This is a genomic window from Pseudomonas panipatensis, assembly GCF_900099785.1.
Lineage (GTDB): Bacteria > Pseudomonadota > Gammaproteobacteria > Pseudomonadales > Pseudomonadaceae > Pseudomonas > Pseudomonas panipatensis.
In genome coordinates, this window is the sequence record NZ_FNDS01000002.1 from 1 (window position 1) to 226,593 (window position 226,593).

At 65.1% G+C, this 226,593-nt stretch carries 209 protein-coding genes, 1 tRNA gene and 2 pseudogenes (1 of these 212 only partly in view); 88 read left to right on the forward strand and 124 right to left on the reverse strand.

Annotated features, from left to right (window positions below):
* The 6 genes from BLQ74_RS04150 to rpsB all read right to left on the reverse strand — a co-directional run.
* Nucleotides 1-654 (reverse strand): phosphatidate cytidylyltransferase (locus tag BLQ74_RS04150; RefSeq protein ID WP_090261206.1); only part of this gene is annotated, 654 nt, incomplete at its 3' end.
* A complete protein-coding gene (gene uppS, locus BLQ74_RS04155) occupies nt 648-1,403 on the reverse strand; it encodes a polyprenyl diphosphate synthase (RefSeq protein WP_090261209.1) in 756 nt (251 codons plus the stop codon). The genes BLQ74_RS04150 and uppS, both read right to left, overlap by 7 nt.
* Nucleotides 1,404-1,419: 16 nt before the next feature.
* Complete coding sequence (gene frr, locus BLQ74_RS04160) at nt 1,420-1,977, reverse strand: ribosome recycling factor (RefSeq protein ID WP_090261211.1); 558 nt, start codon at nt 1,975-1,977, stop codon at nt 1,420-1,422.
* A 1-nt stretch (nt 1,978) separates the two neighbouring features.
* Nucleotides 1,979-2,716, reverse strand: coding sequence for a UMP kinase (pyrH, locus tag BLQ74_RS04165; protein ID WP_017521181.1), 738 nt, complete (start codon nt 2,714-2,716; stop codon nt 1,979-1,981).
* A 207-nt stretch (nt 2,717-2,923) separates the two neighbouring features.
* Nucleotides 2,924-3,793 carry a translation elongation factor Ts gene (gene tsf / locus BLQ74_RS04170; protein ID WP_090261213.1) on the reverse strand — a complete coding sequence of 290 codons (870 nt, stop codon included), beginning with the start codon at nt 3,791-3,793 and terminating at the stop codon, nt 2,924-2,926.
* 124 nt (nt 3,794-3,917) lie between these two features.
* Complete coding sequence (gene rpsB, locus BLQ74_RS04175) at nt 3,918-4,658, reverse strand: 30S ribosomal protein S2 (protein WP_090261216.1); 741 nt, start codon at nt 4,656-4,658, stop codon at nt 3,918-3,920.
* 241 nt (nt 4,659-4,899) lie between these two features.
* Between rpsB and map the strand changes: the two genes are divergently transcribed.
* The 3 genes from map to dapC all read left to right on the forward strand — a co-directional run bounded on the left by map (nt 4,900) and on the right by dapC (nt 9,734).
* Nucleotides 4,900-5,682, forward strand: coding sequence for a type I methionyl aminopeptidase (map, locus tag BLQ74_RS04180; RefSeq protein ID WP_090261218.1), 783 nt, complete (start codon nt 4,900-4,902; stop codon nt 5,680-5,682).
* A gap of 140 nt (nt 5,683-5,822) precedes the next feature.
* A complete protein-coding gene (locus tag BLQ74_RS04185) occupies nt 5,823-8,525 on the forward strand; it encodes a [protein-PII] uridylyltransferase (protein ID WP_090261220.1) in 2,703 nt (900 codons plus the stop codon).
* A gap of 12 nt (nt 8,526-8,537) precedes the next feature.
* Complete coding sequence (dapC, locus tag BLQ74_RS04190) at nt 8,538-9,734, forward strand: succinyldiaminopimelate transaminase (protein ID WP_090261221.1); 1,197 nt, start codon at nt 8,538-8,540, stop codon at nt 9,732-9,734.
* A 38-nt stretch (nt 9,735-9,772) separates the two neighbouring features.
* Here dapC and BLQ74_RS04195 read toward each other — a convergent pair whose 3' ends face one another.
* Nucleotides 9,773-11,434 (reverse strand): Na+/H+ antiporter, encoded by a 1,662-nt coding sequence (locus BLQ74_RS04195; RefSeq protein WP_090261223.1) that lies wholly within the window; start codon nt 11,432-11,434, stop codon nt 9,773-9,775.
* A gap of 186 nt (nt 11,435-11,620) precedes the next feature.
* Here BLQ74_RS04195 and BLQ74_RS04200 point away from each other — a divergent pair, with 186 nt between their 5' ends.
* The 5 genes from BLQ74_RS04200 to BLQ74_RS04220 all read left to right on the forward strand — a co-directional run bounded on the left by BLQ74_RS04200 (nt 11,621) and on the right by BLQ74_RS04220 (nt 15,384).
* A complete protein-coding gene (locus BLQ74_RS04200) occupies nt 11,621-11,971 on the forward strand; it encodes an ArsC family reductase (protein WP_090261225.1) in 351 nt (116 codons plus the stop codon).
* 7 nt (nt 11,972-11,978) lie between these two features.
* Nucleotides 11,979-12,605 (forward strand): LysE family translocator, encoded by a 627-nt coding sequence (locus BLQ74_RS04205; RefSeq protein ID WP_090261226.1) that lies wholly within the window; start codon nt 11,979-11,981, stop codon nt 12,603-12,605.
* Nucleotides 12,606-12,632: 27 nt separating this feature from the next.
* Nucleotides 12,633-13,667: a 2,3,4,5-tetrahydropyridine-2,6-dicarboxylate N-succinyltransferase gene (gene dapD, locus BLQ74_RS04210; protein ID WP_090261228.1), complete on the forward strand. Its 1,035-nt coding sequence runs from the start codon at nt 12,633-12,635 to the stop codon at nt 13,665-13,667.
* A 101-nt stretch (nt 13,668-13,768) separates the two neighbouring features.
* Nucleotides 13,769-14,971, forward strand: coding sequence for an aminotransferase class V-fold PLP-dependent enzyme (locus tag BLQ74_RS04215; RefSeq protein ID WP_090261230.1), 1,203 nt, complete (start codon nt 13,769-13,771; stop codon nt 14,969-14,971).
* Nucleotides 14,968-15,384 (forward strand): SufE family protein, encoded by a 417-nt coding sequence (locus tag BLQ74_RS04220; RefSeq protein ID WP_090261231.1) that lies wholly within the window; start codon nt 14,968-14,970, stop codon nt 15,382-15,384. The genes BLQ74_RS04215 and BLQ74_RS04220 overlap by 4 nt, the downstream gene beginning before the upstream one ends.
* Nucleotides 15,385-15,407: 23 nt before the next feature.
* Here BLQ74_RS04220 and BLQ74_RS04225 read toward each other — a convergent pair whose 3' ends face one another.
* On the reverse strand, nt 15,408-16,139 hold the full coding sequence (locus tag BLQ74_RS04225; RefSeq protein ID WP_090261233.1) for a helix-turn-helix domain-containing protein: 732 nt from the start codon (nt 16,137-16,139) through the stop codon (nt 15,408-15,410).
* Between the two features lie 122 nt (nt 16,140-16,261).
* Here BLQ74_RS04225 and BLQ74_RS04230 point away from each other — a divergent pair, with 122 nt between their 5' ends.
* A complete protein-coding gene (locus BLQ74_RS04230; RefSeq protein ID WP_139199033.1) occupies nt 16,262-17,050 on the forward strand; it encodes a hypothetical protein in 789 nt (262 codons plus the stop codon).
* A 28-nt stretch (nt 17,051-17,078) separates the two neighbouring features.
* Here the strand turns inward: BLQ74_RS04230 and tcdA are convergent, their stop codons facing one another.
* Nucleotides 17,079-17,891 carry a tRNA cyclic N6-threonylcarbamoyladenosine(37) synthase TcdA gene (gene tcdA / locus BLQ74_RS04235; protein ID WP_090261237.1) on the reverse strand — a complete coding sequence of 271 codons (813 nt, stop codon included), beginning with the start codon at nt 17,889-17,891 and terminating at the stop codon, nt 17,079-17,081.
* Between the two features lie 239 nt (nt 17,892-18,130).
* On the opposite strand from tcdA, the gene BLQ74_RS04240 reads away from it, so the two are divergent.
* The 5 genes from BLQ74_RS04240 to BLQ74_RS04255 all read left to right on the forward strand — a co-directional run bounded on the left by BLQ74_RS04240 (nt 18,131) and on the right by BLQ74_RS04255 (nt 23,352).
* A complete protein-coding gene (locus BLQ74_RS04240) occupies nt 18,131-20,740 on the forward strand; it encodes a glycosyltransferase (protein WP_090261239.1) in 2,610 nt (869 codons plus the stop codon).
* A 94-nt stretch (nt 20,741-20,834) separates the two neighbouring features.
* Nucleotides 20,835-21,983 (forward strand): succinyl-diaminopimelate desuccinylase, encoded by a 1,149-nt coding sequence (dapE, locus tag BLQ74_RS04245; protein ID WP_090261241.1) that lies wholly within the window; start codon nt 20,835-20,837, stop codon nt 21,981-21,983.
* Nucleotides 21,980-22,147 (forward strand): hypothetical protein, encoded by a 168-nt coding sequence (locus BLQ74_RS27395; protein ID WP_170842766.1) that lies wholly within the window; start codon nt 21,980-21,982, stop codon nt 22,145-22,147. Before dapE ends, BLQ74_RS27395 begins: the two co-directional genes overlap by 4 nt.
* 1 nt (nt 22,148) lies before the next feature.
* Nucleotides 22,149-22,958, forward strand: a complete 810-nt coding sequence (locus BLQ74_RS04250; RefSeq protein ID WP_090261243.1) for a putative RNA methyltransferase — start codon at nt 22,149-22,151, stop codon at nt 22,956-22,958.
* 10 nt (nt 22,959-22,968) lie between these two features.
* Complete coding sequence (locus tag BLQ74_RS04255) at nt 22,969-23,352, forward strand: hypothetical protein (RefSeq protein WP_090261245.1); 384 nt, start codon at nt 22,969-22,971, stop codon at nt 23,350-23,352.
* 120 nt (nt 23,353-23,472) lie between these two features.
* Here the strand turns inward: BLQ74_RS04255 and BLQ74_RS04260 are convergent, their stop codons facing one another.
* The 5 genes from BLQ74_RS04260 to BLQ74_RS04280 all read right to left on the reverse strand — a co-directional run bounded on the left by BLQ74_RS04260 (nt 23,473) and on the right by BLQ74_RS04280 (nt 28,567).
* Nucleotides 23,473-23,682 carry a cold-shock protein gene (locus tag BLQ74_RS04260; protein WP_015476243.1) on the reverse strand — a complete coding sequence of 70 codons (210 nt, stop codon included), beginning with the start codon at nt 23,680-23,682 and terminating at the stop codon, nt 23,473-23,475.
* A gap of 402 nt (nt 23,683-24,084) precedes the next feature.
* On the reverse strand, nt 24,085-25,056 hold the full coding sequence (locus tag BLQ74_RS04265; protein WP_090261248.1) for a DUF4340 domain-containing protein: 972 nt from the start codon (nt 25,054-25,056) through the stop codon (nt 24,085-24,087).
* A 10-nt stretch (nt 25,057-25,066) separates the two neighbouring features.
* Nucleotides 25,067-26,902, reverse strand: a complete 1,836-nt coding sequence (locus tag BLQ74_RS04270; RefSeq protein ID WP_090261250.1) for a GldG family protein — start codon at nt 26,900-26,902, stop codon at nt 25,067-25,069.
* Between the two features lie 10 nt (nt 26,903-26,912).
* A complete protein-coding gene (locus BLQ74_RS04275) occupies nt 26,913-27,647 on the reverse strand; it encodes an ABC transporter permease subunit (RefSeq protein ID WP_090261252.1) in 735 nt (244 codons plus the stop codon).
* Entirely contained in the window at nt 27,644-28,567 is a 924-nt protein-coding gene (locus tag BLQ74_RS04280; RefSeq protein ID WP_090261254.1) for an ABC transporter ATP-binding protein, read from the reverse strand. Before BLQ74_RS04280 ends, BLQ74_RS04275 begins: the two co-directional genes overlap by 4 nt.
* Before the next feature lie 317 nt (nt 28,568-28,884).
* On the opposite strand from BLQ74_RS04280, the gene BLQ74_RS04285 reads away from it, so the two are divergent.
* The 25 genes from BLQ74_RS04285 to BLQ74_RS04410 all read left to right on the forward strand — a co-directional run bounded on the left by BLQ74_RS04285 (nt 28,885) and on the right by BLQ74_RS04410 (nt 56,934).
* Nucleotides 28,885-29,151, forward strand: coding sequence for a hypothetical protein (locus BLQ74_RS04285; RefSeq protein WP_139199034.1), 267 nt, complete (start codon nt 28,885-28,887; stop codon nt 29,149-29,151).
* Complete coding sequence (locus tag BLQ74_RS04290) at nt 29,148-30,422, forward strand: hypothetical protein (RefSeq protein ID WP_090261258.1); 1,275 nt, start codon at nt 29,148-29,150, stop codon at nt 30,420-30,422. The genes BLQ74_RS04285 and BLQ74_RS04290 overlap by 4 nt, the downstream gene beginning before the upstream one ends.
* Nucleotides 30,423-30,573: 151 nt before the next feature.
* Complete coding sequence (plsB, locus tag BLQ74_RS04295) at nt 30,574-33,060, forward strand: glycerol-3-phosphate 1-O-acyltransferase PlsB (RefSeq protein WP_090261260.1); 2,487 nt, start codon at nt 30,574-30,576, stop codon at nt 33,058-33,060.
* 190 nt (nt 33,061-33,250) lie between these two features.
* Nucleotides 33,251-33,709, forward strand: a complete 459-nt coding sequence (locus BLQ74_RS04300; RefSeq protein ID WP_090261262.1) for a low molecular weight protein-tyrosine-phosphatase — start codon at nt 33,251-33,253, stop codon at nt 33,707-33,709.
* A 12-nt stretch (nt 33,710-33,721) separates the two neighbouring features.
* Complete coding sequence (locus tag BLQ74_RS04305) at nt 33,722-35,950, forward strand: polysaccharide biosynthesis tyrosine autokinase (RefSeq protein ID WP_090261264.1); 2,229 nt, start codon at nt 33,722-33,724, stop codon at nt 35,948-35,950.
* A gap of 92 nt (nt 35,951-36,042) precedes the next feature.
* Nucleotides 36,043-36,546 (forward strand): transcription/translation regulatory transformer protein RfaH, encoded by a 504-nt coding sequence (rfaH, locus tag BLQ74_RS04310; protein WP_090261266.1) that lies wholly within the window; start codon nt 36,043-36,045, stop codon nt 36,544-36,546.
* Nucleotides 36,547-36,988: 442 nt separating this feature from the next.
* A complete protein-coding gene (locus BLQ74_RS04315) occupies nt 36,989-38,206 on the forward strand; it encodes a lipopolysaccharide biosynthesis protein (protein WP_244507147.1) in 1,218 nt (405 codons plus the stop codon).
* A gap of 16 nt (nt 38,207-38,222) precedes the next feature.
* On the forward strand, nt 38,223-39,221 hold the full coding sequence (gene pseB / locus BLQ74_RS04320) for a UDP-N-acetylglucosamine 4,6-dehydratase (inverting) (RefSeq protein ID WP_090261270.1): 999 nt from the start codon (nt 38,223-38,225) through the stop codon (nt 39,219-39,221).
* On the forward strand, nt 39,221-40,381 hold the full coding sequence (pseC, locus tag BLQ74_RS04325) for a UDP-4-amino-4,6-dideoxy-N-acetyl-beta-L-altrosamine transaminase (RefSeq protein ID WP_090261271.1): 1,161 nt from the start codon (nt 39,221-39,223) through the stop codon (nt 40,379-40,381). The genes pseB and pseC overlap by 1 nt, the downstream gene beginning before the upstream one ends.
* Before the next feature lie 5 nt (nt 40,382-40,386).
* Nucleotides 40,387-42,006, forward strand: a complete 1,620-nt coding sequence (locus BLQ74_RS04330; RefSeq protein ID WP_244507154.1) for an aldo/keto reductase — start codon at nt 40,387-40,389, stop codon at nt 42,004-42,006.
* Entirely contained in the window at nt 42,003-42,803 is an 801-nt protein-coding gene (locus BLQ74_RS04335) for an SDR family NAD(P)-dependent oxidoreductase (protein ID WP_090261276.1), read from the forward strand. The genes BLQ74_RS04330 and BLQ74_RS04335 overlap by 4 nt, the downstream gene beginning before the upstream one ends.
* Nucleotides 42,804-42,808: 5 nt before the next feature.
* Nucleotides 42,809-43,933 (forward strand): UDP-2,4-diacetamido-2,4,6-trideoxy-beta-L-altropyranose hydrolase, encoded by a 1,125-nt coding sequence (gene pseG / locus BLQ74_RS04340; RefSeq protein WP_090261279.1) that lies wholly within the window; start codon nt 42,809-42,811, stop codon nt 43,931-43,933.
* The gene (pseH, locus tag BLQ74_RS04345) at nt 43,911-44,423 is read left to right on the forward strand and encodes a UDP-4-amino-4,6-dideoxy-N-acetyl-beta-L-altrosamine N-acetyltransferase (protein ID WP_090261970.1); all 513 of its coding nucleotides are present in this window, start codon (nt 43,911-43,913) and stop codon (nt 44,421-44,423) included. The genes pseG and pseH overlap by 23 nt, the downstream gene beginning before the upstream one ends.
* Nucleotides 44,420-45,475: a pseudaminic acid synthase gene (gene pseI / locus BLQ74_RS04350; RefSeq protein ID WP_090261281.1), complete on the forward strand. Its 1,056-nt coding sequence runs from the start codon at nt 44,420-44,422 to the stop codon at nt 45,473-45,475. The genes pseH and pseI overlap by 4 nt, the downstream gene beginning before the upstream one ends.
* Nucleotides 45,476-45,477: 2 nt before the next feature.
* Nucleotides 45,478-46,428 carry a polysialyltransferase family glycosyltransferase gene (locus BLQ74_RS26935; RefSeq protein ID WP_139199035.1) on the forward strand — a complete coding sequence of 317 codons (951 nt, stop codon included), beginning with the start codon at nt 45,478-45,480 and terminating at the stop codon, nt 46,426-46,428.
* Between the two features lie 17 nt (nt 46,429-46,445).
* Nucleotides 46,446-47,741, forward strand: a complete 1,296-nt coding sequence (locus tag BLQ74_RS04365) for an O-antigen ligase family protein (protein ID WP_139199036.1) — start codon at nt 46,446-46,448, stop codon at nt 47,739-47,741.
* Nucleotides 47,677-48,822, forward strand: coding sequence for a DUF1972 domain-containing protein (locus tag BLQ74_RS04370; protein ID WP_090261290.1), 1,146 nt, complete (start codon nt 47,677-47,679; stop codon nt 48,820-48,822). Before BLQ74_RS04365 ends, BLQ74_RS04370 begins: the two co-directional genes overlap by 65 nt.
* A gap of 188 nt (nt 48,823-49,010) precedes the next feature.
* The gene (locus BLQ74_RS04375) at nt 49,011-50,426 is read left to right on the forward strand and encodes an undecaprenyl-phosphate glucose phosphotransferase (protein ID WP_090261292.1); all 1,416 of its coding nucleotides are present in this window, start codon (nt 49,011-49,013) and stop codon (nt 50,424-50,426) included.
* Nucleotides 50,427-50,596: 170 nt separating this feature from the next.
* Nucleotides 50,597-50,881: a hypothetical protein gene (locus BLQ74_RS04380; protein ID WP_090261294.1), complete on the forward strand. Its 285-nt coding sequence runs from the start codon at nt 50,597-50,599 to the stop codon at nt 50,879-50,881.
* Between the two features lie 125 nt (nt 50,882-51,006).
* Entirely contained in the window at nt 51,007-52,107 is a 1,101-nt protein-coding gene (locus tag BLQ74_RS04385; RefSeq protein WP_090261296.1) for a polysaccharide biosynthesis/export family protein, read from the forward strand.
* 15 nt (nt 52,108-52,122) lie between these two features.
* The gene (locus BLQ74_RS04390; protein ID WP_090261298.1) at nt 52,123-52,782 is read left to right on the forward strand and encodes a YjbF family lipoprotein; all 660 of its coding nucleotides are present in this window, start codon (nt 52,123-52,125) and stop codon (nt 52,780-52,782) included.
* Nucleotides 52,779-53,567, forward strand: a complete 789-nt coding sequence (locus BLQ74_RS04395) for a capsule biosynthesis GfcC family protein (RefSeq protein WP_090261300.1) — start codon at nt 52,779-52,781, stop codon at nt 53,565-53,567. Before BLQ74_RS04390 ends, BLQ74_RS04395 begins: the two co-directional genes overlap by 4 nt.
* Nucleotides 53,564-55,660, forward strand: coding sequence for a YjbH domain-containing protein (locus BLQ74_RS04400; protein ID WP_090261301.1), 2,097 nt, complete (start codon nt 53,564-53,566; stop codon nt 55,658-55,660). The genes BLQ74_RS04395 and BLQ74_RS04400 overlap by 4 nt, the downstream gene beginning before the upstream one ends.
* A 93-nt stretch (nt 55,661-55,753) precedes the next feature.
* A complete protein-coding gene (locus tag BLQ74_RS04405) occupies nt 55,754-56,158 on the forward strand; it encodes a YbaY family lipoprotein (RefSeq protein WP_090261303.1) in 405 nt (134 codons plus the stop codon).
* Nucleotides 56,159-56,256: 98 nt separating this feature from the next.
* Complete coding sequence (locus tag BLQ74_RS04410; RefSeq protein ID WP_090261305.1) at nt 56,257-56,934, forward strand: DUF4197 domain-containing protein; 678 nt, start codon at nt 56,257-56,259, stop codon at nt 56,932-56,934.
* A gap of 65 nt (nt 56,935-56,999) precedes the next feature.
* Here BLQ74_RS04410 and BLQ74_RS04415 read toward each other — a convergent pair whose 3' ends face one another.
* Together BLQ74_RS04415 and BLQ74_RS04420 are read right to left on the reverse strand one after the other, a co-directional pair.
* Nucleotides 57,000-60,071, reverse strand: coding sequence for an efflux RND transporter permease subunit (locus tag BLQ74_RS04415; protein ID WP_090261307.1), 3,072 nt, complete (start codon nt 60,069-60,071; stop codon nt 57,000-57,002).
* A gap of 6 nt (nt 60,072-60,077) precedes the next feature.
* Entirely contained in the window at nt 60,078-61,181 is a 1,104-nt protein-coding gene (locus BLQ74_RS04420; protein ID WP_090261971.1) for an efflux RND transporter periplasmic adaptor subunit, read from the reverse strand.
* 93 nt (nt 61,182-61,274) lie between these two features.
* Here BLQ74_RS04420 and BLQ74_RS04425 point away from each other — a divergent pair, with 93 nt between their 5' ends.
* Nucleotides 61,275-61,907: a TetR/AcrR family transcriptional regulator gene (locus BLQ74_RS04425; RefSeq protein ID WP_090261309.1), complete on the forward strand. Its 633-nt coding sequence runs from the start codon at nt 61,275-61,277 to the stop codon at nt 61,905-61,907.
* A gap of 104 nt (nt 61,908-62,011) precedes the next feature.
* Here BLQ74_RS04425 and BLQ74_RS04430 read toward each other — a convergent pair whose 3' ends face one another.
* The 7 genes from BLQ74_RS04430 to ppc all read right to left on the reverse strand — a co-directional run bounded on the left by BLQ74_RS04430 (nt 62,012) and on the right by ppc (nt 69,248).
* The gene (locus tag BLQ74_RS04430; protein ID WP_090261311.1) at nt 62,012-62,797 is read right to left on the reverse strand and encodes a class I SAM-dependent methyltransferase; all 786 of its coding nucleotides are present in this window, start codon (nt 62,795-62,797) and stop codon (nt 62,012-62,014) included.
* Between the two features lie 46 nt (nt 62,798-62,843).
* Nucleotides 62,844-63,671: an isocitrate lyase/PEP mutase family protein gene (locus tag BLQ74_RS04435; RefSeq protein WP_090261313.1), complete on the reverse strand. Its 828-nt coding sequence runs from the start codon at nt 63,669-63,671 to the stop codon at nt 62,844-62,846.
* Nucleotides 63,672-63,736: 65 nt separating this feature from the next.
* Complete coding sequence (locus tag BLQ74_RS04440) at nt 63,737-64,597, reverse strand: DUF72 domain-containing protein (RefSeq protein ID WP_090261315.1); 861 nt, start codon at nt 64,595-64,597, stop codon at nt 63,737-63,739.
* Nucleotides 64,598-64,601: 4 nt separating this feature from the next.
* Nucleotides 64,602-64,955 (reverse strand): hypothetical protein, encoded by a 354-nt coding sequence (locus BLQ74_RS04445; protein ID WP_090261317.1) that lies wholly within the window; start codon nt 64,953-64,955, stop codon nt 64,602-64,604.
* An 87-nt stretch (nt 64,956-65,042) separates the two neighbouring features.
* The gene (gene tsaB, locus BLQ74_RS04450; protein WP_090261319.1) at nt 65,043-65,717 is read right to left on the reverse strand and encodes a tRNA (adenosine(37)-N6)-threonylcarbamoyltransferase complex dimerization subunit type 1 TsaB; all 675 of its coding nucleotides are present in this window, start codon (nt 65,715-65,717) and stop codon (nt 65,043-65,045) included.
* Between the two features lie 86 nt (nt 65,718-65,803).
* Nucleotides 65,804-66,451 (reverse strand): adenylate kinase, encoded by a 648-nt coding sequence (gene adk, locus BLQ74_RS04455; protein WP_090261321.1) that lies wholly within the window; start codon nt 66,449-66,451, stop codon nt 65,804-65,806.
* A gap of 160 nt (nt 66,452-66,611) precedes the next feature.
* Nucleotides 66,612-69,248 (reverse strand): phosphoenolpyruvate carboxylase, encoded by a 2,637-nt coding sequence (gene ppc / locus BLQ74_RS04460; protein WP_090261323.1) that lies wholly within the window; start codon nt 69,246-69,248, stop codon nt 66,612-66,614.
* A gap of 242 nt (nt 69,249-69,490) precedes the next feature.
* Between ppc and BLQ74_RS04465 the strand changes: the two genes are divergently transcribed.
* Complete coding sequence (locus BLQ74_RS04465) at nt 69,491-69,838, forward strand: pilin assembly protein (RefSeq protein ID WP_090261325.1); 348 nt, start codon at nt 69,491-69,493, stop codon at nt 69,836-69,838.
* A gap of 479 nt (nt 69,839-70,317) precedes the next feature.
* Complete coding sequence (locus BLQ74_RS04470) at nt 70,318-70,533, forward strand: cold-shock protein (RefSeq protein WP_090261327.1); 216 nt, start codon at nt 70,318-70,320, stop codon at nt 70,531-70,533.
* A gap of 199 nt (nt 70,534-70,732) precedes the next feature.
* On the opposite strand, the gene cadR is transcribed toward BLQ74_RS04470, so the two are convergent.
* Nucleotides 70,733-71,200, reverse strand: a complete 468-nt coding sequence (gene cadR, locus BLQ74_RS04475; RefSeq protein ID WP_090261329.1) for a Cd(II)/Pb(II)-responsive transcriptional regulator — start codon at nt 71,198-71,200, stop codon at nt 70,733-70,735.
* Between the two features lie 135 nt (nt 71,201-71,335).
* On the opposite strand from cadR, the gene BLQ74_RS04485 reads away from it, so the two are divergent.
* Nucleotides 71,336-73,627: a heavy metal translocating P-type ATPase gene (locus tag BLQ74_RS04485; protein WP_244507148.1), complete on the forward strand. Its 2,292-nt coding sequence runs from the start codon at nt 71,336-71,338 to the stop codon at nt 73,625-73,627.
* A gap of 67 nt (nt 73,628-73,694) precedes the next feature.
* Here BLQ74_RS04485 and BLQ74_RS04490 read toward each other — a convergent pair whose 3' ends face one another.
* From BLQ74_RS04490 to BLQ74_RS04570, 17 genes are all read right to left on the reverse strand, one after another.
* Nucleotides 73,695-74,204, reverse strand: a complete 510-nt coding sequence (locus BLQ74_RS04490) for an O-acetyl-ADP-ribose deacetylase (protein WP_090261333.1) — start codon at nt 74,202-74,204, stop codon at nt 73,695-73,697.
* Between the two features lie 11 nt (nt 74,205-74,215).
* The gene (locus BLQ74_RS04495) at nt 74,216-74,548 is read right to left on the reverse strand and encodes a PA3694 family proteiin (RefSeq protein ID WP_090261335.1); all 333 of its coding nucleotides are present in this window, start codon (nt 74,546-74,548) and stop codon (nt 74,216-74,218) included.
* A complete protein-coding gene (locus BLQ74_RS04500; protein ID WP_090261337.1) occupies nt 74,545-75,465 on the reverse strand; it encodes an alpha/beta hydrolase in 921 nt (306 codons plus the stop codon). The genes BLQ74_RS04495 and BLQ74_RS04500 overlap by 4 nt, the downstream gene beginning before the upstream one ends.
* 137 nt (nt 75,466-75,602) lie before the next feature.
* Entirely contained in the window at nt 75,603-76,907 is a 1,305-nt protein-coding gene (locus BLQ74_RS04505; RefSeq protein WP_090261339.1) for a flavohemoglobin expression-modulating QEGLA motif protein, read from the reverse strand.
* On the reverse strand, nt 76,904-77,467 hold the full coding sequence (locus BLQ74_RS04510; RefSeq protein WP_090261341.1) for a hypothetical protein: 564 nt from the start codon (nt 77,465-77,467) through the stop codon (nt 76,904-76,906). Before BLQ74_RS04510 ends, BLQ74_RS04505 begins: the two co-directional genes overlap by 4 nt.
* 66 nt (nt 77,468-77,533) lie before the next feature.
* Complete coding sequence (locus tag BLQ74_RS04515) at nt 77,534-78,247, reverse strand: TetR/AcrR family transcriptional regulator (RefSeq protein WP_090261343.1); 714 nt, start codon at nt 78,245-78,247, stop codon at nt 77,534-77,536.
* Nucleotides 78,248-78,549: 302 nt separating this feature from the next.
* The gene (gene lysS / locus BLQ74_RS04520; RefSeq protein ID WP_090261346.1) at nt 78,550-80,055 is read right to left on the reverse strand and encodes a lysine--tRNA ligase; all 1,506 of its coding nucleotides are present in this window, start codon (nt 80,053-80,055) and stop codon (nt 78,550-78,552) included.
* Between the two features lie 87 nt (nt 80,056-80,142).
* Nucleotides 80,143-81,238, reverse strand: a protein-coding gene (gene prfB / locus BLQ74_RS04525; RefSeq protein WP_139199037.1) for a peptide chain release factor 2 whose coding sequence is annotated in 2 segments (ribosomal slippage) — nt 80,143-81,165 and nt 81,167-81,238 — 1,095 coding nt in all. Because the reading frame shifts where the segments join, the coding sequence is not laid out codon by codon here.
* 146 nt (nt 81,239-81,384) lie between these two features.
* Nucleotides 81,385-82,407: a diguanylate cyclase gene (locus BLQ74_RS04530; RefSeq protein WP_090261348.1), complete on the reverse strand. Its 1,023-nt coding sequence runs from the start codon at nt 82,405-82,407 to the stop codon at nt 81,385-81,387.
* Nucleotides 82,408-82,443: 36 nt separating this feature from the next.
* Entirely contained in the window at nt 82,444-83,451 is a 1,008-nt protein-coding gene (cheB, locus tag BLQ74_RS04535; RefSeq protein WP_090261350.1) for a chemotaxis response regulator protein-glutamate methylesterase, read from the reverse strand.
* Entirely contained in the window at nt 83,448-85,748 is a 2,301-nt protein-coding gene (locus tag BLQ74_RS04540) for a hybrid sensor histidine kinase/response regulator (RefSeq protein WP_090261352.1), read from the reverse strand. The genes cheB and BLQ74_RS04540 overlap by 4 nt, the downstream gene beginning before the upstream one ends.
* The gene (locus BLQ74_RS04545) at nt 85,745-86,422 is read right to left on the reverse strand and encodes a chemotaxis protein CheW (protein ID WP_090261353.1); all 678 of its coding nucleotides are present in this window, start codon (nt 86,420-86,422) and stop codon (nt 85,745-85,747) included. Before BLQ74_RS04545 ends, BLQ74_RS04540 begins: the two co-directional genes overlap by 4 nt.
* A complete protein-coding gene (locus BLQ74_RS04550) occupies nt 86,415-87,662 on the reverse strand; it encodes a CheR family methyltransferase (protein ID WP_090261355.1) in 1,248 nt (415 codons plus the stop codon). Before BLQ74_RS04550 ends, BLQ74_RS04545 begins: the two co-directional genes overlap by 8 nt.
* Entirely contained in the window at nt 87,659-88,171 is a 513-nt protein-coding gene (locus BLQ74_RS04555; RefSeq protein WP_090261356.1) for a chemotaxis protein CheW, read from the reverse strand. The genes BLQ74_RS04550 and BLQ74_RS04555 overlap by 4 nt, the downstream gene beginning before the upstream one ends.
* Nucleotides 88,146-89,765, reverse strand: a complete 1,620-nt coding sequence (locus BLQ74_RS04560; protein WP_090261359.1) for a methyl-accepting chemotaxis protein — start codon at nt 89,763-89,765, stop codon at nt 88,146-88,148. The genes BLQ74_RS04555 and BLQ74_RS04560 overlap by 26 nt, the downstream gene beginning before the upstream one ends.
* Nucleotides 89,766-90,009: 244 nt before the next feature.
* Nucleotides 90,010-90,759 (reverse strand): YkgJ family cysteine cluster protein, encoded by a 750-nt coding sequence (locus BLQ74_RS04565; RefSeq protein WP_090261360.1) that lies wholly within the window; start codon nt 90,757-90,759, stop codon nt 90,010-90,012.
* A gap of 95 nt (nt 90,760-90,854) precedes the next feature.
* Nucleotides 90,855-91,799, reverse strand: coding sequence for a class I SAM-dependent methyltransferase (locus BLQ74_RS04570; RefSeq protein ID WP_090261361.1), 945 nt, complete (start codon nt 91,797-91,799; stop codon nt 90,855-90,857).
* Between the two features lie 170 nt (nt 91,800-91,969).
* Between BLQ74_RS04570 and BLQ74_RS04575 the strand changes: the two genes are divergently transcribed.
* Nucleotides 91,970-94,333 carry a DNA polymerase II gene (locus tag BLQ74_RS04575; RefSeq protein ID WP_090261362.1) on the forward strand — a complete coding sequence of 788 codons (2,364 nt, stop codon included), beginning with the start codon at nt 91,970-91,972 and terminating at the stop codon, nt 94,331-94,333.
* Nucleotides 94,334-94,425: 92 nt separating this feature from the next.
* A complete protein-coding gene (locus tag BLQ74_RS04580; protein WP_090261363.1) occupies nt 94,426-96,429 on the forward strand; it encodes a peptidase U32 family protein in 2,004 nt (667 codons plus the stop codon).
* A gap of 84 nt (nt 96,430-96,513) precedes the next feature.
* On the opposite strand, the gene BLQ74_RS04585 is transcribed toward BLQ74_RS04580, so the two are convergent.
* The 3 genes from BLQ74_RS04585 to pobA all read right to left on the reverse strand — a co-directional run bounded on the left by BLQ74_RS04585 (nt 96,514) and on the right by pobA (nt 99,176).
* Nucleotides 96,514-97,374: a CAP domain-containing protein gene (locus BLQ74_RS04585; RefSeq protein WP_090261364.1), complete on the reverse strand. Its 861-nt coding sequence runs from the start codon at nt 97,372-97,374 to the stop codon at nt 96,514-96,516.
* A gap of 336 nt (nt 97,375-97,710) precedes the next feature.
* Nucleotides 97,711-97,929, reverse strand: coding sequence for a twin-arginine translocase TatA/TatE family subunit (gene tatA / locus BLQ74_RS04590; RefSeq protein ID WP_090261365.1), 219 nt, complete (start codon nt 97,927-97,929; stop codon nt 97,711-97,713).
* Nucleotides 97,930-97,988: 59 nt separating this feature from the next.
* Nucleotides 97,989-99,176 (reverse strand): 4-hydroxybenzoate 3-monooxygenase, encoded by a 1,188-nt coding sequence (gene pobA, locus BLQ74_RS04595; protein ID WP_090261366.1) that lies wholly within the window; start codon nt 99,174-99,176, stop codon nt 97,989-97,991.
* A 201-nt stretch (nt 99,177-99,377) separates the two neighbouring features.
* Here pobA and BLQ74_RS04600 point away from each other — a divergent pair, with 201 nt between their 5' ends.
* The gene (locus BLQ74_RS04600) at nt 99,378-100,265 is read left to right on the forward strand and encodes a helix-turn-helix domain-containing protein (RefSeq protein WP_090261367.1); all 888 of its coding nucleotides are present in this window, start codon (nt 99,378-99,380) and stop codon (nt 100,263-100,265) included.
* 205 nt (nt 100,266-100,470) lie between these two features.
* Nucleotides 100,471-101,403 (forward strand): SphA family protein, encoded by a 933-nt coding sequence (locus BLQ74_RS04605; RefSeq protein WP_090261368.1) that lies wholly within the window; start codon nt 100,471-100,473, stop codon nt 101,401-101,403.
* A 78-nt stretch (nt 101,404-101,481) separates the two neighbouring features.
* On the opposite strand, the gene BLQ74_RS04610 is transcribed toward BLQ74_RS04605, so the two are convergent.
* Nucleotides 101,482-103,341, reverse strand: a complete 1,860-nt coding sequence (locus tag BLQ74_RS04610; RefSeq protein WP_090261369.1) for a sigma-54-dependent Fis family transcriptional regulator — start codon at nt 103,339-103,341, stop codon at nt 101,482-101,484.
* Nucleotides 103,342-103,873: 532 nt separating this feature from the next.
* Here BLQ74_RS04610 and pchA point away from each other — a divergent pair.
* From pchA to BLQ74_RS28060, 7 genes and pseudogenes are all read left to right on the forward strand, one after another.
* Entirely contained in the window at nt 103,874-105,349 is a 1,476-nt protein-coding gene (gene pchA, locus BLQ74_RS04615; RefSeq protein ID WP_090261370.1) for a 4-hydroxybenzaldehyde dehydrogenase, read from the forward strand.
* Between the two features lie 52 nt (nt 105,350-105,401).
* On the forward strand, nt 105,402-105,737 hold the full coding sequence (locus BLQ74_RS04620) for a c-type cytochrome (protein WP_090261371.1): 336 nt from the start codon (nt 105,402-105,404) through the stop codon (nt 105,735-105,737).
* 10 nt (nt 105,738-105,747) lie between these two features.
* The gene (locus BLQ74_RS04625; protein ID WP_090261372.1) at nt 105,748-106,443 is read left to right on the forward strand and encodes a hypothetical protein; all 696 of its coding nucleotides are present in this window, start codon (nt 105,748-105,750) and stop codon (nt 106,441-106,443) included.
* A gap of 13 nt (nt 106,444-106,456) precedes the next feature.
* Complete coding sequence (locus BLQ74_RS04630) at nt 106,457-108,025, forward strand: FAD-binding oxidoreductase (RefSeq protein WP_090261373.1); 1,569 nt, start codon at nt 106,457-106,459, stop codon at nt 108,023-108,025.
* Nucleotides 108,026-108,085: 60 nt separating this feature from the next.
* A complete protein-coding gene (locus BLQ74_RS04635; protein ID WP_090261374.1) occupies nt 108,086-108,454 on the forward strand; it encodes a c-type cytochrome in 369 nt (122 codons plus the stop codon).
* A 630-nt stretch (nt 108,455-109,084) separates the two neighbouring features.
* Nucleotides 109,085-109,342: pseudogene (locus BLQ74_RS28055) on the forward strand (hypothetical protein); the annotation flags it as partial.
* 117 nt (nt 109,343-109,459) lie between these two features.
* The gene (locus tag BLQ74_RS28060) at nt 109,460-110,227 is read left to right on the forward strand and encodes a methyl-accepting chemotaxis protein (protein WP_374443267.1); all 768 of its coding nucleotides are present in this window, start codon (nt 109,460-109,462) and stop codon (nt 110,225-110,227) included.
* Between the two features lie 282 nt (nt 110,228-110,509).
* Here BLQ74_RS28060 and BLQ74_RS04645 read toward each other — a convergent pair whose 3' ends face one another.
* From BLQ74_RS04645 to BLQ74_RS04670, 6 genes are all read right to left on the reverse strand, one after another.
* Nucleotides 110,510-110,950, reverse strand: a complete 441-nt coding sequence (locus tag BLQ74_RS04645) for a GNAT family N-acetyltransferase (RefSeq protein WP_090261375.1) — start codon at nt 110,948-110,950, stop codon at nt 110,510-110,512.
* A gap of 110 nt (nt 110,951-111,060) precedes the next feature.
* Nucleotides 111,061-111,675, reverse strand: a complete 615-nt coding sequence (locus BLQ74_RS04650) for a helix-turn-helix transcriptional regulator (protein ID WP_090261376.1) — start codon at nt 111,673-111,675, stop codon at nt 111,061-111,063.
* A gap of 20 nt (nt 111,676-111,695) precedes the next feature.
* Nucleotides 111,696-112,334 carry a hypothetical protein gene (locus tag BLQ74_RS04655; protein ID WP_090261377.1) on the reverse strand — a complete coding sequence of 213 codons (639 nt, stop codon included), beginning with the start codon at nt 112,332-112,334 and terminating at the stop codon, nt 111,696-111,698.
* Nucleotides 112,335-112,471: 137 nt separating this feature from the next.
* Nucleotides 112,472-113,206 carry a substrate-binding periplasmic protein gene (locus tag BLQ74_RS04660; RefSeq protein ID WP_090261378.1) on the reverse strand — a complete coding sequence of 245 codons (735 nt, stop codon included), beginning with the start codon at nt 113,204-113,206 and terminating at the stop codon, nt 112,472-112,474.
* 199 nt (nt 113,207-113,405) lie between these two features.
* Nucleotides 113,406-115,028: an MFS transporter gene (locus BLQ74_RS04665; RefSeq protein WP_090261379.1), complete on the reverse strand. Its 1,623-nt coding sequence runs from the start codon at nt 115,026-115,028 to the stop codon at nt 113,406-113,408.
* A gap of 109 nt (nt 115,029-115,137) precedes the next feature.
* Nucleotides 115,138-116,796: a GMC family oxidoreductase gene (locus BLQ74_RS04670; protein WP_090261380.1), complete on the reverse strand. Its 1,659-nt coding sequence runs from the start codon at nt 116,794-116,796 to the stop codon at nt 115,138-115,140.
* 180 nt (nt 116,797-116,976) lie between these two features.
* Here BLQ74_RS04670 and BLQ74_RS04675 point away from each other — a divergent pair, with 180 nt between their 5' ends.
* Nucleotides 116,977-117,900: a LysR family transcriptional regulator gene (locus tag BLQ74_RS04675; RefSeq protein WP_090261381.1), complete on the forward strand. Its 924-nt coding sequence runs from the start codon at nt 116,977-116,979 to the stop codon at nt 117,898-117,900.
* 208 nt (nt 117,901-118,108) lie between these two features.
* Here BLQ74_RS04675 and BLQ74_RS04680 read toward each other — a convergent pair whose 3' ends face one another.
* From BLQ74_RS04680 to BLQ74_RS04695, 4 genes are all read right to left on the reverse strand, one after another.
* Complete coding sequence (locus BLQ74_RS04680) at nt 118,109-118,810, reverse strand: SDR family NAD(P)-dependent oxidoreductase (RefSeq protein WP_090261382.1); 702 nt, start codon at nt 118,808-118,810, stop codon at nt 118,109-118,111.
* 5 nt (nt 118,811-118,815) lie between these two features.
* On the reverse strand, nt 118,816-119,397 hold the full coding sequence (locus BLQ74_RS04685) for a 2-hydroxychromene-2-carboxylate isomerase (protein ID WP_090261383.1): 582 nt from the start codon (nt 119,395-119,397) through the stop codon (nt 118,816-118,818).
* 119 nt (nt 119,398-119,516) lie between these two features.
* Nucleotides 119,517-120,332, reverse strand: coding sequence for an oxidoreductase (locus BLQ74_RS04690; protein ID WP_090261384.1), 816 nt, complete (start codon nt 120,330-120,332; stop codon nt 119,517-119,519).
* Between the two features lie 78 nt (nt 120,333-120,410).
* Nucleotides 120,411-121,679 carry an NADH:flavin oxidoreductase/NADH oxidase family protein gene (locus BLQ74_RS04695; protein WP_090261385.1) on the reverse strand — a complete coding sequence of 423 codons (1,269 nt, stop codon included), beginning with the start codon at nt 121,677-121,679 and terminating at the stop codon, nt 120,411-120,413.
* 226 nt (nt 121,680-121,905) lie between these two features.
* Here BLQ74_RS04695 and BLQ74_RS04700 point away from each other — a divergent pair, with 226 nt between their 5' ends.
* Both BLQ74_RS04700 and BLQ74_RS04705 read left to right on the forward strand, forming a co-directional pair.
* Entirely contained in the window at nt 121,906-122,490 is a 585-nt protein-coding gene (locus BLQ74_RS04700) for a TetR/AcrR family transcriptional regulator (RefSeq protein ID WP_212633126.1), read from the forward strand.
* Nucleotides 122,491-122,741: 251 nt separating this feature from the next.
* Nucleotides 122,742-123,224: a BRO-N domain-containing protein gene (locus tag BLQ74_RS04705; protein ID WP_090261387.1), complete on the forward strand. Its 483-nt coding sequence runs from the start codon at nt 122,742-122,744 to the stop codon at nt 123,222-123,224.
* A 190-nt stretch (nt 123,225-123,414) separates the two neighbouring features.
* On the opposite strand, the gene BLQ74_RS04710 is transcribed toward BLQ74_RS04705, so the two are convergent.
* Nucleotides 123,415-124,119: a DUF533 domain-containing protein gene (locus BLQ74_RS04710; protein ID WP_090261388.1), complete on the reverse strand. Its 705-nt coding sequence runs from the start codon at nt 124,117-124,119 to the stop codon at nt 123,415-123,417.
* A gap of 386 nt (nt 124,120-124,505) precedes the next feature.
* On the opposite strand from BLQ74_RS04710, the gene BLQ74_RS04715 reads away from it, so the two are divergent.
* From BLQ74_RS04715 to BLQ74_RS27900, 11 genes and pseudogenes are all read left to right on the forward strand, one after another.
* Nucleotides 124,506-125,417: a LysR family transcriptional regulator gene (locus BLQ74_RS04715; protein WP_090261389.1), complete on the forward strand. Its 912-nt coding sequence runs from the start codon at nt 124,506-124,508 to the stop codon at nt 125,415-125,417.
* Between the two features lie 109 nt (nt 125,418-125,526).
* Entirely contained in the window at nt 125,527-127,035 is a 1,509-nt protein-coding gene (locus BLQ74_RS04720; RefSeq protein ID WP_090261390.1) for a gamma-aminobutyraldehyde dehydrogenase, read from the forward strand.
* A gap of 119 nt (nt 127,036-127,154) precedes the next feature.
* Nucleotides 127,155-128,300: a putative ABC transporter substrate-binding protein YdcS gene (gene ydcS, locus BLQ74_RS04725; RefSeq protein ID WP_090261391.1), complete on the forward strand. Its 1,146-nt coding sequence runs from the start codon at nt 127,155-127,157 to the stop codon at nt 128,298-128,300.
* Nucleotides 128,301-128,560: 260 nt separating this feature from the next.
* Nucleotides 128,561-129,589 carry an ABC transporter ATP-binding protein gene (locus tag BLQ74_RS04730; protein ID WP_090261392.1) on the forward strand — a complete coding sequence of 343 codons (1,029 nt, stop codon included), beginning with the start codon at nt 128,561-128,563 and terminating at the stop codon, nt 129,587-129,589.
* Nucleotide 129,590: 1 nt separating this feature from the next.
* On the forward strand, nt 129,591-130,541 hold the full coding sequence (locus BLQ74_RS04735; RefSeq protein ID WP_090261393.1) for an ABC transporter permease: 951 nt from the start codon (nt 129,591-129,593) through the stop codon (nt 130,539-130,541).
* Nucleotides 130,531-131,337 carry an ABC transporter permease gene (locus BLQ74_RS04740; protein WP_090261394.1) on the forward strand — a complete coding sequence of 269 codons (807 nt, stop codon included), beginning with the start codon at nt 130,531-130,533 and terminating at the stop codon, nt 131,335-131,337. Before BLQ74_RS04735 ends, BLQ74_RS04740 begins: the two co-directional genes overlap by 11 nt.
* A 99-nt stretch (nt 131,338-131,436) precedes the next feature.
* Complete coding sequence (locus BLQ74_RS04745) at nt 131,437-132,861, forward strand: gamma-aminobutyraldehyde dehydrogenase (RefSeq protein ID WP_090261395.1); 1,425 nt, start codon at nt 131,437-131,439, stop codon at nt 132,859-132,861.
* 277 nt (nt 132,862-133,138) lie between these two features.
* Nucleotides 133,139-134,653 (forward strand): APC family permease, encoded by a 1,515-nt coding sequence (locus BLQ74_RS04750; RefSeq protein WP_090261396.1) that lies wholly within the window; start codon nt 133,139-133,141, stop codon nt 134,651-134,653.
* 134 nt (nt 134,654-134,787) lie between these two features.
* On the forward strand, nt 134,788-135,279 hold the full coding sequence (locus BLQ74_RS04755) for an ester cyclase (RefSeq protein WP_090261397.1): 492 nt from the start codon (nt 134,788-134,790) through the stop codon (nt 135,277-135,279).
* Nucleotides 135,280-135,392: 113 nt separating this feature from the next.
* A pseudogene (locus BLQ74_RS28065) lies at nt 135,393-135,689 on the forward strand (methyl-accepting chemotaxis protein); the annotation flags it as partial.
* The gene (locus tag BLQ74_RS27900; protein WP_425287481.1) at nt 135,687-136,553 is read left to right on the forward strand and encodes a cache domain-containing protein; all 867 of its coding nucleotides are present in this window, start codon (nt 135,687-135,689) and stop codon (nt 136,551-136,553) included. The pseudogene BLQ74_RS28065 and the gene BLQ74_RS27900, both read left to right, overlap by 3 nt.
* A gap of 107 nt (nt 136,554-136,660) precedes the next feature.
* Here BLQ74_RS27900 and BLQ74_RS04765 read toward each other — a convergent pair whose 3' ends face one another.
* The 6 genes from BLQ74_RS04765 to BLQ74_RS04790 form a co-directional block, all read right to left on the reverse strand.
* The gene (locus BLQ74_RS04765; RefSeq protein ID WP_090261399.1) at nt 136,661-137,698 is read right to left on the reverse strand and encodes a zinc-dependent alcohol dehydrogenase family protein; all 1,038 of its coding nucleotides are present in this window, start codon (nt 137,696-137,698) and stop codon (nt 136,661-136,663) included.
* Between the two features lie 83 nt (nt 137,699-137,781).
* Complete coding sequence (locus BLQ74_RS04770) at nt 137,782-138,111, reverse strand: hypothetical protein (RefSeq protein WP_090261400.1); 330 nt, start codon at nt 138,109-138,111, stop codon at nt 137,782-137,784.
* 137 nt (nt 138,112-138,248) lie between these two features.
* Nucleotides 138,249-139,355 carry an NADH:flavin oxidoreductase/NADH oxidase gene (locus tag BLQ74_RS04775; RefSeq protein WP_090261401.1) on the reverse strand — a complete coding sequence of 369 codons (1,107 nt, stop codon included), beginning with the start codon at nt 139,353-139,355 and terminating at the stop codon, nt 138,249-138,251.
* A 114-nt stretch (nt 139,356-139,469) separates the two neighbouring features.
* The gene (gene recJ, locus BLQ74_RS04780; protein WP_090261402.1) at nt 139,470-141,185 is read right to left on the reverse strand and encodes a single-stranded-DNA-specific exonuclease RecJ; all 1,716 of its coding nucleotides are present in this window, start codon (nt 141,183-141,185) and stop codon (nt 139,470-139,472) included.
* A gap of 126 nt (nt 141,186-141,311) precedes the next feature.
* Nucleotides 141,312-141,851 (reverse strand): YaeQ family protein, encoded by a 540-nt coding sequence (locus BLQ74_RS04785; protein ID WP_090261403.1) that lies wholly within the window; start codon nt 141,849-141,851, stop codon nt 141,312-141,314.
* Between the two features lie 68 nt (nt 141,852-141,919).
* Entirely contained in the window at nt 141,920-143,092 is a 1,173-nt protein-coding gene (locus BLQ74_RS04790; protein ID WP_090261404.1) for a GGDEF domain-containing protein, read from the reverse strand.
* A gap of 252 nt (nt 143,093-143,344) precedes the next feature.
* On the opposite strand from BLQ74_RS04790, the gene BLQ74_RS04795 reads away from it, so the two are divergent.
* Nucleotides 143,345-144,544 (forward strand): CaiB/BaiF CoA transferase family protein, encoded by a 1,200-nt coding sequence (locus BLQ74_RS04795; protein WP_090261405.1) that lies wholly within the window; start codon nt 143,345-143,347, stop codon nt 144,542-144,544.
* A gap of 135 nt (nt 144,545-144,679) precedes the next feature.
* Here the strand turns inward: BLQ74_RS04795 and BLQ74_RS04800 are convergent, their stop codons facing one another.
* From BLQ74_RS04800 to xerD, 5 genes are all read right to left on the reverse strand, one after another.
* Complete coding sequence (locus tag BLQ74_RS04800) at nt 144,680-144,964, reverse strand: DUF3509 domain-containing protein (RefSeq protein ID WP_090261406.1); 285 nt, start codon at nt 144,962-144,964, stop codon at nt 144,680-144,682.
* A gap of 143 nt (nt 144,965-145,107) precedes the next feature.
* Nucleotides 145,108-146,517 (reverse strand): threonine synthase, encoded by a 1,410-nt coding sequence (gene thrC / locus BLQ74_RS04805; RefSeq protein WP_090261407.1) that lies wholly within the window; start codon nt 146,515-146,517, stop codon nt 145,108-145,110.
* Between the two features lie 55 nt (nt 146,518-146,572).
* Complete coding sequence (locus tag BLQ74_RS04810; protein ID WP_090261974.1) at nt 146,573-147,877, reverse strand: homoserine dehydrogenase; 1,305 nt, start codon at nt 147,875-147,877, stop codon at nt 146,573-146,575.
* A gap of 183 nt (nt 147,878-148,060) precedes the next feature.
* The gene (locus tag BLQ74_RS04815) at nt 148,061-148,789 is read right to left on the reverse strand and encodes a thioredoxin fold domain-containing protein (protein WP_090261408.1); all 729 of its coding nucleotides are present in this window, start codon (nt 148,787-148,789) and stop codon (nt 148,061-148,063) included.
* Nucleotides 148,790-148,922: 133 nt separating this feature from the next.
* A complete protein-coding gene (gene xerD, locus BLQ74_RS04820; RefSeq protein WP_090261409.1) occupies nt 148,923-149,819 on the reverse strand; it encodes a site-specific tyrosine recombinase XerD in 897 nt (298 codons plus the stop codon).
* A 240-nt stretch (nt 149,820-150,059) separates the two neighbouring features.
* Between xerD and BLQ74_RS04825 the strand changes: the two genes are divergently transcribed.
* Nucleotides 150,060-150,740 carry a cyclic di-GMP-binding domain-containing protein, MshE-related gene (locus BLQ74_RS04825; RefSeq protein WP_090261410.1) on the forward strand — a complete coding sequence of 227 codons (681 nt, stop codon included), beginning with the start codon at nt 150,060-150,062 and terminating at the stop codon, nt 150,738-150,740.
* On the opposite strand, the gene BLQ74_RS04830 is transcribed toward BLQ74_RS04825, so the two are convergent.
* From BLQ74_RS04830 to ffh, 6 genes are all read right to left on the reverse strand, one after another.
* Nucleotides 150,737-151,168 carry an acyl-CoA thioesterase gene (locus tag BLQ74_RS04830; protein ID WP_090261411.1) on the reverse strand — a complete coding sequence of 144 codons (432 nt, stop codon included), beginning with the start codon at nt 151,166-151,168 and terminating at the stop codon, nt 150,737-150,739. The two genes, BLQ74_RS04825 and BLQ74_RS04830, sit on opposite strands and share 4 nt — an antisense overlap.
* Nucleotides 151,169-151,321: 153 nt before the next feature.
* Entirely contained in the window at nt 151,322-151,672 is a 351-nt protein-coding gene (rplS, locus tag BLQ74_RS04835; RefSeq protein WP_090261412.1) for a 50S ribosomal protein L19, read from the reverse strand.
* A 41-nt stretch (nt 151,673-151,713) separates the two neighbouring features.
* Nucleotides 151,714-152,457 (reverse strand): tRNA (guanosine(37)-N1)-methyltransferase TrmD, encoded by a 744-nt coding sequence (gene trmD, locus BLQ74_RS04840; RefSeq protein WP_090261413.1) that lies wholly within the window; start codon nt 152,455-152,457, stop codon nt 151,714-151,716.
* A 24-nt stretch (nt 152,458-152,481) separates the two neighbouring features.
* On the reverse strand, nt 152,482-153,009 hold the full coding sequence (rimM, locus tag BLQ74_RS04845; RefSeq protein ID WP_170842767.1) for a ribosome maturation factor RimM: 528 nt from the start codon (nt 153,007-153,009) through the stop codon (nt 152,482-152,484).
* A 14-nt stretch (nt 153,010-153,023) separates the two neighbouring features.
* Nucleotides 153,024-153,275: a 30S ribosomal protein S16 gene (gene rpsP, locus BLQ74_RS04850; protein WP_090261415.1), complete on the reverse strand. Its 252-nt coding sequence runs from the start codon at nt 153,273-153,275 to the stop codon at nt 153,024-153,026.
* A 147-nt stretch (nt 153,276-153,422) separates the two neighbouring features.
* Nucleotides 153,423-154,796 carry a signal recognition particle protein gene (gene ffh / locus BLQ74_RS04855; protein WP_090261416.1) on the reverse strand — a complete coding sequence of 458 codons (1,374 nt, stop codon included), beginning with the start codon at nt 154,794-154,796 and terminating at the stop codon, nt 153,423-153,425.
* 229 nt (nt 154,797-155,025) lie between these two features.
* Here ffh and BLQ74_RS04860 point away from each other — a divergent pair, with 229 nt between their 5' ends.
* The 3 genes from BLQ74_RS04860 (at nt 155,026) to BLQ74_RS04870 (ending at nt 158,738) form a co-directional block, all read left to right on the forward strand.
* Complete coding sequence (locus BLQ74_RS04860; protein WP_090261417.1) at nt 155,026-155,826, forward strand: cytochrome C assembly family protein; 801 nt, start codon at nt 155,026-155,028, stop codon at nt 155,824-155,826.
* A 16-nt stretch (nt 155,827-155,842) separates the two neighbouring features.
* Nucleotides 155,843-157,141 (forward strand): HlyC/CorC family transporter, encoded by a 1,299-nt coding sequence (locus BLQ74_RS04865; RefSeq protein WP_090261418.1) that lies wholly within the window; start codon nt 155,843-155,845, stop codon nt 157,139-157,141.
* Nucleotides 157,142-157,424: 283 nt separating this feature from the next.
* Complete coding sequence (locus BLQ74_RS04870) at nt 157,425-158,738, forward strand: MFS transporter (RefSeq protein WP_090261419.1); 1,314 nt, start codon at nt 157,425-157,427, stop codon at nt 158,736-158,738.
* A 36-nt stretch (nt 158,739-158,774) separates the two neighbouring features.
* Here BLQ74_RS04870 and BLQ74_RS04875 read toward each other — a convergent pair whose 3' ends face one another.
* From BLQ74_RS04875 to BLQ74_RS04895, 5 genes are read right to left on the reverse strand one after another with little or no spacing between them, the layout of a single operon-like run.
* The gene (locus tag BLQ74_RS04875; RefSeq protein ID WP_090261420.1) at nt 158,775-159,518 is read right to left on the reverse strand and encodes an SGNH/GDSL hydrolase family protein; all 744 of its coding nucleotides are present in this window, start codon (nt 159,516-159,518) and stop codon (nt 158,775-158,777) included.
* On the reverse strand, nt 159,515-160,696 hold the full coding sequence (purT, locus tag BLQ74_RS04880) for a formate-dependent phosphoribosylglycinamide formyltransferase (RefSeq protein WP_090261421.1): 1,182 nt from the start codon (nt 160,694-160,696) through the stop codon (nt 159,515-159,517). The genes BLQ74_RS04875 and purT overlap by 4 nt, the downstream gene beginning before the upstream one ends.
* 47 nt (nt 160,697-160,743) lie before the next feature.
* Nucleotides 160,744-160,932, reverse strand: a complete 189-nt coding sequence (locus BLQ74_RS04885; protein ID WP_090261422.1) for a DUF1289 domain-containing protein — start codon at nt 160,930-160,932, stop codon at nt 160,744-160,746.
* Nucleotides 160,929-161,453, reverse strand: coding sequence for a gamma carbonic anhydrase family protein (locus BLQ74_RS04890; protein WP_090261423.1), 525 nt, complete (start codon nt 161,451-161,453; stop codon nt 160,929-160,931). Before BLQ74_RS04890 ends, BLQ74_RS04885 begins: the two co-directional genes overlap by 4 nt.
* Before the next feature lie 42 nt (nt 161,454-161,495).
* A complete protein-coding gene (locus tag BLQ74_RS04895; RefSeq protein WP_090261424.1) occupies nt 161,496-162,092 on the reverse strand; it encodes a CoA pyrophosphatase in 597 nt (198 codons plus the stop codon).
* A 135-nt stretch (nt 162,093-162,227) separates the two neighbouring features.
* Between BLQ74_RS04895 and BLQ74_RS04900 the strand changes: the two genes are divergently transcribed.
* Nucleotides 162,228-162,782: an NUDIX hydrolase gene (locus BLQ74_RS04900; RefSeq protein ID WP_090261425.1), complete on the forward strand. Its 555-nt coding sequence runs from the start codon at nt 162,228-162,230 to the stop codon at nt 162,780-162,782.
* 57 nt (nt 162,783-162,839) lie between these two features.
* Complete coding sequence (locus BLQ74_RS04905) at nt 162,840-163,340, forward strand: L,D-transpeptidase family protein (protein WP_090261426.1); 501 nt, start codon at nt 162,840-162,842, stop codon at nt 163,338-163,340.
* 69 nt (nt 163,341-163,409) lie between these two features.
* Here the strand turns inward: BLQ74_RS04905 and BLQ74_RS04910 are convergent, their stop codons facing one another.
* Nucleotides 163,410-163,727, reverse strand: a complete 318-nt coding sequence (locus BLQ74_RS04910) for a YqfO family protein (RefSeq protein ID WP_090261427.1) — start codon at nt 163,725-163,727, stop codon at nt 163,410-163,412.
* A gap of 382 nt (nt 163,728-164,109) precedes the next feature.
* Entirely contained in the window at nt 164,110-168,006 is a 3,897-nt protein-coding gene (purL, locus tag BLQ74_RS04915; RefSeq protein WP_090261428.1) for a phosphoribosylformylglycinamidine synthase, read from the reverse strand.
* Nucleotides 168,007-168,297: 291 nt separating this feature from the next.
* Here purL and mltF point away from each other — a divergent pair, with 291 nt between their 5' ends.
* Nucleotides 168,298-169,767, forward strand: coding sequence for a membrane-bound lytic murein transglycosylase MltF (gene mltF / locus BLQ74_RS04920; RefSeq protein ID WP_090261429.1), 1,470 nt, complete (start codon nt 168,298-168,300; stop codon nt 169,765-169,767).
* Nucleotides 169,768-169,871: 104 nt separating this feature from the next.
* Here the strand turns inward: mltF and tadA are convergent, their stop codons facing one another.
* From tadA to guaB, 4 genes are all read right to left on the reverse strand, one after another.
* Nucleotides 169,872-170,390 (reverse strand): tRNA adenosine(34) deaminase TadA, encoded by a 519-nt coding sequence (gene tadA / locus BLQ74_RS04925; protein WP_374441154.1) that lies wholly within the window; start codon nt 170,388-170,390, stop codon nt 169,872-169,874.
* Nucleotides 170,378-171,769, reverse strand: coding sequence for a multicopper oxidase family protein (locus BLQ74_RS04930; RefSeq protein ID WP_090261430.1), 1,392 nt, complete (start codon nt 171,767-171,769; stop codon nt 170,378-170,380). Before BLQ74_RS04930 ends, tadA begins: the two co-directional genes overlap by 13 nt.
* A gap of 152 nt (nt 171,770-171,921) precedes the next feature.
* On the reverse strand, nt 171,922-173,499 hold the full coding sequence (guaA, locus tag BLQ74_RS04935; RefSeq protein ID WP_090261431.1) for a glutamine-hydrolyzing GMP synthase: 1,578 nt from the start codon (nt 173,497-173,499) through the stop codon (nt 171,922-171,924).
* Between the two features lie 82 nt (nt 173,500-173,581).
* Nucleotides 173,582-175,051 carry an IMP dehydrogenase gene (guaB, locus tag BLQ74_RS04940; protein ID WP_090261432.1) on the reverse strand — a complete coding sequence of 490 codons (1,470 nt, stop codon included), beginning with the start codon at nt 175,049-175,051 and terminating at the stop codon, nt 173,582-173,584.
* 124 nt (nt 175,052-175,175) lie between these two features.
* Here guaB and xseA point away from each other — a divergent pair, with 124 nt between their 5' ends.
* Genes xseA through BLQ74_RS04955 form a run of 3 tightly spaced genes read left to right on the forward strand, consistent with a single transcriptional unit; the run spans nt 175,176 to nt 178,166 of the window.
* Nucleotides 175,176-176,555: an exodeoxyribonuclease VII large subunit gene (gene xseA, locus BLQ74_RS04945; protein ID WP_090261433.1), complete on the forward strand. Its 1,380-nt coding sequence runs from the start codon at nt 175,176-175,178 to the stop codon at nt 176,553-176,555.
* 6 nt (nt 176,556-176,561) lie between these two features.
* Nucleotides 176,562-177,317: a M15 family metallopeptidase gene (locus BLQ74_RS04950; RefSeq protein WP_090261434.1), complete on the forward strand. Its 756-nt coding sequence runs from the start codon at nt 176,562-176,564 to the stop codon at nt 177,315-177,317.
* 12 nt (nt 177,318-177,329) lie between these two features.
* A complete protein-coding gene (locus BLQ74_RS04955) occupies nt 177,330-178,166 on the forward strand; it encodes a M23 family metallopeptidase (RefSeq protein WP_090261435.1) in 837 nt (278 codons plus the stop codon).
* Between the two features lie 67 nt (nt 178,167-178,233).
* Here BLQ74_RS04955 and BLQ74_RS04960 read toward each other — a convergent pair whose 3' ends face one another.
* Entirely contained in the window at nt 178,234-178,728 is a 495-nt protein-coding gene (locus BLQ74_RS04960; RefSeq protein ID WP_090261976.1) for a copper chaperone PCu(A)C, read from the reverse strand.
* A 107-nt stretch (nt 178,729-178,835) separates the two neighbouring features.
* Nucleotides 178,836-179,252 (reverse strand): DUF2946 domain-containing protein, encoded by a 417-nt coding sequence (locus BLQ74_RS04965; protein ID WP_244507149.1) that lies wholly within the window; start codon nt 179,250-179,252, stop codon nt 178,836-178,838.
* Between the two features lie 407 nt (nt 179,253-179,659).
* Here BLQ74_RS04965 and leuA point away from each other — a divergent pair, with 407 nt between their 5' ends.
* Nucleotides 179,660-181,330, forward strand: coding sequence for a 2-isopropylmalate synthase (gene leuA, locus BLQ74_RS04975; protein WP_090261437.1), 1,671 nt, complete (start codon nt 179,660-179,662; stop codon nt 181,328-181,330).
* An 85-nt stretch (nt 181,331-181,415) separates the two neighbouring features.
* Here leuA and BLQ74_RS04980 read toward each other — a convergent pair whose 3' ends face one another.
* A complete protein-coding gene (locus tag BLQ74_RS04980) occupies nt 181,416-181,751 on the reverse strand; it encodes a DUF5629 family protein (RefSeq protein WP_090261438.1) in 336 nt (111 codons plus the stop codon).
* Nucleotides 181,752-181,812: 61 nt separating this feature from the next.
* The gene (gene dapA / locus BLQ74_RS04985) at nt 181,813-182,691 is read right to left on the reverse strand and encodes a 4-hydroxy-tetrahydrodipicolinate synthase (RefSeq protein WP_090261439.1); all 879 of its coding nucleotides are present in this window, start codon (nt 182,689-182,691) and stop codon (nt 181,813-181,815) included.
* A gap of 344 nt (nt 182,692-183,035) precedes the next feature.
* On the opposite strand from dapA, the gene BLQ74_RS04990 reads away from it, so the two are divergent.
* The gene (locus BLQ74_RS04990) at nt 183,036-183,989 is read left to right on the forward strand and encodes an aldo/keto reductase (protein ID WP_090261440.1); all 954 of its coding nucleotides are present in this window, start codon (nt 183,036-183,038) and stop codon (nt 183,987-183,989) included.
* 20 nt (nt 183,990-184,009) lie between these two features.
* On the opposite strand, the gene BLQ74_RS04995 is transcribed toward BLQ74_RS04990, so the two are convergent.
* From BLQ74_RS04995 to trmJ, 21 genes are all read right to left on the reverse strand, one after another.
* A complete protein-coding gene (locus BLQ74_RS04995) occupies nt 184,010-184,804 on the reverse strand; it encodes an amidohydrolase (protein ID WP_170842768.1) in 795 nt (264 codons plus the stop codon).
* Nucleotides 184,792-185,940: a pyridoxal phosphate-dependent aminotransferase gene (locus BLQ74_RS05000; protein ID WP_090261441.1), complete on the reverse strand. Its 1,149-nt coding sequence runs from the start codon at nt 185,938-185,940 to the stop codon at nt 184,792-184,794. The genes BLQ74_RS04995 and BLQ74_RS05000 overlap by 13 nt, the downstream gene beginning before the upstream one ends.
* 83 nt (nt 185,941-186,023) lie before the next feature.
* Nucleotides 186,024-187,511: a ribosome biogenesis GTPase Der gene (gene der / locus BLQ74_RS05005; RefSeq protein ID WP_090261442.1), complete on the reverse strand. Its 1,488-nt coding sequence runs from the start codon at nt 187,509-187,511 to the stop codon at nt 186,024-186,026.
* Between the two features lie 141 nt (nt 187,512-187,652).
* Nucleotides 187,653-188,795: an outer membrane protein assembly factor BamB gene (bamB, locus tag BLQ74_RS05010; RefSeq protein ID WP_090261443.1), complete on the reverse strand. Its 1,143-nt coding sequence runs from the start codon at nt 188,793-188,795 to the stop codon at nt 187,653-187,655.
* 1 nt (nt 188,796) lies between these two features.
* A complete protein-coding gene (locus tag BLQ74_RS05015; protein WP_090261444.1) occupies nt 188,797-189,441 on the reverse strand; it encodes a YfgM family protein in 645 nt (214 codons plus the stop codon).
* A 25-nt stretch (nt 189,442-189,466) separates the two neighbouring features.
* Nucleotides 189,467-190,756 carry a histidine--tRNA ligase gene (hisS, locus tag BLQ74_RS05020; RefSeq protein ID WP_090261445.1) on the reverse strand — a complete coding sequence of 430 codons (1,290 nt, stop codon included), beginning with the start codon at nt 190,754-190,756 and terminating at the stop codon, nt 189,467-189,469.
* Nucleotides 190,757-190,774: 18 nt separating this feature from the next.
* A complete protein-coding gene (ispG, locus tag BLQ74_RS05025; RefSeq protein ID WP_090261446.1) occupies nt 190,775-191,887 on the reverse strand; it encodes a flavodoxin-dependent (E)-4-hydroxy-3-methylbut-2-enyl-diphosphate synthase in 1,113 nt (370 codons plus the stop codon).
* A gap of 1 nt (nt 191,888) precedes the next feature.
* Nucleotides 191,889-192,950, reverse strand: coding sequence for a RodZ domain-containing protein (locus BLQ74_RS05030; protein ID WP_090261447.1), 1,062 nt, complete (start codon nt 192,948-192,950; stop codon nt 191,889-191,891).
* Complete coding sequence (gene pilW / locus BLQ74_RS05035; RefSeq protein WP_090261448.1) at nt 192,947-193,705, reverse strand: type IV pilus biogenesis/stability protein PilW; 759 nt, start codon at nt 193,703-193,705, stop codon at nt 192,947-192,949. Before pilW ends, BLQ74_RS05030 begins: the two co-directional genes overlap by 4 nt.
* 16 nt (nt 193,706-193,721) lie before the next feature.
* Complete coding sequence (gene rlmN / locus BLQ74_RS05040) at nt 193,722-194,870, reverse strand: dual-specificity RNA methyltransferase RlmN (protein ID WP_090261979.1); 1,149 nt, start codon at nt 194,868-194,870, stop codon at nt 193,722-193,724.
* Nucleotides 194,871-194,897: 27 nt separating this feature from the next.
* Nucleotides 194,898-195,329: a nucleoside-diphosphate kinase gene (gene ndk / locus BLQ74_RS05045; RefSeq protein WP_090261449.1), complete on the reverse strand. Its 432-nt coding sequence runs from the start codon at nt 195,327-195,329 to the stop codon at nt 194,898-194,900.
* A gap of 275 nt (nt 195,330-195,604) precedes the next feature.
* Nucleotides 195,605-195,805, reverse strand: a complete 201-nt coding sequence (gene iscX / locus BLQ74_RS05050; protein WP_090261450.1) for a Fe-S cluster assembly protein IscX — start codon at nt 195,803-195,805, stop codon at nt 195,605-195,607.
* Nucleotides 195,806-195,819: 14 nt separating this feature from the next.
* Nucleotides 195,820-196,158, reverse strand: a complete 339-nt coding sequence (gene fdx / locus BLQ74_RS05055; protein ID WP_090261451.1) for an ISC system 2Fe-2S type ferredoxin — start codon at nt 196,156-196,158, stop codon at nt 195,820-195,822.
* A 6-nt stretch (nt 196,159-196,164) separates the two neighbouring features.
* Nucleotides 196,165-198,024 (reverse strand): Fe-S protein assembly chaperone HscA, encoded by a 1,860-nt coding sequence (gene hscA, locus BLQ74_RS05060; protein WP_090261452.1) that lies wholly within the window; start codon nt 198,022-198,024, stop codon nt 196,165-196,167.
* A gap of 38 nt (nt 198,025-198,062) precedes the next feature.
* Nucleotides 198,063-198,584, reverse strand: a complete 522-nt coding sequence (gene hscB, locus BLQ74_RS05065; RefSeq protein WP_090261453.1) for a co-chaperone HscB — start codon at nt 198,582-198,584, stop codon at nt 198,063-198,065.
* 8 nt (nt 198,585-198,592) lie between these two features.
* A complete protein-coding gene (gene iscA, locus BLQ74_RS05070; RefSeq protein ID WP_090261454.1) occupies nt 198,593-198,916 on the reverse strand; it encodes an iron-sulfur cluster assembly protein IscA in 324 nt (107 codons plus the stop codon).
* A gap of 26 nt (nt 198,917-198,942) precedes the next feature.
* Nucleotides 198,943-199,329 (reverse strand): Fe-S cluster assembly scaffold IscU, encoded by a 387-nt coding sequence (iscU, locus tag BLQ74_RS05075; protein WP_009616164.1) that lies wholly within the window; start codon nt 199,327-199,329, stop codon nt 198,943-198,945.
* A gap of 28 nt (nt 199,330-199,357) precedes the next feature.
* Nucleotides 199,358-200,572: an IscS subfamily cysteine desulfurase gene (locus tag BLQ74_RS05080; RefSeq protein WP_090261455.1), complete on the reverse strand. Its 1,215-nt coding sequence runs from the start codon at nt 200,570-200,572 to the stop codon at nt 199,358-199,360.
* Nucleotides 200,573-200,600: 28 nt separating this feature from the next.
* Nucleotides 200,601-201,098 (reverse strand): Fe-S cluster assembly transcriptional regulator IscR, encoded by a 498-nt coding sequence (iscR, locus tag BLQ74_RS05085; protein ID WP_090261456.1) that lies wholly within the window; start codon nt 201,096-201,098, stop codon nt 200,601-200,603.
* Nucleotides 201,099-201,237: 139 nt separating this feature from the next.
* The gene (gene cysE / locus BLQ74_RS05090) at nt 201,238-202,014 is read right to left on the reverse strand and encodes a serine O-acetyltransferase (RefSeq protein WP_090261457.1); all 777 of its coding nucleotides are present in this window, start codon (nt 202,012-202,014) and stop codon (nt 201,238-201,240) included.
* Nucleotides 202,007-202,786 (reverse strand): tRNA (cytosine(32)/uridine(32)-2'-O)-methyltransferase TrmJ, encoded by a 780-nt coding sequence (trmJ, locus tag BLQ74_RS05095; RefSeq protein ID WP_090261980.1) that lies wholly within the window; start codon nt 202,784-202,786, stop codon nt 202,007-202,009. The genes cysE and trmJ overlap by 8 nt, the downstream gene beginning before the upstream one ends.
* Nucleotides 202,787-202,936: 150 nt before the next feature.
* On the opposite strand from trmJ, the gene suhB reads away from it, so the two are divergent.
* Complete coding sequence (gene suhB, locus BLQ74_RS05100) at nt 202,937-203,752, forward strand: type III secretion system regulator SuhB (protein WP_090261458.1); 816 nt, start codon at nt 202,937-202,939, stop codon at nt 203,750-203,752.
* 107 nt (nt 203,753-203,859) lie between these two features.
* On the opposite strand, the gene BLQ74_RS05105 is transcribed toward suhB, so the two are convergent.
* The 6 genes from BLQ74_RS05105 to queA all read right to left on the reverse strand — a co-directional run bounded on the left by BLQ74_RS05105 (nt 203,860) and on the right by queA (nt 210,006).
* Nucleotides 203,860-204,411 (reverse strand): glycine zipper 2TM domain-containing protein, encoded by a 552-nt coding sequence (locus tag BLQ74_RS05105; protein ID WP_090261459.1) that lies wholly within the window; start codon nt 204,409-204,411, stop codon nt 203,860-203,862.
* A 180-nt stretch (nt 204,412-204,591) separates the two neighbouring features.
* Nucleotides 204,592-205,509: a protein translocase subunit SecF gene (gene secF / locus BLQ74_RS05110; protein ID WP_090261460.1), complete on the reverse strand. Its 918-nt coding sequence runs from the start codon at nt 205,507-205,509 to the stop codon at nt 204,592-204,594.
* Nucleotides 205,510-205,520: 11 nt separating this feature from the next.
* Nucleotides 205,521-207,383: a protein translocase subunit SecD gene (secD, locus tag BLQ74_RS05115; RefSeq protein WP_090261461.1), complete on the reverse strand. Its 1,863-nt coding sequence runs from the start codon at nt 207,381-207,383 to the stop codon at nt 205,521-205,523.
* Between the two features lie 68 nt (nt 207,384-207,451).
* Entirely contained in the window at nt 207,452-207,793 is a 342-nt protein-coding gene (gene yajC, locus BLQ74_RS05120; protein ID WP_090261462.1) for a preprotein translocase subunit YajC, read from the reverse strand.
* A gap of 38 nt (nt 207,794-207,831) precedes the next feature.
* Nucleotides 207,832-208,950, reverse strand: a complete 1,119-nt coding sequence (gene tgt / locus BLQ74_RS05125; protein WP_090261981.1) for a tRNA guanosine(34) transglycosylase Tgt — start codon at nt 208,948-208,950, stop codon at nt 207,832-207,834.
* A 12-nt stretch (nt 208,951-208,962) separates the two neighbouring features.
* Entirely contained in the window at nt 208,963-210,006 is a 1,044-nt protein-coding gene (queA, locus tag BLQ74_RS05130) for a tRNA preQ1(34) S-adenosylmethionine ribosyltransferase-isomerase QueA (protein WP_090261463.1), read from the reverse strand.
* 104 nt (nt 210,007-210,110) lie between these two features.
* Between queA and BLQ74_RS05135 the strand changes: the two genes are divergently transcribed.
* Nucleotides 210,111-210,196: transfer RNA gene (locus BLQ74_RS05135), tRNA-Leu, on the forward strand.
* A gap of 242 nt (nt 210,197-210,438) precedes the next feature.
* Here BLQ74_RS05135 and BLQ74_RS05140 read toward each other — a convergent pair.
* The 7 genes from BLQ74_RS05140 to BLQ74_RS05170 all read right to left on the reverse strand — a co-directional run bounded on the left by BLQ74_RS05140 (nt 210,439) and on the right by BLQ74_RS05170 (nt 217,771).
* A complete protein-coding gene (locus tag BLQ74_RS05140; RefSeq protein ID WP_090261464.1) occupies nt 210,439-211,062 on the reverse strand; it encodes a trimeric intracellular cation channel family protein in 624 nt (207 codons plus the stop codon).
* Between the two features lie 11 nt (nt 211,063-211,073).
* Complete coding sequence (locus tag BLQ74_RS05145; protein ID WP_090261465.1) at nt 211,074-212,327, reverse strand: amidohydrolase; 1,254 nt, start codon at nt 212,325-212,327, stop codon at nt 211,074-211,076.
* Nucleotides 212,328-212,556: 229 nt separating this feature from the next.
* The gene (locus tag BLQ74_RS05150) at nt 212,557-213,264 is read right to left on the reverse strand and encodes a succinate dehydrogenase iron-sulfur subunit (protein ID WP_090261466.1); all 708 of its coding nucleotides are present in this window, start codon (nt 213,262-213,264) and stop codon (nt 212,557-212,559) included.
* Nucleotides 213,265-213,506: 242 nt separating this feature from the next.
* Complete coding sequence (locus BLQ74_RS05155; RefSeq protein WP_090261467.1) at nt 213,507-214,067, reverse strand: nitroreductase family protein; 561 nt, start codon at nt 214,065-214,067, stop codon at nt 213,507-213,509.
* Between the two features lie 198 nt (nt 214,068-214,265).
* On the reverse strand, nt 214,266-214,757 hold the full coding sequence (locus tag BLQ74_RS05160) for a BCAM0308 family protein (protein WP_090261468.1): 492 nt from the start codon (nt 214,755-214,757) through the stop codon (nt 214,266-214,268).
* 308 nt (nt 214,758-215,065) lie between these two features.
* Nucleotides 215,066-216,583, reverse strand: coding sequence for a sensor domain-containing diguanylate cyclase (locus BLQ74_RS05165; RefSeq protein WP_090261469.1), 1,518 nt, complete (start codon nt 216,581-216,583; stop codon nt 215,066-215,068).
* A gap of 387 nt (nt 216,584-216,970) precedes the next feature.
* Complete coding sequence (locus BLQ74_RS05170) at nt 216,971-217,771, reverse strand: substrate-binding periplasmic protein (RefSeq protein ID WP_090261470.1); 801 nt, start codon at nt 217,769-217,771, stop codon at nt 216,971-216,973.
* 569 nt (nt 217,772-218,340) lie between these two features.
* Between BLQ74_RS05170 and BLQ74_RS05175 the strand changes: the two genes are divergently transcribed.
* The 5 genes from BLQ74_RS05175 (at nt 218,341) to BLQ74_RS05195 (ending at nt 225,909) form a co-directional block, all read left to right on the forward strand.
* The gene (locus BLQ74_RS05175) at nt 218,341-219,555 is read left to right on the forward strand and encodes a purine-cytosine permease family protein (protein WP_244507150.1); all 1,215 of its coding nucleotides are present in this window, start codon (nt 218,341-218,343) and stop codon (nt 219,553-219,555) included.
* Between the two features lie 66 nt (nt 219,556-219,621).
* Nucleotides 219,622-220,797: a hypothetical protein gene (locus tag BLQ74_RS05180; protein WP_090261472.1), complete on the forward strand. Its 1,176-nt coding sequence runs from the start codon at nt 219,622-219,624 to the stop codon at nt 220,795-220,797.
* Nucleotides 220,798-220,961: 164 nt separating this feature from the next.
* On the forward strand, nt 220,962-222,707 hold the full coding sequence (gene capB, locus BLQ74_RS05185) for a caprolactamase subunit beta (protein ID WP_090261473.1): 1,746 nt from the start codon (nt 220,962-220,964) through the stop codon (nt 222,705-222,707).
* Nucleotides 222,708-222,720: 13 nt separating this feature from the next.
* The gene (capA, locus tag BLQ74_RS05190) at nt 222,721-224,805 is read left to right on the forward strand and encodes a caprolactamase subunit alpha (RefSeq protein ID WP_090261474.1); all 2,085 of its coding nucleotides are present in this window, start codon (nt 222,721-222,723) and stop codon (nt 224,803-224,805) included.
* 147 nt (nt 224,806-224,952) lie between these two features.
* Nucleotides 224,953-225,909 (forward strand): AraC-like ligand-binding domain-containing protein, encoded by a 957-nt coding sequence (locus BLQ74_RS05195; RefSeq protein WP_090261982.1) that lies wholly within the window; start codon nt 224,953-224,955, stop codon nt 225,907-225,909.
* 99 nt (nt 225,910-226,008) lie between these two features.
* On the opposite strand, the gene BLQ74_RS05200 is transcribed toward BLQ74_RS05195, so the two are convergent.
* On the reverse strand, nt 226,009-226,488 hold the full coding sequence (locus BLQ74_RS05200; RefSeq protein WP_090261475.1) for a c-type cytochrome: 480 nt from the start codon (nt 226,486-226,488) through the stop codon (nt 226,009-226,011).
* Nucleotides 226,489-226,498: 10 nt separating this feature from the next.
* Nucleotides 226,499-226,593 carry the final stretch of a TetR/AcrR family transcriptional regulator gene (locus BLQ74_RS05205; RefSeq protein WP_090261476.1) on the reverse strand. Its footprint extends 514 nt past the window's final position, so 95 of the gene's 609 nt are visible here — the last part of the coding sequence; its start codon lies off the right edge, out of view; it ends in the stop codon at nt 226,499-226,501.

Sequence of the window (226,593 nt, forward strand, 5' to 3'; positions counted from 1 at the left end):
GACCACCGAAAGCGCGACCACGACGGCGGCGCCGGGCAACGCCAGGAGCAGCTCGCGCACGGTCCAGTCGCGGTAGATGGCCACGGCGAAGGTGATCGCCAGGCTGAATGCCAGGCCACCGTAGAAGCCTTCCCAGCTCTTGCCCGGACTGACCCTGGGCGCCAGCTTGCGCTTACCGAAGGTCTTCCCGGAGAAATAGGCGCCAATGTCGGCGGCCCAGACCAGCACCATGACAGCGACGATCAGCCAGTTGGCCAACGGCCAGTGCTTGAGCACGACCAGGCCCTGCCAGGCCGGCAACAGGATCAGCAGGCCGATCAGCAGCCGGCGCCAGCGCCCGCCCCAACTGGAAACACTGTCCGGGTAGGTAAGCACCATGACCGTCGCCAGCAACCACCAGAGCACCGCCAGCAGCAATACCGCCCCGGCCAGCTGCGGCAACCAGGACAGCAGCACCATCGCCGCGGCGACCGCCGCGGCGTAGCAGACGCGCGCCGGTTGTTCGTTGTAGCCGGCCAGACGCGCCCATTCCCACGCCCCGACAGCGACCACCAGGCCGATGAACAGCGCGAAAGCCGCGCCGTCGAGGAAGAAAAAACCACCCAGCGCAATGGGCAGTAGCACCAGCGCCGTGATGATTCGTTGTTTCAACATGACGGAGGCGCCTCGGCCTGAACCTGCTCGCTGGTCTTGCCGAAGCGACGCTGGCGGGTGGCATAGTCGGCCAAGGCTTCGCGCATCGCCGCGCTCTTGAAGTCCGGCCAGTAGAGATCGGAGAAGTACAGCTCGGCGTAAGCCAACTGCCAGAGCAGGAAGTTGCTGATGCGATGTTCGCCGCCGGTGCGGATGCACAGGTCGGGCATGGGCTGGTCGCCGGTGCTCAGGCAACCCTGAATCAACCCGGGACTGATGTCCTCGGGTGCCAGATGACCAGCCTGCACCTCACGAGCGAGACGCTGCGCCGCCTGCGTGATATCCCACTGGCCGCCATAGTTGGCCGCCACCTGAAGCAGCAGGCCCTTGTGCCCGGCGGTGAGATTTTCCGCCTCGCGCATGGCGGCCTGCAGCTCGGGATGGAAGCGGCTGCGATCACCGATGATGCGCAGACGGATGCCGTTCGCATCGAGCTTGCGCACCTCACGGCGCAGCGCCATGAGGAACAGTTCCATCAACGCCCCGACCTCTTCGACCGGGCGCTGCCAGTTCTCGCTGGAGAAGGCGAACAGCGTCAGCACTTCGACGCCGGCCTCGGCGCAGGTCTTGACCACCGCACGAACCGCATGGACACCGGCCTTGTGCCCGGCAACACCGGGCAGCAGGCGCTTCTTCGCCCAACGGTTGTTGCCGTCCATGATGATGGCCACGTGACGTGGCACCGCGGCCACCTGCTTGGTCTTGTCCATGACTGTCATCCGGCCGTCAGACAGCCATCAGGTCTGCTTCCTTGGCCTCCAGGGCCTTTTCGATCTCGGCGACGAACTTGTCGGTGAGCTTCTGGATTTCCTCACCGGCGCGACGCTCGTCGTCCTCGCTGATTTCCTTCTCTTTCTGCAGGTCTTTCAGCTGAGCCAGGGCATCACGACGGATGTTGCGCACGGAAACGCGAGCCTGCTCGGCCTCGGCACGGGCTTGCTTGGTAAAGCCCTTGCGGGTTTCCTCGGTCAGCGCCGGCATCGGAACACGGATGGTGGTGCCGGCGGTAGCCGGATTCAGGCCCAGATCGGAGGTCATGATGGCCTTCTCGACGGCCTGGATCATGCTCTTGTCGAACACGCTCAGCGCGAGGGTACGGGAGTCCTCGACGGTGATGTTGGCCACCTGGCGCAGCGGCGTATCGCTACCGTAGTAGGAAACCATCACGCTATCCAGGATGCTCGGGTGAGCACGGCCGGTACGAATCTTGGCGAAGGCGTGGCCCAGCGCTTCCAGGGTCTTGCCCATGCGCTCCTGCGCTTCTTTCTTGATCTCGTTGATCATTTCAATCCTCCTCGATCAGGGTGCCTTCGGCACCACCAACAACAATATTCAGCAGCGCGCCCGGCTTGTTCATGTTGAACACCCGCAGCGGCATTTTCTGGTCGCGGCACAGGCAGATGGCCGTCAGGTCCATCACGCCCAGCTTGCGGTCAAGCACTTCGTCGTAGGTCAGGCGCTCGAACTTCTCGGCATTCGGGTCCTTGAACGGGTCGGCAGTGTACACACCATCGACCTTGGTCGCCTTCAACACGACGTCAGCATCTATTTCAATGGCGCGCAGGCAGGCGGCGGAGTCAGTGGTGAAGAACGGATTGCCGGTACCGGCGGAGAAGATCACCACCTCGCCACTCTTCAGGTGGCGCATGGCTTTACGACGGTCGTAATGGTCGGTGACGCCGACCATGCTGATCGCCGACATGACGATCGCGGTGATGTTCGAGCGCTCCAGGGCATCACGCATGGCCAGGCCGTTCATCACGGTGGCGAGCATGCCCATGTGGTCGCCGGTCACGCGATCCATACCGGCGGCGGACAGCGCGGCGCCGCGGAACAGGTTGCCACCGCCGATCACCAGACCGACCTGCACACCGATCCCGACCAGCTGGCCGATTTCCAGGGCCATCCGATCCAGCACCTTGGGGTCGATACCGAACTCTTCGCTCCCCATCAGGGCTTCGCCGCTCAATTTAAGAAGAATGCGTTTATAGCGAGGTTGACGAGCGCTCAGCTGCTGAGCCATGACCTTTTTCTCCTGCGGCGATGATGAATGCTTGGCGCCTCGCGCGGCGCCGATCGTGGAAGCATGGACCAGCCACGCTTACGGCACCCTTACCCCGCCTGGCGGGCCCGTGCCGTGGAAACCACCCCCGAATGGCTTCCCCAGTTTGACGAAGAGGCCGCGCGCGTGAGCGGGCAGCCTCTTGCGGGGCGACAGTCGAAGACTGTCTTACTGCTTGGAAGCGGCTACTTGAGCAGCAACCTCGGCAGCGAAGTCGGCCTCGACCTTCTCGATGCCCTCACCCACTTCGTAGCGGATGAAGGAAACGATTTCGGCGCCGGCTTTCTTGGCCAGATCACCGACCTTGACTTCCGGATCCTTGACGAACGGCTGCTCGACCAGGCTGGCTTCGGCGAGGAACTTGGCGATACGGCCCTTGACCATGTTCTCGACGATGTTTTCCGGCTTGCCGGCGATCTTCTCGGCGTTCAGCGCCAGGAAGATTTCCTTTTCCTTGGCAACCGCTTCCTCGGAAACCTGCGACGGGTCCAGGAACTGCGGGTTGCTGGCAGCAACGTGCATGGCGATGTCACGAGCCAGGTCGGCGTTGCCGCCTTTCAGGGTGACCAGAACACCGATGCGGTGGCCGTGCAGGTAGGCGCCAACCACGTCACCTTCGGCACGAGCCAGACGGCGGATGTTGACGTTCTCGCCGCACTTGGCGACCAGCGCTTCACGGGCGGATTCCTGCTCGGCGATCAGCGGAGCGGCGTCGGTCAGTTTCTGAGCGACTGCTTTGTCCAGGCTGGCAGCGACGAACGCCTTGAAGTCGTCCTGCAGCGCCAGGAAGTCGGTCTGCGAGTTGACTTCGATGATGGTGGCAGCCTTGCCGTCGTCGGCCACTTTGACCGCGATGGAGCCTTCAGCGGCGATGTTGCCGGCTTTCTTGGCGGCCTTGATGGCGCCGGAAGCGCGCATGTCGTCGATGGCCTTCTCGATGTCGCCTTCGGCGGCAACCAGCGCCTTCTTGCATTCCATCATGCCCTGGCCGGTGCGCTCGCGCAGTTCTTTAACCAGTGCTGCAGTAATCTCTGCCATTTGGAAACCCTCTTGAGTAGCTCTCAAAACCAGATCGCCCGGCTGGCCGGGCGGAATTCAGGGGTGGCAAAAAGGGGGCCAGGCCCCCTTTTTGCGCACCGTTGGACGTCTGGACGTCCTGGAATCAGCCTTCGGCGGATTCAGCCGGCGCTTCTTCGACGAACTCGTCAGCGCCGCCTACAGCGTTCTGCTTGCCGCTCAGCACGGCATCAGCCATGGCGCTGAGGTACAGCTGTACGGCGCGGATGGCGTCGTCGTTACCCGGGATGACGTAATCGACGCCTTCCGGGCTGCTGTTGGTATCGACAACGCCGATGACCGGGATGCCCAGCTTGTTGGCTTCGGTGATAGCGATGCGCTCGTGGTCGACGTCGATCACGAACAGAGCGTCCGGCAGGCCGCCCATGTCCTTGATACCACCCAGGCTGCGATCCAGTTTTTCCAGATCACGGGTGCGCATCAGGGCTTCTTTCTTGGTCAGCTTGGCGAAGGTGCCGTCCTGGGACTGGGTCTCCAGGTCGCGCAGGCGCTTGATCGACTGACGGATGGTCTTGTAGTTGGTGAGCATGCCGCCCAGCCAACGGTGGTCGACGTAGGGCATGCCGCAACGGGCAGCTTCTTCGCGAACGATCTTGCCGGCGGAACGCTTGGTGCCGACGAACAGGATCTTGTTCTTGCCCTGGGCCAGGCGCTCAACGAAGGTCAGGGCCTCGTTGAACATCGGCAGAGTCTTTTCCAGGTTGATGATGTGGATCTTGTTGCGCGCGCCGAAAATGAACTTGCCCATTTTCGGGTTCCAGTAACGGGTCTGGTGGCCGAAGTGCACACCGGCCTTCAGCATATCGCGCATGTTGACTTGGGACATGATTGTTCCTCGATAAGTCGGGTTGGGCCTCCATGCATCCCAATGACCAACCCTTGCGGGCACCCAGGCCATCGTGTCGATGCATGTGTGGGTTTAAGGCTCTCGCCAGGCCATAGCCGGCAAAAGCGGGGCGCTTTATATCACAGAAAGGCAGGCGAGGCTACTGGCGGAGCCTGTGGCTTATGGCTTGCAGCCCGAAGCTGTTACCATAGCGACTTTTCCGCCTGCGTCCGAGAACTCTATGACCGTCACCATCAAGACGCCCGAAGATATCGAAAAAATGCGCATCGCCGGCCGCCTGGCCGCCGAAGTGCTGGAAATGATCGGCGAGCACGTCAAGCCCGGGGTCACGACCGACGAACTGGACCGCATCTGCCACGACTATATCGTCAACGTGCAGCAGGCCATTCCCGCGCCGCTGAATTACAAGGGCTTCCCCAAGTCCATCTGCACCTCGATCAACCATGTCGTCTGCCACGGCATCCCCAATGACAAGCCGCTCAAGGAAGGCGACATCGTCAATATCGACATCACCGTCATCAAGGACGGCTACCACGGCGACACCAGCAAGATGTTCCTGGTCGGCAAGACGCCGGAGTGGGCCGAGCGCCTCTGCCAGATCACCCAGGAATGCATGTACAAGGGCATCGCCGTGGTCAAGCCGGGCGCGCACCTGGGCGACATCGGCGAGGTGATCCAGAAGTACGCCGAGAAGAATGGCTTCTCGGTGGTCCGCGAGTACTGCGGCCACGGCATCGGCAAGGTGTTCCACGAGGAGCCGCAGGTTCTGCACTACGGCCGCGCCGGCACCGGCCTGGAACTGAAGGAAGGGATGATCTTCACCATCGAGCCGATGATCAACCAGGGCCGCGCGGAAACCCGCCTGCTGGGCGACGGCTGGACCGCCATCACCAAGGACCGCAAGCTCTCCGCGCAGTGGGAGCACACCGTGCTGGTCACCGCCGACGGCTACGAAATCCTCACCCTGCGCAACGACGAAAGCGTCGCCCGCGTCGGGCCGTAACGCCGTTTGCAATCTCGCCGACGGCTGGGTAGAACATAGAAATCCCAGCCCGGCACAGCCCCGGGCCTGGCGCTGAGCGAACAGGCCCGATCGGCGCCTTGTCCCTGCCCTCCCCCAGGACCTGAATTAGGAAGGCCGCCATGCCACAGGTGGATCCCGAGTTGTTCGACCGTGGGCAGTTCCAGGCGGAACTGGCCCTGAAATCCAGCCCCATCGCGGCGTTCAAGAAAGCCATTCGCCAGGCCAATGAAGTGCTCGACGCGCGCTTCAACGGGGGGCGCGATATCCGCCGACTGATCGAAGACCGCGCCTGGTTCGTCGACCAGATCCTGCAACAGGCCTGGCAGCGCTTCTCCTGGAGCGAGGACGCCGACATCGCCCTGGTCGCCGTCGGCGGCTACGGCCGCGGCGAACTGCACCCGCATTCGGACATCGACATCCTCATCCTCCTCGAAAGCGAGGACCAGGAAGTCTTCCGCGAGCCCATCGAAGGCTTCCTCACCCTGCTCTGGGACATCGGCCTGGAAGTCGGCCAGAGCGTGCGCTCGGTGGCGCAATGCGCCGAGGAAGCGCGCGCCGACCTGACGGTGGTCACCAACCTGATGGAATGCCGCACCATTTCCGGCCCGGACCTGCTGCGCCAGCGCATGCTGGAAGCCACCGGAGCCCGGCAGATGTGGCCGAGCGGGCAGTTCTTCATGGCCAAGCGCAAGGAACAGATCCACCGCCACACCAAGTACAACGACACCGAGTACAACCTCGAACCCAACGTCAAGGGTTCGCCCGGCGGCCTGCGCGACATCCAGACCATCCTCTGGGTCGCCCGGCGCCATTTCGGCAGCCTCAACCTGCATGCGCTGGTGAAGGAAGGCTTCCTGGTGGAGAGCGAGTCCAGCGTGCTGGCGTCCTGCCAGGAGTTTCTCTGGAAGGTCCGCTACGCCCTGCACATGCTCGCCGGCCGCGCCGAAGACCGCCTGCTGTTCGATCACCAGCGGCGCATCGCCGGGCTGCTCGGCTACCAGGACAACGACGCCAAGCTGGCGGTCGAACGCTTCATGCAGAAGTACTACCGGGTGGTGATGGCGGTTTCCGAACTCAGCGACCTGATCATGCAGCACTTCGAAGAGGTCATCCTGCGCGCCGGCGACAACGGCCAGGTGCAAGCGCTGAACAGCCGCTTCCAGGTCCGCGATGGCTACCTCGAAGTCACGCACCCCAACGTCTTCAAGCGCACCCCCTTCGCCCTCCTGGAAATCTTCGTGCTGATGGCCCAGCACCCGGAGATCAAGGGCGCGCGCGCCGACACCATCCGCCTGCTGCGCGACAGCCGGCACCTGATCGACGACGACTTCCGCCACGACATTCGCAATACCAGCCTGTTCATCGAGCTGTTCAAGTGCAAGGAAGGCATCCACCGCAACCTGCGGCGGATGAACCGCTACGGCATCCTCGGCCGCTACCTGCCGGAATTCGGCCTGATCATCGGGCAGATGCAGCACGACCTCTTCCACATCTATACGGTGGACGCGCACACCCTCAACCTGATCAAGCACCTGCGCAAGCTGCAGCGCCCGGACATGGCCGAGAAGTACCCGCTGGCCAGCAAGATCATGGAGCGCCTGCCCAAGCCCGAGCTGATCTACCTCGCCGGCCTCTACCACGACATCGCCAAGGGCCGCGGCGGCGATCACTCGGAACTGGGCGCGGTGGACGCCGAGCAGTTCTGCCAGCGCCATCAGCTACCGCAGTGGGATACCGCGCTGGTCGGCTGGCTGGTGCAGCACCACCTGGTGATGTCGACCACCGCGCAGCGCAAGGACCTCTCCGACCCGCAGGTGATCTTCGACTTCGCCCAACTGGTCGGCGACCAGACCCGCCTGGACTACCTCTACGTGCTCACCGTGGCCGACATCAACGCCACCAACCCGAGCCTGTGGAACTCCTGGCGCGCCAGCCTGCTGCGCCAGCTCTATACCGAGACCAAGCGCGCCCTGCGCCGTGGCCTGGAGAACCCGCTGGACCGCGAGGAGCAGATTCGCCAGACCCAGGTGTCGGCCATCGACATCCTAGTGCGCGACGGCATCGACCAGGACGACGCCGAGCAACTCTGGAGCCAACTGGGCGACGACTATTTCCTCCGCCACAGCGCCGCGGACGTTGCCTGGCACACCGAGGCCATCCTCCAGCACCCGGACGACGGCACGCCGCTGGTGCTGATCAAGGAAACCACCCAGCGCGAATTCGAAGGCGGCACGCAGATTTTCATCTACGCCGCCGACCAGCACGACCTGTTCGCCGTGACCGTGGCGGCCATGGACCAGCTCAACCTGAACATTCAGGATGCGCGGATCATCACCTCCACCAGCCAGTTCACCCTCGACACCTACATCGTCCTCGACGCCGACGGCGGCTCGATCGGCGACAACCCGCAGCGGATCGCCGAAATCCGCCAGGGCCTGGTGGACGCGCTGAAGAACCCGGCCGACTACCCGACCATCATCCAGCGCCGCGTACCGCGCCAGCTCAAGCACTTCGCCTTCGCGCCGGTGGTGACCATCTCCACCGACGCGGCGCGCCAGGTCAGCGTGCTCGAAGTCACCGCGCCGGATCGCCCCGGCCTGCTGGCGCGCATCGGCGGGCTGTTCCTCGATTTCGACCTGTCGGTGCAGAACGCCAAGATCGCCACCCTCGGCGAGCGCGTGGAAGACGTGTTCTTCGTCACCGACGCCAAGCACCAACCGCTTTCCGACCCGGAGCTGTGCAAGCGACTGCAGACCGCCCTGGTCGAACAACTGTCACAGGCCAACGGTCAGGAAACCGTGCCGGTGCGCATCAGCATCTAACGAGCGACAACCATGAACCCAGCCCTCGACCTGCTCCAGCCCTATCCCTTCGAGAAGCTCCGCGCCCTGCTCGCCGGTGCCCAGCCGCCGGCCGGGCTGGCGCCCATCGCGCTGTCCATCGGCGAACCCAAGCACCGCTCGCCGAGCTTCGTCGCCGAAGCCCTGGCGGCCAGCCTCGACCAGCTCGCGGTGTACCCGACCACCCTGGGCATCCCGGCGCTGCGCGAAGCCATCGCCGCCTGGTGCGAGCGCCGCTTCAAGGTGCCGGCCGGCTGGCTCGACCCGGCCCGCCACGTCTTGCCGGTGAACGGCACGCGCGAGGCGTTGTTCGCCTTCACCCAGACCGTGGTCGATCGCAGCAGCGCTGGCCTGGTGGTCAGCCCCAACCCCTTCTACCAGATCTACGAAGGCGCGGCCCTGCTCGCCGGCGCCCAGCCGCACTACCTGGCGTGCCGCGAGGAGAACGGCTTCAACCCGGACTTCGACGCCGTGCCGGCGGACGTCTGGGCACGCTGCCAGATCCTCTTCCTCTGCTCGCCGGGCAACCCCACCGGCGCGCTGGTGCCGCTGGAAACCCTGAAAAAGCTGATCGCCCTGGCCGACGAGCATGATTTCGTCATCGCCGCCGACGAGTGCTACAGCGAACTCTACTTCGACGAACAGAGCCCGCCGCCCGGCCTGCTCAGCGCCTGCGCCGAACTCGGCCGCGCCGACTTCAAGCGCTGCGTGGTGTTCCACAGCCTGTCCAAGCGCTCCAACCTGCCGGGCCTGCGCTCCGGCTTCGTCGCCGGCGACGCCGAGGTGCTGAAGAAATTCCTCCTCTACCGCACCTACCACGGCTGCGCCATGCCGGTTCAGACGCAACTGGCCAGCGTCGCCGCCTGGAACGACGAAGCCCATGTGCGCGCCAACCGCGACCTGTACCGCGAGAAGTTCGATGCCGTGCTGGAGATTCTCGCTGGCGTGCTCGACGTGCGGCGCCCGGACGGCAGCTTCTACCTGTGGCCGAAGACGCCGATCGCCGACACCAGCTTCTGCCGCGAACTCTTCGCCCAACAGCACGTCACCGTGGTGCCCGGCTCCTACCTGTCGCGCGAAGTGGCTGGCGAGAATCCCGGCGCCAACCGCGTGCGCATGGCCCTGGTCGCCCCGCTCGCCGAATGCGTCGAAGCGGCAGAGCGGATCAAACGCTTCACCCAGGGGCTCTGAGGCCAGCCAGGACGGATAGCCGCGAACGCCTATCCGTCCTATACCCAGCGCCCGGCCTTGCTGGTCAGCCAGGCCTCCTGCACATCCAGTTCGCCCAGCACCTTGCGCATGGTTTCGTCGTCGATGAGGTTTTCCCGACGCAGGCGATACAGCTCCAGGCGCTGGGCGCGCAGGGCCTTGATGCGCAGCGCCTGGTCGGCCAAATCGAGGCTGCGCGCACGTTCGCGCGCTTCGCCGCTGTCCGGCGCCGGATCGAGCTGGTGGCGGTACTCGGCCATCAGACGCGCCTTGACCTCCGCCAAGCCCGCCGCCTCTTCGGCATCCACCTGCTCGCCGCTGGGCAACTCCTCGGCTTCGAGCATGTGAATGGCCGCCACCGCGGTGCGACGCCAGATCGAACGCAGTTCCAGCTCGTGCTGATCGTTGCTCGCCACCGGCAGGCCACGCAGCAGGACCGGCAGCCCGACCGTCGCCAGCAGCAGGGAGGCCAGGATCACCCCGGCGGCGATGAAGATGATCAGGTCACGCTGCGGGAACGGCGAGCCATCGCCCAGCAGCATCGGTACCGAGAGCACGCCGGCCAGGGTCACCGCCCCGCGCACCCCGCCCAGTGCGGAAATCGCCGACAGGCGCAGGATCGGCTCGCCCGGCTTGCCGCCCAGCTCGATGCCCCACCAGCGCTCGACGCGCACCGACAGCTTCCAGTAGCACCAGACCCAGCAGAAGCGCAGCAACAGCAGCACCGCATACACCGCCAGCACATAGAACAGCAGCAGCGAAGAGCGCCACAGGCCATCGCCGGCGTGCTGCGACACCGACTTGAGAATGTCCGGCAGTTGCAGCCCCAGGAGCAGGAAGACCACGCCATTGAAGGCGAATTCGAGCATCGACCAGACACTCCGGTTGAGCAGCCGCGTATGGGTCTGCCGCGGCAGCAGATCGACCCAGCTCTGCATCATCCCCGCCGCCACCGCGGAAAGGATACCGGACACGCCGACGGCTTCGGCGAGCATGTAGGCGGCGAAGGGCAGCAGCAGCATCAGCACCACATGGGTGGCCGGGTCATCCCAGCCGCGCTGGATCATCCAGGCGCGGATACGCCCGAGCAGCCAGCTCAGAAAGATGCCGCAGGCGAGCCCGCCGAGGGCGACGGTGACGAACAGCAGGCCGGCATCCATCCAGGAGAAACTGCCGGTCAGGGCCGCGGCGATGGCGAACTTGAACGCCACCAGGCCGGACGCATCGTTCATCAGTGCCTCGCCCTGCAGCACCGACATCAGGCGCTTGGGCAGGCGGCCCTGGGCGATGGCCGATACCGCCAGGGCATCGGTCGGCGACAGCACCGCGGCCAGGGCGAAGGCGGCGGCCCAGGTGACCTCGGGAATCAACAGGTGAATGAAGGCGCCACCGCCGACCACGGTGATCAGCACCAAGGCGAAGGCCAGGGTGATGATCGGCCAGCGCATCTGCCAGAACTGACCCTTGGGCATGCGCCAGCCATCGGCGAACAGCAGCGGCGGAATGAACAGCAACATGAACAGCTCGGGATCGAGCGCCACGTGCAGTCCCAGGCTGGGCCAGGCCAGCAGCGCGCCGGTGGCGATCTGGATCAGCGGCAACGGCAGCGGCAGCAACTGCGCGAGCAAGCGGGTGCCGCCGACGACCAGGAGCAGGATGAGCACGGTGTAGACAGTTTGCATTGACGATCTCCCAGGCCGTCAGCCCGTGGCGCCTCATTTAAACACCGCGGCGGACAGGCTTCAGCCTCGATTGCTGCAATAGTCTGTTGCCGTTCGCCGCAGGACGCCGGACACCCCCGCAACGCCACGGGAAATGGCATAATCGCGCGCTTGAACGCATGAGCTGATGAAAAGGAGAGCTGCCCCGTGAGCCAGCGGACGATCTACGGCATCAAAGCCTGCGACACCATGAAAAAAGCCCGCGGCTGGCTGGACGAACATGGCGTCGATTACATCTTCCATGACTACAAAAGCAGCGGCATCGACCGTGAGCACCTGCAGCAATGGTGCCGCGAGCATGGCTGGCAGACGATCCTGAATCGCGCCGGCACCACCTTCCGCAAACTGGACGAGGCGCACAAGGCCGACCTCGACGAGGCCCGCGCCATCGAACTGATGCTGGCCCAGCCGTCGATGATCAAACGCCCGGTGCTGGACCTCGGCGAACGCACCCTGGTGGGGTTCAAGCCCGACCAGTACGCCCAGGCCCTGGGTTGAAGCCAGCATGGACATCGCCTGGGCCCTGTTCCTTCCCGCCTGTTTCGCCCTGAACCTGGCGCCGGGACCGAACAATCTGCTGTCGCTGAACAATGCCGCGCGCTTCGGCCTGCTGCGCGCCAGCCTGGCCGGCCTCGGCCGCCTGCTGGCCTTCAGCGGCATGCTGGCACTGGCCGCTTCCGGCCTGGCGCTGGTCCTGCAGGCCTCGGCCTGGCTGTTCCTGGCGATCAAGCTGGTCGGTGCGGCCTATCTGTTGTGGCTGGCCGTGCAACTCTGGCGTGCGCCTGCCGGCGATCTCCAGCAGAATGCCGCGACATCGGCCAAGGGCAGCCTCTGGCGCCTGGCCCGCCAGGAGTTCTGGGTGGCCGCCGGCAACCCCAAGGCCATTCTCATATTCACCGCTTTCCTGCCGCAGTTCGTCGATCCGCGGCAACCCGTGGGCGCCCAGTTCGCCCAACTCGGCTGCGCCTTCCTGATCCTGGAATGGCTGGCCATCGCCCTTTATGGGCTCGCCGGGGTCCACCTCGGCAAGCTACTCGCCGGAGCCCGCGCCCGGCGCCTGTTCAACCGTGGTTGCGCCGCGCTGCTGGGCAGCGCCGGCCTGGGCCTGCTGCTCAGCCGCCGACCGGCCTGACCGTCTTATCCATTCGAGGAACCGCTCATGTCCCACTCCCTGTTCAGCCTGGCCTTCGGCGTCGGCACCCAGAACCGCCAGGGCACCTGGCTGGAAGTCTTCTACGCGCACCCGCTGCTCAACCCGGATGCCAGCCTGGTCGGTGCCATCGCTCCGATCCTCGGCTTCAGCGGCGGCAACCAGGCCATCACCTTCAGCAACCAGCAGGCCTACCAGTTGGCCGACGCGCTGAAGGCCGTGGCGCCGGCCCAGTCCGCCCTGCTCAACCGCCTGGCGGAAAGCCAGAAGCCGCTGGTCGCCACCCTGCTCAGCGAAGACGCCGCACCGACCTCCACCCCCGAGGCCTACCTCAAGCTGCACCTGCTCTCGCACCGCCTGGTCAAGCCGCACGGCGTCAACCTCTCGGGCATCTTCCCGCTGCTGCCGAACGTGGCCTGGACCAACATCGGCGCCGTCGACCTCGGCGAACTGGGCGAGCTGCAACTGGAAGCGCGCCTGAAGGGCAAGCTGCTGGAAGTCTTCTCGGTGGACAAGTTCCCGAAAATGACCGACTACGTGGTTCCGGCCGGCGTGCGCATCGCCGACACCGCCCGCGTGCGCCTGGGTGCCTACATCGGTGAAGGCACCACCGTGATGCACGAAGGCTTCGTCAACTTCAACGCCGGCACCCAGGGCCCGGGCATGATCGAAGGCCGCGTGTCCGCTGGCGTGTTCGTCGGCAAGGGCTCGGACCTGGGCGGCGGCTGCTCGACCATGGGCACCCTGTCCGGCGGCGGCAACATCGTCATCAGCGTCGGCGAAGGCTGCCTGATCGGCGCCAACGCCGGCATCGGCATCCCGCTGGGCGACCGCAACATCGTCGAAGCCGGCCTGTACGTCACCGCCGGCACCAAGATCGCCCTGCTGGATGACCAGAACAACCTGGTCAAGGTGGTCAAGGGCCGCGACCTGGCGGGCCAGCCGGACCTGCTGTTCCGCCGCAATTCGCAGAGCGGCGCGGTGGAGTGCAAGACCAACAAGACCGCGATCGAGCTGAACGAAGCGCTGCACGCGCACAACTGATCGCCTGCGCCGGGCGCGGCATGCCGCTCCGGCGCCAGGGTTCTAAGCTGTAAAGCGGGGGCTGCGGCCCCCGTTTTCCATTCCCGCAAGCGAACAGGCCCATGTCCATTTCGTCGCCCTGGCGTTCCGCCTTCCCCGCCCTGGCCGCCCTGGCAGCCGAAGGCCAGACCTACCTCGACAGCGCCGCCACCGCGCAGAAGCCGCAGGCGCTGATCGACGCCCTGGCCGGCTACTACGCCAGCGGCGCGGCCAATGTGCACCGCGCCCAGCACCTGCCCGGCGAGCGTGCCACCCGCGCCTTCGAGGCAACCCGCCAGCAACTCGCCGGCTGGCTCGGTGGCGTGCCCGAGCAAGTGATCTTCAGCCATGGCGCCACCGAAGCGCTGAACCTGCTGGCCTATGGCCTGGAGCACCTGATCGGCGCCGGCGACGAGATCGTCGTCAGCGCCCTGGAGCACCACGCCAACCTGCTGCCCTGGCAGCAACTGGCGCTGCGCCGCCAGGCGAAGCTGCTGGTGCTGCCGCTGGACGATCGCGGGGTCATCGACCTCGACGCGGCCGCGCCGCTCATCGGCCCGCGCACCCGCGTACTGGCGGTGAGCCAGTTGTCCAACGTCCTCGGCACCTGGCAGCCGCTGCCGGAGCTGCTGGCCATGGCCCGCGCCCAGGGCGCGCTAAGCGTGGTCGACGGCGCCCAGGGCGTGGTCCACGGGCGCCACGATCTGTCCGCGCTGGGCTGCGACTTCTACGTGTTCTCCAGCCACAAGCTCTACGGCCCGGACGGCCTCGGCGTGCTCTGGGGCCGCCAGGAAGCCCTGCGCCAGCTGCACCATTGGCAGTTCGGCGGCGAGATGGTGCAGGTCGCCGACTACCAGCAGGCGCAGTTCCGTCCCGCGCCACTGGGTTTCGAGGCCGGCACCCCGCCGATCGCCGCCGTGCTCGGCCTCGGCGCCAGCCTCGCCTGGCTGCTGGCCCAGGACAGCACTGCGCTGGCCGCCCACGAGGGCGTGCTGCATGAGCGCCTGGTCGCCGGCCTGCGCGCCCGCGACGGCGTGCGCCTGCTCGGCGAACCACAGGTCGCCCTGGCCAGCTTCACGGTGCGCGACGTGCACAGCGCCGATCTCGCCCACCTGCTCAGCGAGCAAGGCGTGGCGGTTCGCGCCGGGCACCACTGTGCCATGCCGCTGCTCAAGCGCCTGGGCCTGCCCGGCGCGATTCGCGTGTCCCTCGGACTGTACAACGACGACAGCGATCTGCAGCGCTTCTTCAGCGCCCTGGACAACGCCCTGGAGCTGCTGCGATGAGCCTGCCCGCCGCCGCCGAACAGGCCCTGGCCGCCTTCGCCAGCCAATCCGGCTGGGAGCAGCGCGCGCGCCTGCTGATGCAATGGGGCGACCGGCTGGAGCCGCTGAGCGCCGCCGAGCGCTCAGACGAGCACCGCGTGCACGGCTGCGAAAGCCTGGTCTGGTTGCTGGCCGAACAGCGCGACGGCCATTGGCATTTCCGCGCCAGCAGCGATGCGCGCCTGCTGCGCGGCCTGCTGGCACTGCTGCTGGTGCGGGTCGAAGGCCTGAGCACCGCCGAACTGGCGACGCTCGACCTCGGCGCCTGGTTCACCCGCCTCGGCCTCGGCCGCCAGCTCTCGCCATCGCGCAGCAACGGGCTCAACGCCGTGCTGCAACGCATGCGCGAACTGTCCAGCGCCGGCGCCCGCTGAGCCCGCGCCGCGCCACGCCACGCTCAACGGCGCAGGGCGGTGAACGCAGCAAACTCCCAGCGACGCATGGCCAACACCAGCGTGTAGCCTTCCTTGTCTTCCTGCGGAATCTTCTGGTCGGCCAGGTGCTGCTGGGCGAAATCCTGCGCCAGGCGTTGCAGGCGCTCGATGAAGGCCGGCGCCAGCGCCCGGCTGATCCGGCCATGGCTGAGCAGCAAGGCTTCGTCGCTCTCGGCGAAGCTGCCGGCGAAGTAGTCCTGCAACGCGTGTTTGCGGAAGAAGCGCATCACCGGCCCATCGGGTTGCCAGCGGAAGGTCTTGGCCAGCTTGAGGCGGTAGCGGTTCAGCGGCTTCAGCTCGATCACGCCGATGCGATCCAGGCGCACCAGCGCGCGAATCACCTCCGGCAGGCTCAGGCGGTAGGTGGCGACTATCTGCTCGGCGGTCCACTGGCTCAGCACGCAGATCGCCACCAGCAGCGACTGCTCGTCGCTGACGACCGCCAACTCCTGTTCCAGGGTCAGCGAGCGCAGCAGCGGCTGGGCCTCCACCACGCGCCGGGCGAGGTCGGCGAAGTCCAGGCCGAGGGCGCGGCAGATGGCATCGACCCGCGACAGCGACATGTCTTCCCTGGCCAACATGCGCTTGACGCCCGACTCGGACATGTCCAGCGCACGGGCGAGGTCCGCATAGGTCATCTGCAGCGCTTTCAGCTCGCGCTTGATGGCCATGACCAGATCGATGCTGCCGCTCATAGGTATTCCTTTAGTGAACCCGAGGCATACCTATATTCCACTGAGTTCCTTTTTGAAAGACTTTCAGCAATACCCGGCACAGACTCCGGCAGGTCGTCAGCGCACACCGAATGGAGAACGCCATGTCGCTTTCACGAAATACCGCCAGCTCGCCCAACCCCCAGCGCAAGGGGGCAGGAACGGACCTGTTGCTCGGCTTCGCCCTGGTCCTGGTGATCCTGGCGATGTTCGGCCCACGGATCGACCAGGCCGTGCACTACCACGCCCTCGCCGACCAGCGCAGCCTGTTCGGGCTGGCGCACGCACTGGATGTGTTGAGCAACCTGCCCTTCGTGCTGCTCGGCCTCCTCGGCCTGGGCAACTTGCGGCGCATCGAACAGCCATTGTGGAGCGGCCTGGCCGCTACCCTGGCCATCGGCCTGCTGCTGACGGGGCTTGGCTCGGCCTGGTATCACCTGCAGCCGGACGACCAGGGATTGCTCTGGGACCGGATCGGCATGGGCGTGTCGTTCGCTGGCGTGCTCGGCCTGGCCATCGCCGACCGCGCCGGCCTGCGCGCCGGCTACGGCGCGGTGGCCCTGGTGCTGCTCGGCAGCGCCCTGGCGCTGTGGGCCTGGCGGGCATCGGGCAACCTGCTGGCCTGGGTCATCCTGCAGGGCGGCGGCATGCTGCTGCTGGTGCTGCTCGCCGGCTGCCGCACGCAGCCGGGCGGCTACGCCTTCCGCCTCGGGCAATGCGTGCTGCTCTACGCCCTGGCCAAGCTCTGCGAACTGGCCGATGCGCCCCTCTATCAGCTGAGCGGCGAGTTGATCTCCGGGCACAGCCTCAAGCACCTGCTCGCGGCGTTGGCGGTGCTCCCGCTGCTGCTGGCGCTCCAGCGCAACCGCGACACGCCGACGCTGCTTGGCTGAAGCGCCAGGCACGGCGCGCGAGCGGGCCTCAGGCCTGCGGCTGGCTGCGCTCCGACGGCCGCCGCGCGCCGGCGACCAGCTTTTCCACCGCCTTGGCCGCCGCCGCCATGCCGAAGCTGGCGGTGACCATCATCACCGCGCCGAAGCCGCCGGCGCAGTCGAGCTTCACGCCCTCGCCGACGAAGCTCTTCGACTGGCAAACCGTGCCGTCCGGCTTCGGGTAGCGCAGTTGCTCGGTGGAAAACACGCAGGGCACGCTGTAGTGGCGGCCCGGCGTGCGCGAGAAGTTGTAGTCGCGGCGCAGCAACGAGCGCACCTTGGCCGCCAGCGGATCGTTGAAGGTCTTGTTGAGGTCGGCGATCTGGATCTGCGTCGGATCGACCTGGCCGCCGGCGCCGCCGGTGGTCACCACCTGGATCTTGCGCCGCTTGCACCAGGCGATGAGCGCGGCCTTGGCCGGCACGCTGTCGATGCAGTCGATGACGTAGTCGAGGTCGGCGGTGATGTACTCGGCCATGGTTTCGCGGGTGACGAAATCGGCCACCGCGTGCACCTGGCAGGCCGGATTGATGGCACGGATGCGCTCGGCCATCACCTCCACCTTGGGCTTGCCCACCGCGCCGTCGAGGGCATGCACCTGGCGGTTGGTGTTGGTCACGCAGACATCGTCCAGGTCGAACAGGGAAATCTCGCCGACACCGCTGCGCGCCAGTGCCTCGGCGGCCCAGGAACCCACTCCGCCGATGCCGACCACCGCGACATGGCTGGCGGCCAGGCGCTCCAGCCCCTGCCTGCCATAGAGACGGGCGATACCGCCGAAACGCTGCTCGTCCACAACCATCACACTGCCTCCAGAAAACCGGCCGGCATTTTATCGGAAGCCGCCGCCTTGTGCCGTATCGCGCGAACGAGTCGACGCCCGACGGGCTGCCGCCGCCCGCTTCGAGTATTCCACGCGCGGCCGCGCGGGCTGGCGCCAGGCGCCGGACGGGAGCTATACACTCATGGGGTCGCGGGGTAGGATGCGCGCCGACCCGCTCCCGGCACTACCCGTTCCACCGACTGGAACCCGATCGCTCTATGTCATCACGCAAGCACGGACTCAACCTGGTTGTCATGGTCGCCCTGGCCGCGCTCTTCACTGGCATCTGGGCCCTGTACAACCGCCCGGTGAGCGCGCCGGACTGGCCGGAAAGCGTTTCCGGCTTCTCCTTCTCGCCCTTCCGCCTGGACCAGAGCCCGCAGAGCGGCCGCTTCCCCAGCGACGATGAGATTCGTTCGGACCTGGAACTGATCGCCAAACAGACCGACAACATCCGGACCTACTCCACCAAAGGCACCCTGGCGGACATTCCCTTCCTCGCCGAGGAATACGGCCTGCGCGTCAGCCTGGGCATCTGGATCGGCCCGGACGAAGCGGAGAACGAGGCGGAAATCGCCCGCGGCATCCAACTCGCCAACAGCTCGCGCAGCGTGGTACGGGTCATCGTCGGCAACGAAGCGCTGTTCCGCCGCGAGGTGACGCGCGAGCAACTGATCGGCTATCTGGACCGGGTCCGCGCCGCGGTGAAGGTGCCGGTGACCACCGCCGAACAGTGGCACATCTATGAGAAGTACCCGGAACTGGCCAAGCACGTCGACCTGATCGCCGCCCACGTGCTGCCCTACTGGGAATTCATGCCCATGGCGGACTCGGTGCAGTTCGTCCTCGACCGCGCCCGCGACCTGCGCGCCAAGTTCCCGAAGAAGCCGCTGCTGCTCGCCGAAGTCGGCTGGCCGAGCAACGGCCGCATGCGCGGCGGCGCCACCGCCACGCCCTCCGACCAGGCGGTGTTCCTCCGCGAGCTGACCAACGCGCTGAACAAGAAGGGCTACAACTATTTCGTCGTCGAGGCCTTCGACCAGCCGTGGAAATCCAGTGACGAAGGCTCGGTGGGCGCCTACTGGGGCGTGTACAACGCCGAGCGGCAACCGAAGTTCAACTTCCAGGGGCCGATCGTCGCGATTCCCAAGTGGCGCGTGCTGGCCATCGCCTCGGTGGTGCTGGCGGTGCTCACCTTCACCCTGCTGCTGATCGACGGTAGCGCCCTGCGCCAGCGCGGCCGGACCTTCCTCGCGGTGGTCTCGTTCGCCTGCGCCACCATCCTGGTGTGGATCGGCTACGACTACAGCCAGCAATACAGCACCTGGTTCAGCCTGACCGTCGGCGCGCTGCTCGGCATCGGCGCGCTGGGCGTGGTCATCGTCTTGTTCACCGAGGCCCACGAACTGGCCGAAGCGGTGTGGACGCGCAAGCGCCGCCGGCTGTTCCTGCCGGTCACCGCCGACGAGGCGTACCGGCCCAAGGTGTCGATCCACGTGCCCTGCTACAACGAGCCGCCGGAGATGCTCAAGGAAACCTTGAACGCCCTGGCCAAGCTCGACTACCCGGACTACGAGGTCCTGGTGATCGACAACAACACCAAGGACCCGGCGGTGTGGGAACCGGTGCAGGCGCATTGCGAGCTGCTCGGGCCGAAGTTCCGCTTCTTCCACGTCGCGCCGCTGGCCGGCTTCAAGGGCGGCGCGCTGAACTACGCGCTGCAATTCGTCGCCGCGGACGCCGAAGTGATCGCGGTGATCGACTCCGACTACTGCGTCGAACCGGACTGGCTCAAGCACATGGTGCCGCACTTCGCCGACCCGCAGATCGCCGTGGTGCAGTCGCCGCAGGACTACCGCGACCAGTACGAAAGCACCTTCAAGCGCCTCTGCTACGCCGAGTACAAGGGCTTCTTCCACATCGGCATGGTCACCCGCAACGACCGCGACGCGATCATCGAGCACGGCACCATGACCATGGTCCGGCGCAAGGTGCTGGACGAGCTGAAGTGGGCCGAGTGGTGCATCACCGAAGACGCCGAACTGGGCCTGCGGGTGTTCGAGCGCGGCCTCTCGGCGGCCTATTTCGAGCGCAGCTACGGCAAGGGCCTGATGCCCGACACCTTCATCGACTTCAAGAAGCAGCGCTTCCGCTGGGCCTATGGCGCCATCCAGATCATGAAGCGCCACACCGATGCCCTGCTGCGCGGTCGCGGCCCGGACGGCAGCAAGCTGACCGGCGGCCAGCGCTACCACTTCGTCGCCGGCTGGCTGCCGTGGATCGCCGACGGCATGAACATCTTCTTCACCGTCGGCGCGCTGCTCTGGTCGGCGGCGATGATCATCGTGCCCAAGCGCGTCGACCCGCCGCTGCTGATCTTCGCGATCCTGCCGCTGACGCTGTTCGCCTTCAAGGTCGGCAAGATCCTCTTCCTCTACCGGCGCACCGTCGGGGTCAACCTGCGCGACGCCTTCTTCGCCGCGCTGGCCGGGCTGTCGCTGTCGCACACCATCGCCAAGGCGGTGCTCTACGGCTTCGTCACCAGCTCGATCCCGTTCTTCCGCACGCCGAAGATGCGCTCCAGCCACGGCCTGCTGCTGGCCCTTGCGGAAGCCCGCGAGGAGCTGTTCGTGATGCTCCTGCTGTGGGGCGCGGCCCTGGGCATCGTGCTGGTGCAGGGCGTGCCCAGCCCGGACCTGATGTTCTGGGTGGCGATGCTCCTGGTGCAGTCGCTGCCCTACCTGGCGGCGCTGATCATGGCCCTGCTCTCGTCGCTGCCCAAGCCGCGCGAAGAGGAAGTCCTGAGCGGTTCCGAGCAGGTCGGCTGAACGACGTCCCGCTCCGCTGAACGCCGGCCCAGTGCCGGCGTTTTTGCTTTAAGATGTGCGCCTTTTTCGGTTTCACCCCCAGGATGCCCCCTCCATGTCCCTGTCGCCGACCCTGGCCCTCGCCTGCGAGCTGATCCGCCGGCCCTCCGTCACCCCAGTCGATGCCGACTGCCAGCAGTTGATGATGCAACGCCTGGCCGCCTGCGGCTTCGCCCTGGAGCCGATGCGCATCGAAGAGGTGGACAACTTCTGGGCCCGCCGCGCCGGCCGTGCGGGCGGCGAAGGCCCGGTGCTGTGCTTCGCCGGGCATACCGACGTGGTCCCCACCGGCCCGGAACAGGCCTGGCAGCACCAGCCGTTCGAGGCCCTGATCGACGCCGAAGGCATGCTCTGCGGGCGTGGCGCGGCGGACATGAAAGGCAGCCTGGCGTCGATGATCATCGCCACCGAGCGCTTCGTCGCCGACTATCCCGAGCACCGTGGCAGCATCGCCTACCTGATCACCAGCGACGAAGAAGGCCCGGCGCAGCACGGCACCAAGGCCGTGGTCGAGCGTCTGCGCGCGCGCGGCGAACGCCTGGACTGGTGCATCGTCGGCGAGCCGTCGAGCACGACCCTGGTCGGTGACGTGGTGAAGAACGGCCGTCGCGGCTCCCTCGGCGCCAAGCTGACGGTACGCGGCGTGCAAGGCCACGTGGCCTACCCGCACCTGGCGAAGAACCCGATCCACCTGGCCGCCCCGGCGCTGGCCGAACTGGCCGCCGAGCACTGGGACGACGGCAACGCCTTCTTCCCGCCGACCAGCTTCCAGATCTCCAACATCAACGGTGGCACCGGCGCGACCAACGTCATCCCCGGCGAACTGGTGGTGGTATTCAACTTCCGCTTCTCCACCGAATCCACCGTCGAAGGCCTGCAGGCGCGCGTCGCCGCGATCCTCGACAAGCACGGCCTGGACTGGCACATCGACTGGGCGCTGTCCGGCCTACCGTTCCTCACCGAGCCGGGTGAACTGCTCGACGCCGTGGCCGCCAGCATCAAGGCGGTCACCGGCCGCGACACCAGCCCATCGACCTCCGGCGGCACCTCCGACGGCCGCTTCATCGCCACCATGGGCACCCAGGTGGTCGAACTCGGCCCGGTCAACGCGACCATCCACCAGGTCAACGAACGGGTCCTGGCCAGCGACCTCGACCTGCTCAGCGAAATCTACTACCAGACCCTGGTGCGACTGCTGGCATGAGCGGATCGAACAAAGGCTTCTGCCTCGGCGCCACCCAGCCCGAGATCCCACCGCCGGCACCGGCGCCGACGCGCCGCTATTCGCTGCGCGCCTACCAGCTCGGCCAACGCCGCCGCTGCGTGCCGACCACCCTGCTGAGCGGCCCGCCGCGCCAAGGGAATTGAGATGCTCACTTGCCCGATCTGCCTGGCGCGCCTGGAGCGCCTCGACGACGGCGCGGTCTGCCCCGCCGGACATCGTTTCGACCGCGCCCGCCAGGGCTACCTGAACCTGCTGCCGGTGCAGCACAAGAAGAGCCGCGATCCCGGCGACAACGCCGCCATGGTCGAAGCCCGCCGGCACTTCCTCAGCGCCGGCCACTACGCGCCGCTGGCCCGGCGCCTGGCCGAACTGGCCGCGCAACGCGCGCCGGCACGCTGGCTGGATATCGGTTGCGGCGAAGGCTACTACACGGCGCAACTGGCCGAGGCCCTGCCGGGCAGCGACGGCTACGCGCTGGACATTTCCCGCGAGGCGGTGAAAAGCGCCTGCCGCCGTGCCCCGCAACTGACCTGGATGGTCGCCAGCATGGCCCGCGTGCCCTTGGCCGATGCCTCCTGCCAACTGCTGGCCAGCGTCTTCAGCCCGATCGACTGGAACGAAGCGGCGCGCCTGCTGGTGCCCGGCGGCGGCGTGCTGCGCCTGGGCCCGGCCCGCGACCACCTGCTGGAACTGCGCCAACGCCTCTACGACGAAGTGCGCGAGTACGTTGACGACAAGCACCTCGCCGACCTGCCGGACAGCCTGCGTCTGGCCCACAGCGAAACCCTGGACTTCCGTCTGGCCCTGGACAGCCGCGAGGCCCGCGAGCAGTTACTGGCCATGACCCCGCACGGCTGGCGGGTCAACCCGCAGCGCCGCGAGCGCATCCTCGCCGAGCCTTTCGAGGTAACGGTCGCGGTACGCTACGATTGGCTGGAACGCCTGGATCACTAACGAGGACCGCATGCGCCAACCCGATATCGAGATCTACCTGAAGGATGCCGACCAGGCCGCCGTCGGCGAATGGCTGGCGCAGGCACTGGGCCCTTGCAGCGAGTGGCGGGCCAAGGGTGAAACCTTCAAGTGCGAGGCCGACAGCCCGCACGGGCGGATTCCGCTGACCTGGCTGCCGAAAGCCGTGGGCAAGTGGCACAGCCTGTTCATCGACAGCGATGCGACGCCCTGGGACGACGACCTGGCCTGCGCGAAGGCGGCGAATGCCGCGCTGGGCGTGGAAGTGCGCTGCGCGCCGGGTAGCTGGAGCGAGGAACAGGGCGAGGAAGATGCCGACCGCTGGCTCAAGGTGAGCGCCGAGGGCGTCGAAGAAATCACCTGGCGAACCGGCTGAAACGAAAAAACGGCGCAATCCGCGACACGCGGCGCCGTGCTGCGACAAGCAGGTCCGATCGCGCTGCGCGGACCTGAAAATCAAAGGCCCGTCTTGCGACGGGCCTTTGATTTCGGGGGCTCAGACCTTGGCGACGTCTTCCGCCTGGAGGCCTTTCTGACCCTGGATCACCGAGAACTCCACTTTCTGGCCTTCGACCAGGGAGCGGTGACCATCGCCACGAATGGCACGGTAGTGAACGAAAACGTCCGGACCGCTATCGCGTTGAATGAATCCATAACCTTTGGCGTCATTGAACCACTTGACGGTTCCGACCTCACGATCAGCCATTACCACACTCTCCAACTTGCAATTTTATTTTTGGGTGGCCCCCGGAAAGAGGACTGCAACGGCTCGACAGGCGGAGGGTTGTCCGCGCTATCCAAGCAGAGCCGAAGCCAAGTTGGATAGGGAATCGAATAACACCCCAATGACGACCGCGCGCCCGAGTATATAAATCAAAAGTTACAGCTGAAAAGCTATTTTTCATCCTGCCCCCAGGACACTGGCCGAAGCGGCCAAAGTGCCATATTTCGGGGCTTCCAGGGCCATTTTGGTGCTTGGCAAGGCGCTCTCTCGGGGGCAAATACCCCGCACCTATCTGTGCGCCAGTTCACATTTCCGCAGTATGCCGAGCCGGCCCCGTGGGTGAATCCGGCGCCGTGCAAGCGAGGGCGCGGCGCCGGATTCGCCTCAGGATTTCTTCGCCATGAAGTCCCCCAGATGCCGCGACAGCGCCTGGTAGGCAGCGTCCTGAAGGCGATAGGCCCAGCCCGGGCGCGCCTGGATCTGGCCGTCGGCGAAGCCCTCGACACGCTCGAGGATCAGCCAGGGCTGGCCGCCTTGTTCCTGCACGCGCCCGCTGAGACTGGCACCGTCCAGGGTCTTGAGGCTCAGGCTGAGGCGCGGCGCGTCCTTGAAAGCCACCTGGTCCAGCGGCACGGCCTCCGTGAAGATCAATTGGGCGAAGGGCGTGGCCATGCCGTTGGCCACCGCCTCGTAGGCCAGCCGGGCGTCCTTAGGCAACTGGCGCACCTGCAGGTTGGGCTCGCCGGCCTGGTTGCGGAATACCGTCAGGGTTTCGCTCCCCGGATAGCTCACCGAGACCTCGGCGATCTTCTCGAAGGGGATGCTGGTCACCCGCCGATCCAGCCAGTCCAGCTCGTTCGGCGGCAGTTGCAGCGCCTTGTCGATCAGCCAGACCTGATCCTCGCCCGGCTTGCGCACCAGGCGTCCGCCCGGCGCCACGGCCTTGCCGATGAGCAGGTCGAAGGGGCCGCCCTGGGTGCGCTCCAGGGTCAGGCGCACGGCGGCGCCCGGGCCCTGGTCGGCCAGTTCGAGCTGGGCGAAGTTGCCCGGATCGCGGGTCTTTGGCTCGACCTTGCGCGCTTCCGCGAGGTCGTGCAGCAGGTCGCCGATCAGGCGCCCGGCAGCGGTGTAGTCGGCCTTCGCCGGCATCACCCAGCGCCCGTCCTGGCGCGCCACGCGGATGCTCGGCTGGCCGGGACGCTGGATCTGCACGGCACTCACCTGCTGCGCTTGCAGACCCGGGAGGTAGCGGGTGTCGCTCGGCGCCAGGCGTTGCGGCTCACGCTGCAGCCAGGCGTAAAGCCCGCCGCAGAGCAGCGCCAGAAGCAGCAGCAGGACCAGACTCTTGCGTTGCATGAAAGCCCCCTCACGCCTGGCGCCGGCGCCGCCACCACCACAGGACGAGCACGCCCAGGGTCAGCAGCGACGGCACCAGCACGATGTTGATCAGTTTCAGCTTGCGTCCCAGCGCGTCGATATCGGCGTTGAGCTGGAACTGCACGTCGCGCAGTTCCTTGCGGATGCGCACGCGCTCCTGGATGTACTGTTGCAGGGCGCCCTGCTGCTCCAGGGTCAATTCCTGGGTCTTGCCCGGGTCCGGGTTCTGCAGCGCGGCGAGCTTCTGCTCGGTATCGGCCAGGCGCTGCTTGAGCGCATCGGCTTTCTCGCGGAAGTTGGCTTCGGCCTGGCGCTGCAGCTCATCGACCACGCTGAACGGACGGCTGAAGCGGCCGCGCGAGCGCACGCTGATCAGGGCATCCGAACCGGCCAGGTTATCCAGCGCATTGATCACGAAGCTGGCGTTGTCGGCCCAGGGCTGCGGCAGGCGCTGCCCGTAGAAGTCCTGCACCTGCACCCACATGCGATCGCTGAGCAGGTCGCTATCGGCGACGGCGATGACGTTGATGTTGTCGGCGCCCGGCAGACCGTCCTTGCGACCTTCGATGCCGTTCGGATAAGCGCTGCGCGCCGGCCCCTGGATGCGCGCGGCCAGCGCATAACGCTCGCCGGTGGGCTTGAGCAGCCCCATCAGCTCGCCGGGATCGCGCAGGCTGGCGAAGCGCTGCGCATCGAACGGCATGGCGTAGGCGGAACTGCGGATCAACGGGGTGAAGCGGGTCTTCGCCCCGGCCAGCGGTTCGAGGATGCCGGCGGTGGCGACGGTCAGGTTGTTCAGCCCGGCGGTGCTCACGTCGCTGGCGTCGAGCGCCTTGGCGTCCAGGTTCAGCCAGCCCGGATGGTGCGCCGAGCGCTGGCCCTGGCCCATGCTCACCGACATCGCGTAGGTGCCGTCGCCGAGGACCTTGCCCGGCAACAGGCGCAGGCCCCAGGCCTGGAACAGCGGTTCGAGGTCGGAAGCCTGGTCGCCGCCGCCCTCCAGCGCGGCCATCGGCGAGGCCTTGTCGGCTTCGCTGTAGGGATCGACGAAGACCAGCAGCTTGCCGCCGCGCAGGACGAACTGGTCGATGGCGTAGAGGGTCTGCTGCGGCAGGTGCTTGGGGTGGACCAGCAGGAGCACGCTGATCTCGCGCGGAATCTCGTCGGCGTCGGCCTTGATGCTCTTCAGGTCGAACTGCTGACGGATCTCCTCCAGGACCATCCACGGCGGGCTCGGCTGCTGCGTCTGCATGTCGAAGCCACCATTCATCGGCAACGTCGACAGCAGCCCCACCACCGGCCGCTGCGGATGCGCCAGCCCCTGGATCAGGCGGCTGAGGTCGTATTCGAGGAACTCCTCGTGGTCCGGCTGGAAGAACGGGATCACCTCGGTATTGTCCAGCGCGTTGGTCCCGGCCAGGCCGAAGTACAGGCTATCGCCGCCCTGGGACAGCGGCACCGCCTGCAGGCCGAACTCCGCCGCCTTGTCCTCCTCCTCGGAGAACGGCTGCGGGTCGATGATGTGCAGGCGGATCTTGCCGCCGGCCTGACGTTCGTAGGCCTTGAGCAGTTCCTCGACGCGCTTGGCGTAGTTGCGCAGGGAGACCAGCTCCTTGGTGCCCTTGTCCGAGTAGAAGAAGTACAGGTTGATCGGCTCGTCGATGGAGCCGAGGATCTTCTTGGTGCCCTCGGTGATGGTGTAGAGCTTCTGCTGGGTGAGGTCCAGGCGCGCGCCGGTGAAGGCCAGTCCGGAGAGCAGATTGAAGGCCAGGAACAGCAGGGCGATGACCAGCAGCCCGGCCCCGGAATACAGCACTTTCTTCATGTCCGGCTCCTCAGTTGGCTTTCTTCAGGTCGACCGCCACCGCCGTGGCGGCCAGCCAGGCGGCGATCAGGCTGACGAAAAACAGCAGGTCGCGCAGGTCGAGGACGCCCTTGCTGATCGCATCGAAGCGAATCAGGAAGCTCATCGAGGCCACCGCATCGAGCAGCCACTGCGGCGCCCAGCCACTGAAGGCATCGAGCACCAGCGGGAAGCCGCTGACGATGAACAGGAAGCACACCACCACAGCGAGGATGAAGGCGATCACCTGGTTCTTCGCCAGCGCCGACATGCACGAGCCGATCGCCAGGTAGGCGCCGGCCAGCAGCCAGCTACCCAGGTAGCCGGCGAGGATGGCGCCGTTGTCCGGCTCGCCCAGGTAGTTGACCGTGAGCACCATGGGGAAGGTCAGCAGCAGGGCGATGCCGGCGAACACCCAGGCGGCGAGGAACTTGCCGACCACCGCCTCGAAGCGGGTGATCGGCAGGGTCATCAACAGCTCGATGGAGCCGGACTTGCGCTCCTCGGCCCAGAGGCGCATGGCGATCGCCGGGATGAGGAACAGGTAGAGCCAGGGATGGAAGTTGAAGAAGGCATTGAGGTCGGCCTGGTTACGCTCGTAGAAGCTGCCCAGGTAGAAGGTGAAGACCCCGGACAGCACCAGGAAGATGACGATGAACACATAGGCCAGCGGCGTGGCAAAGTAACTGGCCAGCTCGCGCTTGAAGATCACCGGTAGCTGCTTCATGCCGCCTCTCCCCGGGTCAGGCTGCGGAACACCTCGTCGAGGCGGCCGCGCTCGACGTCGAGTTCGCGGATGCGCCAGCCGTGCGCGGCGATCAGCGCGTTGACCTGCGGGAAGATCACCTGCCCCGGCTGCGCCAGCACCGTCACGCTGTGCTCCAGCGGATTGTCTTCCACCCCCGCCACCCCCGGCAGCGCGGCCAGCGCCTCACGGTCCAGCGGGCTGTCGCCGACCAGGGTCACCGCCTGGTGGTAGCGCGAACGCCGCTCCAGCTCGAAGGGCGTGTCATCGGCCAGCAGGCGCCCGTTGGCGATCACCAGGGCGCGGCTGCACAGCGCGCTGACCTCTTCGAGGATGTGCGTGGAAATGATCACGATGCGCTCCTTGGCCAGTTGACCGATCAGTTCGCGGACCTGGTACTTCTGGTTCGGATCGAGGCCGTCGGTGGGCTCGTCGAGGATCAGCACGCGCGGATCGTGGAGGATCGCCTGGGCCACGCCGACACGCCGCTTGAAGCCCTTGGAGAGGGTTTCGATGCTCTGTTCGCGGACCCCTTCCAGCTCCAGCTGCGCGACCACCCGTGCGACCCGCTCGCGCTTCTCGGCGCCACGGTAGCCGCGCACCTCGGCGATGAATTCGAGGAAGGCGCGCACGCGCATGTCGCCATAGCAGGGCGCCCCTTCCGGCAGATAGCCGATCAGGCGCTGGGCCTGCAGGGTGTGGGTCTGGATGTCGAAACCGTGGATGGTCGCGGTGCCCGAGCTGGGCGCGAGGAATCCAGTGAGCATCTTCATGGTGGTGGATTTGCCGGCCCCGTTCGGGCCGAGGAAACCCAGCACTTCCCCCGGGCGCACACTGAACGACAGGTCATCGACGACGGTGTGCTGCGCAAAACGCTTCGTGAGTCTGCTTATTTCGATCATGGTCTCTCACCGTTGCGGTAAGGGCCCCGACCGTCCTGGCGAAGGGACCCCCCGACAGGACCCGTCTCGACACCCGGAACACGCAGCGGAGACAGGCTCCCAAAATGCCGGCCGGACTATATGAAGCGCCCGGTGCGAAAGCAAGACAGCCGGCAAAGGGAAAAGTTGCCGAATGCTGCGTGGGATCGAGGGAATCCCGAAACAAACGATCAGAAATTTCCTCGGTCGTACCCAGTCTTATCCAATGCCCAGCTCCCAGCCCCCTCCCTAGAGTACGCAGTCACCGCGCCAGCATGCGCTTTGACAGGGCACCCCCCATGACGACACGCACCATTCGTATCGAGACTCCCTCGCGGGAAGTGCTCGACGCCAACGTTCTCTGCAGCTTCGCCATCCCCAGAATCAGCCAGAACTTCGTGGTCTACAGCATTCAGGAAGACACCCAGGACGGCTACTCCCGCGTCTACATCGCCGCGCTGCGCAAGCACGGCCAACGCTACAGCCTTGGAGGGCTGGACTCGGAACTCGACTGGCAAGCCGCCATCCAGGCCTTCAGACAAATCGTTAGGGATACCACGCTATGAGCGACCTGAAAAAACCCTCCGGCTATCACCTGATCGACCTCTCCGAGCTGCAACTGGCCCCGGCCCCGATGAAGGACCACCGCGCCGCCAGCATCAACAAGGAGCTGGTGGAAAAACTCATTGCCGGGCAGCTCGGCAAGCCTTGCGGGCCGATCCTGGAAACCCCGCTGGCCAGCGCCCAGGGCCTGCCCACGGCAATGCAGGGGCCGGCCGCCATGGGCCTGGACTATAGCCTGCCGCGCGCCAGCTCGACCCACACCGCCAGCCTGGCCACGCCGACCGCTGCGCCGGCCAGCGCACCTGCCGAAAGCGCGCCGAGCCCGAGCGCGGAAGCCGCCCCGGAAACCGACGAGCGCGCCGCCGCCAGCGCCGACGAACCCAGCGAAGCCGCCCAGCAGGCGGAGTCGGCCGCCGCACCACAGGCAGAATCCGCCAGCAGCGAGGGCGACAGCGCGGCGGAAGCAGCGCCGGCCAGCGCAGAGGCCGGCGACAGCACCCCGCCGCCCGCCGACGAAGCCCCCGCGCAGGACGCGGAGCGCAGCGAAGCGCCGAGCGAGGCGGACAAGCCCGCCGCAGAACACCCGTCACTTCAACCAGACAGCCAGACCGAAGCAATGCCTACCTACCCCACCCCGCCGCAAAGCCCGACCACCGCCAGCGAAAACGCCGCCTCGGCTCTGCCGCTGGAAGCCGCTGGTGCCGACACCGAGCACATGCTCTACGACGTGCAATCGACCCTCGACAGCCTGGCCGGTATGGCCCGTGGACTGGCCCAGCAGAAGCTGGAAGCCGACAAGCAGCGCGATGGCCTGGAAAGCCGCCAGCAGAACCTGCTGGAGAAAGAGCGCCAGTTGCAGGAGAAGGAAGAGCAACTGCGCCAGCAGCAGAGCCAATTGCAGCGCGACCGCGCCACTGTCGAGCAGACCGCCGAGAACAACTCGCGCCTGCTCGCCGAGCGCAGCGCCGCCCTGCAGCAACTGGCGGAGAACATCGAGCAACGCGAGCGCAGCAGCATCAAGCGCGCCGAAGCCCTGCAACTGGAGCAGCAGCGCAACGAAGAGCTGGCCGAGCAACTGCGCCAGCGCCTGGCCGAGTTCGAGAAGCGCGAAGCCACGCTGCAGCGGCGCAACCTGGAACTGAACGAGAAGTTCAAGCAACTGGTCAGCGCCAAGGAACGCTTCAGCACCATCGTCAAGAGCTTCAACGAGACCGTGCAATTCAATAACGGCCTGCACGCCATCTCCAAGACGGTGTTCGGCGAAGAAGACTGATGCAGCCCAGCCCCCTTCCGTCATCCCCCGGCGGAAGGGGCGCCACCCCGTCCGGTGCCGCGCCTGCGCACTTTTGCCGGATTGGCGATTGCGGCAAACTAGCGACCGCTCGGCTGACGCCGGGTCCGTCTCAACTGCCAGCAGAGCCCGTATGCCTCGTTATCCGTTCCGCCGCTTTGGTTTTGGCGCCCTTCGCCGCCTGCTGTACCTCTGGGTACGTTCGGAAACCATCAACCAATCGGCACTGAGCCTGAAGATCGACCGCAACAAACCGGTCCTCTACGTGCTCCAGCAGCCCTCGGTGAGCGACCTGGCGGTGCTCGACACGGAATGCCGCAAGGCCGGCCTGCCACGCCCGGTGATGCCAGTGGCGGTGGGCGACAGCATCGAGCCGGCCGCCTTCTTCTACCTCACCCGCGAACCCGATTGGCTGGGCCGCCAGGACAAGCGTGGCGCGCCGCCGGCGCTGATGCGCATGCTCGCGGCGATCGGCCAGAACGGTGTCGACGACGCGCAGATCGTGCCGGTCAGCGTGTTCTGGGGGCAATCGCCGGACAGCGAGAAGAGCGCCTGGAAGCTGTTGTTCGCCGACAACTGGGCGGTCACCGGACGTCTGCGCAAGGTGGCGCGCATCCTCATTCTCGGGCGTAAGACGCGGGTACAGTTCTCGACCCCGATCAAACTGCGCGAGCTGGTCGATCAGCACAAAGGCCAGGAGCGCACCCAGCGCATGGTCCAGCGCATCCTGCGCGTGCACTTCCGCAACCAGAAGACCGCGGTCATCGGCCCGGACCTGTCGCATCGCCGCACCCTGGTCAAAGGCCTGCTGCGCGCGCCGCTGGTGCGCCAAGCGATCCAGGAAGAGGTGGATACCCAGAAGATTTCCCAGGACAAGGCCGAGGCCACGGCGCTGCGCTACGCCAACGAGATCGCCGCCGACGTCTCCTACCCGGTGATCCGCTTCCTCGAAGTGACCCTGACCTGGTTCTGGAACAAGCTCTACGAGGGCGTGCGGGTCAACCACATCGAGCGGGTGCAGGACGTCGCCCAGGGGCACGAGATCGTCTACGTGCCCTGCCACCGCAGCCATATCGACTACCTGCTGCTGTCCTACCTGCTGTTCCGCAACGGCCTGACGCCGCCGCACATCGCCGCCGGCATCAACCTCAACATGCCGGTGATCGGCTCCATCCTGCGGCGCGGCGGGGCCTTCTTCATGCGCCGCAGCTTCAAGGGCAACCCGCTCTACAGCGCGGTGTTCAACGAATACCTGCACACCCTGTTCACCCGCGGCTTCCCCACCGAGTACTTCGTCGAAGGCGGACGTTCGCGCACCGGACGCATGCTCCTGCCGCGCACCGGCATGCTCGCCATCACCCTGCGCAGCTTCCTGCGCGACGCGCGCCGGCCGATCGTCTTCGTGCCGGTGTACATCGGCTACGAGCGCGTGCTCGAAGGCCGCACCTACCTGGGCGAATTGCGCGGCGCGGCGAAGAAGAAGGAGTCCATCTTCGACCTGTTCAAAGTGATAGGCGCGCTGCGCCAGCGCTTCGGCCAGGTCTGGGTGAACTTCGGCGAGCCGATCCACCTCGACAGTTTCCTCGAACAGCAACAGCCCGGCTGGCGCAACCAGGCGCTGGACGCGGCGTTCCGTCCCGAATGGCTGTCGCAGACCACCAAGCGACTGGCCAGCGAGGTGGCCCGTCACCTCAACGACGCGGCCGCCATCAACCCGGTCAACCTGGTCGCCCTGGCGCTGCTTTCCACCTCGCGCCTGGCCCTCGACGAACGCGCCCTGGCGCGCGTTCTCGACCTCTACCTGGCGCTGCTGCGCAAGGTGCCCTACTCGCCCAGCGCGACCCTCCCCGACGGCGACGGCCAGGCGCTGATCGAATACGTGAAGAGCATGGACCTGCTCGCCGAGCAGAAAGACGCCCTCGGCCGCATCCTCTACCTCGACGAGCAGAACGCGGTGCTGATGACCTACTACCGCAACAACGTGCTGCACGTCTTCGCCCTGCCGGCGCTGCTGGCCAGCTTCTTCCAGAGCAACGCGCGGATCAGCCGCGAGCAATTGCTCAACTACACCCGCGCGCTCTACCCCTACCTGCAGGCGGAACTCTTTATCCGCTGGGACCTCGGGCAGCTCGACGGGGTGGTCGACCAATGGCTGGCGGCGCTGGTCGACAAGGGCCTGCTGCGCCAGGACGGCGACGCCTACCTGCGCCCCGCGCCCAGCTCCCGCGAGTACGTGCTGCTGACCCTGCTGGCGCGCGCCATCAACCAGACCCTGCAGCGCTTCTACATGGCCATCGCCCTGCTGCTAAACGCCGGCCAGCACCAGCTCGGCGCCGAGGAACTGGAAGACCTGTGCACGGTCATGGCCCAGCGTCTGTCGATCCTGCATGGCCTGAATGCGCCAGAGTTCTTCGACAAGACCCTGTTCCGCAACTTCATCCAGGCCCTGCTCGACCAGCGCGTGCTGCGCAAGGACGAGGCCGGCAAGCTCGGCTATCACGAGAAGCTCGGCGAGCTGGCCGAGGGCGTCGCCAAGCGCGTGCTGCCGGCGGAAATCCGCCTGTCGATCCGCCAGGTCGCCCTGGAGCGTCCGGGCAGCGGCGACAACGCGCCTACCTGATTCATTCCTGAAAAAAACCGGGGCCGCCGAGGCCCCGGCAATGCCCGAAATACAGCATTCGCGCACTGCGACAGAGTGACGCCGGAGAAAATTCCGAGCCATGTCAGTTTGAGATTATTCGCATTGCTTCCCCCCCTCCCCCCTCTTAAATTCGCGGCCTTCCTAACCAGCTCACTCCTGGGATGCCGTTGTGTTGAAGAAGGTCTTGGTCGTCTGTGTCGGCAACATTTGCCGCAGCCCCACCGCGGAACATCTGCTGCGCCAATGCCTGGCCGCCACTGACATACAGGTCAGCTCCGCCGGCCTCGGCGCACGCGCCGGCAGCCCCATCGAGCGCAACGCCCTGGCACTCCTGCAACGGCAGGGTGAACAGCCCCGCGAACACCACGCACGGCAACTGAACGCACAACTGCTGCGCGAAGCCGATCTGGTGCTGGTCATGGAACACCACCACCTGCAGGGCGTCTTGCAGGTGGCGCCGGAAGCCCGCGGGAAGACCTTCCTGCTGGGCAAATGGCAGAACGACCGAGAGATTCCCGATCCCTACCGGCAAGGCCCGGCAGCGTTCGAGCATGCCTATGCGTTGATCAAGGAAGGCGTCGACGCCTGGTGCGTGCGCCTCAATCCCATTCGCCAGCCCAATCGGTAAAGAAGCCTCCCCATGCAGCAGCAACCCGCGATAGCGATGCAAGACCCGGACGATGATGAAATCGACCTGCTCGGTCTGCTCGGCACCCTGATCGATCACAAATGGCTGATCGCCGGCATCACCGCGGCCTTCACCACCCTGGGCGCGACCTATGCGCTGCTGGCGACACCGATCTACCGCTCCGACGCCAGCGTCCAGGTCGAAGCCAAGAAGCCGAGCATTCCCGGCCTCTCCGATATGGGCGACCTGCTCGGCGCGCAGTCCCAGGCGGTGACGGAAATCCAGCTGATCACCTCGCGCGCGGTGATCGGCAAGGCGGTGGATAACCTGCGCCTGAACATCGTCGCGGAGCCCAGTCGCTTCCCGCTGCTCGGCGGCTTCATCGCCCGCCACTTCCAGCCGCAAACCCCGGATGAGGTGGCCGCGCCGCTGCTCGGCATGAGCCGCTTCGGCTGGGGCGGAGAGTCCCTGGATATCTTCCAGCTGGATGTGCCCGACGCCCTGCTGGAAAAGCGCCTGACGCTGGTCGCCGGGGAAAACGGCAGCTTCAGCCTGCTCAACGATGACGACGACCTGCTGCTCCAGGGCAAGGTCGGCGAAAGCAGCCAGCAGAACGGCGTGACCCTCCAGGTACGCGCGCTGCAGGCCAACCCCGGTACCCGCTTCAAGGTGGTTCGCGAGCGCCGCCTGACCACCATCCTGCGTTACCAGGACAAGCTCAACGTCGGCGAGACCGGCAAGGAGTCCGGGATCATCAGCCTATCGCTGGAAAACGCCGAACCGAGCCGCGCCCTGCGGGTGCTGGACGAAATCAGCAAGCTCTACGTGCGGCAGAACGTCGAACGCGCCTCGGCCGAGGCCGCCTCCAGCCTGGAGTTCCTCCGCGGCCAGTTGCCGGAAGTGCGCCGCGAACTGGAAAAGGCCGAGGACGCCCTGAGCGCCTACCAGACCCACGCCAAGTCGGCGGACATCAGCCTGGAAACCAAGGCCCTGCTCGACCAGGTGGTGGCGCTGGACACCAATATCTCCGAACTCAAGCTGCAAAAAGCCGAGATGGACCGCAAGTTCACCCCGCAGCACCCGGCCTACCAGGCCTTGCAGAAGCAGATCGGCGAACTCACGGCGAAACAGAACGGCCTGACGCACAGGGTCGAGGGCCTGCCGGAAACCCAGCAGGAACTGCTGCGCCTGACCCGCGACGTACAAGTCAGCACCGCCATCTACACCCAGTTGCTGAACAAGGCCCAGGAACTCGACGTGATGCGCGCCGGCGCCGTCGGCAACGTGCGCATCATCGACAGCGCCGACGTCGACATCACCAAACCGATCAAGCCGAAGAAGGCCCTGATCGTCCTGGTCGCCGCGCTGCTCGGGCTGTTCTGCTCGGTGGCCCTGGTGCTGCTGCGCCGCGCCCTGAACCGTGGCATCGAGACCCCCGAGGCGATCGAGCAACTGGGCCTGCCGGTCTACGCCTCGGTGCCCTTCAGCGTCCTGCAGAAATCCGAGGAAAGCACGCGCGACAAAGGCCAGGGCCGCTCCGCCAAGGCCGCCCCGCTGCTGTCCATCGCCCACCCGACCGACCTGGCGGTGGAAGCCCTGCGCAGCCTGCGCACCAGCCTGCACTTCGCCATGCTCGAAGCCGGCGACAACCGCCTGATGATCTCCGGGCCGAGCCCCTTCGTCGGCAAGACCTTCGTCTCCTCCAACCTGGCGGCGGTGATCGCCCAGACCGGGCAACGGGTGCTGCTGATCGACGTCGACATGCGCAAGGGCTACCTGCACAAGATCCTCGGCACCAGCGAAGAGAACGGCCTCTCCGACCTGCTGGCGAAACGCTGCGACTTCGACAGCGCCGTGCGCCAGAGCGAAATCGACTGCCTGAGCTTCCTGCCGCGCGGACAGATTCCGCCGAACCCGTCGGAACTGCTGATGCACCCGAACTTCACCGCGCTGCTCGAAGAGGCCAGCCGCCGCTTCGACCTGGTGATCCTCGACACCCCGCCGCTGCTGGCCGTCACCGACGCCGCCATCGTCGGCCGGCAGGCCGGCACCAACCTGATCGTCACCCGTTTCGGCCTGAACCCGCCGCGCGAGATCGAGCTGACCATCCGCCGCTTCGCGCAGAACGGCATCGAACTCAAAGGCGCCATCCTCAATGGCATCGAAAGGCGTGCCTCGGCCTACTACGGCTATGGCAGCTACGGCTACTACCACTACGAGTACACGTCCGACAAAGACTGATCGACGCCCGCGGCCGCCAACGGCCCCGGCGTTCCCTTTCCGTCGGAACCCAGCACGCAGCAGGCGCCGTGAGTCCTGCAAGGATTCAACGCATGTCGGACTCAAGCGCCAAACGCTGGTACCTCCTGCAATGCAAACCGCGCCAGGACCAGCGCGCCCTGGAACACCTGGAGCGCCAGGGCTATCGCTGCCTGCAAGCGCTGCACAGCATCGAGTCGCTGCACAAGGGCCAACTGCGCGTGCTCGACGAGCCGCTGTTCCCCGGCTACCTGTTCATTCACCTGGACAAGGTCGAGGACAACTGGCTGCCGATCCGCTCCACCCGCGGCGTGACCCGGATCGTCGCCTTCGGCGGCCGCCCCACGGCCGTTCCCGAAGAGGTGATCGACAGGCTGAACCGGCCCCCGGCTGCCTCGATCATCCCCGCCCTCCTGCCGGGCGACAGCGTCAGGATCGACGAGCCCGGCCTGCGCCAGATCGACGCCATCTTCCTGGCCAGGGACGGAGACGAGCGGGTAGTGCTGCTATTGAAACTGCTGCAAAGAGACGCCCTGGTAAAAGTTCCACTCAGTCGAGTGAGCATTGCCGAAAAATGAAATAAACCCCGGTGCCTCGGAAATAGTAAGCACCTCAGGTACGACAAACTTCCGCGCCCGGCGATTTATCTGACAACGCAAGTCACCCACGACCTACGAAGCCACCACCTAGAATCACTGCACGTCCTTTCAAGCGTATAAAAAATGCGCAGAAATAAGTTTCACCCGTCCAACTCCTAAATATTAATAAGGCCATCACCTTGACATGTCATGGCCAATTAACCTTCAGCCACTCATCCACGTCTTGAGGAATCCGACGATAAATCCTGGGGCGGTAGCGTGTCCGCTTGGACGGCCGAGTCAGGCGGTCGATCGAATCAAGAAAATTCCGCTTCAAATAAGCAAAAAACCAAATTCCCGCCCTGATACCTGAAACACGCCATCAACGATGAACAACACAAAGCTGATCAGAATTTTCAGCCTCTCCTTGAGAATTCTTACCATGGCCAGCAAGTTCCTTTTGGTCTTTCTGCTGGCCAGGTTTCTCGCACCGGCCGAACTGGGTGTATTCGGCCTGCTCAGTGCAACCATCGGTTATGCCTTATATCTGCTCGGCTTCGACTTCTACACCTTCACCACCCGGGAAATCGCAAAACATGACATGAGCCAGTGGGGCGGATTATTGAAGTGCCAGGCGGCCATCTCGCTGTTGCTTTATCTGATCGTATTGCCACTGCTCACACTGATTTTCATTGAAGGACTGTTGCCCTGGCGATTCGCCGGCTGGTTCTTTCTGTTGATCGTTATCGAGCATCTGACGCAGGAGCTTGGCCGGCTGTTGATCGCCATCTCCGAGCCGCTCATCGCCAGCGTCATCCTGTTCCTCCGCCAGGGCATCTGGGCTATCGCCATCGTCGCGCTCATGCTCCTGGCGCCCGAGACCCGCAGCCTCGACTACGTGCTGGGCGGCTGGAGCCTCGGCGGCCTCTGCGGCCTCGCCCTGGGCCTCCACCGGCTGTGGCGGCTGAAGCTGGGCGGCTGGCACAGGCGCATCGACTGGGCCTGGATCGGTCGCGGGTTGAAAGTTGCCGCGTCCTTGCTGATCGCGACCCTGGCGATTCGTGGCGTTCTGACCCTCGACCGTTACTGGCTACAGATACTTTCCGGCGCGGAAGTTCTAGCGGCCTATGTGCTTTATATGAATATCGGCAATGCCTTGATGTCATTCCTCGATGCCGGCGTCTTTTCTTTTACTTATCCCGCCATGGTCAATGCCTGGCAGAAAGGCAACATGATCGAGTTCAACAAGGCATTGGCCAACTTGACCCGGCAGACATCGATCGTCAGTGGATCATTCTTCATTGCCGCACTTCTGCTCATTTCACCGTTACTGCAATGGCTGGGCAAGGATATCTATATCACCCACCGCAATATGTTCCCGTGGATTCTCGCGGCCACCACAGTCTATGGACTGGGCATGATCCCCCACTATGCGCTTTATGCCGTGGGCCGCGACCGCAGCATCATCACTTGCCACCTTCTGACGCTGCCACTCTTCATTCTCCTGGTGTGGATACTGTCGGCCTACGACAAGAACCTGGCCGTGGCCATATCCCTGTTCGCTTCCTTCCTGTTCATCCTGATCTGGAAGTTTACGGCATTCGCCCTCATCAAAAACAACCTGACCACTCGCTCTTATACAAATTCAGCAAAAGCCTGAATCAAGGATCTACCTCATGCTCAGCAATAAAACCATCCTCGTCACCGGCGGAACCGGTTCCTTCGGCAATACATTCGTGCCCATGACACTGGCCAAATACAACCCGAAGAAAATCATTATTTTCTCCCGCGACGAAATGAAACAGTGGGACATGGCCAAGAAGTATTCGGGCGATAACCGCGTGCGCTTCTTCATTGGCGATGTGCGCGACCGCGAACGCCTGTATCGCGCCCTGGACGGTGTCGACTATGTGGTCCACGCCGCCGCAACCAAGATCGTACCGACCGCCGAATACAACCCCTTCGAGTGCGTGAAGACCAACGTCATGGGCGCCATGAACCTGATCGACGTCTGCATCGACAAGGGTGTCAAGCGCGTGGTCGCCCTTTCCACCGACAAGGCCAGCAGCCCGATCAACCTCTACGGCGCCACCAAGCTCGCCTCGGACAAGCTGTTCGTCGCCGGCAACTCGTACTCCGGCGGGCACGACACGCGTTTCTCCGTGGTCCGCTACGGCAATGTCATGGGCTCGCGCGGCTCGGTCATCCCCTTCTTCATGTCGATCAAGGACAGCGGGGTTCTGCCCATCACCGACGAGCGCATGACCCGCTTCATGATCTCCCTGGAAGAAGGCGTGGAACTGGTCTGGCACGCCTTCGACGACATGGAGGGCGGCGAGATCTACGTGAAGAAGATCCCCTCGATGAAAGTCACCGACCTGGCCCGCGTGGTCGCCCCCACGGCGCGCCAGGAAGTCATCGGCATTCGTCCCGGCGAAAAGCTGCACGAGCAGATGATCAGCGTCGAAGACGCCTACTACACCTACGAGTACCCGGAACACTTCAAGATCCTGCCGACCATCAATAACTGGGCGACCTGCACCAAGCGCATCAAGGATGGCAAGAAGGTCGCGGAAGGTTTCGTCTACGCCAGCGACAACAACAGCGACTGGATGAGCGACGACGCGCTGCGCGCCTGGATCGACCGCAACCACGCGAAGATCGGGAGCATCTGATGATTCCCTACGGTCGCCAGGACATCACCGCCGCGGATATCGCCCAGGTCATCGAGGTCCTGAAATCGGACTTCCTGACCCAGGGCCCCATGGTGCCGCGCTTCGAACAGAGCGTGGCTGCGCACGTGGGAGCCAGGCACGCCCTGGCCGTCAACAGCGCCACCTCGGCCCTGCACATCGCCTGCCTGGCGCTGGGGCTCGGCCCCGGCGACCGGCTCTGGACCACGCCCATCACCTTCGTCGCCTCGGCCAACTGCGGCCTGTATTGCGGCGCCCAGGTCGACTTCGTCGATATCGATCCGCGCACCTACAACCTCTGCCCCAAGGCCCTCGCCGCCAAACTGCAGGAAGCCGAGGCGAATGGCGCGCTGCCCAAGATCGTGGTCGCCGTGCACCTGTGCGGCCAGCCCTGCGACATGGCGGCGATCCACGAACTGGCGCAGCGCTATGGCTTCAAGGTCATCGAAGATGCCTCCCACGCCATCGGCGGCAAGTACCGCGGCGAGTTCATCGGCAACGGCCGCTACAGCGACATCAGCGTGTTCAGCTTCCATCCGGTGAAGATCATCACCACCGCCGAAGGCGGCATGGCGCTGACCAACGATGCGCAGTTGGCCGAACGCATGGCGCTGCTGCGCAGTCATGGCATCACCCGCGATCCCGCGCAGATGACCCATGCCGCCGATGGCCCCTGGTACTACCAGCAGATCGACCTCGGCTTCAATTACCGCATGACCGAACTGCAGGCCGCCCTGGGCCTCAGCCAGATGCAGCGGCTGGACAGCTACGTGGCGCGGCGCCATGCCCTGGCGCGGCGCTATGACGAGCGGCTGGCCGACCTGCCGGTGGTCATCACGCCCTGGCAACACCCGGACAGCTACTCCGGCCTGCACCTGTATGTGATCCGCGTGAAGACCGAACAATGCCGCCCCAGCCATCGGCAAATCTTCGAGCGCCTGCGCGCCCTGGGCATCGGCGTCAACCTGCACTACATCCCGGTGCATACGCAGCCCTACTACCGCGCCCTGGGCTTCCGCGACGGCGACTATCCACAGGCCGAGCGCTACTACAGCGAGGCGATCAGCCTGCCCATGTTCCAGACCATGAGTGTGGAGCAGCAGGATGAAGTGGTTTCCGCGCTGCTGAGAGTTTTCTCTTGAAAAGTGTGGCTGTCCTACAGGCTCGTACCAACTCCTCGCGCTTGCCGGGAAAAGTGCTGCTGCCCGTAAACGGTATCCCACTCGCTGTATTGGCTGCCGAGCGAGCAGCCAATACAGGTCGAAAGGTTATCGTCGCCACCTCCAGAGAGGCGACGGATGACGCTTTAGCAGAATTGCTGACACGCCATGGCCTCCACTGCTTTAGAGGCGACCTGGATAATACGCTGGAGCGAATCGTTGGAGCCCTTGAAGGTTATGAGGATGACACTCTGGTCTTTCGACTGACTGCGGATAATGTTTTTCCAGATGGAGCATTGCTGGACGATATCGAACAGGAGTTCATCCAGAGAAAACTGAATTATCTGTGCTGCAACGGAGACAGATCCGGCTTGCCTTATGGCATGAGCGCAGAGCTGACTCGTCTATGTCATTTGCGAGAAGCAGCAGCTTCTCCTGCTCTAAGCAAGCATGACCAAGAGCATGTTACTCCCTATATAAAGCGCATATTTGGTGAAACCTATTTCGAGAAATACAAGGAACTAGCCAAAGGCCATTTTCGCTGCACCGTTGATTGCCTTGATGATTACATCGCTATCCAGCAGGTATTTTTCGGTATTGAAGATGCCGTGAAGGTGTCTGCCTTTGACTTAATCCAACGCCTCGATAACAGCATCTTCCAACCACAGCAGTCATTACCGGCCAGTAAGTTAGTGCTGGGGGCGGCGCAACTCGGCTTTAACTATGGCATTGCCAATATGACTGGACAACCGAGTCAGGCAACAGCGGAAAAGCTGATCAAGACTGCCATAGCCAATGGCGTAACTTATATAGATACGGCACGCGCATATGGCAGTAGCGAAGAGGTCATCGGCAATGTCCTCAAGTCTGGCTGGGAAGGGCGGGCACGAGTGATTACCAAACTGTCCCCCCTGGCAAACTGCCCAGCGAATGCTACAGCACCAATAGTCAACGCCTTTGTTGATGCCAGCATCTACAAGTCATGTTCCGCCTTGCGCATGCAAAGCCTTGATGTATTGATGTTGCACCGAGCAACTCACATGAATGCCTGGAATGGCGCAGTCTGGAACAGGCTCTTGGAGCACAAGGCAAGTGGAAACTTGAGAACATTGGGGGTCTCCGTACAGACCCCTGAAGAACTGGAACTGACACTAACCGTAGCGAATGTCGGGTTCATCCAGATCCCTCTCAACGTACTCGACTATCGTTGGGATCATCTGGCTCCCATTATCCGCACTCAAAAGCAGCGGAGGGAACTTTTTGTTCATGTCCGCAGCACTCTTCTTCAAGGGCTTTTACCAAGCACAGATACGGAGCTTTGGCGCAAGGCTAATATCTTGCATCCAGATCCGATCATAAACTGGCTTGCAGAACAGAGTCGTAATGCAAAAAGGACTTCAGTAACTGACTTCTGCCTGAGTTTTGTCAAATCTTTGGATTGGGTGGATGGACTGGTTATCGGTATGGAGTCCATCGCTCAGCTTTATGAAAATATCAAAATACTCTGCAGTCCGGATCTCAGTCGGCAAGAAATTAACACCATTGTAGCTAGCCGTCCGCACCTTGAAGAAAGGTCACTGAATCCGGCTTATTGGAGCCAGGCATGAACAAGGGCGTGAATATATTTTCACTTGAAGGGAAAACGGCATTGATAACTGGTGCCACTGGGCACCTAGGTGCCTCAATGGCTTGGATACTAGCCGAGGCAGGAGCCATGGTATTAATAAATTCGCGCTCCCTCGAACGCAGCGAGAAAGTTGTAGCCAGCCTGAGGGCCGCAGGGCTCTCTGCGGAAAGCGCGCCATTCGATATCACCTCCCCCGAGGCCGTTGAGCGTTTTGTCATAAATATGCAGAGGCGCCCTCTACATATCCTGATCAATAACGCTTATGTCGGAGGAGCTGGCAACATAGAGCTGGTCGATACTAAAGCCTATACAGCCAGTTATGACGTGACCATGGTTGCGACTCACAGGCTTTTGCAGTCGTTGTTACCCAATTTGCGACAAGCAGTGAAAGATTGTGCTGGCGCCTCTGTCATCAATCTGGCTTCGATGTACGCGTTGGTCAGTCCTGATCAGCGAATTTACGAATTAGCAAGCGGTGCCAATCCACCATTTTATGGTGCAGCCAAGGCAGCGTTGCTGCACTGGACACGATATGCGGGATGCGAATTCGGAAAAGAGGGAATTCGCGTCAACGCAATTTCTCCTGGTCCGTTTCCATCTGAGACAGTCCAGCGCACTAGCCCGACTTTTATTTCTACTCTTGCTCAAAAAGTTCCAATGGGTCGAATCGGGACTCCTGATGAGATCAAAGGGCCAACGCTGTTTCTAGCGTCTGAGGCATCCTCTTTCGTCAATGGCGCCAATATCGTCGTAGACGGTGGCTGGACCTGCTGGTGAAATCAGTGAGTAGCACATTTGCTTTCCGCGTCGATGCGTCGTTGCGCATGGGCAGCGGCCACCTGATGCGCTGCCTGACCCTGGCCGACGCCCTGCGCGCGGCGGGCGCCGCCTGCCACTTCATCACGCGGGAGCATCCGGGCCACCTGATCGCCCACATCAGCCAGCGCGGGCATCGCCTGAGCGTACTGCCCGGCGCTGACGACAACGTCGGCGAGGCATCAGCGGGCCCCGCACATGCCGCCTGGCTGGGCGCCACCTGGGCCGAGGACGCGCGACAGACCGCCGAGGCGCTCGGCGCCGCCGGCACCGACTGGCTGGTGGTGGATCACTACGCCATCGAACGACGCTGGGAGCAGCGACTCGCCGGGCACTGTCGCCACCTGATGGTGATCGACGACCTGGCCGACCGGGCGCATGTGTGCGACCTGTTGCTGGACCAGAATCTGGGGCGCAGGCCCGAGGACTATCAGAGCCTGGTGCCGTCGGACTGCAAGCGGCTCATCGGCCCCGGCTTCGCGCTGCTGCGTCCCGAGTTCGCCACATGGCGCCTGCGCAGCCTGGCGGATCGGGAGCAGCGCCCCTTGCGTAACCTGCTCATCTCCATGGGCGGTATGGATCGTCCCAACGCCACGGGAATGATCCTCGGCAGCCTGCATCCGCTCATGCGGCAGCACGACAGGATTCAAGTCGTCATGGGCTCGACCGCGCCATGGCTGGAATCCGTGCAAGCACAGGCCGGGGAGATGCCATGCCCCACCGAAGTCCTGGTCGACACGCCGGCCATGGCCAAGCTGATGGCTGGCTGCGACCTGGCAATCGGCGCCGCCGGCTCGACGTCATGGGAGCGCTGCTGCCTGGGAGTCCCCAGCGTCATGGTCATCCTCGCCGACAATCAGCGCGCCGTCGCCGAGCACCTGCGCAACGCCGGAGCCGCGCTCTTGATCGAGTCGCCGCAGCAGATTGCCTCGGCGCTGCCGGCCTGCCTCGACCAGCTCCGCGCCCCCGGCTCCCTCAAGCAAATGGCACGGGCCGCGGCCGCCATCACCGACGGGCAAGGTACCGGACGCGTTCTGCAAGCCCTCATTCGACTGACAGAGAACCCCCATGCACAGCCTGAGACCACTTGAGCGGGCAGACCTGCCGCTCGTATTGAGCTGGCGAAACCACCCCGCCATCAGCCGCTACATGTGCAACCAACATCACATCGAACTGGAAGAGCACCTGCGCTGGTTCGAGCGGGTCAGCCAGGACCCGCGCCAGGAATTGTTGATCTATGAGGTCGGCGACAGGCCTTGGGGATACCTCAACTTCACGCACAAGGCCCAAGGCGAGATCGCCGAATGGGGCTTCTACGTCGCACCCGATGCGCAACGCGGAACCGGTACCTGCATGACCAGCAGCGCCCTGCGATTCGCCTTCGCCAACCGTGGCCTGCACAAGCTCAGTGCTCAGGTACTGGCCTACAACGAACGCTCGATCCACCTGCACCGCAAGCTCGGCTTCCAGCAGGAAGGCCTGCTCCGCGCCCAGCATTTCTGCGGTGAGAAGTACCACGACATCTACTGCTTCGGCCTGCTCGCCAGCGAGTGGAAAGCCAGTCCCGAGGAATCGAAATGAACGACTTTGCGCATATATCCATCGCCGGCCGGGCCATCGGCCAGGACCACCCGCCCTACGTCATCGCCGAACTCTCCGCCAACCACAACGGCAAACTGGACACCGCCCTGCGCATCATCGAAGCGGCGAAGAAAGCCGGCGCGGATGCCGTCAAGCTGCAAACCTACACCGCCGATACCATCACCCTCGATTGCGACAGCGAAGACTTCCAGATCCACGGCGGCCTGTGGGACGGCAAGACGCTTTACCAGCTCTACCAGGAAGCCCATATGCCCTGGGACTGGCATGCGCCGCTGTTCGAACATGCACGGAAACTCGGCATCACGATCTTCAGCTCGCCCTTCGACAACACCGCCGTCGACCTGCTGGAAGACCTCAACGCCCCGGCCTACAAGATCGCCTCCTTCGAAGCGGTAGACCTGCCACTCATCCAGTACGTCGCCAGTACCGGCAAGCCGATGATCATCTCCACCGGCATGGCCGACGCCGAGGAAATCCAGGAAGCCATCGACGCCGCGCGCGCAGGCGGCTGCCGGGAACTGGCCATCCTCCACTGCGTCAGCGGCTATCCCGCCCCGGCGGAGGACTACAACCTGCACACCCTGGCCGATATGCGCCAGCGCTTCGGCCTGGTCACCGGACTGTCCGACCACACCCTGGACAACACCACCGCCATCGCCAGCGTGGCCCTGGGCGCCTCGATCATCGAAAAGCACTTCACGCTGGATCGCAACGGCGGCGGGCCGGATGACAGTTTCTCCCTGGAGCCGGCGGAGCTGGAGCAACTGTGCCGCAATAGCAAGACGGCATGGCGTGCGTTGGGGAAGGTGGATTACGGGTGCAAGGAAAGCGAAGCGGCGAATGTGAAATTTAGAAGATCGCTGTACTTTACAAAGAACATTAACGCCGGAGAAACAATAACAGCCGAGTCAATCAGAAGTGTAAGACCAGGATATGGAGCACCCCCAAAGGAAATAAAAAGAATATTAGGAAAAAAAGCCAAAAACAATATAAAAGCAAACTCCCCCGCCAACCTGGAATCCATTAAATAAAAATGAAAGAAACTCAGGAAATATGCCTACTTTACACGAATTACCATTCATTACTATGGGACTCCATAGCCAACCAAATAGACTGCAAAAACATAACAACAATAAATTTCTCAAAGAGAAAGACCAAGTCAGCAAAGTGCATAACAATAGAGCGATCAGAAAAAAGCAAAATTGCCTTTCTCCTTATATGCATGAAAGTAGCAATCACGGCGAAATTCAAAAAATATAACCTCTTTATACCCCACCCAGACCATTTACTTGGGAACACTCTATTCTTTGGAAGAAATGCCAAAAGAATAACCATAATCGAAGATGGAGTTTTAAATTACTACGACAACAAAAGAAACAAGGAAATAGACAGAATATCAAGAAAAAGAAGACACATAACAATGTTTACGCCGTTCCAGTACAAAGCATACTCTGGCCACCTTTCTGGAATTGACGCACACCCTCCGAAGAGGCTCTACGGCTGGTTCACGTCTCCAGAGGATCTATTTAAAAGAAACGTATTTAAAGAGACTTATAAAATACCAACAACGAATCTTTCAAAGGAAACACATCAAAAATACGAAGCCTTTTTCATAGACCAACCTATTGAGAATTTTTTGAATCAAAAAACCGCAAAAGCACTGAGAGAAAAAGCCAAGAAGTACATGGAGGAAAACTTCAATATCGTATTTTTCAAAAGCCACCCAGAGAGTAAATCAAAATCAATAGAAATAAGAAACAAAGTCGAAGAAAAAGAAAGCAACCTATTGACAGCAGAGGAATTAATCATGAAGTACAACCCTGACCACATCATTAGTTACTGCAGCACATCCCTACTAAACTCCAGAAGACTTCTACCAAACTCAAAAATAACATCAATAGGAATAGATGAAATAACAAATGAAAACAAAGAATTGCAGAAAATAAAAATTCTATTCGAGAAAAACAACATAGAAACAATATAAAAGACCGGGAGCTATTCGTGTATTTAGTAGGAGCCACCATAGCAAACCTATTCTTCCTGGGGATAATAATACATTGCCTGTTTAGGCCAAGCGAAAAAACTATAATCTCAGCCGGAATTGCCATAGCAGGATATTCAAACGCAATAGACCAGTACTGGGGAAGAGTCGTATTGACCGGAGGAGAAGAGTACACACTACTAACGAGCCTAGACGTAATTTTTTCAATATTTGTATTTACAAATATATTTTACAAAAAAATAGAGCCAAAAATACTAATAACCTCACTATTGTTACCTTCAATAATTCTAGCAAATTACGTATCAAATTTTGACAAAATAAAAGATCAGTACATCTACTTCGTATACGCATGGAGCTATATAAGAATAATTGTTTTCTTCTTAGCATTTCACATGCTAATGAAAAAGAAAAACCTCCAGAATGATAGAAAAAATGGAAATGCAATTTTTTTGACGACATTATTTGTATTTTTTACTCTTTGTATTTTCATGTTTTCAACATCCGGTAATAACAGACTAAACCTACCTCATTTAAATCAAAACATTCTAGCAAACTACATCTCCTTATTAGCGCTTTGCGGAATATGGATAAACATTACAAAGACCAAAACAGAAAAATATATATTTATAGGCATTTCAGCACTAATAGTAACCATGACTGCAAGCAGAACAGGGCTTTCAATAATGATCTTAGTGCTTGCATTAGACTCGATACAGAATGACAAACCCAAAAAAACAGCCATAACCCTAACTCTAATACTATTCTCATCATTATTAATAATTACTTTCAACGAAAGAATAAACGAAGCACTTCTAAACCTTGAGAACATCTCAAAAATCGACACGATAAGATCCAGACTATTAATATGGACTGTAAACCTTGAATACATAAAAAATCAATTGATCTGGGGCATAGGTGCCGGACAGCAATACATAAACCCAGACTACCCCAAAATGCTAGGCAGTGAACTTGGCTACAAATATGTACTTGTAACAGCACACAATGACTTCCTACAAGCAACCGTCCACCTAGGGCTTATTTTTTCAATCCCATTCTTCTTAGCCATATTTTCTATATTAAAAAAATCAGGAATATGGTTCCAATTAATCATAGCGCTTCAATTTATCGTAAATTCAAACATAGAGACCCCTAGATATGGAATGCTCCTCGGGATTTGCCTGGCAATAAGTTTTAAATACGGAAACACAAAATTCGGGAAACTAAGCAGACATGAAAACCAAGAAACTATCAATACTAGGAATCAGAGGATTACCTGCCAACCACGGCGGCTTTGAGACATTCGCTGAGAAACTATCCTTATATCTCCACGATAGAGGATGGAACGTCACAGTCTACTGTCAGGATGATGTAGGGCAGACCATGTGGGAAAATAAATGGAACGGAATAAACCTGATCCACATCCCGATCTCCCAACGTGGCGCAATTGGAACATTCATCTTCGACTGGAAGGCTGTCCATCACGCGCTAAAAAGAGATGGGCTATTCCTTACTCTTGGCTACAACACTGCCCTGTTCAATCTTCTGCAACGTCTCAAAGGCCAAACCAACATCATCAATATGGACGGTATTGAGTGGCGCCGGGACAAGTGGGGAAAACTTGCCAAGAGCTGGTTCTGGATCAATGAGCGACTGGGCTGCTGGATTGGCGACCACCTGATTGCCGACCATCCGAAAATCAAGGAGCACTTGGCGACCCGCGTGTCCACGGACAAGATCACCATGATCCCCTATGGTGGCGACGAGATTGTCAACGCGGACGAGGGATTGCTAAGCAGATTCGACCTGAAGCCCAATCAGTTTTCCGTCATCATTGCCAGACCGGAACCAGAAAACTCTTTTCTAGAAATGGTCAAGGCATTCAGCCAGAAAAAGCGCAACCACAGACTCGTGGTCCTCGGAAACTTCAACCCGGACAGCAACCCATTCCATCATCAGGTTATCGAATCCGCCAGCGAGGAAGTCACTTTCCCTGGTGCAATATACGATGCCCCCGTCGTTCAGGCGCTGCGTTTCCATAGCAGGTTCTATCTACATGGACATCGTGTCGGTGGCACCAACCCTTCTCTCGTAGAAGCCATGGGGGCCGGCTGTGCGGTCATAGCCCATGACAACCAATTCAATCGTTGGGTGGCGGGTCCGGGTGCGTCTTATTTCGAGAACGAATCAACCTGTGCACAGCTATTCGATGAACTGCTTGCCGATGACAACGCAGTATTGAGAATGAAAGAAGCGAGCCGTAAGCGCTTCGAGGAGTGTTTTAACTGGGAACAGATACTGACCGCCTATGAGCAACTGCTCACGGAATGGTATCCCGGTCTCTCCCCCACGGCCCGCGGCGCAGTATCCCCAACCTGAATTTCATATAACGACTGATATTCCTGCGACTTTTCTTCCCTTTCTTCGCCAAACTATTTTTCAAACCCATCGACAGCACTGTGATTGATTTATTTCACGGGATGTTTTTGCACGGCTGTCATCAGGCACCACTGAACTATCCAGCGCGAATACCTGCTATTCGATGCGGATATTTGAAGGTGATATCTATGAATATTACTGACCGCGGAATCCTGCGCGCCCATCAGGCCAGTGTTTCCGTACTGCAAAAGCTTCTGGATCTATGCGTCATCAGCGCCGGCATGGCGGTCGTGATCCGTGCGAACGGTCTGCCGATCGCCAACGAGCAGGTCATATCCGCGTTGTTGGCGCTGGTGGTCTTCTATCAGCTCAGCGATTTCGGCCAGCTTTACGGCTCCTGGCGTGGCGAGCGGATTCGCGAGGAGTTGCGCAAGGCGGGCGGTATCTGGGCGATGAGTTTCGTCGCGGTGTTTCTGCTCGGGCACTTGCTGAAGTTCGAGTCGCAGCCCAGGGATGCCCTGCTGCTGCAATGGTTCGCCCTGGTGCTGGTCAGTCTGTGCGGCTATCGCGTGCTGTTGCGCACGTCGCTCAATGCCTTGCGCCGTCATGGCTTCAACACGCGCTCGGTGGCCATTGCCGGGGCCGGTCCCGTGGGGCAGCGCCTGGCCAGTCATATCGCCGGGGCGCCGTGGATGGGGCTGGACCTGCTGGGGTTCTTCGACGACAGGCACCACGAGCCGGTCAGCCTCGCCCAGGGCAAGGTGCGCCTGCCGATTTCCGGCAACCTGGAGCGCTTGGTCGAGCAGGCGCGCGCCGGCGAGATCGATCGGGTCTACATCGCCCTGCCGATGCGCAGCGAGGAGCGTATCCGCTGGCTGGTGACGCAGCTCAGCGACACCACGGTGTCGGTCTACATCGTTCCCGATGTGTTCGTGTTCGAGTTGCTGCATGCGCGCAGCCAGAACATCAACGGCGTGCCGACCATCAGTATCTTCGACAGCCCCATGACCGGCGCCAACAGCCTGATCAAGCGCCTGGAGGACATCGTCCTGGCGGCGACGATCCTCTGCCTGATCGCCCTGCCCATGGCGCTGATCGCCGCCGCGGTGAAGCTCAGTTCGCCCGGTCCGGTGTTCTTCCGGCAGAAGCGCTACGGCATCGACGGGCGTCCGATCGAGGTGTGGAAGTTCCGCAGCATGCGGGTCATGGAGAACGGCGCGGCGGTGATCCAGGCCACCCGCAACGACAACCGCATCACCCCGGTGGGGGCCTTCCTGCGGCGCACATCGCTCGACGAATTGCCCCAGTTCATCAATGTGCTGCTGGGCGACATGTCCATCGTCGGTCCGCGCCCGCACGCGGTCGCCCACAACGAGCAGTACCGCGCGCAGATCAGCAGCTACATGCTGCGGCACAAGGTCAAGCCGGGCATCACCGGCTGGGCCCAGGTGAATGGCTGGCGCGGCGAAACCGACACGCTGGACAAGATGCAGAGGCGCGTCGAGCACGACCTGGCCTACATCCACAACTGGTCGCTGTGGTGGGACCTGAAGATCGTCTTCCTCACCGTGTTCAAGGGCTTCGTGCACAAGAACGCCTATTGAACGGGCGGCCTGCCGCCTGTCGACAAGGCCTACGGCGCTCACGGAAAGAAAAGCCACACGCGGTGCAGGAAAACCCTTCGCTCGGCGGGTGTTTTTCTGATTGTTCGGCCCCCGCGCTATCCCTAGCCTTCCTCCGTCGATAACACGACCCCATCCGCTGGAGTCCTCCCGTGAAAGATCTACAGACATTCGCCGTTCTGGCGGCGCTGAGCGCTTCGCTATTGGCCGCCGAAGACCCCGCCAACACCCGCCTTGCGCCACCGCCGCCAGCGGCGCCGCTGACCCTGCCCACGCCGCTGGCCGGCAAGGTCACGCCGGGCGCGGTGGTCGGTGTCGGTGCCGCGGCGGTCGCCGCCGGAGTTGCCGCGACCCAGGGCAACGGCGGCGGCAAGGGCAGCCAGGATGGCGCGCCGGGTAGCGCCGGGACCACCAGCACCACCGGCACCCAGCGCTGACGCCCGCCAGTCGCTTGCGCCGCCCGCCGCCGCACGGGCGGGCCTATTCAAGACATTCCAGCCACCTCATGCACGATCGCCCGGCTCCAGCGGCGATGTTGTACGACTCAATAGCAGCCCTGCCCATGATCCGCTCCTTGTCCGTTGCCGTTGTCGCCGCTCTTTCGCTTCAGGGCTGCATGTTCGCCCCTGGCCAGAATATGGATACCAGCCGCATCGTCCGCGATGGCACGGCCGAGAGCAGTCGCGTGGAGCTGCTGCAGATCACCCCGAAGCTGCTGGCCGTGGAGGCCGCGACGGAGAAGGCGGATGAAGTCCCCGCCGAGTTGCTGACCTACCAGCCTCAGGACTACCGCATTGGCGCTGGCGACGTTCTCTACATCACCGTCTGGGACCATCCCGAGCTGACCACCCCCTCCGGCTCCCAGCAGCAGAGCGACGCCAATGGCCGGCTGGTTCGCCCCGACGGCACCCTCTTCTACCCGTACATCGGCAAGGTTCGCGTTGCCGGCCGGAACATCGAGGAAGTGCGCACGGAAATATCCAGCCGGCTGGCGGAATACGTCGAAGCGCCGCAGGTGGACGTGGCGATCCTGCGCTTCGCCAGCCAGAAGGTGGTGCTCACCGGCGCCTTCGCCAAGGCCGGTCCGCAGCCCATCACCACCACGCCGCTGAGCCTGATGGAGGCGATCGGCGTGGCCAGTGTCGATAGCACCTCGGCGGACCTCTCCGGCCTCCAGCTCAAGCGCGATGGCCGCGAATACTCGCTGAACCTGGACGCGCTCAACGACCGCCAGAGCGACCTCTACAACCTCTACCTGAAAGACGGCGACCAGATCCACCTGCCCTACAACGACCGTAAGAAGGTCTACCTGATGGGCGAGGTCGGCAACCCGCGCGCCATCACCTACAAGACCCGCGACCTCAACCTGGCCGACGCCCTGGGCAGCGTCGGCGGGCTGAACCAGACCACCGCCAGCGGCAAGGCGGTCTACGTGATCCGCGGCGTCGAGGACCTGGAACGCGAGCCGGCCAAGGTCTTCCAGTTGGACGCGCAGTCGCCCACCGCCTTCATCCTCGCGCAACGCTTCAACCTGCAGCCGCAGGACGTGGTCTACGTCGGCCCCGCCGGCATCACCCGCTGGAACCGCTTCATCAGCCAGTTGGTGCCCTCGGCGGGCATCCTCGGGACCGGCGCCAGCATCAAGAACGACATGAAGAACTGACCCGGACGCCACGCCATGAGGTTACTTCGCTTCGCCGTCCTGAGCGGGACGGCGCTCTCGCTGTGCGCCTGCAATCCGCTGATGCAGGCTTCCTGGGACACCCTGAGCGCCGCCAGCAGCGGCCCGCCGTCGCTGCACCTGAGCCAGGCCCAGGTGGACGCCCTGCCCTACTACCAGATCGAGCTGCAGACCGCCGCCGGCGAGGCGGTGATGGCCCTGGTGCGCCAGCAGGGCGACCTGCAGTACTGGATGGCCTCGTCGAACCAGGTGCTGATGCTGCGCGACGGCCTGGTGGTGCGCAGCGTCGGCTTCAGCGACAACCTCGCCGCCACCCGGCTGTCCGCCGACGCGCCCTTCCACGGCGGCCTGCACCGGGTCGCCGACGGTCAGACCAGCGAGCGCTGGATCGATCTGGCCAGCGGCTACCGGCTCGGCGTGCCGCTGCACAGCCGTTTCCACAAGGTCGGCCTGGAACAGGTGCGGATACTCGAACGCGACTATTCGCTGCTGCGCGTGGACGAACGCCTCAGCGCTCCACTGCTGGGGATGGACGCCACCAATAGCTACTGGGTCGATCCCGCCGACGGTTTCGTGATGCTCAGCCGCCAGCAGCTCACGCCCGAGCTGCAGGTCGCCATCACCCAGTTGCGGCCCTACCGGGGGGCTGGCCGATGAGCATCCGCCGTGTCCTCTCGATCGCCTGTTGCGCCCTGCTGCTCGGTGCCCAGGCCAGGGCCGAAACGCTGGTCGAGGCGAGCGTCGAGGTGCGTGGCGATGCCGTGGCGCCGGGGGCGTTGGCGGTCAGCCCGGAGACCCGCCTGGCCGATGTGTTCCGCGCCAGCCAGGTCAACGCCGAAGGTTTCTGGCTCGGCGCCGCCTGGTTGCAGCCGTCCCTGGAGCCGGCGCAGAAACGCCTCAAGGCCGGCATCCTGTTCGACCTCGGCCTGCTCAAGAACAAGGCGCTGCTGGATCGTCAGCCGGGCCGCGCGGCCCTGGCCAAGCGCCTGTACACGACGTTCGCCGCGCTGCCGGTGACCGGCCGCCGCGTGCAGGTGCTCGATCCGGTGACGGTGGAAGTGCAGCCGGCGCAGAACCCTCTGGTCGCACCCGGCGATCGCTTCCTCTTCCCGCGCCGGCCGACCACGCTGCGGGTCGTCGGCGCCGTGGCCAGCGAGTGCCAGCTCGCCTTCGCGCCGCTGCGCCAGGCGCGCGACTACCTCGAAGAATGCCCGGCACTGCCGGAAGCGGACCCCGACTACCTCTACCTGATCCAGCCGGACGGCCAGGTCATCCGCCTCGGCATCGCCCTGTGGAACCGCCAGGACGGTCCGCCGGTGGCGCCCGGCGCGACCCTGCTGCGGCCGCTCAAGGCCACCGGCGCGGCCCGCACCTTCCCGCGCCTGGGCGCAGAGATGGCCGCCTTCCTCGCGACCCAACCCTTGCCTGAGACGGCCCCATGAAGCTGCGCTATTCGCTCTGCCTGCTGCTGCCCTGGGCCATCGCCCAGGGCGAGCCGCGCCCGACCCAGAACGATTTCGGCGGCGTCGGCCTGTTGCAGACGCCAACCGCGCGCATGGCCGAGGCCGGCGAGGTGAGCATCAACGCCAACCGCGTCGATCCCTATTCGCGCTACAGCTTCTCGCTGCAACCCTTCGACTGGCTGGAAGGTTCCTTCCGCTACACCTCGATCAGCAACCGGCGCTACGGCCCGGACGAGTTGAGCGGCAACCAGAGCTACAAGGACAAGGCGGTCGACGCCAAACTGCGCCTGCTGCGCGAAAGCCACTGGCTGCCGGAACTGGCGATCGGCGGCCGCGACGTCGGCGGCACCGGGCTGTTCTCCAGTGAATACCTGGTCGGCAACAAGCGTTTCGGCGACCTCGACCTGAGCCTCGGCATGGCCTGGGGTTACATCGGCAATCGCGGCGACTTCGCCAACCCGCTGGGCTGGATCGACGACCGCTTCGACCACCGCCCCACGCCGAACAGCGACGTGAACAGCGCCGGCTCCTTCGACACCAGCGCCTACTTCCGCGGCTCGCCCGCGCTGTTCGGCGGCCTGCTCTGGCAGACCCCCTGGGAGCGCCTGGCGCTGAAGCTGGAGTACGACGGCAACGACTACCGCCACGAACCGCAGCACAACAATCAGGACCAGCGCTCGCCGATCAACCTCGGTTTCGTCTTCAAGGCCGGCGACGCGGTGGACCTGCACGCCGGCTGGGAGCGCGGCAACACCGCCATGTTCGGCATCACCCTGCACACCAACTTCGCCACCCGCGCGGCCCCGGCGAAGGTCTCCGACCCGGTGGCCGAGGCGCTGCCGACCAAGGCCCCGGACCTGCACCCGGAGCAGGTGGACTGGGCCCATGTGTCGCAACGCCTGGAATCGAACGCCGGCTACAAGGTCGAGCGCATCGCCCGCAAGGACGCGGAGCTGATCGTCTACGGCGAGCAGACCCGCTACCTCTATCCGCCCAAGGCGCTCGGCCGCGCCGCGCGCATCCTCGACAACAGCGTCGATGAGCAGATCGACTGGTTCACCCTGGTCGACAAGCGCTACGACATGCCGGTGACCGAGACCAGCCTGCCGCGCCAGACCTTCCGCGAGGTGGTGCGCAACGACAGGCCGCTCGACGACCTGCGCCGTGGCACCGAGCAGAACTGGCCGCTGCCGCACCAGGAGCAAGTGCTCTTCGAGCAGACACCCGAGCCGTTCAGCTATGGCTTCGGCCTGGGCTACAAGCAGAACGTCGGTGGCCCCGATGGCTTCCTCCTCTACCAGTTCACCGCCGATGCCAGCGCCGAATACCGCTTCACCCCGGACACCTGGTGGAGCGGCGGGCTGAGCGCCAACCTGCTGAACAACTTCGACAAGTTCAAGTACGACGCGCCGAGCAACCTGCCGCGGGTGCGCACCTACCTGCGCGAGTACTGGACCAGCTCCGACGTGACCCTGCCGACCTTCCAGTTGAACAGCGCCAAGCGCCTGGACCGCGACCTCTACGGCATGGTCTACGGCGGCTACCTGGAGGCGATGTTCGCCGGCGTCGGCGGCGAACTGCTGTACCGCCCGCTGGGCGAACGCTGGGCCCTGGGCGGCGACCTCAACTATGTGCGCCAGCGCGATTTCGACCAGGGCTTCGGCCTGCGCGATTACCGGGTGCTCAGCGGCCACGTCACCGGCTACCTGAAGACCGATGTCGAGGACATCCTCGCCGCGGTCAGCGTCGGCCGCTACCTGGCCCGCGACTGGGGCACCACCCTCGACCTGTCGCGCGAGTTCGGCAACGGCGTGCGCTTCGGCGGCTGGGTGACCCTGACCAGCGCGTCCAAGCAGCAGTACGGCGAAGGCAGCTTCGACAAGGGCATCTACGTGTCCATCCCCTTCGACGAACTCATGACCACCTCGACCATGCGCCGCGCCAACCTGGCCTGGGCGCCGCTGACCCGCGACGGTGGCGCCAGGCTGGCGCGCAACTACTCGCTGTACAACCTCACCGATGGGCGCAACACGGATATGTTCGACAGCAACTTCTACAAGATCACCGAATGACTTGCGCCATGGAAAACCCTGTTTGAAGCACCGCCGCCGGAGAAACGACCTATGCTGCAGCGGATGATTTCCACCTCACCAGGACATGCATCGATGAACCGTCAATTCCTGCCCTTGGTACTCATGGCCGGCCTGCTCAGCGCCTGCGCATCGCCAGCCCCCGAACCGAAAGCCGCGCTGCGCGGCGAGGTGTTCTACCTGCAACGCATTGCCCTGCCGCCCAGCGCCCAGGTCTCGGTGAGTCTGCAGGATGTCTCGCTGGCCGATGCCCCGGCGCTCGAACTGGCGCACCAGACCTTGCCCGGCGGCCAGCAGGTGCCGATCGCCTTCACCCTCGAATACGATCCGAAACAGGTCAAGCCGGGGCACAGCTATGCGCTCAGCGCGCGCATCGAGAACGCCGGCCGGCTGCTCTTCACCAACACCGAGCGCCACAGCGTCAAGCTCGACGGCAGCGACCCGCAGCCGCTGCGCATCCGAGTCGACGCGGTGCGCTGAACGGCGCGACGACGAGCGCTGCCACCGACCCTGTGCTTCCCCCTCGCCGAGTACCTCGGCGAGGGCCCACGCAAGTCCTCTTCTGGAACCACCCGACGATGCGATCTCTCCCCCTACTGCTGGCCGGCGCCCTGCTGTCGGCCAGCGTTTCCGCGCAGAACCTGTCCAGCCTCAGCCAGGACGAGGCCAGCGATGGCCTGAAGGACACGCTGGAGCAAAGCGTCCAACTGGCCGTCAAGCAACTCGGCAAACCTGGTGGCTTCGCCAATGATCCGCTGGTGCGCATCGAACTGCCCGGCCGGCTGGAACAGGCGGCCAGGCTGATGAAGCAAGTGGGCCTCGGCGCCCGGGCGGACGAGCTGGAAAAACGCATGAACCTGGCTGCCGAAGCCGCCGTGCCTCAGGCGCGGACGCTGCTGGCGGAGGCGGTGAGGAACATGACCCTGGCCGATGCCAAGGGCATCCTCAGCGGTGGCGAGGACTCCGCCACCCAGTACCTCAAGCGCAGCAGCGGCGAGCAATTGCGCCAACGCTTCCTGCCCATCGTCGCCCAGGCCACCGAGCAGTTCGACCTGACCCAGCAGTACAACGCCCTCGCCAGCCAGGCAGCGACCTTCGGCATGCTCGACAACAAGCACGGCAGCATCGAGGAGTACGTCACCGAGCAGACCCTCAATGGCCTGTTCAAGGTGATCGGCCAGCAGGAGAAAGGCATCCGCGGCAATCCCGCGGCGGCCGCCACCGGCCTGGCGCAACGGGTGCTCAGCGCACACTGAGGGCCGCCCGCGAGGAAAAAAAAGCCCGGCCATGTGCCGGGCTTTTTTCCTCGTGCCAGGGCGCCTCAGGCGGCGTTCTCTTTCACCCGGAACCAGGCGGCGTAGAGCGCCGGCAGGAACAGCAGGGTCAGCGCCGTGGCGACGATCAGGCCACCCATGATGGCCACCGCCATCGGCCCGAAGAACACGCTGCGCGACAGCGGGATCATCGCCAGCACCGCGGCCAGCGCGGTGAGCACGATGGGGCGGAAACGCCGCACCGTGGCTTCGATGATCGCCTGCCAGCGGTCCAGGCCGTGGGCGATGTCCTGCTCGATCTGATCCACCAGGATCACCGAGTTGCGCATGATCATCCCGGCCAGGGCGATGGTCCCGAGCATGGCGACGAAGCCGAACGGCTTGTGGAAGATCAGCAGGAACAGGGTCACGCCGATCAGCCCGAGGGGCGCGGTGAGGAACACCATGGCGGTGCGCGAGAAGCTGCGCAGTTGCAGCATCAGCAGGCTCATGACCACCACGATGAACAGCGGAATGCCGGCGTTCACCGAGTTCTGCCCCTTGGCCGAGTCCTCCACCGTGCCGCCGACGTCGAGCAGGTAGCCATCCGGCAATTGCGCGCGGATCGGCTCCAGGGTCGGCGAGATCTGCTTGACCAGGGTCGCCGGCAGCGAGTCGTCGTAGATGTCGGCGCGCACCGTCACCGTCGGCAGGCGGTTGCGCCGCCAGATGATGCCTTCCTCGAAGCCGTACTCCAGGGTCGCCACCTGCGACAGCGCCACGCTGCGGCCGTTGTTGGTGGGAATCGCCAGGCTCGGCAGTTGCGACAGGTCGCGCCGCTCGCGTTCGTCGCCGCGCAGGAGAATCTCGATCAGCTCATCGTCCTCGCGGTAGTAACTGACGGTGGCGCCGGTCAGCGAGCTTTGCAGGAACTGCGAGATATCCGCGGTACTGACGCCCAGCGCGCGGGCGCGGTCCTGGTCGATGTCGAGGAACACCGCCTTGCTCGGCTCTTCCCAGTCGAGGTGCACGTTCACCACGTGGGGGTTCTCGCGCATCTTTGCCGCGACCTGGCGGGCCAGGGCGCGGACCTCGGCTATGTGTTCGCCGGACACGCGGAACTGCAGCGGGTAGCCCACCGGCGGGCCGTTCTCCAGGCGACTGATGCGGGTGCGCACCGTGGGGAAGTCCTCGGCCATGCGCTCGATCAGCCACTGACGGACCTGTTCGCGCTGCTCCAGGTTCTTGGTCAGCACCACGAACTGGGCGAAGCTGGTGGCCGGCAACTGCTGATCCAGCGGCAGGTAGAAGCGCGGCGAACCGGTGCCGACGTAGGCCACGTAGTTCTCGATGCCGGGGTGCCCGGCGAGCAGCTTCTCCAGGCGCGCCACCTGCTCGCCGGTGGCCGCCAGCGAATCGCCCTCGGCCAGCTTCAGGTCGACCAGCAGCTCCAGCCGCGCCGACGGCGGGAAGAACTGCTGCGGCACCAGGCGGAACAGCGCGATGGAGCCGACGAAAGCCAGCAGGGTCAGGGCGATCACCGTCTTGCGGTAGCGCACGCACCAGGCCACCAGGCGCCGGAAGCGCTGGTAGAACGCGCTGGCGTAGGGATCGTGCCCCTGCTCGCTGCCACCGTGTTTCGCCGCATGCCGCTTGGCCAGATCGGGCAGCAATTTGTCGCCCAGGTACGGCACGAAGACCACGGCGGCGACCCACGACACCAACAGGGCGATGGTCACCACCTGGAACAGCGAACGGGTGTACTCGCCGGTGCCCGATTGCGCGGTGGCGATGGGCAGGAAGCCCGCCGCCGTCACCAGGGTGCCGGTGAGCATCGGGAAGGCCGTGCTGGTCCAGGCGAAGCTGGCCGCCTTGAGGCGGTCGTAGCCCTGCTCCATCTTCACCGCCATCATTTCCACCGCGATGATCGCGTCGTCCACCAGCAGCCCCAGCGCCAGGACCAGGGCGCCGAGGGAAATCTTGTGCAGGCCGATGTCGAAATAGCGCATGCAGACGAAGGTCATCGCCAGCACCAGCGGAATCGACAGCGCCACCACCAGGCCGGTGCGCAGGCCGAGGGAGAAGAAGCTCACCAGCAGGACGATGAGCAGTGCCTCGGCGAGCACCCGGACGAACTCGCCGACGCCCTCGCGCACCGCCGCCGGCTGGTCGGACACCTTGCGCAGCTCCATGCCCGCCGGCAGGCTCTGTTGCAGGCGCTGGAATTCGCTTTCCAGGGCCTTGCCGAGGACCAGGATGTCGCCGCCGCTCTTCATCGACACGGCGATGCCGATGGCGTCCTCGCCCATGAAGCGCATGCGCGGCGCCGGCGGATCGTTGAAGCCGCGGCGCACCTCGGCCACGTCACCGATGCGGAAGGTGCGGTCGCCGACCCGGATGGGGAACTGGCGAATGTCCTCCACCGAATCGAAGCGCCCGGAAACACGCAACTGCACGCGGTCGGTGGCGGTCTCGAAGAAGCCCGTCGCGCTCACCGCGTTCTGCTCTTCCAGGGCCTTCTGCACCGCCGCCAGCGGCAGGCCGAGGGTGGCCAGCTTGGTGTTGGACAGGTCGATCCAGATCTTCTCGTCCTGCAGCCCGACCAGTTCGACCTTGCCGACATCCTTGATCCGCTGCAGTTGCAGTTGCAGGCGATCGGCGTAGTCCTTGAGCACCGCGTAATCGAAGCCCTTGCCGGACAGCGCGTAGATATTGCCGAAGGTGGTGCCGAACTCGTCGTTGAAGAACGGCCCCTGGATGCCCTGCGGCAGCGTGTAGCGGATATCGCCGATCTTCTTCCGCAGTTGATACCAGAGTTCGGGAATGTCCTTGGAGCGCATGTTCTCGCGGGCGACGAAGGTCACCTGCGACTCGCCGGGACGGGAGAAGGAGACGATACGGTCATAGTCGCCGGTCTCCATCAGCTTCTTTTCGATGCGCTCGGTGACCTGGCGCGAGACTTCCTCGGCGGTGGCGCCCGGCCAGTTGGTCTTGATCACCATGGCCTTGAAGGTGAACGGCGGATCTTCGCTCTGGCCGAGCTGGGTATAGGAAAACGCCCCGGCGATGCCGAGCAGGAGCATGAGGTAAAGAATGATCTGGCGGTTCTGCAAGGCCCAGGCGGACAGGTTGAAGCGCATCGGGCGTTACTCCTTCGCCAGCAGCTTGACCGAACGGTTGTCGCGATCGACCGGGCGGACCTGCTGTCCCTCGCGCAGGACCTGGACGCCAGCGGCGACCACCCAGTCGCTGGCCTTCAGCCCGTCGAGCACCGGCACCCGATCCTCGGCGAAGGGCCCGATGCGGACCGGCCGGCGTTGCAGGGTCGAGGTCGCCGGATCGACCACCCAGACGAAGGCCTGGCCGGCCTCGGCGCTGACCGCCGAGAGCGGCACCGAGAGCGGCACGGCGCCCTCGCTGTAGACATACACGCGGGCACTCTGGCCCAGCTCGGCGGGAACCTTGGCGCCATCGAAGGCGACCCGCGCGGCGAAGGTCCGCGACTGCGGATCGGCCGCCGGCGACAGCTCGCGGATATGCCCGCTGAAGCGTTTGTCGCGCTGCGACCACAGCTCCACGCTGACCCCCTCGCCGATGCGGAAGCGCTCGATGGCGTGCTCCGGGAAGCTGATCAACACCTCGCGCTCGCCATCGGCGGCTAGGGTGAACACCGTCTGCCCGGCGGCCACCACCTGGCCGACCTCGACCCGGCGCGCCGAGATCACCCCATCCTGCGGCGCGCGCAGCACCGCATAGTCGGCCTGGTTGCGCGCCACGTCGTACTCCGCGCGAATCTGCTTCAGCCGTGCCTCACCGGCGCGGTAGCTGTTCTCGATGTTGTCGAACTGCGAACGGCTGACCAGTTGCCGCTCCAGCAGCGTCTTGTAGCGGGCGTACTCGGAACGCACGGTCTGCAGGTTGGCCTCGGCGGCGGCGACCTGGGCGCGAGTGGCTTCCAGTTGCAGGCGCACGTCCTGCGGATCGAGTTCTGCCAATGCCTGATCGCGCCGCACGCGCTCGCCGGTCTCCACCAGGCGCTTGACCACCTTGCCGCCGATACGGAACGCCAATTCCGGTTCGAGACGGGCGCGCACCTCACCGGGATAGGCCTCGGTGGCCGCACGCGCCGGCTGCGGCTGCACCACCATGGCCGGGCGCGCCAACGGCTTGAGCGGCTCGCCATTGCCGCAGGCGGTCAGTGAAAGGGAAAGGGCCAGGGGGAAAGCGAGGGACAGGACATGGCGGAACATGATGATGACCTTTCGCAAAGCGGGTTTGAATTCTTATACTCGCGGGTATAGTAAGAATACAAAACTGACCAGTCCAGTATATAAATTGTAACCATGTCCCAGACTCCCCATAGCAACGGCCCGGGCCGCCCGAAGGACCTGGCCAAGCGCCAGGCGATCCTCGAGGCCGCCAAGCGCCTGTTCGTCAGCAAGGGCTACGACGGCAGCAGCATGGAAGCCATCGCCGCCGAAGCCGGCGTCTCCAAGCTCACCGTGTACAGCCACTTCACCGACAAGGAGACGCTGTTCTGCGAGGCGGTGCAGGCCAAATGCGCCGAGCAGCTGCCCGAACTTTTCCATGAACCGTCGGCCGACGCCCCGGTGGAGACCCTGCTGCTGACCATCGCGCGCGGTTTCAATCGGCTGATCAACAGCCACGAGGCCATCGCCCTGAGCCGCCTGATGATCGCCCAGGGCGGGCAGAACCCGCAGTTATCGCAGTTGTTCTTCGACGCCGGTCCGCAGCGCGTGCTCGCACAGATGGAACGCCTGATCGACCAGGCCCAGCGCAACGGCACGCTGCGCGCGGGCGATGCGCGCAGCGCCGCCGAGCATTTCCTGATGCTGGTGCAGGGCTGTACGCACTTCCGCCTGCTGATCGGCTGCATCGAACCGCCCAGCGCGGAAGACGCCGACGCCCACGTCCGCGAAGTGGTGGAACTCTTCCTCCGCGCCTATCGGCCATAAAGCCCCCCGCCCAACCAGGAACCAACCCGTAGGATGGGACGAGCGCAGCGACTCCCATCGATCGGCTGCCACATGGCTGTCGAGCGTGCCGGCGGCGCCGAGCGTCAGCCCTTGAGCGATTTCAGCGCATAGATGTCGTAGCGGCTGGACTTGCCTTCCAGGCTGTGGCTGGGCTTGGCGCCGTCGATGATCGGCGCCTTGCGCGGGCGTTTCACCACCACCCGGTGGCTGGCCAGGGCGAGGGCGGCCTGGAGCAAGGCCGGGGCATCCTGGTCATCGCCCACCAGGGGGCGGAACAGGCGCATTTCTTTCTTCACCAGGGCGCTTTTGTCGCGGTGCGGGAACATCGGGTCGAGGTAGATGACTTGCGGCGCCTCGCCCTGCCAGTCCCCCATCAGCTCGATGGCGTTGCCCTGGCTGAGCGGCATGCGCGCCACGATGGCGCCCACCTCGGGATCACCCGCGGCACGCGCCAGGCCATCTTCCAGTAAGGCGGCGATCAGCGGCTGGCGCTCGATCAGGCGCATCCGACAACCGAGGGTGGCGAGCACGAAGGCATCGCGGCCAAGCCCGGCGGTGGCGTCGAGCACGAAGGGCCGCACACCGGACTGGACCCCCACGGCCTTGGCGATCATCTGCCCGCTGCCACCGCCGAACTGGCGGCGGTGCGCGGTGGCGCCCTCGAGGAAATCCACCCGCACCGGCCCCGGCGAGTCCGGCCCCAGTTGCAGCAACTGCAGGCCCTCGTCACCGAGTTGCAGGGCGAAGTCCGCCTCGCGCTGTTCGGCATATTCCAGGCCCAGGCGCTGCGCCCACGCCTGCGCGGCTTCACGCCACTGCGGCGCCAGGGCCTGGACGATGATGCGGGGGGCGTCGGTGGTGTCGCTCATGCGGGCAGTCCGGTGAAAAAGCGCCGATTCTAGCGCAGCCGGCCGCTCAACGCCGGAACAGCTGATTGATCTGGGCGAAGGGCATGCCCCGCTGCACCGCGCCCAGACCACCGCCGGCCAGTTCCTCGGCGGCCTGGAAGAAGGCGCCATAGGCCACCCGCGCCAGCGCCGAGCCGAGACTGACGCGCTTGACGCCGAGCGCCGCCAGTTCCTCCAGCGACAGCTTCAGCGCCGGCGAGCCGACCAGCACGTTGACCGGGCACGGCGCCAGCGCCTGGACCACCGCCACGATTTCCTCGCGGCTGCTCAGCCCCGGTGCGTAGAGCACGTCGGCCCCGGCCTCGGCATAGGCCTGCAGACGGCGGATGCTGTCGTCCAGGTCGTTGCGCCCGTGCAACAGGTTCTCCGCCCGCGCCGCCAGGGTGAAGGGGAAGTCCAGCGAGCGCGCGGCGCGCACCGCCGCACGCACCCGCTCGACCGCCAGCTCGAAGGGATAGATCGGTTCCTCGGGGCGCCCCGTGGCGTCTTCGATGGAGCCACCAACCAGGCCGATGGAGGCGGCCAGGCGGATGGTTTCGGCACAGGTGTCGGGGTGATCGCAGTAGCCGTTCTCCAGGTCGGCGGCCACCGGCAGCGGCGTGGCTTCGACGATGGCGCGGGCGTTGGCCAGGGCTTCCTCGCGGCCGACCGCCCCTTCGGCGTCACAGCGGCCGAGGGAAAACGCCAATCCGGCGCTGGTGCTGGCCAGGGCCTGGAAGCCGAGGCCGGCGAGCATCTTCGCCGAACCGGCATCCCACGGGTTGGGCAGCACGAACAGGCCGTCGCGCTGGTGCAACGCCTGGAAAGCCAGGCCGCGTTCTCGCTGGGTAATCATGGAGCGCTCCTTGCGGGGGTGAGAGAAGCAGCAGGTTAGCCTCCTCCACGGCAGCGCGCGAGGCGCTAGAGCAGCCCCAGTTGCTCGACCTCCGGGGTCGGCACGGCGAGCGCCGGCAGCCCTGGCAGGCGCTCGCCGAGCAACTGGTGGAAGCGCTGCGCCTGGGCGGCGGCGAGGTGGTTGTCAGGGGTGTGCAGGAAGACATGCGGGGTCAGGCCCTGCTCGATCCAGGCGGCGACCTTGTCCACCCAGGGCAGCAGGTAAGGCTGGTTGGCATCCAGGTCCGGGCCGCCGATGAAACGCACCTGCGGACTCTCGCTGAACGCCGCCGGGCGCACCGGCACCCTGGGCTTCTTCGACTGCGCGTGAAGCACTGCCGGGGCGTCCGAACGGCAGGCGAACAGCGCCCGCGAATCGAGGCAGATGCGCTCGACGCCGCGTTCATGCAACAGGCGATTGAGCGCACGCTCCTCCTCGCCCTTGGCGAAGAACGCGGGATGCCGGACCTCGACGGCGAGACGCCGCTCGGCGAATGCGTCGAGCCAGGCAGCCAGTTCGCCCAGGCGCGCCGGACCGAAGGCCGCCGGCAGTTGCAGCCAGAGCGGCGTGACCCGCGCGCCCAGCGGCGCCAGCAGCGCGAGGAAGGCGCGACTGGCGTCGAACTGCTCACGCAAGTCGCCGTCATGGCTGATGTCGCGTGGCAGCTTGGCGCAGAAATGGAAAGCCGCCGGCATGGTCTCCGCCCAGCGCCGCAGGGTCTCGGCGTTCGGCCGGGCGTAGAAGGTAGTGTTGCCCTCCACCGCGTTGAACACCTGGCTGTAGCAGGCCAGGGTCTCGGCCGGGCGCAGATCCTGGGGATAGAACGTGCCGCGCCAGGCCGGCTCGTTCCAGGACGGGCAGCCCAGGAAGTAAGGCAACACGGTCATCGGATCAGGCGTAGAGGTCGATGCCCAGCACTTCCGGGGCGTCGTTGGCGGAGAGCGGCAGGTTGGCGGTGCTGCTGTAGCTGGCCAGCGCCTGGGCGGCGCGGCTGCTGAGGGGGCGTTGGTAGCTCAGGCTGTCGTTGAAGACGATCGGCAGGCTGGCGTTGCTGCTGGCGTTGCTGGCTTCGACCCGGCGCGTCTGCGCCTGCGACTCCAGGCCCTGGCTGGCCGAGGTGGCGGACGGCTGCTCGCGGCGCACTTCCGCATCGCGCATGACCTCGCGATAAGGCGTGACCGCGGAGCCGGCACGGCTGCTGCGGTCAGGCGAAACGGATGGGCTGGAAAGGCCGTCGATGCGCATCTTCAAGGCTCAGCGGATAAGGATTCAACTCTAGCGACCACCCACGCCCTTGGCAATCGGGCGGCAACGGACGGTCACGCGCGGGGCTCAACCGGCTTTCGGCGTCGCCACGTTGTCGCGCAGATAGACCGGCTGCGCCTGATCGGCCGGCACGGCGTCGCCGCGCTGCCAGGCGAACAGGGCCAGATCGAGCAGGTCCTCGGCATGCGGCAGCAGGCTGGCATCCTCGCCCGCGACCTTGACCGCCAGGCGCTCGCGATAGCCCCAGCCGGTGCCGGCGCCGAACCAGTCGCCACTGGCGTCACGCGGCAGCTCGACGCGCTCCGGTGGCAGCACCGCCTCCGCCCCGCCCAGGCGCATCTCGCCCTGCTCCAGGCGGTAACAGCCCCAATAGACCTCGTCCATGCGCGCGTCGATCGCCGCGGCCACCTGGCTGACGCCATGCTCGCGGTAAGCCCGCTGCGCCAGCACCGCCAGGTCGGAGATCGGCAGTACCGGACGCTCCAGGGCGAAGGCCAGGCCTTGCACCACGCCGATGGCGATACGCACCCCGGTAAAGGCGCCGGGTCCGCGGCCAAAGGCGATGGCATCGACCGCGGCGAGGGCGATGCCGGCCTCGTCGAGCAGCTCCTGCACCATCGGCAGCAGGCGCTTGGCGTGCAGGCGCGGGATCACCTCGTGGCGACTGAACCTGCGGCCATCGTGCAGCAGGGCCACGGAACAGGCTTCGGTGGAGGTATCCAGGGCCAGCAGAGTGGGCATGGGAAAGTCCGGCAAGCTGAAAAAGGGCGGGCATTATAAACGCCAAAGGCCCGCAAGCGGGCCTCTGGTGCTGATCCGAAAGCGACTCAGCTGAGCGCCTTGAGGACCTTGCCGGTGATCTCTTCGACCGAGCCGACGCCTTCGACGCGGCTGTACTTCGGGGTGCCTTCGACGGCGGCGAGCTTCTGGTAGAAGTCCACCAGCGGCTTGGTCTGCGAATGGTAGACCGACAGACGGTGACGCACGGTTTCTTCCTTGTCGTCCTCGCGCTGGATCAGCTCTTCGCCGGTCTCGTCGTCCTTGCCAGCCACCTTCGGCGGGTTGTGCTGGATGTGGTAGACGCGGCCGGAAGCCGGGTGCACGCGGCGACCGGCCATGCGGCTGACGATTTCCTCGTCGTCGACGGCGATCTCGATCACGTTGTCGATGGTCACGCCGGCTTCCTTCATGGCCTCGGCCTGCGGGATGGTGCGCGGGAAGCCGTCGAAGAGGAAACCGTTGGCGCAATCGGCCTGGGCGATGCGCTCTTTCACCAGGTTGATGATCAGGTCATCGGAAACCAGGCCGCCGGCATCCATCACGCTCTTGGCCTGCAGGCCCAGTTCGGTGCCGGCCTTGACCGCGGCGCGCAGCATGTCGCCAGTGGAGATCTGCGGAATGCCGAACTTCTCTGTGATGAAGCGAGCCTGAGTACCTTTGCCGGCACCGGGCGCCCCGAGCAGAATCACACGCATCGATATGCTCCTTAGTCTTGTTAAAAGCGAAATCCCGGATCTGCCGCAGGGGGCCAATCTGAACATGCTTGGAATGGCGCAGGAAAGCGCCGAAAGGACGTTCAAGATACACAGCGCACCCCATGCGCACAAGCCACCGCAAAGTGGCGTCGGCAAGGCCTCAGCCGGTGTTGCGCAGCCCCGCCGCAATGCCCGCCACGGTGACCAGCATGGCCTGTTCCAGGCCTCCGCAGGCGTCGCCCTGGCAACGTCTGGAGCGGGCCAGAAGCTCAGCCTGGAGCAGGTGTAGCGGGTCCAGGTAGATATTGCGGATGGCAATGGATTCGCGGGTTTCGCTGGCCTGCGCGAGCAACCGCGACTGCCCGGTCAAACCGAGTACCACGCGCACCGCCTGCGACAATAGGTCGCGTAAATGCGCACCGAGAGGTCGCAGTTCCGATTGCACCAGGCGGTCGTCATAGAGTTGGGCGATTTCGCCGTCGGCCTTGGCCAGGACCATTTCCAGCATGTCGATGCGCGCCCGGAAGAACGGCCACTGGCTGCGCATGCGCTCCAGCAGCGCGCCCTCGCCGCGCTCGATGGCGTTCAGCAGCGCGCTCTCCCAGCCCAGCCAGGCTGGCAGCATCAGCCGTGTCTGGGTCCAGGCGAAGATCCAGGGAATCGCCCGCAGGCTCTCGATGCCGCCCTCGCGGCGCTTGGCCGGCCGGCTGCCTAGCGGCAGGCGGCCGAGTTCCTGTTCCGGGGTGGCCTCGCGGAAGTAATCGACGAACTGCGGGGTGTCGCGCACCACCGCGCGGTAGGCGGCCAAACCATCGGCGGCGAGGCGCTGCATTTCCTCGCGCCAGGCCGGCTCCGGCGCTGGCGGCGGCGACAGGGTGGCCTCCAGCACGGCGGCCAGGTAGAGGTTGAGGTTCTGCCTGGCGATTCCCGGCAGGCCGAACTTGAAGCGGATCATCTCGCCCTGTTCGGTGGTGCGGAAGCGCCCGGCCACCGAGCCGGGTGGCTGCGAGAGGATGGCTGCGTGGGCCGGACCGCCACCGCGCCCGACCGTGCCGCCGCGGCCATGGAACAGCAGCAGCTCGACGCCATGCCGCCGGCAGATCTCCACCAGCGCTTCCTGGGCGCGGTACTGCGCCCAGGCCGCCGCCAGGGTGCCGGCGTCCTTGGCCGAGTCGGAGTAGCCGATCATCACTTCCTGCGGGCCGGCGAGGCCTTCGCGGTAGGCGTCCAGGCCGAGCAGGCGGTCGACGCAGGGCCCGGCGTTGTCCAGGTCGGCGAGGGTTTCGAACAGCGGCACCACGCGCAACGGCCGGCGCAGGCCGCACTCCTTGAGCAACAGTTGCACGACCAGCACGTCGGAGGGCTGGCCGGCCATGGAGATCACATAGGAGCCCAGCGAGGCCGGCGGCGCCGCCGCGGCGACCCGGCAGGTAGCCAGCACCTCGGCGGTCTCGGCCGAGGCCGGGAAGTCCGGCGGCAGCAACGGCCGGCGGTTGTTCAGTTCTTCGAGGAGGAATTCCTGGCGCACCGCCTCGCCCCATTGCTCATAGCGACCGAGGCCGAGGAACTCGGTGATCTCGCTCATGGCGCGGGCGTGGCGGCTGGAGTCCTGGCGAATGTCCAGGCGGGTCAGGAACAGGCCGAAGGTGGCGGCGCGGCGCAGGCAGTCGAGCAAGGCGCCATCGGCGATCACGCCCATCCCGCAGGCATGCAGCGAGCGGTGGCAGCGTTCGAGGGGATCGAGCAGTTCACGGTTGTCCTGCAACACATCCGCGCTCGGCTCCTCATCGCCATGCAGGGCGCGCTCGGCCCAGGCACGGGTCGCGCGCAGGCGTTCGCGCAATTGTTTGAGCAGCGCGCGATAGGGTTCGGCGACCTGCCCTACTTCGCCCAGCAGTTCCGCGCTGGCCTGCTGCATGGACAAGTCCGCCGCCAGCGCATCGACATCGCGCAGGTACAGGTCGGCGGCCATCCAGCGCGCCAGCAGCAGCACCTCGCGGGTGATCGCCGCGGTGACGTTGGGGTTGCCGTCGCGATCGCCGCCCATCCAGGAGGCAAAACGGATCGGCGCCGCGCTCAGCGGCAGGCGCTGGCCGGTGCAGGCGTGCAGGGTGTCGTCGACATGCCGGAGGAAGTCCGGCAGCGCTTGCCACAACGAATGCTCGATCACCGCGAAGCCCCACTTGGCCTCGTCCACCGGGGTCGGCCGGGTGCGACGGATTTCATCGGTATGCCAGGCCTCGGCGATCAGCCGGTGCAGGCGCTGGCGCACCTGCTGGCGCTCTTCCGGCAACAGGTCGGCGTGATCCTGCGCCGCCAGTTGGGCGTCCAGGGCGTCGTACTTCTGGATCAGGGTACGCCGCGCCACTTCGGTGGGGTGCGCGGTCAGTACCAGCTCGATATCCAGCGCGGCCAGTTGCCTGGCCAGTTCCTCGGGGGCGAAACCGGCCTTGCCCAGGCGTCCGAGCAACTCACCGAGCACCCGGTTCTCGAAGGCTTCCGGCTCCTTCGGCTGGCGCCGGCGAATGCGCTGGTACTGCTCGGCGATATTGGCCAGGTTGAGGAACTGGTTGAACGCCCGCGCCACGGGCAGCAGTTCATCCTCGCCGAGGCCGTCGAGGGTCGCGGTGAGCTGCTTCGCCCCCTCCGCCGAGCCACGCCGGGCCGCCTTGGCGCCCTGGCGGATCAGTTCGATCTTGTCGAGGAAGGCCTGGCCGTACTGGTTGCGGATGGTCTGCCCGAGCAGCTCGCCCAGCAGATGTACGTCTTCGCGCAGGCGCGCATCGATATCCGGCATGGCGGGTTCTCCTTGCGAGGTGGTCCGGGGGCGGCACGACAACGGCCGGCGCCCGGTGACGTTTCGTTCTAAGCCTAAATTGCGGCTGGCGACGGCGCCTGACAAGCATGCGACGAACGCCCGTGGTCCTGCTCGGACAGCGTCTAGGCTGAAAGTGATCCCGAACGATTCGGGAAAAAACCAGGGCCGACCCCACGAGGGCCGCCCGCCACGCCGGCCACGAGCCGGCCCACGAGGTGAACATGAAGATTCGCGATCTGGTACGCCATTGGGAACAGAGCGCCAGGGGACGCCTGACCAGCCATCACTACAGTATTCCCCTGGACGTGGAAACCGCCGCGCGCCTCGCCGCGCTGCACGATATGTATCCCAAGCGCAGCGTCGAGGAACTGCTCGGCGAGCTGGTCAGCTCGGCGCTGGAAGAACTGGAGGCGAGCTTCCCCTACGTCAGGGGGCAGAAGGTGGTGGCGCTCGATGAACAGGGCGACCCGCTGTACGAAGACATCGGCCCGACTCCGCGCTTCCTGCAACTGTCGCGCAAGTACCTGCATGAATTGAACGAGCCGGAGGAAGAGCCCAGCCAAACCTGAGACGGGTGATCTCCCCCGCGCGGCCAGGAGCGTCCAGACTCGCCAGCGGACGGCGATCGCCCGACGAACAGGCCAGGCGGTGCGCTGGGTGGAAGCCACCTGCGGTCTAGCAGGCAGAGAACAACGCGACGAACAGGCCATCCGCCCCAGACTCTGGACGAAACCACACCCTGCATGGGTGGTTTCCGTGCAAAGCCAACCACGCCTGTCACTCCCCCGCCCGCGCGGATAGCGCTCCGCGTCGCCACTGCCCCGTTCGGCGCAACCTGCCTGCCGATCCATGCCCCCATGCGGCCAGTCCTGTCGGCAAATAAACCGATTCCCTGAGGGGAAAGGGCGTATGGTGAAACCACTGCTTGCACCGTTTTGCGGCCTCCCGATCCAGGGTTTGCCCCCTCTTTCTCTCTGTCAGCCGAGCGCGCAGCCAGTCTCGGCCAGAACTGTTGCTGAGCCGCGAGAACTCATTTTGGAGACCAGCAATGGCTACACGTCAGTCCGGAGTCGTCAAATGGTTCGATGCCAAGAAAGGCTACGGTTTCATCAAGCCTGAGGAGGGAAATGACATCTATGTGCACTATGGAGATATCGAGGGCGGTGGCCGCCAATGCCTGAACGAAGGACAGTATGTGACCTTCCTGGCCATCTCCGGTGATAAAGGTATTCAGGCAGAGCAGGTGCAAATCATATCGAGCTGATTGCCTGCTTCTTGCACCTGTTGCTGATAGAGCAGCAACGCGCGGACAAAGCCGGACCCCATGGTCCGGCTTTTTCTTGACGTCGACGCGGCTTTCCCAGCCCTGGCCCAGGGGCCGGCTTGGTTTCGGCCCGGCGAGTGCGCCGGGCCGCCGGCGCCCCGATGGCCTCTGGCTATTTCTCCGCCATGGGCTGAGGCCCTCAATGCCGCCGGTGAACGCCGGGCACATGCAGATGCCCGGCCTCGGCGCAGGCCTCCGGCACGCTGGAGGGTTCGGCCGGCAGCTCCAGTTCCCGCAGGATCCCGCAGTCCTCGCTGCTGCCGCTGCCACTGCAACGGGCCCGCAAGTCCTGCAACTGCTGGCGCAGCGACTGCAGCTCGGCGATGCGCACCTCGACATGGTGCAGATGCTCGTCGATCAGCCGGTTGGCCGTGCCGCAATCGGCCTCCGGGCGATCGCGCAGGCCGAGCAGGATGCGGATTTCCTCCTGCGTCATGTCCAGCGAGCGGCAATGGCGGATGAACGACAGCCGCTCGACGTGGCCGTTGTCGTACTGCCGGTAGTTGCCCCCCGAGCGCGCCGGCTCCGGCAGCAGCCCCTCGCGCTCGTAGTAACGGATGGTTTCCACCGGGCAGCCGGTAAGCTTGGCCAGTTCGCCGATCTTCATCTGATCCTCCTGCTGATCCACCTGAAAAGAACCGCCGCGCCTGACACAAGGCAAGGACGCTGAGGTTCCCGCTTGACTCTGTAGTGGCTACAGGGTGTGCAATCGCCGCCATACCGTCAAATGGGAACCGACCTGATGAGCGATGCCAACAGCCGCCAACCTGGATGCGGGCACTGTCAATGCCACGATCATGGCCCTGCACAGCGCCACGATCACCATCACGCGCATGAGCATGAGCATGAGCATGAGCATGAGCACGAGCACAGCCACCGCCAGCCGCACAGCGCCGCCGTGCCGCTGACCGCCGGTGAGGCCGCCGCCAGCGGCGCACTGCGCTGGAGCAGCCTGCGCATCGAAGCCATGGACTGCCCCACCGAGGAACGCCTGCTGCGCGAAGCGCTGGGCAAGCTGCCGGCGGTGGAGCAACTGGAATTCAATCTGATGCAGCGCCTGCTCAAGGTGCAGCATCGCTTCGACAGCCTGGAACCGCTGCAACGGCTGATCGCCTCCCTGGGCATGCAGGCCGAGCCGCTGGACGACGGCGCCACCGGCGCGGCCCCCGCCACGCCGCACAAGCCCTGGTGGCCACTGGCCCTGGCCGGCGGCCTGGCGCTGGCGGCGGAAGCCCTCGAATGGTTCGCCGTCGGCCCGCGCTGGCTGGTCGCCACGCTCGCCGTGCTGGCCATCCTCGGCGCCGGCCTGCCGACCTACCGCAAGGGCTGGATCGCCCTGAAGAACCGTGACCTGAACATCAACGCGCTGATGAGCATCGCGGTGACCGGCGCCGTGCTCATCGGCCAGTGGCCGGAAGCAGCCATGGTCGCGGTGCTCTTCGCCATCGCCGAACTGATCGAGGCCAAGTCGCTGGAGCGGGCGCGCAACGCCATTCGCGGCCTGCTGCAACTGACCCCGGAGCAGGCCACGGTGCTGGTCGAGGGCGAATGGCGCGATCTGCCGGTGAAAGCCGTGGCCCTGGGCAGCCGCGTGCGCGTGCGGCCGGGCGAGCGCATCGCCCTCGACGGCGAGGTTCTGGAGGGCCGCTCCAGCGTCGACCAGGCGCCCATCACCGGGGAAAGCCTGCCGGTGGAGAAACAGCCGGGCGACGCGTTGTTCGCCGGCAGCATCAATGCCGAGGGCGCGCTGGAATACCGCGTCACGCGCAGCGCCGACGACAGCACCCTGGCGCGGATCATCCATGCCGTGGAAGAAGCCCAGGGCTCGCGCGCGCCGACCCAGCGCTTCGTCGACCAATTCGCCCGCCTCTACACCCCGGCGGTGATCCTCATCGCCATCGCTACCGCGCTACTGCCGCCGCTGGCCTTCGGCGGCGCCTGGCTCGACTGGGTCTACCGCGCCCTGGTGCTGTTGGTGATCGCCTGCCCCTGCGCGCTGGTCATCTCCACCCCGGTGACCATCGTCAGCGGCCTCTCGGCGGCGGCACGCCTGGGCATCCTGATCAAGGGCGGGGTGTTCCTCGAACTCGGACGGCTACTGCAGTGGCTGGCCCTGGACAAGACCGGCACGCTCACCGAAGGCCGGCCGCGACAGACCGATTACCAGGCCCTGCGCGAGAACAGCGACGGCGTCCGCGCGCTCGCCGCCAGCCTGGCGGCGCGTTCCGACCACCCGGTGTCGCAGGCCGTGGCGCGCGCCGCCGAAGCGGACAACCTGGCGCTGTATGCGGTCAGCGAGCTGGCGGCCATCCCCGGACGCGGCGTCAAGGGTGAGATCGACGGCCACCTCTACCACCTGGGCAACCACCGCCTGGTGGAGGAGCTGGGGCTCTGCTCGGCCGACCTGGAGGCGCGTCTGGACGCTCTCGAACGGCAGGGCAAGACGGTCATCGTGCTGCTCGATGGCACGGGGCCGCTGGCGCTGTTCGCCGTCGCCGACACGGTCAAGGAGACCAGTCGCGAAGCGGTCGCCGAACTGCATCGGCTGGGCGTGAAGACCCTCATGCTCACCGGCGACAACCCGCACACCGCCAGCGCCATCGGCCAGCAGGTAGGCATCGACGAGGCACGCGGCAACCTGCTCCCGGAAGACAAGCTGAACGAGGTGAAAGCCCTGCAGGACGGCGGCGCGCGGGTCGGCATGGTCGGCGACGGGATCAACGACGCGCCGGCCCTGGCCCGCGCCGATATCGGCTTCGCCATGGGCGCCGCCGGCACCGACACGGCCATCGAAACCGCCGGCGTGGCCTTGATGGACGACGACCTGCGCAAGCTACCGCAGTTCATCCGCCTGTCGCGCCGCACCCACGCCGTGCTGCTGCAGAACATCAGCCTGGCGCTGGGCATCAAGGCGTTGTTCCTCGCCCTCACCCTGACCGGTGAAGGCACCCTGTGGATGGCGGTGTTCGCCGACATGGGCGCCAGCCTGCTGGTGGTGTTCAACGGTTTGCGCCTGCTGCGCATCCGCCCCTGAAGCGACCGCCGCGGACGCCGCCAGCTCCGCCGCTGGGACGGCCTGCCGGAGCGCCAGGCCGCAGGCCCTAGGCCTCGGCCAGCAGCCGCTGGTAGAGCCTGGCCATGTCTTCGCCGAAGGGCACCAGGATCAGCTCGCGCAGGCTGCCATCGGCGGCTTGCGCACGGCGCAGTTCGCTGATGGCGATGCGCGCCGCCAGCTCGTGGGGAAAGCGGTAGATGCCGCAACTGATCGCCGGAAACGCGATGCTCTGCAGGCCATGCTGCTCGGCCAGCGCCAGGCTGTTGCGGTAGCAGGCGGCGAGCAACTCCGCCTCGCCATGCTCGCCGCCGCGCCAGACCGGCCCGGCGGTGTGAATGATGTAGCGGGCCGGCAGGCGGAAGGCCGGGGTGATCTTCGCTTCGCCGGTGCGGCAACCGCCGAGCAGCCGGCAGTGGGCCAGCAGTTCCGCGCCGGCGGCACGATGGATGGCGCCGTCGACACCGCCGCCGCCGAGCAGCGAGGTGTTCGCCGCGTTGACGATGGCATCGACCGCCAGGCGGGTGATGTCGCCCTGCCAGACCCGGATGCTGCTCACCGGGCCGCCTCTTACTTCACTTGCTGCGGGGTTTCCTGGCCGGCGCAGCGCACCGCGTGCTTCTGCTTGTCGACCAGTACGCCGGACAGCCCCTTCTGGGTGGTATCGAGCAGCACCAGCACGCCATCGATGCACTGGGCGACCTGGTTGGCCGGCTCCAGCGACAGCTTGATGTCTTCGCCGGGCACGCTCTTGAGCATGGTGAAGTCGGCCAGCAGCAGGGCGTCCTCCTCCTTGGCGAAATGCACGTAGCCATAGAACCAGAGCACCGCGACGCTGGCGAAGACGCTGCCGATGGCGGTGAGGATGTACGGAATCATGTTGCGGTCGGTGGATGTGCTCATGGTTTGCCTTGGGAGTTGCTGGCCGGCTGCGCCGGCGGGTCGCTGTTGGGGACTTCGGCGAGACGACGCAGGCCGCTGAAATGCTGCGGATCGTCGAGGAAGCGCAGCATCACTTCACGCCAGGTCGGATCGCCGAAGGTTTCCACATGGTTGCCGCGGGTCAGTTGGAACACCTTTGGCGGGCGGGCGGCCTTGTACAGGCTCAGGCCGTTGTCCAGGGGCACGATGGTATCGTCGATGCTGTGAAAGAACAGCACGGGTGCGCCAGAAAGTCGCGGCATGGCGCGTATCGCGCTGTCGCCGTCGGGCACCAGCCAGGACAACGGCACCTGCAGCGGCCAGGTCAGCCAGGCGTTGCTCAGGGCATAGCGGCCGACCTGGCGATAGCTGGCCGGCACGCCATCGAGCACCAGCGCGTTGAGCTGATGCAGGCGCTGCGGATGCTCGGCCAGGTAATGCACCGCCAGGGCGCCGCCCAGGCTCTGCCCGAGCAGGATCAGCGGCTTGCCCTGGGTTTCCGGCGCCTGCTCCAGCCAGGTGAACGCGGCGTCGATGTCGCGGTAGACCTCCGGCAGCGTCGGGTCGCCTGCGGAATGTCCGTAGCCGCGGTAATCGAGCATCAGCACCTGGTAGCCCTGCTTGGGCAGCCAGAAGGTGCCGCCCAGGTGCCAGGCCATGTTGCCGCCGTTGCCATGCAGGTGCAGCACGGTGCCCTTCACCGGCACGCCGGGCTTGGCCGGCAACCACCAGCCGGCCAGCTTCACGCCATCGGCGGTGGTGATGCTGACATCGCGGTACTCCAGCTTGGCGCGCTTGGGCGTGATGGCCACGTCGGGGCTGGGATAGAACAGCAGCGAACTGCAGCCCCCGAGGGCGAGCAGCAGGGCTACGGCGACAGCCTTGAAGCGAACATTCATCAGTGGCGCGTCCTTGTATTCAACTGCCGCCGGCATGGTCCGCTGCCACGCACACGGCGGGCGCGGCTGAGCCGGCGAACACGGGTGACAGGCATCGCTCCGCGCAACGCCATCCTGCGGGTGACACGGCGCTCCGCTTACAGGATGTTGGCGTAGTCGGCTTCGATGCGGTCCAGGCTCAGGTGGTTGAGGAAGTTGGAGAAACACATCCAGGCCGACAGCGCATTGAGGTCGCGGAACTGCGGCGGCAGGTACTTCGGCGGCACCACCAGGCCCTCGTCCACCAATTGCCGCAGGGTACGCATGTCTTCCAGGGTGGCCTTGCCGCAGAACAGCAAGGGAATCTGCTCCAGTTTGCCTTTGCGCACGGCGAGCTGGATGTAGTTGTAGATCAGGATGAAGCCCTTCAGGTAGGACAGGTCCTTGGTGAAGGGCAGCCCGTTCGGCGTCGAGCCGCGGAACACCCGGCTGGCGTTCTGGTAGCTGCTTTCCTGGCTGTAGCCCTGCTCGCGGTAGAACTCGAACACCTCGATGAAGTCGGCGCCCTCCTCGGCCATGTGGATGGCGCGGGTGCGATTGGTCAGCTTGCGCAAGCGCGTCGGGTAGGAGGCGAAGGCGATCACCTCCATGAGGATGGCCAGGCCTTCCTGGGTCACGGTGGAGGACGGCGGGCCCTTGGCGAGGAAGGTGCAGATCGGCTGGTTGAGGCCATTGAGGGTGGTGCCGACATGCACCAGCCCCTCGTGGACCTCCAGCGCGCGCACGTCGCGCTCGTTGAACAGCGCATCGGCGCGCACCTTGATGTAGTCGGCGCCGGCCGCGGCGTCGGCGACGATGCCGTCGGACTCGAACACGCGGATGGTGCCCTCGGCCTCGCCGAACACCAGGTTCAGGCGTTCCTGCAGCATGTTCACCACCTGGCCGGCGGTGAGGGTCTTGGGTTCGTCCTTGAGGTCGCCACGGTGGGCGATGTTGTTCAGGTAATCGGAGAGCATCAGGCCGAGGTCGGCCAGGGTCGGGTCGCCGGCATGGAAGGCGTCCGAGGCCGAACCGTAGAGTTCCTGGGAGATCAGCCCGAAGTCCTGGGTGCCGCGGGCTTCGAGCATGCGGATGACCATGCGGTACTCGCGGCACATGCGTCGCATGATCTGCCCGACCGGGTTGAACTGCCCGAGCAGCCGGGTGATGTCGCGCTCCAGGTTCTGGAATTCCTGCTTCTTGGCGACGCTGTCGAAGGCCAGCGGGCGGCTGTCGTAGTAGTCCCGATCGACCTTGGGCGCATGCTTGCCGTGGCCCTTGAGAAAGTCCTCGCGGATCGAGTCATCCCATTTGATGGCATCGAGCACGCGGATCGGCGTCTGCGCCTCGACCAGGCGATCGGAAAGGCCACGGATGATCTGCTGGTACTCGCTGGGCGAGCTGTTCTTGCGCCGGGAATTCATGGGCTTTCCTTCTGGGGCACACGCTGGAAGCGTAGCGCTTCGACGAAGACATCGGCATTGGCGGGGTCGTCGAGGTAGGCGAAGACCTTGTCCAGCGGACTGTTCACCAGGGCGCCGGGGCCTTGCTCGCTGTCCACTTTCTGTCCTTGCAGCGCGCCTTTGTCCAGGCCCTGGAGGATCTGCTCGACGTCGAGGTTGTAGATCACCAGTTCGTCCTTGTCGGTGATCTCGAATCCGGCCAGGACGAAGTTGCCGCCCTGGCTCTTCGGCAGGCCGGCGGAGAAGTACCAGCGCTGGCCGTGATGGGTGACGGTGAAGGGCAGGTCCTCGGCGCTGTCGGTATTGCCGCTGTCGTCGAAGTAACTGAAGGCGCGGTAGCGGTTGTCGCCGTTGCGGCTGATTTCGAGGAACTGCTCCTCGCCGTATTCGTCGATCCGCGACCATTGACCGAGCAGTTGGGCCGGCGCGGCCTCCTGCGCTGCGATGGGCTCCTTGAAGGTCACCAGACAGCCGCCAAGCAGCAGGACGCTCAATAACAACAGGGCGCGCCAGGCTTTCATCGAACTCTCCTCAGGCGTCCCTCGCGAGCAGGCGGGATACCGGCATGAATGTCGCCCTCGGCGGCATCAGAGCCCAAGGACCAGATACAGATAGCGGGTCAGGATGGCGCGCATCTCGGAGATATCCAGGCGCTCCACGCCATCCAGCAGGCCCTGATACTCCATCTGCAGGATGATGGCCGTCAACACCTTGGCGTCCTGCTCCGGCTGCCCGGAGCCCAGCACCTGGAAGAAGTGCACCACGCCAAGGGAAAGGATGCGCCTGTGGCTCTGCGCCAGTTGTTCCAGGCGCGGATTGAGCAGCGCTTCCTGGAGGAACGCCTGCTCTGCCAGCAGGTGCTCGCGGCGCTCGTTGAGTTGCGTCAGCACGTACTGGATGGCCAGTTCGACGATGCGCTCGACCAGCTCCTGGCGCGCCTGCTGGCTGCCGGCGAGGCTCGCCACCATCGCCTGCAGATCGTCTTCGACGCTGGCCCAGAACGCCGCCAGCGCTTCGGCGCTGCGCTCGACGAAGAGGGCGAAGGTGTCGGTGATCAGGTCTTGGATGTCTTTGAAGTAGTAGGTGGTGGCGGACAGAGGCACGCCGGCCTCGGTCGCCACCGCGCGGTGGCGCACGGCACGCACACCCTCGCGGACGATGATGCGCAGGGCGGCGTCGAGGATCGCCTGGCGACGCTGTTCGCTTCCCTGTCGGGCGGCCTTGCGGCCCTGGTACTGAACGCTTCCGGCAACCGCGCTGGCGGCCTCGGCGGCGCTGTCACTGTGGGGCACTGGGGACACGGTAATTCCTCCGCTCGGCGGCGTAATGACGCATTGTTTGGACTTTTTATCGGCGAATCAACGAGGTGCGGACCCTGCCGGAGCCGCCCGCGTATATGACCGGTGGTGCCTCGCCGAAGTCACGCCGGCGGGCCTGCCACGGACGGCTTTTTTCCGCGCGCCACGCCGGCCTGCGCACCCTCTTCGAGTATGGACCCGGACGCGCGTGGACGAGGCGGATTCAGCGCCGGGGCGAAGCCGGCGAGCCGCGCGCGACAGGCATGAAAAAAGCCGCCCGAAGGCGGCTTTTTCAGGGTTCCGGCTCAGGCCTGCGGGCGCATGTGCGGGAACAGGATGACGTCGCGGATCGACGGCGAGTTGGTCAGCAGCATCACCAGGCGGTCGATGCCGATGCCTTCGCCGGCGGTGGGCGGCATGCCGTATTCGAGGGCGTTGACGAAGTCGGCGTCGAAGTGCATCGCCTCGTCGTCACCGGCGTCCTTGTCCTTGACCTGCTGCATGAAGCGCTCGGCCTGGTCTTCGGCATCGTTCAGCTCGGAGTAGGCGTTGGCGATCTCGCGGCCGCCGATGAACAGCTCGAAGCGGTCGGTGACGTTGGGGTTCTCGTCGTTGCGGCGCGCCAGCGGCGACACCTCGAACGGGTACTGGGTGATGAAGTGCGGCTGCTCCAGCTTGTGCTCGACCAGTTCCTCGAAAATCATCACCTGCAGCTTGCCCAGGCCTTCGAAGCCGAGCACCTTGGCGCCGGCCTTCTTGGCAATCGCGCGGGCCTTGTCGATGTCCTGCAGGTCGGCCGCGGTGATGTCCGGGTTGTACTTGAGGATCGAGTCGAACACCGACAGACGCACGAAGGGCTCGCCGAAGTGGAAGACCTTGTCGCCGTAGGGCACGTCGGTGGTGCCGAGCACCGCCTGGGCCAGCTCGCGGAACAGTTCCTCGGTCAGGTCCATGTTGTCTTCGTAGTCGGCGTAGGCCTGGTAGAACTCGAGCATGGTGAACTCGGGGTTGTGCCGGGTCGAGACGCCTTCGTTACGGAAGTTGCGGTTGATCTCGAAGACCTTCTCGAAGCCACCGACCACCAGGCGCTTGAGGTACAGCTCCGGGGCGATACGCAGGAACATCGGCATGTCCAGCGCGTTGTGGTGGGTCTCGAAGGGCTTGGCCGCGGCGCCGCCGGGGATGGTCTGCAGCATCGGGGTTTCCACTTCGAGGAAACCGCGCTCGCTGAGGAAGCGGCGGATGTGCGCGATCACCTGGGAGCGCACGCGGAAGGTCTCGCGCACTTCTTCGTTGACGATCAGGTCGACGTAGCGCTGGCGATAGCGCTGCTCGGTGTCGGTCAGGCCGTGGTGCTTGTCCGGCAGCGGGCGCAGCGACTTGGTCAGCAGGCGCACGTTGCTCATGTCGACGTACAGGTCGCCCTTGCCTGAGCGCGCCAGCACGCCCTCGGCGCCGATGATGTCGCCCAGGTCCCAGGTCTTCACCTCGGCCAGGGTCGTTTCCGGCAGGGTCTTGCGGTTGACGTACACCTGCAGGCGACCGGTCATGTCCTGCAGGACGATGAAGGAGCCGCGGTTGAGCATGATGCGACCGGCGACCTTGACCGGAATGGCTGCGGCTTCCAGCTCTTCCTTGGTCTTGTCGGCGTACTGTTTCTGCAGGTCCGCGAAATAGGCGTCGCGGCGGAAGTCGTTGGGGAAGGCGATGGCCTGGGCTTCACGCACGGCGGCAAGCTTTTCCTTGCGCTGGGCGATCAGCTTGTTTTCTTCCTGTTGCAGTTCGTGCTGGTCGAGTTGTTGGTCGCTCATGGTCGTTCTGTCTGCCTGGCGCGTATTCAAAATGGTTGGATCGAGAACGGGCTGCGCGCGAGCCGGCCCGTCCCCGCGAAATGGCCGTTACAGGCCTTGTTTCAAGCTGGCTTCGAGGTACTCGTCGAGATCGCCGTCGAGCACCTTGTCGCAGTCGCTGCGCTCGACGCCGGTGCGCAGGTCCTTGATCCGCGACTGGTCGAGCACGTAGGAGCGGATCTGGTGTCCCCAGCCGATGTCCGACTTGCTGTCTTCCAGGGCCTGGGAAGCGGCGTTGCGCTTCTGCATTTCCTGCTCGTACAACTTGGCCCGCAGCATTTTCATGGCGGTGTCCTTGTTGGCGTGCTGGGAGCGTTCGTTCTGGCACGACACCACGGTATTGGTCGGGATGTGGGTGATCCGCACCGCCGAGTCGGTGGTGTTCACGTGCTGGCCGCCGGCGCCGGAGGAACGGTAGGTGTCGATGCGCAGATCGGCCGGGTTGATCTCGATCTCGATGTTGTCGTCGATTTCCGGCGAGACGAACACCGCGGTGAACGAGGTGTGGCGGCGGTTGCCGGAGTCGAACGGGCTCTTGCGCACCAGGCGGTGCACGCCGATCTCGGTGCGCAGCCAGCCGAAGGCGTACTCGCCCTTGATATGCACGGTGCAGCCCTTGATGCCGGCGACTTCGCCTTCGGACAGCTCCATGATGGTGGCGTCGAAGCCGTGCTTGTCGGCCCAGCGCAGGTACATGCGCAGCAGCATGTTGGCCCAGTCCTGGGCCTCGGTGCCGCCGGAGCCGGCCTGGATGTCCAGGTAGGCGTTGTTCGGGTCCATCTCGCCGCTGAACATGCGGCGGAATTCCAGTTTCTCGAGGATCGTGCGCAGGCGCTCGACTTCGCTGGCGACGTCGTTCACCGCGCCTTCGTCGTTTTCTTCGACGGCCATGTCCAGCAGGTCGCGGGAATCGGCCAGGCCGCTGCTGAGGTCATCCAGGGTTTCGACGATCTGCGCCAGGGTGGCGCGCTCGCGGCCCAGGTTCTGGGCGTACTCCGGATTGTTCCAGACGTTCGGGTCTTCGAGTTCGCGGTTTACTTCGACCAGACGATCATGCTTGAGATCGTAGTCAAAGATACCCCCGAATAGACTGGGTGCGCTCGGACAGGTCCTTGATGCTGTTGAGGATCGGATTGATTTCCATGGCGGACAACACTCACAGGCGATAGGCGTGGAAAAACCCGGAAGTATACCCGAGATCGCCGCCCGTGAGCGGCTATGCGTCAGCCGGAACGCATCGATGCGACCGACGCACGCCGCGCCCCGGCGCGCGCCGGAGCGGGACAGTCGTCAGACGCCGGGCGCCTCGACCACGCCGAGGCGGTTACGCCCGCCGCGCTTGGCGTTGTAGAGCGCGCGATCGGCCATTTCGATCAGCCGCCGGCAGCCTTCGCCAGCCTGCGGGGTCAGGGTGGCGACGCCGACGCTGACGCTCAGCACCGAGCCCGGCTGCGGGGTTTCGTGGCGGATGGCCATGGCCTGTATCGTCAGCCGCAGTTTCTCCCCCAGCAGGCGCGCGCCGCCCGGCGAGGTGCCCGGGAGGATGATGGCGAACTCTTCGCCGCCGTAGCGCGCCGGCAGATCGGAAGAGCGCCCGCAGCTCTCGCGGATGGCCGCGGCGACCCGGCGCAGCGCCTCGTCGCCGGCCAGGTGGCCGAAGGTGTCGTTGAAGGCCTTGAAGTAGTCCACGTCGATCAGCACCAGCGACAGTTGGCTCTGATCGCGCAGGGCGCGGCGCCACTCCATTTCCAGGTACTCGTCGAAGTGCCGGCGGTTGGACAGCCCGGTGAGGCCGTCGGAGTTCATCAGGCGCTGCAGCACCAGGTTGGTTTCCAGCAGCTTCTGCTGGCTCTCGCGCAGCGCCCGGTAGGCCTCGTCGCGCTGCTGCAGGGCGAGGTAGGAACGCGAGTGGTAGCGCACCCGCGCCACCAGTTCGATGGCGTCCGGCAACTTGACCAGGTAGTCGTTGGCGCCCGCGGCGAAGGCCGCGCTCTTCACCAGCGGGTCTTCCTTGGTCGATAGGACGATGATCGGAATGTCGCGGGTCAGCGGGTTGCGACGGTATTCGCGGACCAGCACCAAGCCATCGGTATCGGGCATCACCAGGTCCTGGAGGATCACCGTCGGGCGGATCTGCAGGGCCACCTCGATGGCCTGGCTGGGGTCGGAGCAGAAGTGGAAATCGATGCCGATGTCTTCCGCCAGGGCACGGCGGACCGCTTCGCCGATCATGGCCTGGTCGTCGACCAGCAGGACCATGACCGCCGTATCGTCCGGGGGGAACAGGGAATTGGGGTTCTCGAATGGATTCATCGTTGCTTCGGGCGCCGCTGGCGCTCCCTCCGGATATCAGCCGAACAGTTCGCCCAAACGCCGGGCGATCTCGCCCAGCGAACGGATTTCCGACGCGGCGCCGATCGCTGCCGCGGCCTTGGGCATGCCGTAGACGGCACTGCTTCCCTGGTCCTGGGCGAGGGTCAGGAAGCCCCGCTCGCGCATGTGTTTGAGCCCCTGGGCGCCGTCGCGGCCCATGCCGGTGAGCAGCACGCCGACCGCCTGGCCGACCCAGTTTTCCACCACGCTGTCGAAGAACACGTCGATCGACGGCCGGTAGATATGCCCGCTGGGCTCCGCCGTGTAGGCCAGTTCGCCGTTGCGTTGCAGGCGGATGTGATCGTTGGTGCCGGCCAGCAGCACGCAGCCCGGCTGCGGCACCTCGCCCTGACGCGCCAGGCGCACCGGGAAGGGGGCCTGGCTGGCCAGCCAGTCGGCCATGCCGGCCGCGAAGACCTCATCGACGTGCTGCACCACCACCATGGCCGCGGAAAAGCTCGCCGGCAGGCGTTTCAGCAACTCGGCGAGGGCCGCCGGGCCACCCGCCGACGCACCCACCGCCACCAGCCGCCGCGCGCTGAGCGAGGCATCGCGGGTGACGCCTTCCGGGCGCGGCCGGCTATTGCCCGGCGCCGACAGCCAGGCCAGGTTCTGCAACTTGCGCAGCAACGGCCGCGCCGCCTGCAGCGAATCGCCGACGCCCAGCAGCGGAGTGTTCACCGCATCCACCGCGCCGCAGCCCATGGCCTCGAAGACCCGCGCCAGGTTCAGCTCCAGGTCGGAGGTGACGACGATGATCGCGCAGGGCGAGGCGGCCATGATCCGCCGGGTCGCTTCGACGCCATCCATCACCGGCATCAGCAGATCCATCAACACCACGTCCGGGGTCTGCGCGGCGCACATCTGCACCGCCTCGGCGCCGTTGCCGGCGACCCAGAGCACACGGTGCGCCGGCTCGAAGGCCAAGGCGCGGCGCATGGCCTCCACCGCCAACGGCATGTCGTTGACTATCCCTATCTTCATCCCTGGGCACTCCCGATCAGGTCGAACACCGCATCCAGCAGCGCCTCGTCATGGAAACTGGCTTTGGCCAGATAATAGTCGGCGCCGGCTTCCAGACCACGTCGGCGGTCCTCTTCGCGATCCTTGTAGGACACCACCATCACCGGCAGCGACTGCAAACGGCTGTCGCGACGAATCATCCCGACCAGCTCGATGCCGTCCATGCGCGGCATGTCGATGTCGGTGATGACCAGGTCGAACGGCTCGGCGCGCAGGGCGTTCCAGCCATCCATGCCGTCCACCGCCACCGCCGCCTGGTAACCGCGGCCGAGCAGCAACTTGCGCTGCAGTTCGCGCACGGTCAGCGAGTCGTCCACCACCAGCACGCGCTTGCGCCGCGCGGCGCCCTGGCGCGTCCCGCCGTCGATGCGGTCCAGACGGCCGCTGGCGAGCAGCTTGCCGATGGATACCAGCATGTCCTCGACGTCGAGGATCAACACCGGCGTGCCGTCGTCCAGCAGGGCGCCGGCGGAAACGTCCTGGACCTTGCCCAGGCGCGGGTCCAGCGGCATCACCACCAGGGTGCGCTCGCCGATGAAGCGCTCCACCGCGACGCCGTACACCGCCTCGCGCTCGCGCAGCAGCACCAGCGGGATGTCGCCTTCCACGGCGCGGCCCTCGGGGCTTTGCAGCAACTGGCTGGCGGCCACCAGGCCGACGTGGCGGTCCTCGTGCCAGAACTGTTGGCGGCCGTCGATCTGCACGATGTCTTCCGGCGCCAATCGACGCATGCGTTCGATATGCGCCAGCGGGAAGGCATAGGCTTCGCCGCCGACTTCCACCACCAGGCTGCGCACCACCGATAGGGTCAGCGGCACCTCGATGTGGAAGAAGGTCCCCTGCCCCGCCAGCTGTTCCATGCGGATGCCACCGCGCAACTGGCGCACCAGGTGCTGCACGGCGTCGAGGCCGACGCCGCGACCGGACACCTCGGTGACCTGCTCGCGCAGGCTGAAGCCGGGCAGGAAGAGGAACGCCAGCAGTTCCTCCTCGCTCAGGCGCGCCGCCGTCTCGGCGCTGGCCAGGCCACGGCGGAGCACGCTGGCGCGCAAGCGTTCGAGGTCGACGCCGGCGCCGTCGTCGCGCAGGTCGAGCACCAGCATGCCGGCGTGGTGCCGCGCCAGCAGACGGATCAGGCCCTGCTCGGGCTTGCCGGCGCGGCGGCGCTGGTCCGGCGTTTCGATGCCATGGTCGACGGCATTGCGCAGCAGATGGGTGAGCGGCGCTTCGAGTTTCTCCAGCACCTCGCGGTCAACCTGGGTGGAGACCCCGTCGACCTCCAGGCGCACCGACTTGCCCAGTTCGCGACCGAGGTCGCGGACCATCCGCGCCTGGCCCGCGAGCACATCGGAGAAGGGCCGCATGCGGCACGACAGCGCGGTGTCATAGAGGGACTGAGCGCGTTGCCCGGTATTCCAGGCGAATTCGTCCAGCTCGACCATCTGTTCGCCGAGCAGTTGCTGGCACTCGCCCAGCAGGCGCCGGGCATCGGCGAGGAAGGCCTGGGTCTGGGGATCGAGACTGGGGCAGACGCTGTCCCGGGCGCTGTCGAGCAAGCGGCTGGCGCCGGCCTGCAAGCGCTTCAAGCGTTGCAGCGACACCTGCAGCGGCTGCAGGCGCTGGGAGTCGACCAGGGCCTTGCCGGACAGGTCGAGCAATTGGTTGAGGCGCTCGGCGGTCACCCGCAGCACCCGCTCGCTGGCCTCGCCGCCGTCGGCGCGCCGTGGCTCGTTCGACTCCGCTGGCTCAGCGGCGTCCGCCGGCTCGGCGAGCCCCTGGGGTTCGTCGGCGGCTGCCATCGGCGCAACCAGCGGCGGCGGCGCGGTGAGCGGCACGGCGGCGGCGCTGGCCGGTGCCGGCGACTCGCCGAGCAATGACTGCAAGCGCTCCACCAGCGCCGCGACCGCCAGGCTCGCCTGTTCGGCGCGGGCGCTGTCGGCATCGGCGATATGCAGGAGGATATCGGTGCCGGCCAGCAGCGCATCGACATGCTCCGGGCTGAGCAGCAGGCGGCCTTCCTGGGCGGCGACCAGGCACTCCTCCATCACATGGGCGACCTGCACGCCGCTGTCCAGGCCGACGATGCGCGCCGCGCCCTTCAGCGAATGCGCCGCGCGCATGCAGGCTTCCAGCTCCTGGGACAGGCGCGGGTCACGTTCCAGCGCCAGCAGGCCCTGGCCGAGCGCCTGGGTCTGCGCCTCGGCCTCGAGGCGGAACAGTTCCAGCAGCGAGGCGTCCTTCATTTGGTCAGGAGTCATGCCAGGCTCCGCGTCGCGGCAGCTAGCAGCGCCTGGTGATCGAGCAGGCTCACGCTACGCGAGCGCCACAGCAAGACGTCCTGGGTGAAGCGCGAGGAACCGGCCTGGAGCGAGCGCTCACGGGCCGGATTGAGCGGGTGGATGCCATCCACCTCGTCCACCGGCGCCACGATCGGGCCTCCGGCGGCGGCCAGGATGAGCATGCGCGGCACGCGCCGACCGCCCTCCTCCGGCGCGGCGGCCGGCGCCAGGCCGAGCAGCTCGGCAAGGGACAGGCAGGCCACCAGGGTGCCGTGCACATTGGCCACACCGAGCAGCGCCGGCGAGCGCGGATGCGGTAGCGAATGCACCGGGCAGGCCGGCGCCACCTCGACCAGCGCCAGGGTGCGCAAGGCCAGCCACTCTGCGCCGAGGCGGAACAACAGGTGCGCCTCGCCGAGCGCCTCCACCGCCTCGGCGGGCTCAACGCTCGTGGCCTCCGCGGCTTCGTCGCCGAGCACGTAGCGGTCCAGCAGGCGCGTGGCGGCGGCGGCGAACACCGGGCAATTGAGGCAGCGGACGTGCTCGGCCAGGCGCGCGCAGCTCTTGTCGCCACGCACGCCGATGCGGTTCCAGCAGTCGTCGAGCACCTCGGCGGCGGCATCCAGGTGCAATCGGTAATTCTGCTCAAACATCGCGCTTCACTCCTCGCGCGGCGCGCTCCTGCAAGCGCCGCGCGCCCTCGGCATCGCCGCGCGCGGCGAGCAGCGCGGCCAGGTGCAGCAGGCTTTCCTGATGATCGGGTTGCAGGTACAGCGCCTTGCGATAGAACCCCAGGGCCTGCTCGGCCTGCCCGCCGGCATCGCTGAGCAGCCCCAGCCAGTAATAGGCCGGCGCCGAGGGGCCGTGGCTGACCAGCAGGCTTTCGCAGCGTTGCCGCGCCCGTTCGCTGTCGCCCTGATTGGCCAGCCGGGCGACCTCCGCCAATCCGGCATCGAGGCTGTCCTCGCCCGCCACCGGCGCCTTGGCCGGGATCGCCGGGCGGCGTGGCGTCGACCGCAGCGGCTGGGGCCGGACGGGGGCTTGCCGGACGACCGCGCGCGGGCTCTTGAATGGCGTGGCCAGCGGCGCCGCCGGCGGCTCGTGCTCCAGGCAGAAAGCGAACGACTGCGCCACGCCCAGCGGGCGCATGCCCTGGCGCGACAGCAGGCTGGCTTCCGCCGGGCCAATGAACAGCACACCATCGTCGCGGACCAGGCGCCGCAGCACCTGCACCGCGCGCTCCTGGGTGGCGCGGTCGAAATAGATCAGCAGGTTGCGGCAGAACAGGTAATCGTAGGCCGGTTCCTCGGCGAGCAGGCCGGGCGCCAGCAGGTTGCCAATGCGCAGGCGCACGCGGCGGCGCACCCGCTCGTCCAGTAGGTAGCCGTGTTCCTGGGCGACGAAATAGCGCTCGCGGAAGCCCAGTTCGCTGCCGCGGAAGGAATTGCGCCCGTACTGGCCGTGCTGCGCCCGTTCGAGCATGGCCGGGCTGATATCCAGGGCGTCGATCTGGAAGCTCTGCTCCGGCAGGCCGGCGTCGAGCAGGGTCATGGCGATGGAATAGGGTTCCTCGCCGCTGGCGCACGGCAGGCTGAGTATGCGCAGCGGCCGCGCGCCGGCCAGCTCGCGCTGGCGACGGCTGGCCAGTCGGGCCAGGGCGGCGAAGGATTCCGGGTAGCGGAAGAACCAGGTCTCCGGGACGATCACCGCCTCGATCAACGCCTGCACGTCCTCGGCCGAGTCCTGCAGGCGCTGCCAGTAGGCCTCGACATTGCCCGCCGCCACGCGATTGGCGCATTGGCGCACGGCGCGGGCGACCACCGCCGCGCCGACCGAATCGGCATCCAGGCCGATGCGCTCCTTGAGCAGTTGGCTGAAACGCGCGTCGATCATCGCGGCGGCTCCTCGGCGGCCTGCAACAGCAGCGCGCGCACCGACTCGGGCAGCAGATCGTCAATGCACACGCGTTGCAGCAGGCCCTGCTCATCCTCCAGCACCGGGCCGAGGTAGCGGGCCTCGCCGCGCGCCAGGCCGTAGTCGCGGAACGCCGCCGGGTCGCGGCGCAGGGTGTGGCTGGCGTGTTCCAGGATCAGCCCCAGGCGGCGCGGCGCCCCGACGCCGCCGGTGCGGTAGTCGACCAGCACCAGGCGCGTGCTGGTCAGGCGCGGCGCCGGGTGGCCGCAGGCGATCTGGCTGAGGTCGAGCACCGGCAACAGCTCGCCGCGATGGACGAACAGCCCGGCGACCCAGGCCGGCGCTTCCGGCACCTGCTTGAAACGCGCCAGCGGCAGCACCTCGGCGATCTCGCGCACGTCCAGGGCGTAGCGGTCCGCCCCCAGGCGGAACTGCAGGTACAGGCGACCGGAGGCGCGCTCGTCAGACCTTGAAGCGGGAGACACCATTGCGCAGTCCATTGGCCACGAGGTTGAGTTCGTCGATGGCGAAGCTGGCCTGGCGCAGCGACTCCACGGTCTGTCCGGTGGCCTCGCCAAGCTGCACCAGCGCCTGGTTGATCTGCTCGGCGCCGGTGGCCTGCGCCTGCATGCCCTCGTTGACCATCTGCACGCGCGGCGCCAGGGCCTGGACCTGCTGGATGATCTGCGACAGTTGCTCGCCGACCTGGCCGACTTCGTCGATGCCACGGCGCACTTCTTCGGAGAACTTGTCCATGCCCATCACCCCGGCGGACACCGCCGACTGGATTTCGCGGACCATCTGTTCGATGTCGTAGGTCGCCACCGCGGTCTGGTCGGCCAGGCGGCGCACCTCGGTGGCCACCACGGCGAAGCCGCGGCCGTATTCGCCGGCCTTCTCCGCTTCGATGGCGGCGTTGAGCGAGAGCAGGTTGGTCTGGTCGGCGACCTTGACGATGGTGGTCACCACCTGGTTGATGTTGCCGGCGCGCTCGTTGAGGATCGCCAGCTTGGCGTTGACCAGCTCGGCGGCGCCCATCACCTGGTGCATGGTTTCCTCCATGCGCGCCAGGCCCAGTTGGCCGGAGCCGGCCAGGGTGGAGGTCTGTTCGGCGGCGACCGACACTTCGGTCATGGTCCGCACCAGGTCGCGCGAGGTGGCGGCGATTTCCCGCGAGGTGGCGCCGATTTCGGTGGTGGTGGCCGCCGTCTCGGTGGCCGTCGCCTGCTGTTGCTTGGAAGTGGCGGCGATCTCGGTCACCGAGGTGGTCACCTGGATCGCCGAGCGCTGCGCCTGCGAGACCAGGCCCTTGAGTTCTTCGGCCATGCCGTTGAAGCCGCTCTCGATGGCGCCGAACTCGTCCTCGCGGCCCAGCTTCAGGCGCGCGGTCAGGTCACCGCCGCTGAGGGTGCCGAAGACGTCCACCACCTTGCCCACCGGGCTGGTGATCGCGCGCATCAGGCGCACGCCGCAGACGCCGGCGATGAGCAGCGCCAGCAGCAGCGACACGATCATGGTGATCTCGGCGATCTCGACCTTGCGGACGATGGCCGCGGCCGCCGTGTCGGCGATCGCCTTGTTCAGGGTGATCATCTCGCCGAGCGTTTGCCGGCCCTTGTCCCAGGCGGGAATGAGCTCTTCCAGCAACACCCGGCGCGCGGCCTCGCGGTCCTTGCCATAAAGATCGAGCAGTTGTTCGAGCTGGCCGTTGAAGGCATCGGCCTGCTGCCGGAAACGCAACAGCGCGTCACGGTCGTGCTGGTCCTGCACGGTGCTTTCGTAGCTACCGATACGCTCCAGCAGGCTGTCGTGAAGGGCCCGGAAACTCTGGCGCCCGGCGCTGTCCAGCGGCTTGCCGTCGCTCAGTCCGACCTGCACCTGGGCCTTCATCATGGTGTCGGTCCAGGTGGTGCGAATGGTGGTCAGCGCATAGGTGCCGGGCATGGCATCGGTGCTGACCTTGCGCGCTTCGCGCTCGACCGCCAGCAGGCTGACGTACGAAAACACCACCATCAGCAGCATGATCGCGATGACGACCGCGAAACTGGCAAGGATGCGTTGGCGGAGAGTCCAGTTCTTCACAGTGTTCCCCTGAAATGCTCTGAGTCCTTCGTAGGGCGGATCGCGCGCGGGCCCTGCCCGGCCGCCTACGGTTACGGCAGAAAAGGCTGCCTATATTATCCGCAGCATCAGGGATACGCAGGCTTTATTCCTGTTCGATCTCGGCGTTTTCCAAGGCAGTGCGCAAAATCGCCGGGGCGCGGGGAAGCACCGGCCTGGATCGACATGGCCCGCCGCGCGCTTGCCGGGGCGGGCCGGAGGCGCCTCAGGCGGCGTCGGCGCGCAGGGCGATGAAGGAGCAGTTGTCGGCGAGGATGGCGGCGATCATCGCCCCGGTTTCTTCCAGCTGCCGGGCCAGGGCCGCGTTGGACACATGCAGCGCCCAGTCGGCCTCGGACTGTTCCGGGCTCTGCGCCTGGACTTCGTTCAAGGCGTCGAGGAAGGCCTCGCGCTGCGGCAGGTAGGAGGTGAAGCCGTCGCCCTTGAGCGCGCTGGTGCTGATGCCCAGGCGCTGGCAGATGGCCGCTTTGGCGGCGATCTCTTCACGATCGGCCTGGCGCGAACGCTCGATCAGTTCGGCCAGTTGCGCATCCACCAGTTGGCCGCCGACGATCAGTTCCGGGCCTGTCTCCCAGACCTGCGCGGGACAGTCCTTGTTCTCCGCGCGCAGCGGAATGTGCGGGTTGATCTCCATCGGATAGATGCGGCACACCAGCGGGCGGCGTTGGTAGATGGCGCAGCGCATGTCGCTGCCCAGGTGGCGACAGGCGCCCTGGTTGAAGGCGGCGAAGGTGATGGCCAGGTGCGCGCGGGTCTGTCCGCAGCGCACCGCCAGGGAGCGCCGCAGCACATGCTCGCGCTGGCCCGCCGGCAGGCCCGAGCCATCGGCGAGCACCGCCTCCAGCAGGATGATCAGCGCGCCGCCGTCACTGGCCCAGTCGCGGGCCTCGGCGAGGGTCAGGGGCACATGGTGGTCATGGCAGCACTTGCCGCAACCATTGCAGGAAAAACGCATGGCGGTATCGCTCCGTCAGCCGGTTCGTCGGGCGGCGGAAAACTGTCGTCCGCCGCCATGAGCAGGCTGAGGAGCAGATTGCGTGCCAGCCCGGCTCAGGCGCCGCCGTCGCGGAACACCAGGGCCTTGAGCGCCGCGTCCGGGTCGATGTCGGCGAACTCCGGCGGGTTCTCCAGGCGCTCGACGAAGGTCAGTCGCGGCGCCTCGGCGGCCATGCCCTGGATGAGAAAGTCCGGGCCGATGGACGGATCGTTGACGCAGGCCAGCACGCAGCCGCCCGGCGCCAGCAACTCCGGCAGGCGGCGCAGGATGCGCTGGTAGTCCTTGCCCAGGGCGAAGCTGCCCTTCTGGAACGACGGTGGGTCGATGATCACCAGGTCATAGGGGCCGGACTTCTTCACCCGTCCCCAGGACTTGAACAGTTCATGGCCGAGAAACTCCACGCGGCTCAGGTCGTGGTCGTTCAGCCGGTGATTGTCGCGCCCCCGGCTCAGCGCGGCGCGCGCCATGTCCAGGTTGACCACCCGCGCGGCGCCGCCGGCGATGGCCGCCACCGAGAAGCCGCAGGTGTAGGCGAACAGGTTGAGCACGCGCTGCCCCGCCGCCCGCGCCTGCACCCACTGGCGGCCATAGCGCATGTCGAGGAACAGCCCATTGTTCTGCTTGCGCCCCAGGTCGAGCAGATAGCGCAGGCCGTTCTCGCTGACCACGCGCTCCTCCGGCACCTCGCCGAGCAACGCCTGCATGGCGCTGTCCGGCAGATAGCGGTGCTGCAGCAACAGCGCCTCGGCGCCGCTGGCGCGCCACTCGGGCGTCGCGCCGAGGCCGCGCAGCATGGCGTCGAGCGCAGCCAGTTCGTCCGCCGCCGGTTCGCGGAACAGCGACACCAGCAGCACGCCCTGCAACCAGTCCACCGTCACATGCTCCAGCCCCGGCCAGCGCCGGCCACGGCCATGGAACAGACGGCGCACTTCAGCGGGCGGACTCGCCAGGGCGTTAAGCAGATGCTGCTGCAGGATGCCGAGGGCTGCGGAATTCATGACAGGGACCGGACAGGAAAAGGGCGGCCATTCTCGGTGAGAAAGGCGGAAAAATGAATCCGCCGAGCTCATCCCAGCCCGCGTGTCGCAAAAGCGCGAGGCGGACCGGGCGCGTGTGGCGGCCGCCCGGTAGAATCGCCAGCCGAACGAAATTTCCCAGGGGTTGAGCGGTGGATTCACAGCAGGGCTTCGTCCTCACCCGGCACTGGCGCGACACGCCCGCCGGCACCGAGGTGGACTTCTGGCTGGCCACCGACGCCGGCCCGCGCCGCCTGCGCCTGCCGTTGCAGACCTCGGTGGCCTTCGTTCCCGCCGAACAGCGCGCGCGCGTCGAGCAGCAGTTGCGCGGCGACAGCGGCGTGGAGCTGCGCGAACTCGGCCTGCGCGACTTCCAGCAGCGCCCGGTGCTCGGTCTTTACTGCCGCCAGCACCGCCACTTGCTGGATATCGACAAGCGCCTGCGCAAAGCCGGTCTCGACGTGCTGGAGGCCGACATCCGCCCGCCGGAACGCTACCTGATGGAGCGTTTCATCACCGCGCCGGTGAGTTTCAGCGGCACGCCGGGAGCCGACGGCATCCTGCACGACGCCCAGCTCAAGCCGGCGCCGAGCTATCGGCCGCGCCTGCGCCTGGTCTCCCTGGACATCGAAACCACCCTGCACGGCGAGCTTTACTCCATCGCCCTGGAGGGCTGCGGCCAGCGCCAGGTGTACATGCTCGGTCCGGCCAACGGCGACGCCAGCGGCATCGACTTCGCCCTCGACTACTGCGCCAGCCGCGCCGAGCTGCTGGAACGGCTCAACCAGTGGCTGGCCCGCCACGACCCGGACGCCATCATCGGCTGGAACCTGGTGCAGTTCGACCTGCGCGTGCTGCGCGAGCACGCCGAGCGGCTCCAGGTGCCGCTGCGCCTGGGCCGCGACGGCGACGCCATGGGCTGGCGCGAGCACGCCAGCCGCAATGCGCACTACTTCGCCGACGCCGCCGGGCGGCTGATCATCGACGGCATCGAGGCGCTGCGCTCGGCGACCTGGAGCTTCCCCTCGTTCAGCCTGGAATACGTCGCCCAGAGCCTGCTCGGCGAAGGCAAGGCGATCGACAACCCGTACCAGCGCATGGCCGAGATCGACCGCCTGTTCGCCGAGGACAAACCGGCCCTGGCGCGCTACAACCTCAAGGACTGCGAGCTGGTCACGCGGATCTTCGAGAAGACCCAACTGCTGCACTTTCTGCTCGAACGCGCCAGCGTCACCGGACTGCCCGCCGACCGCAGCGGCGGCTCGGTGGCAGCCTTCACCCACCTCTACCTGCCACCGATGCACCGCCTCGGTTTCGTCGCCCCCAACCTCGGCGAGAAAGCGCCGGAAGCCAGCCCCGGCGGCTTCGTCATGGACTCGCGTCCGGGCCTCTACGAATCGGTGCTGGTGCTCGACTACAAGAGCCTGTATCCGTCGATCATCCGCAGCTTCCTGATCGACCCGGTGGGGCTGATCGAGGGCCTGCGCCAAGCCGACGACGCGCACGCGGTGGAAGGCTTCCGCGGCGCCCGCTTCTCGCGCAGCCAACATTGCCTGCCGGCCATCGTCGAGCGCGTCTGGCAGGGCCGCGAGGCGGCCAAGCGCGACGGCAACCAACCGCTGTCGCAGGCGCTGAAGATCATCATGAACGCCTTCTACGGCGTGCTCGGTTCCAGCGGCTGCCGCTTCTTCGACCCGCGCCTGGCATCCTCGATCACCCTGCGCGGGCAGCAGATCATGCGCCGCACCCGCGAGCTGATCGAGGCCGAGGGCCAGCAGGTGATCTACGGCGACACCGACTCCACCTTCGTCTGGCTCGGCCAGGCGCACAGCGAGGAGGCCGCCGAGCGCATCGGCCGCGCCCTGGTGCAGCGGGTCAATGCCTGGTGGCGCGCGCACCTGCGCGAGGAATACGGCCTGGAAAGCGCCCTCGAACTGCAATACGAAACCCATTACCGGCGCTTCCTCATGCCCACCGTGCGCGGCGCCGAGGAAGGCAGCAAGAAGCGCTACGCCGGCCTGGTGCGGCGCGCCGACGGCAGCGAGGAGATGGTCTTCAAGGGCCTGGAAACCGTGCGCACCGACTGGTCGCCGCTGGCCCAGCGCTTCCAGCAGGAGCTCTACCAGCGCATCTTCAAGCGCCAGCCCTACCAGGACTATGTGCGCGACTACGTGCGCCAGACCCTGGCCGGCGAACTCGACGAACTGCTGATCTACCGCAAGCGCCTGCGCCGGCGCCTCGCCGACTACCAGCGCAACGTCCCGCCGCACGTGCGCGCCGCCCGCGCCGCCGACGAATACAACGCGCGCCTGGGCCGGCCCCGGCAGTACCAGCACGGCGGCTGGATCAGCTACCTGATCACCGTCGCCGGCCCCGAGCCCCTGGAAACCCGCCACTCGGCCATCGACTACGAGCATTACCTGACGCGCCAGTTGCAGCCCGTGGCCGACGCCATCCTGCCCTTCGTCGGCGACGACTTCGCGCGACTGATCGACCGCCAGCTCGCGCTGTTCTAGCGCGGCGGGCCGTCCGGCGCGCCACGGATGCCGGCGCGGCGCCGGGCCGCTACAATGCGCGCCCTGCCCCATGCGTGCCGGATGCCATTGCCATGTCCCTACCCAAACACCACCTGGAACTCCTCAGCCCCGCCCGCGATGTGCACATCGCCCGCGAGGCCATCCTGCATGGGGCCGATGCCGTGTACATCGGCGGCCCGAGCTTCGGCGCGCGGCACAACGCCTGCAACGAGGTGGCCGACATCGCCGCGCTGGTGGAATTCGCCCACCGCTTCCATGCGCGGGTCTTCGTCACCATCAACACCATCCTCCACGACGACGAGCTGGAGCCGGCGCGCGCGCTGATCCACCAGCTCTACGACGCCGGCGTCGACGCGCTGATCGTGCAGGACATGGGCGTGCTCGAACTGGACATCCCGCCGATCGAGCTGCACGCCAGCACCCAGACCGACATCCGCACCCTGGAGCGGGCCAAGTTCCTCGACAAGGCCGGCTTCTCGCAACTGGTGCTGGCCCGCGAGCTGAACCTGCAACAGATCCGCGCCATCGCCGACGAAACCGACGCGGCCATCGAATTCTTCATCCACGGCGCGCTCTGCGTGGCCTTCTCCGGGCAGTGCAACATCTCCCACGCGCAGACCGGGCGCAGCGCCAACCGTGGCGACTGCTCGCAGGCCTGCCGCCTGCCCTACACCCTGAAGGACGACCAGGGCCGCGTGGTGGCCTTCGAGAAGCACCTGCTGTCGATGAAGGACAACAACCAGAGCGCCAACCTGAGCGCCCTGGTCGATGCCGGCGTGCGCTCGTTCAAGATCGAAGGGCGTTACAAGGACATGGGCTACGTGAAGAACATCACCGCCTATTACCGCCAGCGCCTCGACGGCATCCTCGAAGGACGCCCGGAGCTGGCCCGCGCCTCCAGCGGCCGCACCGAGCACTTCTTCCTGCCCGACCCGGACAAGACCTTCCACCGTGGCAGCACCGACTACTTCGTCAACGAGCGCAAGGTCGACATCGGCGCCTTCGACTCGCCAACCTTCACCGGCCTGCCGGTGGGCGAAGTGCTCAAGGTCGGCAAGCGCGACCTGATCGCCGTGACCCAGGAGCCGCTGTCCAACGGCGACGGCCTCAACGTGCTGGTCAAGCGCGAGGTGGTCGGCTTCCGCGCCAACATCGCCGAGCTGCTGGAGCAATTCGAGGAAGACGGCGCGCCGCGCTGGCGCTACCGCGTCGAGCCGAACGAGATGCCGGAGGGGCTGTACCGCCTGCGCCCGAACCATCCGCTGAGCCGCAACCTCGACCACAACTGGCAGCAGGCCCTGCAGAAGACCTCCGCCGAGCGCCGCGTCGGCCTGCGCTGGCAGGCCAGCCTGGGCGAGCAGCAACTGCGCCTGGCCGCCACCAGCGAGGAAGGCGTGCGCGTGGAAGTCGCCCTCGACGGCCCCTTCGGCGTGGCGAACAAGCCGGAGCAGGCGCTGGAACAACTGCGCGACCTGCTCGGCCAGCTGGGCACCACCCAGTACCACGCGGAAAGCGTCGAACTGGACGCGCCGCAGGCCTACTTCATTCCCAATTCACAGCTCAAGACCCTGCGCCGCGAAGCCATCGAAGCGCTCACCGCCGCGCGCGTCGCCGCCCATCCGCGTGGCGCGCGCAAGGCCGTCAGCGTGCCGCCGCCGGTGTACCCGGAGTCGCACCTGTCGTTCCTCTACAACGTCTACAACCAGAAGGCCCGCGACTTCTACCACCGCTACGGCGTGCAGTTGATCGACGCCGCCTACGAGGCCCACGAGGAAGCCGGCGAAGTGCCGGTGATGATCACCAAGCACTGCCTGCGCTTCTCCTTCAACCTGTGCCCGAAACAGGCCAAGGGCGTCACCGGCGTGCGCACCAAGGTCGCGCCCATGCAACTGGTGCACGGCGACGAAGTGCTGACCCTGAAGTTCGATTGCAAGCCATGCGAAATGCATGTGATCGGCAAGATGAAGGGGCACATCCTCGACCTGCCGCAGCCGGGCAGCGCGGCGACCCAGGTGGTCGGCCAGATCACCCCGGAAGACCTGCTCAAGACCATCCGCAACCGCCCGGCGCACTGATCGCCCGTCGACCGCGACGCGCACGGCGCGTCCCGGTCTCCGCGAGGGGCCGCGTCATCCGGCATGACGCGGCCCCTCGTGCGTTCAACGGCCGCCGAAATCCATCGTCCAGTACACCCCGTGGTCGCTGCGCGAATCCGTCGCGTAGCCGGCGCCGACCTGGGTGAACAGCGGGTTCATCAGGTTCGCGCAGTGCCCCGGACTGGCCAGCCAGCCGGCCATCGCCTGGGCCGCCGAGCCCTGCCCGGCGGCGATGTTCTCGCCAACCTGGCGGCCACGGAAACCCGCGGCCCGCGCGCGGTCGTCGGGCATGCGCCCGTCGGGGTCCTGGTGGGAGAAGTAGTTTTCCTCGGCCATGTCCCGGCTATGCCGCTGCGCCGCCGTGCCCAGCGCGGCGTTCCAGGTCAGCGGTCGCGCCGCGCCGAAGCGCTGGCGGCCACACAGGCGCGGCCTGGCGCGCGCCGCGTTGACCTGCGCCAGCAGCGTCTTGTCCGTCGCCCGCGAGTCGTTCAGACGGCTATCCAGCAGCGGCTTCGCCAGCACCACGCGCCACTCCCGCCCGGCGCGGCTGATGCCGATATCGGCGTACTGCGCATCGAGCAAGGCGCCGCAGTAACGCTCTTCCAGCAGGTCGAACGCCGCGTCGGCATCCTCCGCCCCGGCCAGGCGAATGCTGCGCACGGCCACAGCCTGATAGCCGTTGTCCCTCACCGCCTCGCGCAAGGCGCCGCCCTCGCCGACCGGCAAGGCCAGGCTCGACTTCAGCTGCAACGGCGCCAGCACCGGCGCCCGGCGCCCCTCGCAACGCGCGGGGTGGGCGCGGTAATCGTTGATCGCCGCCGCCAGTTGCCGTTCGCCGCTGGCCTGGGCGGGGCTGGTAAGCAGGGGCTGCAGAGGAATCAGGCAAAGCGGGAGGAGGCGAGCAAAACGGACGGATCGGCGCATGAACGGCAGCGGCTCTGAATGGGACGGACGGAGGAGCGCAACGCCGATTTTTCGGTAGGAAGGCTCCGAACTGGCGATGAGACTGTGGGAGCCAGGAAGAGGTTCACGGGCTCGCTGCGTGAACTTGAAGGCCGTCGCATTCGGCGACGTTGCGCCTCCGTGGGTGCGCCAGGCGCGCAGAAAATCACGCATCGCCGGCGGCAGGGAGCGCGCTGGCGAGGCGCATGGCCGGCGTTAGCCGCCGCCGGCCGTGGCGGCGGATAACGCCTTCCCATTCATACGCCCTCGGCGCCTCGTCGCGGGATGGCGGCGGGAGCCGGGCCGGGCGTCATTCGCTCAACGCTTGGCGGTGTCTTTGCCGCTGACCTCGGCAGCACTGTCCAGGCGCGCCGACGCCTCCGCCGGCGCGGCTTGCTCCTCACTGCGCACGGCACGGCGAAAACCGGTGATGGCTTCGCCCAGATCGGCGCCCAGGCTCTTCAGGCGCTTGCTGCCGAACAGCACCAGCGCGACGAGCAGGATGACCAGCCAGTGCTTCCAGTCGAACAGACCCATGATGACCTCCTCGGAACTTCAAGTACGCCCGCGCGCTGCACGGGCGTTGGGACGGTCGCTCAGCGGACCTCTTCGTAGGGCAGGCCCACGTAGTTCTCGGCGATGTTGACCAGGCCGGCATGGGAGTTGAGGAAGTACTCGCGATCGGCTTCCTGCATCTTCCGGTCCCACGCGTCCTTATGGCCGTCGAAGTCGTGCAGCAGGTTGGTCATGAACCAACTGAAGCGCTCGCCTTTCCAGACCCGGCGCAGGGCCAGCTCGGAGTATTTCTCCAAGAGATCGGTGCGGCCTTCCTTAAAGACCTTGAGCAGAATGCGATACAGGTAGCAGACATCGGAGGCGGCCAGGTTCAAGCCCTTGGCGCCGGTCGGCGGCACGATATGGGCGGCATCGCCGACCAGGAACAGATGGCCGTACTGCATGGGCTCGACCACGAAGCTGCGCAGCGGGGCGATGCTCTTTTCCAGCGAGGGGCCGGTGAGCAGCTTGTCAGCGACTTCCTGCGGCAGGCGGGCCTTGAGTTCGTTCCAGAAACGTTCGTCGGACCATTCCTCGACCTTGTCGGTGAGCGGCACCTGCAGGTAGTAGCGGCTGCGGGTGAGCGAACGCTGGCTGCAGAGGACGAAGCCGCGCTCATGCTGGGCGTAGATCAACTCCTCGTTGACCGGCGGCGTATCGGACAGCAGGCCCAACCAGCCGAACGGGTAGACCCGCTCGTACTCGGTCAGCACGCCCGCCGGGATGCTCTTGCGCGATACGCCATGGAAGCCGTCGCAGCCGGCGATGTAGTCGCAGTCGATGCGATGGGTCTGTCCATCTTTCTCATAGGTGACGTAGGGCTTCTCGCCCTTGAGTTCGTGCAGCTGCACGTTCTCCGCGGAGTAGATGATCGGTGCGCCCGACGCGGCGCGGGCCTCCATCAGGTCACGGGTGACTTCGGTCTGGCCATAGACCATCACGGTCTTGCCGCCGGTCAGCTCCTTCAGGTGCACCGGTACACGCTTGCCGTCGAAGACCAGTTCGACGCCTTCGTGAACCAGACCTTCGGCGTCCATGCGCGCCGAAACACCGGCCTCACGGAGCATATCCACAGTCCCTTGTTCAAGGACGCCGGCACGGATGCGACCCAGCACGTAATCGCCGGTCTGACGCTCCAGGATGATGTTTTCAATCCCTGCCTTGTGCAGCAGTTGACCAAGGAGAAGGCCGGAAGGACCGGCGCCGATGATGGCAACCTGAGTTTTCATTGTTTTAATCTCGCATGAATATTCCAGTCTTTCCGATGCCGGGGCTGGAATCTGTGGATACGACTTGCTCCTGCATTTTTGCTTATAGAAATTGGAAAAGAAGGTTATAAATCAATAGATACTGGTACTTTTAGAAACACCGTTCGATCAACGAACACTCTACAGAGCCCGTTAACCCACCTGCCCGGCCGTGTCCATACGATGAAAGCCCAGACCCTCGGCATTCCTATTTTCAAGCTGTATGGCGAAAACCAGGCGTGGCCCAGTACCGACCTCATGCACTGTGAGTCGATTCACCAGCGCAGCAGTCTGTACCAATGGGAAATCAAGCCGCACCGGCACGCGGACCTGCTGCAACTGCTCTATGTGCGCCGAGGCGAAGCCGTGGTCGAGATCGAGGGACAGCGCATCGACATCCGCGAACCCTCGATCCAGGTCACTCCGCCGCTGTGCGTGCATGGCTTCCAGTTCGGCGCCAACATCGAGGGTTACGTGCTGACCTTGGCTGCGCCGCTGGTCGCGCAGATGGAGGCACAACTGGATTCGCCCCTGGCGCTTCTGGCCACGGCCGGCAGCTATTCCGTCGGCGCCGAAGGGGATTTCATCGACACCCTGTTCAGCACCCTGCACCGCGAGTACGAAAGCAGCGCCCCCTCGCGGGACCTGATGCTGCGCTCGCTGGTCAACGTCCTGGTGGTATGGATCAGCCGCAACCAGCAGTCGCAGCAGCCGAACAACCGCGACGACCGCAACAATCAATACCTCGCCCAGTACATCCGCCTGGTGGAGCAGCACTACACCGAGCACCCCAGCGTCGAAGACCTGGCCCATCGCGTCGGTATTTCGAGCGTGCACCTGAATGCGCTCTGCCGGCAGTTCGTCGGACATACGGCGCTGCAGATCATTCACCAGCGCCTGCTGCTGGAAGCCAAACGCAACCTGACCTATACGAACATGAGCATCAGCCAGCTTTCCGAGCACCTGGGCTTCAATGATCCGGCGTATTTCTCAAGGTTCTTCCGCCGCTTGACTGGCCTGTCGCCCAACGACTTCCGGCGCACCGATGGGCATCCGCATGCTTTGCCATGAACGCGGCGCGCTCCGCTCAGGTCGCGAATTTTCTTAAGAGTTTCCTTGTCCGGGCGCTTAAAAATCGCCAGGCCGGATTTTTACTTACTTGTAACTATCTGATTTAAAAGGAATTTATCGAAAGCAGAAGATGGCACACAAGTTGAATTGCAGGCTCCCCCGGCTCTGCCGCCGGGAAATCCAATAACAACAAGGCTGGCCTTCTATGCATAAAAATCCTCTTCTCGCCTCCGTCTTTGCCCTCGGTAGCGGTCTGCTGCTTGCCTGCAGTGCCTCCCAGGCCCTTGCCACCGAAGGCGGCCTGTCCTCCTGGCCGATGGGTATCGAAATCTACGGCATGGGCATTCTGCCGCCGCCGGGGACCTATGGGCAGATCTTCACCGGTAACTACGAAGCGAAATCCGTGCGTGACAACGCAGGGAACAAAGCGGCCGACATCGACCTGCGCGTCACCACCGTCGTGCCTCGTTTCGTCTGGGTGACCGAGCAGAAGGTGCTTGGCGGCGACCTCGGCTTTCACGCCCTGCTGCCACTCAACGATATGCGCCTGAACATCAAGAACGGTCCGCATGACAGCAAGCGCGGCATCGGCGATGCGCATTTGGGCCCGGTCGTCGGCTTCCACCTCAGTGACAAGCTGCACATGGCCACGGGCGTCGACTTCGTCCTGCCCACGGGCGCCTACGACAAGAACGACATCATCAACCTGGGCAACAACTACTACACCGTGGAAGCGGTGTATGCCATGACCTATGCGAACCCCCACGGCCTTAACGCCGATGTGCGTCTGATGTACGACTACAACTTTGAAAACAAGGACACCCACTATCAGTCCGGCCAGGAGCTGCATGCCGACTACACCCTCGGCTGGGGTGTCGGCAACAGCTGGGTGGTCGGTGTCGGCGGGCACGCCTACCAGCAGGTCACCGACGACAAGTGCAGCGCCTCCAATTGCGCCGCCGCCGCCCTGGTCGAGGAAACCAACGGCTACCGCGGCCGCTCCTTCTCCATCGGCCCGGCGGTGCAGTTCAGCAGCAAGGACGGCTGGTCCCTGAGCGCCAAGTGGCAGCAGGAAAGCGGCGTGCGCAACCGCGCCGAAGGCCAGACCGTCTGGCTGAAGTTCACCACGCCGCTTTGAGCCGCTCCCGGCATCAATGAAAACGCCCCGCGGCCTGAGGCTCGCGGGGCGTTTTCATTCACCAGGAGAGCGACGCCGTCAGCGCCCCTTCAGCCGATAGCTGATTTGCGCCCGGCTCATGCCGAGCATCTGCGCTGCCGCCGTGATGTTGCCGCCGGAGCGTTTCAGCGCCATGCGCACCAACAACCGCTCGATCTCCTCCAGCGAAGTGCCCAGCGTCGGGTCCTGTCCGGCGATGAAGGCCTGCAGACAGGCCAGCTCGCGCTCGCCGGCGCCGCCGCCCCAGGCGCTGGCCGAGAGTTCAGGCACCGACGGCGAAGCGTCGGCTCGCTCGCCGAGCGGATGGGTCAGCGACAGGCGCCCCTCGGCGGTCAAGCCGACCGGCGCAGTGAACAGCGACGAATTGCCTTCGGCGAGATGGATGACATCCATTGCCTCGCCATCGCCGGCGACAATCACCCCGCGTTCGATCAGGTTCTGCAGCTCGCGGATGTTGCCGGGAAAGCGGTAGGTCAGCAGGGCATTGAGCAGGCGCGGAGTGAAGCCGGCCAGCTGCCGGCCATGACGGATGCTGAACTTGCGCAGGAAGTAGCTCATCAGCAGCGGAATGTCTTCGCGGCGCTCGCGCAGCGGCGGCAGATTGATGGGGAAAACATTCAGCCGGTAGAACAGGTCTTCGCGGAAGCGCCCGGCCTCCACTTCGCGGCGCAGATCGACATTGGTCGCGGCAATCACCCGCACGTCCACGTTGATCGGCGTGATGCCGCCGACCCGCTCGATTTCCCCCTCCTGCAGCACGCGCAGTATCTTGCTTTGCGCGCTGAGGCTGAGCGTGCCTATCTCATCGAGGAACAGGGTGCCGCCGTTGGCGCGCTCGAAGCGCCCGGGGCGCGAACGGTCGGCGCCGGTGAAGGCGCCGCGCTCGACGCCGAACAGCTCGGACTCCACCAGGTTTTCCGGCAGGGTAGCGCAGTTCAGCGAAATCAGTGGGTTGCCATGCCGCAGGCTCGCCTGGTGCAGGGTGCGGGCAAAAAGCTCCTTGCCGACGCCGGACTCGCCCATGAGCAACACGGTGGCCTGGGTCGGCGCCACGCGCTGCAGCCGCTGGGTGGCGGCCACGAACGAGGCGGAGATCCCGACCACGCTATTGTCACCGTCGACCTCGGCCAGCTCGGCCACCGCCGTCTCGCCAGCCGAGGTGGAGGCGTAGACGCTGCGCCCGAGAAACTCGCCGGCATCCAGGTAGGCCAAGTCCACGTCGATGTCATCCCACTGCTCGGCGGGCTTGCCGATGATGCGGCAGGCCTGGTGCCCGGTAGCCCGGCATTCCAGCTCGCGAAACACCACCAGGCGGCCGAGCAGCGACGAGGCATATCCGCTGGCATAGCCGATTTCCATCCAGCAGGCCGGTTCGTTACCCAGGCCATAGGCGGCGATGTGCTCGTCATCCTCCAGCGAGTGGTGCCACAGGAACTCGGAATAGAAGTGCCCCACGCTGGAGTCGATCTCCATCTGGATCACCTCCACGTTGACCATGCCTTCGAGCATATGCATCCGCGGGCCGGCGCTGTAGAGGCTGGCATGGTCGCCCTCGGGCCACTGCGCGCGGACCTGGGCAGCGTCGCGGGCGCCGGCCTGCCAGCCGATGCGGGTCAGCAGGCCACGCGCCTTGTCCAGCCCCAGGGCGTCGATCAGCTCACGGCGAATGGCGCCGAACGCCGTTCCCTGCATCAGCATCATGCGCTGGCCGCACAGCCAGATGGAGCCGGCATCCGGGGTGAACGCCACGGTTTCCGCCAACTGCTCTGCGGTCGGCATGCCACCGGCACCCAGCTCACTGGAGCGGTCGACGATCAGGCGCATCTGCCGGCCCAGCAGCTGTTTGATGAAATCCTTGTTCGCAGGCTGGCCGGTATTACTCGGAGATTGACGAGTCATGGCAACAGAAAGAAATCATGGATGGCCCTGCAGTATGCGGACAGCCTTTGGCGGGTCAATCGACACAGCCCGCCACTCATCCCCATTGCGCCATTGACTGCCCGATAACCGCACAGACTTTCGCTCCCGGCAGCCGGAGAGCTTTTTTCAGTCGCGCGGATTTCTCTGCACAAAAATCCGCAGCGCCATCCGAGGCGAATCACCTGCGACACCTTGTCGCCGCCTAAATCATTTTCAAGCCATTGTTTCCAAAAGAAATTTCATAAAAAAACAGAATGGCATGATTGTTGTTATGTGCATGTCACCCGCTCATTTCGAAGGTGACCACAATATGACAATGACTCCTTCACCCCTTGACATCCGCCGCATTTATCTATCGCGGCTACTCTTCTGCTAATCAAAGCGCTCCCCCTTTCGGGTCCAGGCCTGCCACGTCAGTGCTGAGCCGACACGCTGCGCGATCGCCATGAACCTGGAATCCAAGGCCTGCGGCCCTGCCGTGGTCAGACAACATCGATAAGAGAGAAGCACGATGAACATTACCCGCCCTGCCTATCAGGATTTGCACTTGCTGCCGCTCGCCGGCCAATGGCGTGCCGGCAATGCCGGCCGTCAGTTGGAGGTCACCGACCCCTTCACGCACAAGAGCCTGCTGAGCATCAGCCAGGCCAATCGGGAGGATCTCGACGAGGCCTACCGCAAGGCCCGCGAAACCCAGGCCGAGTGGGCCGCCAAAGCGCCGGCCGAACGCGCCCAGGTGATGCTCAATGTGGTGAAAATCTTTGACGAGCGCCGCGAAGAGATCATCGACTGGCTCATCCGCGAGTCCGGCAGCACCCGCATCAAGGCACAGGTGGAATGGGGCGCGGCGCGCGCCATCACGCTGGAATCGGCGAGCCTGCCGAACCGCGTGCACGGGCGCATCCTCGGCTCCAACATTCCGGGCAAGGAAAGCCGTGTGTACCGCGCGCCGCTCGGTGTGATCGGCGTGATCAGCCCGTGGAACTTCCCGCTGCACCTGACCGCGCGCTCGCTGGCGCCGGCCTTGGCCTTGGGCAACGCCGTGGTGGTCAAGCCGGCCAGCGACACCCCGGTGACCGGTGGTCTGCTGCTGGCGAGGATCTTCGAGGAAGCCGGCCTGCCTGCCGGCGTGCTCAGCGTGGTGGTCGGCTCCGGTAGCGAGATCGGCGACGCCTTCGTCGAGCACCCGGTTCCGGCCTTCATCTCCTTTACCGGGTCGACCGAGGTTGGCCGCAACATCGGACGTATCGCCAGTGGCGGCAAGCACCTCAAGCACGTCGCCCTGGAGCTGGGCGGCAACAGCCCGTTCGTGGTCCTCGCCGATGCCGATCTCGAGCAGGCGGTCAGCGCCGCGGTGGTTGGCAAGTTCCTCCACCAGGGCCAAATCTGCATGGCCATCAACCGCATCATCGTCGAGCAGCCGGTGCTGGAAGAATTCACCCGGCGCTTCGTCGAGCGCGTCAAGGCGCTGCCTTACGGTGACCCGAGCAAGGCGGAGACCGTGGTCGGCCCGGTGATCAATGCCAAGCAACTGGCCGGCCTGCGCGACAAGATCGCCACGGCCAAGGCTGAGGGCGCCACGCTGCTGGTCGGCGCCGAGCCGCAGGGCAACGTCATGCCGCCGCATGTGTTCGGCGACGTCACCGCGGACATGGAAATCGCCCGCGAAGAAATCTTCGGCCCGCTGGTCGGCATCCAGTCCGCACGCGATGCCGAGCATGCCCTGGCGCTGGCCAACAGCAGCGAGTACGGCCTGTCCAGCGCCGTGTTCACCGCCAACCTGGAGCGCGGCGTGCAATTCGCCCAGCGCATCCATGCCGGCATGACTCACGTCAACGACATCCCGGTCAACGACGAGCCCAACGCGCCGTTCGGTGGCGAGAAGAACTCCGGTCTCGGTCGTTTCAACGGCGATTGGGCAATCGATGAGTTCACTACCGACCACTGGATCACCCTGCAACACGCGCCTCGGCCGTACCCGTTCTGATACGGCCGCTGGCGCTTCCATGAACCATCCCAATAACAATATGGAGTACGAAATGTCCTCATTGCTCGACAACTCGGCTGTGAAACGGACCTTCGCTGCTTGCCTTGCCCTGCCGCTCGTGGTGCTAGCTGGTACTGCCTTCGCTGACGGCGACGGCGTCTGGAAAGGCGGCGAGAACGTTTACGAAAAGGTCTGCGGCCGCTGCCATGAACACAACATCGGGCCGGTGCTCAAGGGACGCCAACTGCCGGCGCCCTACATCACCGCGGTGGCGCGCAACGGCCTGCGCGCCATGCCGGCGTGGCCAGCCTCCTTCATTGACGACAAGTCCCTGCAGCAGGTCGCCGACTACATTTCCAAAGCGCCGGCACCTGCGGCCAAACCCTGAGGAGCTCAGCATGAACGTCGAACGTCGTTCCCTGCTCAAAGGGATGGCCCTGGGCAGCCTGGCGGGCGTGGCGAGCATGGCCCTGGGCGGCTCCGGCCTGGCCCTGGCCAACGCCGCGACGGGCCGCGCCGCAACGCGCCCCACGCTGGTCCTGGTCAGTGCCGAGGTGGCCAAGTCCGCCTTCCTCCAGGGCGTCAACGCCAACCCGGCCGCCCAGCAGTTCAAGGTGCAGCGCAGCGACCTCAGCCTGGACTTCGTCCTGAGCCTGCAGCAGCGCCTGCGCAGCGGTCAGCCACAACGCATCATCGGCCTGGTGGACGACGCCAGCGCCGCCCTGATCGTTGACGTGGCGCGCAGCAGCGGCGCCCGCGTGCAATGGCTCGGCCAGCACAGCGCCAGCCTCAACCGCTCGCAGCACCGCCTCCTCAGCGCGGACGCCGCCAATGGCTGCGCCCTGCAGCTCGGCCTGCACCTGAATGCCTGTGGCAGCGGGTTCAGCCTCAGCGAACAGCGCCTGCTCGGCCCGCAGAAACCCCTGCAGCTGGGCGCCGCCGCACGCAGCGCCGCCGCCTCAGAGCAGTGGGCCGCCACCCTGGGATACAACCTGGCCTCGCTGGGCGATGCCAACCCGGGACAAGCACCGCTTATCGCTAGCCGCTCGGCGCCGCTGACTGGCAATTTCGTTTCGTTCTCGATCGAGGCTTGAAGGAGCTAATCAAATGACCGAGCAAACCAACAAGACACTGCTCCCGCGCGGCGTGGACGCCGCCAACTTCGAGCAAGCGCTGGCCAAGTTCCGCAAGCTGCTGGGCGAAGAGAACGTCCTGGTCAAGGACGAGCAACTGATCCCCTACAACAAGATCATGATGCCCGTGGATAACGCCGAACACGCGCCGTCCGCCGCCGTCACCGCCACCTCCGTCGAGCAGGTGCAGGGCGTGGTGAAAATCTGCAACGAGCACAAGATCCCGATCTGGACCATCTCCACCGGCCGCAACTTCGGTTATGGCTCGGCGGCGCCGGCACAGCGTGGCCAGGTCATCCTCGACCTGAAGAAGATGAACAAGATCATCCACGTCGACCCGGACCTGTGCACCGCGCTGGTCGAGCCCGGCGTGACCTATGGCCAGCTCTACGACTACCTGCAGGAAAACAACCTCCCGCTGATGCTGTCCTTCTCCGCGCCCTCGGCGATCGCCGGCCCGGTGGGCAACACCATGGACCGCGGCGTGGGCTACACCCCCTATGGCGAGCACTTCCTCATGCAATGCGGCATGGAAGTGGTGCTGGCCGACGGCGACATCTACCGCACCGGCATGGGCGGGGTTAAGGGCGACAAGGCCTGGCAAGTATTCAAGTGGGGTTACGGCCCGACCCTGGACGGGATGTTCACCCAGGCCAACTACGGCATCTGCACCAAGATGGGCTTCTGGCTGATGCCCAAGCCGCCGGTCTTCAAGCCGTTCAGCATCGTCTATGACAACGAGGCCGACATCGCCGACATCGTCGAGATGATTCGCCCCCTGCGCATCGCCCAGATCATCCCCAACGCCGTGGTGATCGCCAACGCCCTGTGGGAAGCCGGCGGCATCAGCGTGCGCCGCTCCGATTACATCAGCGAGAAAGGCGCCACGCCTGACGCGGTGATCGAGAAGATCATCAAGGACAAGGGCCTGGGCCAGTGGAACGTCTACGCGGCGTTGTACGGCACCGCGGAGCAGGTCGAAGTGAACTGGAAGATCGTCACCGAGACCGTGAAGAAGTCCGGCAAGGGCCGGATCGTCACCCAGGAGCAGGCCGGCGATACCCAGCCCTTCAAGTACCGCGCCGAGCTGATGAGCGGTGTGCCGAACCTGCAGGAATTCGGCCTGTACAACTGGCGCGGCGGCGGTGGCTCGATGTGGTTCGCCCCGGTCAGCCAGGCGCGTGGCAGCGAATGCGACAAGCAGAAAGTGCTGGCCAAGAAGATCCTCAACAAGCACGGCCTGGACTACACCGGCGAGTTCATCGTCGGCTGGCGCGACATGCACCACGTGATCGACGTGCTCTACGATCGCACCGATCCGGAGGAAACCAAGCGCGCCCACGACTGCTTCGCCGAACTGCTGGATGAGTTCGAGAAGGAAGGCTACGCGGTGTACCGCGTGAATACCGCCTTCCAGGAGCGCGTGGCGCAGATCTATGGCCCGGTCAAGCGCAAGGTGGAGCACGCCATCAAGCGTGCCCTGGACCCGAACAACATCCTGTCTCCGGGCAAGTCGGGCATCGACCTCGCCAACAAGTTCTAGAAAACCGGTGCCCCGCCAGACGCGTTCTGGCGGGGCCTCTTTTTATCCGCAGGAATATCCATGATTCGCAAGCAATTGCTCGCCGCCAGCCTGTTGCTGGCCTCCCCCCTGGTCCTGGCCCAGGGCGATGCCGACCAGGGCAAGAACCTTTTCGCCGCCAATTGCGGCTACTGCCACAGCACCGAAGCCGGCAAGAACCAGATGGGCCCGAGCCTTCATGGCGTCTATGGCCGGGCTGGCGGCCAGGCTCCCGCCTTCGCCTATTCCGCACCCTTCAAGAGCGCCAAGCCACAGTGGGATGAGGCCAGCCTGGACAAATGGCTGACCAATCCGGCGGCCATGGTGCCAGGGACCATGATGATGTTCCCCGGTCTCGCCAGCGCCGAGGATCGCCAGCATCTGATCGCTTACCTCAAGACCCTCAAGTAAGCGTCGCCCGGCGGTGCCGTCCGTTCACGGCAGCGGCGCCGCCAGTGGCACAGTTCCGAACGAAAACCCTTTGCCAGCAAGGTTGATCGAACAGGTCGCGCGAGGTTGTTGAAGGCGGTCATGAACCTTGTGTTTTCAGCGGTAACACCCAGGGATTTCATAAGTTCAGTCGAATAAAAAAGGATCCGCATGATGTTTTTCAAGAACTCCTTGCGTACGCAACTGTTATTCCTGCTGGGTGCCAGCTTGCTGCTGGTTTCACTCTCGGCGCTGACGCTTTTTGACCGCCTCTCCAACTACCAGCACGCCTACAACGAACTGCTTGGAAATACCGTCCACGCCTCAAGGCTCGTCAATCAGGCCAATCTGGCGCTCAAACTGCAGTTCCAGGGATTGCGGCTCGCGGAGGAACGGCAAGACGCCGAGGCATCGAAGCGCAGCTTGGCTGCGTTTGAAAGCGAAGAGCGCAACGTCAAAGACGCCCTGGGCAAACTGGCCGAGCTGAACCTTGGCCAGCCGCTAACGACATCGATCGCGCAGTTGCTCCAACTGCATCAGGCGCTGGGGGAACGCTATCGCAGAGATCCCGCGGCATTCGCTGCCGCCGACACGCTTGCCGTCAGCGAGAAAATGAATGGCTTGGTTGAAGGCGTGTACCAGAGCAACCAGGACGAGCTGGCGAAGATCGACGAAAAGAGCAATCGCACCCGGCTGGTCGGGAGCCTCGTGCTTCTCGCCATCAGCGTGCTGATATTTTTCATTGTCACGGGGTTCATCAATCAGCGTCTGATCCAGCCGATCGGAAAGATGACGGAGCACATCATTCAACTCGCTCAGGGAAACTTCCTGCTGGCGGCTGGCAATGATCGGCGCGACGAACTGGGCCGCCTGGCGAGAGCCGCCAATGCGCTGTGTGACTTTCTCCTAGACACCTTCGCCAACCTGAAAAAAAGCACGGACCAGATGGATGCCGCCAGCGATGAGCTGAACAGTATTTCCAGCCACATGGGCAAAGGCATTCAGGACCAGAGCCTACGCACCGATCAGGTCGCCGCGGCCATGGAAGAAATGTCCGCCGCGGCCCAGGAAGTCGCCAGCCACACCGCGCAGGCGGCACGCGCCGCCGATGATGCCGAACGAGCCACCCAACAAGGTGAGAAGGCCATGCTCGGCATGGTCAAGAGCATCAATGATATCCGTGACGAAATCACCAGCGCCGCCAAAGTCATCCATCGCCTGGAGTCCGACAGCGGGCGAATCGGCGAAGTGCTTGCGGTCATCCACAGCATTGCCGAGCAGACCAACCTGCTCGCGCTCAATGCCGCCATCGAAGCGGCGCGGGCCGGTGAGCAGGGTCGCGGCTTCGCCGTGGTGGCCGATGAGGTGCGCAACCTGGCGCAACGTACCGCGCAGTCCACGGCAGAAATCAACACCATCATCGCCGCCGTGCAAAAAGGCGCATCGAGTGCGGTTCAGGCGATTGAGAGCAGCCAGCGCAGTAGCGAGAACGGCATTGATCAGGTCCAGTCGGCCGGCAAGATTCTGAACGGCGTTACCACCGCCGTGCAGACCATCCACGACATGAGCCAGCAGATCGCGACGGCCGCCGAAGAGCAGACGCTAGTCGCCGAAGATGTGTCGCGCAACCTCAGTGAGCTGGTGGTGATCGCGGCGAATAATCAAGACAGTGTGCGGCGCACCGAAGAGGCCAGTAAAAACCTGCATGGGGTGTCCAGCGCACTCAGCGAAATGGCCAGCCGTCAGCGTCAGTGACGACAGCGCGAGCCTCCGCGCGGGAGCCTTACGCCGAGGGATCATCCCTCGGCGCGGGCTGAAGGCGGGTAGGCGTTGAGCGCTGGCCAGCGTTCTCCCAGGGCTCCGTGGCGGGCAGTGCAAGGCCCTGTACGAACACCTGCCGTCCGATGGCAGCGAAGCACGGGCGCGAGCGAAGGCAGTCGCCCCACGAGAACCCGGCACGCGCGCCGCCCGATCCTCAGGCTGGCCTGCGGGCCTCGGTCCAAGCGACCCGCCCTGCTCGCTTTGCCGGTTCGGGCGTCAGTTCAGGCGCTTGAGGAAGTGGTGGCAGGCGATCTGATAGCGGCGCTGCATGTACAGCCGATGCGCCGCGGCCCGGTCCACGCCCACCCCGGAGTCAAGGTGCACGGCCGAGCAGCCCAGGCGCTTGGCCTCGGCCTCGACCCACGCCATCAACTCCGCGGCAAAGCCTTTGCCGCGCCATTCCGGGAGGGTCGCGATGTCCACCACGTACAGCGACTTGCCCAGCCAGAGCGAGTATTGAATCCGATAGCCCAGCGCACAGACGGCGATGGGCGAGTCGTCGGCCCACAGGCCGATCAGGTGGTAGCCATTGGGGCGCAGCAACTCATCGACCTGGGTGACGACTTCAGCCTGAGAGTATTTCGGCCACAACTCGCACAAGGCGGCCGCCGCCTGGGCCGTTTCACCGGCGCTTACCGTTCTGATCGTGATGGACATAAAGGGCTCCCATGCAAAGCCACGGATTCTACGCTGACTTCACGGTTGGCCCGCAGACGATCGTGCGGCAGCCCGCGCCTCAAGGACGGCCATTGGCAGGTAGCGCCGGTTCAGGACGGCCGCCGCAGGTGGAAGCGGCAGACCTGGCCGCCGCGCACCATGCACTCCAGGTGTTCGACGCTGCCGCCGCCCAGCGTGCCGATCAGCGCGAGGTCGAGTTCGCAGACTTCCGGGTGGGCGCTGGCCAGGTGATGGAAGACGCAGTTGTGCGCGACTATTTCCGGCTCGCCCGCGCTGCGCGCGAACACCTGCGCTGCGTAGCCCGTCTCGTTCATGTGCTCGACGATGCGCGCCTCGCTCACGGTGGCCTGCTCCAGCCCGGCGGCCATGCGCGTGCCGAGGTTGCGCATCAGCGCGACCAGGGCGTCGTGACCGACGAGCTGGGCGATTTCGCCGATCAGCAGGTCGGCGAGCAGTTGGTACTGCCGGGGGAACAGCTCCCGGCCGCGCGGGCTGAGCAGATACAACTGCTCGGGGCGGCGGCCGGTGGGCCGGGTGGTGCCGCGCAGCACCAGGGCATCGCGCTCCAGGGCGGCCAGGTGCTGGCGCACGGCGGTACGGGTCACGGCCAACTGCTCGGCCAGTTCGTCGATGCTCATCCCGCTCGCCCGGTAGAGCAGCGCGGTGAGCAGGTCCTGCTGGGTGCGGCCCAATCCTTGAAGCATGCGTCTACCTCGTGACGGCGTCAGAACTTGTCCGGGAATTGCTTGACCAGCGCGGCGCCCAGGGTGTCGGCGAGCATCAGGATGTGCGCGCGCATGGCCTGCCAGGTCTTGGCCTCGGCGGCGTAGTCGTGCGCCGCCAGTTGATCGATCTGGGCGATGTGCTGGGCGCCATGGGTGCCGAGCATCGCGAGCAGGTCATTCTCGGGAAGGTAAGGGTTGGCTGCCGCGAGGAACTTGGCAAGCGCGGCGGCGTTGCTGGTCAGTTCCGCGACCGCGGCTTTGCGGCCGGCGGCGCTCTTCGCCACGCTGGCGTCGCTGTAATGCTTCACCGCGCCCCAGTGCCCGGCCAGCAACTTGAGCAACTGGTCGGCCGCCGGCTGGCCATAGAGCGGGGCCAGGCTGTTGGCGATGGTCGTGGCATTGCTCACCACCTGTTCGCTGGCCACCGCGGCCTGGCGGCTATCGCCGGCCTGGTTCGCCTGCGCGTAATTGCGAATCCAGAAAATGTGCTCCAGCCACAGGTCGCGCAAGGCCAGGCGGGTCGTCAGTGCCTGGGACTGCGCGCTGTCGGCACTGCCACGGGTATCGGCGGCGAAGCTGGCGAGGGGCGGGACGCAGAGGGTGAGAAGGAGCAGCAAAACCGAGGTTCTGATTTTCATGGCGGTAGCCTCCAGTGAAAGAATCGAACTGCAAAAACAATTTAAGCATAATTTTATGCCGTAATTGATTTGGCAGACAGAAGGCTTGCCAAGGTGTGCACCGGAGCGGTCCCGCGCCCTCGGCCGAGGGGCGGCCGTCAGCGCGTCGGACGGTCCAGTTGCCAGCGCTGGCGGAGCTGTCGCAGGCGGCCATTGCGCTGCATCTCGTCCAGCGCCCGCTGCCAGCGTGCGACCAGCGCCGGGTCGGTCTGCGGCGAGAAGGCGATGTAGCCATGGCCGGCGATCAACGGCATCTGGAAATGCAACTCGCCAGGCGACAGGCCGACTTCCCGGGCCAGGGTGGCGACACTGATGGTATCGACCGCCACCAGATCGGCGCGGCCGATCTGCAGCAGGTGCATCATCTGCTCCGGCGTGTCCACGCCGTAGAGGTTGTTCAGGCCCTGTTGGCGCAGGTAGTCGTAGGACGACCATTTGCGCGGCAGGACTATGCGCCCGACCCGGCGGGCCTGTTCCAGGCTGGTGATCGCTGGTTGCAGGGGTTTCGCCGAATACAGCGCGATATCCACCTCGAGCAGGGGGCCAACCCACTGGTAGCGAGGCTCGCGCTCGGCGTTGCGAAGGACGGTGAAGGCCCCGGTATCCGGCTCGCTGGCGGCATTGCGCAAGGCGCGCAGCAAGGGCATCTGCTGCACCTGCACGCTATCGCCGGTGCGCGCGGCCAGCTCATGCACCACGTCCACGCCGAACCCCACCAACTCGTTGCCCTGCTGGAATTGCAGCGGCGCATGGCTGTCGGTGAGCATGCGCAGCTCGGCGGCACTGGCCGAAAGCGCAAGGAACGACAGCAAGCAACCGACAAGCCAGCTCATGGAACGACCTCAGCCAAACAGGGAACCCGCTTGTTTACGGCCTGAACGGCGATGTCTTAAGGGCTGGCGCGGAAACTTTTTGCAAAAGTTTTCGATGGCGATACGGCCAGCACCGATGCCACTCCAGCCATCTCCCCTTGAAACACCACCCGCCCTGGAAGGCGCCGCGCCCAAGGGCAATTGAGCGCGGCGCTCGTCGTCAGTCGGCGTGGATGTCGTTGTGCCGCGTCTCGCGCAGGAACAGCAGCGCGCAGACCAGGCTGAAGCCAGTGATCAGCACCGGATACCAGAGCCCGTAGAAGATGTTGCCGGTGTACACCACCAGGGCGAAGGAGATCGTCGGCAGCAGGCCGCCGAACCAGCCGTTGCCGATGTGGTAAGGCAGCGACAGCGAGGTGTAGCGGATGCGCGTCGGGAACAGCTCGACCATCAGCGCTGCCAGCGGGCCGTAGCAGCAGGTGGCGATGAGGATCAGGGCGACGATGATGGCCACCACCATGGGCCGGTTGACCAACGCGGAGTCGGCCTGGGTCGGGTAGCCGGCGGCCTTCACCGCGGCGCCGAGGGCGGCGGCGTCGAAGCCCTGGATGCGCTGCTCGCCGACCGTCACCAGCACCTCGCTGCCGGCCGGCGCGGCCACCGAACTGTAGGGCACGCCACCCTTCACCAGCAGCGTCTTGACCTTGTCGCAGGGGCTGTCGAATTTGGCCTTGCCGACCGGATCGAACTGGAAGGTGCAAGTGGCCGGGTCGGCCTGCACCGTGACCGGCGCCTGCCGCGAGGCCTGGTCGATCTGCGGGTTGGCGTAGTGGGTCAGGGCCTTGAACAGCGGGAAATAGAGCACGGTGGCGAGCAGCAGGCCGGTGAGCAGCACCGGCTTGCGGCCGACCTTGTCGGAGAGCCAGCCGGCGACGACGAACAGCGGCGCGCCTATCACCAGGGAGATCACCAGCAGGGTATTGGCCAGCGCCGGATCGACCTTGAGCACCTGGGTGAGGAAGAACATCACGTAGAACTGCGCGGCGTAGAATGTCACCGCCTGCCCGGCGTTGATGCTGAACAGCGCGATCAGCACGATCTTCAGGTTGCTCCAGCGGGTGAAGGACTCCTTCAGCGGCGAGCGGCTGAGCTTGCCCTCGGCCTTCATCTTGAGGAACGCCGGCGATTCCTGCATGGACAGGCGAATCCAGGTGGAGATGCCGAGCAGCACGATGGACAGCAGGAACGGCAGGCGCCAGCCCCAGCTCTCGAAGTCGCTGCCGGTGAACTGGCGGCAGGCGAGGATCACCAGCAGCGAGAGCAGCAGGCCGCCGGTGGCGGTGCATTGAATCCAACTGGTATAGGCGCCGCGCTTGTTCGCTGGGGCGTGTTCGGCGACGTAGATCGCCGCGCCACCGTACTCGCCGCCGAGGGCCAGGCCCTGGAGCAGGCGCAGGGCGATGAGGATGATCGGCGCGGCCACGCCGATGCTGGCGTAGGACGGCAACAGGCCGACACCGAAGGTGGACAGGCCCATCAGCAGGATGGTGGCGAGGAAGGTGTACTTGCGCCCGATCATGTCGCCCAGGCGGCCGAACACCAGGGCGCCGAACGGTCGCACCAGGAAGCCGGCGGCGAAGGCCAGCAGGGCGAAGATGAAGGCCGTGGTGTCGTTGACCCCGGCGAAGAACTGCTTGCTGATGACCGCCGCCAGCGAACCGTAGAGGAAGAAGTCGTACCACTCGAAGACGGTGCCCAGCGACGAAGCGAAGATCACCTTGCGCTCTTCGCGGGCACTGGATGCCCGCCGTTCATAGGCCTGGGTCTGTGCGATTTCGGTCATTGCGGCTCTCCTGCCCCTGCGGGGGCTTTTCTTGTTGTTTCGGCCTCGACCGCCACGGCCAGCGCCGTGCGTTGCCGGTTCGTCGTACGTCCGAGTGGGGGGGCGTGGTTCACAGCAAGACGCTTTCCTCCGATGCGCCGCCGGCGATGACCTCGGCCTGCCGCGCCGGCTCGGCGAGAATCGCCCGCGCGGCCTTCTCGGCGATCACCAGCACTGGCGAGCAACTGTTGCCGGAGGTCAGCGTCGGCATGATCGAGGCATCGGCGATGCGCAGGCCGGGGATGCCATGCACGCGCAACTGGCTATCGACCACCGCGCCCTCGCCCTGGCCCATGCGACAGGTACCGGCCGGGTGGAAGATGGTGGTGCCGATATCCGCCGCCGCGCGCCGCAGGTCTTCCTCGCTCTGCAAGTCCGCGCCGGGCTTGTATTCCTCCGGCCGGTAGCGCGCCAGGGCCGGTGCCGCGACGATGCGCCGGGTCAGGCGGATGGCGTCGGCGGCGACCTTCAGGTCCTGTGGATGACTCAGGTAATTCGGCTGGATCAGCGGTTTGTCGCGCGGCTCGGCGGAACGGATATGCACGCTGCCGCGGCTCAACGGGCGCAGGTCGCAGACCGAGGCGGTGAACGCCGGGAAGCTGTGCAGCGGCTCGCCGAAACGCTCCAGGGACAGCGGCTGCACGTGGTATTCGAGGTTGGCCGACGGCTGGCCGGGATCGGACTTGGCGAAGGCGCCCAACTGGCTCGGCGCCATCGACAGCGGCCCGCTGCGCTTGAACAGGTACTCCAGACCCATGCCCAGCTTGCCCCAGGGCGTGGCGGCGATGCGGTTCAGCGAGGGCGCGCCGCTGATGCGGTAGATCAGGCGCAGTTGCAGGTGGTCCTGCAGGTTCTCACCGACGCCCGGCAAGGCATGGCGCACGCCGATGCCGAGGCGTTCGAGCAGCCCGCGCGGGCCGATGCCGGAGCGCTGCAGAATCGCCGGCGAACCAATCGCGCCCGCACAGAGGATGACCTCGCGGCGCGCACGCAGCTCCCGCACGGCGCCCTGCCAGTGCACCAGCAGGCCCCGCGCGCGGCCATCTTCGAGGATCAGCCGCTGCGCCTCGGCGCCGGTCAGCACGGTCAGGTTCGGCCGCTTGGCGATGGGCCGGAGGAAGGCCTTGGAGGCATTCCAGCGCACGCCGCTGCGCTGGTTGACCTGGAAGTAGCCGCAGCCTTCGTTGTCGCCGCCGTTGAAATCCTCCAGCGGGGCGATGCCGCTCTGCGCCGCCGCCGCGCGGAAGGCATCGAGGATTTCCCAGGACAGGCGCTGGCGTTCCACCCGCCATTCGCCGCCGCCGTGGTGGATGGCGCTGTCGCCCGCGAAGTGGTCCTCCATGCCGAGGAACAGCGGCAGCACCTCCTTCCACCCCCAGCCGGGGTTGCCGGCAGCGGCCCAACCATCGTAGTCGCGGGCCTGGCCGCGCATGTAGATCATGCCGTTGATCGACGAACAGCCGCCGAGCACGCGGCCACGCGGGTACTTGATGGCGCGGCCGTTCAGCCCCGGCACCGACTCGGTGTCAAAGCACCAATCGGTGCGCGGGTTGCCGATGCAATAGAGGTAGCCGACAGGGATATGAATCCAGGGGTAATTGTCCGGGCCGCCGGCTTCGAGCAGCAGCACGCGGTTGCTCGGCTCGGCGGACAGGCGGTTGGCCAGCAGGCAGCCAGCGGGGCCGGCCCCGACGATCAGGTAGTCGTAAGCGTCCAGTGCCTGGAGCATGGGTGACCTCATTGTTCTTGTTATCGACCCGTGGCGTCCCCCGTGGTCTCGCCAGGGCAGCTCTGGCTCGCGGGTTCGTGGCCGGGTGGTGACGGTGAGCTTGAGGCTAGTCGCTCATTCGCGATAAAAAAACAAACGTTTCAGGGCAACCGCTGTTCGTTTTCTAACAATGAGGCCGCCATGTTCGATTGGAACGACCTGCGCTTTTTCCTCGAGCTGCATCGCAGCGGCCGCCTGCTGACCACGGCGAAACGCCTGAACACCACCCACGCCACGGTGGCGCGGCACATCGAAAACATCGAACGCGACCTCGGCACCCAGTTGTTCGCCCAGCACACCGGCGGCTACCAGTTGACCCCGGCCGGCCAGGCGCTGCTCAAGCACGCCGAGGCGATGGAGAACACCGCCCTCCTCGCCCAGGAAGAAATGAGCCAGAGCATCAGCCCGCTGGGCCAGGTACGCCTAGGCGTGACCGAAGGCCTGGGCAGCATGTTCCTCGCCCCGCGCCTGGGCGAGCTGATGCGCCAATACCCCGGCCTGGAAGTGGAACTGGTGTCGGTGCCGCGCTTCGTCAGCATCACCAACCGCGAGGCGGACATCGCCATCACCCTGGAACGGCCCAACGCCGACCTGGTGATCAGCCGCCGCCTGACCCGCTACCGCCTGAGCCTGTTCGCCAGCCCGGCCTATCTGGAAAATGCCCCACCACTGCGCGACCGCGAAGACCTGTGCAAACACCCATGGATCGGCTACGTCGACGACCTGCTGTTCAGCCAGGAACTGATGTTCCACCACAGCTTCTGCCGCCACCCCCAGGTGGTCTTCCGCAGCACCAGCGTGGTCGCCCAGCAACAGGCCGCCCAGGCCGGCATCGGCCTGGCCATCCTCCCCCAGTTCATGGGCCTGCACGACCCACGGCTGGTACCGGTGCTGCCGGAAGAATTCATCGAGCGGGAATACTGGATGTGCACCCGGCGCGAACTGCACCGCTCGGTGCGGCTGAGGTTGGTGTGGGATTTCCTGCTGCAACTGTGCGAGCGGGAGCAGCAGATACTGGTGGGCGGCCAAAGGGCTGGCGGGGCGACGGCATACCAGGGCGAATGACGCCAAGGGCGTTATTCGTTCTCGGTATTCCAGTGTTTGGCTGCTTTCGACCCGAAGCGACCGCTTGCAAATAGCCACTCATGACTGACAAACGACGCCGCCCGGCTGCCACTAACTATCGGTCCATCACGACCGACGGCAACAGACCCAAGGCAACCATTCTGAGGTGTGTACGAGCGCCGGGCGATTTATGCCTTTCCTACGGTCCTTACCACTTTTCGCGGTAGGGGCGCACTTCGGATATAAAGGTCCAGGCATCTTTGGGCTGATGTGCCAAGTGGAAAACTTCAGCGGCGATGCTCTTGGGTTGTATGAAGAAATCATCCGGTGCTTTGCTGTACATCTCGCGTGCCCATGGCACATCGATTACTGCATCGATGACCAGGTAAGCCACGTGGACCCCTTTGGGTCCCAGATCCCTAGCCAGCGACTCCGCGAGAATGCGTTGCGCAGCCTTGGTTGGCGCGAACCCGGCAAAGTTGGGTGAGCCACGCAGCGCCGAGGTATTGCCGGTGACGACGATGGCGCCTTCACCTGCCTCGATCATCGCCGGGGCCACCATTTGCGCCAGGTTCAGCAGTGCCATGGTATTGATTTCGAAGTTACGGCGCAGAGTTTCCGGATCGGTCTCGAGGAAGGGGGCAAAGGAGCCGCCTACTGCGTTGTGCACCACAACTTGCGGGGCGCCAACCTGCTCGACCACCTGTTTAAGGGTCGTTACGTCGGTGACATCGCAGGGCATGGCAAATGCACCGGGCACTTCGGCCTCAAGTTCGGCCAGCCGGGCAGTGTCGCGAGCGATCATCGCAACGCGATAGCCGCCTTGGGCAAATCGACGAACCAGGGATGAGCCGACACCTGGGCCGACGCCGGTAATCAGTGCCAGTGGTTGCTGAGTAGCTGTAGTCATGATGTTTATGCCCCTGCCAAATGTTCGCGAACAAAATCAAGTCGATCGTTACCAAAGAACAAGCTATCCCCGAGCAAAAAACTCGGTGCGCCAAAGACGCCGCGATCGGCCGCTTCCTGGTTGTTTTTTTCCAGCCGCTCAAGGGTTTCTGGTGCATCGATCTGGCCAGCCAGGCTCGCAGTTTCGATGCCTGCTGCCTCAAGCACGCAGAGCACTTCGGCGGTAGTGGTCAGGGTCTGCCCGTCCCGCCAGCAGGCATTAAAAAGCGCGGTGGTGATCTGCCGTGCAATCTCGCTGGACGGCGCAGCAAGCACGGCTCGTGCGCAGGCGGCGTTGTTCATCGCGCGCATGTCCGGGCGCTTGACCTCGACGCCATAGCGGCGTGCCCAGCGCGCGAGGTCGGCACCGGCGTAGCGCCCTTTAGCGGCACAAGTGACGGTGGTTGGCGTATTACCAACGGCCTTCATAACGCTCAATACATGCATGGGGCGCAGACTGATATCCGCCTGCAGGCTGTCTAGCTGGCTATACGCCAGGTAGCTGTAGGGACTGACGAAATCAAAGAAAAACTCAACGGTTCTGCTCATTTGAGAACTCCTGTGGGTGTCCTATAAAGGACTGTGAATTTTTCCATCCACTCCTAATCCGGGTCGTAGCTGAATGCGCTCGCCGGGTATGCTTGTGGTCATCCATTGTTTGCAGCGGTTTAGTCATCGAGCTGCAGGCTTTTACGGATGCCAGCATCGAGAATTCCTGCAGGGGCGAAGGTGCGCAGCAGGCTCAGGCGGCCAGCGGCGACACCCGCGGTGTAACGCAGTTTGGGACGCGCGGCGCTAGCTGCCTTCAGCACGGTCTGGGCAACGACGTCTGGATCATCGGCACTTGCCATCGATTGGCTGAACACCTTGGCGAGGCTCGCACGGACAGTGCGGTACTCGTCGAGCGTGGCATCGGGATCGATGGTGTTCGCCTCGAATGAGGTCTTGGTAAAGGCCGGCTCGATAACCACAACGCGAATGCCACGTGTGCGCAGTTCGTGATCAAGGGCTTCCGAATAGCCTTCTACTGCGTGTTTGCTGGCGGCATACAGCGCGATGTAAGGCATTGGCACGACGCCCAGAATCGAGCCGATGTTGATAATTCGGCCGCTGCCTTGGCGGCGCATGTGCGGAACCACAGCGCGGGTCATGCGCACAATGCCAAAGAAGTTCGTGTCGAAGAGCGCTTGGGCCTGTTCGATCGAGCTTTCTTCTGCACCGGCAGGGGCAATGCCGAATCCGGCATTGTTCACCAACAGATCGACACGCCCTTCAAGCCGAATCAATTCGCCGACCGCCGCGGATACGGACGCATCATCGGTGACATCGAGAGCCAGCATCGTGATAGCGCTTTGCGCGGCCTTGGCTCCGCGCCTGCTGGTGCCATAAACCTTATAGCCAGCCTTCGCCAGCCGATTGGCCGTGGCTTCGCCAATGCCGGATGAGGCACCGGTGACCAGTGCGACGGGAGTGTTGGAAGTCATAGCTGTACCTGAATTAGTGAAGTCTTCTGGCAACTGCTTAAAGCGCAGTTGAATCAGTGCTGTCGCTGAGTGCGCGCCTTAGTTGCGCGCGCGGAGGCGGCGCGTGCGATAGGTGCCCCAACCGCTCATGGCCAGCGACTTCACGAACGCCAGCAGGCCACTCTCGTTGGCGCGAGGCTCGCCGCCCCTGGCGATTCGTTTGAGTTGCAGGGAGTACCAGAGAATCTCCATCAGCCCCATGAGGTCGATCGGCTTGATGCCTGTCTTGATGGCGCGCACCCGTTGTGCGCTGTCCCTGCCCTGCAGCAATGCGGCTGGCGCGTCAGGGTCGATCGCCAGCAGCCGCGCCAGGCCAATGACATCCACTGCGCCGGAAGCCAGCGCCGCATTCATACCGGCAGCACTGCGAAAACCACCGGTCAGCATCAGGGGTACTTGCACCGCGGCGCGCACTTTTTCGGCGAACTCGAGGAAGTAGGCTTCGCGCGCCACGCTGGATGCCTTCTTCTGCTCCTGGAGTGTGCCGCTCATGGCTGGGGCTTCATAAGTACCGCCCGATATCTCGATCAGATCGATGCCGGCATCGACAAGCGCTTGAATCGTTGCCAGCGACTCTTCTTCGGTAAAGCCGCCGTGCTGGAAATCCGCGGAGTTGAGTTTGATCGCCACAGGGAAGTCGGCGCCCACCTGGCGACGAATCTCGGCATAGACGGCCAGCAGGAAGCGGCGGCGGTTCTCCGGAGAGCCGCCCCATTGATCAGTGCGCTGGTTGTGGTGCGGTGAAAGGAACTGGTTGATCAGGTAGCCATGTGCGCCATGGATTTCGATACCGCTGAAACCCGCTTTCTTGCAGATGGCGGCACTACGGCCGAAGCGCTCGATGATGTCCTGAATTTCTGTACTGGTGGCTTCTTGGGGCGTATCGAAAAACGCCGCCATATCCTCGCGAAATGGCACCGCCGATGGCGCGATATTGCGCTCATTCAGGCCCTTGGTTGACTGCTTGCCGGGATGGTTGAGCTGCACCCAGATGGCGGCACCTTGATCGGTGGCGGCGCGCGCCCACTTTTGCAGGATAGGCAGATCCGCTTCGTCTTCGATCACCACGTTGCCCGGCTCACCCAGTGCCCGTCGATCGATCATCACGTTGCCGGTCAGGATCAGTCCGATGCCGGATGAGGCCCAGCGCTGGTAAAGCGTGACCAACCCCAGGGTCGGGCGGTTGTCGTAGGTGCCCAGCGCCTCGCTCATGGACGCCTTGGCCAAGCGATTACGCAACATGCTGCCGTTGGGCAGGCGGAGCTGTTGCGCCAGAGGATTTGTGTTGAGCGAAGCCGATTGGGACATGTGAGGGCTACCTGAAAATGGAATGAGCAAAGTTCGCCGGCAAGTCTCTTTGTCTGTAGGGCGCCAGAAGCGTTATCCGCAATCGCTTCCACAGCGATTGCGGAGCGCCTTCTGACGCTGACGACAGTTATGATGATGACCATAATCAAAATAGTCAAAGGTTTTGATGATGACAAACATCAATGTATTCTTGCCGGGTAGAAGGCGGCAGAAAGAGGAGCCGGGCATGAAGGTTACAAAGGCGCAGGTAGAGGCAAATCGAGCGCACATAGTCGAAACGGCCTGCACGCTATTTCGTGAGCGCGGATACGACGGCGTGGGTGTGGCGGAGCTGATGGCAGCTGCTGGCCTCACCCACGGCGGGTTCTACCGGCACTTCCGTTCCAAGGCGGAGCTGATGGCAGAAGCTGCCGCGTGCGGGGTGGCCAAGACGAAGTCACTGATGGACGGCGTGGATATGGCCGATTTCATTGGGCACTACGTGTCACGTAAGCATCGCGACGACCGCAGCGGCGGCTGCACACTGGCGGCCCTGTGCGGCGACGCGGCACGTCAGTCAGAGGCGGTCAAGGCGACGTTCGCGGCGGGACTCGAAAGTATACTTGCCGAGGTACTCGCTGAAGGATCAGCAGGCACTGAGGAGGCGCTACGAGACGCACGCGCCAGAGCGATTGACACTATTGCCCATGCGCTTGGTGCGCTCGTACTGTCCCGGGCTTGCCCTGATGATTCCCCACTGGCAGATGAAATTCTGGATGTCTGCCGCACAGCAATTCTTGGCTCGGGTTCAGCGTCAGTAACGACTGGGTGACGCCGACAGATCAAGCGTGCGGATCGCTTCGGGGGGAGGCGGTAATGAAGCCAAGCTAACCGTTAGAAAGCTCGCCTACCACCCTAACTAGCAGCCTAGTTCCAGAGGTTTATCGACCGCTTCTGGCCTTAAGCAGCCCCAGTTGACCCTCTCCGTCCAAGCATCTGGATTCGCCCCATGGTGCTGAACACACCCTCACGGCGGAATACATGCCCGTCAGCATGGAGCGTATCGAAAAGGACGCACCATCCATGTCTATTTCCTCTTTCACCACTTCCACACAAACCCTGCTTAACCCCACCCACTTCTACCGCCACAAACGCCGTCTCCGCGCCTTGCTGATCGAAGGCCAGCCCTGGTTCGTCGTGCGCGATCTCGGCAAGTTGATGCAGGCCTTTCTGGAAGAGCGCCTCGCGCGCAATCTCGACCCGGACCAGCTATGCCGCGCGGTGCTGCGCGACGATAACGGCCTGGCCGAAGAGGTCGAGTTGCTCAGCGAGTCGGGGGTGTATGCCACCTTGATTCACTTCCACCACCCGGAGAACCGTTGCATCCGCCAGTGGATCAGCCATTCGGTGGTGCCGAGCCTGCGCGATGCGTCGGGCTCGGTATCCAGCGACGCACCGCGGCGGCGGCTGTTGCGCTGGGAGCAGCAGCAGTTGAGCGTGCTCGATTGGCAGGGGCAGGTGTGGGTGCCGCTCGGCGAGTTGCCGCAGGTGATGCGGATCGGCTGAGGCCCGACGCGCCGTACCCGGGCTGCGGCGCGGTTCAGTGGATGCCGGTGAACAGGTGGCGGATGAAGCGCCACGCGTTATCCGCCAATCCCCATCTTTCGTGGCCGCCCCTAGGCAGTCGCAGGAGGGGTCGAGCGCAGCGATTCCCGTCGTTGTGCCTGGCCCATCCCACGGCCCCGTGGGCCGGCATTCAGCCAGCCTGGCCGCCCTTGGCCTGTTGTTCCAGATGCGCTTGCAGGGTGGGGTCGAGCTTGAGCTGATAGGCCAGTTCGTCCAGGTAGGTGCGTTCGGCTTCCTGTTGGCTGTCCACCAGCAGCACGCTGGCCAGGTACATTTCCGCGGCCATGCCGGGATCGCTGGCTAAGCGGGCCACGTCGGCGGCGACCAGGGGTTTGCGCATTTCCGCATCGAGCCAGGCTTGCAGTTCCGGCTCGTCGGCGTGGCGGGCGATTTCGGCGTAGATGGCCTGCTGTTCCCGCTCATCGATGCGGCCGTCGGCCTTGGCTGCGGCAATCAGCGCGCAGAGGATGGCGTGGCTGTGCGCTTCGGCTTCGCTGCCGTCGAGCTGGTCGAGGGTGCGCGGTGCCGGCTGTGGCGCGCTGGCCTGTTGCTGCTGCCAGCTCTGGAACGCCTGGAAGGCGAGCATGCCCAGCGAGGCCAGGGCGGTGTAGCTCGCGCCACCGCGCGCGGCGCCCAGGGAGCCCGCGCCGCCCAGCAGGCCGCCGAGCAACCCGCCCAAGCCACCCACACCAGCGCCGCTGCCGCCGAGAAGACCACCGAGCAGCCCTCCGAGGCCGCCCAGTCCGGCGTCATGTGCCTGGGCGTTGGCGCCCTGTTGTGTCAGCGACGCCTGGCCGGCGCGCAGCAGTTGTTCGAGCAGATCACTGGTGTTCATCGCGTATTTCCTGTGGTGTCGCGGCTGATGGGCAATGCGCGGCTGACGCTAGCACAGCCCCCGAGTAGGAAATCGCCATGAGCAGGGGGGCACTCAGACGGCAATATCTGTCAGCGTTTTCCCGGCCATTTGTCGAGGAACGCCGCCTGCGCGCGATCGCCGGCGGGGCCCGCTGGCACCAGCAACGCAGGAGCAAACGAGCCAGCGCCATTGATGGGTATCGCTTCGCTCAACGCCATCCTACGGAAGCACTGGAATCAGAACTTTCATTCTATTTAAAAGAATGCTCCTATAGATTTTCGATAAAGCCTATCGAATAGCCCTGGAATGCCGCCCGCGATGGCGGCACCCTGCCCTCTTCGATTCAGCCTGCGGTCCACCGCCCCATGATGACGCTGCGCCAGATTCGCCATTTCATCGCCGTCGCCGAGACCGGTTCGATTTCCGCTGCCGCCCAGGCGGTGTTCATTTCCCAGTCGACGCTGACCCTGGCCATCCAGCAATTGGAAGAAGAGATCGGCGTGCGTCTGTTCGAGCGCCATGCCAAGGGCATGACGCTGACCCACCAGGGCCATCAGTTCCTGCGCCAGGCGCACCTGATCCTGGCCACCGTGGAGAACGCCAAGCGCAGCCTGCAGCAGAGCACCGACCAGGTCGCCGGGCACTTGACCATCGGCGTGACCAGCCTGGTCGCCGGCTATTACCTGGCCGACCTGATCAACCGTTTCCAGCGCGCCTACCCCAACGTGCAGACGCGCGTGGTGGAGGACGAGCGGCCTTATATCGAACACCTGCTGGTCAGCGGCGAGATCGATGTCGGCGTGCTTATCCTGTCCAACCTGGAAGACCGCCACGCCCTGCAGACCGAGGTGCTGACCCACTCGCCGCACCGCCTCTGGCTGCCGCCGCAGCATCCCTTGCTGGAGCGCGACAGTATCGCCCTGGCGGACATCGCCAGCGAGCCGCTGATCCAGCTCAACGCCGACGAGATGGGCCTGCACACCCAGCGCATCTGGTCGCGCGCCGGGCTGGTGCCGCAGGTCACGCTGCGCACCGCCTCGGTGGAAGCGGTGCGTAGCCTGGTGGCGGCCGGCCTCGGTCTGTCGATCCAGCCGGACATGACCTACCGGCCCTGGTCGCTGGAAGGCGACATCATCGAGGCAAGGCCGCTGGTGGACCTCAGCGAGCCGCTCGACGTGGGTCTGGCCTGGCGTCGCGGCACCGCGCGACCGGCGCTGGTGGACCCATTCCTGACCGTCGCCCGCGAGCAGCCGAACAGCAAGCGGCTTTCGATTTAATCGAAGGCTGCTTTCAGTATTTAGAATTTGTCGACCTCAAGCCCGGACTCTAGTCTCTCGATCCATATAAAGGGCCAGTTCCGGGCACCGCCCTCCCCGGAGCATGCACATGGCCACCGAGAACAAGACAGAGAAGACCCGAGCCGCGAAGATGAACGCCGTTGCGAGCACCCCGACCCTCTACACCGAGCTGCTGATCGATGGTCAGCTGACGCTTGGCCAGGGCATGCCCGAGGCGATTCTCAACCCGACCAGCGGCGAGACCCTGGTCAAGGTCACCGACGCCTCTCTGGATCAGCTCGAACAGGCCATCGAGGCCGCGCATCGTGCCTTCCCGGCCTGGTCGCGGACCACCCCGGCACAGCGTTCCAGCATCCTGCTGGCCATCGCCGACGCCATCGACAAGCGCGCCGACAGCCTCGCCCGTCTGGAAGCGCTGAACTGCGGCAAGCCGCTGCACCTGGCGCGTCATGACGATATTCCGGCGACCGCCGATGTGTTCCGCTTCTTCGCCGGCGCGGTGCGCTGCCAGCAAGGCCAACTGGCCGGCGAATACATCCCCGGACACACCAGCATGGTGCGCCGCGACCCGGTCGGCGTGGTGGCCTCCATCGCGCCCTGGAACTACCCGCTGATGATGGCGGCGTGGAAGATCGCTCCGGCCCTGGCCGCCGGCAACACCCTGGTCTTCAAGCCTTCCGAACACACGCCGCTGTCGATCCTGGCGCTGGCCCCGGCGCTGGCGGACATTCTCCCGCCCGGGGTGATCAACATCGTCTGCGGCGGCGGCGAGAGCGTCGGCAGCCACCTGGTCAGCCACCCGCGCGTGCGCATGGTCTCGCTGACCGGCGATATCGTCACCGGGCAGAAGATCCTCCAGGCCGCCGCGCGCACTCTGAAGCGCACCCATCTGGAACTGGGCGGCAAGGCGCCGGTGATCGTCTGCAACGATGCCGACCTCGATGCCGTGGTCCAGGGCATCCGCACCCACGGCTACTACAACGCCGGCCAGGATTGCACCGCCGCCTGCCGCATCTATGCCCAGGCCGGCATCCACGACCGCCTGGTGGCCGAACTCGGCGAAGCGGTGGCGAGCATTCGTTTCGCTCGCAAGCGCGACCAGGACAACGAGATCAGCCCGCTGATCAGCGCGCGCCAGCGTGACCGCGTGGCCAGCTTCGTCGAACGCGCCCTCGGCCAACCGCACATCGAACGCATCACCGGCGCCGCCGTGCACTCCGGCCCCGGCTTCTATTACCAGCCGACCCTGCTGGCCGGCTGCAAGCAACAGGATGAGATCGTCCAGCGCGAGGTGTTCGGCCCGGTGGTCACCGTGACCCGCTTCGAGCAGCTGGAGCAGGCGGTGGACTGGGCCAACGATTCCGAGTACGGCCTGGCCTCCTCGGTGTGGACGCAGAACCTCGACAAGGCCTTCCAGATCGCCAACCGCCTGCAGTACGGCTGCACCTGGATCAACACCCATTTCATGCTCGCCAGCGAGATGCCGCACGGCGGCCTGAAGCGCTCGGGCTACGGCAAGGACTTGTCCAGCGATTCGCTGCAGGACTACAGCGTGGTGCGCCACATCATGGCCCGCCACGGTCAGGAACTGGGTTGAAAGCGGCGCCGGCCCGCCCCGGCCGGCGCCGTTGTAAAGCAACAAGAAAAGGCCCGCAGAGGCCACGACACCTATTGCGACTGCCCCACCAATAGAGACAACAACGAGGGAGACACCCGATGCGCAAGACCGCACTGCTGAGCGCCATCACCACCGCCCTGCTGGCCAGCGCCGGCGTCCAGGCCGCCGACGCCGCCAAGGCCGTCGGTGCCGGCGAAGGCCGCCTGGACATCATCGCCTGGCCGGGCTACATCGAACGCGGCCAGTCCGACAAGGCCTACGACTGGGTCACCCAGTTCGAGAAAGACACCGGCTGCCAGGTCAACGTGAAGACCGCCGCCACCTCCGACGAGATGGTCAGCCTGATGGCCAAGGGCGGCTACGACCTGGTCACCGCCTCCGGCGACGCCTCCCTGCGCCTGATCTATGGCAAGCGCGTGCAGCCGATCAACCCCGAGCTGATCCCCAACTGGAAGAACGTCGACGCGCGCCTGAAAGACGCGCCCTGGTACACCGTCAACGGCAAGACCTATGGCGCGCCCTACCAGTGGGGCCCGAACGTGCTGATGTACAACACCAAGGTCTTCCCCAAGGCGCCGGATAGCTGGAGCGTGCTCTTCGAGGCGCAGAACCTGCCCGACGGCAAGCCGAACAAGGGCCGCGTACAGGCCTACGACGGCCCGATCTACATCGCCGACGCCGCGCTCTACCTGAAGGCCACCCAGCCGGCCCTGGGCATCCAGGACCCCTACCAGCTCAACGAGCAGCAGTACGCCGCCGTGCTGGACCTGCTGCGCAAGCAGCATGAGCTGATCCACCGCTACTGGCACGATGCGACCGTGCAGATGAGCGACTTCAAGAACGAGGGCGTGGCCGCGTCCAGTTCCTGGCCGTACCAGGCCAACGCGCTCAAGGCCGACAAGCAGCCGATCGCCACCGTGTTCCCGAAAGAAGGCGTCACCGGCTGGGCCGACACCACCATGCTGCACGCCGAAGCCGCGCATCCGAACTGCGCCTACAAGTGGCTGAACTGGTCGCTGGAGCCGAAGGTCCAGGGCGACGTCGCCGCCTGGTTCGGCTCGGTACCGGCGGCCCCGGCCGGCTGCAAGGCCAGCGAACTGCTCGGCGCCGAAGGTTGCAGCACCAACGGCTACGACCAGTTCGACAAGATCGCCTTCTGGAAGACCCCGCAGGCCGAAGGCGGCAAGTTCGTGCCTTACAGCAAGTGGACCCAGGACTACATCGGCATCATGGGCGGCCGCTAAGCGTCATCCCGCCAGTTGACGAGCAGCCCTGAGCGGAAGCCCGGGGCGGTTCGCCGAGCGCGGGATGGAACGAGCGCGGCGATTGCCATCGGCCCGCGGCCGATGGGTTTCGCCGAGCCCGCCCCGTCCTGCGTCCGGCGGGCCTGCTCGCGACGCGGCCTGAACGACATGACGTTTCCCTGTTTATCCCGTTTCACCCGAATTCAGATTTCCGGGCGGGGCCATCGCGCCTCGACGCCCTGCCCCTTGGAGCGTGCAACATGACCACCCCCGCTGTTCAATTCACCGAGGTTTCCCGCCAGTTCGGCGAGGTGAAAGCCGTTGACCGGGTGTCCATCGATATCAAGGACGGCGAGTTCTTCTCCATGCTCGGCCCATCGGGCTCGGGCAAGACCACCTGCCTGCGCCTGATCGCCGGCTTCGAGCAGCCCAGCGCCGGCTCCATCCGCATCCACGGCGAGGAGGCCGCCGGCCTGCCGCCCTACCAGCGCGACGTGAACACCGTGTTCCAGGACTACGCGCTGTTCCCGCACATGAACGTGCTGGAGAACGTCGCCTATGGCCTGAAGGTGAAAGGCGTGGCCAAGGGCGAGCGCCTCAAGCGCGCCGAAGAAGCCCTGGGCATGGTCGCCCTCGGTGGCTATGGCTCGCGCAAGCCGGCACAGCTCTCCGGTGGCCAGCGCCAGCGCGTGGCTCTGGCCCGCGCCCTGGTCAATCGCCCGCGCGTGCTGCTGCTCGACGAACCGCTCGGCGCGCTGGACCTGAAGCTGCGCGAACAGATGCAGAGCGAGCTGAAGAAGCTGCAGCGCCAGCTCGGCATCACCTTCATCTTCGTCACCCACGACCAGAGCGAAGCGCTGTCGATGTCCGACCGCGTGGCGGTGTTCAACAAGGGCCGCATCGAGCAGGTCGACACCCCGCGCAATCTCTACATGCAGCCGGCCACGCCCTTCGTCGCCGAGTTCGTCGGCACCTCCAACGTGCTGCGCGGCGATCTCGCCACGCTGATCACCGGTAACGCCCGGCCGTTCTCCATCCGCCCGGAGCACATCCGTTTCGCCCAGGGCGAGCGCAATCCCTCGGACGTGGAAATCAGCGGCCTGCTGCACGACATCCAGTACCAGGGCGCGGCGACCCGCTACGAGATCCGCCTGGACAACGGCCAGAACCTCTGCCTGAGCCAGGCCAACAACCAGTGGGATGCCGCCGCCGTCGCCCATCAGCCGGGCCAGCGCGTCACCGCCCGCTGGGCGCGCGAGGCCATGGTGGCCCTGCACGAGGGTGCCTGAGATGGAACTGACGCTGAACGCCGCGCCGCCGGTGGCGGGCAATGGCCCGCTGCGGCGCCTGTCGAACCTGCTCTACCGCAAGCCGAACCTGTACCTGTCGCTGCTGCTGGTGCCGCCGTTGCTGTGGTTCGGCGCGATCTACCTGGGCTCGCTGCTGACCCTGATGTGGCAGGGCTTCTACACCTTCGACGACTTCACCATGACGGTGACGCCGGAGCTGACCTGGGCCAACTTCGCCTCGCTGTTCGCCCCGGCCAACTACGACATCATCCAGCGCACCCTGCTGATGGCCGTGGCGGTGTCCATCGCCAGCGGCGCGGTGGCCTTCCCCATCGCCTACTACATGGCGCGCTACACCACGGGCAAGACCAAGGCCTTCTTCTACATCGCGGTGATGATGCCGATGTGGGCCAGCTACATCGTCAAGGCCTATGCCTGGACCCTGCTGCTGGCCAAGGGCGGCGTCGCCCAGTGGTTCGTCCAGCACATGGGCCTGGAGGGACTGCTGAACCTGCTGCTGGGCCTGCCGGGCGTGGGCGGCAACACCCTGTCGACCTCGCACCTGGGGCGCTTCCTGGTGTTCGTCTACATCTGGCTGCCGTTCATGATCCTGCCGATCCAGGCGTCCCTGGAGCGCCTGCCGCCGTCGCTGCTGCAAGCCTCGGCCGACCTCGGCGCGCACCCGCGGCAGACCTTCTTCCAGGTGATCCTGCCGCTGTCCATCCCAGGCATCGCCGCCGGCTCGATCTTCACCTTCTCGCTGACCCTCGGCGACTTCATCGTGCCGCAGCTGGTGGGCCCGCCGGGCTACTTCATCGGCAGCATGGTCTACGCCCAGCAGGGCGCGATCGGCAACATGCCGATGGCCGCCGCCTTCACCCTGGTGCCGATCGTGCTGATCGCCGTCTACCTGTCCATCGTCAAACGTCTGGGGGCCTTCGATGCACTCTGAGAAAGCTTCCTGGGGCCTGAAAGCGGCCGCCTGGGGCGGGCTGGTGTTCCTGCACTTCCCGATCCTGATCATCTTCATGTATGCCTTCAACACCGAAGACGCGGCCTTCAGCTTCCCGCCGCAGGGCTTCACCCTGCACTGGTTCAGCGTCGCCTTCGCTCGCCAGGACGTGCTGGAGTCCATCGAGCTGTCGTTGAAGATCGCCTGCATCGCCACCCTGATCGCCATGGTCCTCGGCACCCTGGCCGCCGCCGCGCTGTACCGCCGCGACTTCTTCGGCAAGGAAGGCATCTCGCTGATGCTGATCCTGCCGATCGCCCTGCCCGGCATCATCACCGGTATCGCGCTGCTCTCGGCGTTCAAGACCCTCGGCATCGAGCCGGGCTTCCTGACTATCGTCATCGGCCATGCGACCTTCTGCGTGGTGATCGTCTACAACAACGTGATCGCGCGCTTCCGCCGTACCTCGCACAGCCTGATCGAAGCCTCCATGGACCTCGGCGCCGACGGCTGGCAGACCTTCCGCTACGTGATCCTGCCGAACCTCGGCTCGGCGCTGCTGGCGGGCGGCATGCTGGCCTTCGCGCTGTCCTTCGACGAAATCATCGTCACCACCTTCACCGCCGGTCACGAACGCACCCTGCCGATCTGGCTGCTCAACCAGTTGACCCGCCCGCGCGACGTCCCGGTGACCAACGTGGTGGCCATGCTGGTGATGCTGGTGACCATGCTGCCGATCCTCGGCGCCTACTACCTGACCAAGGGTGGCGAAGGCGTGGCGGGGAGCGGGAAATGACAGCGACACAGAACCCCTCAGGACTGCCATGACTGGCGGCCCCACACAAAAAAATACCGACGAATTCGCCGCAAAGCTCCTGACAAAGAGGACTTACCGATGCAAACCAAACTCCTGATCAACGGCCAACTGGTCGCTGGCGAAGGCGAGAAACTCGCCGTCCTGAACCCCTCCCTGGGCAGCACCCTGGTGGAAATCGCCGAGGCCACCCCGGCCCAGGTCGACGCCGCCGTGCAGGCCGCCGATGCCGCCTTCGACGGCTGGTCGCAGACCACCCCGAAAGACCGCTCGCTGCTGCTGCTGAAACTGGCCGACGCCATCGACGCCCACGCCGAGCAACTCGCCCGCCTGGAATCGAACAACTGCGGCAAGCCGTACAGCGCCGCGCTGAACGACGAGCTGCCGGCGATCGCTGACGTGTTCCGCTACTTCGCCGGCGCCGCCCGTTGCCTGCAAGGCTCCGCCGCGGGCGAATACCTGCCGGGCCACACCTCGATGATCCGCCGCGACCCGATCGGCGTGGTGGCCTCCATCGCGCCCTGGAACTACCCGCTGATGATGGCCGCGTGGAAACTCGGCCCGGCCCTGGCCGCCGGCAACACCGTGGTGCTCAAACCGTCCGAGCAGACCCCGCTGACCGCCCTGAAGCTGGCCGAACTCATCGCCGAGATCTTCCCCGCCGGCGTGGTCAACATGGTCTTCGGCCGCGGCCCGAGCGTCGGCGAGCCGCTGACCACCCACCCGAAAGTGCGCATGGTCTCGCTGACCGGCTCGGTGGCCACCGGCAGCCGCATCATCGCCGGCACCGCCGACAGCGTGAAGCGCATGCACATGGAACTGGGCGGCAAGGCCCCGGTGATCATCTTCGACGACGCCGACATCGACGCCGCCGTGGAAGGCATCCGCACCTTCGGCTTCTACAACGCCGGCCAGGACTGCACCGCCGCCTGCCGCATCTACGCGCAGAAAGGCGTCTACGCCAAGTTCGTCGAGAAGCTCGGCGCCGCCGTGGGCAGCATCCAGTACGGCCTGCAGGACGATCCGAGCACCGAACTCGGCCCGCTGATCACCCAGCAGCACCTCGACCGCGTCGCCGGCTTCGTCGAACGCGCCCGCCAAGTGCCGCACATCGAAGTGGTCACCGGCGGCAAGCGCGTCGACGGCCCCGGCTTCTTCTTCGAGCCGACCGTGCTCGCCGGCGCCCGCCAGGACGACGAAGTGGTGCGTCGGGAAATCTTCGGCCCTGTGGTTTCGGTCACCGAATTCGACGACGAAGCGCAGGTGCTGGCCTGGGCCAACGACTCCGACTACGGCCTGGCCTCCTCGGTGTGGACCGCCGACGTCGGCCGCGCCCACCGCCTGGCCGCGCGCCTGCAGTACGGCTGCACCTGGGTCAACACGCACTTCATGCTGGTCAGCGAAATGCCGCACGGCGGCGTGAAGCACTCCGGCTACGGCAAGGACATGTCCATGTACGGCCTGGAGGACTACACCGCCATCCGCCACGTGATGTTCAAGCACTAAGCCCATCCGGCGCATCCGCGCTGTCGGCCCGGGCGCCGGCAGCGCGGGTCTGCCCGATACCCGACGGGGCCTGGCGGCTTCGTCCCCCGAGGCAGGGGAGCTTCGGGTGTTTCATCGTGAGGCCCGACCCTGCGCGCAACCCGGCGCGCAGGCCGCGAGGGGGATGTCTCCTCAACGGGAAGCAGTTGCTCCATACAACAAGAACAGCCCAAAGGGGCGCAGGCAGACGGTGACGTCAGCCGGTTTCACACCGCTGCCCACACACGAGGAAAATCACATGAGCGTGTCATCCGCAGCCGACCGCGACGCAGAACAACTGCGCGCGCTGGGCTACACCTCCAACTTCAATCGCAGCATGAGCCTGTGGGAGAACTTCGCCCTCGGCTTCACCTACCTGTCGCCGGTGGTCGGCGTCTACACCCTGTTCGGCCTGTGCCTGGCCGCCGGCGGCCCGCCGATGTTCTGGTCGTACCTGCTGATCGGCCTCGGCCAGTTGCTGGTCTGTCTGGTGTTCGGCGAAGTGGTTTCGCAATTCCCGATTTCCGGTGGCGTCTACCCCTGGGCCCGCCGCCTGGTCGGCAAGCGCTGGGCCTGGATGGTCGGCTGGATCTACGCCTGCGCGCTGTGCGTGACCATCGCCGCGGTCGCCGTCGGCGCCGGCCCGTACATCGCCGCCATGCTCGGCTTCGCGCCCAGCGCCTCGACTAACATTTACGTCGCCCTGGTGCTGACCCTGCTGGCCACGCTGATCAACCTCAGCGGCACCAAGACCCTGGCGCGCATCGCCATGTTCGGCTTCCTCTGCGAGCTGGCCGGCGCCGTGGTGGTCGGCGTCTATCTGCTGCTGTTCGAGCGTCATCAGCCGTTCAGCGCACTGTTCGACACCTTCGGCATAGGTGCCGCCGAGGGTTCCTACCTGCCGGCGTTCCTGACCGCCTCGCTGGCCGGGATGTTCCTCTACTACGGCTTCGAAGCCTGCGGCGACGTCGCCGAGGAAACCCCCAACCCGAGCAAGCGCATTCCCAAGGCCATGCGCATGACCATCTACATCGGCGGCGTGGCGGCGATGTTCGCCTGCCTGGCGCTGATCCTCGCCGTGCCGGACATGCAGAAGGTGATCTCCGGCGCCGACACCGACCCGGTCGGCACCATCCTCAACAACGCCTTCGGCCCGATCGGCTCGCGCGTGGTGATGGCGGTGGTCACGGTGTCGTTCGTCTCCTGCGTGATCAGCCTGCAGGCCGCGGCCAGCCGCCTGCTCTACGCTTATGCGCGGGACGAGATGATCGTCGGTAGCGCGCTGCTGCGGCGCCTGTCGCCGAACACCCATGTGCCGGTGCCGGCGCTGGTGATCTGCGGCGTGATCCCGGCGGGCATCATCAGCCTCGGTTTCGTCCTCGAGGATGCCGTGGCGACCATCGTCAGCTTCGCCGCCATCGGTATCTACCTGGCGTTCCAGATGATCGTCGTCGCCGCGCTGTTCGCCCGTGCCCGCGGCTGGGTGCCGAGCGGCCAGTTCAGCCTCGGCAAGTGGGGCACGCTGATCAACATCGGCGCGCTGGTCTACGGCCTCGGCGCCATCGTCAACATGGCCTGGCCGCGTAGCCCGGCGTCGCCGTGGTACATCAACTACGCGATGGTCCTGACGACCCTCATCGTGATCGGCCTCGGGCTGGTCTACATGTGGCTCGGCAAGCCCTACGACCGTGGCACCGCCCCGGCCGGCGACGCCTGGAAAATCAGTGGCAAGGCGAACACCGGCAACCCCGGCCTGGCCCAGGAAGCAGCCTGAGTCCGGCCCCGCCGGCGCCGCAAGCGCGGCGCCGGCGGCAGCGATTGCGGCATGCTGGCGCGCAGTGACACCAGCACGCCGAACCCGGGCCAGAGGCCCAGACACCCGCGGGCCCGCCCGCAACGGAGGCAAGCATGCGTCACCTCGTCAGAGCGTTCTACCTGCTGTCGCTGTTCACGTTCGCCAGCCTGGCCCAGGCCGGCAACGCCTCATCCCATGAAACGCCGAAACAGATCGTCGACGCCTACATGGCGGCGTGGAACGCCCACGACGCCGAGAAGGCGGCCAGCTACATGGCCAAGGACGTGGAGTACTTCGACGTCACCGTGGGCACCCCGCAGAAAGGCCGCGAAGCCGCGCGCGACAATGTGATCAAGGTGTTCGTCAACGCCGTGCCGGACCTGAAGTGGAAAATGAACGGTACCCCGATCGTCAGCAAGGACGGCATCGCCTTCCAGTGGACCTTCAGCGGCACCAACACCGGCGCCTGGGACGCGCAGACGCCGGCGACCAACAAGCCGCTGTCCTTCGATGGCGTCAGCTTCGTGAAGATCAAGGACGGTAAGATCCTCTACCAGGGCGACTATTACGATGCCCTGGGCCTGCACAAGCAACTGGGCTGGTAAGCCCCACGCGGCGGTCCGCAACGTACGGACCGCCGTTTTTCATTGCATCATCACTGCCGCAAACGCCCCCGCCCGAGGGGATCAGGAACGATCCGCCAAGCCAGTAAGCCGCCATGCACAGCACGCCCCAACGCTCTACCAGCAAGCCAACGGACGCCACCGACGAAACCCGTTCGACCATCGACCAGGTCAAGCTACTGATCGCAGACCTCAACGTTCGCTGGACCGAAATCAGCAAGGTTTCCGAGGTGATCAAACAGATTGCCAAGAACACCAACCTGGTGGCGTTGAACGCTGCCATCGAAGCGGCCCGCGCCGGTGAAAGCGGCCGTGGCTTCGCCGTGGTCGCCGACGAGGTGCGCCGGCTGGCCACGCAGTCGGCCAACGCCACCGCGGATATCGGCACCGTGGTCGCCTCGATCCGCAACGAGAGCGCCAAGGCCCTGGCCGATGTCGAACAGGCCGAGCACTCCAGCCTGCTGGATACCGCGCGCGTGCTGCTGACCAGCGAAGCGCAGCGCCTGGAGAGCCGCTTCGCGGTGATGGCCACGGCGCTCTATGGGCTGAAGAATTTCATTGTCGGCATGAAAGCGCGCAACTTCGGTCCGCAACGCGAGCAGGTGGACGCGGTGATGCAGGAGTACCTGGCGCGCAACCCCGATCTGCTGGCCTTCGCCTGTGGCTGCGAGCCCGACGCCCTGGACGGCCGCGACAGCGAGTTCGTCGATGCCCCCGGATACGACCACAGCGGCCGCCTGATGGCCTACTGGCACCGTGGCAGCGGAGTGCTCCAGCGCGAATGCCTGGTCGGCTACGAGCGCAACGATGGCTCCGGCGACTGGTACCAGGTGCCGCGCGACAAGGGCCGCGACGTGTTCATGGAGCCCTACGAATACACCGTGGCCGGCAGCACCGTGCTAATGACCTCGTTCATGTCGCCGATGTACTACAACGGCCGCTTCCTCGGCATCCTCGGCGCCGACTACACCCTGCACCAGTTGCAGGAAAGCCTGGGCAAGCTGACGCCGATGGGCAACGGCTGCTACGAGCTGCTGTCCAACGCCGGCACCTATGTCACCCACGCCGACCCGGCCCGCCTGGGCAACAAGGCCGACGATCTGCCCGCCGAGGCGCGCACGGCGATCGCCCAAGGCCGCGCCTGGCAGCAGCAGAAAGGCGGCCGGGTCGACCTGCTGCAACCGATCCGGGTCGGCGACAGCGACGCACCCTGGGCCCTGCGCCTGACCTTCGAACTGGCCCGCACCGGGCAGTGATCGCCGCCGGTGGATAACGCCCCGGCGTTATCCACCGGCCGCAGCCCACGGGCGCATGACACGCAACGCTGCAGCTGCCGCCCCGACACGCCCGGCAGGCAATGGCTTCAGGCGTCGATGATGACCTTCAACGCCTTGTTCTGCGCGGCCTTGCCGAAGGTGTCGTAGGCCTTGAGGATGTCCGCCAGGGCGAAGCGGTGGGTGATCAGTTGCTGTGGGTCGAGCTTGCCGGACTGCACGCTCTTCAGCAGCAGCGGCGTGGTCACCGCGTCCACCAGCCGGGTGCGCAAGGTGATGTTGTGCGACCAGAGGCGTTCCAGGTGCAGCGGCACCGAGGTTCCATGCACGCCGAGCACGGCGATGTCGCCGCCGGGGGCGATGATGTTCTCGCACAGGCTGAAGGTCGCCGGTACGCCCACCGCCTCCACCGCACTGTCTACGCCGAGGCCATCGGTGAGCGCCTTGACCTTCTCCAGCAACTGACTGTCGGCGGCGTTGATGCAATCGCTGGCGCCGAAACGCCGCGCCACCTCCAGGCGGTTGTCGTCGAGGTCGATCATGATGATCCGCGCCGGCGAGTAGAACTGCGCCGTCAGCAACGCGGCCAGGCCGACCGGTCCGGCGCCGACGATGGCGACGTTGCCGCCGGGCTGCACGCGGCCGTTGAGCACACCGCACTCGAAACCGGTGGGCAGGATGTCGCTGAGCATCACCATGGCCTCGTCATCGACCCCGGCGGGGATCGGATAGAGGCTGGTGTCAGCGTGCGGGATGCGCACCTTCTCGGCCTGGGTGCCGTCGATCAGATGGCCGAGAATCCAGCCGCCGGTGCGGCAGTGGGAGGTCATGCCCTTGCGGCAGAAATCGCACTTGCCGCAGGCGCTGATGCAGGAGATCAGCACGCGGTCGCCGGGCTTGAACTGGCTGACCGCCGCGCCGACCTGCTCGACCACGCCGATGCCCTCGTGGCCGAGGATGCGACCGGGCTTACAGGTCGGCACATCCCCCTTGATGATGTGCAGGTCGGTGCCGCACAGCGTGGTCTTGAGCACCCGCACCACGGCATCGCCGGGCGCCTGCAGTTGCGGATCGGGACGTTCTTCCAGGGCGATGTCACCAACGCCGCGATAAATCAGGGCTTTCATGGCCGCTTTCCTTTTCTGGACAGACCCCGCAAGGCTAGACGCCTGCGCGCAGGTCAGGGCTGATCCCGATCAACGCACCTTGGCTAGCCCTGGCGCGGCAATTGGGTGATGTGGATTTCCGTGAGCAGGGGTTGTCCGCCGAGCGGCGTGCGCGCCAGCAGCGGGCAGAAGCGCGCCAGGCTGCCGATCAGCTCCCATTGGGTGTCCAGCGCCGCGGACAAGTGGCCGATATCGCCCAGCGCGCGCTGGCCGACCTGCTGCAGATGGGGGTCGGCGCTGCGCCCCAGTTCCAGCGAGAGCTGGCTGAGCAGCGCGCTGATGGCGGACATGTTGCGGGTAGCCATGGCCAGAATGTTCGCCAGCAGGGCGATTTCCGACTCCGGCACGACAGTGGGTGAGACACGGGCGTCCATGCGATCTCCTACAGAAAAATCCGTCGTCCTGACGTATCGATCGCAAGAATAGCAGCAATGCCCAGAGATGCGATCCACTTCACATCCCGTTGCCGTTCGCCGGGCGCCCTCCCCACCGAAAGGGCGCCGAGCGGACCTCAGGCGTCGCCGAACGGCTTGCGCGCCGGCGTGCCGCGATGGGCCGCGCGCAGGTACTGCGGCGGCCAGGGCACCGCTTCGCCGCCCAACTCTTCGGCGGCGTTGAGCGGCCAGTAGGGTTCGCGCAGCAACTCGCGGGCGAGCAGGATCAGGTCGGCCTGGCCGGTGCGCAGGATGTGCTCGGCCTGCACCGGCGCGGTGATCATGCCGACGGTGCTGCTGGCGATCTCGGCCTCCTTGCGCACCCGCTCGGAGAACTGCGTCTGGTAGCCCGGCCCGACCGGGATTTCCGCATTGACCGCGGTGCCGCCGGAGGACACGTCGATCAGGTCGACGCCCAGGGCCTTCAGGCGCCGCGCCAGCTCCACCGTCTCGTCCGGGTTCCAGCCGTCCTCGACCCAGTCGGTGGCGGACAGGCGCACGAACAGCGGCAGCTGCTCCGGCCAGACTTCACGCACCGCCTGCGTCACTTCGAGGAGGAAGCGGATGCGGTTCTCGAAGCAACCGCCGTACTGGTCGCGGCGCTGGTTCGACAGCGGCGAGAGGAACTGATGCAGCAGGTAGCCATGGGCCGCGTGCACCTCCGCCACCTTGAAACCCGCCGCCAGGGCGCGCTCGGCGGCGTGCACGAAGGCCTGCACCACCTCGGCCATCTGCTCCTCGCTCAGCGGCGTCGGCGTGGCGTGCTTGGGATCGAAGGCGATGGCCGAGGGCGCGACGGGAATCCAGCCGCCCTCGGCGACCGGCACCGAGCCTGGCTTGCCCAGCCAGGGCGCCCAGGTGCTGGCCTTGCGCCCGGCATGGGCCAGTTGCACACCAGCCACGGCGCCCTGGGATTCGATGAAGCGGGTGATGCGGCGCAGGGGCTCGATCTGCTCGTCCTGCCAGAGGCCGAGGTCACGGTCGGTGATGCGCCCCTCCGGCACCACCGCGGTGGCTTCGACGATGACCAACCCCGCGCCACCCACGGCGCGGCTGCCGAGGTGCACCAGGTGCCAGTCGTTGGCCAGACCGTCACTGGCCGAGTACTGGCACATGGGGGAAACCGCGATGCGGTTGGGCAAGGTCAATTGACGCAGGGTCAGGGGCTCGAACAGCTGGCTCATGGCAACACTCCCTTCGGTCTTTGAACGAATGCGTGACACTTCAACTGTAGTCGCGGATGCGCCCAGGCAGGGAGAAAAGCAGCGACGAACGGCGCCCGGCGCGCCGCCCGAGGCTCAGCGTGGCGCCAGGTGCACCACCATGAGTTGCACGCTTTCGTTGCCGCGGAATTCGTTGACGTCCAGCTTGTAGGCCATCTCCACCCAGCGCACCGTGGGGTTCGGCCAGATCTCACGGTCGACGTTGAAGGCGATGCCATCCAGTTGCAGCGAGCCGCATTCGGTCTTCAGCAGCAGTTTCAGGTGACGCTCACCGACCACGCGCTGCTGGACGATCTGGAACACCCCATGGAACAGCGGCTCGGGGAAGTGCTGGCCCCAGGGACCGGCCTGGCGCAGGGCGCGGGCCAGTTCCAGGTGGAACTCCTCGGCGCTGAGCTGGCCATCGGAAAGCAGGCGGCCGGTCAGGTCGTCCTCGCTGAGCTGGCGCCGGACCTCGGCGTCGAAGGCCGCGGAGAAGGCGCCGAAATGCTCCTGCGGCAGCGACAGGCCAGCGGCCATGGCGTGCCCGCCGAACTTGCTAATCAGACCCGGATGGCGCGCCGCCACGGCGTCCAGCGCATCCCGGATGTGCAGCCCCGGCACCGAGCGCGCGGAGCCCTTGAGGCTGCCGTCGCCCGCGTCGGCGAAGGCGATGGTCGGACGGTGGTAACGTTCCTTCAGGCGCGAGGCGAGGATGCCGATCACGCCCTGGTGCCAGTCCGGGTCGAACAGGCACAGGCCGAAGGGCATTTCCTCCAGCGGCAGCTCCTTGAGCTGCGCCAGGGCCTCGCGCTGCATGCCCTGCTCGATGGCCTTGCGGTCCTGGTTGAGCTGGTCGAGCTGCACGGCCATGTCGCGGGCCAGGGCCTCGTCCTCGCAGAGCAGGCATTCGATCCCCAGGGACATGTCGTCCAGGCGACCGGCGGCGTTCAGGCGCGGGCCGAGGATGAATCCGAGGTCGGTGGAGGTGATGCGCCGGCAGTCGCGCCCGGCGACTTCCAGCACCGCGCGCAGGCCCGGACGGGCGCGGCCGGCGCGGATGCGCGCCAGCCCCTGGTGCACCAGGATGCGGTTGTTGGCATCCAGCGGCACCACGTCGGCGACGCTGCCCAGGGCCACCAGGTCGAGCAGTTCGGCGAGGTTCGGCTCCGGCGTGCCGCTGCGGGCGAACCAGTCCAGTTCGCGCAGGCGCGCGCGCAGGGCGAGCATGACGTAGAAAATCACGCCGACCCCGGCCATGGCCTTGCTGGGGAATTCGCAACCCGGCTGGTTGGGGTTGACGATGGCGTCCGCCGCCGGCAGTTGCGGGCCGGGCAGGTGGTGGTCGGTGACCAGCACGCGCAGGCCGGCGGCCTTGGCCGCGGCGACGCCGTCGATGCTGGAGATGCCGTTGTCCACCGTGACCAGCAGATCGGGGCGCTTCTCCAGGGCCACCGCGACGATTTCCGGGGTCAGGCCGTAGCCGTACTCGAAACGGTTCGGCACCAGGTAATCGACCCAGGCCGCACCGAGCATGCGCAGGGCCAGCACGCCGACGCTGCTGGCGGTGGCGCCGTCGGCGTCGAAGTCGCCGACGTAGAGAATGCGCTGGCGCTGCTCCAGGGCATCGACCAGCAACGCCACCGCGGCATCGATGCCCTTGAGCTGACGGTACGGAATCAGCCGCGCCAGGCCCTTGTCCAGCTCTTCGGCGGACTTCACGCCACGGGCGGCGTAGAGGCGGGTCAACAGCGGCGGCAGGTCACCGAGGTCAGGCAGGGTGTCCGGGAGCGGGCGGGGGTCGATACGCATCAGGGTGTTCCAATCCTTTCGGCTCGCCATCGCGCCTTGCCGGCTAGCGCACGGCAGGGCGCGAACAGGCGCGGGTGCGGAATTCAGCGAGTGTCGATGAGCAGGCCCGGGCCGGGCCAGGGCGAATCAGCGCTCGCCCATCAGCCATTCCAGCTGCAACTCATGCTGGCCGTTCTCGTCGGTGACGAACACCGTGCCCTCGCTGATCATCACCGTCCAGTTGATCGAGCGCGGCAGGTCTTTGGCCAGAGCCTCCAGCGGCTCCTGGGGAACGGCCGCGACATTGAGGTTCTTCAGGTGACGGACGCCGTCGAGGACCTTGGTGGTCCACACGCGCAGGTTGCCGTAGGCCAGCAGCGAGAGCTTCTCGCAGCGCCGCGAGCACCACACCAGGCGCTCGCTGTCCGGCTGGCCAACCTCAATCCAGTGCAGGACGCGGTCGTCCAGGCTCTTCTCCCACAGCGACGGCTCATCGACGTCCGATAGGCCGCGGCCGAACGCCAACTGCTCGTTGTACCAGAGCACATAGGCGAGCAGGCGAACCACCAGGCGCTCCTCGGTTTCCGAGGGGTGGCGGGCAACGGTGAAACGCAGGGTTTCATAGACCCCGCGGTCGAGGTCGGTGAGGCTGATGTCGGCTTTGTAAGGGGTGGCGGAGAGGGCCATGGTCGATCCCGTCTATGCGAAGGCGGCAAGTCTACCTTGATTGCACCCGGCCTGCTGCGCCTATCCGGTCAGCCACGGCTGCGGCCTTCGGCGCCCGGCCGCGGGGTCGAGCGCTCGATGCGGTTGCGCCCCCTGGACTTGGCCAGATACAGCGCCTGATCGGCCAGGGCCAGCAGGCGCGCCAGGTCATGGCCGGCCTCGGCGCTGGTGGCGACGCCGATGCTGACACTGAGCATGCCGTCGGCGATGAACGGCAGTTCGGCGAACTCGCGGCGAATGCGCTCGGCCACCTGACAAGCGGCTTCGGTGCCGGCCTCGGCGAGCAGGCAGGCGAACTCCTCGCCACCGATGCGGCCGAAGACGTCCTGGCGACGCATGCGCGAGGCGGTGATGCGGCTGAACTCCATCAGCGCCTGGTCGCCGGCCGGATGACCGAAGGCGTCGTTGAGGCGCTTGAAGTTGTCCAGGTCGCAGACCAGCAGGGCCACCGTTTCGTCGCGCTCGGCGCAGAGACGCAGCAGGCGCTCGCCGGACTCCATGAAAGCGCGGCGGTTGCCGATCCCGGTGAGTGGGTCGCTGAGGGCCGCCGAACGGAGTTTCAGCTCAGCCCGGTCACGGACCATGGTCAGGGTGGTGAAGGCCAGGCCGACGGCGATCAGCATGGTCTCGAACACCAGCACGGCGAAGAAGGTTGCCCCCGGCCCATCGGGAATGGCGAACGGTGTGCCGCGATCGAGGAACAGGCGCACGCTGTAGAAGCTGGCGTGGAACAGCAGCAGGACCAGCGTCGGGCGCAGCGAAACCTCCAACTGGCGCCGGCTGCGCCACAGCTCGAAGGCCGCGAGCAGGCAATACAGCGAGGTCGCCGCGGAGTTGACCATGATGCGCGCCGGCATGGACTGGTAGAACGCCGGCCAGAGACACAGCAGCAGCCAGACCAGCGCCCCGGCGCCGATGCCCGGCCAGTGCGGGGAACGCCCGGCGAATACCCGCATGCTGGTCCAGAGCATGGCGCAGCACAGCATCATGACCATGTTGCCGAGGATGATCGACACGCCGATCAGGCCGACGCTGCGCAAGCCGATGAGGAGGGTGGACAGCGCCGCCAGCAGGAGCATGGCGCTCATGTAGCCGAGGGTCGGGTCGCGCCGGCCGCTGTGCCAGGCGAAGGCCATCAGCACGCCGACCAGGGTGACTACGTAGAGGTCCACCGCGACCAGCGTCGGTACATTCAGCAGCATGCGCCCTCCTCCCCGCTCGATGCCTCGCCCCGCAGCGGTCGCGGCGAGCAGCCTGGAGGCAGAGGGAACGCAAGGGCACGCATGAGTGGATACCGGGCCGGAGGGGCGAAAAAGGACTGGGAGTACGCCCTACTCTACGCGTCAGATGCCTCTGACGGAAAGGACTTGGCGGCACGCCCCCGGCACCCCGGACTACCCGCCAGGCCGCACGCGCGCTAGAGTCGCCCCACTGCCTGACCAACGGATGCCTCGATGAACGCCACCGCCAAACCCCTCGCCGGCCTCAAAGTGATCGAACTCGGCACCCTGATCGCCGGCCCCTTCGCCGCGCGCCTGTGCGCCGAGTTCGGTGCCGAGGTGATCAAGATCGAGTCGCCCGACGGCGGCGATCCCTTGCGCAAATGGCGCAAGCTCTACGAGGGCACCTCGCTGTGGTGGTTCGTGCAGGCGCGCAACAAGCGCTCGCTGACCCTCAACCTCAAGCATGAGGCCGGCCGCGAGGTGCTGAAGCGACTGCTCGCCGACGCCGACATCCTCATCGAGAACTTCCGCCCCGGCGTGCTGGAGAAACTCGGCCTGGGCTGGGACGTGCTCCACGCGCTCAACCCGAAACTGGTGATGCTGCGCCTGTCCGGCTTCGGCCAGAGCGGGCCGTACAAGGACCAGCCGGGCTTCGGCGCGGTCGGCGAGTCCATGGGCGGACTGCGCTACATCACCGGCTTCGAAGACCGCCCGCCGGTGCGTACCGGCATCTCCATCGGCGACTCCATCGCCGCGCTCTGGGGAGTGATAGGCGCGCTCATGGCGCTGCGCCACCGCGAAGTCAACGGCGGCCAGGGCCAGGTGGTGGACGTGGCACTGTACGAGGCGGTGTTCGCCATGATGGAAAGCATGGTCCCGGAGTTCGACGTGTTCGGTTTCATCCGCGAGCGCAGCGGCAACATCATGCCCGGCATCACGCCGTCCTCGGTGCACACCACGGCCGACGGCAAGCACGTGCAGATCGCCGCCAATGGCGATGCCATCTTCCGCCGCTTCATGCAGGCCATCGGTCGCCAGGACCTGGCCGAGGACCCGCAACTGGCCGACAACGCCGGCCGCGATGCGCGCCGCGACGAACTCTATGCGGTGATCGACCGCTGGGCGCGTTCGCTGCCGTTGCAGCACGTGCTGGATGTCCTGAACGGCGCCGAGGTGCCGGCCAGCCGCATCTACTCCGCCGAGGACATGTTCGCCGACCCGCAATTCCTCGCCCGCGAGATGTTCCTGTCGGCCAAGCTGCCGGACGGCAAGCCGTTCAAGATGCCGGGCATCGTGCCCAAGCTCTCCGAGACGCCCGGTTCGGCCGACTGGATCGGCCCGGAACTGGGCGAGCATACCGACGAGCTGTTGGCGGGGCTGGGGTACGACGCCGAGCGGATTGCCGCGCTGCGTCGCGATGGGGCGATCTGAACGACGCCAGCGGTTGGCGTTCGCACAGCGCTGGCCGTGCGCGGAACGGCAAAAGCGGCAAGCTCCAGCGACGACGAGCAAGCCCCAGAAAAGACGATGCCGCCCAGTGGGCGGCATTGTCGAAACGCCTGGGCCTCAGGCGTCGTAGTTCAATACCTGGGCGGCGCGCTGGCGCAAGGCCTGGATCACCTCCTCGCCAATGCGCCCTTCCTGCACCGCCAGATCGCGGCCGATGGTCTGGATGGCCTCTTCGCAACGCCGGGCGTCCCCCAGGTGCTCGCTGGCGATCACCCGCCGCAGCACGGTCTCCCCTTCTGCGTTTTTCAGGGTCAGAACCCTGCCGCCATCCGGTCGGGCCGGGCCGAGGTGGTGGGTGTAAGGACTGAAGGTGTCGCTGAGCAACTGATCCAGCCGATCCATAGATATCTCCTGTCGAACTGCAAAGGCACGGGGCAAAGACCCTGGAGGTTTCGAAAAAGTTCTGTTTTCTCGACAGGATTCCGTCTGAAAAAGGAAAAAGCCCGCCGGATGGCGGGCTTTTTTCATCACCGAGCAGGTCGCCGTCAGAGCGGCTTGCCACGGTTGCCGTGGGCGCTGACGAAGGCCTGGACCTTGGCCAGTTCGTTCGGCAGAACGGTGCAACGCTCTTCGCGCTGGAACAGGTCGGTCAGGTGCGCCGGCAGCGCCGGGACCGTCTCGATACCAGCCTTCTCCACCGCTTCCGGGAATTTCACCGGATGCGCAGTGCCCAGGGTGACCATGGGGATAGCCAGGCTGCGGCGGCACTCGCGGGCGGCGCGCACGCCGATGGCGGTGTGCGGGTCGAGCAGTTCGCCGCATTCGGCGTAGACCTCGGCGATGGTCGCGCAGGTCTGCTCGTCATCCACGGCCAGGGAGTCGAACAGCTTGCGCGCTTCGCTCCAGCGATCGTCCTCGACGGACAGCTTGCCGGTGGCCTTGAAGCCATCCATCAGCTCGGCGATGGCCTTGCCGTTGCGGCCGTGCAGGTCGAACAGCAGGCGCTCGAAGTTGGACGACACCATGATGTCCATGGATGGCGACAGCGACGGGTGCAGGGTGTCCTTGTCGTAGCGGTTGCCGGACATGAAGCGGTGCAGGATGTCGTTGCGGTTGGTCGCGACGATCAGTTGGCTGACCGGCAGGCCCATGTTGCGCGCCAGGTAACCGGCGAAGATGTCGCCGAAGTTGCCGGTGGGCACGGAGAAGGCCACCGAACGGGCCGGCGCGCCGAGCTGCAGGGCGGCATGGAAGTAATAGACGATCTGGGCCATGATCCGCGCCCAGTTGATCGAGTTGACCGCGACCAGGCGGGTGCCCTTGAGGAAGCCCTGGTCGGCGAAGCTGGCCTTGACCATCTCCTGGCAGTCGTCGAAGTTGCCTTCGATGGCGATGTTGTGGATGTTTTCACCGAGGATGGTCGTCATCTGCCGGCGCTGCACCTCGGACACACGGTTGTGCGGGTGCATGATGAAGATGTCGACGTTCTCGCAGGCCTTGCAGCCTTCGATGGCCGCCGAGCCGGTGTCGCCGGAGGTCGCGCCCATGATCACCACGCGCTCGCCACGCTTGGACAGCACGTGATCGAGCAGGCGGCCGAGCAGTTGCAGAGCGAAATCCTTGAACGCCAGGGTCGGGCCGTGGAACAGCTCCAGCACCCACTCGTTGCCGTTCAACTGGCGCAGCGGCGCCACGGCGCTGTGGGCAAAGACGGCGTAGGTTTCCTCGAGGATCGTCTTGAAGTCGGCATCCGAGATACTGCCGGCAACGAACGGGCGCATCACGCGGAAAGCCAGCTCGTGGTACGGCAGGCCGGCCCAGGAGGCGATTTCCTCGACGGTGAAGCGCGGCAGGTTTTCCGGTACGTACAGGCCGCCATCGCTGGCCAGGCCGGCGAGCAGCACGTCTTCGAAGTTCAGGGCCGGGGCCTGGCCGCGGGTACTGATGTAACGCATGGTGTGAAACCTTCGGGTTGGCGGCGGGCGCTTCGGGCTACCCGCCGCATTCGATTCAGTTCAGTTGTTCGACGCGGATGCGTACGACGTTGCCGACCACGTCCTGCAGGGCTTCAAGCGCAGTGATGGCTTCGATGATGCGCGACTCGAGCACCCGGTGGGTAACCAGGATCATCGGCACCAGACCGTCATGCTCTTCGACTTCCATCTGCATGATCGATTCGATGTTGATGCCGCGCTCGGAGAGGATGGTCGCCACCTGGGCCAGTACACCCGGGTGGTCCTTGGCCTGGATGCGCAGGTAGTAGGCGCTTTCGCAGGCGTCGATCGGCAGGATCGGGTGGTCGGAGAGCGAGTCCGGCTGGAAGGCCAGGTGCGGTACGCGGTTCTCCGGATCGGCGGTCATGGCACGGACCACGTCCACCAGGTCGGCGACCACCGAGGAAGCGGTCGGCTCCATGCCGGCGCCGGCGCCGTAGAACAGCGTGCTGCCGGCGGCGTCGCCGTTGACCATGACGGCGTTCATCACGCCGTTGACGTTGGCGATCAGGCGGTCGGCCGGGATCAGGGTCGGGTGCACGCGCAACTCGATACCCTGCTCGGTACGGCGCGCCACGCCCAGGTGCTTGATGCGGTAACCCAGGGCTTCGGCGTAGTTGACGTCGGCGGTGGTCAGCTGGGTGATACCTTCGGTGTAGGCCTTGTCGAACTGCAGCGGAATGCCGAAGGCGATGGATGCCAGGATGGTCAGCTTGTGCGCGGCGTCGATGCCCTCGACGTCGAAGGTCGGATCGGCCTCGGCATAGCCCAGTGCCTGGGCTTCCTTGAGCACGTCGGCGAAGGCACGGCCCTTCTCGCGCATTTCGGTGAGGATGAAGTTGCCGGTGCCGTTGATGATGCCGGCCAGCCAGTTGATGCGGTTGGCCGCCAGGCCTTCGCGGATCGCCTTGATCACCGGGATGCCGCCCGCGACGGCCGCTTCGAAGGCGACGATCACGCCCTTCTCGCGGGCCTTGGCGAAGATTTCGTTACCGTGCACGGCGATCAGCGCCTTGTTCGCGGTGACCACGTGCTTGCCATTCTCGATGGCCTGCAGCACCAGCTCACGCGCCAGGGTGTAGCCGCCGATCAGCTCGATGACGATGTCGATTTCCGGGTTGTTCGCCACATCGAAAATGTCGGCAGTGATGGGGGTACTGCCGGTTTCGCATTTCGGATTGGGACGACGGGCGGCAATCTGCGCAACCTCGATACCACGCCCGGCACGGCGGGCAATCTCCTCGGCGTTGCGTTTGAGTACATTGAAGGTACCGCCACCGACGGTCCCCAACCCACAGATTCCCACTTTCACCGGTTTCACGCTGAAACTCCCCATCATCGCAGCATCGAAGCGCTCCCCGAATGCACGGCGCCCGCTGGAAGGCGGGCGTGTCCGGAGTCAGGGAGTGCCGAACGAAGGCCGGGCAAGAGCCCGGCCACATAGTTAAAGGAACCGCACATTACGAAGCGGTTCTTTATTAGTCAATCGAGCGCGAGGCCCGCATCACTTGGCGTCCAGGGCCAGCTTGGCGATTTCGCCGGCCGGCTGGTAACCCGGCAGCATCTGGCCGTTCGCCAGGATGATCGCCGGGGTGCCCTGCACGCCGACCATCTGTCCCAGTTCGAACTGCTTGTCCACCGGATTGCTGCACTGCGCAGCCTTGATCTCCTTGCCGTGGAACATGTCGGACAGCGCCGCCTGGCGGTCCTTCGAGCACCACACCGCCTGCAGTTGCTGGTCGCCCGGCGACTTCGGTCCCTGCCGCGGGAAGGCCAGGTAGCGCACTTCGATACCGCGCTTGTTCAGCTCCGGCACCTCGGCGTGCAGCTTCTGGCAGTAAGGGCAAGTGGTATCGGTGAACACGGTGATGTGCGCCTTGGCCTGGCCCTGTGCCGGGAACACCACCATCTCGCTGGCGGGGATGGCGTTGATGGTCTTGGCGACGGAGGCGCTTTCGGCGACTTCGGTGAGGTTGGTGGCCGCGCCATCCTTCACTTGGTAGATGTTGCCCTGGACGATGAACTGGCCATCGGTGCTGGCGTAGAGCACGCGGCCGCCCTTGAGCTGAATCTGATAGATGCCCTGCAGCGGGCTGGCGCTGATGCTTTCGATGGGCAGGTCGGGTTGCAACGACTGCAAACTCTTGCGGATCGCCTGGTCGGGCTCGGCGGCCAGGACGAGGGTGCTGACAAGGCCGAGGGCCGCGGCAGCCAGGATTCGGGACAGACGCATGGAGAACTCCTGTGATCGATCGGCGAAGCCTACCACACCGGGCGCGCGTGACCGAGCCCGCGCATGTCTCAGAAGGCTTCGGCGGGAGCCGGCCGTCGTGTGGCGCGCAGCAAGGCATCGGCCAGGGCCGCGCTCATCCTCGCGGGTGGTGCTGGGCGTGCAGCTCCTGCAGGCGTGCGCGGGCGATATGGGTGTAGATCTGCGTGGTGGAAAGGTCGCTGTGGCCCAGCAGCATCTGCACCACGCGCAGGTCCGCGCCATGATTCAGCAGGTGGGTGGCGAAGGCATGGCGCAGCGTGTGCGGCGACAGCGACTTGCCGATTCCGGCGACCTTGGCGTGCAGCTTGATGCGGTGCCAGAAAGTCTGCCGGGTCATCTGCTCGCCGCGCAGGCTGGGGAACAGCACATCGCTGGGGCGTCCGCCGAGCAGGTCGCCACGGGCGTTGCGCAGGTAGCGTTCGATCCAGACGATCGCCTCTTCGCCCAGCGGCACCAAGCGCTCCTTGCTGCCCTTGCCGAACACCCGCACCACGCCCTGGCGCAGGTTGAGCTGCTCCAGAGTCAGGCCGACCAGCTCGCTCACCCGCAACCCGCAGGCATAGAGAACCTCAAGCATCGCGCGATCGCGCAGACCGAGCGGGTCCTCGGTTTCCGGCGCGGCCAGCAGCGCCACTACATCCGCCTCGGACAACGACTTGGGCAGCGGCTTGCCCAATTGCGGCAACTCCACCAGCAGGGTCGGGTCTTCAACGATGAGCCCCTCGCGCAGGCAGTAGCGATAGAAACCGCGCACGCCCGACAGAAAACGCGCGGTCGAGCGCGCCTTGTAGCCCTGCGCCAGGCGCCAGGCCAAATGATCGAGGATCAGCTCGCGCCCGGCCTTGTCCAGGCTAAGGCCCCGCTCGTCGAGCCAGCCGTTGAACAGCGCCAGGTCGCTGCCATAGGCCAGCCGGGTGTTATCGGAAAGGCCCTTTTCCAACCACAGGGCATCAAGGAAACGGTCGATCAGCGGGTGCGCTACGGGAGTCATTCAGGATTGGGTACTGAAGCAAATGGCGTGACTAGTCTTCCACAGCCAAGGCCTTGGCGACCAGCGATCCGCCTCGTTCGGGGAGGCCGCACAGGCAGGCCGGCAGTCGAGCGACTGGAAACGCCGGATCAGGCAGCCTGACAAGCGGCTCGCCTGCCTATCCTTAGATGGGTGACAGAAAGCGCCCGACGAACAATGATTCCAAGAAGCCATCATTCCAACGCTCAGCAGCACACCGCCATGCCCAACCATCAGAACTCCCGCCTCGGCCAGATTCTCGTCCACAAAGGCCTGATCAGTTACCAACAGCTGGAACAGGCCATCCTGCTACAACTCAGCAATGGTCTGCGCCTGGGGGAAACCCTTGTCGAGCAAGGCTGGATCAGCGAACGGCAACTGCACAAGGCGCTGAAAAAGCAAAACAACCTGCGCCTGGCCGCTACCCTGGTGGCGGCGTTGCTCGGCCCCTGGCAGATGGCCAGCGCCGACATCCAACGCCAGCAACTGCCAATCCAGTACTCGCGCCAGGAAGTCGCCAAGGGTCTCCGCCCGTTGAGTGACGCGGAAATGAGCGGCGTCAGCGCCCAGGGCTTCGACGAAACCCTGCAGAGCCTGTTCGTCAACGCGGAGAGCGGCGACAGCAGCGACGCGGTGAAGCATCTCGCGCGCCTGGTGATGCCCGTCCTGGACAGCCTGCAAGCGGAAACCTCGATGAAGGACGTGGTCTACGACACCGCGCGCATGGCCTCCACACTCAACCCCGACGGTTCGCTCAGCCTGCGCCTGCCCAGTTCCATCGGCGAGATGCGCTTCGACAACATCCGCATCGCCGGCGCGCCACAAGGCCAGAGCATGGGCAGCCTTAGCCTGCAGGACATCGATCTCTCGCGCGCGTCCCTGCGCGTCAGCCTGCGCCCCTAAGCGAGCGCCGCTTCCCTCTCGGTGAAGCCGGGCAGCACCGGAACCGGACGCTTCTCGTCGTCGATGGCGACGAAACTGAACAGGCCCTGAATGGCCTTCTCTCGCCCATCGACGGACATGCTCTCGACATACACCTCGACTTCGACCTTCAGGCTGGTGTTGCCTACCTTCACCACGCGCCCGATCAGCTCGACGATGGAACCGGCGGGAATCGGGTGTTTGAAGTCGATACGATCGGTGGACACGGTCACCAGCGGCAAGCGGCAAAAGCGTGTCGCGGCGATGAAGGACACTTCGTCCATCCAGGCCAGGGCGGTGCCGCCGAACAACGTGTTGTGGTGATTGGTGGTGGGCGGGAACACCGCCTTGGTCACGCGGGTTTCGGAGAGTTGGGTACGCCGGAGGATTTCTTGCTCTCTGGGGCTCATGCCACTGCTACCTGTTGCAATGAAAGTGGCTGCCGGTGCCGCGGGTGTTGTACTTGTTGTGCGCTGCCATGGGGCAGTAACGGAAAAATACGGAGCATGAAAAAAGCAGCCCTTGGGCTGCTTTTTTCTGGATCGACTGGTAGGCCGTAAGGCTTAGACCAGTTTTTCCTTGATGCGCGCTGCCTTGCCGGACAGGTCGCGGAGGTAGTACAGCTTGGCCTTGCGCACGTCGCCGCGACGCTTGACGCTGATGCTGTCGACCAGCGGGCTGTAGGTCTGGAAGGTACGCTCTACGCCGACACCGTTGGAGATCTTACGAACGGTGAAAGCGCTGTTCAGGCCGCGGTTACGCTTGCCGATCACGACGCCTTCGAAGGCCTGCAGACGCTGACGGTCGCCTTCCTTCACTTTCACTTGCACGATTACGGTGTCGCCAGGGGCGAACGCCGGAATCTCTTTGTTCATCTGTTCAGCTTCGATCTGCTGAATGATCTTGTTGGTCATCTTGTGCTCCTAAGGCAGGCTTCTGGCCGGCCATCGATACGTTAACTATCGTCCCGCTGGCGGATGTATTCCTCCAGCAGCTTCTTCTCTTCTCCAGAAAGCGAGCGGCAATCCAGAAGATCGGCACGTCGTTCCCAAGTCCTACCAAGGGACTGCTGCAAACGCCAGCGCCGGATGTGTTCGTGGTTGCCGCTGAGCAGCACCTCAGGAACACGCTTGTCGGCATACACCTCAGGTCGGGTGTAGTGCGGACAATCGAGCAGGCCATCCGTGAAGGAGTCCTCCTCTGCGGAGTCCGCGTGCCCCAATGCCCCGGGTAACAAACGCGTGACCGCGTCGATCAGCACCATCGCCGGCAGCTCACCGCCGGACAACACGTAATCGCCAACCGACCATTCCTCATCGACATGCTCTTCAATGAAGCGCTCGTCGATGCCTTCGTAACGCCCGGCGATGAGGATCAGACGCTCCTCTTTCGCCAGTTCTTTCACGGCCGCCTGCGTCAGCTTGCGGCCCTGCGGCGACAGGTAAATCACTTTCGCCGGCCCGCCTGCGGCCTGCCGAGCATCGCCCAGCGCGCCTTCCAGCGGCTTGATTTTCATCACCATTCCCGGACCACCGCCGAAAGGCCGATCGTCCACCGTCTGGTGACGGTCCTCGGTATTGCTTCGCGGGTTGAAACATTCGAGCTGAATCAGCCCCTGCTTAACCGCACGACTGGTGATGCCGTAGTCACTGATGGCGCGAAACATCTCCGGAAAGATGCTGATGACTCCAATCCACATGGGCGAAAGCTCCTACCCTGCGGGTTAGAAATCGGCGTCCCAGTCCACCCTCATTTCGCCAGCTGCCAGGTCCACCGCTTGCACGCATTGCTCCGTGTAGGGCAACAGTCGCTCGCGATCATCCAGGCTGCCCGCGCAGGGCTTGACCACCATCACATCGTTGGCGCCGGTCTCCAGCAGATGGTCAATTGTCCCGAGCAGTTGCCCGCTCTGATCGATCACCTTGAGACCTTCAAGCTGGCTCCAGTAGTACTCGCCGTCGTCCAGTTCCGGAAGCTCGCTGCGCGGCACCAGGATCTCGAAATCCGCATAGGTGCGGGCGACTTCGCGATCATCCAGTCCCTTCAGCTTCGCCACCAGGACATTACCCTGTACGCGGCCACTGACCAGCTCAGCCTGTCGAACCTCGGTGCCACGCTTGAGCGTCCAGCGCCGGTAGTCCAGCAGGTTGTCCAACGGGTCGGTAAAGGAATACACCTTCACCTCGCCACGAATGCCATGCACCGAAACGATCTTGCCGAGTACGACCAGGTCTTCGGCGGGGGCAGGCATCGTGCTCATACTACTCAGGCAGCAGCCTTGGCAGCGTCCTTCAGCAGCTGAGCAACGCGCTCAGACGGCTGTGCGCCCTGGCCCAGCCAGTAGGTGACGCGCTCTTGGTCGACGGACAGGCGAACTTCACCGCCAGTGGCGACCGGGTTGAAGAAACCGACGCGCTCAACGAAACGGCCGTCACGAGCGTTGCGGCTGTTGGTCACGGTCAGGTGGTAGAACGGGCGCTTTTTGGAGCCGCCACGAGCCAGACGAATGGTTACCATGCGTACGTTGTTCCTATTAGTTTGCTTGCAAAAAAAGAAATGCAGCCCCAGGGCACAGGTGCCCGAAAGGCCGCATATTCTATGAGTTAAAGCACAGCGCTGCAAGCCGCAGCTAGTCGGGCCGCCACTCGGGCGGCCCTGCGCGGCTTACATCTTCGGCATGCCGCCGGGGAACATGCTGCCCATTCCGCGCATCATCTTGGCCATGCCGCCCTTGGCGGTGACCTTCTTCATCATTTTCTGCATCTGCTTGTGCTGCTTGATCAGCCGGCCGACGTCCTGCACCTGGGTGCCGGAACCAAGGGCGATGCGGCGCTTGCGCGAACCGCTGATGACTTCCGGATCACGGCGCTCGGCAGGGGTCATGGAGTTGATGATCGCCTCCATCTGCTTGAACTGTTTCTCCGCCGCGTTCTGCGCGTTGCCCATCTGCGACAGGTTGACCCCGCCGAGCATCGGCAGCTTGTCCATCAGGCTGCCGAGGCCGCCCATGTTCTTCATCTGTTGCAGTTGGTCGCGGAAGTCTTCGAGGTCGAAGCCCTTGCCTTTCTTGATCTTCTTCGCGAGCTTCTCGGCCTTCTCGCGATCCATGTTCTGCTCGGCCTGCTCGATCAGGCTGAGCACGTCACCCATACCGAGGATGCGCGAGGCCACGCGGTCCGGATGGAAGGGATCGAGCGCTTCGCTCTTCTCACCCATACCGAGGAACTTGATCGGCTTGCCGGTAATGGCGCGCACCGACAAGGCGGCGCCGCCACGGGCATCGCCGTCGACCTTGGTCAGCACCACGCCGGTCAGCGGCAGGGCATCGTTGAACGCCTTGGCGGTGTTGGCGGCGTCCTGACCGGTCATGGCATCGACCACGAACAGGGTTTCCACGGGCTTGATCGCCGCGTGGACCTGTTTGATCTCGTCCATCATCTCGGCGTCGACGTGCAGACGGCCGGCGGTATCGACGATGACCACGTCGATGAACTTCAGCTTCGCCTCGCGAATCGCCGCCTGGGCGATATCCACCGGTTTCTGGCTGGTGTCCGAGGGGAAGAAGGTCACACCGATATCGTTGGCCAGGGTTTCCAGCTGCTTGATCGCGGCGGGCCGGTAAACGTCGGCGGAGACCACCAGGACCGACTTCTTCTTGCGCTCCTTGAGGAAGCGCGCCAGCTTGCCGGCGGTGGTGGTCTTGCCCGCGCCCTGCAGGCCGGCCATGAGAATCACCGCCGGCGGCGCGGCGTTGAGCGCCAGGTCCTCGTTGGCCGCGCCCATCAGCTCGACCAGCTCGGCCTGAACGATCTTCACGAAGGCCTGACCCGGCGTCAGGCTCTTCGACACCTCGGTGCCGACCGCGCGATCCTTGATCTTGGTGACGAAGTCCTTGACCACCGGCAGGGCCACGTCGGCCTCGAGCAGGGCCATCCGCACTTCGCGGAGCGTATCCTTGATGTTGTCCTCGGTCAGCTTGGCCTTGCCGGTGACATGGCGCAGCGTTTGCGAGAGGCGGTCTGTAAGGTTTTCGAACATGCGCGTTCCTATCAGGCTCATGCGAGCCGGGGTGGGCGTGGCAGCAGGCGCGGGATTATAACCAAGTGTGCCGACGGCAGACACCGCCGATGATCCATCCGCGCCCGCGCCGCGCCGGAACGGCTCAAGCCAGCCTTGCCAGGGGCATGGGAACTGTTCCCGGCTGCTTTCTCGCCACGGGCGATATGTGCCAAACTCAGCGCCTTTCGATGGATTGTTCCAAGGACCTATGCATCCTCTGCTGCTCAGCCTGATCGCCGCCGCCTTCTACCTCGGCGCCACGGCCTACCAGGGCACAAGCCTGGCGCGCCGCGCCGCACCGAACAAGCCCCTGCTCCTGGTGCTCGGTCTCATCGCACTGCTCGCCCAGGGCCTCAGCCTGTTGCCGCAGTTGCTGACCGCCAACGGACTGGTGCTGGACTTCTTCAACGCGGCCAACCTGATTTCCGCCGCCGTGATCTGCATCACGCTGCTGGCCTGCCTGCGCATCCCGGTGGAAAACCTCCTGCTCCTGCTCTATCCGCTCGGCACGCTGACGGCGCTGCTGGCGGTGCTGATGCCCCATGGCACCCTGGAGCCGATCAACGAACAGCCCGGCATCCTCGCGCATATCCTGCTCTCGGTGCTGGCCTACGGCCTGCTGACCATCGCGGTCTTCCAGGCGCTGTTGCTGCTGATCCAGGACCATCGCCTCAAGCACAAGCATCCGGCCGGGCTGATCCGCAACTTCCCGCCGCTGCAGACCATGGAAAGCCTGCTGTTCGGCTTCCTCTGGGGCGGCTGGATCCTGCTCTCGCTGTCGCTGCTGTCGGGCTGGCTGTTCCTCGACAACCTGTTCGCCCAGCACCTGGCGCACAAGACCATCCTTTCCTGCTTCGCCTGGGTGGTGTTCGCGGTCCTCCTGTGGGGCCGTCACCAGCTCGGCTGGCGTGGACACAAGGCGATCCGCTGGACGCTCGCCGGTTTCTGCCTGTTGATGCTGGCCTACTTCGGCAGCAAGCTGGTGAAGGAATTCATCCTGCATATATAAGTAGGAAGCGCCACGCATGGGCGATATCCACCCCGGCTACCTGTTCGGCCTGCTGGTCCTGCTGCTGCTCTGCTCGGCGTTCTTCTCCAGCGTCGAAACCGGCGTGCTCAGCCTCGATCGCTATCGCCTGCGCCACCTGGCCAAGCAGGGCCATCGGGGCGCGCGGCGCACCGCCTGGCTGCTGCTACGCACCGACCGCCTGCTCGGCACCATTCTCATCGGCAACAACTTCGTCAACATCATCGCCTCGTCGCTGGCGACCCTCCTCGCCCTGCGCCTGTGGGGCGATGTCGGCGTGGCCCCGACCACTATCGCCCTGACCCTGATCCTGCTGATCTTCGGCGAGATCACCCCGAAGACCTACGCCACCCTGCGCCCGGAACGCGTGGCCTTCCCCGCGAGCCTACCGCTGCTGTGGCTGCAACGCCTGTTCAGCCCGCTGCTGTGGCTGATGACTGGCGTGAGCAACGCCATTCTGCGCCTCTGCGGCCTGGAGCCCAGCCAACGCAACCGCAAGCCACTGAGCAACGACGAGTTGCGCAGCGTCGTCAGCGACTCCAGCGAAAAACTCAGCGCCAACCGCCAGAACATGCTGCTGAGCATCCTCGACCTGGAAAAGATCACCGTGAACGACCTCATGGTGCCGCGCAATGAAGTCCAGGGCATCGACCTGGACGATGAACTGGAAAGCATCATCAGCCAGTTGCGCAACACCACCCACACGCGCCTGCCGGTGTTCCGCAACGACATCAATCAAGTCGAAGGCATCGTCCACATGCGCCAGATCGCGCGCCTGCTGACGCACAACCAGTTGACCAAGGACAGCCTGCGCGCCGCCTGCCTGGAACCCTACTTCATCCCCGAAAGCACGCCGCTGGCGACGCAACTGATCAACTTCCAGAAGCAGAAACGCCGTATCGGCATCGTGGTGGATGAATACGGCGAGGTGATCGGCATCATCACCCTGGAGGACATCCTCGAAGAGATCGTCGGCGAGTTCAGCAACGCCGATGCCCTGCGCAACCCGGATATCCATCCCCAGGCCGACGGCACCTATGTGATCGATGGATCGGCGAACATTCGCGACATCAACCGCGCCCTCGGCTGGCAATTGCCCAGCGAAGGCCCGAAGACGCTCAACGGCTTGATCACCGAAGCCCTGGAGCAGATCCCCGACTGCGCGGTATGCCTACGCATCGGCCCTTATCGCCTGGAGATCCTGCAATCCGGCGAAAACCGCGTGAAGAGCGTGCGCGTCTGGCTCACCGGGCGTGCCGCCGCCCCCGCCGACGGGACCAGTAATGCGCTTGCCTGAGCGGCCCGGCCACGCCCTATAATCAGCGCCTGCTTACCCAGCATCCCGCCACGGCCGGCGCTATCCGCGCCATGCCCGTGGCCAGTCAATCGCCCGCCAGCCCGAGCCCGGCCCCGCGCCATCGCCCGGAGAAGCGACCGGCCTCGCCTCGACCTTGTGCGAACGCCACCGCCCTGCCCGCACCCGGACAGCGCTTCCCCCTCGCGCAGCGGCAACGCTTCCAATGCCCGCCGGACACGACCGCCAGAGCCGTCGCCGGCCATGACTGACAGGGATTTCCTGCATGACCTCCGCCAGCCTCGCTGCCACCGCCAACGACAGCCCCGCCAACTCCACCGCGCGGGTCGCGGTCGCCAGCTTCATCGGCACCGCTATCGAGTTCTACGACTTCTACGTCTATGCCACTGCCGCCGCCTTGGTAATCGGTCCGGTGTTCTTCCCGCAGACCTCTGGCGCGGCACAGATGCTCAGCGCCTTCATCACCTTCGGCATCGCCTTCCTCGCCCGACCACTGGGCTCGGCGCTGTTCGGCCATTTCGGCGACCGCATCGGGCGCAAGTCGACCCTGGTCGCCTCCTTGCTGTTGATGGGCCTGTCCACCACCCTGATCGGCTTGCTGCCAGGCTACGAGCGCATCGGTGACTGGGCGCCGGCGCTGCTCTGCCTCCTGCGCTTCGGCCAAGGCCTGGGACTCGGCGGCGAATGGGGCGGCGCGGCGCTGCTGGCCACCGAGAATGCGCCCAAACACCGCCGCGCCTGGTTCGGCATGTTTCCGCAGATGGGGCCGTCGATCGGTTTCCTCGCCGCCAACGGCCTGTTCCTCGGCCTGGCCATGTTGCTCAGCGAAGAACAGTTCCGCGCCTGGGGCTGGCGCGCCCCCTTCATCCTCAGCGCCTTGCTGGTGGTGGTTGGGCTCTATGTGCGCCTGACGCTGGCCGAGACGCCGGTGTTCGCCAAGGCCATGGAGCGCCAGGAGCGCGCCAGCCTGCCGATCGCCGAACTCTTCACCCACCACTGGCGACCGGTAGTGCTCGGCGCCCTGGCCATGGTGGTGTGCTACGCGCTGTTCTACATCTCCACGGTGTTCTCGCTGAGCTACGGCGTGACCAGCCTGGGCTACAGCCGCGAACAATTCCTCGGCCTGTTGTGCTTCGCCGTACTCTTCATGGCCGCCGCCACGCCACTGTCGGCCTGGGCCAGCGACCGCTTCGGGCGTCGTCCGGTGCTGATCGTCGGCTGCCTTGCGGCCATTGTTTCCGGTTTCACCATGCAACCGCTGCTGAGCCAGGGGTCCTCTATCGAGGTGGCGATCTTCCTGGCCCTGGAGCTGTTCCTCATGGGCGTCACCTTCGCCCCCATGGGCGCCCTGCTGCCGGAACTCTTCCCCACCCAGGTGCGCTACACCGGCGCCTCGGCGGCCTATAACCTGGGGGGCATTCTCGGCGCCTCGGTGGCGCCCTACATCGCCCAGAAGCTGGTGGGCATGGGCGGCCTGAGCTGGGTTGGCGGCTATGTGTCGGTGGCCGCGGCAGTGAGCCTGCTGGCCGTGCTCTGCCTGCACGAAACCCGCGAGCAGGATCTCGACAGCATTCGCTGAGGCCCTTCGGCAATAGGACGGGTAACGCCTCGGGCGTTATCCGCCGCTCCCGCGCCAACGCGTCACCAGCCACTCGGCTAGGTGCTCGCCCCACACCTGGTAGCCCAGGGCGGACGGGTGGTAGCCGTCGATGGCGAGGAACTGCGGGCGCATGTCCAGGCTCACTGCGCAATGCCCCGCGCCCTCGCGCTGGCTCAGGCTGAGCAACTGGCGGTCGAGCAAGCCAGCGCGCCAGCCGAGCATCTGGCGCAACAGCCAGGGCAAGGCGGAGAAGTGCTGCAACGGCGGAACCGCGGTGCAGACCACCGAGGCACCGGCCGCGCGAAAATGCGCGATCAACTGCTGCAATGCGCAGCGCCAGGTTTCGCCGGCACTGAAATGGGTGGTGTCGTTGACCCCGAAGACCAGCACGACAAGGTCATAGGAATCGCCGGCGGCTTGCGGCAACAAGCGCACACAGGCCTCGCTGGCGGTGATGCCATTCTCCCCCAAGGCGCGCCAGGACACCGGCCGTTGCAGGCGCGCCGAGAGCGCGCTGGCCAAACGCCCGGCCAGGGCGAAATCCAGGCAGGATGCACCGACGCCGGCTACCGTCGACTCGCCGAGCAGGAGCAGGCGCAGCGGCTCACCGGCACAATCGACGCCAACCACGCCCTGACAGGCCCCGGCCGCCGGAGCCAGGCGCAAGGCCGTGCGCCGAGTGTGCACGGCCAACGGCAGAGCTAGCGGCAGCAGCGGCAGTAGCGCCACCCACCACGCCAACCCTGCCCAACGACTCACAGCTCGATGACGACCGACTCGGCCGAACGGGTCGCCTTGGCGCGCGCCTCATCGATCGACTCGGCGCGCGCCAGGGCGACGCCCATGCGCCGCTGGCCCTGGACTTCCGGCTTGCCGAACAGGCGCAGGGCGCTGTCCGGCTCGCTCAGCGCCGCGCCAAGGTTGCCGAAGCTGACCTGCTGCGAGTCGCCATCGACCAGGATGACCGCCGAGGCCGAGGGGCCGAACTGGCGAATCGCCGGGATCGGCAGACCGAGAATGGCTCGCGCGTGCAGAGCGAATTCGGAAAGGTCCTGGGAGATCAACGTGACCAGGCCGGTATCGTGGGGGCGCGGCGAAACTTCGCTGAACCACACCTGGTCGCCCTTGACGAACAGCTCCACGCCGAACAGGCCGCGGCCGCCCAGCGCCTCGGTCACCGCCTTGGCCACGCGCTCGGATTCGGCCAGGGCCTTCGGGCTCATCGCCTGAGGCTGCCAGGACTCATGGTAGTCACCCTTCACCTGGCGGTGACCGATGGGCGCACAGAAGGTAGTGCCGCCGATATGGCGAACGGTGAGCAGGGTGATCTCGTAGTCGAAGTCGATGAAGCCTTCGACGATGACTCGGCCCTTGCCAGCACGACCGCCTTCCTGGGCGTAATCCCAGGCGGCCTGCAGATCGGCATCGGACTTGAGCACGCTCTGGCCCTTGCCGGAGGAACTCATGATCGGCTTGACCACGCAGGGGTAGCCCACCGCGGCGACGGCTGCACTGTACTCCTCGATGCTGTCGGCGAAGCGGTAGGGCGAGGTCGGCAGCCCCAGCTCCTCGGCGGCCAGGCGGCGGATGCCCTCGCGGTTCATGGTCAGCTGCGCGGCGCGAGCGGTGGGCACCACGGTGTAGCCCTCGGACTCCAGCTCCACCAGGGTGGCGGTGGCGATGGCCTCGATCTCCGGAACGATGTAGTCCGGCTTCTCCTGCTCGATCACCGCGCGCAGGGCGGCGCCGTCGAGCATGCTGAGCACGTGGCTACGGTGCGCGACCTGCATGGCCGGGGCGTTGGCGTAACGGTCGCAGGCGATCACTTCGCAACCCAGGCGCTGCAGCTCGATCACCACTTCCTTGCCCAGCTCACCGGAGCCGCAAAGCAGTACACGGGTCGCGCTCGGCGACAGGGGAGTTCCTATACGGGGCATTGCGTTGAACCTCGGGAATGGAAAGTTTCGCTCGGGGCGGTGGCGATCTAGATCAGCACGCCCTGTTCGCGGGCCCGCTCATGGCAGCGCGCCAGCACCTCGCGGCGCTCGGCATTGTCCATGCGGCCCCAGCGGGTGATTTCGTCGGCGCTGCGCTGGCAGCCCAGGCAGATGTCGTTGTCGTCCAGCGCACAGACATGCACGCAGGGCGACACGACCGGACGCTCCTGACTCATTCTTCCTGCTCGGCCAGATCGCGGGCGTAGCGCTGGGCGTTGTGCACGTAGTGTGCGGCACTGGCTTCGAGCATCTTTTTCTGCTGCTCGGTCAGCTCGCGCACCACCTTGCCGGGCGAGCCCATGACCAGCGAGCCGTCGGGAATGACCTTGCCCTCGGGAATCAGCGAGTTGGCGCCGATGATGCAGTATTTGCCGATCTTCGCACCGTTGAGCACGACCGCGTTGATGCCGATGAGGCTGTAGTCGTCCACCGTGCAGCCGTGCAACATCACGTTGTGGCCAATGGTCACGCCCTTGCCGAGGGTCAGCGGGAAGCCCATGTCGGTATGCATCACGGTGCCATCCTGGACGTTGCTGTTCTCACCGATGTGGATCAGCTCGTTGTCGCCACGCAGCACGGCGTTGAACCAGACACTGGCGCCAGCCTCCAGGCGCACCTTGCCGATCACCGCCGCGTTCGGCGCAATCCAACTGTCGGGATGGGTTTCGACTCGGGCCTGGCCCAGGCGGTATTTCATCGGAAAGTCCTCAGGCATGTTTTTCTTGTGCCGGCATCCGGCTCAACGCAGTGTGACGAAGCGCGGCGGCGGCTGGTGCAGGTCGATGCGGGCGTCGAACAGCAGGTTGACCAACTCGACGACCATGATCGCCGAGAGTCCCCAGATCTTGTATTCGCCGAAACGGTAGCTGGGCACATACCAACTGCGGCCAAAATAATCGATGCGATGGGTCATCTCCCGCGGATCGTCGCGGAAGAACGCCAACGGCACATTGAATACCGCGGCGATTTCACCGTCATTGGGCTTGTACTCGACGAAATCGGGAACGAAACCGACGAAAGGCGTTACCTGGATGCCGTGGCGCGAGACCAGGGTGCTCAGGGGACCGACCACATCCACCAGGCTCGGCGGCAAGGCGATTTCCTCCTCTGCCTCGCGCAGGGCGGTGTGGATCAGGTCGACATCGCCAGGATCGCGCCGCCCGCCGGGGAAGGCCACCTCACCGCTGTGGGTGGACAGGCCGCTGGCGCGCAGGGTCAGCACCAGCTCTTCACTACGGGTGATAGGCAGCAGCACCGCCGCTTCGGGGAGGCTCTGGTCGCTCTTCAGGTTCTCGGGGATGTGCGCCGCGATGCGCTGGCGCAGCTCGTCCAGCATGCGGACATCCTGCGTATAGGCACTGTCATTAATTGACGAATCATGGCATGAAAGCCCGCCCCACCCAACCCCCACCCCTTGCTGGGCGCGGCCTCGGACGAGCAAGATGGGAATAACTCCGAACAAGGAAACGGCATGAAATTCTGCAGTCAGTGCGGTGCCAGCGTGAGTCTGCGCATTCCCAGCGGCGACAACCGGCCGCGTTACATCTGCGACCGATGCCAGACCGTGCACTACCAGAATCCTCGTATCATCGCCGGCTGCCTGCCGGTATGGGAGGGCCGCGTCCTGCTCTGCCGTCGCGCCATCGCGCCCCGCCAAGGCTACTGGACGCTACCGGCCGGCTTCATGGAGAACGGCGAGACCCTGGAACAGGCCGCCGCCCGCGAAACCCTGGAAGAGGCCTGCGCGCGGGTCAGCAACCTGAAGCTGTACACCCTCTTCGATCTGCCGCACATCAGCCAGGTGTACATGTTCTTCCGCGCCGAGCTGGCCGACCTGGATTTCGCCGCCGGCGAAGAGAGCCTGGAGGTGCAACTGTTCGAAGAAACAGGCATTCCCTGGTCGGAGCTGGCTTTCCCGACCGTGGGCCGTACCTTAGAATGCTTCTTCGGCGACCGGCAGAGACAGGACTTCCCGGTACGCAACGAGGCCATTGCACCGATGCAAGGCCACTACAAGAAGACCTGAATACCGTGCACTGCCGTTCGCGGCGCTTTTCTGATAGATCCGGGGGATGTTGTTTCCATGCGCTGGCTGCTTGCCTTTCTGAGCCTGACCTTTGCTGCCTTGACGCACGCGAACGCCACGCCGACGCTGGAGGGCCATATCGACAAGGTCCTGGTCGTCAAGTCCGAGCACAAACTGCATCTACTGAGCAACGGCAAGATTATCAAGAGCTATCGCGTCTCCCTGGGCAAGACCCCGCGCGGACCGAAGTTCGCCGAGGGCGACAACCGCACGCCGGAAGGCTTCTACTGGATCGACTGGCGCAAGACCAGCGACAAGTTCAACCTCTCCATTCATATCTCCTACCCCAATGCCCGCGACGTTGCGCGCGCCCGCGACAAGGGCCTGGCTCCCGGCGGGATGATCATGATCCACGGCACCCCGCAAAGCGACCAGTACCCGGAGTGGTATTTTTCCACCCTCGACTGGACCAATGGCTGCATCGCCATGACCAACGCCGATATTCGCGAAGTCTGGAGCCTGGTGAAGGATGGAACGCTGATCGAGATCCGCCCCTGATATGCGGTCCACGACCGACAATTGAAAAAGGCGCCCAAGGGCGCCTTTTTCGTTAGCGGCAATAACGCGTCAGAACACCATGTCCGACAACCGCCAGACTTCGAAGGCCGGCGTCTCATAGGGATGCGCGGCCTTGAGGGCCTTCACCGAGTCGTGGATCAGCTCGTCGGCCACCACCAACTCAACCCGCCATTCAGGGACATGTTCGACCAGCCCCACCTCACCGAGGAACGGCTTGCTGCCCTGCAACGGACGGAACTGACCTGTGCCAAGTACCTGCCAACAGCAGCTGTCGTAGGCTCCGATGCGTCCTGCACCTGCGGTGAAAACCGCTTTCTTCACCGTTTCCAGATGGCTTTCTGGAACATAGAAACAGAGTTTGTACATCAAGCGCTCCGTGTCGAGAGACTGGACCGGATTGGAAGTCGAGGCGCAAATGCTGCCACAAATAGTGGCACTTTGCCTTATCACGCTAAACCTCAGCCCGACAAAAGTTCGACCGCGCGACCGCCTTCACGTTCTGAAGGAACAACGGGGATCAGCGAAACTGTGACAGACCTCCGCTTTGCCAGCGGCCTACTCTCCGATAAAAGGTCACTGGCGCCCCCCATCCTTCGTCCAGCACCGCTCGGAAAGCGCCGCCGCGCATCCCGCCCAGGCCCAGCGCGGCCTCGATCGGCGCCTGAAAAAAAAGGGAAAGCACGAGGCTTTCCCTTCTTCTGCTGCGCGGCCCCTTCCCTGGCGGAAAAGGGCGCTCCGGGTCTCGGGCTCAGCCCACCCAGACGCGGGCGTTGCGGAACATGCGCATCCAGCCGCCGTCCTCTTCCCACTCGTCCGGACGCCAGGAGTTCTGCACGGCGCGGAACACACGCTCCGGGTGCGGCATCATGATGGTCACGCGGCCGTCGCGGTTGGACAGGCCGGTGATGCCGCGCGGCGAACCGTTGGGGTTGGCCGGGTAGCTTTCCGTGACCTTGCCCTGGTTGTCGACGAAACGCAGCGCGACACAACCGGACAGATCGGCTTCCAGCAGCGCTTCGGCGCTCTCGAACTCCGCATGGCCTTCGCCGTGGGCGATGGCGATGGGCAAGCGCGAACCGGCCATGCCCTGCAGGAAGATCGACTGCGACTCTTGCACTTGGACCATGGCCACGCGCGCTTCGAACTGCTCGGAGCGGTTGCGCACGAAGTGCGGCCAGAACTCGGTGCCCGGAATCAGCTCATGCAGGTTGGAGAGCATCTGGCAGCCGTTGCACACCCCCAGGGCGAAACTGTCCTTGCGCTCGAAGAAGCCCTGGAAGGCATCGCGGGCACGGGCATTGAACAGGATCGACTTGGCCCAGCCCTCGCCGGCGCCGAGCACGTCGCCGTAGGAGAAGCCGCCACAGGCCACCAGGCCCTTGAACGCTTCCAGGCTGACACGGCCGGAAAGGATGTCGCTCATGTGCACGTCCACCGCGGTGAAGCCGGCACGGTCGAAGGCAGCGGCCATCTCCACCTGGCCGTTGACGCCCTGCTCGCGGAGGATCGCCACCTGCGGGCGCACACCTTTCTTGATGTAGGGCGCCGCGACATCGTCGTTGACGTCGTAGCTGAGCTTGGCCGACAGGCCGGGATTGTCTTCCGCCAGCAGGCCATCGAACTCCTGATCGGCGCAGTCGGCGTTGTCGCGCAGACGCTGGATCTGGTAGCTGGTCTCGCTCCAGGTGCGCTGCAGCAGACGACGCTCGGCGTTGTAGACGGACTCGCCGTTGAAGGTCAGTTCGATCTTGTTGCCGCTGACCGGACGACCGATGACCGCGACGCAGTCGCCCAGGCCGGCAGCGCTGAACTGCGCGAGGATTTCCGGCGTGGCGTCCTCGCGGACCTGGATGATCGCACCCAGCTCCTCGTTGAATAGCGCGGCCCCCAGCTCTTCACGGCTGGCAGCCAGGGCATCGAGGGTCAGTTCGAGGCCACAGTGGCCGGCGAAGGCCATTTCCAGCACGGCGGCCTGCAGGCCACCGTCGGAACGGTCGTGGTAGGCGAGCAGATGTCCGTCGGCATTGAGGCCCTGGATCACCGCGAAGAAGGCCTTGATGTCTTCGGCATCGTCGAGGTCGGGCGCCTGCCGGCCGATCTTGCCGTAGGTCTGTGCCAGGATGGAGCCGCCGAGACGGTTCTTGCCACGTCCGAGATCGATCAGGATCAGGTCGGTTTCGCCCTTGTCCAGGCGCAATTGCGGCGTCAGGGTCTTGCGGATGTCACTGACCGGGGCGAAGCCGGAGATGATCAGCGACATCGGCGCGGTCACGCTTTTCTCGCTGTCGCCGTCCTGCCAGCGGGTCTTCATGGACATGGAGTCCTTGCCCACCGGGATGGTGATGCCCAGCTGCGGGCACAGCTCCATCCCCACCGCCTTGACGGTGTCGTACAGCCGCGCGTCCTCGCCCGGGTGACCGGCGGCGGCCATCCAGTTGGCCGACAGCTTGATGTCGGAAATGGCGTCGATGCGCGATGCGGCCAGGTTGGTGATGGTTTCGCCGATGGCCATGCGTCCGGACGCCGGCGCGTCGAGCAGGGCCAGCGGAGTGCGTTCGCCCATGGCCATGGCTTCGCCGGTGTAGACATCGAAGCTGGTGGCAGTGACGGCGCAATCCGCCACCGGCACCTGCCAGGGACCGACCATCTGGTCACGGGCGACCAGACCGGTGATGGTGCGATCGCCGATGGTGATCAGGAAGTTCTTGCTCGCGACGGCCGGGTGGCGCAGCACACGATCGGTCGCCTCACCCAGGTCGAGGGCCGCGGCGGCGAAATCGTCACCCAACTCGGCCTCACGGGAAACCGAGCGATGCATGCGCGGCGGCTTGCCGAGCAGCACATCGAGGGGCATGTCCACCGGCTTGTTGCCGAAGTGGCTGTCGGAAACGGTCAGGTGCTTCTCTTCGGTGGCCTCGCCGACCACTGCGAACGGGCAGCGCTCGCGCTCGCAGATGGCCTTGAAGGTGTCGAAGTCGGCAGCGTCCACCGAGAGCACGTAGCGCTCCTGGGACTCGTTGCACCAGATTTCCAGCGGGCTCATGCCCGGCTCGTCGTTGGGCACCGCGCGCAGCTCGAAACGACCGCCGCGGCCGCCGTCGTTGATCAGCTCCGGCAGGGCGTTGGAAATACCGCCTGCGCCAACGTCGTGGATGAATTTGATCGGGTTGTCGCTGCCCATCTGCCAGCAGCGGTCGATGACCTCCTGGCAGCGACGCTCCATTTCCGGGTTCTCGCGCTGCACCGAGGCGAAGTCCAGGTCCGCGGCGCTGGCGCCGGTGGCCATGGACGAAGCGGCGCCGCCGCCCAGGCCGATGAGCATGGCCGGGCCGCCAAGCACGATGAGCTTGGCGCCGACGCTGATCTCGCCCTTCTGCACATGGTCTTCACGGATGTTGCCCATGCCACCGGCGATCATGATCGGCTTGTGATAACCGCGCACTTCTTCGCCGCGCGGCGTGGCCACCGCCTGCTCGAAGGTACGGAAGTAGCCGGTCAGGTTGGGACGGCCGAACTCGTTGTTGAAGGCCGCGCCGCCGAGCGGGCCCTCGATCATGATGTCCAGCGCGGTGACGATGCGCTCGGGCTTGCCGTAAGGCACTTCCCAAGGCTGTTCGAAACCCGGGATGTTCAGGTTGGACACGGTGAAGCCGACCAGGCCGGCCTTGGGCTTGGCGCCACGGCCGGTCGCGCCTTCGTCGCGGATCTCGCCGCCGGAACCGGTGGAGGCGCCGGGGAACGGAGCGATGGCGGTCGGGTGGTTGTGCGTCTCCACCTTCATCAGGATGTGCACCGGCTCTTCGCTGGCGGCGTACTGACGGGTCTCGGGATTGGGGTAGAAGCGGCCGGCGACGAAGCCGGTCATCACCGCGGCGTTGTCCTTGTAGGCGGACAGCACGCCTTCGCGGTGCATCTCATAGGTGTTCTTGATCATGCCGAACAGGCTCTTCTCCTGAGCCTGGCCGTCGATGTCCCAACTGGCGTTGAAGATCTTGTGCCGGCAGTGCTCGGAGTTGGCCTGGGCGAACATCATCAGCTCGACGTCGTGCGGGTTGCGGCCCAGTTCGCCAAAGCTCTTCACCAGGTAATCGATTTCGTCCTCGGCCAGGGCCAGGCCGAGTTCCAGGTTGGCTTTCTCCAGCGCCGGACGGCCGCCAGCGAGGACATCGATCACGTTCAGCGGCTTGGGTTGCGCGTGGCTGAACAGGCCGGCAGCCGCATCCAGGTCGGCCAGTACCAGTTGGGTCATGCGGTCATGCAGGCGTGCGGCGACCAGTTGGGCATCCGCCTCGGAGAGTTCACCGCTGACGTAGTAGGCGATGCCACGCTCGATCCGCTCGATCTTCGCCAGGCCGCAGTTACGGGCAATATCGGTGGCCTTGCTCGACCACGGCGAAATGGTGCCGAACCGCGGCAGGACCAGGAACAGACGGCCGCTGGGTTCCTGCACCGGCACGCTCGGACCGTACTTCAGCAGGCGGCCGAGCACCCGCTCCTCTTCGGCGGTCAGCGCGCCGCTGACTTCGGCGAAATGCGCAAACTCGGCGTACAGCCCGGTGACAGCGGGTACCTGCCGGGTCAGCAGGTCGAGCAGTTTGCCGTGGCGGAAGGCGGAAAGGGCGGGAGCGCCGCGCAGGATCAGCATTGTCGGAACAGCCTCTGGAGACGGGAGAGTATGGGGGCCGGACGAGCCGACCCGCAGAGGCCGTGCATTCTACCGCAAAGCGCCGCCCGGCGGCACCCGCAGCTCGGCCGAAAGCGGCTCGCGCCGGTCGGCGGACATCGGCGGGTTGCCGCTCATCGACGAACACGCCCAGGGGTTTCCCCATGCCCCGCGCACAAGGCCCGGCAGCCGCGACCTGGCGCCGCCGGTTAGCAGAGACGCCCTGGACTGTCGAGATATTTGAGCGCCACGGCCTTAGCGTATACTGCGCCGATGTTTGCCCTGACTGTGTCCCGCGTGCGTCGCACCGCCTGGTTCCTGGCGACCTGTATCTTTCTGCTGCTTTCCGGCTGTAGCGAGGCGAAAGTCCCGACAGCCCTCGAGCGCGTGCAGAAGGACGGCGTGCTGCGCGTGATCACCCGCAACAGCCCGGCCACTTACTTCCAGGACCGCAACGGCGATACCGGCTTCGAGTACGAACTGGCCAAGCGCTTCGCCGATCACCTGGGCGTCAAGCTGGAAATCGAGACCGCCGACAATCTCGACGACCTCTATGACAAGCTCAGCCAGCCGGACGGCCCCAGCCTGGCTGCCGCCGGCCTCACCCCGGGCGGCGCGCGCGATGCCCAGGTGCGCTTCACCCATTCCTACCTGGACGTCACCCCGCAGGTTGTCTACCGCAACGGCGACCCGCGCCCGACCCGCCCCGAGGACCTGGTCGGCAAGCGCATCATGGTGCTCAAGGGCAGCAGCCATGCGGCCCAGTTGGCCGAGCTGAAAAAGCGCTACCCGAAACTGCAGTACCAAGAGTCCGATGCCGACGAAATGGTCGACCTGCTGGGCAAGGTGGATGTCGGCGAGATCGACCTGACGCTGATCGACTCCAACGAACTGGCGATGAACCAGGTGTACTTCCCCAACGTCCGCGTCGCCTTCGATCTCGGCGACGCCCGCGGCCTGGCCTGGGCCCTGCCACTGGGCAGCGACAACAGCCTGTTCGACGAGGTCAACAAGTTCCTCGACAAGACCAAGCAGGACGGCACCCTGCAGAACCTCAAGGATCGCTACTACGGCCACGTCGACGTTCTCGGCTATGTCGGCGCCTACACCTTCGCCCAGCACCTGCAGCAGCGCCTGCCGCGCTATGAACAACACTTCCGCCAGTCGGCGCAGAACCTGCAGATGGACTGGCGCCTGCTCGCGGCCATCGGCTATCAGGAATCCATGTGGCAACCCGATGCCACCTCCAAGACCGGCGTGCGCGGCCTGATGATGCTGACCAACCGCACGGCGCAGGCCATGGGCGTGTCCAACCGCCTCGACGCGAAACAAAGCATCCAGGGCGGCAGCAAGTACTTCGGCCAGGTCAAGGATGAACTGCCGGGAAGCATCAAGGAGCCCGACCGCACCTGGTTCGCCCTCGCCTCCTACAACATCGGCAGCGCGCACCTGGACGACGCGCGCAAGCTCGCCGAGCAGGAAGGCCTGAACCCGAACAAATGGCTGGACGTCAAGAAGATGCTGCCGCGGCTGTCGCAGAAGCAGTGGTATCGCAAGACCCGCAACGGTTACGCGCGCGGCGGCGAAACCGTGCACTTCGTGCAGAACATCCGCCGCTACTACGACATCCTCACCTGGGTGACCCAACCGCAGATGGAAGGCGGCCAGCTCGCCGAGAGCGGGCTTCACCTGCCCGGTGTGAACAAGACCCGCCCACCCGAAAACCCCGACGAGAAGCTCTGAGGCGCGGCGCCTCCGTGCTCCGGGGCGAGCATCGCAGTCGAACGCGCCCTCGCCTGCCGCTTGCTCGCTGGCTGCCGGCCGACAAGGCGGCAGCCCAACGCGCCTCAGCCCTTGCGCCGCGCCTTGAAGAAGGCCGAGAGCATGGCACTGCACTCCTCCGCCAGAACCCCGCCCTCCACCAGCACCCGGTGATTGAGGAAGTCCTGGGCGAAGAACTCGCCACGACTGACCACCACCCCTGACTTCGGCTCCAGGGTGCCGTAGACCAGGCGCTGAATGCGGGCATGCACCAGCAGGCCGGCGCACATGCTGCAGGGCTCCAGGGTCACGTAGAGGGTGCTGCCGGGCAGGCGGTAGTTGCTCGCCGCGGCGGCAGCCATGCGGATCGCCACCATCTCCGCATGGGCGCTGGGATCGCGGGCGCTGATCGGCTGATTGAACCCACGGCCGATGACTTCCCCGCCCAGCACCAGCACGGCGCCGACCGGCACTTCGCCCAGGGCAGCGCCCTGTGCGGCGAGCGCCAGGGCCTCACGCATGAACTCCAGGTCGCGGCTGCGATCGATGACCGGGCGCAGCCCTTTCACGGTCGGGTGCCCCTTGCTATTGGTCAGCCGCACCATGCATCCCCCACGGCGATAGTCCCCATCAGGCCGGTCTCCATATGGTCGATTACGTGGCAATGGAACATCCACAGGCCCGGATTATCCGCCACCAGGGCGACGCGGGCGGTTTCATTCTTGCCCAGCAGATAGGTGTCGGTGAAGTACGGAATGATCGGCCGGCGGTTGGAGTCGAGCACCTTGAACGCCATGCCATGCAGGTGAATCGGGTGCTGGTACTGGGTCATGTTGCGCAGGGTGAAGATGTAGCTCTGCCCCAGCTTCAACTTGGCCAGCGGCGGGCCGTTGTGTTTGTGCTCTTCACCGCCCTGCCAGGCCACACCGTTGATCTGCCAGAGCGACGGTCGCTCCTGACCAGAGGCGTATTCGGACATGGCCCCGACCCATTCGAACTTGAAGTTGAGGGTCTCCGCCTTGGCCAGGTCCGGCTCGCTGACCGGGTTGCCTGGCAAGGCCGCCGGCCACTCCGCGGATGCCGCCTGGGTCGGCGCCACACCGCGCACCGTGGCCAGGCGCACCACGCCGTCACGCAGGGACAGCTCGGCGCCGACCGCCGGACCGCGAATCGCCAGCTCCAGGCGCATGCCCGGACCGATCCAGTACTGCTCCTTGAACTCCCGCGGCGCCACCGGATGGCCGTCGAGGGCATAGATTTTCGCCTCGCCCCCCGGCAGGTTGAGGCGATAGGTCACGGTGTTGTCGAGGTTGAGGATACGCAGCCGGGTGATCTGCCCCGCCGCCAGCTCGATCACCGGCAGGTGCTCGCCATTGATGGTCGAGAGGCTGCCACGAGTCCCCTCGCGAGCGGCCTCGCGCGGCACGCTGAAAGGGGTGAAGGCACCCGCTTCGTCGATATGCCAGGTCTTCAGGCAGAGAATCTTTTCCTGGCTGAAGCCGGTCGGCTCACGCTCCTCGATGATCAAGGGGCCGACCAGGCCACGACCGAGTTGCTCGCTGCTCATCAGGTGCGGGTGATACCAGTAGCTACCGGCATCCGGCGTCTTGAAGCGGTAAACGAAACTCTGCCCGGGCGGGATCGGAGGCTGGGAGATGTAAGGCACGCCGTCCATCTCGATCGGCAAGCGGATGCCATGCCAATGGATGGTGGTCGGCTGATCGAGCTTGTTGGTGAAGCGGACTCGCAGCCAGTCGCCCTGGCGGCCACGGATTTCCACTCCGGGGAAGCGGCCGCCATAAGCCAGCGCCGCCGTCTGGTGTCCGGGCACCAGCTCCAGGTCGAGGGGCGCGGCGATCAGTTCGTAGTCATGCTCGGCCGCCACCTGCGGGCGCGCCAGCCAGAGACGCGCGCCAACGCCGCCAAGGCCCAGCGCGGTGAGACCGGCGAGGCCTCCCAGTACTTGTCTGCGGGTAAAGCTCATGGAACTCCCAACCCCGGACGGGGCTACAACCTGGAAATGATAGATTCTCTCATTTAGGTTTAGATTTGACGAGCCACCCACGCACACAAAATGCCGCGCTGGCCGTCGCGCAGATACGACAAGGGCAGCCTTGGCTGCCCTTGTCGCTCACATCATTCCCACTCGATGGTCGCCGGCGGCTTGCTCGACACGTCGTAGGTGACCCGCGAGATGCCTTCGATCTCGTTGATGATGCGGTTGCTGACCTTCTCCAGCAGCTCGTAGGGCAGGTGTGCCCAGCGTGCGGTCATGAAGTCGATGGTCTCCACTGCGCGCAGGGCCACGACCCAGGCGTAGCGACGGCCGTCACCGACCACGCCGACCGATTTCACCGGCTGGAACACCACGAAGGCCTGGCTGGTCTTGTGGTACCAATCGAAGTTACGCAGTTCTTCGATGAAGATATGGTCGGCGCGACGCAGCAGGTCGGCGTACTCCTTCTTCACCTCGCCGAGGATGCGCACCCCCAGGCCCGGGCCGGGGAACGGGTGGCGGTAGACCATGTCGTAGGGCAGGCCCAGCTCCAGGCCGATCTTGCGTACTTCGTCCTTGAACAGTTCGCGCAGCGGTTCGACCAGCTTGAACTGCATGTCTTCCGGCAGGCCGCCGACGTTGTGGTGCGACTTGATCACGTGGGCCTTGCCGGTCTTGGCGCCAGCCGACTCGATCACGTCCGGGTAGATGGTGCCCTGGGCGAGGAACTTCACATCCTGCAGCTTGGTCGCTTCCTGGTCGAACACCTCGATGAAGGTGCGACCGATGATCTTGCGCTTCTGCTCCGGATCGGAAACGCCGGCGAGACGGCTGAGGAACATCTCCTCGGCGTTGGCACGGATCACCTTGACGCCCATGTTCTCGGCGAACATGGCCATCACCTGGTCACCCTCGTGCAGGCGCAGCAGGCCGTTGTCGACAAACACGCAGGTCAGTTGGTCGCCGATGGCCTTGTGCAACAGCGCAGCGACCACCGAGGAATCGACGCCGCCGGACAGGCCGAGCAGCACCTTCGACGAACCGACCTGAGCGCGCACGCTGGCGATAGCGTCGTTGACGATGTTCGACGGCGTCCACAGGGCTTCGCAGCCGCAGATGTCGAGGACGAAGCGCGAGAGGATGCGCAGGCCCTGCTTGGTGTGGGTCACTTCCGGGTGGAACTGCACGCCGTAGTAGCCACGGGCATCATCGGCCATGGCGGCGATCGGGCAGCTCGGGGTGCTGGCGAGGATGTGGAAGCCGGCGGGGATGTCGGTGACCTTGTCGCCGTGGCTCATCCACACGTCGAGACCGAGCACGCCGTCTTCATCCACATGGTCTTCGATGCCGTCGAGCAGGCGCGCCTTGCCGACCACGTCGACGCGGGCATAGCCGAACTCGCGCAGGTCCGAACCCTGCACCTTGCCGCCCATCTGCTCGGCCATGGTCTGCATGCCATAGCAGATGCCGAACAGCGGCACCGCCAGGTCGAAGACCGCCTTGGGCGCACGCGGACTGTTCAGTTCGTGGACCGACTCCGGACCACCGGCGAGGATGATCCCGCGCGGGGCGAAGGCGCGAACGTCCTCGTCGCTCATGTCGAACGGGTGGATCTCGCAGTACACGCCGATCTCGCGCACGCGGCGGGCGATCAACTGGGTGTACTGGGAGCCGAAGTCGAGGATCAGTATCCGGTGAGCGTGAATGTCTTGGGCCATGGCCGTCTCTCTGGAAAGCGGAATTCCTAAACGACACGGGGCTGAATCAGACAGCCCCGTGACGAACTCATTACTGCAAGCCTCAACCTACGCGGTAGTTCGGGGCTTCCTTGGTGATCTGCACGTCGTGCACATGGGACTCGGCCATGCCGGCGCCAGTGATCCGCACGAACTGCGGCTGGGTGCGCATCTGCTGGATATCGGCGCTGCCGGTGTAGCCCATGGCGGCGCGCAGGCCACCCATCAGCTGGTGGACGATGGCGCTCAGCGCGCCCTTGTACGGCACACGACCTTCGATGCCTTCCGGAACCAGCTTCTCGGCGCCGGCCGAGGCGTCCTGGAAGTAACGGTCGGAGGAGCCTTGCGAACCGGCCATGGCGCCCAGCGAGCCCATGCCACGGTAGGACTTGTAGGAGCGGCCCTGGAACAGTTCGATCTCGCCCGGTGCCTCTTCGGTACCGGCGAACATCGAGCCCATCATCACGCAATAGGCGCCAGCCACCATGGCCTTGGCCAGGTCACCGGAGAAACGGATGCCGCCATCGGCGATCAGCGGTACGCCGGTGCCTTCGAGGGCCGCGGCGACGTTGGCGATGGCCGAGATCTGCGGCACACCGACACCGGCGACGATACGGGTGGTGCAGATCGAGCCCGGACCGATACCGACCTTGACCGCGTCAGCGCCAGCCTCGGCCAACGCCTTGGCGGCTTCGGCGGTGGCGATGTTGCCACCGATCACCTGCACCTGCGGGAAGGTTTCCTTGGCCCAGCGCACGCGGTCGATCACGCCCTTGGAGTGGCCGTGGGCGGTGTCCACCACCACCACGTCGACGCCGGCGGCGACCAGCGCGGCGATACGCTCGCCGGTATCGGCACCGGTGCCGACGGCGGCGCCGACGCGCAGACGCCCCTGCTCGTCCTTGGACGCCAGCGGGTAGGTCTTGGCCTTCTCGATGTCACGGAAGGTCACCAGGCCGGTCAGGAAGAAATTCTGGTCGACCACCAGCATCTTCTCGATGCGGTTCTCGTAGAGCTTGGCCTTGATTTCTTCCAGCGGGGTGCCTTCACGGGCGGTGATCAACTTGTCCTTCGGCGTCATGATTGCCGCCACGGTGTCGCCGACGTTCGGCTTCACGCGCAGGTCGCGGCCGGTGACGATGCCGACCAGTTCACCCTCTTCCACCACCGGGAAGCCGGAGAAACCGTATTCACGGGCGATCTGCAGCAGCTCGATGATCTTGGTCGAAGGGGTCACGGTGACCGGGTCGCGGACGATGGCGGTCTCGTGCTTCTTGACCTTGCGCACCTCGGCGGCCTGCTGCTCGATGCTCATGTTCTTGTGGATGATACCGATGCCGCCTTCCTGGGCCATGGCGATGGCCAGACGGGATTCGGTGACGGTGTCCATCGCGGCGGACACCAGCGGGATGTTCAGTTCGATGCCACGGGTCAGGCGGGTCTTCAGGCTCACGTCCTTGGGCAGGACTTCCGAATAACCGGGAATCAGGAGGACGTCGTCGAAAGTAAGGGCTTCTTGGCTGATACGCAGCATCGCGGGGGCTCCCAGGCGGGAAAATGGAAGCGCGGCATTATACCTCAGCTCCCGGCCGCCGCTCAACGCAGGCGACGACGCGCGCGCTGGCCCTCGGCAACGCCCGGGCTTATCATCCTGCGCCATGCTCAACGACCCGTTCCAACGGCTCGGCCTCGACCGCGAGGTACTGACCGTCAGCCAGCTCAACCAACGCGCCCGCCACCTGCTGGAGGACGTGTTCCCACAGGTGTGGGTCGAAGGCGAGATTTCCAACCTCGCCCGCCCTGCCTCCGGCCACCTTTATTTCACCCTCAAGGACAGTAACGCCCAGGTGCGCTGCGCGCTGTTCCGGCAGAACGCCCTGCGCGTACGCCAGGCGCTGCGCGACGGCCTGGCCGTGCGGGTGCGCGGCAAGGTTTCGCTGTTCGAAGGGCGTGGCGACTACCAACTGATCGCCGATGCCGTCGAACCCGCCGGTGACGGCGCCCTGCGCCTGGCCTTCGAAGCGCTGAAAGAAAAGCTCGCCGCCGAAGGCCTGTTCGCCGCCGAACGCAAGCGCCCCCTGCCGGCGCATCCGCGACGCATCGGCATCGTCAGCTCCCCTACCGGCGCGGTGATTCGCGACATCATCAGCGTATTCCGCCGCCGCGCACCGCAGGTCGAGCTGACCCTGGTGCCCACCGCCGTGCAGGGCCGCGACGCCATCGCGCAGATCGTCCGCGCCCTGGCCCTGGCCGATGCGCAAGATTTCGACGCGCTGATCCTGGCCCGTGGTGGCGGCTCGCTGGAAGACCTCTGGTGCTTCAACGAAGAGGCTGTCGCGCGTGCCGTGGCCGCCTGCGTCACGCCCATCGTCAGCGCCGTCGGCCATGAGACCGATGTGTCCATCTGCGACTTCGTCGCCGACATGCGCGCCCCGACCCCCTCGGCCGCCGCCGAGCTGCTGGCGCCGCACACCGGCGACCTGCAACAGCGCCTGGACAGCCTGCGGCGCCGGCTGATCCTGCGCATCCAGGACCGCCTGACCCGCGAGCGCCTGCGTCTGGAAGGCACCGCCCGGCGCCTGCGCCACCCCGGCGAGCGCCTGCGCCAGCAGGCACAACGCCTCGACGACCTGGACATGCGCCTGCGCCGTGCCTTCGAGCGCCAGTCACAGGTACGCCATGAACGCCTGGCGCGCCTGGATACGCGCCTCGCCGCGCAACACCCCGGACGCGCCCTGGCACTGTTGCGGCAAAAACTCGACAGCCTGGCCGCGCGCCTGCCCCGAGCCACCCAGGCGCTGCTGCGCGAACAGCGCCAGCGCCTCGACGGCCTGGCCCAGAGCCTGCACATCGTCAGCCCGCTGGCGACCCTCGGGCGCGGCTACAGCATCCTCCTCGACGACAAGGGCCAGGCGGTGCGCCGCGCCGCACAGACGCAGCCCGGCCAACGCCTGACGGCGAAGCTCGGCGAAGGCGAACTGTCGGTGCGCGTCGAGGACAACCACCAGGCCCCGGTAACCCTCTCGCTTCTGGACTGACCGACCGTGATCGATCTGCTCGCCCCGCTTCCCGACGCGCCGGAACCCGACTGGGCCGCGGCATTCCGCCTGCCCATCGTCGACTGCGGCGAGGCGCTGGAACCCCTCGGCACCAGCCAGGGCTTCCTGGTCTGGCCGGCCTACCATCGCCTCGGCATCGCCAATGCGCCGGCGGAGTGCCATGCCCGTGGCGGGGTGTTCCAGCGTCTGTTGCAAGCCGCGCGCCTGCTGCCGGATGGCCTGCGCCTGGTGGTGCTCGACGCCTGGCGGCCATTCGCCGTGCAGCAGCATCTATACGACACGCTCTACAACATCCTCCGCCAGCACGAAGCGGATGCCGAGCCGGCCGAACTGGCGCGGCGCACCCGCGAATTCGTCGCCCCGCCAAGCACCCGCGCCGATGCGCCGAGCCCGCACCTGACCGGCGGCGCGGTGGATGTCGGCCTGTGCGACCGCGACGGCCGCTGGCTGGACATGGGCAGCCTGTTCGACGAAGCCACGCCGCGTTCGCACACCCGCCACTACGAAAATGCCAGCGACGACCACGGCCGGGCGATTCGCGACCGCCGCCGCCTGCTGTTCAACGCCATGCGCGCGGTCGGCTTCAGCAATCTCTCCAGCGAATGGTGGCACTACGACTACGGCGATCAGCTGTGGGCCTGGCACCACGGCCACCCTACGGCCATCTATGGACCCGCCCAGGTCCAGCCGCTGGAACACCTGTGGCGCCAGCAACTGGATGCCCTGCGCCATCCATCCTGACGAGAGCAATCCATGTCCCGCCTGTTCTGCCTATTGTTCGCCTGCGCCCTCGCCTTGCCCGTCCAGGCCGAAGGTTTCATCAGCCGCCTGCTGAACAAGCCGGTGCCCGGCGGCGTCGCCGTGGTGCAACTGGGCAGCGCTGGCCCGGCGCCACACGCAACCTACGCGGGCCGGCCGGTGCTGGTGGTGCGCGAGGAAGGCCGTGACTGGATTGCCGTGGTCGGCATCCCGTTGAGCGCCAGCCCCGGCCCGCAGAGCATCGAGGTCAGCCAGGCCGGAGCCCTGCGCAGCATCGGCTTCAACGTTGGCAACAAGCACTATCGCGAACAACGCATCACCCTGAAGAACACTCGCCAAGTCAATCCGCTGCCGGAAGACCTCAAGCGCATCGACCGCGAACTGGCCGAGCAGACCCGCGCCTACCGCAGCTTCAGCCCGGGCACGCCGAGCAACCTACAGCTCGACAAGCCGGTCGACGGCCCACTGTCCAGCCCCTTCGGCCTGCGCCGCTTCTTCAATGGCGAGGAGCGCAATCCGCACGCCGGCCTGGACTTCGCCGTCGCCGCCGGCACCCCGATCAAGACCCCGGCAGCGGGCAAGGTCATCCTCATCGGCGACTACTTCTTCAACGGCAGGACGGTGTTCGTCGACCACGGCCAGGGCTTCATCAGCATGTTCTGTCACATGTCGAAGATCGACGTGCAGCTCGGCCAGCAACTGGCGCGCGGCAGCGTGGTTGGCCGCGTCGGCGCCACTGGCCGGGCGACCGGGCCGCACATGCACTGGAACGTCAGCCTCAACGACACCCGCGTCGACCCGGCGATCTTCATCGGCGCGTTCAAGCCCTGAGGCCCGGCCGCGCCGCCCAGACCGGCAGCCCCAGCGCAGCGGGCGCCGCCGGTCTGGCGCAGGATCGTCAGTTCATCTTCATACCGGGCATGTCGTGGTCGGCATGGGCATCCGCGGCAGCCGGCGCCTGTCGCTGTACCTCGACCTCCACCTTGAGGTCGCCGGCCTTCTGGAAGTGCAGGGTCAGCGGGAAGCGCTCGCCGTCAGCCAGCGGCTTCTTCAGACCGAACAACATCAGATGGTAGTGGCCGGGCGCGAAGGTCAGCGTGGTGCCGGCCGGGATATCCACAGCCTCGACCTTCTGCATCTTCATCATGCCGTCCTTGCTTACGTGCTCGTGGATCTCGGCGCTGGCGGCACGTTCGGTGTCGGCGCCGAGCAGCCGGTCGGCGCTCTGCCCATGGTTCTGCAGCACGAAGTACGCGGCGCCATTCGCCGAGTTGGCCGGCAGCAGCAACGACCAGGGGTGTTCGACCTGCAGCTCACCAGCTTTGTAGTCTTGAGCCATGGCGAAGGAAGAGACAGACAGCAGCGCTGCCAGGGCAAGCAGGGTTTTACGCATGGTGCGGAACTCCATTCATTCTTGTGGATACGCGCCGCAAGGCAGCGCGCCTATAGCGAGGCGAGCCCAGTGCTCGGCACTGGCCCCTTCGGTGACGATGACGAGGGTCAGACGATCGGGACGGGCGGTGCGCGCGAACGCGCACCGGGAAACACTGGCGAAGCGGGCGTCCGCTGGGCAAGCACAGCGGACGGCGCCGCTTCCGCTCCAGGCAGGTCGGCGGGCAACGCCAGACTCGCTGCCTCCAGCGCCGGGCTATGGATCAGCAGGCCGCAGTAGGCGCACTTCTCCATGAAGTGCTCGGCGGAGAACGGCGCGCGCTGCGCCGCGTCCTGGTCCTGATGGGCGACGGCACGCTGCTCTGCGGAGCAGGCCAGTTCCTCCAGGCCATGCATGACCTGCGTAGCGGGTTGCATAGGCAACGACTGCGACAACAAGGGGCCGACCTGGATCATCAGCATGGCGAACAACGCCAGCCAGATCGCCGAGCCTTGCCGGTTGCCTTGTCGTCGCAAAACGCTCACTGGAAGTCCTTGGATGCGGGGTCGCAGTCTGGCAGCGTTTTACCCCGGCCAAGGACAAGCTGCAATGCACGCCGGAGCGCGACCCTGTGCGGCACGGGGACGCATGGACAGGCGCCAGAAAAATCCCCACGCAATCAGCCGCGAATAAACACATAAAATCTGGCAGAAAATCTCAGTAATGAAAGACAAAAGGTGATTCCTACCAAATTTCCCACAATGCTTGCCATCTTCATCCCATGGCACTAGGGTTGGCCCTATGAAAACCGCACATACCCTCATCCTGCTTCGCCAACACGCCTGCCTGCGCCTGGTCAGCCCGCGACTGCGTGGCTGAAACCCGACCCCATCGTCTCTTTTCATTGTTTATCGCGCAGGCCGCCCGGCCCGAAAGAAAATAGGATTTGCCCATGACCATGCTCAAAGACCCGTCGAAGAAATACCGCGCCTTCACCCCCATCAGCCTGCCCGACCGCACCTGGCCGGATAAGGTCATCGACAAGGCGCCGATCTGGCTGAGCACCGACCTGCGCGACGGCAACCAGTCGCTGATCGAGCCGATGGACGCGGCGAAGAAGATGCGCTTCTTCAAGACCCTGCTGCAGGTGGGTCTGAAAGAGATCGAAGTGGGCTTCCCCTCAGCCTCGCAGACCGATTTCGACTTCGTCCGCGAGCTGATCGAAGGCGGCCACATTCCCGACGACGTCACCATCCAGGTGCTGACCCAGGCCCGTGACGACCTCATCGAGCGGACCTTCGAGTCGCTGAAGGGCGCCAAGCGCGCCATCGTCCACTACTACAACGCCTGCGCCCCGAGCTTCCGCCGCATCGTCTTCAACCAGGACAAGGCCGGGGTCAAGGAAATCGCCATCAATGCCGGTCGCACCATCAAGCGCCTGGCCGACGCCGCACCGGAAACCCAGTGGGGCTTCGAGTACTCGCCGGAAGTCTTCAGCTCCACCGAGACCGACTTCGCCGTCGAGGTCTGCAATGCAGTGATCGATGTGTTCCAGCCGACCCCGGCGAAGCGCCTGATCCTCAACCTGCCGGCCACCATCGAGTGCGCGACGCCGAACCACTATGCCGACCAGATCGAATGGTTCTGCCGTCACATCGACAAGCGCGACAGCGTCATCATCAGCCTGCACACTCATAACGACCGTGGCACCGGCGTGGCCGCTTCGGAACTGGCGCTGATGGCGGGTGCCGACCGTGTCGAAGGCTGCCTGTTCGGTAACGGCGAGCGCACCGGCAACCTCTGCCTGGTGACCATGGCGCTGAACATGTACACCCAGGGCGTCAACCCGCAGCTGGACTTCTCCGACATCGACGCCGTGCGCAAAGTGGTCGAAGAGTGCAACCAGATTCCGGTGCACCCGCGTCATCCGTACGTCGGCGATCTGGTCCACACCGCCTTCTCCGGCTCGCACCAGGATGCCATCCGCAAGGGCTTCGCCCAGCAGAAGGACGACGCGGTCTGGGAAGTGCCCTACCTGCCGATCGATCCGGCCGACATCGGCCGCAGCTACGAAGCGGTGATCCGCGTGAACAGCCAGTCCGGCAAGGGCGGCATCACCTTCCTGCTCGAACAGGAATACGGCATCAGCCTGCCGCGTCGCATGCAGATCGAGTTCAGCCAGGTCGTGCAGAACGAGACCGACCGCCTCGGCCTGGAGATGACCGCCGAGCAGATTTACTCCCTGCTGGAGAGCGAGTACCTCCAGGCGATCTCTCCGTTCGCCCTGAAGAACTACCGCCTGCAGGAAGAGAACGGCATCTGCGCCATCGATATCGACGTGGTCCACCAAGGCGAGCAACACCGCTGGCACGGCAAGGGCAAGGGCACGCTGGAAGCCCTGGTCGCGGCGCTGCCGGTCTCGGTCGAGATCATGGACTACAACGAGCACGCCATCGGTGCCGGCACCAACGCCCGCGCGGCGGCCTACATCGAACTGCGCGTGGAAGGCGGCCGCTCGCTGCACGGCATCGGCATCGACGAAAACATCACCACCGCCAGCTTCCGTGCGCTGTTCAGCGCCCTGAACCGCGCAGTGACCCTGGGCCGGGCCCAAGCGGCCTGAGACTGACGCGGAAATGCAAAAAGGGGCCTTCGGGCCCCTTTTTCGTTACCGTGCGCCGCCCCCTTGCAGGAGCGGAGCGCGACGCTCACTCGTCGTCAGCGTTGGCGGATACCGCTCCCAGGCAGCACAACTGGTGCTCCACGCCATCGGCCAGCAGCGTCCAGGTGTCGCTTTCCGGCGCGTACGTGGCCTCCATCACTGCGTTGTAGCTGAACGCCCATTCACGCCGCTCACGACCATCGATCGACTCCACGCGCAGCACCACGTCGTCACTGGCGAATGGCTGGTCTGCCTGCGCCGCGGCGTCGGCACGGTCGAGCAGCGCCTCATCGAGGGAGAACTGCCAGGCGTGCAAGCCGTCGATGAGTAGCATGTCGGCGGTTTCCAGTTGGTCCAGCAGATAGAGCGTTTCGCTGTGCATTTCAATGAACCTGAGTAAGACGAGGCGCCATGATAGGGGAAAGGCCGCCGCAACGATCGATTTAATGGTCGGAGACTGTCTGCAAGTGCCGAAGGACTTCGCCCAACCGCTGGACGGTCGCCGCCGTACAAGGCTGAAACGGCTCACGCAGCTCGTCATCGATCAACCCTTGCAAGGCCAGCGCAGCCTTCACCGCCGCCGGGTTAGGTTCGGCGAAGGCCGCCTGCATCCAGGGTAGCAGGTGATAGAAAGTCGTCCGTGCCGCGCCCAGGTCGCCGGCTTCCACTTCACGCACCAGGCGCACATAGAGATCGGCGCGCACATGCGCGGATGCGGAAATCGCACCGACCCCGCCCAGGCACAGGCTGCTGAAGATGTGCACATCCTCGCCGGCCAGCACCTCGACCTGGCCATCGGCGATCAGCGCCATGCTGGTCTCCGGGTCGCCGCCGCAGTCCTTGATCGCCGCGATTCGCGGATGGCGGACGATGCGCCGCAAGGTCTCGCGCTCGATGCGCACACCGGTCCGGTAAGGGATGTCGTAGAGCACGACAGGGACGCTGGCAGCGTCGGCGACGGCCTGGAAGAAGGCCTCCAGGCCCTGCTGCGAGGGGCGGATGTAATAGGGTGCCGGCACCAGCAGGCCGGCCAGTGGGCGGCGCTGCAACACCTGCTGGAATGCCAGCAGCTCACGCAGGTTGTTACCGGCCAGGCCCATGATCACCTGTGCCGGCGGCACCCAATCGAGCACGGCGTCCAGCACCGCGAACTGCTCGGCCTCGCTCAGTGCCGCCGCCTCCCCGGTGGTGCCGCAGACCACGAAGCCGGCGACGCCCTCCTCGCGCAGCTTGCTGACCAGGCCGCGCAGGGCGGCGAAGTCGATTTCTCCACCCCGGAACGGCGTGACCAGAGCGACCCAGATTCCTCGAAACGATGGCATGGCAATAACTCCCAGTAACTGACCGTCTGGTCGCCGTCAGGGAGGGATGCGGGAATCAAGCGTGGGGAGTGATCGACCTGTGCGCTCTGTGTCCTGTCAGCCCATCTGACGGGACAGCGCCCCGGTCAAATGAGCGACTGTTTCTTCGATTTCTTCGCAACGACGACGCACGCGCAAGCCGGGGCGTCGAGGCCCTTGGCAATCTGCGGGTGGTCGAAGAGAGGGGACATGGGACATCCGTTGCGTCAATCAGGCCCCGATAGTGGCCAAGCGGCGGCTCGGATGTCAACCGCCACACAGGGTCTATGCTGGTTCAACCACAACGCAGTAAGGAGAAATGACAGGTGATCTCACGCGAACTGGGTCATTCCGGGCTGACCATTCCCCCTCTGGTGTTCGGCGGCAACGTGTTCGGCTGGACGGCCGATGAAGCCACCTCGTTTCGCCTGCTCGACGCCCTGCTGGACGCCGGGCTGAACTGCATCGACAGCGCCGACGTGTACTCACGCTGGGTCCCCGGCCACCGCGGTGGCGAATCGGAAAGCATCATCGGCAAGTGGCTGAAAAAGACCGGCAAGCGCGACCAGGTGATCATCGCCACCAAGGTCGGCATGGACATGGGCAACGGGCACAAGGGACTTTCCGCCGCCTATATCGAACAGGCGGTGGAGCGCTCGCTCCAACGCCTGCAGACCGACCGTATCGATCTCTACCAGGCGCACTGCGATGACTCGCACACGTCCCTGGAGGAAACCCTGGGCGCCTTCGCCGAGCTGATCGACAAGGGCAAGGTGCGCGTCATCGGGGCGTCCAACTACGACGCGCGGCGCCTGCGCGAAGCCAAGACCGTGGCCGAGCACCTGGGGCTTCCCTGCTACCAGTGCCTGCAACCCAACTACAACCTCTATGACCGCGCCGACTACGAGACCCGCCTGGAGCCGACGGTGCGCGAACTGGGCATCGGGGTGATCTGCTACTACGCCCTGGCCGGAGGCTTCCTCAGCGGCAAGTACCGCAGCCATACCGACCTGGGCAAGAGCGAGGCGCGCGCCGACAAGGTCAAGGGTTACCTGAACGAACGCGGCATGACCATCCTGGTGGCCCTGGACGAAGTCGCCGAGGAGTACGACGCCACCCCGGCGCAAGTGGCGCTGGCCTGGCTGATCGCCCGTCCCGGCATCACCGCGCCCATCGCCAGCGCCTCGAACCTGGAACAGCTACCGGACCTGATCGCGGCAACGCAATTGCAACTGAGCGACGAGGATATCCACAGGCTGGATGCGGCCAGCGCCTATTGAGGGCAACCGGCCGCTGCGGCTCAGGGCTCGATGACGAAGCGATCCGCGTCCAGGTTCGCCGGGAAGCGCTGACGATAATCCGCCAGCGCCTGGCCCGAAAGGCTGGCGTGGAAGACCCCGTCGCCATTACCGGCCAGCAGCAGGCTGTCGCCCTGGAAGTCCAGCACCTGACTGTCGCCGGAATAGGCGTGCCCTTTGCCGTCCTCGCCGACTCGGTTCACCGCCGCGACATAGCAGAGGTTCTCGATGGCGCGCGCCGGCAACAGGCGATTCCAGTGCTGGCGCCGCGCCGCCGGCCAGTTCGCCGTGTAGAGCAGCAGGTCGGTGTCCTCGGCATCCCGGCTCCATACCGGGAAGCGCAGGTCGTAGCAGACCAGCGGACGGATGTGCCAGCCCTTCCATTCCAGCAGCACCTGGTGCTCGCCGGCGGTGTAGTGCCGATTCTCGCCGGCCATGCGGAACAGATGGCGCTTGTCATAGTGCGCCATGCCACCGTCCGGACGCGCCCAGAGCAGGCGGTTGCGGTAACTGCCGTCGGCGGCGCGGACGATCAGGCTGCCACAGACCACCGCGTCCAGCCGCGCGGATTGCTCGCGCAGCCAGGCATGGGTCTCGCCCTCCTCGCCCTCGGCCAGCGCCGCGGAATCCATGGAAAAGCCCGTGGTGAACATCTCCGGCAGTATCACCAGGTCGGCACCGCGGGCCTGCTCCAGCAACCCGGCGAAGTGCGCGCGGTTGGCCGGCGCGTCGTGCCAGGCCAGGGTGGTCTGCACCAGGGCCAGCTTGAGGTCGGGCAATTGGCTCAGATCGCGCATAGCTTCTCCGCTGCCTGGCGCAGCGTCTCCTCTTTCTTGGCGAAGCAGAAGCGCACCAGGCGCATCTCGGCCGGGGGCTGTTGATAGAACACCGAGACCGGAATGGCGGCGACGCCATGTTCGCGGGTCAGCCATTCGGCCATGGCGACGTCGTCCAGGTCCGGGCGGATCGCCGAGTAGTCGACCACCTGGAAGTAGGTGCCGGCGGCACGCTGGAACTGGAAACGCGAGCCGCCCAGCAGGTCGCAGAACAGATCGCGCTTGGCCTGGTAGAAGCCCGGCAGCTCGCGCAGGTGCTCGGGGTGCGCAGCCATGAAGTCGGCCAACGCCCATTGCAACGGCGTCACGCCGCAGAAGTTGACGTACTGGTGAATCTTGCGCAGCTCGGCGGTCAGCGCCGGCGGCGCCACCACGTAGCCGGTTTTCCAGCCGGTGACGTGGTAGGTCTTGCCGAAGGAGCTGATGACAAAGGCGCGCGCGTAAAGCTCTTCGTGGGCCAGCACGCTGGCGTGCTGCACGCCGTCGTAGATCAGGTGCTCGTAGACCTCGTCGCTGATCAGGTAGATCTCGCGCGCGCGGATCAGCTCGGCCAGGCGCTGCAGGTCGGCGGCGTCGATCAGCGCGCCGCTGGGGTTATGCGGGCTGTTGAGGAAGATCAGGCGGGTGCGCGGGGTAATGGCATCGGCCAGGCGCTGCCAATCGATGCGGAAGCCCGGCAGGCTCAGCGGCACATGCACGCAACGACCGCCGGCCAGCTCCACGGAAGGCTCGTAGCTGTCATAGCAGGGATCGAGGACGATGGCTTCGTCGCCGGGGCGGATCAGAGCCTGCACCGCGCAGAAGATGGCTTCGGTGGCGCCGGGGGTGATGGTCACTTCGCTGTCGGCGCTGACGCTGCGCCCATAAAAGGCAGCGACCTTGGCCGCCACCTGCTCGCGCAGCGCCGGCAGGCCGGTCATCGGGCAGTACTGGTTGTGGCCGGCCATGACATGGCGGCCAACCGCCTCGCGCAGGGCGGCGGGGCCGTCGAAATCGGGGAACCCCTGGGACAGGTTGAGCGCACCGCATTCGGCGGCGAGCTGCGACATGCGGGTGAAGATGGTGGTGCCGACGTTGGGCAGTTTGCTGGTAAGCATGGCTTCGGGCTACAGGCTGCAGGCGATGAGGGGAAGGTGCCCTACTGTATCGCCTGCGGCCCGCCGTCTGAAGCCCGGCAGCGCTATTTGCGCTTGTCTTTCTTTTTCTTCTCGGCCTTCTTGTGGTGCGACATCAAGCGGCGCTTCTTGTTGACCTGGCGCTCGGTGAGCTGGGTCTTCTTGCCCTCGAACGGGTTGTCGCCGCCCTTGTACTCGATACGGATCGGCGTACCGACCAGCTTGAGCACGCGCCGGTAGGTCTTCTCCAGGTAACGGGTGTAGGCCTTGGGCACCGCGTCGACCTGGTTGCCGTGGATCACGATCAGCGGCGGGTTGGCACCGCCGAGGTGGGCATAGCGCAGCTTGATGCGGCGACCGTTGACCATCGGCGGCTGGTGCACCTGCACCGCGTCCTCGAGGATCTGCGTCAGTTTGCTGGTCGGCCAGCGGGTCACGGCGGAACGGAACGACTCCTGCACCGATTTGTACAGGTGGCCGACGCCGGTGCCGTGCAGCGCGGAAATGAAGTGGATGTCGGCGAAGTCGACGAACAGCAGACGGCGCTCCAGCTCGGTCTTCACGTAGTCACGCTCGCCCGAATCCATGCCGTCCCACTTGTTCAGTGCGATGACCAGCGCGCGGCCGGTCTCCAGGACGAAGCCGAGCAGATTGAGGTCGTGCTCGACCACGCCTTCGCGGGCGTCCATCACGAAGATCACCACGTTGGCGTCCTGGATGGCCTGCAGGGTCTTCACCACCGAGAACTTTTCCACCGCTTCGAAGATCTTGCCGCGGCGGCGAACGCCGGCGGTGTCGATCAGGGTGTACTTCTCGTCGTTGCGCTCGAAGGGAATGTAGATGCTGTCGCGGGTGGTGCCGGCCTGATCGTAGACGATCACCCGCTCCTCGCCGAGCATGCGGTTGACCAGGGTCGATTTGCCGACGTTGGGACGGCCGATGATGGCGATCTTGATGCCATCCTTTTCGCTCGGGCCGGGAATCCGCTTGGCTTCCTGGCCTTCGGCGACCTCTTCGAGTTCGTCGGGGGCGTCGTTGTCTTCCGGCGCATCGCTGTCCGGCAGGAACAGTTCGCCGAGGGCTTCCTGCAACATCTGGGTGATGCCACGGCCGTGGGCGGCGGCGATCGGCAGCGCGTCGCCGAGGCCCAGCGGGCTGAACTCGGCGCGGGCGATGTCCGGGTCGACGGTATCGACCTTGTTCGCCACCAGGTAGCTGCGCTTGTTCCGCTTGCGCAGGTGCTCGGCGATCATCTGGTCGGCGGCGGTCATGCCGGCGCGCGAGTCGACCATGAACAGCACGGCATCGGCCTCTTCGATCGCCTGCAGCGATTGCTCGGCCATTTTCGCATCGATGCCTTCCTCATCACCGGAAATACCCCCGGTATCGATGACGATGAACTTCTTGCCCTGCCATTTGGCTTCGCCGTACTGGCGGTCGCGGGTCAGACCAGCGTATTCGGCGACGATGGCGTCGCGCGTCTTGGTCAGGCGGTTGAACAGGGTGGACTTGCCGACGTTGGGGCGGCCCACCAGGGCGATTACGGGAACCATGCGGCTCTCCAGGAAAAATGCAGAAATTCAGAAGGTGCTTTCAAATTAGCCGAGCATCGCTCGGGTCATGTGAAAACACCCGCTCAGAAAACAATCCGGCCGCTGCCGTTACACGACAGCGGCCGGCATGTAACACACAGCTTAGCGAATGGTGTAAGCGACCAGCTTGCCGCTGTTGCCGAACACGTACATCCAGCTGCCGACGACCAGCGGGCGCACGCGCACGCCGTCACCGTCGACCTTCTCGCGGCCGACGAAGCGGCCATCCACCTGGCTCAGCAGGTGCACGTAACCTTCCAGGTCACCCACCACCACGTTGCTGGAGAAGACCGCCGGAGCGGACAGTTGGCGGCGCGCCAGGGATTCGTTGCTCCACAGCGACGAGGAACTGCGGCCATCGAGCGCTTCGACGGTGCCGCTGGCCTCGCTGACGTAGACGTTGCCGAAGCCTTCGGCGACGCCGGCGTAGCTGGACGCTTCACGCTGCCAGATCACCCGGCCGCTGGCCGGATCGAGGGCAGCGGCGCGACCTTGGTAGCTGGCGACGTAGAGGGTGTTGTCGACCAGGGTCAGGCCACCGTCGATGTCCACCACGCGGTCCAGCTCGGAACGACCTTGCGGAATCGCGACACGCTGTTCCCAGACCGGCAGACCACGCTGCAGATCCACCGCCACGACCTTGCCGCTGGCCAGGCCGGCGATCGCCAGACGCCCGGCGATCAGCGGCGAACCGGTACCACGGAGGGTCAGCACGGGCACGCTGTTCTCGTAGGCCCAACGCTGGTTACCGGTGCTGGCTTCGAGAGCGATCAGCTTGTCGTCCTGGGTCTGCAGCAGCACCACATCACCATCGGTGACCGGAGCCGACAGCACTTCGCTGGGCACGCGGGTACGCCATTTCTGCTCGCCGGTGGCGGCGTTCAGGGCGATCACATCGCCTTTCAGGGTACCGACCAGCACCAGGCCACCGCCGACACCGACGCCACCGGAAACCGGCAGCTCGAGGTCCTGCTTCCACAGTACGTCGCCGCTTTCGCGTTGAATGGCCATGACCCGGCCTTCAGCGGACGCGGCATAGATGGTCGAACCATCGACCGCGGGCTGGAGCAGCTCGTACAGCTCACCCTGGCCATCGCCGACCGAACGGCTCCACTGCTTCTGCAGGCGTACCTCTTCCTTGAAGTCGGTAAGCTCCGCCGGCGGCAGTTCTTTCTTGCTGTTGCTGCTGCAACCAACCGCCAGCAGGGTCAGCGCTAGCAGCGCAACATGTTTCCAGCGCAGCATTTCAGGCACCTCCCTTGGCGAGATCGTCGAGCTTCACTTGCAGGGCGCCGGCGGCGGCGTCATCCGGCAGTGCAGCCTTGGCTTTTTCATAGGCGGAACGGGCGTCGTCGGTGCGCTTGAGTTGCACCAGCAGGTCGCCCTTGAGTTCTTCACGGCTGGCCAGATAGGCCTTGTCGGTGTCGCCTTCGAGCAGCTTCAGGCCGTCTTCGACCTTGCCCTGGGCAGCCAGCACACGGGCCAGGCGCTGACGCGCCAGCTCGCCGAGGGTGGCGTCCACCGGCTTGTCGACGATGGCCTTGAGCTCGGCCGCGGCATCATCCAGCTTGCCGGCGTCCACCGCGACCTTGGCGACGAACAGGCGGCCGTACTGGGCGTACTGGGTCCCGGCATATTCACTGGTGAGCTTGCCGGCCAGTTCAGCGACGCGCGCGGTATCCGGCTGACCGGACGGAGTGAGCGAACTCTCCACCAGTTGCTGGTAGAGGATGGACGCGTTCTGCGCCTGGGTGGCCTGGTACTTTTTCCAGGCCTGCCAGCCGAACACCACCACCAACGCCAGCGCGGCACCGGTGAGCAGGGGCATGCCGTTGCGCTGCCACCAGTCCTTGATGTCCGCCAGTTGTTCTTCTTCGGTACGCGTGGTCACCCCAATACTCCTATTCGGTCTTTTCTCAAGCCCGCTGGATGCAGGCCGCCAGGTGCTCGGGCAGAGCATCCCAGCCTATGTTCTGTTGCTCACCCTCGCCACGCAGGGGTTTGAAACCTACCACGCGCGCCGCCAGCTCGTCGTCACCCATGATCAAGGCGTACTGAGCCCCGCTCTTGTCGGCTTTCTTGAACTGGCTCTTGAAGCTACCGGCCCCGGCATTGACCAACAGGCGCACGCCCGGCAGTACGTCGCGCAGGTGCTCGGCCAGGGTCAGGGCGGCCAGTTCGGCCGGCTCGCCGAAGGCGCAGAAGTAGAGGTCGGCCGGACGGCTGAGTTCCGCTGGGACCAGGCCCAGGGTTTCCAGCAGCAGCACCAGACGTTCGACGCCCATGGCGAAGCCCACGCCCGGCGTCGGCTTGCCGCCGAACTGGCTAACCAGCCCGTCATAGCGCCCCCCGGCGCAAACGGTGCCCTGCGAGCCGAGCTTGGTGGTGACCCACTCGAAGACGGTACGGCCGTAGTAATCCAGGCCACGGACCAGCTTCGGATTGATCTCATAGGCGATGCCGGCCGCATCGAGGCGTGCTTTCAGCCCGTCGAAGTGCAGACGCGACTCTTCATCCAGGTAATCGTGCAGGGTCGGTGCACCGACGAGCAGGGCCTGGGTGGCCTCCACCTTGCTGTCGAGGATACGCAGTGGATTGGTGGTGAGGCGGCGCTGGCTGTCTTCGTCGAGTTGATCGAAGCGTTCCTTGAGATAGGCCACCAGGGCATCGCGATAGATCGCACGCGCCTCGCTGGAACCCAGGCTGTTCAGTTGCAGGGTCACAGAATCGGACAGGCCGAGCTGTTTCCACAGGCGCCAGGTCAGCACGATCAGCTCGGCGTCGATGTCCGGGCCGGGCAGGTTGAAGACTTCCACGCCCATCTGGTGGAACTGGCGATAGCGACCCTTCTGCGGTTTCTCGTAGCGGAACATGGGGCCGGCGTACCACAGCTTCTGTACCTGGCCGCCACCGGTCAGGCCGTGTTCGAGCATCGCCCGCACGGTCCCCGCGGTGCCTTCCGGGCGCAGGGTCAGCGACTCTTCGTTGCGATCGAGGAAGGTGTACATCTCCTTGTCGACCACATCGGTGCCTTCGCCGATACCACGCGCGAACAGCTCGGTGAATTCGAGAATGGGCAGACGGATTTCGCTGTAGCCATAGCCTTCCAGGAGGTTGGCCAGGGTGTTTTCCAAGTAACGCCAGACCGGGGTCTGTTCCGGCAGGATGTCGTTCATGCCACGAATGGCTTGCAGGGACTTGCTCACGTAGGGTCCTTGTTGCGATCAGCCGCGCACGATCAACGATGCATCGGCTTCGGCCCGTTCGGCCGCTTTTTCGCGGATCAGCCGTTCCAGCTCATCCACCAGGTTGTCGTTATTGAGTTTCTGCGCCGGCTTGCCGTCGATGTAGACCAGGTTGTTCGGCGTGCCGCCGGTGAGGCCGATGTGCGCCTCCTTGGCTTCGCCGGGACCATTGACCACGCAGCCGATCACCGCCACGTCCAGCGGTACCAGCAGGTCTTCCAGGCGGCCTTCGAGTTCGTTCATGGTCTTGACCACATCGAAGTTCTGCCGCGAGCAGCTCGGGCAGGCGATGAAGTTGATGCCACGCGAACGCAGGTGCAGCGACTTGAGGATGTCGAAACCGACCTTGATCTCCTCCACCGGGTCGGCGGCCAGGGAGATGCGGATGGTGTCGCCGATGCCTTCGGCCAGGAGCATGCCCAGGCCGACCGCGGACTTCACCGTACCGGAACGCAAGCCGCCGGCTTCGGTGATGCCCAGGTGCAGGGGCTGTTCGATCTGCTTGGCCAGCAAGCGGTAGGCTGCGACGGCCATGAACACGTCGGAGGCCTTCACGCTGACCTTGAAATTCTGGAAGTCCAGCTTGTCGAGGTGATCGACATGGCGCATGGCCGATTCCAGCAGGGCCTCGGGGGTCGGCTCGCCGTATTTCTTCTGCAGGTCCTTTTCCAGCGAGCCGGCGTTGACGCCGATGCGGATCGGAATGTTGCGCTCGCGGGCCGCGTCGACCACGGCCCGGACACGGTCTTCACGACCGATGTTGCCCGGGTTGATGCGCAGGCAGTCGACACCGAGTTCAGCGACGCGCAGGGCGATCTTGTAGTCGAAGTGAATATCGGCGACCAGCGGCACGCGAACCTGCTGTTTGATCTTGCCGAAGGCTTCGGCGGCGTCCATGTCCGGCACCGAGACGCGAACGATGTCGGCGCCGGCGTCTTCCAGGCGGCGAATCTGCGCGACGGTGGCAGCGACGTCCAGGGTATCGGTGTTGGTCATGCTCTGCACGGCGATGGGCGCATCGCCCCCCACCGGCACCGAACCAACCCAGATCTTGCGGGACTGGCGACGTTTGATCGGAGAAGCGCAATGCATCTTAATGTCCACCCAACTTCATGCGTGCGGTCTCACCGTGGGCATACGGCGAAACATCGACCGGCTGGCCGTTGTAGCTGACCTGGGCACCGCGGGCGTAGCCCAGGCGCACTTCGACGGGCGCCTTGCCGGCGACCTCGAAGGAATCGCCCTTGCGCTTCAAGGCACTGACCAGCACCTTGCCATCGGCATCGGTGACCTGGGTCCAGCAATCGGCGACGAATTGAACCTTGACCACGCCCTGTCCAGCCGCCGCCACGACGGGCTCCGCGGGCTGCAACGGCGCGCTGGCCGGTGCGACGGGCGCAACAGGAGCCACGGGAGCGGCGACAGGCAGTGCCGGCTGGGCAACGTGCGCCAGCGGAGCGGCCGGAGCGCTTTCGACGGTGCTCGGGGCGCTCGCAGCGGGCACAACGGCCACTGTTGCAGGAGCCGTCGGCTGGGCCGGAACACCCGGCGCTGCGGCGCCCTGCTCAGGCGTCGCGGCCGTATCGGCGGCCGGCGCGCTCGGCGACGGAGGGTTCGCCTTGTCTTCCGCGACGGCCTGATCTTCCGGCTCGTCCAGGGTATGGATTTCAGTGGTGCCGTCGGCGCTCTCGACTTCGACGTGCTCCATGTTCAGGTTGGTGTTCTCGACCAGGCTGCGACCGGAGCGCTCCTGCCACCAGAAATAGCCAAAGCCCACCAGGATAGCCAGCAGCACCAGGCTGAACAGACGCAGCAGGTTGCGCGACAGGCGCATCGGCTCGGCCACTCGGCCAAGGCTCTGCACGGTGCTGCCGGTGGCGTCGGTGCCGGTGTACTGGTCGAAGGAGTTGACCATCTGCGCCTGGTCCATGCCCAGCAGCTTGGCATAGGCACGCACGTAACCACGGGCGAAGGTGTGCCCGGGCAACTTATCGAAAGCGCCCTGCTCGAGATGGTGCAGCGAGGCTTCGGTCAGGTTCAGTTGAGCGGCTACCTGAGTGGTCGACCAGCCCCTGTTCTCGCGCGCCTGGCGCAGGGCTTCACCGGGATTCGCGCGGGTCGATGCTAGGACCTCTGGCTGCGACGTCTTCATCATTTCTCTGCCTGGTATGCCTGGTATTCGGGAGAAGCGGGATACAGGCGCTTCAGTTGCAGGCCATAGCTGGCCGCCGTGTCCTTGTCATCAAAGACCTTGGCGAGCCGGACGCCGAGCAACAGGCTCTGGGCGCTTTGCTGGCCCTGCTTCAAATATTCGTCGTAGTAGGTGCGCGCCGGCACGTATTGCCGTTCGTCATAGGAGAGCTGCGCCATTTGCAGCAGCGCGCTGGGCTGCCGGCGATTGAGGCGCAGGGCCTTCTCGAAGAACTGCTTGGCCTGAGCCCGCTGATTCAGTTGCAGGCTCACCAGACCAAGGTTTTCGAAGACCCGCGAACGCTCGGGGTACATACCGTCGGAGGCGGCCTTCTGGTACACGTCGAAGGCTTCCTGATAGCGCTTCTGCTCGAACAGGAAGCCGCCATAGTTGTTCAGGATGCGCGAGTCGCCGGAGCGCGAGGACAGCGCCTTGCGGTATTCGGCCTCGGCCATCTTCGGTTCCATCTCGGTCTGGTAGACCAGGGCCAGTGCCGCGTGGGCGTCGGCACTGGAAGAATCCAGCTCCAGCGCCTGGCGCAGCGGCACCTTGGCCTGCTCGGTGTTACCCGACTGGAGATAGCCGATGCCTAGCTGGATGTAGGCATCGCGGGCCTCAAGACGGCCCTTGGATGTGGTCAGGGGATCCTGCTTTCCGGTCGTCACGCAACCCGCCAGCACAGAAGCCAACAGTACGAACAGCGCGGCGCGCAAGGTCATCGGAATCCTCCCCTGATCAGTTTCGAGTACTGGCGGTCGGTGCGTTTTCGGCGTCCGACGCCAACTGGCGTACGGCAATGTAACGTTCGCTGCGACGGGTGCGGTCCATCACCTGTCCAACCAATTGGCCACAAGCGGCATCGATATCTTCGCCACGGGTGGTGCGCACCGTAACGTTGAATCCCCCCTTGTGCAGCATGTCCTGGAAACGACGGATGGAGTTGTTGCTCGGCCGCTCGTACCCGGAATGAGGGAAGGGATTAAACGGAATCAGGTTGATCTTGCAAGGGAAATCCTTGAGCAATGCGATCAACTGCTCGGCATGCTCAGGCTGATCGTTGACATCCTTGAGCAGGGTGTACTCGACGGTCAGCACGCGTTCCTTGCCCAGCCGGGTGATGTAGCGCCGGCAGGCATCCAGCAACATGGCCAGCGGGTACTTCTTGTTGATCGGCACCAACTGGTTGCGCAGTTCGTCGTTGGGCGCGTGCAGGGACAGCGCCAGGGAGACGTCGGTGACTTCGCCGAGCTTGTCGATCATCGGTACCACGCCAGAGGTGGACAAGGTCACCTTGCGTTTGGAGATACCGTAACCGAAGTCCTCCATCATGATGCTCATGGCGGTGACGACGTTGTCGAAGTTCAGCAGCGGCTCACCCATCCCCATCATCACCACGTTGGTGATGGCACGGTCGATCTTGCCGGGAACGGTGCCGAAGGATTTGTTGGCGATCCACACCTGGCCGATGATTTCGGCGGAGGTCAGGTCGCTGTTGAAGCCCTGTTTGCCGGTGGAGCAGAAACTGCAGTCCAGCGCACAGCCCGCCTGCGACGATACGCACAGGGTGCCGCGCCCGGCTTGCGGAATGTACACGGTCTCGACGCAACTGCCGGAAGCCACGCGCACCACCCACTTACGGGTGCCGTCCGCGGAGATGTCCTGGCTGACGATTTCCGGACCGCGAATCTCGGCACAGGCCTTGAGCTTTTCGCGCAAGGCCTTGCCGACATTGGTCATGGCGTCGAAGTCTTCGGCGCCAAAGTGGTGAATCCATTGCATCACCTGGCCAGCGCGGAAGCGCTTTTCACCGATGGACTCGAAGAATTCCTCGAGCTGGGGCTTGGTCATGCCCAGCAGGTTGGCCTTAACAGCGGTATCAGTCATGGATTCACCCTCGCCCATTCGCCTGGATCAGCGAATGCGCTCGCACACCTCGGTGGTGGCGAAGAAGTAGGCGATTTCGCGGGCAGCGGAAGCTTCCGAATCGGAGCCGTGCACAGCGTTCTCGTCGATGGAGACAGCGAAGTCGGCGCGGATGGTGCCGGCGTCGGCTTTCTTCGGATCGGTGGCGCCCATCAGCTCACGGTTCTTGGCGATGGCGTCTTCGCCTTCCAGAACCTGCAGAACGACCGGGCCGGAGGTCATGAAGGCAACCAGGTCCTTGAAGAAGGGACGCTCTTTGTGCTCGGCGTAGAAACCACCGGCTTCGCGCGCGGACAGTTGAACCATCTTGGAAGCGACAACGCGCAGACCGGCCTTCTCGAAGCGGGTCAGGATTTCGCCGATGACGTTCTTGGCGACGGCGTCGGGCTTGATGATGGAGAAGGTACGTTGCAGGGCCATGGAAAACTCCAGAAAGCAAGGTTGGTAAAGCTGAGAAGCCCCTGGGGTGACCAGGAGCTCCTGTGATTCAGGGTAAGCCGCACGACGGCAGCAGCACGACGGCTGGCACGCGCGGAGCCGGCCCGTGGCAGACGGGCCGGCGAGCTCCGCAAGAGCCCACACGGGGTTCTGTGAAGCTCACCTAAAGATAAAACCCGCGAATTATACGCGGGTTCGAAAAAAAGAGCAGCCGGCAGGACGAGCCGACTGCCGAGACAGCAAGCGCCGGGACGCGCTCAGTCGGTCTCTTCGATCCAGGCGCTCTGGATTGCCTCGAGCACCTTCTCGCCACCGCGCTGGGGATCGTCAGTGAAATCCGGCAACTCCATGACCCAACGGTGCAGATCGACGAAGTTCACGTAGCGCGGATCGACTTCCGGCTTGCTTTCCGCCAACTGGATAGCGATTTCCAACACATCGGTCCATTTCAGACTCATGCTTCGCGCCCCGCTCAGTGGCCTTCGGAAACCTGATTGATGGTGTATTTCGGGATCTCGACCACCAAGTCCTTCTCACCGACCACCGCCTGGCAGGATAGCCGCGAGTCCGGCTCCAGCCCCCACGCCTTGTCGAGCATGTCGTCTTCCAGCTCGTCGGAAGGCTCCAGCGAAGCGAAGCCCTCGCGCACGATCACATGGCAAGTCGTGCAGGCACAGGACATCTCGCAGGCATGCTCGATTTCGATGCCATTGCGCAGCGCTGCCTTGATGATGGTCTCGCCCGGCTGGGCCTCGACCACCGCGCCCTCCGGGCAGTGCTCGGCGTTGGGCAGAAATACGATCTGCGGCATTTTCGCTTATTCCTCGATTTCGTTGAGCCGACGACCGGCCAGGGCGGCCTTCACGGAGGCATCCATCCGGCGCGCGGCAAAGGCGTCAGTCACCTGGGACAGACGCTTGATCTGTCGCTCGATGGCCGCGGTATCGCTACCGGAGGCCAGATCGTGCAGTGTTTGCATGTTCGCTTCGATGACGTCGCGCTCTTCCGCATCCAGCAGGCGCTCGCCATCCACATCCAACGCAGAACGCACAGCCTCCAGCAGGCGCTCGGCCTCCACCTGCTGCTCGCGCAGGGCTCGGGCGGCCATGTCGTCGCCGGCATACTGGAAGGAGTCCTGCAGCATCCGCGCGATCTCGCCATCGGTCAGGCCATAGGACGGCTTGACCTGAATGCTCGCCTCGACCCCGGAACTCAACTCACGGGCGGACACGGCGAGCAGACCATCGGCATCGACCTGGAAGCTGACGCGGATCTTCGCCGCACCCGCGACCATCGGCGGAATGCCGCGCAGTTCGAAGCGCGCCAGGGAGCGGCAGTCCTTGACCAGTTCGCGCTCCCCCTGGAGCACATGGATCATCATGGCCGTCTGGCCATCTTTATAGGTGGTGAACTCCTGGGCGCGCGCCACCGGAATGGTGGTGTTGCGCGGAATCACCTTCTCCATGAGCCCACCCATGGTCTCCAGCCCCAGAGAGAGCGGAATGACATCCAGCAACAGCAGCTCTTCGCCACGCTTGTTGCCGGCCAGGGCATCGGCCTGGATGGCCGCTCCGATGGCCACCACCTGATCAGGATCGATATCGGTCAGCGGCTCGCGACCGAACAGCTCGCCCACCGCCTGACGCACACGCGGCACACGAGTGGAACCGCCCACCATGACCACTTCGCCGACCTCCTCCAACTCGACGCCGGAATCGCGCACGGCGCGGCGGCAAGCCTTGAGGCTACGCGCGATAAAGGGCTCGATCAGCGCCTCGAACTCGCCACGGCCCAGCTGCCCACGCCAATCGCCATGGACGACCTCGACACTCTCGCAAGTGGTCAAGGCTTCCTTGGCCGCACAGGCAGCCTGCAGCAACTGGCGCTGGCTACCGGGATCGAGATCATCGGAGAGCCCGGCCTGGGCGATGATCCAGCCGGCGATCGCATGGTCGAAATCATCGCCACCCAGGGCAGTGTCGCCACCGGTGGCGAGCACCTCGAATACGCCACGCGTAAGGCGCAGGATGGAGATATCAAAGGTGCCACCACCCAGGTCATAGATGGCAACGACGCCTTCAGCGTTCTTGTCGAGGCCGTAGGCCACGGCGGCAGAGGTCGGCTCATTGAGCAGACGCAGGACATGCAAACCGGCCAGACGCGCAGCATCCTTGGTGGCTTGGCGCTGGGCATCGTCGAAATACGCCGGCACCGTGATCACCGCACCCACCAACTCGCCACCGAGGGCGGCTTCGGCGCGCAAGCGCAGGCTGCGAAGGATTTCCGCCGAGACTTCCACCGGGCTCTTGGCGCCCTGCACAGTCTCGATGAACGGCATGTGCGACTCACCCTGACTGAAGCGGTATGGCAGTTGCCCACCCAGTTGCTTCACATCCTCGATGCCGCGCCCCATCAGGCGCTTGACCGAAATGATCGAGTTGAAAGGATCTTCCGCGGCAGTCTGCTTGACCGACTCGCCGACTTCGACATGATCGGCGAAGTAACGCACGGCGGAAGGCAGTATCACGCGCCCTTCGGCATCCGCCAGGGGCGAGGCGACGCCACTGCGCACAGCGGCAACCAGGGAATTGGTGGTGCCCAGGTCGATCCCCACGGCCAGGCGGCGCTGGTGCGGCTGAGGGCTTTGTCCGGGCTCGGCGATCTGCAGTAAGGCCATGCTGTTCTAACTATCAGGCGCGGCGCGGGCCACGCGGATTAATCGTCGAGTCGCTCTTCCAACTGACGCACTTCCTGCGCCAACTTGTCGAGAAACTGCATGCGGCGCACCAGGCGCTCGGCCTCGGCGCGGCGAGCGGCATCGTCCCAGACACTGGCGAACGCCTCTTCCAACTGTTGCTGGGCGCCCTTCAGGCGGCGCTTGAAAGCGGCCACGCCATCGAGGTCGGCGCTGTCCTGCAACTCTTCCAATTCCTCGCGCAGCTGCATCTGCTGCAGCAGGAACTCGGGGTCTTGCACCGTCGCTTCCAGCGGCAGGGCATGGCCACGCAGGGTCAGCAGGTAGAGCGCGCGCCGGGGCACGCTCTTCAGCGTCTGATAGGCCTCATTGAGTTCAGCGGCCCGCTCCAGGGCCAGGCGCTGTTCGCGCTCGCTGGCGTCGGCGAAACGATCCGGGTGAACACCGCGCACCAGTTCCCGATAACGGTTACCCAGCGCATCCAGGTCGACCCGGAAGTCCGGCTGCAGATCGAAGAGCGCGAAATAGCAAGGACTACCCACACCCGGCCTCAAACGTTGAAGCTTTCGCCGCAGCCACACTCGCCACGGACGTTCGGGTTGTTGAACTTGAAGCCCTCGTTGAGGCCTTCCTTGGTGAAGTCCAACTCGGTGCCATCGAGATACACCAGGCTTTTCGGGTCGATGATGACCTTCACGCCATGGCTCTCGTAGACCAGATCCTCTGGCGCCAACTCATCGACGAACTCGAGCACATAGGCGAGGCCGGAACACCCGGTGGTACGCACGCCAAGACGAATACCTTCGCCCTTGCCGCGCCCATCGAGGGAGCGGCGCACATGATTGGCGGCGGCTTCGGTCATGCTGATGGCCATGGGAACTCCTTACTCAACTGAGCGCCTTAGAGCAGGCCTTTCTTCTGCTTGTAGTCGCGCACGGCCGCCTTGATGGCGTCCTCGGCGAGCACGGAACAGTGGATCTTCACCGGCGGCAGGGCCAGTTCTTCGGCGATCGTGGTGTTCTTGATCGACTCAGCCTCATCCAGGGTCTTACCCTTCATCCACTCGGTGGCGAGGGAGCTGGAGGCGATTGCCGAACCACACCCATAGGTCTTGAACTTGGCGTCTTCGATGACACCTTGCTCGTTGACCTTGATCTGCAGACGCATCACGTCGCCGCAAGCCGGCGCGCCGACCATACCGGTACCGACATCCGGATCTTCAGCGTCGAGCTTGCCGACGTTACGCGGGTTTTCGTAGTGGTCGATGACCTTGTCACTGTATGCCATGGCTAATCCTCACTCTCTATGGGGCGGGTCAGTGGGCCTGCCATTCGACCTTGGACAGGTCGACACCCTCTTTGAACATATCCCACAGCGGCGAGAGTTCGCGCAGCTTGGAAACGGCTTCCACCACCTTCTTGGCGGCGTAATCGACCTCTTCCTCAGTGGTGAAGCGGCCGAAAGTGAAACGGATGGAGCTGTGCGCCAGTTCATCGTTGCGGCCCAGGGCGCGCAAGACGTAGGACGGCTCCAGGGAGGCGGAGGTACAGGCCGAACCCGAGGAAACGGCGAGGTCCTTGAGCGCCATGATCAGCGACTCGCCCTCGACGTAGTTGAAGCTCAGGTTCAGGTTGTGCGGCACGCGCTGGGTCAGGCTGCCGTTCACATACAACTCTTCCAGGCCATCCACCAGGGCGAAGAAGCAATCACGCAGGGCGCGAATGCGCTCGTTCTCAGCGTGCATCTCTTCCTTGGCGATGCGGAAAGCCTCGCCCATGCCGACGATCTGGTGAGTCGCCAGGGTGCCGGAGCGCATACCGCGCTCATGGCCACCGCCGTGCATCTGCGCCTCCAGGCGAACGCGCGGCTTGCGGCGCACGTACAGCGCGCCAATGCCTTTCGGACCGTAGGTCTTGTGCGCGGAGAAGGACATCAGATCGACCTTGAGCTTCTCCAGGTCGATATCCACTTTGCCGGTGGACTGCGCGGCATCGACATGGAACAGCACGCCCCGGGAGCGGGTCAACTCGCCGATGGCAGCGATGTCGTTGATGGTGCCGATCTCGTTGTTCACGTGCATGATCGAAACCAGGATGGTGTCGTCGCGCAGCGCCGCCTCAACCATGGCCGGGGTTATCAGGCCATCTTCGGTCGGGTCCAGATAGGTGACTTCGAAGCCTTCGCGCTCCAGTTGGCGGGTGGTGTCCAGAACCGCCTTGTGCTCGATCTTCGAGGTGACGATGTGCTTGCCTTTGCTGGCATAGAAGTGCGCGACGCCCTTGATCGCCAGGTTGTCGGACTCGGTGGCGCCGGACGTCCAGACGATTTCGCGGGGATCGGCATTGACCAGATCGGCGACTTGGCGACGCGCGTTCTCCACGGCTTCCTCGGCCTTCCAGCCGAACACGTGGGAGCGCGAAGCCGGATTACCGAAGTTGCCGTCCACCAGCAGGCAGTCAGCCATCTTCTGAGCGACACGCGGGTCCACCGGGGTCGTGGCGGAGTAGTCGAGGTAGATCGGCAATTTCATCAGGTAACTCCTACAGGCGGGCAGCCGCTCACTCGATGGCGGATGCTTCAATCTTATCGAGGCTCGGCAGCTTGCCGTTGCTACTACAACGACGCTCGTCCTGGCGCTGAGCGACCTCCTGGACCTCACGGCGCTCGACCAGGTCGGCGAGACTGATGCCACTGAGGAATTCATGGATCTGCTGGCTGAGATCGCACCAAAGATGGTGGGTCAGGCAGGTATCGCCGGAGTGGCAATCGCCCTGCCCCTGGCAGCGGGTGGCATCGACGGACTCGTTGACCGCGTCGATCACCTGGGCAACGTGGATACCGCTCATGTCGCGGGAAAGCTGATAACCACCGCCAGGACCGCGCACACTGGTCACCAGGTTGCCACGGCGCAACTTGGCGAACAGCTGTTCAAGATAGGACAGGGAAATGCCTTGGCGTTCGGAAATATCCGCGAGAGAAACCGGACCACGCTGAGCATGCAACGCCAGATCAAGCATGGCGGTTACGGCATAGCGGCCTTTGGTGGTCAATCGCATGGAGCATTCCCGGTAGAATCACTGGACTGGCGAGAGGATGCCATTTCCGAGTATTTAAGTCAACTATAAGACCTATCGAATTACTCAGGAATAGCCAGCGAAGGGCGACATAATGTAGCAGGAAAGACAGGACCGCGCATCACTGCGCCGCCTTGCCCTCCTCGCCCTTCACGCCGGCGAAGTCCTCTTCACGCAGCTCCGGAAGCTTCTTGGCGCAATAGTCGCTGCCCAGTGCGGTCAGCGCCTGGCACATCCCTTCCAGGCGCCCATCGACTGCCTGCAAATGATCCAGCAACTGACCGATGGCACGCGCCACAGGGTCAGGCATATCCTGACTCACGCCATAGGCATCGAAACCCAGCTTCTCGGCCATCGCCTGGCGTTTGGCCTGCTGCTCTGCGTCATCCTTCATGATGATCCGACCAGGAATGCCGACCACGGTAGCCCCCGGTGGTACTTCCTTGGTCACTACGGCGTTGGAACCGACCTTGGCCCCGGCCCCGACAGTGAATGGACCGAGCACCTTGGCGCCGGCACCGACCACCACACCATCATCCAGCGTCGGGTGGCGCTTACCCTTGTTCCAACTGGTGCCGCCCAGCGTCACGCCCTGATAGAGCGTTACGTCATTGCCGATTTCGGCGGTCTCACCGATGACAATGCCCATGCCATGGTCAATGAAGAAGCGACGGCCAATCTTGGCGCCGGGATGGATCTCGATACCGGTCATCCAACGACCAAAGTTGGAGACCAGGCGTGCCAGCCACTTCCATCCGGACGTCCACAGAAGGTGGGCCAAGCGATGCAGCCAGACGGCATGCAGACCGGGATAGCAAGTGAGCACCTCGAAGGCATTGCGCGCTGCCGGGTCGCGATGGAATACGCTCTGGATATCTTCGCGCACACGCTCAAACATCATCGTCACTCCGCTTGTAGGCCGCACCCTGCGCGGCCTTCTGTGTTTCAGTGAGGATACCCCGAAGGATATTCATCTCCAGCTTGCTGACCCCGGCGCGACCGTAGAGACGGCGCAAGCGCGACATCAAGTGCCGCGGCTTGGCAGGATCGAGGAAACCGATCCCCACCAGGGTCGACTCCAGATGGGCATAGAAACGCTCAAGCTCGTCCGCCGTCACCGGCAAACTGTTGAGCATCGCCGTGGTTTCCAGCTTTTCCTGCTTGGTCGGCTGCCCCTCGGCCGCCAGCCAGGCCATGCGCACCTCATAGGCCAGCACCTGCACCGCCGTCGCCAGATTCAACGAGCTGAATTCCGGATTGGACGGGATATGTACATGGAACTGACATCGCTGCAATTCTTCATTGGTCAAACCCGCGTACTCGCGCCCGAAGACCAGAGCCACCTCGCCCCCCTGCTGCACATGCTGCAGGCTAGTCGTAGCGCACTCACGAGGATCCAGCAGGGGCCAGGGGATGCGCCTGTCGCGCGCGCTGGTGCCGAGCACCAGACTGCAGCCCACCAGTGCATCTTCCAAGGTCGGAACGACCTGGGCCGCATCGAGGATATCGGTCGCTCCCGAGGCACGCGCCACCGCCTCCCCACTAGGGAAGTCTTCCGGCTCTACCAACACCAGGCGCGACAGCCCCATGTTCTTCATCGCCCGGGCCGTACCACCGATATTGCCGGGATGACTGGTATTGACCAGCACCACACGAATTCTGTCGAGCAACGCCAGCGCACTCCACACAAAAGCCAAAATAGGAACGGAATCCTACCGCAGCGCTGGGTCTTGCGCCACGCGAGCGACAGGCCGCCCTATGAGTAACGTGGAATTCTGGTAGAATGGCCGGCTTTCTTTAACGACCCAGGTGACCTCTCCATGCAGCCCATGCTGAATATCGCCCTGCGCGCCGCTCGCAGCGCCGGTGAACTGATTTTCCGCTCCATCGAACGCCTGGACACCCTTTCGGTCAACGAAAAAGACGCCAAGGACTACGTTACCGAAGTCGATCGCGCCGCCGAACTGAGCATCGTCACCGCGCTGCGCAAGGCATATCCGAATCACGGCATCATGGGCGAGGAAGGCGGATACCTGGAGGGCAGCGGTGAAGGCGCCGACTACCTCTGGATCATCGATCCGCTCGATGGCACCACCAACTTCATCCACGGTGTCCCCCACTTCGCCGTCAGCATCGCCTGCAAATACAAGGGCCGCCTGGAGCACGCCGTGGTCCTCGACCCCGTCCGCCAGGAAGAGTTCACCGCCAGCCGCGGACGCGGTGCCGCGCTTAACGGCCGCCGCCTGCGGGTCAGCAACCGCAAGAGCCTGGAAGGTGCCCTGCTGGGTACTGGCTTCCCGTTCCGCGACAGCCAATTGGAAAACCTGGACGCCTACCTGGGCATGTTCCGCGCACTGGTCGGCCAGACCGCCGGCATTCGCCGCGCTGGCGCCGCCAGCCTGGACCTGGCTTATGTCGCAGCGGGTCGCTTCGACGCTTTCTGGGAGTTCGGCCTGTCCGAGTGGGACATGGCTGCCGGCGCACTGCTGGTGCAGGAAGCCGGCGGCCTGGTGAGCGACTTCACCGGCAGCCATGAATTCCTCGAAAAAGGCCACATCGTGGCGGGCAACACCAAGTGCTTCAAGGCGCTGCTGACCAGCATCCAGCCGCACCTGCCGCCATCGCTGAAACGCTGAGCGGAAGCCAGCCAATAAAAAACCCGGCCAAGCGCCGGGCTTTTTATTGAACTCGCGGGACAAACGAGGGCTCCTTTTTCGGAGCCCTCTCGAACACTCGGAAGCCCTTACTGCTGAGCCGGCACGCCCTGGCCGAGAATCAATCGACCATTCTTGTCGAGCGGTATCCGGCCGCCAGGATCGCGGTCCATCCGCACTTGGCCAGGTTTGCCGTCGATCTGATACCTGACGTCATAGCCAACGACTTTCTCGCTGGTGTCATTGACCGTACTGCAACGGGTTTCAGTGGTCGTGTAGGTGTCACGCTCCTGCATGCCTTCCTGCACCTTGTTGCCGGCATATCCGCCACCAACGGCACCCGCCACTGTGGCCAGGGTCTTGCCCTTGCCACCGCCGATCTGATTCCCCAACAGGCCACCGGCGATAGCCCCAATGGCGGTACCGGCGATCTGGTGCTGGTCCTTGACCGGGCGCTGGCGTGTCACGGCGACATCCTTGCACACCTGGCGCGGGGTCTTGATGGTTTCCTTGACGGGCTGCACAGCGACGACTTCGGCATAGGATGGCGAGTGGTCCATCAGACTGTACGTGGCCACTGCACCCCCGGCCGTAACGCCCACTGCGCCCAACACGGTACCGATGAGCAACGACTTGTTCACGTAAACCTCCTGGTCCTTATCCGTTCAGGCTTCGCCTGATTACAGAGATTGGATCGAACGAAGGCAGAGAAAGTTCCAATACTCCCCAGCGACACTCCCTACAGAATCGACTCAACAACCATTCAGTCGCCACAAACGAAAACTCCCGCCGAAGCGGGAGTTTTCGAGTGCCGCAGCACCTCAAGGGCGATCGTCGACTTCCTTGGTCGCCGGCGGGATCAGGTCCTCGCTGGAGAGTTTCAGCCAGATCAGCACCACGTTGGCGATGTAGATCGACGAGTAGGTACCCGCCAGCACACCGACGAACAGGGCGATGGAGAAGCCGAATAGGTTGTCACCACCGAAGAACAGCAGCGCGGCGATGGCCAACAGGGTCGAGATAGAAGTCGCCATGGTCCGCAGCAGGGTCTGGCTGGTGGAAATGTTGATGTTCTCTACCAGACTGGCCTTGCGCAGCACACGGAAGTTCTCACGCACCCGGTCGAAGATCACGATGGTGTCGTTCAACGAGTAGCCCACCACCGCCAACACCGCGGCGAGCACGGTGAGGTCGAAGGTGATCTGGAAGAACGACAGCACGCCCATGACGATAACGGTGTCGTGGATCAGCGACAGAATGGCGCCCAGGGCGAATTTCCACTGGAAGCGGAACCCCACGTACAGCAGGATGCCGCCCAGCGCCATGAGCATGCCCAGACCACCCTGGTCACGCAATTCCTCGCCCACCTGCGGACCGACGTACTCGACACGCTTCAGGCTCGCCGGGTTGCCGGTGTCCGCCGCTTGCAGCGCAGCGGCGACCTTCTTGCCCAACTCCGGGTCTTCGCTGGGCATACGCACCAGCACGTCCTTGGTATCACCGAAGCTCTGCACCACGGCCTCGGCGTAGCCCGCCTTGACCAATTCCTGGCGAACCTTGCCGAGCTCGGCCGGCTGCTGGTAGGTCAGCTCGATCAGCGTGCCGCCGGTGAAGTCCAGGCCGAAGTTGATGCCCTTGGTGAACCAACTGCCCAGGGCGATCAGGGTCAGGATCAGGGTGCCGGCGAACGCAACGTTGCGCACGCCCATGAAGTTGATAGTACCGATCTTGATATTCATCCCAGGCCCCCTTAGATCCACAGCTTCTTGAAGTCACGCCCGCCGAAGATCAGGTTGACCATTGCGCGGGTGACCAGGATGGCCGTGAACATCGAGGTGAGAATGCCGAGCGACATGGTCACGGCGAAGCCCTTCACCGGACCGGTGCCCATGGCATAGAGAATGCCGCCGACCAGCAACGACGTCAGGTTGGCGTCGAGGATCGCCGTGAAGGCACGACCGAAGCCCTCGTGGATGGCGCGTTGCACGGACATGCCGGCGGCCAGTTCCTCACGAATCCGCGAGAAGATCAGCACGTTGGCATCCACCGCCATACCCATGGTCAAGACGATACCGGCGATACCCGGCAAGGTCAGGGTCGCTCCCAGGATCGACATCAGCGCCACCAGCATCACCATGTTGAACGCCAGCGCCACGGTGGCGACCAGGCCGAAGAAGCGATAGATGACGATGATGAACAGGGAGACGAAGATCATGCCCCAGAGGGAAGCATCGATACCCTTGGCAATGTTGTCCGCACCCAGGCTCGGGCCGATGGTGCGCTCTTCGGCGAAGTACATGGGCGCAGCCAGACCGCCGGCACGCAGCAGCAGGGCCAGCTCCGAGGACTCACCCGGACCATTGAGGCCGGTGATACGGAACTGATTGCCCAGGGCAGACTGAATGGTCGCCAGGCTGATGATCTTTTTGTCTTCCTTGAACGCCTGGACCGCGACGTCCTGCTCGACACCGTCGACCACCTGCTTGGTGTAGCGGGTGATCGGCTTCTGCTCGATGAACACCACAGCCATGCTGCGGCCGACGTTGTTGCGGGTCGCGCGGTTCATCAGCTCGCCGCCGTGGCCATCCAGGCGAATGTTCACCTGCGGGCGGCCGTTCTCGTCGAAGCTGGCACTGGCGTCGGTCACCTGATCGCCGGTGATGATCACGCTGCGCTCCAGCGTTGCCGGCGGGCGACGCGGTTCGCGGAAATCGAAGGTCTCGGTGGCGGACTTGAGCGCGTCCGGCTCGGCGGCCAGGCGGAACTCGAGGTTAGCGGTCTTGCCGAGGATACGCTTGGCTTCCGCGGTGTCCTGCACGCCCGGCAATTCGACCACGATGCGGTTGGCGCCCTGGCGCTGCACCAGCGGCTCGGAGACGCCCAGCTCGTTAACGCGGTTACGAACGGTGGTCAGGTTCTGCTTGATCGAGTACTCGCGGATTTCCGCCAGCTTCGCAGTGCTCATCACCAGGCGCAGCACCTGCATGTCATTGCGCGTGCTCTCGGTGACGATGAAGTCGCGATAGTCCTTGGCCAGCAGCGCCTTGGCCCTGTCCAGGGAATCGCTGTCCGTGAAGCCCAACTGGATGCCGCTATCCTGCATCGGCAGACTGCGGTAACGCAGGTGCTCTTTGCGCAGGGCGCTCTTGATCTCGCTCTCGTAGACATTCAGACGCGCTTCGACGGCCTTGTCCATGTCCACTTCGAGGAGGAAGTGCACACCACCGGAGAGGTCCAGACCCAGCTTCATCGGGTGGGCAGCGATGCTGCGCAGCCAGTTCGGCGTGGTCTGCGCCAGGTTCAGCGCCACCACATAGTCGTCGCCCAGCGCGCGGCGCACGATGTCCTTGGCGGGCAGCTGATCTTCCTTCTTGACCAGGCGGACCAGGCCACTCTTGGCGCTGACGCTGCCGGCCTTGACGGCGATCCCGGCGTCGCTCAGGGCCTTGCTGGCCTTGTCGACGTCAGCCTGAGTGATCTGCAGCGCGCTGCTGGCGCCACTGATCTGCACGGCAGGATCGTCCGGGTAGAGGTTGGGTGCGGAATAGATGAAACCGACGGCCAGGACCGCCAGGATCAGCAGGTATTTCCACAAGGGATACTTATTGAGCATGACACCGCCCGTTTATGACGCGGGGCGCTTCATGCGCCCCGTCGATTGGTTTTCTGGATACCAGGAACTCAGATGGCCTTCAGCGTGCCCTTGGGCAGGGTCGCGGCAATGGCGCCCTTCTGGAACTTCAGCTCGACGTTGTCGGCCACTTCGATCACCACGAAGTCTTCGGCGACTTTCAGCACTTTGCCGGCAATACCGGCGGAAGTGACCACTTCGTCACCTTTCTGCAGACCGGCAAGGAGATTCTTGTGCTCCTTGGAACGCTTGGCCTGCGGACGCCAGATCATCAGGTAGAAGATGACCAGGAAGCCGACCAGGAACACCCACTCGAAACCAGTGCCGACAGGACCTGCACCAGCTGCCGGAGCGGCTGCGTCAGCAAAGGCGGCGGGAATTAGAAAGCTCATCGGATACTCCTGTCACGATTCTTTATTCTGGAAAGGGCTCAATCGCCCAGCGGCGGAGTCGGAAGTCCGCGCCGGGCATAGAAGGCGTCGACAAAGGCGGCCAATGTACCCTGTTGGATTGCCTCACGCAAACCAGCCATAAGCCGCTGATAATGCCGCAAGTTATGGATGGTATTGAGCATGCTGCCGAGCATTTCCCCACACTTGTCCAAGTGGTAGAGATAGGCGCGGGAGAAGTTCTTGCAGGTGTAGCAATCGCAGGTCGGATCCAGCGGTGATTCGTCGTGCTTGTGCACCGCGTTGCGGATCTTGATCACCCCGCTGTCGACGAACAGATGACCATTGCGCGCGTTGCGCGTGGGCATCACGCAGTCGAACATGTCGACGCCGCGGCGCACACCTTCCACCAGGTCCTCGGGTTTGCCCACCCCCATCAGGTAACGGGGTTTGTCCGCCGGCATGTGCGGCGGGAGGAAGTCCAGCACACGGATCATCTCTTCCTTGGGCTCGCCCACCGACAGTCCGCCGATGGCCAGACCGTCGAAGCCGATCTCCTGCAGGCCCTCCAGCGAGCGCAGGCGCAGCTCTTCGTGCATGCCGCCCTGAACGATGCCGAACAACGCCGAGGGGCTGTCGCCATGGGCGATCTTCGAGCGCTTGGCCCAGCGCAGCGACAGCTCCATGGAGCGCTTGGCCACATCGAACTCGGCGGGGTACGGCGTGCACTCATCGAAGATCATGACGATGTCCGAGCCCAATGCACGCTGCACCGCCATGGACTCTTCCGGCCCCATGAAGACCTTGGCGCCGTCCACCGGCGAAGCGAAGTACACGCCCTCCTCCTTAATCTTGCGCAGCGCGCCCAGGCTGAACACCTGGAAGCCGCCGGAGTCGGTGAGGATCGGCCCTTTCCACTGCATGAAGTCGTGCAGGTCGCCGTGCTTCTGGATCACTTCAGTGCCCGGGCGCAGCCAGAGGTGGAAGGTATTGCCGAGGATGATCTGCGCACCGATGCCCTCGATGTCGCGCGGCAACATGCCCTTCACCGTGCCATAGGTGCCCACCGGCATGAACGCCGGCGTCTCGACCACCCCACGGGGGAAGCTCAGGCGGCCACGACGGGCCTTGCCATCGGTGGCCAGCAGTTCGAACTTCATGAAACTCATGGATCAGTCCTCGGGCCCGCGCGGCGCGGGATTACGGGTAATGAACATGGCGTCGCCGTAACTGAAGAAGCGGTACTGCTGCTCCACCGCGGCCGCGTACGCAGCCATGGTTTCCGGGTAGCCAGCGAAAGCCGAGACCAGCATCAGCAGGGTCGACTCGGGCAGATGGAAGTTGGTCACCAGGGCATCGACCACATGGAACGGTCGCCCCGGGTAGAGGAAGATGTCCGTGTCGCCGCTGAACGGTTTGAGCTGGCCGTCACGGGCCGCGCTTTCCAGCGAACGCACACTGGTGGTGCCGACAGCGATGACCCTGCCGCCGCGGGCGCGGCAGGCCGCCACGGCATCGACCACCTGCTGGCTGACTTCCAGCCATTCGCGGTGCATGTGGTGGTCTTCGATGCGCTCCACGCGCACCGGCTGGAAGGTGCCGGCGCCGACATGCAGCGTGACGAAGGCCGTCTCCACGCCCTTCTCGCGGATCGCATCGAGCAATCCCTGATCGAAGTGCAGCCCCGCGGTAGGCGCGGCCACGGCACCGGCGCGCTCGGCATAGACCGTCTGGTAGCGCTCGCGGTCGGCGTCCTCGTCCGGGCGGTCGATGTACGGCGGCAGCGGCATGTGCCCGACGCGCTCCAGCAGCGGCAGCACGTCCTCGGCGAAGCCCAGTTCGAACAACGCATCATGGCGCTGCAGCATCTCGGCCTCGCCGCCGCCGTCGATGAGAATCGTCGAGCCGGGCTTGGGCGACTTACTGGAACGCACATGGGCCAGCACACGACGGTTATCCAGCACGCGCTCGACGAGGATCTCCAGCTTGCCGCCAGAGGCCTTCTGGCCAAACAGACGCGCCGGGATCACCCGCGTGTTGTTGAACACCATCAAATCGCCCGGTTCGAGGTACTCGAGCAGGTCGGTGAACTGGCGATGACTCAGGGTGCCACTCGGCCCGTCCAGCACCAGCAAGCGGCTGGCGCGACGTTCGGCGAGCGGATGGCGGGCGATCAGGGCCTCGGGCAGATCGAAATGAAAATCGGCGACGCGCATGGGGGACTATCTCGAAGGGCCGCATATCTTAATAGAAATGCCAATTGCTGACCAATCAGGTGGATTGACCGAGGCAAAGCGCCTCCCTATACTCCGCCGCCATTGCCTCGGTGGCGGAATGGTAGACGCGGCGGATTCAAAATCCGTTTCTGGCGACAGAGTGAGAGTTCGAGTCTCTCCCGGGGCACCACAGATACTTTTCAGGACTTCCCACCCAGTCCCGAAACCCACGAAAAACCGGCCCTTGAGCCGGTTTTTTGTTGCCTGAGATTTCCGCTGCTGCCATTGAGGCGTGAGCACGGCCCAGCACTTGTGCCACTGCACCGGCGCTTGCCCTAAGGGGACCAAGAACAGTCGAACGAAGAAGCTCAGGCTCTGATATCCCCGGAACCGCCCCAGGTTTCACGGTGGATACGCCGGCATTCTGCGGATTCAGTCTCGCGGCATGGCGACCCAACGCATATGCCAGCCATATTTGAGGGCCAGCATGCGCAGGACGAAACAAATCGACATCGCCACCCACGGCAACCAGTTGGTTGACCAGCCTGAGCCCTCTCCCAGCACTTCGATGCTGGCGCCGACCAATGCCGCGGAGGCATAGATTTCCTTCTGCAAGATCACCGGCACACGATTGAGCAGTACATCGCGCCCCACGCCGCCACCGACGGCAGTGATCATCCCAAGCAGAATCGCCACCTCGGTGTTGTGGCCGTACTGCAGCGCCTTGTGGGAGCCGGTAACGGCAAACAAGCCCAAGCCGACCGCATCAAAGAGCAACACCGGGTAGGCAAGTCGCTCGACGAACCGATAGGCACCGATGGTCGTCAGCGCCGCGACTATCGCCACCGCAAGATAGATCCAGTTACTCAGCCCGGCCGGCGGAATGGCGCCGATGCACAGATCACGTACGAGACCGCCTCCGCACGCGGTGACGAAGGCGATCACCACCACGCCGAATAAGTCGAGGCGGCGTTGCATGGCCGCCGTGGCCCCACTGATGGCAAAGGCGAAGACACCCAAGATATCCAGCGTGACGAACAGCGTGTGTACGCTCATGCCCCCTTCACCTACTCGCCCAGCCAAGGAGTCGCAGCGGCCAACATCGCCTGCAAACCGGTCTTCAGCGTGGGATGCAACGTCGGTGCGTATTGAGGGGAGTGATTACTCGGAATCGCGTTGAGCTGCTTCTTCTCCTTCGCCATTCGATAGGTCTGCGCGTCGGTGCCGCCGACGATCCAGAACACGTATGGCACGCCCCAGCGCCGGCCGAAGATACTGAAGTCCTCGCTAGCTGGGGCGGGTGGAGTTTCGAAGGCACGCTCGCCGAAGAACGCTGTGAAGGCAGCGGCCACACGGGCGGTCGCCGCTGCATCGTTCTCGGTTAGCGGATAGGCATTGAGAGCGGTGAATTCCGGCTCGCGCGGTGCGTTGGAAGCCATGCATTCCGCGCAACAGATCCGCTTCACCGCGGAGAGCACATGCTCGCGCACGCCCTCATCGTATGTACGGATGTTCAGCTTCAGCGTGGCATCGTCGGGAATGATGTTTTCCTTGGTGCCCGCTTGCAGCGCCCCGATCGTCACCACCGCGCTGTCCAGCGGGGCGATCTCGCGCGAAACGATGGTCTGCAGGCGAATGGCCGTCGAGGCGGCCATGATCACTGGGTCGACCGAGGTGTGCGGCATGGAACCATGAGCGCCACGGCCAAAGAGCTTGACCTTGAGGCTGTCGCCCGCCGAGAGAATGGTCCCGCTGCGATAGCCGACGGTCCCCGCTTCGCCGACCATCACGTGCTGTCCAAGAATGATGTCCGGCTTCGGAAAGCGCTCGGCCATGCGGTCGTCCATCATCCCCTGCGCTCCGCGACCGACCTCCTCGCCCGGCTGGAAAACTGCCAGGACAGTGCCACGCCAGGCAGCCCGATTCTCCGCCAGCAAGCGCGCGACGCCCATCAGCCACGTCACATGCAGGTCGTGGCCACACACATGCGAAACACCGACCTCGACGCCATCCTCGTCCTTCGCCTTGACCTGGCTCGCATAGGGCAGGCCGGTGGCTTCGGTAACCGGCAGCGCATCCATATCGGCACGCAGCATGACCACCGGCCCGGCGCCGTTTTGCAGAATTCCGACGACCCCGGTCGTACCGACGCCACGGCTGACATCGAAGCCATGGGCATCCAGATAGTCAGCAGCGATGCCGGCAGTCCGAAACTCCTGCATCGACAGCTCAGGGTGACGATGCAGATCTGTGTAAATCCCTTCCAGTTCAGGAAGAAGCGTATCGATCTGCGCATCCAGCAAAGCGGCAAGCGGTCTCATGCGTCATTCTCCACGGCAAGTGCGCCCGACACTCCGTCGATGACGGGATTGCCAACGGCGCCAACCCGATAAAGGCTAGTTTACTGGCTGCCGCCCAGTTGCCCGTTGCCAGCCGCAGCTGGACGAAGGGCGCATAAGGGCAACGCACCGCTCATCATTTGGCATCGAACCTCTGCTCAAGTTCGCTACGCCAGCCATGCCGCTGAAGCCGCGCGCTCGATCCGACGGCCTAGGTGGATTTGTGCAACAGCTCCCGGCGAATGTTGCCAATGGCCCCCATCGGATTGAGTCCCTTGGGGCAGACCCATGAGCAGTTACCGATGCTGCGGCAACGGAACAGGCTGAATGGGTCCTCCAGCCGCTCGAGGCGTTCCGCCGTGGCCTGGTCACGGCTGTCACTGATGAAGCGCCAGGCCTGCAGCAGTCCGGCCGGACCGACGTACTTCTGCGGGTTCCACCACCAGGACGGACATTGCGAGGAACAGCAGGCGCAGAGGATGCACTCATACAGGCCGTCCAGCCTGGCGCGCTCCTCGGGGGACTGGAGGCGCTCAATGGCTGGCGCCGGTTCATGGTTGATCAGCCAGGGCTTGATGCTCTGGTATTGCCGAAAGAACAGACGCTGGTCGACCACAAGGTCGCGGATGACCGGCATTCCGGGCAGGGGCCTGATGATCAGCGTGCTGGCCGTGCCCAGCGCCTCCGCTACCGGCGTGATGCAGGACAGCCTGTTCTTGCCGTTGATATTCATGCCATCCGAGCCGCAAACACCTTCGCGGCAGGAGCGCCGGTAGACCAGCGTCGGATCTGCCTCGTGCAGGAACTCCAGCGCATCCAGCACCATTCGCGCACGGAACGCCTCGGGCAACGACAACGACTGCATCCAGGGCTGCCGATCCTGCTCCGGGTGATAGCGATAGACCTGGACCTCGATCATGGCTCGTTGCTCCTCCAGCCATCAGGGCGAGAGTGAATAGCGCCGCTACCCGGCAAGCGCGCATCCGCCACAGACCGGAAGAGGAAACCGTGCCCGCCGCTTTGCCGATCACGCGTGCCGGGGTTGGCTCGTCCCTGCCGCTCACTACAGGACGTGGGCGGCCAAGCGCGCGGCAGTGACAATGTTGCCGCTCGGAAGCCAGCGCCGAAGCTGAAGGAAATCGGCGCTGCGCAGACCGCCGATCAGTCGATCCAGCGGATCTCTGGCGTCGCGTGCGCGACGGGAGCCGGCGCGGACTTCGGGTGGCCCACGATGATGGGCGCGACAGGCATCCACTCGGCAGGCAGGCCCAGGGCATTCTTCCCTGCCGCTGTATTGAGAAAACCCTGGGCGAAACCGATCCAACAACTGCCGAGTCCGTCGGCATGGGCGGCGAGCATCAGATTCTCGGCAGCCAATGCGCAGTCTTCGTGGATCCACTGATCTTGAGCCTTCCCCGATATCAAGATGAGTACCGGCGCGTGATAGAAAATCTGAAAGCTCGCATCATTGAGCATCGAGTGGAAGCGCGCGGAGTGGGTGCTTGCCGGCATGCTCGCAAGCATGTGGGCCTTCGCGTCGCGCGAAATCCGCTCCAGCAGTCCCTGATTGCGTATCACCGTAAAAGTCCAGGGTTGTTGGTTCATCGCGCTGGGCGCCTGTACGGCGGCGTTGATCAAGCGCCGGATGACTAGCTCATCGACGCCTTCTGCGGTGTACTCGCGCGTCGAGCGGCGGCCTGCGATCGCATCATTGATGTTCATGTCGGGATGCCTCCAAAGGTTCCAGCGCCCAGGGTTGCCCGCCTACGAGGACCTGCGTTGATTCAGTTCACCTCGGGGCGGGAACAGCCAAATCGTCAGCGCTGGGGCGCATCGTTCGCTTGGGGGCATTTCCGCGGGCTGGCTCACGAATAATGCCCCCGACGGGTGATCGGCAAGCGCGTCATCCGAGCACTCGCCTCAGTCTCGGTGCCAGTCGACACTCAGATAGAACTCGCTATCGCTGTATCGGTAGCTGCTTTCGCCGTCATAGGCGGCCTCCAGGGCATGGCCGATGCGATTGGCCAGATGCATGCCGGTGGTGGTGACCACCAACTCATCAGCGTCCTTGGCGATCTCGATCAAGCGCTCCAAGGCATGATCCCGTTTCTCGCGCGCCTCGGTGTTGTGCACCAGATTGGTCAGCTCCTCGGCGTGTGCCTGCAGGAAGGCGCCGGATATCCTCACCTGACCAGCCGGTTTTCGATCGGCGATGCGTTGGCAAGCCGGGCAAACGAATGCCTCGACAGGCGCTTGGGAGGTATCCGTGTGCCATGTCCACTGGCCTCCATGGTATCTGGCACTGCAGTTTGGGCACTGCGCTGATCCAGAGGGGCGGTGCGCCTCTGTGTACGGATCGGTCTTATCCGGTTTGAACAGCTTGTCCTTGTGGCTTTGCTGGTACTTATCCATCGTTACTCCCCTTCTGTTGAAAGGTAGTTGCCGGGAGTTCGCCACGAATTGCCGAGACTACGCAGCAAGTTTTCCTCCAACTCCCGACAGCGGCTTGATGGTGATCAAGGCGATCCCATCAAGCGTAGAGGCTGTTATGCGCCAGCGCACGGATCTGCCTTGGCCAACACCGTGGATCGAACGCGGCTAGCCGCCGATCGGGCTAGCCGCGGAGTAAGGCCGCCAATGCGTGAAGGGCCAGCGAGCGGCGAATGCGCTGCAGGCCAGGCCAACGGACTCGTCGCCCCTCCCCTGGGTAACCGGCGCGCTCAAACGTCCTCGGGCGCGGCGCTGCGCAACTGGTTACGGCCAGCTTCCTTGGCCTGGTAGAGAGCCCGGTCGGCGGCGTCGATCAGTGCCAGCTCGCCGCCTGGCGCGCCATAGCCGGACACGCTGGCGCTGCCGAGGCTGGCAGTGACGATGCCGAAGGGACTGGCGTTATGCGCCAGGCCGCACTGATTCAGGCTTTCGAGGAACAGACCGGCCACGGCCCGCGCACCGCTGGCGTCGGTGTTGGGCAGGATCAGCGCCAGCTCCTCGCCACCATAGCGCACGGCCAGATCGCCTGGCCGCTTCGCGCAGTCCCTGAGCAACCGGCTGACGGCCTTCAGGCATTCGTCGCCGGCAACGTGGCCGTAAGTGTCGTTGTAACGCTTGAAGTAATCGATATCGATCAGCAGCAGCGACAGCGGCGTACCCTCGCGACTGGCACGGCGGAATTCGCTGCTCAGGCGTTCATCGAAGCAGCGCCGGTTGGCCAGGCCGGTCAAGGGGTCCTGGGAGGCGAGCACCTCCAGGCGCTCATTGGCCTTGAGCAGGTCTTCACGGGCGGCCAGCAGTTGTTGCTTGGTGCGGATACGCCCCTGGATATCGAGGATCAGCCGTTGCCCGATCACCCCGATGGTCACCAGCAAGGCCAGCACCACCCCGGCGAAGAGTTCGGCGCCGCTCCGCCAGGTGCTCAGCGCCTCATCCAGGCCGAGGGCGACCGTGATCACCAGCGGAAACTGATCGTTGCGGCGGAACGCATAGAGGCGCTCCACCCCATCCAGGCGCGAGACCATGCTGGCGCTGCCTTCGTTGGCCTGCTTCAGGTATTGGGTGAAGATCGGCGAATCGGACAGGTCACGGCCGATATCCTGTTCGCGCAGCGGGTAGCGCACCAGCATCTGGCCATTGGTATTGGTCAGGCTCATGGCACCGAAACGACCGACATCCAGGCGACCGAACAGGCTGAGGAAATTGTCGATGTCCAGGGTCACGACGGCGACCCCGGCAAAATTGCCGTTGTCGTCATTGATGCGCCGGCTGACGGTGATCACCCACTGGCCATTGGAACGGCTGCGAATCGGCGGCCCGATGAATATCGCGCGCGAGGGGTTGTCGCGGTGATGGATGAAGAAGGCCCGGTCGGCGCTGTTCGCGTGCGGCGGAATGGGGCCATTGGAGGACAGCAGCCAGTCGCCCTTGGCATCGAAGAGCAGGATGCTGTTGAGCTGCGACAACAGGTGTTGCTGGCGGTCGGTCAGTTCCCGCAGGCGCTTGAGCTGATCCGGCCCATGCCCTTCGGTCTCGACGCGCTCGACAAGGCCCAGAAGCAGCAACTCGCACTGCTTGATGACGCCTTCGCTGTATGTGTCCAGCGCCTGGACCAGGTTGCGGTTGTCGGTATTGATGTCTTGCAGCGTGCGTTGCCGCGCCGACCAGATTTGCCAGGCGGTCAGCAGTGCCAAAGAAATACAGATCACCACCAATAACAGGGCGGCCGGTCGGATATCGCGCTTCACAGGGTCACCAGAGTGGAAAGTCCATTTCCAGAATTCAAAGGCATCGCGGCGCTGGCACATCAGGGGCTGGGACGACCTGAGCACGGCGCCTCGTTGGCGGAGCTTCTAACGTGTATCGGCAATATGTCGAGAAACCGTGGGACATGCTCAGAGGCAGGCAGGTGACAGTCGACGTCCCATCCATTGAAAACGTCGGCGCGCCCCCAGGGGCCTCGAATGGCAGGCCGGAAACGCCCCGCCTAGCCTTGGCACATGAAACCTGACTCAGCGCAGCCCCGCAATGCCCCTGGGCTCGACGTCAGCCGTGCGGCTGGGAGGACGGATATCGCAACGCTGGCATGCACGGATGTGCCGCGGAGAAGGCGCAGCCCCCGCGCTTCACGCGCCCTAGCGCGCTTCCGGTTGATATCGGCCGGCGGCGCGTTGCACCCAGCCTTCGGCGAGGAGTTGGCGCAGGGCCTCTTCGATGAGCTGGCGTTCGGCGACGAGCGGGCGCTGACGGGAGAAGCCGATGTAAAGGTCGGTTCGGCTCTCGGGCTGGAAGCGGGTGCGGACGACACGCTCGGCCAAGCGCGGATCGCGTCGTTCGTAGTCCACCTGGCAGTCGGTGCCGATCACCAGTTGCAGCCGCCCCAGGGACAGCATCTGCAGCAGTTGCGCCTCGTTGCTCACGCCGAATTTCTTCAGCCGCGTATCCGAGTCGAAGGGCTCGAAGTAGGCCGACTCCAGTACGTAGCCGATGGTGCGGCCACGCAGGTCGTCGTAGTGGGCGATGCTCGGCGCCACTTCCTGGGAGCCGTACAGGCGCGGCGCGCAGGCGTAGTAGGGCTGGGGCAGGTAGTCGATGTAGTGCGCGCGCGCGGGGGTGCGCGCCAGGCCGGTCATCATATCGGCCGCCCCACTCTGCAAGGCCGCCAGGCCCCGCGCCCAAGGCGCGCGCTGCACCTCGAAACGCAAGCCGGTACGCCGCTCCAACTCGGCCAGCAGGTCCATGTCCAGGCCGCCGATGCGCCCATCCTGCCCTTCGATGCGGAACGGCGGCCAGTAATCGGTCATTACCCGTAAAGGCGGACGCTCTTCGGCCTCGCCGCGGAGCGCGAGCGCCAACCAGAGCAGGCCGACACCGAGTCGCCGCCACTGCCAGGCACGGGCAGACACAGCGAATCTGGCGAATGGGTGGCGATGCATACCGGCTCCTGGACAATGAACGCGCTTGCGAAGTCAGCAATTCCCTTGCCATACAGCCTGGCCGCGCATGCTGCCGCGAGTCGCCCCGCCGTCCCTGGGCCACGACCACGGCCGCCCAGCGTCGCGGAGGGCTGCTCAGCCGAAGGATAGCCGCCGCTGGATCGGTTACGGAATGCCCAGGAGCGCCATCGCAGAGACAGCGGAACCCTGGCTGCGAACGCCAGCGTCGCGCTGCCCGTGGACAGATACCCGGCCTCTTCGAGCATCGGGATGGCCTATCCGCGGGCGCCAAGCAGCATGGCATCGAGCGCGTGCTGGCCGAGCCCCCGCCCGCTACCGCCCCGGGTGCACGCAAACGCAAAAACAGGTACGTCAAACGCCAATCCAGCCAGGCCGCTTTTCCTTACCGTTCTGTCGCTCCTCACTACAACACAACAAGGGTAACGGTCATGGCTGGCGCACTTTCGAGCAATCAATCATCCCCCGAGCCTTCACAAGGCCCGATTCCGGACGCGCAGCGGCTCAGCCGCGGCTCCCTGACCATGGCCTGGTGGGGGATCTGCAGCGCGATGTTCTATCTGGTCGTCGCCGCCGCCCTGGCCATGGGCTTCGGCACCCTGAACGCGCTCATCGGGCTCGTGCTGTCGGTGCTCAGCTATGGTGCGATCAACGCCGTCATCGCCCGTCACGCCATCGCCAGCGGCCTCTCGGTCGCCCAGTTCTCCCAGGTGCTGTTCGGCCGCACGGGCGCGGCGCTGGCGACGCTGATCTTCAGCGCCACGGCCATCTACTACGGCGTCTTCGAAGGTTCGGTGATGGCAGTGGCGCTCCACCACTATCTGCCGGGATTCGGACTGCACGCCGCGTTCCTCGTGGTGGTGGTCTACAGCGTCTCGCTGATCTTCGGCAACGCCATGCGCTGGCTCGACAAGCTCAACGGCTGGCTGTTGCCCTTCTACCTGGTCGGGCTGGTGGCCGCGGTGGCCATGGCCATCGACAAATACGGCTACTCCTCCGCCTGGCTGAGCCTCGCCCCCAAGGACGGGCCGGTGGCGAACGGCTGGTGGAACTGCTTCACCTACTTCATGGGCGTCTGGGTACTGATGATGTACACCTGGGACTACGCCCGCTTCGGCAAGCAGGAAGACAGCCGCTACCACGCGCGGATCAACTTCGGCATGCCCTTCTACAGCGTGGCCTTCCTGCTCAACGGCCTGGTCGGCATCTTCCTCGCCGCGACCATTCCCAGCGAAGGCGGCCTGAGCGAGGTCTCGGTGGTCCTGGCGATCATCCAACTGATGGGGCTCGGCGGCTTGCTCTTCGTCTGGATCAGCCAGACGCGCATCAACACCGGCAACTTCTTCCTGGCCGCCACGAACCTGCAGGCCTTCTGCACCTACCTGGGCCTGGCCAAGGTGCCCTACACGGCCTGGGCGCTGCTGACCGGCGCCCTGGTCTACCTGCTGATGCTGTTCGACGTGTTCAGTTACATCCTCCAGGCGCTGGCCTACCAGAGCCTGTTCATCGTCGGCTGGGTCGCCATCACCCTGGCCCACCTGCTCGGCACCCGCAGCGCACGCTACCGGATCGACGCCCTGCCGGCCTTCCGTGCCCGGGGCCTGCTGGCCTGGCTGGCGTCGGCGGCGGTGGGCATCGCCCTGCACCTGTCCGCTGACGCGACCCTGGCCAGCGCCTCGGCGCCGGTCGCCTTCGCCGTGGCCTTCCTCGCTTACCTCGCGCTGCCCCTGCTGCGCCGCGCCCAGCCGCAAGGCGACCTCGGCTGATCCCCGGCCGCCCCCGCCGGGGCGGCCCCTCCTCCCACAATCACAAGAAGAACCCCGGAGCGGACCATGCACCTGCAACGCACTCGGCTTACCTGGATTTACCCAACCTTGCTCACCCTCGGCCTGGCCCAGCCGGTCACCGCCGTGGAAATCACCGACCACCTCGATCTCGGCGGCGCCATCCGCGGCCGCCTGGACTACGACCCTGACCGGGATATTTCGAAGTTCAGTTTCGACACCGTCTTCCTCACCGCCGACTATCACTCGGACACCTGGATCGCCGCCGCCAAGTACCGTTTCTACGGCGACGCCTATCCCTTCCAGTACACCGACAAGGTAGGTGACATCGCCTTCGCCGAGTACGCCTGGGTCGGCTATCGCTTCACCCCCGAACAGCAACTACAGGTCGGCCAGAGCGCCGTGCCCTTCGGCTTGGCGCCCTACTTCGGCAGCACCTTCTTCGAGACGCTGGGCAACGTGATCGGCCTGGAGGACACCCAGGACATCGGCTTCAAGTACCTCGCCAAACACGCCGACTGGGACCTCCAGGGAGCCTATTACCCGATCCCGGCGGAACAGGGCCGGGGCACCAGCCGCGGCGGACGAACCTACGGCACCAGCGTTGCCAGCGCCGACACCTACGTGGTGGACGGCAGCGACAACCATGAGTCGAACATCCTCGTCGGCCGCCTGGCACGGCACTATCAGGCGGGCGACTGGAGCGGAGAGGTCGGCGCCTCCCTGCTCTCCTCCACCCTGGAGAACCAGGACACCGGCCGCGACGGCCAGCGCCGCGCGGCCGCCCTGCATGCCACCGCGCAGCGGGGCGCCTGGGGCTTCCAGGCCCAGGCCGCGCGCCAGCAGATGAGCCCGAAGAACCCCGGCGACAACCGCCTGGTGAGCTTCGGCAGCTTCGACGGCACCTTCAACGTCGCCGCCAAGGGCAACCTCTACGTGGCGGACGTCAGCTACAGCGTGCCGGGCCAGTACGGATGGCTGTCGGGCATCAAGCTGTACGCCAACTACAGCCTGTTCGACAAGGACCCGCGGGCCTTCCAAGACTCCCAGCGCTTCATCGCCGGCACCTCCTTCAGCGTTGGCCCGCTGTGGGTCGCCCTGGAGTGGCTGCATGGCAAGAACGATCCGTACATCGGCGGCAGCAGCTACACCCAGAGCCTCGGCGCGGGCGGTACGAATCAGTGGGAGAACCAGCTCTACAGCAACATCGGCTACTACTTCTGAGCCGACGCCCCACGAGGCCACGCCCGTCGCCCGCTGTGCACCCAAACGCAACAAGGGGTACACCCAGCGACAAGCCAGCCACCCCATGCCAGCCGTAGCGTATGCAGCACGGGCCGCCGCCGGCGGCCCTCACCCGAAGCACAAGAAAAAAGCGTTGGTGCCCAATGAAAACAGTTGATCCGATCACCCTTGCGGTCGTCCGAGGCGCGCTGGAAACAGCGCAGCGCGAAATGACCATGACCCTGGAAAAAACCGGCCGCTCCAGTGTGTTCAACCTGGCCCATGACTACTCCAACTCCCTCTTCGATCACCTCCCCGAGATGATCCTGCAGGGCCAGGACATCCCGATCCACCTGGGCTCGCTGATTCCCGCGATGAAGTGCGTCGCCGACTACTTCGCCGACGACATCGCCGAAGGCGACGTGATCTACCACAACGATCCGGCCTACAAGGGCAGCCATATCCTCGACTGCTGCATGTACAAGCCGGTGTTCTACAAAGGCGAGCTGGTGTTCTGGACCGTCTGCAAGGGCCACCTCACCGACATCGGCGGCCCGGTGCCCGCCGGCTACAACCCCGACGCCAAGGAAATCTACGCCGAAGGCCTGCGCATTCCGCCGGTCAAGTTGTGGGACAAGGGCAAGCGTCGCGAAGACGTGATCAACCTGATGCTCACCAACATGCGCGCGCGCCCCTACCAGGAAGGCGACCTGAACGCCCAGTACGGTGCTTGCCGCGTCGGCGAGCGGCACCTGCTGGAGCTGCTCGACAAGTACGGTGTGGAGCAGGTACGCGCCTGCATCGCCGAGCTGAAGAACATGGCCGACCGCCACATGCGCGCCCTGCTGCGTGACGTACCGGACGGCAATTACAGCGGCACGGCGGTGCTCGAGGACTCCGGCCACGGCCTGGGCGAGCTGGCCATCACCGCCCATGTGGAAATCCGTGGCGACCAGGCGCACATCCGCATCGACAGCCCGCCCCAGGTGCCCTACTTCATCAACTCCTACGAGGGCAACACGGTCTCGGGCGTGTACCTCGGCCTGATGATGTTCGCCCAGGTCGCCCCGCCCTATAACGAAGGCCTATACCGCTGCGTGAGCGTGGACGTCGGGCCCAAGGGCACCCTGTGCAACGCCGCCGAGCCGGCCCCCCACGTCAACTGCACCACCACACCGATGGAAACCTTGGCCGACGCCGTGCGCCTGGCCCTGGAACAGGCCTCGCCGCAACGCGTCACCGCCTCCTGGGGCCACGCCAGCGGCATCAACATCGCCGGCCACGACCCGCGCAATGCCGACAGCGAGTACGTCACCATGGTCCTCGCCTCGATCATTTCCGGCGCCGGCGCCAACAAGGTGATGGATGGCTGGCCGGCCTGCGGCCCGCTGTGCTGCTTCGGCGCACTGATGAGCGGCGACATCGAACTGCTGGAACACGCCTATCCGATCCTCATCCACCGCTACAGCCTGATGGCCGACAGCGGCGGCGCCGGCGAATTCCGCGGCGGCTCCGGCACCCGCCTGGAAATCGAACCGCTGGATCACGCCATGACCGTGGTTGGCTTCGGCGAAGGTCGCCAGCTCCCCACCGCCGGCGCCGCCGGCGCGCGCAACGCGCTGCTGGAGCCCAAGCTCGGGCGGCTGATCCATCGCCAGGCCGACGGCAACGAGGTGCACTACACGCAGAACCCCATGCTCACCATCCAGCCCGGCGAGCGGATCATCAACATCAATCCCGGTGGAGGGGGTTACGGCGAACCGCTGCGCCGCCCCGTGGCCGCGGTCCTGCAAGACGTCCGCAATGGCCTGGTCTCGCCCCAGGGCGCGGCCCTGGAGTACGGCGTGATCCTCGACGCCAACGGCCACCTCGACGAAACCGCCACCCGCGCCAGCCGCGGCCAGTTCTGACCGGAGATTCGACATGCGCAACCAATATCGCCTGGGTATCGACGCCGGCGGCACCTTCACCGACTTCATCCTGGCCGACCGCGACGGCGGCGTGCAGTTGTTCAAAGCCCCCTCCACGCCACAGGACGGCACCCTGGCCATTCGCGCCGGCCTCGCGCAGATTGCCGAGGCCACCGGGCGCACCCCGGCCGAGCTGATCGCCAACTGCGACCTGTGCATCAACGGAACCACCGTCGCCCTCAACGCGCTGATCGAGTGCACCGGGGTCAAGGTCGGCCTGCTCTGCACCGCCGGTCACGAGGACAGCCTGGAAATCCGCCTCGGCCACAAGGAAGAAGGCCACCGCTACGACGCCCATTACCCCCAGGCACACATGCTGGTGCCGCGCCACCTGCGCCGCCCGATCGGCGGCCGCATCCTCGGCGACGGCCGCGAGCACAGCCCGCTGGACGAGCGCGCGATACACGACGCCATCGACTACTTCCGCGCCGAGGGCGTGGCAGCAGTGGCCATCTCCTTCGTCTGGTCGGTGCGCAACCCCAGCCATGAGAAACGCGCCGCCGAACTGGTGCGCGCCGCGCTGCCGGGAGTCTTCGTCTGCAGCGGCTACGAAGTCTTCCCGCAGATCCGCGAGTACACCCGCACCTCCACCACCGCGGTCAACGCCTACCTGAGCCCGGTGATGGCGCGCTACGTCGAGCGCATCGACGCGCTCTTCGAGGAGCTGGGCGCGCAGCAACCGGTGCGCTACTTCCAGTCCAACGGCGGCCTGGCCCCGGGCCATGTGATGCGCGAACGCGCGGTCAACGCGATCAACTCCGGTCCGGCCTCGGCACCCCAGGCAGGCCTGTCGGTGGCCCGCCCGTTCGGCATCGACAACGTCATCACCGTGGACATGGGCGGCACCTCCTTCGACATCACCCTGACCAACGCCGGACGCACCAACTTCAGCAAGGACGTGGACTTCCTCCGCCAGCGCATCGGCGTCCCCATGATCCAGGTGGAAACCCTCGGTGCCGGCGGCGGCTCCATCGCTCACCTGGACGAGTTCGGCATGCTCCAGGTCGGCCCGCGCAGCGCCGGCGCCAAGCCGGGCCCGGTGTGTTACGGCAAGGGCGGGACCGAACCGACCGTGACCGACGCCAACCTGGCCCTGGGCTACCTGCCGGACGGCGCCCTGCTCGGCGGCAGCATCCGCCTCGACCGCCAGGCGGCGCTGGACGCCATCCGCAGCAAGATCGCCGATCCGCTGGGCATCAGCGTCGAGCGTGCGGCCTTCGGCATCACCACCCTGGTGAACCTGAACATGGTCAACGGCATCCGCCGCGTGTCCATCGAACGTGGCCACGACCCGCGCGACTTCGCCCTGATCGGTGCCGGCGGCGCAGCGGGCATGCACGTGGTGCGCCTGGCCGAGGAGATCGGCATGCAGACCGTGTTGATCCCCAAGGTGGCCTCGGGCCTGTGCGCCTTCGGCCAGATCCTCTCGGACGTGCGCTACGACCAGTTGACCAGCCTGCCGATGCGCCTGGACCCGGATCACGTCGACCTGCCGCAACTCAACCGCGCCCTCGCCGAGCTGCGTCAGCAGGGCTTGGTCAACCTGCGGGACGATGGTTTCGGCGACGAAGCCAGCAGTTGCCACTACACCCTGGAAATGCGCTACCTCGGACAGATCCACGAGTGCAGCGTCGAGCTGGAGCGCCACCAGTTGGACGCGAGCGGGCTGGCCGAGCTGATCGAGTCGTTCCACCGCCGCCACCAGACGCTGTACTCCTATAGCGAGTCGGGCAGCCCGGTGGAGTTGGTGAACCTGGAATGCTCGGTGATCGGCCACCTGCCGCGACCGCCTCAGCCGGAACTGCAAGGCCCGGCCAATCCGCCGGCGGCGGTGCCGGACAACCTGCGCCCGATGCTCTTCAGCGCCGACGGCAACTGGCAGTCCACCGCGGTGTTCGACGGCAACCGCCTGCTGCCGGGGCAGACCGTGCACGGGCCCTGCGTGATCGAGGAAGACACCACCAACATCGTGGTCCCCCCGGGTTGGCGTGCCACCCTGGAACCGTCCGCCACCTACCGGGTGACGCGCGGCGCTTGATGTCCCGGGCGCGCACGCCGAATATCGGCGTGTTCCCAGCCCGGCAGCCTTGCGCTGCCGGGCTGCTCAAACAATAACAAGAGCTGCTTGAGTAGCTTGCTTGCAGTTCCTTTTTTCAATGCTGCCCTCTTTGAAAAAGGACGAATGATGCCCACAGAACTATCGACCCACAGCTGGGCGCAGCCTGAACGACAGGCGCGCTGGGCCGAGGCCATCAGCGATACCTACTTCGCGCTGAGCCTCGAATTCAGCGCCGACCGCCCCTTCGATGGCCAACTGCAACGCTGGAGCACGCCGAGCACCGCGCTCAGCTTGTCGCACCTGAGCTCCAGCCAGCTCGGTTACTCGCGCAGCAAGGCCCAGATCGGCCAGGACCACGATGCCTTCTATCTGGTCACCGTACCCCGCCGCGCCGACGTGCACTTCGAGCAGGGCGGTCGCCAACTGAGCTGCAGCCCCGGCGGATTCATCGTCGAGCGCGGCGATGCCCCCTACCGTTTCCACTACGGCGCCGACAACGACCTGTGGGTGCTCAAGCTGCCGGAGCGCGCCCTGCAAGGCCACCTGCGTGGCCCCGAGCGCTACACCCGCTACTGCTTCGACGCCACCCAGGGCCTGGGCCGCATCTTCGTCGAGCAACTCGACCTCTGCGCCCGACACTTCGACGCCTGCCCCGCGGCGGCCCGCCACCTGCTGCTGGAACAGGCCCTGTCGACCCTGCTGCTGGCCCTGCAACAGGACGAACGGGTGCTCGGCAGCGAAGGCTCCAATCTCAGCACCCTGCACCTCTCGCGCGTCGAACGCTACGTGGCGCAGAACCTCGGCGACCCGGACCTGTCACCGCAGTCCATCGCCAGCGCCTGCGGCCTGTCGGTGCGCTACCTGCACAAGCTCTTCGCCAGCACGCCCTTCACCCTCAGCGAATGGGTGCGTCAGCAGCGCCTGGAGGCGGTGCATCGCCAACTGCGCGACCCACAGTGCCACCTGTCCATCGGCGAGCTGGCGTTCCGCTGGGGCTTCAACGACCAGGCGCAATTCACCCGCGCATTCCGCCAGCAATTCGGTTGCACGGCCCGCGAAGTGCGCGGCGTCAGCACCCACTGAACCCCGCTAGCGCCAGGCTCTGCGGAGAAACCGCGGCCTGAGGGCGATCCCCGCCCGGACGGCGAGCGAGGCAGAGCCGGACGCGGACGAGCCCCCGCGCTACTGCGGGAACCGCACCACCGGCCCCATGGGCTTGCTGCCCGGCGGCACATAGGCCGGAACGGGCGCGCCGGCGGCGCCCAGGGCGCGGGTGAAGGCGTAGATGGCCTTGAGATCGGCATCGCTCATCGCCCGCACGTTGAACCATGGCATCGGCGGGCGCGGCTGCATGCTGCGCGCGTGCTGCAGCCATTGCCGCTCGCTCATGCCGGCCAGCAACAGGCGCAGGTTGGTCGCATAGGTGGTGCCCCAGGGGCCGGACCAGCCGAGCGCATCGCCGGTGAGCCAGAGCTTTTCGTCGACCTGGCCGTTCCGCCGGCCATAGTTCGGCGTGTGGCAGTCGTTGCAGCCGGAAACCCGGATCAGGTAGCGGCCGCGCTCCACCTGGCCGGCGCTGGCGGCGGGATCGGCCGCCATGGCGGCGCTGCTGGCGGCGGCCAGCAGCGCCCACGCACAGAAGACTTGCATCGACAGTTTCATCGGGAGACTCCTACTTGGCTTTCGGCTGGGCGGCCTGAACCAGCGCGCGGATCGCCCAACGCCGAACCTTGCGGGCTTCGGCATCGTCCAGGCGCAGTACGTCCT

Coding starts and splice junctions, on each gene's coding strand:
- uppS (WP_090261209.1), bottom strand. CDS start 1,403: ATGGACAAGACCAAGCAGGTGGCCGCGGTGCCACGTCACGTGGCCATC.
- frr (WP_090261211.1), bottom strand. CDS start 1,977: ATGATCAACGAGATCAAGAAAGAAGCGCAGGAGCGCATGGGCAAGACC.
- pyrH (WP_017521181.1), bottom strand. CDS start 2,716: ATGGCTCAGCAGCTGAGCGCTCGTCAACCTCGCTATAAACGCATTCTT.
- tsf (WP_090261213.1), bottom strand. CDS start 3,793: ATGGCAGAGATTACTGCAGCACTGGTTAAAGAACTGCGCGAGCGCACC.
- rpsB (WP_090261216.1), bottom strand. CDS start 4,658: ATGTCCCAAGTCAACATGCGCGATATGCTGAAGGCCGGTGTGCACTTC.
- map (WP_090261218.1), top strand. CDS start 4,900: ATGACCGTCACCATCAAGACGCCCGAAGATATCGAAAAAATGCGCATC.
- BLQ74_RS04185 (WP_090261220.1), top strand. CDS start 5,823: ATGCCACAGGTGGATCCCGAGTTGTTCGACCGTGGGCAGTTCCAGGCG.
- dapC (WP_090261221.1), top strand. CDS start 8,538: ATGAACCCAGCCCTCGACCTGCTCCAGCCCTATCCCTTCGAGAAGCTC.
- BLQ74_RS04195 (WP_090261223.1), bottom strand. CDS start 11,434: ATGCAAACTGTCTACACCGTGCTCATCCTGCTCCTGGTCGTCGGCGGC.
- BLQ74_RS04205 (WP_090261226.1), top strand. CDS start 11,979: ATGGACATCGCCTGGGCCCTGTTCCTTCCCGCCTGTTTCGCCCTGAAC.
- dapD (WP_090261228.1), top strand. CDS start 12,633: ATGTCCCACTCCCTGTTCAGCCTGGCCTTCGGCGTCGGCACCCAGAAC.
- BLQ74_RS04215 (WP_090261230.1), top strand. CDS start 13,769: ATGTCCATTTCGTCGCCCTGGCGTTCCGCCTTCCCCGCCCTGGCCGCC.
- BLQ74_RS04220 (WP_090261231.1), top strand. CDS start 14,968: ATGAGCCTGCCCGCCGCCGCCGAACAGGCCCTGGCCGCCTTCGCCAGC.
- BLQ74_RS04225 (WP_090261233.1), bottom strand. CDS start 16,139: ATGAGCGGCAGCATCGATCTGGTCATGGCCATCAAGCGCGAGCTGAAA.
- BLQ74_RS04230 (WP_139199033.1), top strand. CDS start 16,262: ATGTCGCTTTCACGAAATACCGCCAGCTCGCCCAACCCCCAGCGCAAG.
- tcdA (WP_090261237.1), bottom strand. CDS start 17,891: ATGGTTGTGGACGAGCAGCGTTTCGGCGGTATCGCCCGTCTCTATGGC.
- BLQ74_RS04240 (WP_090261239.1), top strand. CDS start 18,131: ATGTCATCACGCAAGCACGGACTCAACCTGGTTGTCATGGTCGCCCTG.
- dapE (WP_090261241.1), top strand. CDS start 20,835: ATGTCCCTGTCGCCGACCCTGGCCCTCGCCTGCGAGCTGATCCGCCGG.
- BLQ74_RS27395 (WP_170842766.1), top strand. CDS start 21,980: ATGAGCGGATCGAACAAAGGCTTCTGCCTCGGCGCCACCCAGCCCGAG.
- BLQ74_RS04250 (WP_090261243.1), top strand. CDS start 22,149: ATGCTCACTTGCCCGATCTGCCTGGCGCGCCTGGAGCGCCTCGACGAC.
- BLQ74_RS04255 (WP_090261245.1), top strand. CDS start 22,969: ATGCGCCAACCCGATATCGAGATCTACCTGAAGGATGCCGACCAGGCC.
- BLQ74_RS04260 (WP_015476243.1), bottom strand. CDS start 23,682: ATGGCTGATCGTGAGGTCGGAACCGTCAAGTGGTTCAATGACGCCAAA.
- BLQ74_RS04265 (WP_090261248.1), bottom strand. CDS start 25,056: ATGCAACGCAAGAGTCTGGTCCTGCTGCTGCTTCTGGCGCTGCTCTGC.
- BLQ74_RS04270 (WP_090261250.1), bottom strand. CDS start 26,902: ATGAAGAAAGTGCTGTATTCCGGGGCCGGGCTGCTGGTCATCGCCCTG.
- BLQ74_RS04275 (WP_090261252.1), bottom strand. CDS start 27,647: ATGAAGCAGCTACCGGTGATCTTCAAGCGCGAGCTGGCCAGTTACTTT.
- BLQ74_RS04280 (WP_090261254.1), bottom strand. CDS start 28,567: ATGATCGAAATAAGCAGACTCACGAAGCGTTTTGCGCAGCACACCGTC.
- BLQ74_RS04285 (WP_139199034.1), top strand. CDS start 28,885: ATGACGACACGCACCATTCGTATCGAGACTCCCTCGCGGGAAGTGCTC.
- BLQ74_RS04290 (WP_090261258.1), top strand. CDS start 29,148: ATGAGCGACCTGAAAAAACCCTCCGGCTATCACCTGATCGACCTCTCC.
- plsB (WP_090261260.1), top strand. CDS start 30,574: ATGCCTCGTTATCCGTTCCGCCGCTTTGGTTTTGGCGCCCTTCGCCGC.
- BLQ74_RS04305 (WP_090261264.1), top strand. CDS start 33,722: ATGCAGCAGCAACCCGCGATAGCGATGCAAGACCCGGACGATGATGAA.
- rfaH (WP_090261266.1), top strand. CDS start 36,043: ATGTCGGACTCAAGCGCCAAACGCTGGTACCTCCTGCAATGCAAACCG.
- BLQ74_RS04315 (WP_244507147.1), top strand. CDS start 36,989: ATGGCCAGCAAGTTCCTTTTGGTCTTTCTGCTGGCCAGGTTTCTCGCA.
- pseB (WP_090261270.1), top strand. CDS start 38,223: ATGCTCAGCAATAAAACCATCCTCGTCACCGGCGGAACCGGTTCCTTC.
- pseC (WP_090261271.1), top strand. CDS start 39,221: ATGATTCCCTACGGTCGCCAGGACATCACCGCCGCGGATATCGCCCAG.
- BLQ74_RS04335 (WP_090261276.1), top strand. CDS start 42,003: ATGAACAAGGGCGTGAATATATTTTCACTTGAAGGGAAAACGGCATTG.
- pseH (WP_090261970.1), top strand. CDS start 43,911: ATGCACAGCCTGAGACCACTTGAGCGGGCAGACCTGCCGCTCGTATTG.
- pseI (WP_090261281.1), top strand. CDS start 44,420: ATGAACGACTTTGCGCATATATCCATCGCCGGCCGGGCCATCGGCCAG.
- BLQ74_RS26935 (WP_139199035.1), top strand. CDS start 45,478: ATGAAAGAAACTCAGGAAATATGCCTACTTTACACGAATTACCATTCA.
- BLQ74_RS04370 (WP_090261290.1), top strand. CDS start 47,677: ATGAAAACCAAGAAACTATCAATACTAGGAATCAGAGGATTACCTGCC.
- BLQ74_RS04375 (WP_090261292.1), top strand. CDS start 49,011: ATGAATATTACTGACCGCGGAATCCTGCGCGCCCATCAGGCCAGTGTT.
- BLQ74_RS04385 (WP_090261296.1), top strand. CDS start 51,007: ATGATCCGCTCCTTGTCCGTTGCCGTTGTCGCCGCTCTTTCGCTTCAG.
- BLQ74_RS04390 (WP_090261298.1), top strand. CDS start 52,123: ATGAGGTTACTTCGCTTCGCCGTCCTGAGCGGGACGGCGCTCTCGCTG.
- BLQ74_RS04395 (WP_090261300.1), top strand. CDS start 52,779: ATGAGCATCCGCCGTGTCCTCTCGATCGCCTGTTGCGCCCTGCTGCTC.
- BLQ74_RS04400 (WP_090261301.1), top strand. CDS start 53,564: ATGAAGCTGCGCTATTCGCTCTGCCTGCTGCTGCCCTGGGCCATCGCC.
- BLQ74_RS04405 (WP_090261303.1), top strand. CDS start 55,754: ATGAACCGTCAATTCCTGCCCTTGGTACTCATGGCCGGCCTGCTCAGC.
- BLQ74_RS04410 (WP_090261305.1), top strand. CDS start 56,257: ATGCGATCTCTCCCCCTACTGCTGGCCGGCGCCCTGCTGTCGGCCAGC.
- BLQ74_RS04415 (WP_090261307.1), bottom strand. CDS start 60,071: ATGCGCTTCAACCTGTCCGCCTGGGCCTTGCAGAACCGCCAGATCATT.
- BLQ74_RS04420 (WP_090261971.1), bottom strand. CDS start 61,181: ATGTTCCGCCATGTCCTGTCCCTCGCTTTCCCCCTGGCCCTTTCCCTT.
- BLQ74_RS04425 (WP_090261309.1), top strand. CDS start 61,275: ATGTCCCAGACTCCCCATAGCAACGGCCCGGGCCGCCCGAAGGACCTG.
- BLQ74_RS04430 (WP_090261311.1), bottom strand. CDS start 62,797: ATGAGCGACACCACCGACGCCCCCCGCATCATCGTCCAGGCCCTGGCG.
- BLQ74_RS04435 (WP_090261313.1), bottom strand. CDS start 63,671: ATGATTACCCAGCGAGAACGCGGCCTGGCTTTCCAGGCGTTGCACCAG.
- BLQ74_RS04440 (WP_090261315.1), bottom strand. CDS start 64,597: ATGACCGTGTTGCCTTACTTCCTGGGCTGCCCGTCCTGGAACGAGCCG.
- BLQ74_RS04445 (WP_090261317.1), bottom strand. CDS start 64,955: ATGCGCATCGACGGCCTTTCCAGCCCATCCGTTTCGCCTGACCGCAGC.
- tsaB (WP_090261319.1), bottom strand. CDS start 65,717: ATGCCCACTCTGCTGGCCCTGGATACCTCCACCGAAGCCTGTTCCGTG.
- adk (WP_090261321.1), bottom strand. CDS start 66,451: ATGCGTGTGATTCTGCTCGGGGCGCCCGGTGCCGGCAAAGGTACTCAG.
- ppc (WP_090261323.1), bottom strand. CDS start 69,248: ATGCCGGATATCGATGCGCGCCTGCGCGAAGACGTACATCTGCTGGGC.
- BLQ74_RS04465 (WP_090261325.1), top strand. CDS start 69,491: ATGAAGATTCGCGATCTGGTACGCCATTGGGAACAGAGCGCCAGGGGA.
- BLQ74_RS04470 (WP_090261327.1), top strand. CDS start 70,318: ATGGCTACACGTCAGTCCGGAGTCGTCAAATGGTTCGATGCCAAGAAA.
- cadR (WP_090261329.1), bottom strand. CDS start 71,200: ATGAAGATCGGCGAACTGGCCAAGCTTACCGGCTGCCCGGTGGAAACC.
- BLQ74_RS04485 (WP_244507148.1), top strand. CDS start 71,336: ATGAGCGATGCCAACAGCCGCCAACCTGGATGCGGGCACTGTCAATGC.
- BLQ74_RS04495 (WP_090261335.1), bottom strand. CDS start 74,548: ATGAGCACATCCACCGACCGCAACATGATTCCGTACATCCTCACCGCC.
- BLQ74_RS04500 (WP_090261337.1), bottom strand. CDS start 75,465: ATGAATGTTCGCTTCAAGGCTGTCGCCGTAGCCCTGCTGCTCGCCCTC.
- BLQ74_RS04505 (WP_090261339.1), bottom strand. CDS start 76,907: ATGAATTCCCGGCGCAAGAACAGCTCGCCCAGCGAGTACCAGCAGATC.
- BLQ74_RS04510 (WP_090261341.1), bottom strand. CDS start 77,467: ATGAAAGCCTGGCGCGCCCTGTTGTTATTGAGCGTCCTGCTGCTTGGC.
- lysS (WP_090261346.1), bottom strand. CDS start 80,055: ATGAGCGACCAACAACTCGACCAGCACGAACTGCAACAGGAAGAAAAC.
- BLQ74_RS04530 (WP_090261348.1), bottom strand. CDS start 82,407: ATGAATCCATTCGAGAACCCCAATTCCCTGTTCCCCCCGGACGATACG.
- cheB (WP_090261350.1), bottom strand. CDS start 83,451: ATGAAGATAGGGATAGTCAACGACATGCCGTTGGCGGTGGAGGCCATG.
- BLQ74_RS04540 (WP_090261352.1), bottom strand. CDS start 85,748: ATGACTCCTGACCAAATGAAGGACGCCTCGCTGCTGGAACTGTTCCGC.
- BLQ74_RS04545 (WP_090261353.1), bottom strand. CDS start 86,422: ATGTTTGAGCAGAATTACCGATTGCACCTGGATGCCGCCGCCGAGGTG.
- BLQ74_RS04550 (WP_090261355.1), bottom strand. CDS start 87,662: ATGATCGACGCGCGTTTCAGCCAACTGCTCAAGGAGCGCATCGGCCTG.
- BLQ74_RS04555 (WP_090261356.1), bottom strand. CDS start 88,171: ATGGTGTCTCCCGCTTCAAGGTCTGACGAGCGCGCCTCCGGTCGCCTG.
- BLQ74_RS04565 (WP_090261360.1), bottom strand. CDS start 90,759: ATGCGTTTTTCCTGCAATGGTTGCGGCAAGTGCTGCCATGACCACCAT.
- BLQ74_RS04570 (WP_090261361.1), bottom strand. CDS start 91,799: ATGAATTCCGCAGCCCTCGGCATCCTGCAGCAGCATCTGCTTAACGCC.
- BLQ74_RS04580 (WP_090261363.1), top strand. CDS start 94,426: ATGTCCCTACCCAAACACCACCTGGAACTCCTCAGCCCCGCCCGCGAT.
- BLQ74_RS04585 (WP_090261364.1), bottom strand. CDS start 97,374: ATGCGCCGATCCGTCCGTTTTGCTCGCCTCCTCCCGCTTTGCCTGATT.
- tatA (WP_090261365.1), bottom strand. CDS start 97,929: ATGGGTCTGTTCGACTGGAAGCACTGGCTGGTCATCCTGCTCGTCGCG.
- pobA (WP_090261366.1), bottom strand. CDS start 99,176: ATGAAAACTCAGGTTGCCATCATCGGCGCCGGTCCTTCCGGCCTTCTC.
- BLQ74_RS04600 (WP_090261367.1), top strand. CDS start 99,378: ATGAAAGCCCAGACCCTCGGCATTCCTATTTTCAAGCTGTATGGCGAA.
- BLQ74_RS04605 (WP_090261368.1), top strand. CDS start 100,471: ATGCATAAAAATCCTCTTCTCGCCTCCGTCTTTGCCCTCGGTAGCGGT.
- BLQ74_RS04610 (WP_090261369.1), bottom strand. CDS start 103,341: ATGACTCGTCAATCTCCGAGTAATACCGGCCAGCCTGCGAACAAGGAT.
- pchA (WP_090261370.1), top strand. CDS start 103,874: ATGAACATTACCCGCCCTGCCTATCAGGATTTGCACTTGCTGCCGCTC.
- BLQ74_RS04620 (WP_090261371.1), top strand. CDS start 105,402: ATGTCCTCATTGCTCGACAACTCGGCTGTGAAACGGACCTTCGCTGCT.
- BLQ74_RS04625 (WP_090261372.1), top strand. CDS start 105,748: ATGAACGTCGAACGTCGTTCCCTGCTCAAAGGGATGGCCCTGGGCAGC.
- BLQ74_RS04630 (WP_090261373.1), top strand. CDS start 106,457: ATGACCGAGCAAACCAACAAGACACTGCTCCCGCGCGGCGTGGACGCC.
- BLQ74_RS04635 (WP_090261374.1), top strand. CDS start 108,086: ATGATTCGCAAGCAATTGCTCGCCGCCAGCCTGTTGCTGGCCTCCCCC.
- BLQ74_RS28060 (WP_374443267.1), top strand. CDS start 109,460: ATGGGCAAAGGCATTCAGGACCAGAGCCTACGCACCGATCAGGTCGCC.
- BLQ74_RS04645 (WP_090261375.1), bottom strand. CDS start 110,950: ATGTCCATCACGATCAGAACGGTAAGCGCCGGTGAAACGGCCCAGGCG.
- BLQ74_RS04650 (WP_090261376.1), bottom strand. CDS start 111,675: ATGCTTCAAGGATTGGGCCGCACCCAGCAGGACCTGCTCACCGCGCTG.
- BLQ74_RS04655 (WP_090261377.1), bottom strand. CDS start 112,334: ATGAAAATCAGAACCTCGGTTTTGCTGCTCCTTCTCACCCTCTGCGTC.
- BLQ74_RS04660 (WP_090261378.1), bottom strand. CDS start 113,206: ATGAGCTGGCTTGTCGGTTGCTTGCTGTCGTTCCTTGCGCTTTCGGCC.
- BLQ74_RS04665 (WP_090261379.1), bottom strand. CDS start 115,028: ATGACCGAAATCGCACAGACCCAGGCCTATGAACGGCGGGCATCCAGT.
- BLQ74_RS04670 (WP_090261380.1), bottom strand. CDS start 116,796: ATGCTCCAGGCACTGGACGCTTACGACTACCTGATCGTCGGGGCCGGC.
- BLQ74_RS04675 (WP_090261381.1), top strand. CDS start 116,977: ATGTTCGATTGGAACGACCTGCGCTTTTTCCTCGAGCTGCATCGCAGC.
- BLQ74_RS04680 (WP_090261382.1), bottom strand. CDS start 118,810: ATGACTACAGCTACTCAGCAACCACTGGCACTGATTACCGGCGTCGGC.
- BLQ74_RS04685 (WP_090261383.1), bottom strand. CDS start 119,397: ATGAGCAGAACCGTTGAGTTTTTCTTTGATTTCGTCAGTCCCTACAGC.
- BLQ74_RS04690 (WP_090261384.1), bottom strand. CDS start 120,332: ATGACTTCCAACACTCCCGTCGCACTGGTCACCGGTGCCTCATCCGGC.
- BLQ74_RS04695 (WP_090261385.1), bottom strand. CDS start 121,679: ATGTCCCAATCGGCTTCGCTCAACACAAATCCTCTGGCGCAACAGCTC.
- BLQ74_RS04700 (WP_212633126.1), top strand. CDS start 121,906: ATGAAGGTTACAAAGGCGCAGGTAGAGGCAAATCGAGCGCACATAGTC.
- BLQ74_RS04705 (WP_090261387.1), top strand. CDS start 122,742: ATGTCTATTTCCTCTTTCACCACTTCCACACAAACCCTGCTTAACCCC.
- BLQ74_RS04710 (WP_090261388.1), bottom strand. CDS start 124,119: ATGAACACCAGTGATCTGCTCGAACAACTGCTGCGCGCCGGCCAGGCG.
- BLQ74_RS04715 (WP_090261389.1), top strand. CDS start 124,506: ATGATGACGCTGCGCCAGATTCGCCATTTCATCGCCGTCGCCGAGACC.
- BLQ74_RS04720 (WP_090261390.1), top strand. CDS start 125,527: ATGGCCACCGAGAACAAGACAGAGAAGACCCGAGCCGCGAAGATGAAC.
- ydcS (WP_090261391.1), top strand. CDS start 127,155: ATGCGCAAGACCGCACTGCTGAGCGCCATCACCACCGCCCTGCTGGCC.
- BLQ74_RS04730 (WP_090261392.1), top strand. CDS start 128,561: ATGACCACCCCCGCTGTTCAATTCACCGAGGTTTCCCGCCAGTTCGGC.
- BLQ74_RS04735 (WP_090261393.1), top strand. CDS start 129,591: ATGGAACTGACGCTGAACGCCGCGCCGCCGGTGGCGGGCAATGGCCCG.
- BLQ74_RS04740 (WP_090261394.1), top strand. CDS start 130,531: ATGCACTCTGAGAAAGCTTCCTGGGGCCTGAAAGCGGCCGCCTGGGGC.
- BLQ74_RS04745 (WP_090261395.1), top strand. CDS start 131,437: ATGCAAACCAAACTCCTGATCAACGGCCAACTGGTCGCTGGCGAAGGC.
- BLQ74_RS04750 (WP_090261396.1), top strand. CDS start 133,139: ATGAGCGTGTCATCCGCAGCCGACCGCGACGCAGAACAACTGCGCGCG.
- BLQ74_RS04755 (WP_090261397.1), top strand. CDS start 134,788: ATGCGTCACCTCGTCAGAGCGTTCTACCTGCTGTCGCTGTTCACGTTC.
- BLQ74_RS04765 (WP_090261399.1), bottom strand. CDS start 137,698: ATGAAAGCCCTGATTTATCGCGGCGTTGGTGACATCGCCCTGGAAGAA.
- BLQ74_RS04770 (WP_090261400.1), bottom strand. CDS start 138,111: ATGGACGCCCGTGTCTCACCCACTGTCGTGCCGGAGTCGGAAATCGCC.
- BLQ74_RS04775 (WP_090261401.1), bottom strand. CDS start 139,355: ATGAGCCAGCTGTTCGAGCCCCTGACCCTGCGTCAATTGACCTTGCCC.
- recJ (WP_090261402.1), bottom strand. CDS start 141,185: ATGCGTATCGACCCCCGCCCGCTCCCGGACACCCTGCCTGACCTCGGT.
- BLQ74_RS04785 (WP_090261403.1), bottom strand. CDS start 141,851: ATGGCCCTCTCCGCCACCCCTTACAAAGCCGACATCAGCCTCACCGAC.
- BLQ74_RS04790 (WP_090261404.1), bottom strand. CDS start 143,092: ATGCTGCTGAATGTACCGACGCTGGTCGCGGTGGACCTCTACGTAGTC.
- BLQ74_RS04795 (WP_090261405.1), top strand. CDS start 143,345: ATGAACGCCACCGCCAAACCCCTCGCCGGCCTCAAAGTGATCGAACTC.
- BLQ74_RS04800 (WP_090261406.1), bottom strand. CDS start 144,964: ATGGATCGGCTGGATCAGTTGCTCAGCGACACCTTCAGTCCTTACACC.
- thrC (WP_090261407.1), bottom strand. CDS start 146,517: ATGCGTTACATCAGTACCCGCGGCCAGGCCCCGGCCCTGAACTTCGAA.
- BLQ74_RS04815 (WP_090261408.1), bottom strand. CDS start 148,789: ATGCGTCTGTCCCGAATCCTGGCTGCCGCGGCCCTCGGCCTTGTCAGC.
- xerD (WP_090261409.1), bottom strand. CDS start 149,819: ATGACTCCCGTAGCGCACCCGCTGATCGACCGTTTCCTTGATGCCCTG.
- BLQ74_RS04825 (WP_090261410.1), top strand. CDS start 150,060: ATGCCCAACCATCAGAACTCCCGCCTCGGCCAGATTCTCGTCCACAAA.
- BLQ74_RS04830 (WP_090261411.1), bottom strand. CDS start 151,168: ATGAGCCCCAGAGAGCAAGAAATCCTCCGGCGTACCCAACTCTCCGAA.
- rplS (WP_090261412.1), bottom strand. CDS start 151,672: ATGACCAACAAGATCATTCAGCAGATCGAAGCTGAACAGATGAACAAA.
- trmD (WP_090261413.1), bottom strand. CDS start 152,457: ATGTGGATTGGAGTCATCAGCATCTTTCCGGAGATGTTTCGCGCCATC.
- rimM (WP_170842767.1), bottom strand. CDS start 153,009: ATGCCTGCCCCCGCCGAAGACCTGGTCGTACTCGGCAAGATCGTTTCG.
- rpsP (WP_090261415.1), bottom strand. CDS start 153,275: ATGGTAACCATTCGTCTGGCTCGTGGCGGCTCCAAAAAGCGCCCGTTC.
- ffh (WP_090261416.1), bottom strand. CDS start 154,796: ATGTTCGAAAACCTTACAGACCGCCTCTCGCAAACGCTGCGCCATGTC.
- BLQ74_RS04860 (WP_090261417.1), top strand. CDS start 155,026: ATGCATCCTCTGCTGCTCAGCCTGATCGCCGCCGCCTTCTACCTCGGC.
- BLQ74_RS04865 (WP_090261418.1), top strand. CDS start 155,843: ATGGGCGATATCCACCCCGGCTACCTGTTCGGCCTGCTGGTCCTGCTG.
- BLQ74_RS04870 (WP_090261419.1), top strand. CDS start 157,425: ATGACCTCCGCCAGCCTCGCTGCCACCGCCAACGACAGCCCCGCCAAC.
- purT (WP_090261421.1), bottom strand. CDS start 160,696: ATGCCCCGTATAGGAACTCCCCTGTCGCCGAGCGCGACCCGTGTACTG.
- BLQ74_RS04885 (WP_090261422.1), bottom strand. CDS start 160,932: ATGAGTCAGGAGCGTCCGGTCGTGTCGCCCTGCGTGCATGTCTGTGCG.
- BLQ74_RS04890 (WP_090261423.1), bottom strand. CDS start 161,453: ATGAAATACCGCCTGGGCCAGGCCCGAGTCGAAACCCATCCCGACAGT.
- BLQ74_RS04895 (WP_090261424.1), bottom strand. CDS start 162,092: ATGCTGGACGAGCTGCGCCAGCGCATCGCGGCGCACATCCCCGAGAAC.
- BLQ74_RS04900 (WP_090261425.1), top strand. CDS start 162,228: ATGAAATTCTGCAGTCAGTGCGGTGCCAGCGTGAGTCTGCGCATTCCC.
- BLQ74_RS04905 (WP_090261426.1), top strand. CDS start 162,840: ATGCGCTGGCTGCTTGCCTTTCTGAGCCTGACCTTTGCTGCCTTGACG.
- BLQ74_RS04910 (WP_090261427.1), bottom strand. CDS start 163,727: ATGTACAAACTCTGTTTCTATGTTCCAGAAAGCCATCTGGAAACGGTG.
- purL (WP_090261428.1), bottom strand. CDS start 168,006: ATGCTGATCCTGCGCGGCGCTCCCGCCCTTTCCGCCTTCCGCCACGGC.
- mltF (WP_090261429.1), top strand. CDS start 168,298: ATGTTTGCCCTGACTGTGTCCCGCGTGCGTCGCACCGCCTGGTTCCTG.
- tadA (WP_374441154.1), bottom strand. CDS start 170,390: ATGGTGCGGCTGACCAATAGCAAGGGGCACCCGACCGTGAAAGGGCTG.
- BLQ74_RS04930 (WP_090261430.1), bottom strand. CDS start 171,769: ATGAGCTTTACCCGCAGACAAGTACTGGGAGGCCTCGCCGGTCTCACC.
- guaA (WP_090261431.1), bottom strand. CDS start 173,499: ATGGCCCAAGACATTCACGCTCACCGGATACTGATCCTCGACTTCGGC.
- guaB (WP_090261432.1), bottom strand. CDS start 175,051: ATGCTGCGTATCAGCCAAGAAGCCCTTACTTTCGACGACGTCCTCCTG.
- xseA (WP_090261433.1), top strand. CDS start 175,176: ATGCTCAACGACCCGTTCCAACGGCTCGGCCTCGACCGCGAGGTACTG.
- BLQ74_RS04955 (WP_090261435.1), top strand. CDS start 177,330: ATGTCCCGCCTGTTCTGCCTATTGTTCGCCTGCGCCCTCGCCTTGCCC.
- BLQ74_RS04960 (WP_090261976.1), bottom strand. CDS start 178,728: ATGCGTAAAACCCTGCTTGCCCTGGCAGCGCTGCTGTCTGTCTCTTCC.
- leuA (WP_090261437.1), top strand. CDS start 179,660: ATGACCATGCTCAAAGACCCGTCGAAGAAATACCGCGCCTTCACCCCC.
- BLQ74_RS04980 (WP_090261438.1), bottom strand. CDS start 181,751: ATGCACAGCGAAACGCTCTATCTGCTGGACCAACTGGAAACCGCCGAC.
- dapA (WP_090261439.1), bottom strand. CDS start 182,691: ATGCCATCGTTTCGAGGAATCTGGGTCGCTCTGGTCACGCCGTTCCGG.
- BLQ74_RS04995 (WP_170842768.1), bottom strand. CDS start 184,804: ATGCGCGATCTGAGCCAATTGCCCGACCTCAAGCTGGCCCTGGTGCAG.
- BLQ74_RS05000 (WP_090261441.1), bottom strand. CDS start 185,940: ATGCTTACCAGCAAACTGCCCAACGTCGGCACCACCATCTTCACCCGC.
- der (WP_090261442.1), bottom strand. CDS start 187,511: ATGGTTCCCGTAATCGCCCTGGTGGGCCGCCCCAACGTCGGCAAGTCC.
- bamB (WP_090261443.1), bottom strand. CDS start 188,795: ATGCTGCGCTGGAAACATGTTGCGCTGCTAGCGCTGACCCTGCTGGCG.
- ispG (WP_090261446.1), bottom strand. CDS start 191,887: ATGCATTGCGCTTCTCCGATCAAACGTCGCCAGTCCCGCAAGATCTGG.
- BLQ74_RS05030 (WP_090261447.1), bottom strand. CDS start 192,950: ATGATGAAGACGTCGCAGCCAGAGGTCCTAGCATCGACCCGCGCGAAT.
- pilW (WP_090261448.1), bottom strand. CDS start 193,705: ATGACCTTGCGCGCCGCGCTGTTCGTACTGTTGGCTTCTGTGCTGGCG.
- rlmN (WP_090261979.1), bottom strand. CDS start 194,870: ATGACTGATACCGCTGTTAAGGCCAACCTGCTGGGCATGACCAAGCCC.
- ndk (WP_090261449.1), bottom strand. CDS start 195,329: ATGGCCCTGCAACGTACCTTCTCCATCATCAAGCCCGACGCCGTCGCC.
- iscX (WP_090261450.1), bottom strand. CDS start 195,805: ATGAGTCTGAAATGGACCGATGTGTTGGAAATCGCTATCCAGTTGGCG.
- fdx (WP_090261451.1), bottom strand. CDS start 196,158: ATGCCGCAGATCGTATTTCTGCCCAACGCCGAGCACTGCCCGGAGGGC.
- hscA (WP_090261452.1), bottom strand. CDS start 198,024: ATGGCCTTACTGCAGATCGCCGAGCCCGGACAAAGCCCTCAGCCGCAC.
- iscA (WP_090261454.1), bottom strand. CDS start 198,916: ATGGCCATCAGCATGACCGAAGCCGCCGCCAATCATGTGCGCCGCTCC.
- iscU (WP_009616164.1), bottom strand. CDS start 199,329: ATGGCATACAGTGACAAGGTCATCGACCACTACGAAAACCCGCGTAAC.
- BLQ74_RS05080 (WP_090261455.1), bottom strand. CDS start 200,572: ATGAAATTGCCGATCTACCTCGACTACTCCGCCACGACCCCGGTGGAC.
- iscR (WP_090261456.1), bottom strand. CDS start 201,098: ATGCGATTGACCACCAAAGGCCGCTATGCCGTAACCGCCATGCTTGAT.
- cysE (WP_090261457.1), bottom strand. CDS start 202,014: ATGTTTGAGCGTGTGCGCGAAGATATCCAGAGCGTATTCCATCGCGAC.
- suhB (WP_090261458.1), top strand. CDS start 202,937: ATGCAGCCCATGCTGAATATCGCCCTGCGCGCCGCTCGCAGCGCCGGT.
- secF (WP_090261460.1), bottom strand. CDS start 205,509: ATGAATATCAAGATCGGTACTATCAACTTCATGGGCGTGCGCAACGTT.
- secD (WP_090261461.1), bottom strand. CDS start 207,383: ATGCTCAATAAGTATCCCTTGTGGAAATACCTGCTGATCCTGGCGGTC.
- yajC (WP_090261462.1), bottom strand. CDS start 207,793: ATGAGCTTTCTAATTCCCGCCGCCTTTGCTGACGCAGCCGCTCCGGCA.
- tgt (WP_090261981.1), bottom strand. CDS start 208,950: ATGAAGTTCGAACTGCTGGCCACCGATGGCAAGGCCCGTCGTGGCCGC.
- queA (WP_090261463.1), bottom strand. CDS start 210,006: ATGCGCGTCGCCGATTTTCATTTCGATCTGCCCGAGGCCCTGATCGCC.
- BLQ74_RS05140 (WP_090261464.1), bottom strand. CDS start 211,062: ATGAGCGTACACACGCTGTTCGTCACGCTGGATATCTTGGGTGTCTTC.
- BLQ74_RS05145 (WP_090261465.1), bottom strand. CDS start 212,327: ATGAGACCGCTTGCCGCTTTGCTGGATGCGCAGATCGATACGCTTCTT.
- BLQ74_RS05150 (WP_090261466.1), bottom strand. CDS start 213,264: ATGATCGAGGTCCAGGTCTATCGCTATCACCCGGAGCAGGATCGGCAG.
- BLQ74_RS05155 (WP_090261467.1), bottom strand. CDS start 214,067: ATGAACATCAATGATGCGATCGCAGGCCGCCGCTCGACGCGCGAGTAC.
- BLQ74_RS05160 (WP_090261468.1), bottom strand. CDS start 214,757: ATGGATAAGTACCAGCAAAGCCACAAGGACAAGCTGTTCAAACCGGAT.
- BLQ74_RS05170 (WP_090261470.1), bottom strand. CDS start 217,771: ATGCATCGCCACCCATTCGCCAGATTCGCTGTGTCTGCCCGTGCCTGG.
- BLQ74_RS05175 (WP_244507150.1), top strand. CDS start 218,341: ATGTTCTATCTGGTCGTCGCCGCCGCCCTGGCCATGGGCTTCGGCACC.
- BLQ74_RS05180 (WP_090261472.1), top strand. CDS start 219,622: ATGCACCTGCAACGCACTCGGCTTACCTGGATTTACCCAACCTTGCTC.
- capB (WP_090261473.1), top strand. CDS start 220,962: ATGAAAACAGTTGATCCGATCACCCTTGCGGTCGTCCGAGGCGCGCTG.
- capA (WP_090261474.1), top strand. CDS start 222,721: ATGCGCAACCAATATCGCCTGGGTATCGACGCCGGCGGCACCTTCACC.
- BLQ74_RS05195 (WP_090261982.1), top strand. CDS start 224,953: ATGCCCACAGAACTATCGACCCACAGCTGGGCGCAGCCTGAACGACAG.
- BLQ74_RS05200 (WP_090261475.1), bottom strand. CDS start 226,488: ATGAAACTGTCGATGCAAGTCTTCTGTGCGTGGGCGCTGCTGGCCGCC.